Raw genomic sequence first — 230,686 nt, 5'->3', positions numbered from 1 at the left:
CCAGTACCGCAACTTCGGGATGGCTAACCCAGAAGGTTACCGCAAGGCATTACGCCTCATGAAACTGGCCGAGAAATTCAATAAACCAATTATTACCTTTATTGATACGCCGGGTGCTTTCCCAGGTCTGGAAGCCGAGGAGAGAGGACAAGGCGAAGCCATCGCGCGCAACCTTAAAGAGATGTTCATGCTGAAGGTGCCTGTGATCTGTATCATCATTGGCGAAGGAGCCTCTGGTGGTGCGTTGGGCATTGGCATTGGAGACCGCGTTTACATGTTGGAAAACACGTGGTATTCAGTTATCTCTCCGGAGTCCTGCTCTTCTATCTTATGGCGCAGCTGGAACTACAAAGAACAGGCCGCCGAAGCTCTCAAACTGACGGCCAAAGACATGCTGGGCAATAAACTGGTAGACGGCATCATCAAAGAGCCCCTGGGAGGCGCGCACGTGAACCCAGAGAAGATGATCAGAACCTTGAAGAAAAAAATCCTTTCCACTTTAGAGGAGTTGGAAGTTATTCCGGCCGAAGAACGTATCATGCAGCGCATTGATAAGTTCGGGCAAATGGGCGTGGTAACGGAGTAATTCCGTTTACCGGCTCTTTTTTCAGAATTCAGGCGTAAAACGTTCCCCCCATGTCGTTGAATCTATACCCCATTAATACCGGAAATTTCAAACTAGACGGCGGTGCCATGTTTGGCGTGGTACCCAAAACCATCTGGCAGCGCACCAACCCGGCAGACGAAAACAATCTCTGCACCTGGGCCATGCGCTGCCTGTTGGTGGAAACAGGTGACCGGCTTATCTTGATAGACAACGGAATAGGGGACAAGCAAGACGCCAAGTTCTTCAGCTACTACTACCTGCACGGCGATGACTCCCTGGAGAAATCCCTGAAGAAAGCGGGGTTCGGTTTTTCAGACATCACCGATGTTTTCCTGACGCACCTGCATTTTGACCATTGCGGCGGATCGGTGCGGTATGGCAAAGACGGTGGTTTGGAGACGGTCTTCTCCAATGCCCGGTACTGGAGCAACCAGGACCATTGGACCTGGGCCACAGAACCCAATCCGCGGGAAAAGGCCAGCTTTCTGAAGGAAAACATTCTGCCCATCCAGGAAAGCGGTCAGTTGGAGTTTTTGCAAGTAGGGCAGGAGCAGTTCTTGCCCGGGTTTGAGGTGACCTACGTAGACGGCCACACCGATAAGATGATGGTGCCCCGGCTGCAGTATAAAGAGAAAACGCTTTGCTTTATGGCAGATTTGTTGCCTTCGGTGGGGCATTTACCGCTGCCTTACGTGATGGGGTATGATACCCGGCCGCTTCTGACCTTGCAGGAGAAAGAGGCTTTCTTAAACCGAGCCGCCGACGAGCAATGGGTGCTGTTCTTTGAACATGATGCCCAGAACGAGTGCTGCACGGTTAAACACACCGAGAAAGGCGTGCGGGTTGACCAGATTTTTCCTTTCTCTGATTTGTAAGCATGGTGAAGCTGGGACTTTGCTTATCTGGGGGAGCAGCCCGCGGGGTAGCGCATCTTGGGGTGTTGCAAGCCCTGCAGGAACTTAGTGTGCCTATTCATGCCATATCAGGGGTTAGTTCGGGGGCAATTGCAGGGGCTTTTTATGCCGCGGGGTTTACTCCAGAAGAGATCCTGCGCTTGGTATGCGATCTACCGTTTCCCAAACTCCTGAAGCCCGCCCTTAACCGGGGAATATTACACACCCAGGCCCTGCACAAGGTATTTGATGAACACCTGAAGGGTGTCACCTTTGAACAGCTTCCCATCACTTTGATTGTTTCTGCCCTTGACCTGGTAGAGGGAAGTACCGTGTACTTCACCAAAGGCTCCGTGGCAGAGGCCTTGAAGGCTTCCTCGGCGGTACCGGTGTTGTACAAACCCGTGCAGCAGGACAAAAAAATGTTGGTAGACGGCGGAATTGTCAATAACCTGCCGGTAGAATGCCTTACCGGTGAGTGCGACAAGATAATTGGGGTGCACGCCAACCCTACTAATTTCAAGGCAGACATCTCCAGCATCAGGAGCGTAACCGAACGGATTTTCCATCTTGCCTTACATGCCAACGTTCTGCCCAGAACAGCCCTCTGCAATTTGTTCATTGAACCTCAGAAGCTCAGGGACTACCACATCTATGATTTAAAAAGAGCCAGGGAAATGTACACTATCGGGTACGAATACACGTTATCCCTAGCGGTTGAACTTCAGGCTCTTTTGGATTCAAATAAATAGTTTGTCTATATAGCGTAAATCCTATTAAGTTGTTTGAATAATTCTCTTACTTGACTTTGCGTCCTCGTAAAAGCCAAAGAAAGACCGGTTCACCCTTTACTTTGACTGTATGAGAAAATTATTCTACTTAGGCATTTTCCTTCTTGGTTTTTTCCAAGTGAAAGCCCAGGAAAACAGAGGCACTCTTATTCCAGCTAAAATTATTCAGCGGACCCTCATGGTAGGAGGAAGCGTGTCTGGTTCTTACCGCAAAATCAATATCACCAGTAATGGGGAACCTGTCTCCGGGCATCGGCAGCAATTTGACATGGATGCCAAAGTAGGGTACTTTTTCTTACATGATTTTGCGTTGGGGGTAAGGGCAAGTGTGTACCATTACAAAGAAAAGATGGACAACCAGATTCCTACCCAATCCACCAACCTCATGGCGGGGCCCTTTGCCCGCTATTTCTGGGACAACGGTATCTTTACGGAGGCCAGTGCTACCATTGGGATGAATACCAGACCCAATGTTCCCAAGACCGAAAGCGCTGAGTTTAGAGGAGGGGTGGGCTATGCCATCTTCATTAACCCTAAAATAGCAGTGGAGCCGGCCCTGCACTTCTCTTATTACCAGGAAAACCGGCCGGCCGAAGGAAATAGGAAGATCACAGAATTTGGTCCGTCCCTCAATGTGGGCCTGCAGGTGTACCTGTTCAGAGAGCGAAAATTCAAATTAGTACCTTGAAGCAAGCAAATAAAGGGAAACCAGCCGAGTGGCTGGTTTTTTTTGTAATATTGTTGTCTGAATCACATCAATATTATGTTTGGAAAGGCGTTAGCGAAAGTAATATTCAAGGTTTATGGGTGGAAGTTAAAAGGATCCATGCCTCCCGGCTTAAAACAGGCCATCATGGTGGCCGCCCCTCATACCAGTAATTGGGATTTTGTTTTTGCCCGGGCCGCCTTTTACCTGATGGACGTACCGGTTAAACTCACCATCAAAAAAGAAGCCTTCTTTTTCCCGATGGGAGCGTTGTTAAAGTCTATGGGGGCCGTTCCGGTTGACCGGAAAAAGAACAACAACCTGGTGGCTGCCATGATTGACATTTTCAAACAGCATGAGGAAATGGTGATGATGGTGACGCCCGAGGGTACCCGCAAGTACCAACCCCGCTGGAAGAAAGGATTCTACCATACCGCCGTGGGAGCCGGTGTCCCGATTGTGTTGGGGTACCTGGACTACGCCAAGAAAGAAGCCGGCATAGGACCCACTATTTACCCCACTGGTGATTTTGATGCCGATATGCAAAAGATTCTGGCATTCTACCGTACCGTAACCCCTAAGTTCCCGAGCCAGGGAGTGCGGTAAACGATTTCAAATTTCCCTAAAACACCTCGGCCGTTTTGGACCTGCTTTCCTAGAAACAAGTCCAAAACGGCCGAGATGTTTTTAAAGCTTTGGATTCTTTATGCCGACATCGCTGCTTCGGTCACCGGTTCAGGTGCCAGGTCACGAAGGTCAACCGGGATTACGCGCGATACACCGGCCTCCAGCATGGTGATGCCGTAGATCACGTCGGTAGAAACCATGGTGCGTTTGTTGTGCGTCACCACTATGAACTGCGACTCGCCAGAGAATTTCTTCACGATGTTGTTGAACTTGTCAATGTTGGCATCGTCCAGCGGGGCATCCACCTCGTCAAAGATACAGAACGGAGCCGGCTTGAGCAGGTAAATGGCGAACAGCAGAGAGATAGCCGTCAAGGTCTTCTCACCCCCGGACAGCTGGTTGATGGTCAACGGGCGCTTGCCTTTAGGGCGGGCCATGATCTCAATCTTAGACTCCAGCGGGTTGCTTGGGTCCGCGATGTACAAATCACAGGTGTCTTCCTCGGTGAAGAGCGAGCGGAACACGCGCATGAAGTTCTCCTTGATCTGCTCAAAGGCCGTGAGGTATTTCTCCTTGGCCACGGTGTCAATCTCAGCAATGGTGTCCAGCAATTGGTTCTTGGCGTCCAGTAAGTCGTTCTTCTGCGTCAGGATGAACTGGTTGCGGGTGTCAATCTCCTGGTAGGCCTCGGCGGCCATTGGGTTCACCGGCCCAATGTTGTCCAGCTTCTGTTTCACGGCCTGTACCTGCTGGCTTAGTTCCTCATTGCTGATGTCCAGTGACTCGGTAGGAGCCTCAGCCAGATCATCAGGGTTCATGTTGAACTCCGCTGACAGACGTTCTATTACCGACACTAACTTGATGCGGGTATCGGTGATGGCCTGGTTCATTGACTGGAACACCTCATCGGTGTTCTGCTTTTTGCGTTGCAGTTCTCTTATGCTTTTCTCTTTCTCGTCAATTTCGCCGCGCAGAGAGAAGTAGGCTTTCTCCATCTCGTCCAGCTCCCGGGCCAGTTCTTTGCGGGCTACCATGCCTTCTTCCACCAGTTGGCTTTGGTCTTCCACAAACTGGTCCAGGGCCACGGTCTCGTCTTCGGCGCGGCTCAGTTCATCCTGCAGCTGCACCAGACGCTCCTGGTGGTTGAGCACGGCTTTCTGTTTATAGGCCAGTTCCTGCTGAATGCTCTGTAAACGGTTCTTGAGCTGGTGGAACTTGATGTTCTCCTGGTTGAAGATGCCGCTGATCTCAGAGATGATTTCGTTCTGTTTTTCCAAAACCTGCGCCAAACTGTGCAGTTCCTGTTCATAGCTTTTCAAGGCCATGTTCTTGCTTTCGGCATCCGGCATCAGGTCGGCCAGTTTGTCGCCCAACTCCTGGATCTTCTCGAAAAGCTCGTCTTTCTTGCTGGCCTGGTTCTGCTGGTTCAACAGGAACTGCTCGTAGCGCACTTTGTGGCTCACCAGCTCCTGCTGCAGGTTGTTGATCTCGCGCTCCTGCAAACGGATCTGCTCCTGTTTGGTGGTTTCTTTCTGGTTCTGCAGCTTCTGTTGCTGCGTACTGATCTTGATCTTAAGGCGCTCCTGGTCTTCCTCAATGGTTTCCAGTTCTTCGGCCAGTTTCTCCAAATTCTGCTTGCGGCCCAACCGGTTGCCGTCAAACAAGCCCACCGATCCACCAGACAAGCTCAACGGCTTCTTGATCACCGAGCCATCCGTCTGGATGTAGGTACGGCCATCGCTCAGGAATAACTCGGTATCAGTGCTCCTGGTGAGGTAGACCTCGTTGAGCATGTAGCAGAGCAGCGGGTGGTATTTCTCCTCGGCCTGCACCACTTCCAGCGCCGCCTTGTATTTGGGCGTGCTCACGGTAGCCGGAATCTCCATGTCTTCCACCTCTGAGAGGATGATGAAGTTTGCCCGGCCTTTGTTCTGTTCTTTCAGGAGTTCAATGGCTTCCACGGCCTCGGTGGCCGAGTCTACCACGAAGAAGTTCATGTACGGCTCCAGATACGTCTCAATGAGGTTCTTGTACTCGGGGTCCGGTGAGATGATGTCTGACAGGAGGGGAGCGGGGCTTTGCCAGTTCTCAGAGGTATACAAAAACTTGATAGCCTCCGGGAAACCTTCCAGGTTGTCCACCAGCGATTTCATGAGGTGGTACTGGTTCTTTTTGGCGTCTGCTTCGCGGTTCAGGTCGATGAGCTGCTGGCGATAGTCCTGCAGGGTAGCCTCGGTTTGGGCGATTTCCTCCTGCAATTGCGCTTCGGCTTCCTGCAAATCGGCTAGTTTCTCCTGGGCTTCTTCCAGAAAGCTTTTGGTTTCGGCTAGTGTTTCCTCGTGCTGCTGTAGAATCTCGCTTTCGTGGCTTTCCATTTCCTGCAGGCGCTCCAGTTCCAGGCGGTGGGCCTGCATCTGCACCTGCGCGATCTCGATGCTCTTGTTCACCGTGAAGGCCTCGTTCTGGATCTGGCGCTGGGCTACGGTCTTCTCCTGAAGCTGTCTCTGCAGATCGGCTTTCTGCTGGTTCACGTGCTCCAGCTCCTTTTTGGTAAGGCCCAGTTGCTCCTCAGAAATCAGCAGATCTTCCTGAATCTGCTCCAGGTCATTTTGCAGTTGACCCAGGCTAGTTTCGGTTTGCGTGATGCTGGCGGTGTCCAGGTTGATCTGCATGTGCAGGGTCTTCACCCGATCCTGCAGGTACAGGTTGCGCTCGCTTTTCAGCTTAATATCGTTTTCCAGTTGGCGCAGTTGAGCGGTATGCTCGTGCACTTCTTTCTGCTTGTTCTGCAGCTCTAGTTGGGTGCGGTCCAGAAGGACTTTCTGCTCCTGCAAAGCTTCCTCCAGTTGGGTCAGTTCCTCTGAGTAGGAGCCTTTGCGCTCGGTTTCTTTCTGCAGTTCGTTCTCCAGCCTCTCCAACGCCTCCTGGTGCTGGCCAATGTTGCGGCGGGCGTATTCCAAGCTGAGCTTTTTGTATTCATTCTTCAGATTGATGTAGCGTTCGGCGGTTTTGGCCTGGCGCTCCAAACTCTTCAGGTTTTTCCCAATCTCGAACAACACATCCTCCACGCGCTCCAAATCCGCATCGGTTTCCTCCAGTTTTTTGAGGGTTTGCTTTTTGCGCACCTTGAACTTGGAGATACCGGCCGCTTCTTCAAACAGGTTCCGGCGCGAGTTGTCTTTGTCAGTGAGGATGTCGTCCACCATTTTCAACTCAATGATGGCGTATGAATCAGACCCGATTCCGGTGTCCAGGAACAGGTCATTGATGTCTTTAAGGCGGCAGGTGACATTGTTGAGCAGGTACTCACTTTCACCGGTTCTATAGTAGCGGCGGGTGATGGTCACCTGCGAGTACTCGGTGGGCAGGATTCCTTTGTTGTTGTTGAAGGTGAGCGACACCTCGGCCATCTGCTGCGGCTTCCGGTTCTTGGTACCGTTGAAAATCACGCTCTCCATCTTGTCAGAGCGCAGGTTTCGGGTTTTCTGCTCGCCCAGCACCCATCGGATGGCATCCACGATGTTGGACTTGCCGCAGCCATTCGGCCCCACGATTCCGGTAATCCCGCTGTCAAAGTTAATGGTGACTTTGTCCCCGAAACTCTTGAAGCCCTTGATCTCTAATCTTGCTAATTCCATACACTTCCGGCCAGTACTCCTGACCCCAAACCCAAAAATACTAAAAAGAGTTTGACTAGGGGAAAGAAAGAGGCAGTTGTTTTAACCGGGTTTGTAGTAGATTTTTGGATGAAGCAGAAAGCAGAGGATACCGTTCCTTGCTCTTAGAGGAGGCATCTTCCGCTGGCGCGAGCCTCCGGCTCGTGTACAAACTCTAGGCTAATAATAGCAAATCCTCATTTTCTTCCTGAAAGGACCTTATGAGCAAACTGTTATAGCGTTTCTCTAAAGGTATCTAGTTCGCTCACAAGGTCCTTTCAGGATAACAAGTAGGAGGAGAGTGCCTTTAAAATGGACCAAAGTACCTAGTTTCTGAAAACAAGAAACAAACTCATTTCTGATATGTGTGCGGACACGAGCCGGAGGCTCGCGCCAGCAATCCTTTTAAGAAATGGGGTTTGTTTAGGAATGGCTCTGTACCGGGATGGTACCAGATGGGTGGAGCAGAGATATAGTACTTTCTCTTTCTCTTTATGGCTCTCTACGGCCTATAGCTCTCTATGGCGCGGATTTACTTCCGTGCCTTTCACATTCTTAAGGCACGGAAGTAAATCCGCGCCATATAAATTGATCGTCGCTAAATGATAGAACTGAGAAAGTAAAAATCAAAAGTTCGTCAATGCATAGGCGATCAGGTTGGCGCCCATCCGCAGCGCGGCCTGGTGCTTTTCAATAGGGTCATTGTGTACTGATTGATCTTCCCAGCCGTTGCCTAAATCGCACTCATAGGAGTAGAAGCATACCAACCGGCCCTGGTAGATGATCCCGAACCCTTGGGGTGGTTTGTTGTCGTGCTCGTGGATTTTGGGTAAGCCGCGAGGAAAATCGAATTTCTGGTGGTACACGGGGTGGTTGAATGGCAGTTCTATAAAATCCAGCTCCGGGAAGACTTTCTTCATCTCGCGGCGGGCGAACTTGTCCAGGCCATAATTATCGTCTATGTGCAGGAAGCCGCCACCGGTTAGATATTTGCGCAGGTTCTGTACCTCGGCCTCGGTGAAGACCACGTTGCCGTGCCCCGTCATGTGCACGAAGGGGTAGTCAAAGATTTCGGGGCTGCCGGGCTCCACACTTTCTTCCTGCGGGGCGATGTTGGCTTTGAGCTCGCGGTTGCAGAATTCAATGAGATTAGGCAAGGAGGTTTTATTGGCGTACCAATCACCGCCGCCACCGTATTTCAGGCGGGCAATCCGGAAGCTGGGGCGCTGGGCGTATAAAGCGCTGGAGGCTAATAAGAAAAGAAGACTCCAGAGAAGAAACCGTTTTTGCATTGTTTTCGGGAAAAGAGGCTTAAAACCTTAAACGTCAAGTAGTACGTGAATGGTATGGCAGGCGGCTAAAGCAGCAGTCTCGGTCCTTAACCGTCTTTGGCCTAACGTAACAGGTTTGTAGCCTGCTTCCAGCGCCTGTTCCACTTCCTCAGGACTGAAATCGCCTTCCGGGCCAATCAATATGGTGTACGTGTCCTGGCCGGAAATGCTTTTTGCTAAGGAGTGGCGTTCCTGGCCTTCCACCAAATGCGCGATGAATTTTTGCCCATCTACGGCTTGCTTGAGAAAATCTGAGTAGCGGGTGAGTTGGTTCAAAGTAGGCATGTAGGCCTTCATAGACTGCTTCATGGCGCTGACGGCAATCTTTTCAATGCGGTCCAGATTCAGGGCTTTGCGTTCAGAGCGGGCGCATTGCAGGAACGTGATCTCGTCTATGCCCATCTCCACGGCCTTCTCCACGAACCACTCCATGCGGTCCATGTTTTTGGTGGGCGCCACCGCCACATGGATTCGGTAGTCGCGCTTTCCGTAGTCTGCCTGATGCTGTAAAATGCTCAGTTTCGTCTTCTTAGGGTTCGCCTCCGCAATCTCTGCTTGATACAAACCACCCCGGCCGTCTACCAGCGTGACCGCATCTCCCTGACCTAAGCGCAGCACCCGGGCGCAGTGCTTTGACTCTTCCTCAGAGAGGGTGTAGGTTTTATCAGTGGATTGCAAATCTGGCGTAAAGAAGAGGTGCATGGAAATCTGTTTTAAAGCTGTTTTTCCAAAATTACACCAAATTCCCGCAGGGGAGCAACCTTCATAAAAAAAGCCTTCCATACAATGAAAGGCTTTATTAGGATGAAGGAAATAATTGAGTGCTACGCTTCGACCGCTACTTCAGGAGCACCGGCCAGTATCTCTTCGTTCGCGTAAGACGCGTACTTTTCAAAATTCTTGATGAATGCCTTCGCCAGGTCATGGGCTTTATGGTCGTAAGCCTCTTTGTCGGACCAGGTGTTGCGCGGGTTCAGGACTTGGTCCGGCACATTTGGGCAATAAACCGGCATTTCTACCCCAAAAACAGGGTGTTTGCTGTAAGAGACATCCTGCAATTCACCGGTAAGCGCCGCAGTGATCATGGCCCGGGTGTACCCCAGTTTCATGCGGGAGCCTACACCGTACACTCCGCCGGTCCAGCCGGTGTTCACCAGCCACACGTTCACGTTGTGCTCGGTCATTTTCTTGCCCAGCATCTCGGCATACGTGGTGGGGTGTAAGGGCAGAAAGGCCGCTCCAAAACAGGCTGAGAACGTGGTCTGAGGCTCAGTAACGCCTACCTCGGTACCGGCCACCTTAGCGGTATAACCCGAGATGAAGTGGTACATGGCCTGGCACTTGTTCAGGCGCGAGATAGGAGGCAGTACCCCAAAGGCATCGGCGGTCAGGAAGAAGATGTTCTTGGGAATACCGGCTCTGGATGGTTCCACCGCATTGTCAATGTGGTTTATGGGATAGGCCGTACGGGTATTCTCCGTCACCGATTTATTGGTGTAATCTACTTCCCGGGTGCCCGGTTTAAAGCGTGTATTTTCAACAATGGCCCCAAACCGGATGGCATCCCAGATCTGCGGTTCTTTTTCGCGGGTGAGGTCAACTACCTTGGCATAGCAGCCGCCTTCAAAGTTGAAGACGCTGTCTTCGGTCCAGCCGTGCTCGTCGTCCCCAATCAGGCCGCGGTTCGGGTCGGCGGAAAGGGTGGTTTTGCCCGTGCCGGATAACCCGAAGAAGATAGCGGTGTCGCCGTCCTGGCCCACGTTGGCCGAGCAGTGCATGGAGAGGGTGTTGCGCTTGTGCGGCAAGAGGTAGTTTAATACTGAGAAAATGCCTTTCTTCATCTCTCCGGCATAACCCGTGCCGCCCAGCAGAATCATTTTGCGGGAGAAGTTGATGATGGCGAAGTTTGCCTGACGGGTACCATCCACCGCCGGATCAGCCATAAAATCTGGGGCATTGATGATGGTGAACTCTGGGGTATGTTGTTCAAGCTCCTCTTCAGAAAGGCGCAGGAACATGTTGTGGCAAAAGAGGTTATGCCAGGCCAGGGTGTTCACAACGCGAAGGTTTAACCGGTATTCTGGGTGGGCTCCGGCGTAGGCATCGCGTACGTAGAGCTTGCGACCTTTCAGGTGCGCCAGCATCTTCTGGTACAGGGCATCAAACTTGGCAGGATCAAAGGCAATATTGATATCGCCCCACCATACAGATTCAGCTGTCTCCGCATCGCGCACAATGTAGCGGTCTTTGGGCGAGCGGCCGGTAAAGGAACCGGTATCGCACATGAGGGCGCCGGTATCGGTCAGGTACCCTTCCCCGTTAGAGAGCGCTTCTTCCACTAGCTCTGCCGGAGAAAGATTCCAGAGAACCTCTTTCGCGTCTGCAATGCCTAACCCAGACAAATCCATGGTGAATGATCTTTTGCCAATTTCTTTCATAAAGGAAGTTTTAATTTTTAAAATTTCAAAACATATGTAGTGTAAAGAAATCCGATTCTCAAATTTATAAAAAAACTAACGTATGTTATCTTTTTAGGAAAGAAGTTTTTCTGGTGGGTGCTTGCCCGGCATCGTATTTGCCCTTCTAGTTCTATTATGGTATATTTACCAGTTGCGTAAAGACCAGACGCAATGCAAACAACACTTTAAACACTTTTCTATGTCTCAAAGAGTTCATCCGCTTAATGACCAAGTCAGTAAGCACAACATTCCATATGGAGACCAACCCACACATGTAGAAGGAGGCCACCCCCCGGGGTTATTTGTGCTCTTCTTCACAGAGATGTGGGAACGTTTTAGCTATTATGGGATGCGGGCGCTTTTTGTGCTCTTCTTAACTTCTACTATTGCCAACGGGGGCTGGGCCTGGGAACGGGAAGAAGCCCTTCAGTTGTATGGTATCTACACCGGCTTAGTTTACTTGACTCCCATTATTGGTGGGTACATTGCCGACCGGTTCCTTGGTTTCCGGAACGCCATTATCTTTGGGGCCTTGCTTATGACCTTGGGCCACGCCAGTATGGCCATGGAAACGGTGTTCTTCTTCTATGTTGGGCTGGGGCTTATCATACTGGGGAACGGCTTGTTTAAGCCCAATATCTCTTCTATGGTAGGTCAGTTGTACGCCAACAATCCCGCTAAAAAAGATGCCGCCTACACCATCTTCTATATGGGTATCAACTCTGGTGCTTTCTTAGGAATCCTGCTTTGTGGCTACATTGGCGAGAAAGTAGGCTGGAGCTGGGGCTTTGGTCTGGCAGGTATTTTCATGCTGTTTGGCATGTTGCAGTTTATGTTCTCCAAAAAACTGTTCGGGAACATTGGGTTAGCTACCAAGAATCAGATAGACACCGGTGCAGACACTGAAACCAAAGCTGTGGAAGATCCGGCCCACGTGGTTAGAGACAGAATCATTGTGATCTCCATTCTGGCTTTCTTTGTGATCTTCTTTTGGATGGCCTTTGAACAAGCGGGTGGTTCTATGACCATATTCGCGGCAGATTACACCAACCGGGTGCTGGAAGGCAGCAGCGGAACCCTCTTCAAGTGGGCTAATGCTATTCTGGTGGTGGTTCCCATGCTGATTTTAACGGCGGTACTGGGCAACCTCTTTAGACAAACCTACAAGAACATTCCTTTCTCCAACTTCTTCCTGGGTTTGAGTTTCGTGATCATCTGGGGTATCATTATCTGGATGCTTAGAAGAGAGTTCATCTCTGATGCCACCGAAGTGCCTGCTTCCTGGTTCCAGATTCTCAACTCCTTCTTTATCATTTCCTGCGCTCCGTTGTTCTCTAAAATCTGGGAAAGTAAGTACAATCCATCTGCACCCGTGAAGTTTGCGATTGGGTTATTCCTTTTAGGGCTTGGTTTTGGTATTCTGGCTTTCGGCGGGCTTTCCATTCCGCAAGGAGCGAAGACAGCTTCGGTAAGTATGGTTTGGCTGATTTTAGCTTATCTATTCCACACCTTAGGGGAGCTTTGCATTTCTCCGGTAGGGCTGTCTTATGTAAGTAAGTTATCTCCTCCTAGACTTGTGGGCCTGATGTTCGGGATCTGGTTTGTGGCCAACTTTATTGCCAACACCTTAGCAGGATGGACCGGTTCTTACATTGATAAGATCACCGAAACCTATTCTATCTCCACTTTCTTCCTGATTTTCACTATTCTGCCAGCTGTGGCGGGTGTTATCATGCTTGCCTTAAATGGCACGCTGAAGAAGAAGATGCACGGCATCACCTAAATCTATCTTACTCATTAGAAAAGCCTCTGCCGTTTTCCGGTAGGGGCTTTTTTGTTGTAGGGCCTCTTAGCTCCCAAATAATTGGTAAATTTGTAGAGTGATGAAGGTAGCCCACCAACCCCGGCTACTTCCGATGGGAAATGACAAACAAAGGATCTGGAGCCACCCGCACCCGCAAACGTCCCGCCAAAGCAGCGCCCCGCAAAAAGCAGGCGAACACCGGAACCTGGTGGAAGCCGCTGTCTTTGGGTGTGGCGGGATTCCTTGTGCTTTGTCTGGGGATTGAGTATTTCAAAGAGGGCGGAAGATTAGCGTTCCTGCGGCATTCAGTGGAAGAGGCTACCCAAACCAACACGCTCACTGCTTTTAAGCCGGAAGGGTACGAAGTAACTGGCCTTGATATTTCCCACCACCAGCGGAACGTGGACTGGGAAGCCGTTAAACAGCAGAAAATCAGATTCACCTTTATCAAAGCCACGGAAGGCATCACGCACCAGGACAGGTATTTTGCAAAGCACTGGCGGCAGGCCAAGAAGCATGAATTGTTACGTGGGGCTTATCACTTTTTCCTGCCTTCCCGGGACGCCGAGAAACAAGCCGAGAATTTCCTGAGCAAGGTGAAACTGGAAGCCGGAGATTTACCTCCCGTCATAGACGTAGAGGTCACCAACCATCAATCAGATGAAGAAATCCGGGCGGGAGTACAGTTGTGGCTGGACCGGGTAGAAGAGGAGTACGGTATCAAGCCCATCATCTACACCAACTATGCTTTCTATGAAAAACACCTGGCCGGTTATTTTGATGATTACCCGCTCTGGATTGCGCATTACAACCCTAAAAAGAGCCATCAGTTAGGTAATCATACCTGGGCATTCTGGCAGCATACCGAAAGTGGTAAATTGAAGGGAATCAAGGGAAATCTGGACCTGAATGTCTTCAACGGCACTATGGAAGATTTGTATAATATGTGCTACGAACCTAATTAATACTTTTTTCTTGAAGATGGGTTTAGATTTATAAGAAGAACCTTATTGTAAGATTTTAATAACCAAGGGGTAAGCTGATAATAAAATTATTTAGGCTACCTACCTTTGTCTTCTTACAATCTGAACCCATGAAACCCTTTGTTAAAAAGCTGCCTTTCCTGTTGGCTTTGCCTTATGTTTTCCTTTCCTGTGAGTCTATTGATGAAGTGATTAACTCCACAACTCCTAAAGTAACAGAGGAGAGCGTGAAGTATGTCATCAAGTCTGGTGATCATGAAACCACCAATCCGTTTCGGGCTTTAGCCACCAACAAGATCAAGTTCCAGGTACAGTTTGATTCTACGGCCATTTACAAGACCAAAGACCCAGGAAACCAGGCCGACATCAATAAATTGTACGGTATGTCTGATTGCGGGTCTTTCCACCACCAGAACAGTGCCCGTTTTGGCTGGCGTTGGTACAACAACCGGTTAGAGCTACATGCCTATTCTTACGTGAACAGCAAGAACACTTCTACCTTCATCACGGCCATTGACCTGAACAAGCCTTATATGTGCGAGCTAACCCTCACAGAAGACAAATACGTTTTTCAGGTGGGAAATAAAAAGGTAGAGCAGGATAGAGGCTGTGCCGGAGAAGGGAAAGGCTATCAATTGTACCCCTACTTTGGTGGCGATGAAACTGCGCCCCATGAAATAAACATCCAAATCAAAGAAATTAAGTAGTTGCCGTTCTAGTGCTGAAATCCTGAAAACAGGTCTTAAACGAAAAAGCTACCAAAAGAAAAAGCCCCGGTTGAAGAACCGGGGCTTTTTTATATCAGCGTGAGCTGAGGGCGAATTACATCATGCCACCCATGCCGCCCATACCGCCTGGCATTCCGCCACCAGCAGCAGCACCAGCTTCTTCTGGCTCATCGGCGATCACGCACTCAGTAGTCAGCAACAAGCTAGCTACGGAAGCAGCGTTCTCCAGAGCAAGACGGGTAACTTTAGTTGGGTCTATGATACCAGCCGCGAACATGTTCTCGAACTTGTCATCGCGGGCGTTGTAACCGAAGTCAGCTTTACCAGCACGCACTTGGTTCACGATCACTGATCCTTCGCCACCAGCGTTAGCCACGATAGTTCTCAATGGAGCTTCAAGGGCAGTGCGGATGATCTGAACACCAGTTTTCTCGTCTTCGTTGCGAGTGTCTACGTTGTCAAGGGCATCCAACGCACGGATCAGGGCAACGCCACCACCTGCTACGATACCTTCTTCCACGGCAGCTCTTGTAGCGTGCAAGGCATCATCTACGCGGTCTTTTTTCTCTTTCATCTCAACCTCAGTAGAAGCTCCGATGTAAAGGATAGCTACCCCACCAGACAGTTTAGCCAGACGCTCCTGCAGTTTCTCACGGTCATAGTCAGAAGTGGTTTTCTCAATCTGAGCTTTGATCTCGTTTACACGGGCAGTAATGGCATCTTTCGTGCCACGGCCGTTCACGATAGTAGTGTTGTCTTTGTCAATGATCACACGCTCAGCCTGGCCTAAATACTCCAGGGTAGCGTTGTCCAGTTTGTAACCACGCTCTTCAGAGATCACGGTACCACCAGTCAGGATAGCGATGTCTTCCAACATAGCTTTTCTGCGGTCACCGAAACCTGGGGCTTTCACAGCCGCGATTTTCAGGGAACCACGCAGTTTGTTTACAACCAGTGTAGCAAGAGCTTCGCCGTCTACATCTTCAGAGATGATCACCAGGGGCTTGCCAGTTTGTACCACCTGCTCCAGAACTGGAAGCAATTCTTTCATGGTAGAAACTTTCTTGTCGTAGATCAAGATGTAAGGGTTGTCAAACTCCGCTTCCATTTTCTCTGGGTTGGTCACGAAGTAAGGAGACAGGTAACCGCGGTCAAACTGCATACCTTCAACCGTTTTCACTTCGGTTTCAGTACCTTTTGCCTCTTCTACCGTGATCACACCGTCTTTGCCAACTTTGTCCATCGCATCGGCAATCATTTGTCCGATCTCAGTGTCGTTGTTGGCAGAGATAGTACCTACCTGGGCAATCTCAGATGAGTTCTCGATTTTCTTAGACTGAGCTTTCAGGTTCTCCACCACTTTAGCAACGGCTTTGTCAATACCGCGCTTCAGGTCCATTGGGTTGGCACCAGCAGCCACGTTTTTAGAACCCGCTACGTAAATAGCCTGCGCCAATACAGTAGCAGTAGTAGTACCGTCACCGGCAGAATCAGCGGTTTTAGAAGCAACTTCTTTCACCAGCTGAGCGCCCATGTTCTCCACGGCGTCTTTCAATTCAATTTCTTTGGCAACAGTAACACCGTCTTTGGTGATGCTTGGCGCACCAAATTTCTTGTCAATGATTACGTTGCGGCCTTTAGGGCCTAATGTTACTTTCACGGCATTCGCCAGAGTATCCACGCCTTTTTTAATCTTATTGCGCGCTTCTACGTCGAAAGAAATGTTTTTAGATGCCATAGTTTCTTAAAATAGATGTATGGTTGATGATAGGATTAATGATTAAAGTACGGCCAGGATGTCAGACTCCCGCATGATCAGGTAGTCAGCGCCATCCAGGGAGATCTCAGTACCGGCGTATTTGCCGTACAATACTTGGTCGCCAACTTTCAACTGTGACTTTACTAAAACACCTTGATCGGAGATTTTGCCTTCTCCTACGGCAACTACCTCGCCGCGTTGTGGTTTTTCTTTGGCAGTATCCGGGATGATGATACCAGACTTGGTTTTTTCTTCAGCCGCAGCAGGTAACACAATTACTCTGTCTGCCAATGGTTTTAGATCTAAGGCCATAGGGTTGTTATAAGATTAGATTAAGTTAACGATAAAACCCGGCAGCAAGCCTGCGCGGGACGGTAAGCCTATTAGCGATTCCTGTGCCAACTCCTTCTATCTGCCAAATTTGGCACATATTGTCAGTTATCTGGCTGTCAGGTTTTCTCCTGACCTGACAAGAGCCTGGGCCGTGACTTTAATTTTGTCAGTTTCAGCAGGAGAGCCCCTGGTCTTTTTGGGGTTGTTTTCCCGAAAAGGGGCTTAAAACATCAGCCTAAAAAAGAAGAGTCCGAACCGGTAAGGCTCGGACTCTGAATAAAGGGTATCTCAGTATCGGTTTTGATTATTACTGGGCTGAGTCGCCGGCAGGGGCAGTAGCCGGAGCCGGAGTAGCGGCACCCGGAGCAGCAGCACCTGGGGTAGCGTTTTGCTGAGGACCAGCCGGAGCGGCAGGAGCAGGGGCCGGAGCCGATTGGCCCGCGCGTTGCTCGTTGATGGTGCGGTTGTCTGCACCAGCGCCGTCAGATACAATAGTATGGGAAGCCAGGGTTAGTACAATGATCCCGATTGCGAAGCCCCAGGTCAGTTTTTCAAGGAGGTCACCGGTGCGTTTCACGCCCATTAACTGGCTGGTTCCGCCGCCACCAAATTGGCTGGACAATCCACCGCCTTTAGAGTTCTGGGATAATACCACCAAAACCAACAGCACGCAAAGGAAAATAATAACGCTGATCAGAGCAATGTACATAATTGGACTATTCGTTTCTTAATTTTTCAATTTGTTCAGCAAAGTAACTCTTTTTTTCGGGAAACTTCACTATAAGTTGTTCATAAATTTTGATGGCCTTTTTGCCTTTGCCCTGCTTGATGTAAATATGCGCAAGGTTCTCAGACACAAGGCTTTTCTTAATTTTAGAGCTTTTAGCCGATAAATCTTCCTGCGGTTCCTCGTTCAATTGGGCAATGGCAATTGACTTCCGTTTAGGCGTGGATTTCAAAAACTGGTTGATAATCTCCAGTTGTTTGTCCAGCTTGGCGGCCGGAGCTGGCTCCGGTGGAGGCGGCGGTGTATTCTTTTCCCGTACGTGTTCCAGAATCAATTCTGGCTGGAAATAGAATGGTGTGGCCGAGGTAAGGTCATCTTTCAGCTGGATGCTTTCACCCAGTCGGCTGGAGCCCATCCAGTACGCCAGGTTGTTCTGGTAGAAGATAGACAGGTACGGATCCTGGGTACTTTCTCCGGGAGATGCTTCGTTAGGGCCGAACTCCGGCAACTGCAGCATGGGGAACTCATACCCCGATGTGTCATACAGCGAGTCAAGCTCGGCAATCTTCAGATAGGCACTTACCTCCTTGTCCTGCTCTGCAACAACTGGGGCTGAAGTAGTAGCCTCAACGTCAATTCGCGCAATCTGCTCTGTTTCAGGGGTGTTTTCAGAAACAATCTCCTCATCTGGCAAGGTAACGCTCGGAACCGGGGCACTGAAGGAGGTCAGACTGCTGATCTGGATTAGTTCCAGCAGTTCATCCAGGTTGTCATCTTCTTCAGAAAGCTCCACATCATAGTTGATGCCGGCCTCAAACTCCTCTTCGGTGATTACCAGCGGTGCGGCTTCTTCTGCCTCTACTTGATTCTTTGAAGACTCGGTTTCTGCCGTAATTTCTTCAACCTGGTTTTCCTGGATGGTTTCTTCAATAGCAGATGTACCTTCCTGAATTACGTCATCAACCGTAATTTCCTCAATCTCGGGCTCTGAAGTTGATTCAACCGGAAGCGGTAACTCTTCCTCCTGGGCAACCAAGCTTTCTTCCTCTGTAATCTGAGGCTCAGTTTCTTCCTGTAAAGGCTCTTCTGATTCTAAAGCCGGGGTTTCTGCTACTGCCACGGGTACATCCTCTTGCAACTCGGCTTGGGTAGTTTCCTCCAGGGCTTCTACCAACCCGTTTTGGGGCTCATTTTTAGAAATCTCCTCTAAAACGGGAGCGTTGGTTGTGGTTTCTGGTTCTTCCTCTTCAACAGAGGTAGGTTCTTCCAGGTAAGGGGAGGAATAAACCAGTTGTTTCAGTAACTGACGGTTAGATACGTGAGCGGCAGCCCTTCTCAGCTTCTGGGTAGAGAGCATGCTTCCGCGGTCATGGGCGGCTTTGGCCAGCAGAACGTGAGCGGTCTGGCAGTACGGGAAAGACACCACCAATTTCTCCAGGTCGTCAACTTCCTGGTCCTGGATGGGAGCAACTTGCCGCACAATATTTAAAAACGCCGCTTTGTTCATGGAACTCAATCTTACTTTACCCGGGGGTAAGGCAAAGACAATTTACTTGTAAATAAGGATTTAGAAGATAAAGGCACTGAAAAGATGGTTTTCAGTGCCTGTTTGGTTTTGCAAAGATACTTACCAATTCGCTACCGTTTTGGTAAAAACGCTATAAATAATGCGTTCTGTGATTTGTCTGATCTGCGCCTGACTTATCTGGTTGATATCCAAGGTAGGAGGAAAGTCGGCGAAGCCAGAGAAACTTTGGTCAAAGTTGTTGGTAGGGTTCTTGGTGTCTGTATAGTTGATCTGGATGACAATGGTCAGGCGGTTGGCACCTGCCTGATCCAGCCCCACGTTGCTGCCGGTAGGTACATCGCTGCGCTGGATGGCCGCCGGACTAAAGGTATAGCTCATGATCTGACCTTCAATCTGCAGGTCACCTGCCTGGGGCAGAATCCGGAGGTTTGTGTTACGCTGAAAGTAATCCTTAAAGTCTTCGGTGATAAACTGCTGTAAATTAGAAGGCCCCTGACCAGAGGCATTGCTAAAGTTGGTGATGGAAATAGTTTTAATCTCTGGGGAAATGTTGGTTCCCGTAAAAGAGTAGCACCCGCCAAAAAGGAACGTGATGCTGAGCAGGAGCAGGTAAGTGAAAGGGTTACAGGTCTTCAAGGTCGTATTGTTTTAATTTGCGGTAAAGGGTGCGTTCTGAGATTCCGAGGTCTTTGGCGGCGTATTTCCGTTTATTCCCGTGCTTCTTTAACGCTTTCAGGATCATTTCCTTTTCTTTCTGCTCCAAAGAAAGGCTTTCTTCTTCGGTTTCATGGGAAATGTCCTCCACCTTATCTTCGTATTCCTCGTCTGGCTCGTCTACTGAGAGCACGTAGCCCTCGCGGCGTTCCGGTGCCCGGTACACTGGTGGTTGCTCGTACGGACGCATTTCCTCAAACAAATGCCGGTTGGCTTTAAGAAGTTCCGCGTCTTCCTGCTGGTGAGATAAAAGGTCAAAAACCACCTGCTTCAGGTCATTCATGTCTTTGCGCATGTCAAAAAGAACCTTGTACAGCAGATCGCGCTCAGATATGCCGTTGCCGTCTGCCGGGGCATTGGGGTGAAACAGGGCAGGTAATTGGTTTTGCTGCTCCTGGGGCAGGTACTTGCGCAACGTAATGGCATTGATTTCCCGGTCATATTCCAGCACCGAAATCTGCTCTACAATGTTTTTCAACTGCCGGATGTTACCCGGGAAGCGGTAGCGCAACAGTTCCTGCACGGCATCGGGCTGCAGGGTGATGGGCTTCACATGGTACCGTTCCGCAAAATCACTGGCGAATTTCCTGAAAAGCAGATGCACGTCCTCGCCGCGCTCTCTCAGGGGAGGCACTGTGATTGGTACCGTGTTCAGGCGGTAATATAAGTCTTCGCGGAACTGTCCGCGCTCCACCGCCTGGATTAGGTTCACGTTGGTAGCGGCTACTACGCGCACATCGGTTTTCTGAACCTTAGAGGAACCTACCTTGATGAACTCACCGTTCTCCAGCACCCGCAGCAAACGGGCCTGGGTACCCAAGGGCATTTCCCCAATCTCGTCCAGGAAGATGGTGCCCCCGTTGGTTACCTCAAAGTAGCCTTTGCGGGCCTCGGCCGCGCCAGTGAAGGCTCCTTTCTCGTGCCCGAAAAGCTCAGAGTCAATGGTACCTTCCGGAATGGCGCCGCAGTTGATGGCAATGAACTGGCCGTGTTTGCGCGGACTCAGGTGATGGATGATTTTAGAGAACGATTCCTTACCGCTTCCGCTTTCCCCGGTGATCAGCACGGTCATGTCTGTGGGGGCCACCTGCACCGCCACCTGGATGGCATAGTTCAGCAAAGGGGAGTTCCCAATGATGCTAAACCGCTGCTTCACCGATTGTATATCAATATCTCGCATTTGTTCGTCTTAGGATGAGGGATTAGAAGAAAGGCTAATGAAATAGAATAGCCAGGGAAATTGTGTTGTCAATCTCCCTGGCTCCTTGTCTTCTTTTATTATAAAACAGGTTCCCCAAACAAGGTACCTACAGAGCAGTCTGTCACCAGGACATCTACGTAGTCGCCTTTTTTGAAGTGCATTCTAGGAAAAATCACCACTTTGTTCTGGTCATTACGGCCGCTCAGCATCTCATCTGACCGTTTAGAGAAGCCTTCTACCAGCACGCGATGCACTTTGCCCACCGCCAGTTGGTTTCTCACAAGAGAATACTGGCGCTGTTTGTCAATGATTTCCTCCAGGCGGCGTTTTTTGGTTTCCAGAGGAATGTCGTCTTCCAGTTTACGGGCGGCCAACGTACCCGGGCGCTCAGAGTAGAAGAACATGTAGGCCAGGTCATACTGCACGTAATCCATGAGGGAAAGTGTGTCCTGATGCTCTTCCTCAGTCTCAGAACAGAAACCAGCGATCATATCAGTGGAGATGCCGCACTCTTCGCCTAAAATCCGGCGGATGGAATCCACGCGCTCCATGTACCACTCGCGGTCATAGGTGCGGTTCATCAGTTTCAGCACGCGGGAGTTTCCGCTCTGGGCCGGCAGGTGAATGTAGTTGCAGATGTTGTCATACTTTTTCATGGTGTACAACACTTCATCTGTGATGTCTTTAGGGTGGGAGGTGGAGAACCGTACCCGCAGGTCTGGGCTGATCAAAGCCACCATTTCCAGCAACTGGGCGAAGTTCACTTTCTCAGAGCCGTCCTCAGAAGCCCATTTGTAAGAATCCACGTTCTGGCCCAGCAGAGTAACTTCTTTATAACCTTGTTCTACCAATGCCTGGGCTTCGCGCGCAATGGAGTGGGCATCGCGGCTACGCTCCCGGCCGCGGGTGAACGGCACCACGCAGAAAGAGCACATGTTGTCACAGCCCCGCATGATGGAAACAAAGGCACTCACGCCATTGCTGTTCAGACGGATAGGATTGATATCGGCGTAGGTTTCTTCGCGGGAGAGCAGCACGTTTACGGCTTTCTGTCCTTCGTCTACCTCGTTGATCAGGGATGGCAGGTCACGGTAGGCATCTGGGCCCACCACCAGGTCCACCATTTTCTCTTCTTCCAGGAGGTTCTTTTTCAAACGCTCGGCCATGCAACCCAGCACGCCAATCACCAGGTTAGGTTTCTTTTTCTTGAGGTGGTTCAGTTGCACCAAACGGTTACGAACGGTTTGTTCTGCCTTTTCCCGGATAGAGCAGGTGTTCAGCAAAACCAGGTCGGCGCTGTTCACTTCAGAAGTGGTATCAAAGCCTGCCTCAAATAGAATGGAGGAAACGATCTCACTGTCAGAGAAATTCATCTGGCAGCCGTAGCTCTCAATATAGAGTTTGCGCTGCCGACCGGTATTGGAATCAGCGGTTACTTTGGTATCACACGAAGCTGCTTGCTCTGGTGTGCGGTTGTCTATGAAATCTAAGTCCAGAATGGGTGCGTGCATAGCTAGCAAATAAAAACACAAAGATAGGAAGTTTAGGCTTGTTGTGACAGAATGTCAGCTTATTTTTAATGAAAAAGCACCTGTTAAATGTAGAACAGGTGCTTTTCAGCAAAGATTGATAATAGCCTAGTTTAAGGGATTCAGTTCAAATCTGATTCTGGTGGTGATGGGTTGATTCAGGCATAAGGTACCGTAGGCTGTTTCGCCGGGCCCTACCGTTTTGTTTAAGATACTATTGCCTATAATTTCTTCTTTCATTCTCCTGTTAGCGCCAGAGGCCACCATCATATTGCCAATTGAAATAGGAACACCAATTGGAATTGTTATGGAAGATTTCTGAGGTGCATAGCCAGTAGTACTTTTCTCTTGTGTGAAGTTTAGAAACATGAGGGAGTAGAGCAGGTAAATGGGAACGCCTTGTCTTAGTTGGTGTGCGGCCACTGCCAGATCCATCGGAATGATTTCCTGTGATCCACTAAAAATACGGCAGTCACGTCTTAGGTCAATAGGCTGATTTGTGTTGTTCACTACCTTTACGGAGACAACTTTAAGGGCATTCTTAGCTTCTTTCTTTACATATTTCTTATTGCCGCGTTTGCGCAAATAGTCATACGCAAAGGAAGTAGAGATTCCGCCGTCCTGCGAAGTCTCACTATATTCATACTTGATAGTTTCAGGTCTTAATGGTTTGTAACTGGAAGCGCAACTAGAAGAAAATAGAATAGACAGATAAAGAAGCGGGGTAAAGATTTTTTTCATTCGTATTCAATAAAGGGTCAGGTAGGTTTTATGCCCCAAGATAATTGATTTATCCCTTTGAGAATATATGATTAATTCAATTCTGGAGAATCTTTAGGATAGCCGCCGCTTTTAATAGACATTCCTGGTATTCCTGCTCCGGATCTGAGTCATAGGTAATAGCGCTGCCTACTTCAAAGGAGAGGTAGCCTGTCTGGGCATTGTATTGAATGCTGCGGATGACCACGTTAAAGTCAAAGTCACCGTTGGGCAGGAAGTACCCAAAGGAGCCGGAGTACAGGCCTCGTTTGGTTTTCTCGTATTGCTCTATCAGTTCAAGGGCTCTCAGTTTGGGAGCACCGGTCATACTGCCCATAGGGAACGCAGCCTTGATCGCCTCCACTGAACTAACATTTGGCGGAAGTTGCCCCGTCACGGTGGAGATCATCTGCCAGACGTACTGAAAGCCATACAAGCCAAACAATTCTTCTACCCGAACGGTACCGGTGGCAGCCACTCGGTTCAGATCATTCCGGACCAAGTCCACAATCATCATATTTTCGGCCTGTTCTTTCTCGCTGGAGGCCAACGCATGGCGTTGTCGTTCGTCTTCCCCGGGGGTAGCGCCGCGCCGGATAGTCCCTTTAATTGGTTGCGTAATGAGTAGATTCTGTTCTTTCTTTAAGAACCTTTCTGGGCTGGCACACAGTAAGTAACGGTCGTTTACCTTAAGAAAGCCTGCAAAGGGAGTAGGGGAGGTTTGGATTAACTTCCAGTATAGGGAAATTGGTTCTATACCTGCCTTTTCTGCATAGAACTCCTGACAGTAGTTGACTTCGTACACATCGCCTTCCAGTATGTGTTGCCTCAGGTTCTCTACCGCCTGCAGGTACTCTTCCTTATGAACCCGAGCTTCTGTTTTAATGGTGTTTTGGGGAAATAAGGTAGAAAACACAATAGCCTCAATGGCCTCTGCTATGGAAGCTGGTTCTGCTTCCTGTGAGAAGATGGTAACGGAATCCTGCTCCCAGACAAACCAGATTTCCGGCTCAAAAAAGTATAACTCCGGAAAACCGATGAAATCTGGATGCGTGGTCTGTAATTTTTCCAAACTATTTTTCAGGTCGTAGGTGAAGTAGCCCAGCAGGGGAGTTTCTCTTTGCCGCTGCAACTGTTCCTCTAATTCCTGCCAGGTTGTGATGACTCCTCCGGTAGTACCTTGTACTCCTAATATGTTTTGGAAGGCGCCGTGGCGGTAAGTGATGTGGTTGGAGTCATAATACGCCACTACCTCGTACTGTTGGTGAGCCCAGGCCAAGGCTTGCTGTTTCCATTGATGGGCAGGAATTGGTAAGGAGGTAAAAGGCAGCGTGAGCTGATGCATATTCTGGTATAGAAAGACTTTGGTATTCTACTGAAAGGGTTTTAGGGATGATTGTTTTACGGCTATTTTTCTAAAATAAGCCTAAATCCGGAGGCTATGTGGAGGTATCTCCTGGAAACATATACCCTAAGGGGCATAAAAAAAGGATGGCAGTCACCATCCTTTTTTCTTTATTGTAAGTTCTTGGTTGCTTAGGCAACTGTCTTCTGCTCAACATCTGCCAGAATACGGCCACAGTGCTCGCACACGGTGATCTTTTTCTTTGCCGCAATGTCTGACTGGCGTTGCGGAGGAACGGTGTTGAAGCAACCGCCGCAGGCATCACGCTTCACGGTTACCACGGCCAGGCCGTTACGTACGTTTTTGCGGATCCGGTTGTAGGCGAAAAGAAGGCGCTCTTCAATGTGCTGCTGGGCTTCTTCTTTCTCCTCTCTCAGTTTGCGCTCATCTTCCTCGCTCTCGTTCACCATTACCTGCAGTTCTGCATTCTTGGTGTTCAGGTCTTTCTGGCGCTCTTCCAGGCGGTTTTTGGTTTCCTGGATTTCCTGATTCTTCTGCTCTATCTGGAAATTGGCTTCGCGGATTTTTTTCTCGTTGATCTGGATTTCCAGTTTCTGAAGCTCAATCTCTTTGGTGATGGCGTCAAACTCGCGGTTATTGCGGACGTTCTCCTGTTGCTCTTCGTATTTCTTGATCAGTTTCTCAGCATCTTTGATGCCTTGTTTGCGGTTAGCGATCTGCTGCTGCAACTCGGCAATTTCCTCATCAAATTTGCTTACGCGTACTTGGTAGCCGGCTATCTCATCTTCCAAGTCACGAACCTCTTCTGGAAGATCGCCTCTAATTTGTAGAATTTTGTCCAATTGAGAATCTAAGCTCTGAAGTCTTAGAAGTGCATCTAACTTACTTGCTACAGTACTTTCCATGTATATTTAACTGTGTCTAACGGGATTTGTATAGGTGGAGGACAAATCAACCGCAAAATTAGGAAAAGATTTTGTAAGTATATCATAAAAAAGCTCCTTCGTGTAAACTTCGCTTTCGTAGTGGCCCACGTCTACCAGGGCTATTTGCTCGGTGGCCTCAAAGAATTCATGGTATTTTAAGTCGGCTGTTAGGAACACATCGGCCCCGGCGGCCTTGGCTTGCCTGATCAGGAAACTGCCGGCACCGCCGCAGACAGCCACCCGTTTGATGGGCTTCTCTGGCCAGGCGGTATGCCGGAACGTGCTGATCTGCAGGCCCTCTTTCACGTGCTGTACAAAGGCCTCGGCTGAAAGTGGCTCGGCCAATTCGCCCACCATACCGGCGCCAACTTCCTGGTTTTCGTTCTGCAGACTCACCAGGTAATGTGCCACCTCTTCATACGGGTGCGCCTGTTGTAAGGCCCGCATGATCTGGTTTTGCTTGAAGGAAGGAAAAATGACCTCGATTTTGTTTTCGATGGTTTCTTCAGTCTGGCAAGGCTCTCCAATGTGCGGGTTGGCCTGCGCCGAAGGAGTGAACCGCCCGGTACCGGTTACCCTGAAACTGCAATCAGAATATTCCCCTATTTGCCCGGCACCGGCTTTGTGGAGGGCGGCCAATACTTTCTCGGTGTCTTTCAGGGGTACATAGGTTTCCAGTTTGGTCAGGATCTGGGTTTTGGGCGAAAGCACCCGCGTATTACTGATACTCAGTTTCTGGCAGAGTTTGGCATTGACGCCGTTATGCACGTGGTCCAGGTTGGTGTGGCAGGCGAAGATGGCAATCTGGTGTTGTAAAGCTTTGAGCAGAATGCGTTCTACCGGCGTTTTGCCCGTGAGGCTTTTCAGGGGCTTGAAGATCACGGGGTGGTGCGCCACTATGAGGTTGCAGCCTTTGTCAATCGCTTCCTGCACCACTTCCAGGGTGCAATCAAGCGTCACCAGTACTTTGGTAACTGTAGTGTTAGGGTCTCCCACCTGAAGCAAGGCATTATCATAGGATTCCTGATAGGCAGGTGGGGCGTATTGCTCCAGTACCTGTACCACTTCTTTTATCTTCGTCATTTTATAGGATTAAAGCCATGTTGGGCAAAGAAAGTTAAAATTCATGTACTTTTGCAGGCAATGCCCGCTATGCTGCACGTCCTTCGGTTTCTGTTGTTCCCGTTTGCGCTCCTGTACGGAGGCATTGTGCGGCTGCGCAACTTCTTATACGACCAGGAGATTTTCAGTGTCTATCGGGCACCCGTTCCGGTAATTTGCGTGGGGAACCTAAGCGTTGGCGGAACCGGCAAAACCCCGCAGGTGGAATACCTGGCAAGACTGCTGCAGCCCAGAAAAATTGCCATTTTGAGCCGAGGCTACAAAAGAGCCACTAAAGGTTTTATATTGGCTGATGCCCATGCCTCGGCAACCTCCCTTGGCGACGAGCCTTTTCAATACACCCAAAGCCTGCCGGGCGTCACTGTAGCCGTTTGCGAGAAGCGCGCTGAGGGTATTCAGCGGCTTCTTGCCCTTTATCCTGAACTGGAGGTTATTTTGCTGGACGATGCCTACCAACACCGGGCAGTGAAAGCCTCTTCCTATCTGTTGCTCACTGACTTCAACCGCCTTTTCACCAGGGATTACCTTTTGCCCATGGGCCGTTTGCGCGAGGCAAGGGCTGGTGCCCGCAGAGCTCAGGCCGTGGTGGTGACCAAGTGCCCTTCTGCCATATCTTTGGAAAAACAGGCAAGAATCAGAGCAGAAATCAAGCGGTATGCTTCCTCTGCTACCCCGGTTTTTTTCTCGCAAATTGTCTACGCACCGGCTGTACCTATTGGCGCTGCAAAAGCGTTAGGGAAAAGGCTGATTTTAGTGACCGGCATTGCCAATGCGCAACCACTGGTGCTGCATCTGCAACAAGAAGGCTATGAACTGGTGCGTCATTTTGAATGGCCCGATCACGCGGCCGTGACAGCAGAGAAAATAGAAGAGGTAATAGCCTATTATAAAACATTACAAGACTCTAACCTAATAAGCATTGTGATGACGCAGAAAGATGCTGTGAAATGGCAGGAGCCTTCTTTGGCGGGGCTTTGGAGTCATTTCCCAGTTTTTTACCTGCCCATTACCAATGCCTTTGCCCCGCAGGAACCTTCTTTTGATGAAACCATCAGGGGGTGGGTGCCTTCTTCGGGTTCCGTTATAAATGCTTAATTTTGATCGTGAATTATAAGAAACTACTGGTCGCGGCCTTGCTTGTATGGGTGGGTACCTTCTCCCAGGGGCACGCGCAAATCCTGAACGACTCTACCAAGGCCATTTACGGATCGGCCACCACCATGACCATCCGGGAGGCCGATATCTTCAGAGGCAATCTCACGCCTACGCGAATTGACACCTCGCTCACCAACCTGCCTTCGTACCGGTATTGGTACTATGATACCACTCTGCAGCAGAACTTGGGCAACGTAGGTACCGCCTCGCAGCCGCTTTTCTGGCGCATGCCCACTGTACTGGGAAATAGGTTAGGGCGGAATGCCTTTGACCCGTACGCCGTTAACCCGGCTACCATTGACTACTATGACACCAAATCACCGTTCACGTTCCTGAACTACGTGCAAGGTGCTTTGGGAGAGCAGATTTTCAGGGCCAAGCACACCCGGAATATTTCACCGAACTGGAACGTGGGAATTGGCTATGAACGGGTTGGGGCCGAGCGCCAATACGGTACTTTCAGCTCTGGCCGCGATGCTTTCATTAGCCACTATGGTTTGCAGGCCTTTACGCATTATTTCAGTAAAAATGACCGCTACCGCCTCATGGCCAATTTTAGTTCAACTAGTCATGAACAGATTGAGTTAGGCGGCATTCGGCCAGAAGCCGATGATACCTATGATAGCCTATTTGATTACAAAACTGAACCCGGTTGGTTAAACAAAGCAGCCTCTGAGGAAAAACGGAATGCTTTCCATGCCACCCAATGGTATAAATTATTAGGGCCCGGCTTGCAGCTGTATCACACTATTGATGTGAATTCCCAGAACAACTTCTTCTCAGACCAGGAGATTACCTATGGTACTGAAGGCACAGGAGCCACGGCAAAGAGAACACTCAAATATTACCCAGCCATTAGGCGTGACAGCGCCCGCACGTATGACGACTCCTATTTCAAGCAGATGGAGAACACCTTTGGGGTGATGGGCAGCACCAAATACTTCGTATATAGAGCCTATGCCAAACGGCGCGATGGTACTTATGAGGTAACGGCTGAAGGGGTAAATAGGGAGCGGCGGGCCGGCAGGCAAGACACCCTGATTTATTACGTTGATAGACAGAAAAGAACCATAGCCGATAATTTCATAGGCGGTCAGGCCCAGTTCCGGTTGAAGAATGACATTTATGTCACCACAGACGCCGAGTTCCAGATTGGCGGCGGTGATTACCGCATCAATGCCCAGGCCAGATTCAAGTATCTTACCTTGCGGCAAACCCGGGCATCTTACTCGCCAACCTTGCTACAGCGGGTATTCATCAGTAACCATTATGAATGGTCCAATGATTTTGACAACGTACAGGCAAACCAAACGGCAGCCTCGCTGGAAGCAGGGTATAAGAACCACTACCTGAACGGCCAGGTGCAGTTCACAAACCTGCGCAACTACGTGTACTACCAGGATTCAGTAGTAAACAACAGAACCGTTTGGGCTACGCCGGCGCAAGCCTCGGGTAACACCAACCTGGTACAGGCCAGCCTTCGGTACAGGTTCAGCATCAAGTCGTTTGTGCTGGATAATAATGTGTACTACAACAACATAGCCGGGGAAGAGGTGATCCGGATGCCCGAGTGGTACGTGAACTCCAAGGCGTATGTACAAGGGCCAATGTTTAAAAACGCCATTTATGTGCAAGCGGGGGTAGAAATGAACTGGCACTCCAGCTACTACGCCGATGGCTATATGCCCGTGACCCAGCAGTTCCACCTGCAGAACGAGTTTCTTGTGAAGCGGTACCCCACGCTGGACGTGTTCCTGAACACCGATATCAAAACCGTGAACCTGTTCCTGAAATTCAGCAACCTGAACACCGTGATCAGAAGCTGGGAGCAAGGGTATTTTACCACCCCATATTACGTAGCTAACCCATTCAGCTTTATCTTTGGGCTGCAATGGAATTTCTATGATTAAGCCTTCAGGCATTGATCAACAAACGAAAGGAAGTTGCTAGCCAGCTTCCTTTTTTTGTGTCGTTTTAGAGCTGTTTTGGGCAAAACAAGCCCTAAACAGCAGTAGGAGAACTAACTTTTATTTATAGCATCAACCGTGGCAAAGTCAATCCTTAAACTACAACTGCCTACCGATCCCCGTTGGGTAAACATTGCGGAGATGAACATCCGGGACATTCTGGTGGACCACGCCTTTTGTGAGCAGAAAGCCGCCACCTCGGGCATTTCCCTTATTGTGAAGTACCCAGATAAAACCAAACTGGTGGAAGAAATGACGGCCCTGGTGGCCGAGGAGTGGAGCCATTTTGAGCGGGTTTTGGATGAGTTGAAGAAACGCGGCTTTGAACTAGGCCGTAACCGCCCCGATGAATACGTGGTGCAACTGAGCAAGCACATCCGGAAAGGCGACAAGCGGGAGCGCCAGCTCATGGATCACCTGCTGGTGAATGCCCTGATAGAAGCGCGTAGCTGCGAACGGTTTAAACTGCTCTGGAAGAACCTGAAGGACGAAGACCTACAGAAGTTCTATTATGAACTGATGGTATCAGAGGCGGGGCACTACGTGAGCTTCGTGAAACTGGCCAAGGAGTACATGCCCAAAGAAGTGGTAGACGCCCGTTTACAGGAGCTTTTGGAAATAGAAGCCGAAATCATCGCGAACCTGGAACACCGGCCCGACCGGATCCATTAAGCAGGAGTGGCTTGGTATTTGTGTTAAGGGAAATGAAAGAGAAAAGTATCCTTTAAACATAAACCAATCTCCCGATCGAATGAAAAAAATCTTTACTTTTTGTTGTATTGCACTACTATCTGGCTGTGCTGCTTTAAACTATCAGGTAAGTCTTGGGTCAACCGAGGAGGATTTTAAGAGAGGCACCCTTAACGAAGCTTTATATGAGTTAACTCCTGAAAGGACTATCTATTCCGTAGACATAGGAAATGGAACCAAACGCCTGGTATATTTTGAAAAGGGGAAACTCACCCGAGTTGAAACCATTGAAAGGACCCCCGACCTATACATCAAGCATGAGAAAAGCCTAACGGGTGAAGCCTCCAAGGAACCTGAGAGCAAGCATTGATCTTTACCAAATAACTAAGAAGCCGTTTGTAACCTGTTTTTAGAAAAAAAGGTCACAAACGGCTTCTCTCTTTTATAAAAGTACCTATCAGGTCTTCTGTTTCTTCTTCTTGGCGGCCGGGAACAAGATGTTGTTCAAGATAAGACGGTAACCCGGAGAGTTGGGGTATAAGGCCAAATCTGTAGGTTCTTCTTCCACAAAGTGCTGGTAGTCCTCGGGGTCATGGCCGCCATAGAACGTCCAGGTGCCTTTCCCAAAGGTGCCGTGAATGTAGCGGGCCTCGTCAATGGATTTGGTTTCGCCCATCACCACCACTTCAGATTTAATCAGTCTCTTCTTGAAACCGGTGGTCAGGCCCATAAAGCCTTTAATGGTTTTCTCGTGGTTCTGGGTCAGCATGGTGGGGATGGGGTCCCACTTAGCCGAGTAGGTAAAGAGCTGAAAATAATCATTGTTCTCGCGCAGACCCCGCTCCAGTTGGGAGTTATCTATGTTGGAGAACTCCGGGTGGAAGGGATCTCTGATCAAGGTAAAATCTTTGAAAGCAAAGGTGTTAGAGAAGTTGAGCTTAGATTGCGCTTGAGGATCTGAAGGGTCGCCGTCAAACATGGTTTCGGTGATGTCCAGACCCACGGCCGCCAGCGCGATGTCATAGGTATCGGTGGCCGAGCACATGGCAAACATAAAGCCACCGCCCGCGCAGAAATCACGGATGCGCTGGGTTACGGCGCTTTTCAGCTGCGGCACTTTGCTGAACCCGAACCGTTTGGCAATGGCTTCTGACTCGCGTTTTTGATCCAGGTACCAGGGTGCGTTCCGGAAGGCGGCGTAGAATTTCCCGTACTGGCCGGTAAAATCCTCGTGGTGCAGGTGCAGCCAGTCGTACTTTGGCAGTTTGTCTTCCAGGATGTCGGGGTCGTAAACTACGTCGTAGGGAATCTCAGCATAGGTAAGCACCAGGGTCACGGCATCGTCCCAGGGTTGTTTGGACTTAGGCGAGTACACCGCAATCTTGGGAGCTTTCTCCAGTTTCATCACGTCCATGTTAGATTCCGGGGCGGCAATCTCGTTCAGGATCTGGCTGTACTGGGCATCCGAGATGGTCTGGTAGCTGATGCCCCGCACCACCAGTTCATTTTCCAGCTCGTTTGCCTGTTTAAAGGCAAAAGCACCTCCCTTGTAGTTCAGGAGCCAATCTACTTCCACTTGCCGCTGCAGCGCCCAATACGCCACGCCGTAGGCTTTCAGGTGGTTCTTCTGGTTCTGATCCATGGGCAGGAGCAGATAAGAAGCCCAGCTGGCGGGCGCCAGCAAAAGCAGGGCTGCCAGAAGTATGAAAATCCGGGGTAAAGTCTTCATCTGGAATCGTTTGAAACGAATTTAAGAAAAACGGGCAATAAACGGGAAAACCACTACTTTTATAACAGTAAGAAAACTACTTGTTGTACGACAGATAGACTGTTCCGGTACTGGTTCACGAGAAAACATGAATTTCATTGAAAATACAAGGGAGGGGTTCAGGTCCATCAAGGGCAACCTGCTCCGCACGGTGCTTACTGCCCTCATCATCTCCATCGGGATCATGTCTTTGGTTGGTATTCTAACGGCGATTGAGGGAATCAAGTATTCGGTTTCCAATACATTCTCTACGCTGGGGGCCAATTCCTTTGACATTGAGAAGAAATGGGACGGCGGCGGACAGCAGGGCGGGCGGCAGAACAAGGTGTATCCAGACATCACCGAGTTTCAGGCCAAGCAGTATAAAGAGCTCATGAAAGACAAAGCCCGGGTGAGCCTCTCTACCTGGGTGAATGGCAATGCCTCTGTGAAAGCCGGCAACATCAAGACCAACCCCAATATTGCCGTGATTGGCGGTGACGAGAACTACCTGGTCAATGAAAACTATGACATTGAAGTGGGGCGTCCGTTTTCTTCTCTGGAGTACGAAAGCGGGGCCCCGGTGGCCATTATTGGCGAGGAAGTAGCCAATAAACTCTTCCCCAAGCAAAGCCCCGAGGGGAAACACATCATCATGCTGGGCCGCCGGTTTAAGGTGGTGGGCAAGATCAAAAACGAAGGCGGCGGTTTGGGCGGCGGCGGAAGTAACCGCAGAATCATTATTCCCCTGGAGACCGCCACGCAGATTCCTACGCAAAGCCCTTTGACCTTTGATATTAAATCGGCTATCCTGACCGAAACCAGCCTGGCGTACGCCATGGAAGAGGCCACCGGCATTATGCGCAAAGTGCGGCAAGACCGCCTGGGGCAGGAAGACTCCTTTGAAATCTCCCGCAGCGATTCTGTGGAGCAAACGTTGAACAAAATCACGGGTTACCTGAAAAGCGGCGGCTTTTTGGTGGGTTTCATCACATTGCTGGGCGCTTCCATTGGGTTGATGAACATCATGATGGTGAGTGTAACGGAGCGTACCCGCGAGATCGGGATCCGGAAAGCCCTGGGGGCCACCATCAAGCAGATCCGGCAGCAGTTTTTGATTGAAGCCATCGTGATCTGCGTACTGGGCGGAATTGCCGGTATCATTCTGGGCGTTCTCATGGGCAACGGCATTGCCATTCTAATTGGACAAGGCGAGTTCTTTGTTCCTTGGCTCTGGATGCTGGTGGGCATGATCATCTGTATCACGGTGGGTTTGTTCTCTGGGTATTATCCGGCCTACAAAGCCTCCAAACTTGATCCTATTGAGTCATTGCGGTACGAGTAAGCTACCAATAGTATAACTCAAAAAGAGGCTGTTCTCCGGGGAGGGCAGCCTCTTTTGTTTTATCTGATCTATTAGGCGGGGTTTGAAGAAAATGAGGTACAGGGAATTTCAGCCGTACCGTTGCTTGCCGTCTTTGTGTTGTTTGGTGTGCGCCTTTCGGTTACTTTTGAATTGGGTGATGGGGTGCCACCTATGCCAGAACCGCCTATCCTAAGAGGCTGATGACTCCTACTTCGGTACAGAACCCTGGTTGCTGTGCTATGTGAACCTGTGTCAAAAGGAGTAGTATGAGTCCTCGTTTCCAGTCTGTTTTTCAGAAATTAGCTTCGTTTAAGGGGAATTTTCCTTTCGGTTTTTATCTCAGTTTCAGGTATCTGCTGTGGTGGGTTTTAATTGCCCTGCTGGTGGGTAGTATCACCGGTAGTGCTTCTGCTTTGTTCCTGGTGTTACTGGAGCATGCCACCGAATACCGGGAAACTCACCTTTGGATAATTGCCTTTCTACCAGTAGCGGGTTTCCTGATTGGCTGTGCCTATCACTTCTGGGGCAAAGAGGCGGAAGGAGGGAATAACCTTTTGCTGCTGGAAATCCAAAAACCGTCCGAAAACAGGTTACCGCTCATTATGGCTCCCTTGGTGATGCTGTCTACGGTGCTAACCCACCTGGTGGGAGGCTCGGCGGGAAGGGAAGGTACAGCCGTGCAAATGGCCGGCCCCTTGGCTGACAATTTAGCTTCCTGGTTGCGGGTAAAACCAAGAGACCGGAAGCTGATGCTGATCTGCAGTATCAGTGGTGGGTTTGCCTCCGTGTTTGGTACTCCTTTGGCAGGCGCTGTGTTTGGGTTGGAAGTTTTCCTGCTTGGCCAGATAAGGTATAATGCCATAGTACCCTGCATTTTAACAGCCGTCATTGCAGATGGGGTAACCTCTTCATGGGGAGTGACGCACACAGCTTACCCCACCGTTAGTTCTCCTGACCTTGATTACATCACCCTGGCGGCTTCGGTAGTGGCCGGTATCTGTTTTGGGATAACGGCCCGGTTGTTTTCCTGGGCATCGCATGCCTGTGGAGCCGCCTTCAAAAAGTTAATTTCCTTTCCGCCTTTCAGACCGGTACTGGGAGGTTTGGTGCTGGCTCTCCTGATTTGGGCTTTAGGCACCACCAAGTACATTGGTTTGGGTATTCCTACCATTGAGGCCGCTTTTCTGGAGATATTGCCCCGGTATGATTTTGCCCTCAAGATTGCCTTAACTGCTTTAACGCTGGGCAGTGGTTTTAAAGGAGGAGAGGTAACTCCTTTGTTCTTTGTGGGAGCTACCCTAGGCAATGCCCTATTCTCTTTTTTGCCTTTGCCCCTGGAGTTATTGGTGGCCATGGGGTTTGTGGCCGTTTTTGCCGGAGCCGCTAATACCCCGCTGGCCTGTACTTTAATGGCCATAGAGCTGTTTGGGGCCGGTTGTGGCGTTTACGCGGGTATTGCCTGTGTCATCGCTTATCTGTTTTCGGGGCATACCGGTATTTATGGTGCGCAGATGATTGAGACCAGCAAGCATCCGTTGTTAGCGCGTGAAACGGGGGCAAGGCTTTCAGATAGTCAGAAGCGCCATCCTTAGCTTGGCTTCAAGGGGCATAAAAAAGCCCGACGGGGTGGCGTCAGGCTTTTTTCATTTCTGGAAGTATGGATTATTTCTTGGTTTTGCTCGCTTTGTATTCTTCGTTGAGGCCTCTCACGGCTTCCTCGGTGATGTCTAAGGAGTTGTCTCCGTACAGGATGGCGCTGTTACCACGGGTGTAGGTCAACACCATTTTGTAGCCTTTCTCCTTGCTGATTTTCTTCAGATGCGCTTCTACTCGTTCGTAGATCTTTTTCATCTCATCGTTTTCATCCTTGGCCAGTTGGTTACCGGATGTCTGTTGCTGGGCGGCTAACTGCTGTTCTTTCTGGGCCAGGCGCTGCTCGGTGGTGGCACGCTGTTCCTGGGTCAAGCCGGCGGCGGCTTGTCTGTATTGTTCTACTTCTCTCTGGAAGCTGGTGGCTTTGGTGCGCAGATCAGTTTCCATTCTCTTGCCTTTGGCCTCCAGTCTGGCTTTCACGTCTTTGAAATACTGGTATCTGTTCAGCAGGGTATCTGAGTTCACGAAAACAATCTCGGGGGCACTGGCGGCGGCTGCAGGAGCGGCTTCGTCTTCGGTTTCGGTGCTGGTGGCAGCAGCAGGAGTGGTTTCGGTTTTAGCTGCCGTGTTTTGGGTAGAAGCCTGGTCGTTTTTACAGGCGGCAAAAGATGCTGACAGGACAGCCAATAAAAGAAGCTTTTTAGATACGCTCACAGTCAAAAGTTAATTGATTTAAAAGGTTGATGATCAGGAGCTACGAACCAAGATTCGCGCCCCTGATCATTTAGTAGCCCCTAATTTAAGAAAATAAATCGGAAGGCGGTGGTTTGCCCTGGGCGAAGATTAATTTCCGCCGGCCCGGTTCACTTCATCAAGGCTGGAGTTACGGCGCTTCATTTCAAACTTCTCGCCTTTGTTGAAGCGGTACCGCAGGTTTAGCCGTACGCTGCGCTGGTAGTGGTACATGTTAATGGCGTTGGTGTTGCCGTCTACGTTGGAGGTGCCGCGCATTTTGCGGGTACGGAGCAGGTCAGTACCGGTTAAAGTCACGTCCAGCTGGTCATTCAGGAAAGAGCGTTTGAAGCCCAGGTCCAGCCAGAAGCTTGGTTGGGTTTGGTACACGTTGAAGATTCCTTTGCCCTGGTACCCGGCGGTTACTTCCATTTTAAAGTTCTTAGGCAAAATCACGTTGTGGTTAGACTGAGCCATGAACATCACTTGATCGTTTTTGATGATTTTACCCAAAACCGGGGTATTGTAGTTCTGGTAGGCCACGGTTACGTTGTTGTTGAAGTTCCATTTAGAAGTCACGTTCACCGGCGCCACCAGGGTAGCGTTCATGCTCTCGTTTTCTACGTTCTGCTGTCTGAACACAATCTCGTTTGTCTCCGTGTTAGGGGTGGGCACTTCAGACATGGCGTCTTTGCTGTGCGAATACCCAATGATCAGGTTGTAGTTCTTTCTGAAGGTTTGGGTGAACTGGAACGAGTTGGTGTATTGCGGCCGCAGATTAGGGTTGCCCTGGGCGTAGGTGTTGGCATCGATCATGAACACAAAAGGATTCAGGTTCTCATATCTGGGGCGATTGATACGGCGGCTGTAGTTATAGCTCACAGAGTAGTTGTCCGATACCCGCTGTTGCAGGAAGATGCTGGGGAAGAAATCCAGGTAACTGCGGGGGTTGGTGGTGTTGGCGTACACTGACCGGCCTTCAGAATCGGTGTACTCGGCCCTCAGACCGGTTTGCAGGGTCCACTTGCTGCCCAGGGTAGTGCTGAAGTTCACGTACGCCGCGTAGATGTTCTCGTCAAAGATGAAGTGATCGGTACGCTGAGTATTAAGGGTTCTGGTGCTGCCTTCCACGTTGTAGAAATCTATCTTGTTGTCTGAGCGTACGTGGCTGGCCTTGGCTCCGGCTTCAAATTTTCCTTTGATGGAAGCTAAGGGGCGGCTGTAATCTACTTTGGCGGAATAGATCTGGTAATTGGTGGGGTTGTCGTTCTCCAGGAGGCTGTCATTGGTCAGAACTCCGGATTCGTACTCTATCGTGTTAAAGCTGCCCACTCCGTTGTCGGTGATTCTGGCTACATCCACATCGGCACTTAAAGTTGAACCAGTAGAATCTAACTTGCCTAAATAGTGCAGGTTAAGCGAAGCATTGGTGAATTTGCCGGTGTCATGGTTCGCGCTTTTGCTTAGCTGGTTGGGGAACTGGCTACCGGTGGTGCTGGTGAAAACCCCGGTTCTGGTGTTGGAATGCGAGAGGTTCAAAGTACCGCCCACACTGTGCTGGGAGGTAAGGTCGTAGTCGGTGCCCAGCCGCAGGGATGGCGAGAACTGTCTGCCGTCTTCCTCGCCGGCCAGGTGCATGGTGTTTACGGCGCCTTCGTGCTGAAACCGGCGATCCATGGTGAACTCGCGGCCTCTGGGGCGGCTGTTCACATCCACGTTGGCGAAAGAACTCCATTTGCCTTTTTTCAGGTTGAGGTTACCGCCGCCGTTCACGCCGTGCTCGCGGTTGTACTGGTAGCCGGCGTAGACACTTCCGTTCAAGCCAGACATGGTATTCTTTTTCAGGTTCAGGTTGATGATCCCCGAGGTGCCTTCGGCATCGAACTTAGCCGATGGATTGGCGATGATCTCCAGGTTTTTCAGGTTTTCAGCAGGCATGCCCTGCAGCATTGTTTGTAGTTGTTTTCCATTCAGGTAGGTTAATTTTCCATCAATCATCACTTTCACACCCTCTTTCCCATTCAACTGAATGTTGCCGTCCTGGTCTACCCACACGCCCGGAGATTTGGTGAGCACCTCGTAAGCGGTGGCCCCGGCGGCCATGGCGGTTCCTTCTACGCTCACCACCATTTTATCGGCCTGCATATCAACGGTAGGTCTCAGACCCTGCACGGTTACTTCTTTGAGCACCTTGGAATCCTGTTTCAGGGCTATTTTCCCGAAATCCTTGGAAAACCCGGCCGAAGTGACTTCAAAAACGGGCAGGTCCTGGTTGGCGAAGCCCATGGCGCTTACGCGCAGCAGGTACTTGCCGGGAGCCGGAGTTTTCATCTTGAATTTACCGTCCAGCTCAATGGCCGTTCCTGTGAGGAGGGAGGTGTCTGAGGCTTTGAGCAAGGCCACTGTTCCGTAAGGGAGGGGCTCGCCTTTATCGTCTACCACTAAACCGGTTAACGAAGAAGGGGTCTGTCCGAAGACCGCCTGGGTGAGGAAAGAAAAGGCGGCCATTAATAAGAGGATGTTATAGAGCTTTTTCATGACGAGTGAAGTTTTTTATAATGTTGGATTTCTTGATAGTACTATGTAATGCAAGGTACATTGGCAAAAAAAAAGCCTAAGGGCGTAGGGGAGCAATAGGAGGGATCGCGTTTTTCATCAAAGCGCTTTTGCTGCCAGAGGTAAGCACCACATAGGCAAACACTACTCCGGTAAAGGACCCCAGCAACAGGAACACTTGCAGGAGCATCTGGAAGAAGGTGGTTGTTTCCATAGGAGTAAACTTAGGTTTAATACTCTCTTTCAATGGACCAAAGATATGATAAGGTACTATGTAAAACAAGGTACTGTTGCAAATTATTTCAAATAAATTTCAAAACCAGCCTTTGTAGCTATTCTGAGAGGTTTCTGGAAATTGAAAGAGGAAGAATTTCCGCGGCTAAGATGAAGTAAGCATGAGGGTAAAACTCGGTGAGATGCTTTCAAACCTATAAGAAACAGTACATTCGTAGGGTAGGCCGATTAGGTACTTCAATCTTCGTTTCTATGAATCAGCTTGAAAAGGATACCTATATAGTAACAGGCAGAGGCCAGGTTCACCTCTTGCTATTTATTGCGTACAGGTGTTTTCAGGCTATTTAAGTAAAATTGCCCCATAAACGGCTTCCTTCTTGGGGGAGGCTTTTGAACCTGACCATTATTTACTTTGGAAATAAATAAAAAAGACGCCACTCTGATCCCTATGAAGGAAAGGGTCAGCTCGTTCCGGAAAAAGCTGGGCCTGGATAATTTTCTCTTGTTCCTGCTGGCTATGATTGTGCTGGCCTATCTTTGGCCCGAATTGGGGGAAGAAAACGGTCCTTTGCCCCTGGAGGAAATCACCACGTATGGCGTTTCTTTAATCTTCTTCTTTTATGGGCTCCGGTTGAGCCCAGCCAAGCTGAAAGCGGGCCTGAGCGATTGGCGGCTGCACCTGGTGGTACAACTCAGTACGTTTCTGCTTTTTCCGGCGCTGGTCTGGGGGGCGCATCTGCTTGCCGGCGAAGATGCCAACCAATTGCTTTGGCTAGGCGCTTTCTACGTGGCGGCCCTGCCTTCCACGGTTTCTTCCTCGGTGGTGATGGTGTCCATTGCGGGCGGCAATATTCCGGCGGCTATCTTCAACGCCAGCATCTCCAGCCTGATTGGCGTATTCATGACCCCCTTATGGATGGGATTGTTCACCAGCACCAGCTCCGCCGCCGAGATGGATCTGACCAGCGTCATCCTTAAACTGATGCTACAGGTGATGTTGCCCGTGGCGCTGGGCGTTCTGCTGAACAAAAGGTACGGGACCTTTGCCGAGGCACAGAAAAGCCGGCTGCGGGTGTTTGACCAGACCATCATCCTTTTAATTGTCTATTCTTCTTTCTGTGATTCCTTCGCCCGGAACATGTTCCAGGGCTTCAGTGCCACAGATTTGTTGCTGCTGGGAGCGGCCATGATAGGGCTGTTCTTATTAGTAACCATCCTGATCCATTTCCTGAGCAAACTGCTGGGCTTTGGAAGAGAAATCCGGATCACGGCTATTTTCTGCGGCTCCAAAAAATCATTGGTGCACGGTACGGTCATGTCAAAAGTGCTCTTCCCCGATGCCAACTCCGTAGGAATTGTGCTGCTGCCCCTCATGCTGTACCATGCTTTGCAGTTGATTGCCGCCAGCATAATTGCCCAAAGAATGGCACATACCACTCAGAAGCCGGAAAACCCAAAGGCTTAGGGTACTTGTTTTCGTTGTGTTTTCTAAAAAAGTAGCTGAGAAAGGGTATTCTCTGCCACAACCCAAGCACTAAAAGATTCTAGGTAGGTACAAACTGGAATAAGACCTATCTGGAAACAGAAAACCCGTTTGCCAGCTGCAACGGGTTTTCTGTTTCCAGGTAAATACCATACTTTAATCTTCCTCTTCCAGCATAAATAAATCTTCTACTTTCTTCTGCAATAGTTGGGCAACTTTTAAGGCTAATACAGTAGAGGGGATGTATTTATTGGTTTCCAGGGCATTGATGGTTTGTCTACTTACCCCAATTCTTTTGGCCAGCTCTTCCTGGGTGAGTTTTTGCGCAACGCGCTCGTTACGCACGTTATTCTTCATAGGCGGGCACTTTTGAGAAGCGGTACAGCACCAGGTGAAATTTGACTAGAAACAGTAACATCAAGGTAAAGAGGTGGTACACCATGAATTGGTAGAAACCAATGCCATATACGAATATGATGGCCAGCAAAAGAAGGCCGGTATTAACGTACAAGGCCCACAGCAGCGACTCCAATCTTAGTTTTGTTATGTACTCATCTTCCTCCTTCACTTCAGAACAGGCTACCAGAATAGTTCCTACTATCAGCAGGCAAGCCAGTATTTCATCTGCCACGTTGTTTTCTGTAAAGGCAAAGGACTGCTCTGGTTCGCCCAGCATGGGTGGATTATAAAGCGTAAACACCTTCAGGTCTAACCAGGGGAATGCCACTACTTCATTGAAAAGCAAAAAGGCGAGCAGCAGGGAGGGGATCAGAATGAACCAACCCAGTTTCTTAAACCGATTGGGAAATAGATAACGTGTTTTCATGCTGATGTAAAGTTTACTTGACAAATGTAAAGTATGTTTTACAAAATTCAAGTAAACTTTACATTTAATTTTGCCTTTTTCATAGCTAGTGGCGTAAAAAGCAGAAGCCTGAACAGGTCTTCTGTTCAGGCTTCTGCATAAGTATAAAGAGGAGTTCTAATGAGCAAGCATCTCGGCGTAGGTTTCCTCAGCTTCCATTAAACCGGCCGAGGTGATGTTGGTCAGGCGCACGTGTTTTTCCTCGTTCACCAATACCGGGTCGTATTTGGCCACTACGCGCACGTAGTTCTCTGTAAAGCCTTCCATCTGGTTATCGGTGATATCGGCTTCAAACAGGACTTTACCTTCGTAGCCAATCTGGCTTTCGTAGAAGGCGCGCTTCTTTTTCTCTGAGAGGATGCGCAGCATGTCGGCGCGGCGGTTGCGGTCCTTTTGCGGTACTACGCCCGGCAGATCAATAGCAAGGGTGTTGGCTCTTTCTGAGTAGGGGAACACGTGCAGGTAGCTGATGTCCAGGCCATTCAGGAAGTTGTAGGTCTCCAAGAAATCTTCTTCGGTCTCGCCGGGGAAGCCTACAATCACGTCCACGCCAATGCAGGCATGCGGCATGGCGGCTTTGATCCAGGCCACGCGCTGGGCGTACAGCTCGCGCAGGTACCGGCGGCGCATCAGCTTCAGGATCTTGTTGCAGCCCGACTGCAGCGGTACGTGGAAGTGCGGCATAAAGCGCTGAGAACCTGCTACAAAGTTGATGATCTCCTCACTTAAAAGATTAGGTTCAATAGACGAGATCCGGAAGCGGCTCACGTTCTCCACCTTGTCCAGTTCCTGGATGAGCTGGTAGAAGTTCTCTTTACGTATGCCTTCCTGCAACCCGAAATCGCCGGTGTTTACCCCGGTCAAGACAATCTCCTTCACGCCCGATTCCCCGATGCTGCGGGCCTCAGCGACTACTTTCTCAATGGTGTTGCTGCGGCTTTTGCCCCGGGCCTGCGGAATGGTGCAGAAGGTGCAGGAGTAATCGCAGCCGTCCTGTACTTTCAGGAAGGTGCGGGTACGGTCGCCAAAGGAGTACGCGTTCACGAAGGTATTAGCCTCAGAAACCGGACTGGCGTGCACCTGCGGCGCTTCTTTCTTCTCAAAGCCGTCAAGAATGTCTACCAGTTGGAATTTCTCGGCGGCACCCAGCACGGCATCCACGCCGGGTATTTCAGAGATTTCCTTCGGCTTCAACTGGGCGTAGCAGCCAACAATGGTAATGAACGCGTTAGGCGAGTGTTTCAGGGCTTCTTTCACCACTTTGCGGCATTTCTTGTCGGCATTGTCGGTGACGGAGCAGGTGTTGATGACAAATATATCGGGCGTGTCTGTGAACTCCACTTTCTGGTACCCGCGCTCCTGGAATATCCGGGAGAGGGTAGACGTCTCAGAGAAGTTGAGCTTACAGCCTAATGTATAAAATGCTACCTTTTTCATAATCAAGGTGCAAAGGTACGGAGAATCAGAGATAGTTGCTCGGAATTCAAATTTGTTGTACGCACAAAAGCCGATTTAAGGCTGTTTTCTGAGAAACAGGCTCAAATCGGCTTTGCGCAGAGAAGTATGTTTTTAACCTATTTCTTCAGGAAATCCCCGAAACTGGTTTGCATGTAGGCTTTCCCTTGTTCCACTTGTTTTTCGGGTACGCCCGGCTCCCGCAGAATGGGGCGTTTGGACACATTGTCAAAGGTGATGATGCCCTGCGGCGAAACCATCCCGAAGCCATCGTTGAAGACGTAGAAGGCAAACGGAGTAGCCTTGGGGTCCAGCAGGTTTTTGCTCCAGGCAAACTGATTCGTGGGCTGGCCCAGTTGCTGCAGGAGGGTTGGGGCAAGATCGGTTTGGGACCCGATGGAGGTAACTACGGTGTCTTTCACGGCCAAGGCGCCACCGGTGAACAACAACGGAATCCGGAATTTGGAAGGAGCATCGTTCTGGTCTCCGCCTGGGAAATGGTGCCCATGGTCGGCCACAATCACTACCAGGGTATTCTGCCACCACGGCATTTTCTTGGCCGCATTGATGAAGCGGCCCAAGGCCCAATCAGTGTAATGGAAGGAGTTCTTGAACCGGGTTTCCTCATCGGTGCCCGGGAATTTAGGCCGGGTAGGAATGTCATACGGCTCATGGCTGCTGAGCGTGTACACGGTAGTGAAGAACGGCTGCTTCGGATTCTGGTGCTCGGCCAGAACTCTATCAAACAAGATGTGGTCATGCACACCCCACTTGGAGTTGTAGTTCTCGCTCCCGAAATCAGATTTCTCCAGCAGCTTGTCGTATTGCCCATTCAGCAGGTAAGATTTGATGTTAGCGAAGGCCAGTTCGCCGCCGTAGTAGTAACTGGTGCGGTAGCCCATTCTTTTCAATTCAGAAGCTAACTGCGGCAGACGCTCGGTTTTCTTGGGCGTTTTGATGATGGAGGTGGTGGTTTGTACCGGGTAGCCGCTCAGCAAGGCCACCATGCCTTTTTCGCTTCGGTCCCCGGCGGCGTAGATGTTCTGGAACAGCACTCCTTCTTTGGCAAGGGCGTTCAGGTTAGGCGTAACCTCGGCCGGTCCGCCCAAAGCTCCCACAAACTTTGCGGTGTAGCTTTCCAAAATGATAAACAGAATGTTAGGCTTCTTCACCCGAAGCAACGATGGAATGGAATCGCTCTTGGGTTGGTACAACTCCTGCACCAAGGCCTGGGCCTTTTTCTCGTCTAAATACTGGTAAGGATTCTTGGTGTTGTGGTTCTTCTTGATGACAGAGTGCATCACGTTCCAGGGCACGTTCACACCGGCGTGGTTCGCGAAGATGTTCTGCGAGAAGTAGACGTCGCTTTGGTTCAGGGGAATCTGTTGCCAGCCGCCCCGGATGGGCAGCACCAGCAAGGCCACCATAAACAAACTGAGTAGCAGTTCGGCGGCCAGGTGTTTAGCGCCTCTTTTTGGGGAAACTTCCCATTTCCGGCTGATAAACCGGTACCCTATTATCCCGATCACTAGCAGCAAAAGGAAAATCAGAGCCAATAACCAGATGGGAGCAGAGGCGGTGGAGGCCAGCATCTCGGCGGGAGTGTTCAGATACTGCAAGGGCGTAGAATCTAACCGAAAACCCCAGGCGGTATACAGTTCCAGGTCAATGATCACCAGCAGCGTGACAATCACCAGCATGACGTAGGTAAATCCCGAGATGATTTTAAGGAAAATCTTTCTGGCAAAAGCCACCTCCAGAAGCAGCAGCAGAAAAGGAATGACGCTGAGGTAAGCGGCAAAGGAGAGATCCATGCGCAGGCCGTACCAAAACACCTTGCTTATTTCGGTCGCCGTAAGACTGGAAGCCTTGCTGTGCTGGTATAGAAGAAAAATTGCCCGGCAAATCTCAAAGAAGAGGGTCCAGAAAAGGAAGTAGCTGAGAGTTCTTGTTAAAATTCGTTTCACAAGCCAAATATACCGCTAAAGGAGTATTCCCTAAAAAACGATATTTTCTGAAAGTGCCTTCCAGAAAAAGGGGATGTTCTTTAGAAATAAATAGGGCTTCTATAAAAAGACCTGCTTTTTAGAAGGGTTCAACATGTATTTAGGGTGTTTTATCTAAAAAGTACCCTAAAAATTTAAGGGGTATGCTTGAAAGTAAGATTTCTTCTACTACTTTTGGGTCCAGATTAACAAACATTACAAAATTCATGGCCATTCTTCGATTTAAGGCGCTGGAGTTGGTAAACCAACGGTCGGCAGTAGAGGTGAAGCTACCTTCTGACAAAATCTCTGATTACTTTGGGTCAAACGTTTTCGGATTGGAGGCCATGCGCTCCACCTTATCCGGTGAATATTTCAAGCGTCTGCAGACGGCTATTAAAACCGGTAGCAAAGTAGACCGCAGCCTTGCCGAAGCAGTGGCTTCTGCTATGAAAACCTGGGCTTTGGGCCGTGGCGCTACCCACTACACCCACTGGTTTCAGCCATTAACCGGCGAAACAGCCGAGAAACATGACTCCTTCTTTGACCTGAGCTCAGACGGACGTGCCATAGAGGCCTTCAAAGGAAGCGCCCTGGTACAGCAAGAGCCAGATGCTTCTTCTTTCCCAAGCGGCGGTATCCGGAACACGTTTGAGGCCCGTGGTTATACTGCCTGGGATCCTACCTCACCGGCGTTCATCATTGAGAATGCAGGTACCAGAACGCTTTGTATCCCTACCATCTTCGTTTCTTATACCGGCGAGGCGCTTGACTACAAAGCTCCTTTGTTGAAGAGCCTGGACTTAGTGGAAAGAGCTGCCGTTGATGTTTGCCAATATTTTGACAAAGACGTAACCAAAGTTACCACTACTCTGGGGGTTGAGCAGGAGTACTTCCTGGTAGACCGCGCTTTATATGAAGCCCGTCCTGACCTGGTGATGGGAGGTAGAACCGTTTTCGGGCATGAGCCTGCCAAAGGCCAGCAGCTGGAAGACCATTACTTCGGATCTATTCCTTCCCGCGTACACGCCTTCATGGTAGAGTTTGAACTTGAATCCCACAAACTGGGTATTCCTCTGCGTACCCGTCACAACGAGGTGGCTCCAAACCAGTTTGAGTGTGCGCCAACCTTTGAAGACGCTAACCTGGCCGTTGACCATAACCAATTGTTAATGGATGTGTTAGACCGCGTGGCTGAGAAGCATCACTTTAAGGTGTTGTTGCACGAGAAACCGTTCAAAGGCGTAAACGGTAGCGGTAAGCATAACAACTGGGCACTGAGCACCAACACGGGCGTAAACCTGTTCGCTCCGGGCCGTCGTCCTAAAGAGAACCTGCAGTTCCTCACTTTCTTCATTACTACCATCAAAGCGGTTCACCGCTATGCAGATCTGCTGCGTGCCAGCATCGCCTCGGCCAGCAACGACCACCGCTTGGGTGCCAACGAAGCTCCTCCGGCTATCATGTCCGTGTTCATCGGGAAGAAACTGACCGAGGTACTGGATGAACTGGAGCGTACCGCTAAGTTGCCCCTGGACAAAGGCGATAACGTGTACCTGAAACTGGGCATCGATAAAATCCCTGAAATTCTGTTGGACAACACAGACCGTAACCGTACCTCGCCGTTTGCCTTCACCGGTAACAAGTTTGAGTTCCGTGCGGTAGGTTCTTCCGCCAACTGCTCTAACGCCATGATCACCCTGAACACCATTGTGGCGGCTCAGTTGAAAGAGTTCAAGAAGAGCGTGGACGAGCAAATGGAGCAAGGCAAGAAAAAAGAAGTGGCCATCATTGACGTACTGCGTGACTATGTGATCTCTTCCAAAGCCATCCGTTTTGAAGGAAACGGTTATTCTAAGGAGTGGGAAGAAGAAGCCGAGCGTCGTGGGTTGAGCAACATCCGTAAGACACCGCAAGCTCTGGACAAACTGGTAGACGAAACCGCAACTACTCTGTTTACTTCCAATAACATCTTCAGTGAGCGTGAGTTACATGCCCGCCACGAGATTCTGCTGGAAGACTACATCAAGCGGGTGCAGATTGAGGCCCGCGTAATGGGTGACCTGGCCATGAACCACATCATCCCAACCGCAGTGGCGTACCAAACCAGACTGGTGGAGAACATCAAAGGCATGCGCGAGATTGGTTTGCAGGATGATGAATACACGCAGACTACTGTGGAGACCATCAAAACCATCTCCCGTCACCTGACTACCATCAAGACCAACGTAGATGCCATGATTGAGCAGCGCAAGGTAGCCAACAAAATTGACGACACCCGCGAGCGCGCCATCATGTATACCGATGAAGTGTTGGCTTTCTTTGAGCCTATCCGCTACAGCGTAGACAAACTGGAGCTGATTGTAGACGATGAGCAATGGCCACTGGTTAAATACCGTGAAATGTTGTTCCGTCATTAATCTGCCAACTTATCTTTCACAAAAAAGCCTCTGCGAACTGCAGAGGCTTTTTTGTTTCTGGCTTATTTACAGGAAAACAGGCCAGAATCCTGTATCTATGGTTGCTCCCGAGACTACGCTCTGGGAGGAGTGGTTCTGTTAGGAGTGAAGTTTTGGCCTACGTCTTTCAGCTTTGTTTTCACCTTCTCCACGCAAGGTAGACGCTGACGCCATTCCTGTTCACGCCACCAGGCCTGCATTTTGGGGTTCTGACGGGCCAGATCATACACGCGTTTCAAGACAAAAGGCAAAATCAACGTGGCGATGTTGGTGGCCAAGGTACCTTTAATGCCCAGGCGCAGGATAAGTTTGAGCAGCAACATGTCTTTCAGTTTGTCAAACAGCAACTGCGGGGCTTTCTCCTGAATATGGCCTTTTAAGACCAGAACCGCTTGTTGGGCATTTCCGCTTTCCAATTCCTTGTTAAGCCAGTGCTCTACGGTTTCACGGGCAATCTGCACCGCTTCGGGAATCTGACTAACCGACAAACCTGCTTTATGGAGCAGTTGAGCAGCAAACGTATGGCTTCTCTGCAAAAAAGGAACTGGCATAGTGGTAAGGTTGAATGTTGCTGATGCTACGTAATTCTTCTAAAAAGGTTTGATCATTTTTGAGAACTCCTCTTTAGTCTTCCCGTACCGCAGTGGATAAACCCTTGATCTTAAACCACAAGCGTATGGACTTTGATATTCCTGAATTTAAGAAACGTTTAGATAACGAACGACTAAAAGGCGCAGAACCTGCCCAATACATTCAACAGGAGATAAGACAAGCCGAGGAGGTGAAGGAAGGAATTTCAGAAGAAAATAACCATGCCACTGATTTTGTGTCAGAGGCCATTAACCGCATTGACACCTATATCTTTCAATTGCATGAATTGGCGCGTCAGTTCAACCCCGCCGAGTTTGACATAGATCAACGCACTTACCTCAAAGACGAAGGCGTGCATCACCGCATTGCAGACCGCATCAACCGCCTGAAAGAACAAGGAGACGCGAACGCCTCCACAGAAGATCCATTGTTGAGGGGAGAAGCGGATGACAAGTAAACCACTTATCCGCCTCTCGACTTATTTCAGGCTCCTTTTCAGGAATCAAGCTTAAAACAACACTCAAGCAAAAGCGCCGTTTTCTGCCGCAGAATTACCGGTGAAGCTCTGGCCTACACTCCTGAATTTGGTTTTCAGTTCTTCTTTGGATGGGAAGTGCTTGCGCAGGTCCAGGTTTTCCCACCAGGTTTTGAACTGCGGATTCTGCTGAAGGTGGTCTACCAGCCGTTTCATCACGTATGGTAACACAATAGAGGCAGCTCCTCTGGCTAACTCAAAGTTGAAGCCCAGGCGCACGATAAACTTCGCAACCAGCAAATCCTTCAGCTCTTCAAATAACAACAAGGCGCTGCTCTCAGGGAATTTGTTTTTCACCATCTCAATCACCAAGGGCAGGTTTCCTTGCTCTATTTCCTGGTGCAACCAATTTTCGGTGGTTTGGCGGGCCAGTTGGATGGTTTGGGGAAGTTGAGCCGCGGGAACTCCCTCTTGCCGAAGTAAGCTGGCCGCTTGGCGTTGGCTTTGATATGTGAAGAGTAGTGGCATGGCTAAAACAATGTTGTTAACATAATTGCTCTACGCATTCAGATGCCGTGTGTTTCTCATTCTGCTTAAACTCCTATTTTGGTTTAAGTAACCTTCACTGTGCAAGCTTTAAGGGTAGCCTTGTTTAATGTTGTCTCTGTATAGTCTGCATGCCAGGGCAGGAAGTTAACTCCTTGTTCCACAATCCCTAGAGAGGTTTGAGGGTTTGCCAAGATTCAAGTAAAAGCAGCAGGGGTGTAGATGGCACAAAAAATGTAGTATTTTTACAAAACCTGAGCTGAACAATACGGTTTAGCCCTTGGTTAAAGAAGTATGGAGACCTCATTTCCCATGAATACAACCTCTGGTAAGCTGGAAGGCATTTACTGCCCCAGCTTGACAAACTATACCCGGCGCCAAACCCGCGAAGTACGCATTGGAGACATCGCCTTGGGAGGCAATAATCCCATCAGGGTGCAATCCATGACCACTGTAGACACCATGGATACCTTGGGTTCGGTGGAGCAGGTGATTAGAATGGTGGAGGCCGGTTGTGAGTACGTGCGCATTACGGCTCCCAGCGTAAAAGAGGCTGAAAACCTGGGCAACATCAAAAAGGAGCTTCGGGCTCGTGGCTACAACGTACCCCTGATCGCCGATATTCACTTCACGCCCAACGCCGCCGAACTGGCCGCCCGCCTGGTGGAGAAGGTACGAGTGAACCCTGGCAACTACGCCGATAAAAAGAAATTTCAAACAATAGAATACACAGACGCCACCTACCAGGCAGAACTGGACCGCATCCGCGAACGGTTTACACCTTTGGTGAACATCTGTAAAGAGTACGGCACGGCCATGCGCATTGGCACCAATCACGGGTCCTTGTCTGACCGCATCCTGAGCCGCTACGGCGATACCCCACTGGGCATGGTGGAAAGTGCGCTGGAGTTCCTGCGCATCTGCGAAGACCTGAACTACTATGACGTGGTGCTTTCTATGAAAGCCTCTAACACGCAGGTGATGGTGCAGGCCTACCGTTTGCTGGTGCAGAAGCTGGAGGAAGAAGGATTACAACCATATCCGTTGCACCTGGGTGTGACCGAAGCCGGCGAAGGCGAGGACGGGCGCGTGAAATCTGCCGTGGGTATTGGTACGTTGCTGGAAGACGGTTTAGGCGATACGGTACGGGTTTCGCTCACTGAGGCGCCTGAACTGGAAGCGCCCGTGGCCAAAATGCTGATTGACCGGTATGCCACCCGGGCCGGACATACGCCTATCAAGCCTATCTGCCACCTGCCGTATAACCCGTTCCAGTACCACCGCCGCGAAACCCGCGAGGTGCTGAACCTCGGCGGGCACAACGTACCCAGGGTAGTGGCCGATCTGAGCCGCCTGGAGCAGATCACGTATGAAGACCTTCGTCCGGTAGGGCACATTTATTCGCCTTCGCTGGATAAATTCCACATGACCGACCAGGGCGCGGACTACGTGTACACCGGCAGCACGCCCATCCCGTTCATGTTGCCCAACGGCCTGAAAGAAATTGTTGACTACACAGATTGGTTGGAAGCCGAAAAGCGGGAAGAGCGTTATCCTCTGTACACCGCCGTGCAGTTTGAAACCGCCGATACCTGGCACCCGCAGCTTAACTTTGTGCAGGTGTCATTGGGGCAGTTAACCAATGATTTCATAGAAACACTGCATAATCGGCCGGACGTGGTGCTTATCCTGGAGACGGAGAACGAGCACGCCATGCCTGAGCAACGCAAGGCCTTTATCCGGCTCATGAACCAGGAACAACCGGTGCCGGTTATCATCAAGCGTTCCTACGAGGACCTCACCGATGAGCAGGTGCAGCTCTATGCCGCCACCGACATGGGTGGACTGCTCATTGACGGATTTGGCGATGGCGTTTTGCTCAGCACCCAGGATCTGAGTTACCGCACCAAAGAGGAGTGGGGCTACAACCTGGAAGGGCTGAACAAACTGGCCTTTGGAATTTTGCAGGCCGCCCGCACGCGCATGAGCAAAACCGAGTACATCAGTTGCCCAAGTTGCGGACGCACATTATTTGACCTGCAGGAAACCACCGCCATGATACGCAAGCGCACCGACCATCTGAAAGGCGTGAAGATTGGCATCATGGGCTGCATCGTGAATGGACCCGGTGAAATGGCCGATGCCGATTACGGCTATGTAGGCGTAGGAAAGGGTAAAATCGCGCTATACCGCGGGCAACAAGTGATCAAGAAATCGGTGCCCGAAGAGCGCGCCGTAGATGAATTGATTGAGCTGATCAGGGAAGACGGAAACTGGATTGAGCCGGTAGGAGTAGGGGAATAAGACCAACTATTTTTGCTTTTCGTAAATCTTTCTCCCTCTAAATCTGTTACATAGATAAGCAGACGAAACTAACCGCTGATAAATCCAAACATGAAAGGTCTTTTTGATTTCTCCGAAGTGGCAACGTACTTCTTCCGTAAGAAGGACCCTAACCGCAAAACTAATTTCAACCTGCGCACCATGCACACCATCAACAAAATCTCTATGCTGATGTTCCTGTGCGGTCTGGTGTACCTGATCATTAAACTGATGCTTCGCTAAGAGGCACTGTCCATAGCTATACTTAAAGCCTGTCCGTTTGGGCAGGCTTTTCTTTTTCTATACCTTGGCAGCCATGAACATAGAAGAATTCAGAGACTATTGCCTATCTAAACCCCACGTGGAGGAAACCACGCCTTTTGGCGAAGATAATCTGGTCTACAAAGTGGCCGGAAAGATGTTCGCCATGTGCAGCTTAAACAACTACGCCGAGGGTGTGAACCTGAAATGTGACCCTGAACGGGCGGTAGAGCTTCGGGAGCAATACCCGGCCATCCAACCTGGCTATCACATGAACAAAAAGCACTGGAACACCATTTATCCGGAGGAATTCCTGCCCATGGGTTTGTTGCCTGAACTCATTGACCATTCCTATGACTTGGTGGTGGCGGGATTACCGAAGAAGCAAAGGGTAGAACTGGGTTTCAGTTGAAGAGTCATGCTTAGCTTACCCGGGATACTTTCTTCCGACTTTTACTTAGTACGCCTAGCAGCACCAGGCCAATTCCAAGGGTGGCAATACCAGCCGTAAGGCCTGCTTCATAGTTGAAATTCCATTCCACCCTCCATTTTTCTTTGGTTTCCAGGTTCTGGTATACTGCCGCGGAGATTTCTTCCCCGGTAGTGGTATGAAAATATCTGTTCTGGTTGAAGAAGTAGCCGGTGCCCACCGCTATCAGTAAAGCAAGGCCTAACAGGATATCATAGCGTTTGTTCATAGAGGGAATATACGAAAATTGGCTATAAATTGTGCAAATCCCTTAAAAGCAGCAGCCCGGCTCTAGAGGAACCGGGCTGTTGCTTTTAAGGGTTTTTAGGCTGTTTTCTGCAAAAAGGGCCTGAAACGCTATACTACTACATTCACAATCTTTCCTGGCACCACAATCACCTTTTTCACTGGTTTGCCTTCCAAAAGTTTCTGAACGGCTTCAGACGCCAGTACTTCTTTCTCCACGTCTTCTTTAGAAGCTTTCAGATCAAAGGTGAGTTTGGTCTTCACCTTACCGTTTACGGAGATAGGGTAATCAAACGTGCTCTCCGTGAGGAATTCTTCTTTCCACTCCGGGTAAGCGGCGTACGTGATGCTCTCACTGTGACCTAATCTGCTCCACAGTTCCTCGGATATGTGTGGTGCAAAAGAGGCAAGTACCACGGTCAAAGGCTCCAGGATAGCACGCTTCTTCGTTTTCAGGGCCGTGAGTTCATTCACGCAGATCATGAACTGGCTCACGCTGGTCCCGAAGGAGAAGCGCTCAATGTCTTCCTCCACTTTCTTGATGGTCTTGTGCAACGACTTCAGCTCGGCCGGGGTGGGTTGCTCGTCCGTCACCGCGTAGTTACCTTGCTCATCAAAGAATAGTTTCCAGAAACGGCGCAGGAACTTGTACACGCCGTCCATGCCGTTGGTGTTCCAAGGCTTGAACTGCTCCAAAGGTCCCAGGAACATTTCGTACATGCGCAGGGTATCAGCGCCGTATTCCTCAACCAGCACATCGGGGTTCACCACGTTGTGCTTGGACTTAGACATCTTCTCAATCTCCACGCCCACCACGTATTTGCCGTCTTCCAGAATGAACTCGGCATCCGCGAAGTCTGGTCTCCAGGCTTTGAATTTTTCCAGGTCCAGCACATCGTTCTCCACGATGTTCACGTCCACGTGCAGGGCAGTTGTTTCATACTGGTCCTTCAGCCCGAAAGAAACAAACGTGTTAGAATCTTTGATGCGGTATACGAAGTTAGAACGCCCCTGGATCATGCCCTGGTTGATCAGCTTCTTGAACGGCTCGTCCTGGTTTACCAAGCCGAGGTCAAACAGGAATTTGTTCCAGAAGCGGGAGTAGAGGAGGTGACCGGTGGCGTGCTCAGAACCACCAATGTACAGATCCACGTTCTGCCAGTAATCAATGGCTTCTTTGCTAGCGAATTCCTGGTCGTTCTGAGGGTCCATGTAGCGGTACCAATACCAGCTGGAGCCAGCCCAACCCGGCATGGTGCTCAGTTCGTACTCATACTCGCCGCGGTATTTCCAACCTTGGGCGCGGCCTAACGGAGGCTCACCAGTCTCGGTAGGCAGGTAGGCATCCACCTCGGGCAGTACCAAAGGCAGTTCGCTTTCTGCTAATAGGGCAGGGATTCCGTCTTTGTAATACACCGGCACCGGCTCGCCCCAGTACCGCTGCCGACCAAATACGGCATCACGCATGCGGTAGTTGATGCGTGCTTTCCCAACTCCTAGTTCCTCGGCCCGTTGGATACCGGCTTTGATAGCCTCTTTCACGTCCAAGCCGTTCAGGAAATCAGAGTTGATGATTTTCCCTTCTTTGGCGGCAAAGGCTTCCTTGCTCAGATCACCACCGGCTACCACTTCCGGTATAGGCAGGTTGAACTTCTTCGCGAAGGCGTAGTCACGGGTATCATGCCCCGGTACAGCCATCACCGCCCCTGTACCATAACCGGCCAGAACGTAGTCGGCAATCCAAACCGGTACTTTTTCGCCGGATATGGGGTTGATGGCATATGCTCCCGTAAACACCCCAGTAACGGTTTTCACGTCAGACATACGGTCGCGCTCTGAGCGGTTCTTGGCCCAGGACACGTATTCTTCCACCTCGGCGCGTTGCTCTGCAGAGGTGATTTCCTCCACGTACTCGTGCTCAGGTGCCAGTACCACAAAGCTTACCCCAAAGATGGTGTCAATGCGGGTGGTGAAAACGGTGATGTGCTTGTGCTCGTGGCCATCTACCGGGAAGTGCAGTTCAGCGCCCACCGATTTCCCGATCCAGTTGCGTTGCATTTCTTTCACCGGCTCAGGCCAGTCAATGGTATCCAGGCCCTGCAACAGACGCTCGGCATACGCGGTGATGCGCATCATCCATTGCTTCATGAGTTTGCGCTCCACCGGGTAACCGCCCCGCTCAGAAACGCCGCCAATTACCTCGTCATTCGCCAGAACGGTTCCTAATTGCGGGCACCAGTTCACCACAGCTTCAGATAAGAAGGTCAGGCGATATTTCAGCAACAAATCCTGCTGTTCTTTTTCAGAAAGTCTTGCCCAGGCATCGGCGGTAAAATGTGGGGTGTCCTCATCGCAGGCGGCGTTCACGTGCGTGTTGCCGCGCATTTTGAACTCGGCCACCAGCGTTTCAATAGGCTCGGCTTTGTCAGTTTCGTAGTTGTACCAGCTGTTGAACAACTGCATGAAAATCCACTGGGTCCACTTGTAGTAGCTGGGGTCTGAGGTGCGTACCTCGCGGTCCCAGTCAAAAGAGAAGCCCAGGTTATTCAGCTGCTCAATGTAGCGCTCAATGTTCTGCTTGGTGGTCACGGCCGGGTGCTGCCCCGTCTGAATGGCGTACTGCTCAGCGGGCAAGCCAAACGAGTCGAAGCCCATTGGGTGCAGCACGTTGAAGCCTTTGAGGCGCTTGTACCGGCTCACGATGTCAGAGGCGATGTACCCCAGCGGATGCCCAACGTGCAGACCGGCCCCGGATGGATACGGGAACATGTCCAGCGAGTAAAACTTGGGTTTGCTTAGGTTGATATCGGTCTTGAACGTCTTGTTCTCACTCCAGAAGCGCTGCCACTTCTGCTCAATGGATCGGTAATCGTACTCTGACATGGATATGACTTCAGTTGTATGGTTCAGATTCAAAAGGCCACGTTAGGCCAATAGCAAAAGTAAGGAATTTCTGCAAAAAGCTGCCTTTTGACGGACGCTGGTAGTAGTTTGTGTTTTCGTTTTTGCAGGGATTTTAGAAAAGTGAGGTAGAAACGGGAGCAGGATTTTCAGGATTGATGTAATTAACGGGGTATGTGGTGGCGCCGACAATAGGCACTGACACTCGTAGGAGCTGCGCACACTACGAGGTCTTTAGAGTAAGCGTCTGTTGCGTAATGGGCGGCTAAACCTGTGAGGTTTTCAAAACCTCACAGGTTTTTACGTTTGGTGTCTTTTTTCTCAAAAACAGGTTAATAAGGGAGGGTAAGGCATTGATGCTGATCTCATATGACCTCGTAGTGTGCGCAGCTCCTACGAGTGTCTTTTAAACCAAATCCTGTAAAGGGTCAACGCCATTCCAGGTGCCTGCACTTTGCAGAGGCGAAAACCGGGCAAACAGTTCCTCAGAATACCAGCCACGGGCGCGGGTGTTTTTGATTACCTCTCTGTGGGCAGCCATGCGGTAAGCATATTCTTTCATGCTGGCTTCGTCTTTCCAGAGGCTGAAAGTGGCTTGTCTGACAAAAGGAGCTTCACCTAACCCAATGGAGGCCAGCAATCCTTGGGCATGATCTAAACTGGCACTGGCCTGTGGCACGTGTCGCCAGAAATCAATGGCTTTGGTGAGCCGGATAGAGGCTCGGGTTAAGACAGCGATAGGAACATTGGCAGGTGCCGGTATGGTTTGGGTGGTAAACGGATTCTTGCCGCTCCAGAGACCGTGGGCCTGCAAAGGCCGCAAAGTCAGGGTGTACTGCTCAAAGGTGTGCTGGCGGTATTCTTCTAACAAGGGATGCGCTTGGAAAAAGTCTTCAGCGGCGGCGGGGGAGGACCAGGTGGCCATAAGCCCGTAGCGGTACCAGTTTGGTTTCAGGCTGAAGCCCCGGCCTTGTCCGCTTCCCAGCAGCTTGAAGAAGTTCAGCCCCTTTACTTTCTGCAATGGCCGTACCGAGGTGCCCATCTGAGCCAATCCCCAGCGCCAATGCCCAGGTTTAATGCCAAATAAGGTGAGCGTGGTATGCGCGTGAGCAGTAGAAGCGTTCAGTGCCAAGGTCTGGAAACGGTATAGAATTTTGAGCCTGTTTTCTTAAAAGTAGCCTAAAAGCAGGTCTTGTACAAGCCGCAAAAAGGCATGAAAAAAGGGAGCCGAAACTCCCTTTCTGAATAACTATAAATTGATCTTTTTGTTTTCGCCGGGTCTGGCGGGTTCGCCGGTAATGGCGGCTTTCACCATGCCGTATAAGTGAACCACGGCGCTGCTGGGTGAATCCCAGTACTCGGCCTGGTCAATGGTTACCTTCAGCAACCCGATGTTCGGATCATCCTTGCCCTCGGGGAACCAGGCTTTCATGGCGGGGTTCCAGAGTTCGTCTATTTTCTGTTGGTCACGCAGCACCTGCGCCCGGCCCGATACCGAAACGTACAGTTGGTCGCCCGGTTTAGAATAGCTCAGGTTCACGTGGCTATCGTTTCTGATCTCGTGCGTTTTAGCCGAGTGATGGCTGTTAAAGAACCAGATCACCCCGTTATCATCTACCTGCATGTGGCGCATGGGCCTTGAGCGGATGGTTCCGTCAGGCTCCACGGTGCTCAGCATGGCGGTATTTATGTCTTTGATCTTATCAATTAAGGCTTGCAGATCGCCTTGGTTTGAATTCTGCGTGTTTTCCATAGTGTATATAGGTCTTGTACTTATGTGAAGAATACGGACATCCGGGACAAGGGTTCCTTATCGGGTGATGTCCATTGGTAAGCCAGAATGCGTACCTTTGGTTTAAACAAATCGCCTTTGAATTACCTCGCCCACCTTTTTCTTTCCGGTACAGACGAAGACCTGCGCCTGGGAAACTTCATTGCCGACAGCGTGCGGGGTGCCCAGGTGTTGCTCTACCCAGAGCGGGTGCAACAAGGAATCAGGCTGCACCGCCTCATCGATTCCTACACCGATGGCCATCCCGTAGTGGCCGAAACCAAAGAGCGTTTACGCCCTAAATTCCGGAAATACGCCGGGGTGGTAGCTGATGTCTATTATGATCATTTCCTGGCGGCCAATTTCCAGACCTTCAGTGCTCAGCCCCTGGCGGAGTTTGCCAAGGAAGCTTACACCCAAGTCCAATCCCGGCCCGAATTGTTACCCGAGCGGGTGCAGCATTTCCTGCCGTACATGGTTCGGCACAACTGGCTGGTGTCTTACGCCAAAGTAGAAGGCATCACCCGAGCCCTCCATGGACTGAGTTCCCGCACCAAATTTGACTCCGGCATGGAAACGGCAGGAGAGGAGCTGGTCCAAAACTATGCCTTCTACCAAATGGAATTTGAGCGGTTCTTTCCGCAACTGCAAGCCTACGTCCACCAACTAATTCAATTAGGAATTAGGAATTAGGAATTAGGAATTAGGAATTAGGAATTAGGAATTAGGAATTAGGATCTTCCTGATCGTAATATGGCGCGAGTCTCTGACTCGTGACTAGGGATAAAGGGTAGTCTCTGACTACCATCGCTGTGCAGCAGCGAAATGACGCATTCCTGAACTGGCAGCATCATTTCAGAAAAGGCCGCATATCCAATTCATGGTTCCCGGCGAGTCTGGAGACTCGCATCATCCCCGGACACGAGACTTTAGTCTCGCGCCAGACAGATTTGTTTTAAGCTTGTTTTCTGGGAAATAGTCGCAAAACAAAGAAGGCCAATCCTCAGGAATGGCCTTCTGCTAGTTCACTTCTAAACTGAAATTTTAGGAATCAAAAAGAGAAACAGCTTTCACCTTTTCAATTCCTAATTGAAATTAATGGTGGTGTCCGCCGGCGCCGTGTACGTGACCGTGGGCGATTTCTTCTTTCGTGGCATCGCGCACGTCAATCACTTTGCCTTCAAAGTGCATGTCCATGCCGGCCAGCGGGTGATTGAAGTCCATGAGCACATGGTCGGGTTCCACGCTCACAATGCGGCCCTGCATGTGGTTGCCTTCGTTATCAGACATGGGAATGTAGTTGCCTACCTGCACCATTTCTTCGTCTATTTTACCGTCAATCTCAAACACGCTCTTAGGAACGGGCACAATGGCTGATTCGTCTAAATCGCCGTAGCCATCTTCAGAGGCAACGGTGAACTTGAACGTATCCCCAGCCGATTTTCCTTCCAGTTCCTGCTCAAATTTCTCTGGCAGGCCGCTCACACCATATAAAAAGACCATTGGGTTTTCCTCATCGGCGGTCTCAACCAGAGTGTCTTCGCCTTCTTCGTCTGTCACGCGCAGCTCGTAGGTGAGCGACACCACTTTGTTCTCTTCTATTTTCATCTGGTGTTAGGGTTTTTAGGTGTTGTATGCTGTAAAGGTAACTATTCAAGGGAAATAATATGCCTTCTCCTATATTTACCGTAGTAGTCCCAAAAAGATAGGGAGAAAATGCTTCAAAAGAAAAGAGGCACCAAAGACCTCTTCTCCAGAAGAAGTGTCTTTAATGCCTCTAACGCAGATTGATCTTTAAAAGATTTATTCTGTTTCTGCCGAGATCAGTTCCCAGGCGCTGCGGTAAGCGCCAATTGCCTCAGCGTAATTCATGAACTCCTGGTAGAAAGGATGTTGGCCCAACGTGGCGCTGTCACCCACAATCACCATTTTCTTTTTGGCCCGGGTCATGGCTACGTTCATGCGCCGGATATCAGCTAAGAAGCCAATTTCGCCCTCGGGGTTGCTGCGCACCATGCTGATGTACATGATGTCTCGTTCCTGCCCCTGGAAAGAGTCCACCGTACCCACCGTCAGTTGCTTGCGCCCCTGCAGAATAGAAAGTTTGGGATGATGCTCCACCTGGTCATTGAGGTAGTTGATCTGCGCCCGGTACGGGGCAATTACCCCGATTTTAAGTGGATGCTCCTGCTCCTCGGCTTGTTCGGCCGGTTCATAGGGCGTGAGCAGGTTCAATAGGTGCTTGATCAGGATATCGGCTTCCTCTGGGTTGGCCGTGCTGCTGCCTTCGCCCATGGTTTGGTCGTTGAAGCCGCACCCGGCGGTGTCAATGAACTCCACAATTAAGCCGGGCTGAAACACAGGATGCACATCGGGCAGGGTAGCCGTGCGTACGCTCTCGTGGGCCTGCAGCTCGCCGCGGTAGAACTGGCCGTTGGAGAAGCCCATAATGTGCTCGTGCATACGGTACTGGGTTGTGAGCATCACAGCCGTTTCGGGCTGGCGGTCAATGCACTTCTCAAACAGCGTTCTGGCCAGGCCGCCTTTTTCCGCCGCCATGGACTTCACCGTGGGTGGCAATTGGTGGTGGTCACCGGCCAGGACAACCCGGTTGGCGCGGGTAATGGGAATCCAGCAGGCGGGTTCCAGAGCCTGAGCGGCCTCGTCAATGAAGACGGTGTCATACTGCAGGTGCCGGATGGTGCGGTTCGCCGAGCCAACCAGCGTACAGGTGATCACCTGCACATGGTCCAGCAGATCCTCGGTGATATAGTCTTCAATGTCATCGGCCTGGTCCAGAATGCGCTTGCTTTCCTCTTTCATGAATTTGCGCTGCTGGCGTTCCTCGTGCCCGAAATTACGCTTGTACTGCCCCGCCAGAGATCTGAATTCCTCGGCCTGTTTCCGGAGCTTCTTCAATTGTTTGTAGTCGCGGTGGTGCATGATCTGGGCATCCAGGGTGTGCTCCAGCAATACTTCAGAAACCCGCGACGGATTCCCGATGCGGATCACGTTCACGCCTTGCTCAGCCAACTTCTCGGTAAGCAAATCCACGGCGGTGTTGCTGGGCGCGGTGACCAGCAATTTGCGTTCGCCGGCCTGCAGTGTCTGCAGAATGGCTTGCACCAAGGTAGTGGTTTTACCCGTGCCCGGCGGGCCGTGGATGATAGCCACATCTTTGGCTTGCATGATGTTGCGTACGGCCGCATTCTGCGAGTCATTGAGCGAGGCAATAGGGGTGAATTCCCTTTCGCGGCGGAAAATGGCAGGCTGAGCACCCAATAGGATGTCGCGGAGTTGAGCCAAGCGGCTTTTTTCGGCCTCCATCACCTTCATCAGGCCAATCTCCATTTCGCGGTAGCTCACCTCGTCAAAGGTCAGTTCCACACCCAGGCGGGCGCCACCGTCAATCCAGTCGGGGAGGTCTTCTTTGGAAGTGGCCAGGCGCAGTTTGTTGCGTTTCACTTCCAGCACCACGCCGTTGAGAGTTCCACCTTCGCCGTTGGTGAACAGCGCCGCCGAGGAGCCGGCCTGGAACATGTGCAGCTGGTCGCGGCCGGAGGTGCGCTCCAGTTCCACTACCATCTTGTTCCCGAAACCTACTTCCTGTTTGATGACGGTAACCGGATACCAGCAAATTCCCAGGCGCTTGCGCTCTGTGATGCTGGTTTGGGCATTCTTCAATTGGTATTGCTTGCGGTCTTCGTCCTGCTCCAACTTAAGCAGGGCCCGCACGTCTAATAGTTCGTTTAAAATCTTATCCATTCTAATTGGGTATCGCGTAGCGCGTATCAGGTATCACGGGTTTACGTGTAGCCGGTAACCTGGTCCTGGTACGTGCTACCTGATACGTGATACCTACGTTTTTACGCAAAAAATGAGTGGCCGCAGTCGTGGCATTTGAACACGGTGGTGCCAGCATAGATAACCTTTTTCCACCAGGATAAATTCCGTTCGGGCCAAACATAAGCAGAACCGCAGTTGGGGCAAAAATGCGGTTCTACGCTGATTTGGGCTTGTTTTTGGGAGAACTCGGCTAAAACGGGCTGGGCGGTTTCCAGGTCTTTTTCCTGCACCTGCAATTGGTAGTACAACCCATCCCCAAAAGGTAAGCTTGGCGGACCGCAGGACTTCACCAAAGCCACCACCCCCACATTGGCAAGGGCGTTGTACAACCCTATAGCCTCTGTGTAAGTGAGGTATTTGGCCGCGGGCACCAGGCGTTCACTCATGCTTTCACCTGGTTCTCGGCCTGGCTGGTCAGCTTGTTTCTGAGCCGTACAATGTAACCCGCCAGCAACACGCACAGCATGGCGAAGAAGGCCGCGATGGCATCGTGTTCAAACTTCTGGTCTTTGGAGTCCTGAAGCTTTTCTTCCAGGTCTTTTATTTGGCGGTCTTTGCGCTTCAGCAGGTTCTGGGCGTTGGTAACGGAGCTTTTCAGGTCATAGATGTTATCGGTGATCACGCGTTTATCGCCCTGCACCTGGTTGTTGAGTTTCTTGGCCTCGGCTTCCAGCTGAGCGGCCCGGCGCGCCACATTGCGGCGGGTTTCAAGGTTCTCCCGTTCAACGGCATGGATGATTTCCTCGTCTTTGCGCAGGATGTCCTTCAGGGCATCAATTACCGCAATCATGTCTTCTTTGGACGCTTTGCCCCAGAAGTTGTTTTCCTGGGCTTTCAGGTAATCGTACTTGAGTACCAACTGCTCCCGTTCAATGATTAACCTGTCTACCCTAGACAAAGGACGCGGAGGCGTTTTGGGTGCTGAGTCCTGGGCCGCGGCCTGGGTAGGAGCAGCGGTCTTTGGGGACGAAGGGGTGGCGGTAGAGCTTTGTTTAGCGGCCGTGGTGGCTGGCGTAGAGGAAGGCTGTTTCTTTATGAGCGCATTGATCTTGGCCCCCAGTTTGGCATCTTGCTGCTTCTTGGTTTCCTGCTGCTTTGAGGTAGCTGAGGAAGAAGCAGGCTTGACGGCGGCAGGCGGGGTAGCCAGGGTTTGGGCAAAAGCGACCTCCACCGGAACCATCATACCCAATGCGATTACTGCAGAATAAACAATCTTCATATACGGTTCGCTAAACGTTTTATTTGCAATACTGAAAAACCCATCCATCAACAAAGATACTGAGAGGAATTGCCAGATAAAAATACACTAAAAATAGGAGATGCGCTCTGCTGGTCTGGGTAGTTCTACTATAAAATATACGCGTTTCAGGCTTATTTTCCAGAGTTTCAGATGATTTTACTACGTGCTTCCACGTAGAAGGTCTAACCCATACGCCGCTTCCTGTCCGGTGCTTGCTTCTTTGCCTTTCTATATTCCTATTTCTTTCAAGAACTATCTATCAGATTCTTTTATCCAGAGAGGCTTAGATAGGTATTTCTGCCCTGTGCTTAGGCGTATTGCTTGCAGGTTACCCTGTTAGCTCCCGAGAAAGAGCGTACTGAACAGGATCCTGCCAATAGGAATCAAAACAGGAACTTTGGAATAAATGGCCCAGAAATCCAAAGAAAACAGAACCTACGCTTCAACTAATAACCCTTTTAAAAGCAAAAAGCCCGTTACAGCACTTGCTGCAACGGGCTTTCTCTTACGCTTCAATCTTTGCTCTTATTTCTTCTGCTGTTTCGCCCAGCCCTCCATTTTCTTTTCAACTATACTCAGCGGCATGGTGCCGTCTTTGAGGAACTCGTCATGGAAAGCGGCTAGTTTGAATTGGTCGCCCAGGTCTTTCTGGTATTTGTCGCGGAGTTCACGGATTTTCAGTTGGCCTATTTTGTAGGATAAAGCCTGGCCCGGAATGGCCATGTAGCGCTCAACCTCCGCAATGGCGCCTTCTTCAGAAATGGCCATGTTGGAAAGCATGTACTGGATGGCTTCCTCGCGGGTCATGCCTTTGGTGTGCATTCCTACGTCTACTACCAGCCGAACGGCCCGGTGCATCTCGTCGCCCAGGGCACCCATGTACTGGTAAGGATCTGTGTAAAGCCCCAGTTCTTTGCCCAACGACTCAGTGTACAGCGCCCAACCCTCACCGTAGGCTCCGTACCAACTGAAACGGCGGAATTTAGGCAGTTGCTCGTTTTCCTGTTGTAAAGAGATCTGGTAATGGTGACCGGGAATGGCCTCGTGCAGGAACAGCGATTCCATGCCCGAGGTGGTGGCAAACTTGGTTGCATCCAGAATAGGCACGTAGAAAATACCCGGTCTGCTGCCGTCCGGAGAACCTTGGTTATATTCTGCTGAGGCAGAGGCTGCCCGGAACGCCTCGGTTTGTCTTATCTCAAACGGAGTTTTAGGGGTGCGGCCAAACATTTTGGAAAGATTTGGCTCTATTCTGGCCTGAATGGCCCGAAAAGCATTTAGCACCTCCTCCGGCGTTTTGTAAGGGGTGAATTTAGAGTTGTTACGCAGATAAGTGAAGAATTGCTCCATGGTTCCTTTGAAGCCCACCTGGTCTTTCACTTTCACCATCTCGGCGTGGATGCGCTTTACCTCCTGCTGACCGGTTTTATATATGTCATTTGGCGACTTATCGGTGGTGGTCCAGTACTTCACGTAGTAGTTGTAGATGTCACTGCCGCCCGGAATTTCCTTGATACCGGTAGAGGTACGTGCCTTGGGCAGATACTCCTGTTGCAGAAAGGTAGCCAGTTTCTGGTAAGTAGGAACCAGTTCCGTAGAGATAGCCTGCCGGTAGGCTTCTGTCAGGCGCTGACGGTCTGCGGCGGGTACTTCATTGGGGAAATTCTGGATAGGGCCGTAGAACAGGCTCTTGGTAGGATCTGAGACCACCATGCTCTGCATCTGTGGAATTATTTTCACCACCAGAGATTTAGGCAGCACCACACCCGTATCCATTCCTTTCCGGAAGTTGGCAATGGCGCTATCAGCCCAAAGGGTGAAGCCTTTTACCCGGCCCAGCCAGTTCTCGTAATCTTTGGTGTTCTTGAACGGCTGGTTTCCGGTGCCAGAGCCCAGTTGCCCCATGGTGAGGGGAAGGCCCCAGAATTGCTGAAACGGAATCATCCAGGTGTTGAGTTTCAGTCCCTCTAAGCGGGTTTCCATCTCGTATTCAAAGATGTCATAGCTGATCTGGTCGTTGGCGTTCAGGTCTTGCCGCTCAAACTGGTGCAACTTGTCAAGGTGCTGCTGGTAATATTGTTGCAGGCTGTCGCGGAACGATTTGGTGTTATCGTTGAGCAGCAGGTGGTTGTACCGGTTATCGCCCTGGGCAGTGGCTTCCAGCGGAAAGAACCGGGCGTTCTGGTCCCAATACTGGTCAAACATGGTGGCAAGCTGTTGATTGTTGGGCACGTTGGCGGCCTGTTGGGTGTCTGATTCAGGCTTCTTTTTGCAGGAAAGCAGTGCCCCGGCGACCAGCGCCATCAGCAAGAATTTTTTCATAGATAAGAAATACAGTAAATAGCTGGTCCAATATATAACCAGAAAAGGAATCACTCACAGCCCTTTACCAACGTGGTTGAAAAAATTCTGTTGAAGAATAACTACTGAATTTGAACGCCGGGCATTGCCCACCTAACTGGCTAAGGGGTTGAACAGAAGAAACCTTGACTTACGTCACCCGCTTTCCTTCTTTTGTTTCGTAAGCCGATGGAAGCTACCACTAGCACCGGGTTCAGTTCCAACCAGGCAGATCACCTCTTTTTGTTTTAATCGGGTACAATTGTTTTATCACATTCAGAATTTCAAGGGAACATCAGGCATTTTAGCGCAAAAACTAATGAATACTAATGCCGTACATAGCAGCCTGTTTTTGCCTTGTTTTCAAGTAAATAGGTCAGAAATAAATAAAGTGGGGTAGGGATACGAGGTAAATACTTACTGTAATTATTATGAATAGGTATTTACCGATGATGTTACTTTGATTAAGAATAATCACATGCCGATGAACCATAAAATGAATCCTGATTTCAATACCATAGATTGGAAAAAGATAGACGATATCCTGGCCAAGGTGGGCTGGTCTGAGCGGAAACCGGAAGACATCAGGAGTTCCTTTGAGAAGAGTTCCTATTCTGTGTTTTTGTATGACGATGCTGGTGAGGTGATTGGTTTTGGCCGAACCGTGGATGACGGGAAGTACTATGCCATGTTAGCCGATATTGTAGTAGATCCAGATTACCAGGGAGAAGGGATGGGGAGTTTCATTGTAGACACGCTCAAGGATAAACTCACGAACTACCATTTCATTACCCTGACTGCCGCACCGGGCAAAGGAGACTTTTACAAAGCCATCGGGTGGCAACAGCAATCTACCGCTTACATCTGGCCCCTGAGCGAAAAACAAGTAAGGCAGCACGTGGTGAAAGAAGATAAAGCAGCGGAATAAAAAAATAATATGAGTTTTAAATTGAAAAAGCCTCTGATTTATTCAGAGGCTTTTTTATGTCAATTTGTTTCTTAAAACCGATTATAATTAGTTGTAAAGTTATTCTAAATGGATGTTGAATAATTAGTTTGTAGTTGCATTATTTGGCAGCGTATTCCTTTAAAAGAATATTGGTTTTAGTGCCGATTTAGAAAAATAAGCAAGAAATACATTTGAGAATTAAACTCTAAAACATATAAGGTGTGTCTTAAATGTAAAACAATATGTTAAACAGCGCAACTGCTTGAATCTTTTTGGGTAGGTGAGTAGATCTGTGATTTTTGAAAATAGGGTAGGTGGGCGGGAAGGAGCTTAGTGAACTTTCTTTGAGGCTCCGTCTTCGGCAGTGTGCTCTTTTTCCTATCTTCAGGCTTCTAAAGTTCATTGATCATTCTTACCTAGATTTTACCCATGCAGGCATACCTGGATTTAATGCGCCACATTCTGGACAACGGCGTGAAGAAAGAAGACCGTACTGGCACCGGTACCCTTAGTGTGTTTGGTTACCAGATGCGGTTCAACTTGCAGGAAGGATTTCCGCTGGTGACTACCAAAAAGGTACACCTGAAGTCAATTATCTACGAACTGCTGTGGTTTTTGCGCGGAGAGACCAACGTGCGCTGGCTGCAGGAGCGGGGGGTAAGCATCTGGGACGAGTGGGCCGATGAAAACGGTGACCTGGGTCCGGTGTACGGCTCGCAGTGGCGCTCCTGGCCCACGCCAGACGGCGGACACATTGACCAGATTGCCCAGGTAATCAATCAAATTAAAAAGAACCCAGACTCGCGCCGCCTCATTGTAAGCGCCTGGAACGTGGCCGAGGTGAACAACATGAAGTTGCCCCCATGCCATGCGTTCTTCCAGTTCTACGTAGCCGAAGGCAAACTAAGCTGCCAGCTCTACCAACGCTCTGCCGATGTGTTCCTGGGGGTGCCGTTCAACATTGCCTCATACGCGCTGCTCACCATAATGGTAGCCCAGGTGTGCGACCTGGAACCCGGCGAGTTCATCTGGACCGGTGGCGACACCCACCTGTACCTGAATCACCTGGAGCAAACCGAACTGCAGCTTTCCCGTGAGCCAAGACCGCTTCCTAAGATGAAGGTTAACCCAGACGTGAAAGATATCTTCGGGTTTGAATTTGAGGATTTCACGCTAGAGGAGTATGAGCCATGGCCGGGGATAAAGGCGCCGGTAGCGGTGTAATGCTTTAATACTTTCTTACTGCTTTACAATTTTTAATTACTCAAACAGACTTCCGGTTTTTCGGCTATCATTGGCGGGATAACCGGAAGTTTTATATTTAAGAAAAGGCTAATAACAGGGGCTGCTCCGCTTATACAGTAGTAGCCAGTAATTAAATTACTCATGAATTCCATCATTCGGTTTGTATTGTTAGCTTGTCTCCTTACAGGGTGTAGTGATGGAAGAGATTACCCAGAAGCTATTGATGTCACCAAACTGGGAGCTACTGACTTAGTCCCCACTTTGGAGCAAAGGATTGACAGGGGTAAAAACCAACTATATTGCTCTACTTTCCTTTATGCCTGGAATGAAATCAAGAAGAATTCAAAAAGCGTTGTAATAGAAAAAGAGCTCACCCAGTTACGGCTTTTAGACGGATCAACCTTGTTCAAGAACTCCATAGCCCCAGAGGACATAGGGAACCAGGTTAGCTTCCAGGGGAATTCCATTTTAGCAGAAGCCGCATTCGCCAAGTCACTCCCATTCGAGTTTGCTTTTGACAGGGGCAACAGTGAATTGGTATTTGGCTCCACCCCCGTTGAGTCTTTCGGTTTCAATGGTTTCAACCCCAAGGCTGCCTCTCAAGTTGAGCTCTTGTTATACCGCAACAGGGAGGAATTCGCCGTTAGGTTAAACCCTAAGGCGGAAGACCAGGAGATCCTGTTGTTCACCTCACCAAAATTAACTGGTAGTTCATTAGGGGAACTCCTCAGAATTCTAAACAAGGAAATAGGAAAGCATGGTAAATCCCAGAAACCGGAGAAGGAACACTGGAAGTACCATTTTGCAGAATTTGACACCTTAAGCATCCCGGAAATCACCTTCAACTTAGAAAAGAATTATCACTCAATGGTAGGGAACAAGGTAGCCATAGACGGGCAGGAATTTGATATTCTGAAAGCTTACCAACGAATTGCCCTTGTTCTTGACCATAAAGGAGCTAAGATAGAAAGCGAGGCGGAACTCGGACTGGTAACTGAAGTTGTGGAGGGCCTGCCTAAGCCCAAAAGGCTCGTTTTTGACAAACCTTTCCTTATTGTATTTAAGAGGAGATCATCTAAGAATCCTTACCTGGTTGCCTGGATACAAAACGCTGAACTGATGATAAATAAAACTTCTGGCAACCACATCTAAAAAACATTTTAACGCTTTTAGTCTAGACATTAACTCAAATCTAAATATAGAAAAGTGAAAAGAATCATCTCCATAATATTACTTTTATTTATAAGTATAGGCACATATGCTCAAGACAAAGTTTCAGAAGAACTTAAAGTTTTAATTGACAAGCAAGAGCATGATAAGATTATAACTCAATACGCAGCAAAATCGAAAGATTATTCAGCCTTAGCTCTGTATTATATTGGTCTTGCCTATTACATGAAAGAGGATGATAGCAACTGTGTTAAGTTTATGAGTCAATCTATCTCTAAAGATTCAAAAGATCCCAATCCTTATTATTTTTTGGCTTCTACACTCAACTATATGAAAAAGTATGACGAAGCTATAAAAGCTTTTCAATCTGCTATTGCTCTTAAGCCAGACGACGGAGAGTATTATAGTGGCCTTGGAGATTCGTTTTATAACCTTGGTAAATTGGATTTAGCACTAGAGAATTATATAAAATCTACTAAACAAAAAGATGCTCCTGAACGGTCTTTTACAATGATCGGTCAAGTTTATTCAGAACAAAAAAACAATGAAAAAGCATTGGAGGCATTTTATACTGCAAAGTCAAATCTTTCCAAAGATTCTGATTCCTACCTTAACGCTTTATTTAATATCGGCTTACTGGAGTCATTAAAAGGAAACTATGAGAAAGCGGAACCTGCCTTTATAGAACTTATAAAGTTAGATCCAAGTGACTTTCATGCTTATGCTAAATTAATTCAACTATACTATCATCAGAAAGAATTTGATAAGGCAAAGCCTTTGAAGAATAAACTATATGAAGCATCCAGAAAAGGTCTTTTAAAAGACAACTTAAAAGATATGTTTTGCTTTGACCAGTTCAAATGGAATGGTAAATTGATTCAGGCATTTGAAAGGTTTGAAGAAGGCTCAAAAGGAATATATAATAAGCATCTTTTTTATGTAGTAAATCAGGATGGAAAAATTGAATTCAGAGTTCAAACAGAATATTCTCCTTTTTCTGTAGAACAAGGGGGAGCCAAGTATTTACTCTGTATGAACAAAGGTAATGCCCATTATACCTTCAATATTGGCTTTAATGATGATTTTAAGTATGAGGAATTAAAGCAAAGCGTTATCAATGTTTTGGAAGGAAAAGTAAAGCCTGTTGCAAGTTCAAGACCTACAAAATGAAACATGTGCTAGCAATATTTATATAGCACAAGACCTTACTTTGCCCAATGTTTTAGACGGTATTTGAATATGGAAGCATCATTTCTGGTAGATATTAACAGCACTAACAAAGCAATTGAGAAATTATATATGGTGCTACTGGGTATATTTGTTTGTAGTTGTGTGTTTTTCTATTTAATGGAACCTCTACTACTACTTGCTATACCAAATAACTCCCCCTTCTTCAACAACTTATCTCTTGTAGTTTTTGCTTTTGGCGGCCTGGTATTAGGGTTAATGGCAATTAGTAGAAGAAATAGAAGTGCCACACTTACTATTTATGGAGATTCTTTGGAAATCGTTTCTGAATCTAAAAAGACCAGAATAGTTTTTAGTGATCTAAAGCGAATTTCGTTCATTGTTCGCACATTAACTCTAAAACCATACAGAATTGAGTTTATTTATCCAGACTTTCAACTCACCCGTGTAAGAATAAAAACACAGGAAGACTTTTATGAACTAATGGATAAAGTATATACTATAACTCCCGTGTCACTTGAAAAGTGTATAAGTCAAATTGAGTCTAATGATTGAATTAGGAACACCTTGCAATTGCCCAAGCCTTTAAGCGCCTCATTCATTAGTTTATGTGGTATTGAAAGATTCAATAATATAACTGAAGATGCAAAGAATTAAAGAACTCGCAAGTAGGTTGAATGAAGTCTTGTTAAACGGGCACTGGATAGCCAATACCAATTTTAAATCGCAAATAGAAAGTGTTACTTGGAAGCAAGCGACACAAAAAGTTGGAACACTAAATACAATTGCTTTACTGACATTTCACGTAAATTATTATTTAGCGGGTCTGATAAAAGTTTTTAAAGGAGGTGGACTTGAAATTAGAGATAAATATAGCTTTGAACTTCCACCTATTGAATCAGAAGCCGATTGGCAAAGACTGGTGAATGAGTTTATGGTTAATTCAGAAATGTTTGTAAAGGAAGTGGCGAACCTGTCAGATGATAAACTGGACGAGCCATTCGTTGATGTAAAGTATGGAACATACTTAAGAAATATTGAAGGAGTTATTGAGCATAGCTATTATCATCTGGGACAAATCTCTTTGATTAAAAAACTGGTAACTGAAAGTGAATAAGGAAATTCTGCCCCCAACAAGAAGTTTAGCAAGTTGGGGTGGGTGTTCAATCCAAATTTTAATGCTTTCAAGTAGTTTTGGTGCTGGTTGAAGGTTTTGTGCTATGTTGCCTTGCCTGCATAAAGGTAAGTGTTAACAGAAGTGCTTCATTTTAAATATAAACTTTTTCAGGTCAGATTTTTTTAGAAAAGCCTGCACCTTGCTTTACCAAAGTCAAACCATAGTATCTTATTGAAAACCCATTTCCAATCAACACCCAAACACATTCTCCCCACCATCGTTCTGGCTCAGTTTGCCTGTACCTCGCTGTGGTTTGCAGGCAATGCGGTGCTGCCTAATTTGATTCCGCAGTTTCAACTGGAGGCGAGTGCGTTGGGACATTTAACCTCGGCGGTGCAGTTGGGCTTTATTCTGGGCACGCTGGTTTTCGCCGTTTTTACCATTTCTGATCGGTTTTCGCCCTCCAGAGTTTTCCTGGTGTGTGCCTTGGCAGGGGCGGGTTGTAACCTCAGCCTGTTATTGGCCACTAACCTGTCTACGCTCTTGCTGGCCCGGTTTCTCACGGGATTTTGCCTGGCCGGTATTTACCCGGTGGGTATGAAGATCGCGGCTGATTACCACCAGAAAGGCCTTGGGAAAGCGCTAGGGTATCTGGTGGGGGCTCTGGTGTTGGGCACGGCGTTCCCGCATTTGCTAAAAGCAGTGACGCAGGATTTGCGGTGGGAGTACGTGATCTGGGCAACCTCGGGACTAGCAGTACTGGGTGGCGTAGCCTTGAAGGCCCTGGTACCTGATGGGCCTTTCAGAACCCAGGGCACCAAGCCAGATTTTACGGCTTTTTTGCAGATTTTCAGGCAAAAGGAGTTCAGGGCGGCGGCTTTTGGGTACTTCGGGCACATGTGGGAACTGTACACGTTCTGGGCCTTGGTGCCGGTGATCCTAGGCCTTTACCTGGAATTTCACTCAGGTACCTATTTTGATGTTCCCTTGCTTTCGTTTACGGTTATTGCGGCAGGTTCCTTGGCCTGTGTGGCGGGAGGCTATCTGGCTCAAAGGGCAGGTAGTGCCCGTATAGCGTTTGGGGCGCTGGCGGTTTCGTTTGTTTGTTGCCTGTTATCGCCTTGGCTGTTTTCGGTGCCTTTTTCCGTTTTTTTGGCATTTCTGCTGGTGTGGGGTCTGGCGGTGGTCATGGACTCGCCGCAGTTCTCTACCGTGGTGGCGCAGAATGCCCCGGGCCAGGTGAAAGGCACAGCACTTACCATCGTCAATTCCATTGGGTTTGCCATCACCATTGTAAGCATCCAGTTTTTGCAATTACTGCAGGAATGGGTTCCTGCCCAACAGCAATTTTTGTTTCTGGCCATCGGGCCGCTGCTGGGTCTTCTGGCCATGCGGAGGCTGATCACCCGCTAAATGGGCTTCTGAGTTTTAAGGTTTTGGAAAGAGTAAATTATTCTTTTTCGCTGCCCGTTTTTCTGGCGTTTTCAACAAAATAGCGCCTAAACAAATGGGTGAATTGTTACCAGAATATACCCAAATGGCTTGAAATTTTAGGCAATTCCTAGTCCGTGGAACGCTTCAATTAAGGACTATTACCGTTTGCAGCAAATTGATATTCAGGGAAAGAAAAAACTTTTTAAAACGAACAGGGTTAAATCCAAAGAGCTGTCCGGTGCAGTTTCTCTATGTTTTACCTAGTGTATTTAATATGTTACGTTTTGACAAGCTCCTGCAATTTGTTCCCCAGGAATTCACGGAGCCTTTGACCCGGAAAAGTTTTCTGCAGTTGACCGGTAAAGGATTGGCCGCCGGATTGGTGGGTGGTTTAGCCGCTTCCTGTAAATCTGCGCAGACTACCGCCGGCCAGGATAGCCCTGGCGCGCAGCCTACCATGACGGCTCCCAATGGGCAGACCGTGCCCAAGACTCCGCCCACCTCGCCGCCCGCACAGGTACCGGCAGGAGCAGAGGAGCCCATCAAACTGGAAGCCTGGAAATCAGACGCCGACCGGCAGAGTGGTCCCACGCCCACGCCGCTTCCGCCCGACCAACGGGTAGGGTATGCCTTGGTAGGGTTGGGCCATTTGACCTTAGAGGAACTGCTGCCCGCCTTCGGGCAATGTAAAAAGTCAAAGCCAGTAGCCCTGGTGAGCGGCAGCCCCGAGAAGATGCGCAAAGTAGCCCGGCAGTACGGCATCAAGCCCGAGAACTGCTACAGCTACCAGACCTATGATCAGCTCAAAGACAACCCCGAGGTGCAGGTCATCTACATTGTGCTGCCCAACTCCATGCACGCAGAATACACCATCAGGGGGGCGCAAGCCGGTAAACACATCCTCTGCGAAAAGCCTATGGCCAATACCTCGGCGGAGTGCCAGGCTATGATTGACGCCTGTAAAAAGGCCAACCGCAAACTCATGGTGGCCTACCGCATCCAGTATGAGCCCTATAACCGGCATGTGCGCCAACTGGTGCGCGAGAAGAAGTTTGGCAACGTGAAAATGATAGAGGCATTCAATTGCCAGAGTTCAGCCAACCCAGAGCATTGGAGGCACAAGAAAGCCCTGGCCGGAGGCGGTGCCCTGCCCGACATAGGCATTTACTGCCTCAACACGCTTCGGTTTGTGCTGGGCGAGGAACCCACCGAGGTCTTCGGCTACCAATACAGCACGCCGGGCAATCCCCTGTTCAAGGAAGTAGAGGAAGTGATGTCATGGCAGATGCGGTTCCCCAATGGCGTTATTGCCAACTGTGCCACTCACTACAACACCCACGAGAGCCGCCGTTACCGGGTGCTCTGCGAACGCGGCTGGATCAACATGGACCCGGCTTTCTCCTACACCGGTCAGCAGATGAAGACCTCCCGCGCTGACGGCAAACTGGGCCGCAAGGAAGACATTGAGATGGAACACAAAAACCAGTTCGCCACCGAGATGGACCATTTCTCTGAGTGCGTCCTTAAAGACCTCCCGCCTTACACCCCCGGCGAAGAGGGCCTGCAAGACCACCGCATCATGGAAGCCATCTACCAATCTGCCAAAGAAGGCCGCCCCGTAAAATTACCGGCAGTAGCTAAAAAAGACGCCTTCCGCGGGCCAGAGCCAAAGCTGGATTAAAGGTTAATAGGTATCAAATAAAAGACACTGTGCAAAACAAAGAAGCCGTTTGGAGGCAGTTTTATAGAAAACAGGCTCTAAACGGCTTCTTTGTTTTGCATGGCTTACCTCTTCAACTACGGTCTGCTGATAGAGGTTTTCATGGCCCTTTATGCTGTAATCAAGGAAGAAGTGTTACGCTTGTTTTCAGCCTCTTTCACCTAAAAAACAGGAAAAACGACGTGCCTTTGCCTTCTTCAGACTGCACCTGAATGGTGCCTTTGTGGAGCATAATGATCTGTTTGCACAAGCTCAAGCCAATGCCGCTGCCGTTTTTCTTGCTGCTGAAGAACGGGATAAAGATTTTTTCCTGCACTTCACGCGACATACCGGTGCCGTTGTCGGTGACCTTGATTACTACTTTCCCTTCTGATGACGAGTAAGCCGATAAGGTAATCTCTGGTTCCTCCTGTTCTTTCACGGCATCCATGGCGTTCACCAGCAGATTGATGAGCACCTGGTCCAGCAGGTTGGGATCGGCTTCCAGCGTGAGGTGGGGTTCGTTGAGGAGCAGCGTTAGCGTGATGTGTTTCTGGTCCAGGGAGGGCTGCATGAGGCGGCGCAGGTTCAGGAAGAGATTCTGCACGTGTACCTGCTCCAGGTTCAGTTTGGTGATCTTGCTCAGGTTGCGGTAGGTCTGCGCAAACTTCAACAAGCCCTGGCTGCGGTATTTAATGGTGCTGATGCCTTCCTCCATGTCTTCCAGGTCGTGCTCAGTCACGCCGCCTACCGTGGTTTCCTGCAGGCGGTTTTTGAGCGTATCCGCCAGGGAAGAAATGGGCGCGATGGAGTTCATGATCTCGTGCGTCATCACGTTCAGGAGCTTCTGCCAGGCCTGCGACTCGGTTTCGTCCAGGGCATCGTTCACGTTCTGGAAAGCCACCAGCTTGTATTTGTTTCCATCCAGCTGAAACACCGTGGATGACAAGATGAACTTGTAGACGCTGCGTTCCAGGCTGGGCGTCTGAATCTGGGCTATTTTCGTGATTCCAGGAGATAAACTGGTCACCTCGGTGTACAAAGAAGGGTCGCGTTTGGCCAGGGCATGGATGGTAGACAGAAACGGCACCTGTATCAGTTTCTTCAGAGATTCGTTCATCAGCACCACCTCGCCGCTGTCCAGGTCATAGGAGAGAATGCCGGTGTCTACCAGTTCCAGAATGCGTTGCAGGTGCTGGTGCTGCGTTTCTTTTTCTTTGTTGATGGTCTGGAAGGTGGAATTGATCTGGTTAAAGCCTTTCCTGAGCGACTGCAGCTGCGCCGACGCTGATTTTTCATTGAAATACCGGGAAAAATCGCGGTACTGGATAGCCTCAATGAAGAGGTTCAGTTCTTCCTGCGCCTGTTTCAGGAACTGAATCAATTCATACACCTGGTAGCCGATGAGGGGCAGCAGAAACACCAGCAGCTCAGACCAGCCTTTCAGAATGCACACCGATGGCGCGCTTAAAGTCAACAGCAGCAGTACCACCCGCAGGATCAGCTTTCCTTCAAAGTTCTTAAAGCTCATACTTGCCCAGTCTGCGGTACAACGCGGTGCGGGTAATGCCCAGTTCTTTGGCGGCTTTGGTCATGACGCCGTTGTGCTTCTCCAGCACCTTAATGATGGTGGCTTTCTCCAGTTCCTCCAGGTTGGTGGCAGTAGCCAGCGTTGCCTGCGCCGGAGCCGATTCAATGGGTGAGAACAGGATGTCCTTGGCGTCCAGGGTCTGGTCCTCGGCCATGATCACGGCCCGCTCAATGGCGTACTGCAGTTCGCGCACGTTTCCGGGAAAATGATAGCTTTTCAGCTTGTCTATGGCGGGTTTGGTCAGCTCCATGGAGGGTTTCAGGTACTTGTCTGCGTACAGCTGCATAAAGTGCCGGGCCAGCAGAACCACATCGTTGCCCCGTTGCCGAAGCGGCGGCACCACAATCTCCACGGTATTTATTCGGTAAATCAAGTCCTTCCTAAACCGCGCTTCGCTGGCCAGTTCGGCCAGAGACACGTTGGTGGCGCACAGCAGGCGAACGTCTACGTTGGTAGGTTCATTGGAGCCCAGGCGCATCACCTGCCGGTTCTGCAGCACGCTCAGGAGTTTGGCCTGTTGCTGCAGGGAAATGTTCCCGATCTCGTCCAGGAAAATAGTGCCTTTATGGGCCGCCTCAAACCTTCCGGCGCGGTCTTCGCGGGCATCAGTAAAGGCGCCTTTGCGGTGCCCGAACAACTCGCTTTCAAAAAGGGTATCAGTGAGGGCGCCCACGTCTACTTTCACAAAGGCCTGGTTGGCCCGGAGGGAGTGCTGATGGATGGCTTTCGCGATGAGTTCTTTCCCCGTGCCGTTTTCGCCCAGGATCAGGATGTTGGCATCGGTGGGGGCTACTTTCTTGATCTTGTAGAAAATGTCCTGCATGGCCTCTGACTCGCCCAGCAGCTCCGGCCCGAAACCTGAAGCTGGGACCTGTGCCGCCGAGGTGAGGCTGCCTTTCGCTTTGCCGGTGATGGCTTCCTGCAGCGTAGCTATCAGCTTCTCGTTCTGCCAGGGCTTCACCACAAAATCATAGGCGCCTTCTTTCAGGGAGCGGATGGCCAGGTCAATGTCGCCGTAGGCGGTGATCATGATCACGGCAGCTTCAGATTTCAGGCTCTTGATCTTTTTAAGCCAGTAAAGGCCTTCGTTGCCGGTGTTAATGGACGAGGTGAAATTCATGTCCAGCAGAATCACATCAAAGGCCTGCTGCCGAAGGAGCGTCGGAATGTTCTCCGGGTTTTTCTCCACCACTATGTCTTTCACCTGCGGACGCAGCAACAGCCGCACGGCCGTGAGCACATCGGGGTCATCGTCCACTACCAGAACGGAAGCCTTCTTCAGTAACATAGTAAATCTGTTTTATAGAGCTGAATGAGTTAAGTTCTTCAATGCTGCGGCGGTTCTTTCTTTGGGTCTGTTTCAGGTCTGTTTCAGGTCTGTTTTCAGGAAAATGGGCCTGAAACAGTCAATATTTGCCCAAGGCTCAAATCAAAAGTACAACCGCAGAAACAGCCGCCGGGCCAATAGGGTTTTACCCGAAAGAAACTATAATTATGCCATTCTTACAAATGCCTGATCTTGAAGGTATTTAGCATTTTTGAGGCAATGAGGTAGGAGCGAAATCGCACACTTTGGGAGCGAATTTGCACTCTGATTTCAGCCTGAAATTAGCTAAATAGCTGAAAAACAAAGAAAACCAGAATTGGCACAGGGTGTGCACGGCAGGTGTACAGGTTCAGTCCTCAGATTCCATAAACCCGTACGTTATGTTCCAGAACTACTTAAAAGTGGCCTACCGCAACCTGCTCCGGCACAAAGGCTTCAGCTTTATCAATATAGCTGGCCTGGCGCTGGGCCTTACCGCCTGTTTGCTCATTGGCTTGTTTGTCTATGATGAGCTGCAGTATGACAAATTCCTGCCAGAAGGAGACCGGGTGTACCGCGTTTATTCCAACACCACCACCGATGAAGCCACTGCCCAGATTGCGAGCGTTCCGCCCATGTTTGGCACCACCCTGCAGGAGAGCTTTCCGGAGGTAGAAACCACCGTACGCATTCTCATGCAGCAGTGGGATGGTCAAAGCCTGGTGGAAGCCGGCGACAAACGGATCTACGAAAAAGGCGGGCTAGGGGCGGACCCTACATTTTTTGAGGTATTTCCTTTAACGTTCCTCTACGGCTCCCCCGAGAAAGCTTTGGCAGATCCTACCTCGGTGGTCATTTCAGACAAGTTCGCGCAACGCGTCTTTGGCGACATTGATCCCGTGGGCAAGAAGTTAACTTTTGACAAATCACCTTTCATTGTGAAGGGGGTTTTTAAGAGCAACTCAAAATTCCATTTGCCGGTGAACTACGTCTTCTCGGTGAAGGCCTACAATTTCTCGGCAGAGCGCATGAGTAGCTGGGGCTGGCAACAGTTCTACACCTATGTGAAGCTGAAAGAAGGTACCGATCCAGATTTTGTGCTCTCTAAGTTCAGGGGCATCACCAAAAAACAGCTGGACCCCGAAACCAACAAGCCCTTTGAATACCTGCCTTTCTTTCAGCCCCTGCACCAGGTGCACCTGTACTCCGCCAGCTTCAAGTATGACCAGGCACTCAGGGGGAACATCACCTATGTAAAGGCCTTGAGCATCATTGCGGTGTTTATCTTGCTTATTGCCTGCTTTAACTTCGTGAACCTGGCTACCGCCAAGTCTTTGCAGCGGGCCAAAGAGGTGGGTGTGCGCAAAACCATTGGGGCCAGCCAGAGCCAATTGATGCTGCAGTTCCTGGGCGAGACCCTGCTGCTCACGTTCATTAGCGTGGTGTTTGCGGCGGCGCTTACGTCACTGGTGTTGCCTTCGCTCAACGCGTTCACCGAGAAAGAAATGACGTTCAATGTGTTCACCAGTCCGGGGTTGTTGCTGTTGCTGCTGGGTTTGGTATTGGTGGTGGGGTTGCTGGCAGGGCTGTATCCGGCCCTGGTGCTGGCTAACTTTCGGCCCGTAAGTGTGCTCAAAGGGGCGGTGGTGAACGGCGGAAGTCCGGGCAGAACTCCCTGGCTGCGACATGGCCTCATTGTGGTGCAGTTCGCCTTGTCTATTTTCCTGATTGTCTGCGCGCTGGTGGTGTACCGCCAGGTGAGTTACCTGCACAACAAAGACCTGGGGTTCAACCGCGACCAGATCATGTTCTTTCCGATGCGGGGCGATAACATGTACAAAAACTATGAGACCTTCAAAACCGAACTGGCCAAATCGCCCAGCATTGCCAGCGTTTCCATTGGCTACGGTTTCCCCGGTGATGCCACCGCCGGTGAGAGCATTGATGTTCTCAAAGACGGGCAGCGGGTGCACCATGGGGTTACCACGCTCATGGTAGACCATGATTACATTAAAACCCTAGGGCTGAAGATGGTAGCCGGCCGGGCTTTTTCCAAAGACATGCCCACCGACAGGGACGCGGCTTTTATGCTCAACGAGACCGCCGTGCGGGAACTGGGCTTCGGTACTCCCGAGAAAGCCTTGGGGCAGAAAATTGAATGGAAAGCCTGGACCGACGATGGCTCCGATTCCCTCAAAAAAGGGCAGGTGATTGGGGTGGTAAAAGACTTCCACTTCAAAAGCCTCTTTGACAAAGTAGAGCCCGCAGTGCTGCAGATCTTCCCCGGGGCCAACTGGAAAGTAGCCGTGAAGCTGAAAGGCGACAATCTGCCCGAGGCCCTGGCCCACGTTAAAACCGTCTGGAACACCTTCTCGCCGGAGTTCCCCATTGAATACAAGTTCATGGACGAGAACTTTGAAGCCATGTACAAAGCTGAAGACAAACTTAAATCTTTGCTCTGGATCTTCACCGCCATGGCCATTTTTGTGGGATGCCTGGGCCTGTACGGATTGGCCGCCTACGCGGCAGAGCGCCGGAAAAAGGAAATCGGAATCCGGAAGATCTTAGGCGCGGAGACCTCGTCCATCGTGGCCATGCTCTCCAAAGAATTCCTGAAACTGGTACTCATTGCGGCAGTCATTGCCCTTCCGCTGGCCTGGTACGCCATGCGGCAGTGGCTGGAAGACTTCGCGTACCGCATTGAGATACCATACTGGGCGTTTGGAGCCGCCATTCTGTTGGCCGGGTTAGTTGCTTTCCTCACCGTCAGCTTCCAAGCGTTTAAAGCGGCCACGCTCAACCCCGTAAAAAATCTCAGAATGGATTGACGCTGAATTTCAATCTCAATTGATGTCTTCCTGTCTGTTATCCTGGAAAGATCTTGTGCGCGTACCAGAAAAGCTTTGCAGTAAACGCTTATCCCATTCCCCCACAAGTTCCTTTCAGGATGACAAAGGAGGGATAGGCGCATGACAATGTTGTGTGTACCGCATGCAATGGGACGGGTGACCCATAAAAAGGAGCGTGTTACGCATGATCCATAATCCTACTGGTCCAGCTTCCGTACATGAAGGGAGATGGAGAGAGCTCTCCTTCAACATTCATTTGAACCACAAGTTTAAAAAGGAAGGATATGGCCAAAGAAAGCAGAATACTCAAGGCGATGTACGCCGTTGTAAAAGATAAAGAAACCAAAACCACCTGGCCCATTGATGCGGCGGCCATCTCGTCTCAAACCCCGGGCCTTTCCCTAGGCGAAATAGAGCAGGAAATACGCGACCTGCACTTCAAGAACCTGGTGGAACTAGAACATGCCCCAGACATGACCATTTTCTGCCGCTTCACCGAAGAAGGGCTGGTGGAGGCCGAGAAAGCTTTCAGAGACTAAGTTACGGCTGGTACAGCTGGTATTGTTCCTTTCTTTGTTTTAGGCCTGGTTTCCTGTAAACTGGCCTGAACCAAAGAAAGGATTTTTTTTTAGGAAGCAGATTTCAGGATGAGTTCCAGGGGAAGCGGCAATTCCTCACCGGTCATGATGAAGAAGAAATTCTGTAATTGGTGCACGTACTCCACCGGAGCGCTTGTAGCAATGTAGCCTCCGTTGAAAACAATCTCATTGTAATCTGGATCTAAGGCCCACTGGCTTAGTTGCGGAAAAGAGAACTCATGCTCCAGGGCGTTATAGGTAGCCCCAGCCAGCCATTCCTCGGTTAAGGGTATCGGTTCAAACGAAACTTCCTCGCCGCTGAGCATGGCAATCAGCCTGGGCGCGTCCAGTACCACTGGCTTCCCGGCTTCATACACTATATTTCCCAACCGAACTTCGTTTGCAAACATCCTGCAATATAAGCTTATCTCTGAACTCTAGGGAATGTTATACGATATAGGCCGATTTTGATTAAGGTTATTTCCTTTGAAAGCCTAAGAAACGGCACCACATTCTGGCAGAAATCTAGCTTACCCAAACAACAAACCCCGCCTGCTCAACCAGAGCAGGCGGGGTTTGCCCATTAGTAATCTTGGTAAATACCCTATGAGCGACTAGGTTCTATTTACCTCATCCAGGCTGTTGTTCCGGCGTTTAGGATCAAATTTATCGCCCCGGCTGAAGTTATAGCGTAGGTTTATGCCCACGCTCCGGGCCCTGAAATACTGGTCAAACTCGTGCACGTTGCGGCCCACGGTGGAGATCTTGATGCGCATGCCTTTGAAGATATCATTCGCGTTTAGGGTCACATCTAGTTTATCATTCAGGAAGCTTCTTTTCACGCCCAGGTTCACCCACCACTGGCTGTCTACTATGTAGATGCCGTACGCGCCAGGCCCTCGGTAGCCGGCATTTACTTCCAGTTTAAGGTTCCTGGGAAGCAGAATGTTGTGATTGCTTTGCGCCATGTAGTGCACCTGGTCATTGGTGGCCATTTCCTGGTTAATCATCACCTTGTATTTGTTGTAAGAAACCAGAAAGGTGTTCTGGGTATCCCAGTTTTTCATGATCCTGAAAGGGGCATTGGCGGAAAGGCTCAGGTTGTAGGCATCATCTACGTTGCCGATGGTGTACACCGTGGTCATGCGTGCCACATCCAGCAAGGCCAGTTCTGCCATGTTGTCTTTGATGATCTGGTAGGTGAACGCCAGGCTGTAGTCTTTCTTATAGGTCTGGGTGATGCTGATGGCGTGCGTGTACTGAGGCCGCAGGTAAGGGTTCCCCTGCCAGTAGGTATACGGGTCACGGTACGCCAGGAAGGGGTTCAGGTTGCCGTAGTTGGGCCGCTGCAAGCGCCTGCTGTAGCTGTAGTTCACCTGGTAGTTTTCGCTCAGTTTCTGCTGCACAAACACGCTGGGGAAAAGATTGAAATACTCCCGGTTGGTTTTCTGCCCCGTGGTCAACGACTCGCCGGTAGAGATAGTGTGCTCCCCACGCAACCCGGCCTGTACGCTGTACCGTTCGCTTAACTTTCCGCTCCAGTTGATATAGGCGGCATAGATGTTCTCGTCATACAGGAAGTGGTTGGTTCTTCTGGGGTCCAGGACCAGGGCCTCGGCGTTGTTGAAATAGAAGCGGGAGTCGCTGTCAGACTTCACCCGGCTTGCTTTCGCGCCCAGCTCAAATTTCTTGCCCTTGGCGTACGGACTGCTGTAGTCTACCTTGGCCGCGAAGATATCATAGTTCCCGGGTGTTTGGGTGTACAGGAAATCCAGGGAATCAGGCTTTGCGCCGGTGAGGTCTATAAAGTTGTTATAGGAGTTGGCGTACCCGCGGTTAGTTATCCGCACCAGGTCAATATCCGCGGAAAGGGTGGTGCCCGCAGTATCCAGTTTGCCCAGGTAATGGATGTTTCCGGTGTAATTGGTGAACCGGTTGGTGTTGTAGTTATTGGCGTCTATGTACCGGTTGGGGGTGGCAGGGGCATCACCGGTGTAGGTATCCGTGAGGAAATCTCCGTTCAGAGTATTGGTCACAAAGTACCCCATCACGCCAATGCTGTGCTTATCGGTGAGGTTGTAATCAGTACCGGCTCTAACGGTGGGCGGTCCCTGGACTATCGTGTTCCCAAAGGCTACCTGGTCAAAATACGTGGTACTCTGCTCTCCGTAAAACACCCGCGTGAACGTGGCTTGCCGGCCAAATGCCCGGCGGGCCAGGTCTGTGTTCACAAAGGAATTCCACTTGCCGGATTTATAGTTGAGCGCCACCCCAGAGGAGTAGGCATGCTGATACCCGTTGTAGGTGTACCCGGCGTACATGCTGCCATTCATGCCCCTGATGTCGTTTTTCTTCAGATTGATGTTGAGGATTCCCGAGGCACCTTCGGCATCAAACTTGGCCGAGGGGTTGGTGATGATCTCAATGTTCTTAAGGTTCTCGGCCGGCATTCCCTCTAATAAGGTGCGCAGATCGCGGGCCGAGAGGTACGTGAGTTTACCATCCAGCATGATGGTCACCCCGGAGCGGCCGTTCAATTGGATGTTTCCTTCCTGGTCAATGAATACCCCCGGCGAGCGGGCCAGCACGTCATATGCGGTTCTTCCGGCCGCCAAAGCCGTCCCTTCCACGCTCACCACCATTTTGTCGGCTTCCTGCGTGATGGTAGGCCGTAACGATTGTATCTTGACCTCTTTCAACTGAGTGGCCGTTATTGAAAGGGAAATGATGCCCACGTTGGCTTCTGAGTTCTGATCTGTAACAGATACCCTCGCCACCGTTTTGGGATTGTATCCAATAAAACTGAACGAAAGGCTGTACTCACCATTGTTCACCCCTTGAAAGGTGAAGCGGCCCTGGGCATCGGAGAGGGTGCCGTCTACTGATTTATTGGTGTTCCGGTCCAGTAAGGCCACCGTGGCGAATTCAATGGGCTTTGAGGTAAGGGAGTCAATCAGCTTTCCTGAGATTATACCATTCGCTTTGGGAGCGGTGGCCGCTGGAGCGGTAGACGTGCCCTGCGCCCAGGAAGCCTTCCAAACCAAAAGGCAAAGGCATAGCTGTCCCAGCAAAAAGAGGGTAGTTCTTTTTTTCATAGAAGGAGTATGATTTAAATTAGGTTATTGGGAGGCAGCTAGCGCAATGTAAAGACAAGCTGTTTTCTTAATGGTTGCACCAGTCTGGATTAAATTTTCTTTATGAAGTTGTTTTCTTGTCTGTTTTTGGATTTTGTGCAATAAATAGGGGTGAGGAAAATTCTGTTCTGATTAATTGGCTTAAGGAAGTTAGAATTTGTTGTCTGTTCTCGCTGGCGATGGGTACGCTGATCCAGTGGCTCATGAGCTTAGTAGTTTCATTGCTACCCTCCGTGCGCTCACGGCCGCGGGGCCCCGTCTTTCGCGCTCGCGCTGTACCAGCTTCCTTTGCTCCCTTTCGGTCGCAATGCCTGCGGCACCGGAACCTGCTAAGGCGCTCGCCCGAAAGACTGGAATAGGGAAAGAGGCAGTAGCACGCATTTCCCTCCATGGTTCAAGTCTGTGACTTGGACCTACCATGATGGCAGTTTGTAACTGCCGTGAGGTGTTTGACCTAAAAAGAACATTAGCTGATCGTATTCCAGAAAGGCATATCTCAATGTAATCAGTTAAGGCGCTGCTATTCAGAAATCACGTTTCGGGGCTGTTTACCGGTAAACAGCCCCGAAACGCAAGAAGCTAATCCTGCCTTTTTTGTCGGGCCATGCCCATGATCTTCACGTTGATGTATTCGTCCAGGGTTTTGAGATTATAGCCTTCTTTCCGGGCGTTGGCAATAAAATCGCCGGTTACTCCATGAATGCGGGCTTCAATGGCTTTGTCAACGTCCAGGTTTTTGAAGCCGACTTTGTTGAGACCCTCCAGAAAGGCTTCGTTCACGCCGTGGATTCTTAACTGGATCAGCTTGTCTAAGCTCAGGTCTTTGAACCCATACGCCTGGGCATCTTTGATGGTCTGGGCCCGAATTCCGAAGATTTTGGCTTCGGTGATTTTGTCCAGGGGCAGGTTGTCAAAGCCGGCGGATTTCAGCTCCTGGATGTAGGCGGTGGTGATGCCGTGGATCTTCAGTTCAATGATTTTGTTCAGGCTCAGGTCGCCAAAACCCAGGGCTTTTACTTCTTTCACGTAGGCAGGGGATATGCCATGGATTTTGGCTTCTATCAATTTGTCCATCGGCAGGTTTGGGAAACCGGCCTGGCGCAGTCCGTCTACGTAGCTGGCATTGACTCCGTGGATTTTAGCTTCCATCATTTTCTTTAAGGGCAGATCCTTGTAGCCCACTTCCTGCAGCTGTTGCACGTACTCCTGCGTAATGCCGTGGATTCTGGCCTCTACCACCTCAGAGATGGAAGGTTTGGTGTTGCTGTGTTTTTTGAACAGAGCCAAATACTCCTGGTAAGCGGGCTGTGTAACCCCATGAATGGCTAATTCCTGCAGGCGCTCGCCAGATACCGTGTCATAATTGTCTGTCAGGAAATCAACGTATTTCTTGTTTACATCGGCCAGAAACAGGTGGAACAGGAAATTGTCTTCTGGGTGGTCAATCTTCTTTTTAGACAGGAAATTACTGAAAGAAGCATCTTCCCGGAAAGTGTATTTCCCCTGGCTAACTTCCTGCGCTAGGTTTCCGGTCATCTCCAGTGTGCCGGCTTCGCGGGTGAGTTGGTACACGTCTTCGCCTTTTTTGGTGAACTGAGAAACCGGATAGCATCTGGAGATAGACCAAGTGGAGGTGTTTTGTTTGCCTCTTAGTTCAAGGCAGTAATCGTTGCCTTCTTTATGGCTGTACCAGTACCCCTCAGACATATCTGCCTTTCCGGTAATGTTCATGCTGTTGAGGGAAGGTCTCTGAGGAGTGGTTTGCCCGATAAGGTCAGGGGTTTGCGCATCTGGTTGGGCCCTGGTAGTAGGGGAGTCTTGTTCTGCCGGAATGGGATCAGTCAGCGAAGAAAAGAAACCTGCCAGCGCTGGTTTCTTGCCTTCTGAGGGCTGGGTTTCAGCAGATCCACCACCTGGAATATGAGCCAGGGCTTGCTGGCTGGAAGCTGGCTCATTCAGCAACAGCAGGGTTCCAAAGAAAACGGGGGCCAGGAACGTGTATTTCCAGAAAGCGTGTGGGGTTGATTTTTTGGCGTTCATCCTGAAGATCCTTTGTTTAAGAAGTGACTGGTTGTAATTGGTGGTAATGGAAAGCGGCTTGTTGGGACAGGCAATCTGCAGGAGGTTAAACTGGTACTGCTTTTTGCTTACCTGCTCTTTTTCCAGTAAATGGGCATCGGTTTGGTACTCCAGGTTTTTCTCTACCTCTTTCTTGAAAAGCCACATCAAAGGGTTGAACCAGAGTAGATTCACGGCCAGTTCGGCCAAAAGCAGATCATAGGTGTGTCCCTGTTTTACATGGATTTTCTCATGCGCAATAATCTGCTCATAGGTCTCGTAGTCGTACTCATCGGGGTGAATGAAGATGTACCTGAAAAAGGAGCAGGGGGCTTGCTTAGTGGTGGTATTGACAATAACACAGGTGCCATCGTCAATTTTATCTTCTGAGGTGAGGGCTTTGTAAAGCGTGCTGCCAATCTGGAAAAGGAAGTTGAGCGTGCAAACGCCCACCCCAAACAGGTAGAACATGCCTATCCAGTACAGCCAGGTGGTTTGCGGTTCTTCCTGTAAAGTGACAGAAGGCGGGGTAGAAGATAAGTCTGGTAGCTTAGGCTTGCTCTCGACCGGCTCTAAAGCAGGAAGCGGTGCGGGTGGGGTAGCGTTCTCCCAAGTCTGTGAATTGAACGGGAAGGAACCCTCTTGGGAAGTTGAACCAGATGCTTTGTCTTCATGCAAACTAGCCGCCTGCAGCGCAGTGGAAATGAAGCCCTGGTTGGAGACCAGCTTTGGCAGCGAGACAAACGGAAGGGCAAACGCCAGGACAATCCCGCACAGCAGGTAAAACCTGTTGGTGGCAAAGAAGCTTTCCTGTTGCAGCACAAACTTGTAGAACAGAAAAACCACGCCAACCACAAACGATACTTTTAGGAGATATTCCAGCATGGCGTACAGGATTAAGATGACTTTTTAGCGTTGATGATCCGGAGCAGCTCGTCTATCTCTTCATTAGAAAGATCTTCTTCCTTGGCAAAGTGGGTGATCATCTTAGAAAAGGAGTTTCCAAAGTATTTCTTCTTGATAGAGGCCACGTCTTGCTTGCGGTACTCGGCCAAGGGTATCAAAGGAGAGTACTGAAAAGTGTTGCCAATCTTCTCGGCCTGTAAGAAACCTTTCTCGGTCAAGATCTTCACCATGGTGGCAACGGTGTTGTAGTGCGGTTTTGGCTCAGGCAGTTCATCTATGATGTCTTTGATAAATGCCTTCTCTAACTGCCAGACAATCTGCATGATCTGCTCTTCTCTTTTCCCTAGTTTCTGCATAACGGTAATGTTTAAAACAATACTACTAATTAATTAGGAGTAATCCTAATATTTTAGGAGAAAAACTAATCGGTTAGTAAACAAGGCTAGTTTGGTTGATGGATGCTCATGTAAGTGGTTGTAAAATAGAATTTTGATAGGAGGTTCTGGTGCTCGGCTCCAGTGGGCTGTATGGTTTGTAGGTCAAAGCAGTTCAAGCGCAAATGCGGGGAAGTAACGCAAGGGAGTTGGCCTGGAAATTTTCCTGTCTTCAAGCAAACATATTTCTCTAAGTTTGCAGAAGGAGAGATGGCCTCAGGTGCTGCACGCACGTTGGAGGTAATCACATTCAAGGCAAACATGATTAGAAGCTTCTATATAAAAGGTGGCGAGGTGCATTGGGAGAAAAATCCGGAAAGCTTCCAGGCAACTGAGAAAGGACGGATTGTGTGGGTAGATCTGCAGGCGCCCTCAGACCACGAGCAGCGGATGGTAGAGGAGGAATTTGGGATTGAGTTCTTCACCCAGCAGGAGGCTGCCGAGATTGAAAGCAGTTCCCGCTATTTTGAAGACGACAACATCTTTGAAGCCAATACTTCCTTTGTGATGCATCAGGAGGGTTCCTACATTACCCGTCAGGTTTCCTTTATCCTGAAAAACGAGATTCTGTTTACCTTACGCCGTACCGAACTGAAGTCTTTTGGGGAGGTGGTGCGTAAAATGAAATCGTTCCGAAGCTCGGCTACCAAAGCCATGCAGATCTGGCTGCTCCTGCTGGAAACCCAGATCGATTACGATGCCGACTTTATAGAGCTCTTGTCCCGCACCACCAACGTAGTGAGTAAGCGCCTGGTAAAGGAGCAGTCCATTGAAGAAGAAGTCCTCCTCCGGATCACCGAACTCCAGGAAAACTCCATCCTGATCAGGGAGAGTATCGTAGATAAGCAACGCTTAGTCTCTTCCTTGCTGCGCAGCTTCGCGGTGGAAGAACCCGAGAAAGAGCGCCTCCGCATCATTATTAAAGACATCAACTCGCTGCTGCAACACACGCAATTCAGCTTTGAACGCCTGGAGTACCTCCAGAATACCTTTCTGGGTCTGGTGAACATAGAGCAAAACCAGGTCATCAAGATCTTCACGGTAGTAACCGTAGTGTTCATGCCGCCCACCCTCATTGCCAGTATCTACGGGATGAACTTCAAAGTTATGCCAGAACTGGAATGGATTGCCGGCTACCCTTTTGCCTTGGGCATGATGGTGCTGTCTTCTCTGGCGTTCTTGTGGTATTTTAAAAGAAAGAAATGGCTGTAGGTTAGGTTTGGCCAGATTCCCCCTTTGAAGGGGGCGAAGGGGGATGTTTATACCTGCTGAACCTTTATTTCTCCATAGTTCAAGTCTGTGACTTGGACTTACCATGATCTGAAGTTTGCAACTTCAGTGAGGCGCTAGCCTCAAAACCACTTTCCCAGCAGCCCCTTTCTACGACTTTCTCAAACAACCTTTGCTGACTTAAAAGGAACGTGGGCCTTTGCCCTTTGAGTAGTTATTGATTGTCCAAGCTTATTCCTCAGCCTCTCTTAGTCTTTGAAGTGGGCCGAGGCGTAAAACAGGAACTTCCTGTTTTGAGGCTGTTTTATTCAAAACAAACCATAAACAAGCTGGAATCCATGCATTTTCCTACCATTCTCCCGGGTAGAAACCCTCATCCTCTTCTTCATCCTCAGAAAAGTCTTCCTCGTCATCAGGAAAATAGTCCTCTATGTCATCCAAGGGGTGATGGACAGGCATCAATTTGTCTACTAGTTCCTGATGCATGGGGTCATAGATGAGTTCGCCGCGTTGGAGAAAACGGTCGGTGTCCATCATGACTTCGTAGATGGGGGTGTGCACATGGCGAGGGATCCTGAAAATGCGCTCGTCCCGTTTGTCAAAAGGAGTAGGTGTTTTAGAGTCAAACAAAAAGGGGAATAGGGTTTTAGAGCAGCTCAGAGCAATGCGGTGAATCTCATGCTCCCTGAAGTACTCCTGCAAGCGCCCGTTGATGTTCTCGAAGAACTCGGCGGTTTCGCCTAGCCGGACCCGTGAACCAGCGCGGGATTTGCCTTTGGTCTTCAGGTATTTGATCTGGCTTTTCCCTTGTTTTTTGCGCACCATATAAGAGCGGTACACCTTATGGTCCAAGTTTACCCCGTTCTCAAAATACCCCATAGCGCAGCTTCCCGCCTGAATAAGCAACATCACGTAGTTCACCTGCTGGGCTTTGAACTCATTGGTTTTCTGGAGCGGTGGCAAGGTAATGGGAAGCCTGAAATACAACTGATCGTTTCCCTGCTCATCCAGGAGAATGACGCGGTGCCTATCATACTCATACGTCATGGGCAAACCCATCTGCTGTATTTTCTGGAGCAACTGGAGGGAGGCATCTTGCGGGAGAAAGCGGTTCATCAGAATCAGGGTGAGAACATGTACAGATAGACTTCCAAAGGTACGGAAATCGACTCGTCATGATAAAGTCAGGAAGGCTCTCCTGGAAAGAAAGTAGTTGAGAAACGCTCTATTGGTAGGCTCAGGTGGATGGGGCTTTATACCTTTCCCTTGATTATCTAAGCGGTTTTAGGTGTCTTTTCTGCAAAACTGCCCCAAAACAGAGATGAACCAACCTGGGCGTCGTGGCAGCGTTTCGGCTACAACAAAATCTGCCTTGGTACGGTCACCCAACCTTTACCTGATCTCCCTCAAACGTGAGCGGGGCGGCTAACACGGCCCTGAATTCTTTGTAGCCTGCCTTGCCTGGGAAGTAGGCGTGTAAAATCATCAGGGGCTTTCCGTCCGGACCAGTAACCACCGAGGGGTGACCCGGTGCCCACCACTCCCGGGTAGATTGCAGGATTGGCGCCGAGACTTTTTGGTAAGGGCCAAGGAGTGCGTCTGCGTGGGCCACACCTATGCCATACTGGTCCGTAGAGAAGTCATTGCCGGCGTAGAACAGGTAAAAGCGATTGTTCTGTTTGGTCACCCACATGCCTTCTACCAGGTGCGCTTCCCAGGCCAGGTCATTCTCCAGCACTTTGGTGCGTTCGCCTAACAAGTCTGTTCCGTTTGGCGTCATCTGCTGGGCATACAGGGGCGTTTTCATGAACTGCTGTACCGTTCTTATGCTCTCCTGCAGGGCTGGTGGTTGTTCCCCCGCCAGGTCTTCTAATTGTTGGTAGAACTCCAGGTACCGGGAAATCACCGCCTCAATGAGAACCTGGGTCACCAGGAAGCGCTCCATCGGCTCCAGCTTTTTTGCCCAGGGCCAGATAGCCAAAATGAAAGAGGCCGTTCTTTGGTCCTCTTCTTCTTCAAATAGCTGCGGAATAAAGGTGGGGTTCTGGTAAAGTAAATCGATCAGGAGCCGGGGCCAGACTTCGTTGCTGTCTTCTTTCCAGAAAAGATACGTGGTTTCTGCATCCTGCACAAAGACGTGCGGATCAATGACATTCCCCTTCAGGATTGGGGCTTTTTCCGGCACAAAAGGCCCCTCCGGCGAAGAGGACCGGGCCAACCCAATGCATAGTTCATGGGTATTTTTGTCCCGGGCCACAAAGTAAACCCTGAACTCGTTGCCTACCTGGTGCATCTCGGGAGCCCAATAATCACTGACCAGCTCCCCCTCGGCGGCCCATTCCGGTTTGCGGCCCTTCGGGAAAACGAAGTCTACCAGTTGCCACTCTTTTAGGTTTTTAGACCGAAGAATAGGGAAGGAGTCTGGGGCATCATTGGTGGTAGCCACCAGGTAGTAGGTAGGGTCCTGGGCAGTTGTACTTGCCTCTACTCGCAGCACCGCCGGGTCGCCGTAGCCATAAAGAATCTGCGGCGTTAAGTTATAAATGAGCAACTCCTGGTAGGGGAAATTACCCGAAGGTTTTACCGCAGTCTGTCTCTTGTTCTGTGGGGTGCGCAGTCCAAAGTCGGTGGCCAGGGTGCCAAAAAGCGTCAGGTAGGCCGTGTGCGCCCTTTCTGCCAGTTCATACTTCCGGAACTTACCTTCCCCGCTCACAGGTGTCTGGCCGGTTACCTCAAAGATGAACGTGGTCTCGCCGTCCTCGTTCTCTTCCCTGAGTCTTACCTCAAACCGAAATGGTGCTCCCTGGGGAGTGATTAACTCGTTTTCCTGATGCATAAGTACTCCTTTCTCCTGTATCTGCCAGGCACTCCTTTGATTCTCTACTGGGTAGGCTTATTTCTTCTGCTTGCGCATCTTCTTTTCGGCCTTCATCCGCTGGCGCACTCCGTCATCCACGCCCCGGCCACTGGCCATGGGCTCAAAGGCCGAGCCTGAGGTAGGCGGAGCCGGAGGGGCGGTTTTGATCTGGTAACGGTGGGCAATGTTAGCCGAGATTCGCTCCGTGAAATGCGGGAAGATCTTATGGGAGAACTTGGCTCCTTTCGCTTTCCAACCCACCGCCAGTTCTTTTCTGGGCCTGATGGAAGCTCTGATGGTAGCGTTCACCACTTTGCTGGGCGGGTCCATGGCCGCCATGCGGGGAGTGCCGCCGCTGTAATTGGCCGCGTGGCGCCAGAAAGGAGTATCCACCGCCCAGGGCTCCACGGTCACTACTTTTATGTTTTTGTTTCCGTTGAGCCTCAGTTCCTGGTTGATGGCCTGGCTCAGGTGCCGCACGCCCGCTTTGGTGGAGGCGTAAGAGGCATGGTAGGCCAGCGGATTCTCGCTTTCAATAGAGCCCATGTTGATGAGCGTTCCGTAGCCCTGCAACTGGAACTGCCGGATGGCGGCATGGCTACCGTAAATGATTCCCTTCAGGTTGATGTCTACAATACGGGCCTGGTCTTCCAGGGGAATCTCCCAGAACCGCCCGATGGCGCCAACTCCCGCCATGTTGATCCAGACGTCAATCTTACCAAATTGCTGCACCGACAATTGCAACAAGCGCTGCACGTCCTCGGGCTTGCTGATATCCATGGGTACCACTAAAGCGGTACCACCAGCGGCGCGTACCTTGGTGGCTACTTCCTCCAGAGCATCGCCCCGGCGGGCAGCCAGCACTACATTGGCTTTATAGGCCCCCAGTTGTTCCGCCACCCCTCTACCAAACCCGCTGGAAGCTCCTACAATCACGAAAGTTTTTCCGGCTACTTTCCGCTGACCAGCCGACCCCAACTTAGAAGTAGAGCAACTTGCCAGGGAACAGATGATCAGGGCTGCCAAAAGAAATTGAATGGATTGGAACAGATAGTAAGATCGGTGCTTGAGTTGGCTAAGTTGAACTGTCCTGCCCTCTATACCTTCAAATATGCGGGTGATACTTCTTGCTCTCTCCTGTAATAATGTACTCATGAGTGTAAACGTTAAACAGTGAATACTTCAAGCCCCTCGACGCTACCTGCCTACTACAGCAGTACCGATGTTTTCTTAAATAGTTCTGAAAGCCAGAGGGAATTGCCCCATTCTCATTCTTGGCAGGACAGAACTGGTATTGACAGGCACCTCAATAATCAGCAGATTACAGTGTATCCCATCTGATTAGAATACAGGGAATGGGTGCATGGATCTTTGGTGTAAGATTGAAATCAGATTAGGAATTTTATACTTAATAGAAGTAAAATCAAGAAACAAGGTGTTTAGAATGACTTTCGTTTAATTACTAAATCAATACTGGACTGAATTGTAAAAATTCTACTTTGTTATTTTATGTGTGTTAGGATGGTGATTGAATTAAATATATAGAATTTATATGTAAGGAGATTGGTGAGAGGGGTTTAGGTTTTTGTGTAACTATTTATAAATCAGGGTTTGTATTCCTGTAACTTTCATTTTTTCTCTTTCAAGAACTTTAGGGGTTTACGGCTGATAATTGTAGAAAATCAATCCTGGTTGAATAACTTTAAAAGATAAGCTACATAACAATTCCTGCTAAACCCTTATTATAGTTCTTACAGATGAAGAGAAAGCCCCTAGCTCTAGGAAGGTTTGCCGCTGTGTCCCTGCTAGCATCCGTGACGTTTTTATCGTCCTGCAATACAGATCAGTTACTGGAAAACCAGGAACTTTCAGCAACCCGGCAAACCGAGGCCAAATCAGAGGAAGGCCAGAAGGTAATGCCCAATGAAGTGCTGGTGAAGTTCAAAGCCGGTACCGCCGATAATGCCAAAGCTGCCGTGCTATCCCGCATTGGCGGAAAAGTGAAGGAGAAGATCCTGACCAAAACCATGGAGCGCCTGGGCGACAAAGAAGGCCTTGTACTGGTGCACACGCCCCTGGCCGCCCTGGAGGCCCTGAGCAAAGTAAAAGGTGATTCATTGATTGAGTACATTGAGCCTAACTACGTGTACACCCACCAGGTCACTACTGCTGAGCCCTACTACACCAATGGGTATCTCTGGGGTTTGAACGGAGATCTTACCACCCCCAAGAACATCTACGGTAGTCAGGCCGCCGAAGCCTGGGTCGCTAATCATGTGGGATCAACCTCGGTGTACGTGGGCATCATTGACGAAGGCGTACAACACACCCACCCAGACCTACAGGGCCAGGTATGGACCAATCCTTATGACCCCGTAGACGGCCGGGACAACGACGGCAACGGCTACATTGACGACGTGAACGGCTGGGATTTCAGCGGGAACAACAATACCGTGTATGATGGCACCACCACCGGCAGCCAGGACAACCACGGCACCCACGTGGCCGGGACCATAGGCGCCAAAAACAACAAATCCGGCGTGGTAGGCGTGAACTGGAACGTGAAGATGATCGTCTGCAAGTTCATGAGCCCCACCGGAGGCAACACCGCCAGCGCCATCAAAGCCCTTGACTACCTCACCGATCTGAAAAACCGCCACGGCATCAACATTGTAGCCAGCAACAACTCCTGGGGTGGGGGCGGCTACTCCCAAGCCCTGTACGATGCCATCAACCGGGCCAATGCCAAGAACATCCTGTTTATAGCCGCCGCCGGCAACGGAGGTTCAGACGGCGTGGGCGACAACAACGATGTAGTGGCCAACTACCCCTCAAACTACACCAACAGCAACGTGATTGCGGTGGCGGCTATCACTTCCACCGGAGCCCGCTCTTCCTTTTCTAACTACGGCGCCAAAACCGTGGACATTGGAGCACCTGGCTCCAGCATCTGGTCTACCACGGCCTATAACACCTACTCGGCGTACAACGGTACCTCCATGGCCACCCCGCACGTCACCGGTGCGGCAGCTTTGTATGCGGCCTCGCACCCGGGTGCTACAGCCGCCGCCATCAAGAACGCCATCCTGAGCAGCGCTACCCCAACTTCTTCTTTAACCGGTAAGTGCGTGACCGGCGGACGCCTGAATATGAGTAAATTTTAGAAAATCAGCCCACAAATGGAAAGGCCGCTCTGAAGAAGTTCAGGACGGCCTTTTTTGTTTTACAAGGGTTCAAAAGGCTGGCAGTACATGCTTCTAACCATCCCTCGCTCGCCTCCGGCGAGTGTGCGTTATGGGGAGGCCTCTGGCCGAGTTGCATATCAGGAGGCTTTGAGTTTTGATTGGCTGCATTATTATTGTTGAGATGGCATTGATTGCTATGGCGCGGAAGTTACTTCCGTGACTCTCTAGGCTAGGCACGGAAGTAACTTCCGCGCCATAGGGGGATCGAAAAGCGGAAGAGCGCTTTCAAAAAGTTGGATTGATGATGTGGTGTTCTTTAAAGTAAGAATAACCTCATGGCGGCGGGACGCCCCCTAGTAACTCACACTCGCCAGAGGCGAGCGAGGGGAAAGAAAGTAAAAGGAAAGGTTCAAGTGTCCTTTGGAAAGGTGTAATCAGGTACCTCGCTTTGGCTTTTAAAACCGCATACCCTTTTTGATTGTTTTAGGAAAAGTAGAAGTAAAACAGCAAGGGTCTCCTGAACTAACTCAGGAGACCCTTGCTGTTTAGGTTTAACTGGAATTAGCTAGCGAAAAGACCATCAACGCCTCATGAACGTCTTTTTGTTTCTATGCTCAAATTGAAAAATGAACCTTAAATCATATAGTTTATTTCTTAAAGCCGTCACCGCTGGAGCATGATCTTGCGGGTGATGGATTGGCCGTTGGGCTGAATGACCTTGAGCATGTAGGCACCCGGTGAGAAAGAAGCCGTTGAAAGTTTCAGTTTCTGCGCGAAGGTGCCACGGTACACCACGGTGCCCAAGCTGTTGCTCAACTCCACCTTTAAGGTGCCGGGCAGGGTTGTTTCCAGGTAGAGGGAACCGGCGGCCGGGTTGGGGTAGACCTTTACCTCTGATTTGCCCAGCGAGGGTTTCACCCCAGTCACAGCGCTGGTAAAAACGGACGTGTCATAGATTTTAGCGGTGTCCTGGTTGGAGATCATGAGGTTATCGAACCATAGTTTGGTCTGGCCTAAGTTGCCGTACTCGGTGGTGATTTCCAGGCGGTCAATGCTGGTCCAGTCAAACTTGCCATCAGGGTTGAACCAACCGTTGTCCCAGGAGCCGCGTTCGGTGAAAGAACTCAGGGGCAGGCGTACGTGGTGCCAGCGGCCATCAAAAGGTACCAGCTCGGGCGTCACGGTCACGGCAGCGCGCCAGGGATGGTCGTTGGGATCAGCGGTTTTGGTGTCCAGGAAGCGGATGTCAAAGCTGATGGCGGGTGCGGTGCCCCGGAACAGGAAATCCACGGCGTAGTTTTCCTGCTTCAGTCTGGAAAGGTCCTTGTCGGGCTTGAAATCAAAGCCGATGCTGCCGTACTGCTCGGCACCGGTCCAGGCCAAACTGTAGCGGCCGTTGTTGGGTTTCTGATCGAAATAAAAATCCAGGGTACCGGTGCCGTAGCTGGCGTTTTGGATGTTCTTTCCAATATAATCGGTGTAAACAGCGAAACCAGTGTTATCGGGTTGCTTTACGTAAGGCGTTTGGGGAGGCACGGTGAAGCCCAGGGCCTCCAACAGCGGCACGTTCAGGTCGTGGTTAAACAGATCGGAACCACCGGACTTGAACAACCCGAAACCGTAATGGTAGTCCCAGCTGGTCCAGCCAATTTTCTTCTCTTCCAGGTAGCGGCGCACCTCGTTGTACCAGAACACACGGTCAGCGTTGCGGCTGTAATCCATGAGCACACCAAACTCGCCGCAGAACACGGGAACCTTACGGCTTTGCTGGAACTGGGCGGCAATGTCAATGAGCTGTTTCACCTTGGCCACGGTGCCTTCCTGCGCATAGTTGTTGTAAGCGTTTTCCATCCAGGTGCCGCGCAGACTGCTGGGTAGGCCAGGCATGTCCTGGGCGCGGTACGGGAACGGCATGTTGGCCAGCGGCAGCAGCGAGGGTTCTACCCAGGTAGCGCCCTGGTGGGTGAACAGGAACGGATCGTAGAAGTGGAAGGTGTAGATGAGCTTGTTGTCTGGGTACACCGGCATCTGCGCCAGGTTGTGGTAGCTGTTGAAGTTGGTGGCCCCCACAATGAGCGTGTGTTTGGTGTCGTGCCGACGGATGGCCTGGATAATGCGGCCCTGGATGGCGTTCCACTGGGCATCTGAGATGCCGTGCGGCTCGTTCAGGATCTCGTAATAAATGCGCTCCGAACGGTCTTTGTAATGCTGCGCCATCTGGGGCCAGACTTTCTCCAGGATGCCTTCTACACTGGGCTGGGTATTGGCGATCGGATCAAAGGAGTGGTTGTCCAGGATGAGGTGCAGGTTCAGGTCCTCGGCCCAGGTCACGGCCTCGTCCAGGAAAGTGAAAAAGAGCGGCTCAATGGTGTAGTCCGGCGCACCTTTGGTCATGGCGTGCAGATTAATGGGCAACCTGATCACATCCACGCCCAGGCTCTTGATCTGCTCAAAGTCCTGTTTGGTGTACCGGCTGAACTGGATTTCCTTGGCGCTGTTGGCCTGGAACCAGTTGGTCAGGTTGATGCCCTTCTTAAAAGGCGTTTCCTGGGCGTTTCCCCTAAAGGAGAGGAAAAACAGAAACAAAAGGTAAGCAAGCGGGAGCCACGGCGTGGCTTTTCTGGGTTTACCGGTTCTGGCAGTCATGTGGGTAGGAGTATAGGTTCAATTCATCTGGTTCTGAAAGGTACTGCGTCTAAGTTATCGAAATTTTATTTTATCTATATACGCTTGGATCAGGGGATAAGCGCCATATATAAATTCAGCAGAGCAACATCTCGTAGTTCATCAGAGCAACATCTTGGCTTTGGCCTCTACCCAGATCAGGTAGGTCCTTTCATGCTTCCTATTCTGTTTCTGTCCTGATTTCAGGAAAACAGACCCAAAACAAGCCTGAGAGAAGATGTGACTTTGAGATACTCGAATGGGAAAGTTGAGACAAACCTTTCCTAGGGCTTATTTCTGGCGTTTCTCATACAGCAGAAAGTGCTGAATGGGTAGAAAATTCTCCTGCCTGTACAGGGTGAACCCATTGGCAGCAAGTTCTTTGTTGGCCTGAGCCACGCTCATTTTGTGCAGTTCTTTGATGGGCACGGTGGTGTCCTCGGCGCGGTACTCCAGCAGCAGGAGCTTACCGGTGGGTTTCAGGGCCCGGTGCAGCGCCTGCAGCATCTCGCGCGGGTACGCCTGTTCATGGTACACATCCACCATGATAGCCAGGTCCAGGGAATTCTCCGGCAGGTTAGGCGATAGGGCGCTGCCTTTCACCACGGTCACATTGGCTAGGCCCAGTTCCTTTTTGCGGGCTTCCAGCGCTGAGACAAAGGCGTCCTGCACCTCTACGGCGTACACTTTCCCTTGCGGCACCAAAGGGGCAAGGCGGAAGGTGTAGTACCCGGTACCCGCGCCCACATCGGCGACTACGCTATTAGGCTGCAGGTTCAGTTTCTGGATGGCCAGGTTCACATTCTCTTCTTCCTGGCGGGTGTCTCGCTCCAGCCACCTGCCGCCCGCCGCCGACATCACATGCGCAATCTCCCGGCCCAGGTACACCTTACCGGTGCCATCGGGGTGCGGGGTTTTGGTGGCGTAAATGGATGTTGTCGCCTGCTGGCTTTTCACCGGCTGCGAATCACAAGCCCCGGCAAAAAGAAGCAACGTGCCCCAAAGCAGGGAGAGAACGAGGGAAGACGTAAGGAAGGCGTTTCTTTTCATGGGAGAGAAATCAGGTGCGTCTTATAAACCCAGCAAAGAGAGAATGGTTTGCCTGTAAGAGGAAGAAGGCCCTTCAACCTTCTAATGGTCCTGCATAGTCCTATTGCTACCTATCCACCTAATACCTTACAAACCATTCTTTGCCACGGTATTTGATGGTCCCCCTTTGAAGGGGGTAGGGGGATGATTACTCGTGCAGAAGTGGCCTTCATCCTACGCGAATTAGAAGTAAGTATCCATTATTAAATATTAAAACCGTCTGATGTTTGAAACTGCTTTTCATCCCCCTACCCCCTTCAAAGGGGGACCATCTACTTTCCCGTATTAAATGGTTTGAAAAAGCGTGCAAGGAGCATAGCTGTTCTTGTTCGTTTGGAGCCTATTTTTATAAAATGGCCGCAAAACACTTCAAGTCACACCTTAAAATCTCCCGATTAAGGTCCTAAGTAGTAGGGCTCTAGGCAAACTTGAGACATTCTGCATAACCCACGGTTTGTAGCAGGCAAAAGGGTGCAATCAAACGGCCTTTTCCTAGAAGCAGCACCACTTCTTAGTTGCTACTCTGAAATGACACCATGCACCTGAGCCGCCTTCAACGCAAGACTACTGCTTTGACAGCCGTTGCCAGATCTCGTTGATATTGTTGCCGGTGCTGCTGAGGCCGCTGTGGTGCCAGTTGCCGTCTTTCATGGCGAAGTTGAAGGACAAAGCCATCCCTACGCGGTTGTTGTCGCGGGAGAAGAACTCCAGGTGCTCGGTGTATTTGCCGTTCTGGGCGGTGTAGGTGCCGCCGCCAGTGCCAAAGAAGCCTCCGGTTGCAGAGTTGAAGGCAATCCACTGGAACCGATCCGAGGACAGGACTTTGATGGTTTTCCTGGGGCCCGGCACCATGGGGTTCATCTGGCCGTCCTGCCCTTCGCGGTGGCTGATGCGCCAGGCACCGTCCAGGGGAGAGTTGGTGTTTTGGGCGGGCATTTTCTCCCAGGCCAGCGGCGTGGCACCCGCTCCGTTTATTCCCTGAATTTGCCAGTTCCCGTTCTTTTGGGTGTAACTGCCCGTAATTGAGGAGCCTACTTTGGTGCTGTCAAAGGTGTTGAACTCATAGGTGGCCGTGAGTTTCCCGTTATTTAGCCGATAGGTGCCGCCATACGTGCCCATGAATTTCTTCCCGGCCTTGTCAAACTGCGCCACGGTGAAAAAGCCATCGGCGAGGAGCATGACCTGCGTTGCCTGCTGCCCGGTGCGGGAACTAGGCATTAGTTGCCAGGCTCCCTCCAGCTCCGTGGCCTTCGGGGTGGTCAGTCCAGGTGCCGCTGCCTGGGCCTGTGAAGCAGTGCGTTCCTTCAGGGAGGTTTCCAGCGGGCCGGTTGCCAATAGTACCAGGCTCACCAGTACCTGCGAGATGAAAACAGAGAGTGCTGCCATACGTGGAAGATCAGCTAGGTGGAAGATTTGGGTTTCAGGTACCTTTAATACGAAATCTGCGAGGCTTCCGCCGTTTTTGGCCTGTTTTCAGGATATTTGCGGCATGAAAGCAATTACGTCATCGTTGCGGCATTTTGTGGTGCAGAAAGCCCGGATGTCTAACCAGGAAGCGGTGCAGGCCATTGCGGCGGGACGGGTGCTGGTGAACGGACAGAAAGGCCAGCTGAACCAGGCGCTTCGGCCCGAGGACGAGGTGCAACTGGACGGGCAGGTGCTCAAAGAACCTCAAACCTTTACGTACCTGGCCTACTACAAACCCCGCGGTGTGGAATCTACGCTCAACCCCACTATTGAGCACAACTTGGCCCAGGCCCTGAACCTGAATGTGCGGGTGTTCCCGGTAGGGCGGCTGGACAAGGAATCTGAAGGGCTCATGCTGCTCACCGATGACGGGGCACTCTACAACCGCATCAGCCACGCCGAAAGCCACCAGGAAAAGGAATACGTGGTGACGGTAGACAAACCCTTAACCCCCGATGCGCTAGAGCAACTGGCCTCCGGGGTGGTGATCATGGGCCAGAAGACGCGGCCTGCCCAGGTACAGCCGCTAGGAGAAAAGACGTTTTCCATTGTGCTCACGCAGGGCCTCAACCGGCAGATCCGGCGCATGTGCTATAAGCTAGGGTATGCCGTGGAGCGGTTGGTGCGGGTGCGGATGGTGAATATTGAGTTAGGAGAGTTGCTGCCGGGGGAGTGGCTTACTTTAACAGATGAGCAAATACATGAACTACAACAAGGTCTTCCTCATCAATACATACCAAATCTTCCAAAATAAAGTACGGATAGGTCGTCACCTGTCCTTTTATGCATTCCTATTTTATTACTTGTATGCAGGAGTGTTTTTAGCTTGCTTTCCAGCAAAAAAACTAAAAGGAAATCGATTCAATATTCTATCTCTTTATAATTCAATATTCTATCTCTCTATACCCGCCTTTGAATACCTCTTTCACATGCCAGATGGTAAATTCAGGATCTGGGTAGAAGACCTTCTTTTGAGGAGGCTTTATAGATTTGCCATGATGCTGTACAAGCCATTCAGAAGCACCCATGCCGTTTACTTCGTCTGACACCAGCATTCTCAACTTTGCATCAACAGTAAAGGCTCCTAAATCAAACAGCTTGTGATGGGTTGCGCAAAGAGCCAAGCCGTTCACTTCCACATCTGGACCACCAGCTTGGTGCCACATGATGTGGGCCGCTTCTAAAGCCAAAATGTTATTTCTTAGCCTAACACTGAAGCCGCAAACTGCGCATTGGTATTCATACGCTTTTAGAATTCTGTTCCTGAACTGCGGGTCTCTCTGCTTTGGCTTTTTCAGAAGAATGCCTGAGGAAGTAGAATCTAAATGCAGCCTAACCGCATCTAATATGTCTTGATGTAACGTTTCGGGGAAGTTTTGATCTAGAATGTTATGTGCTACTGTTTGAAGCAGCTCAGGGTAGTCTTTGAGTTGCTGCATTACTTGAGCAGGAAATTTACCTTGTATGTTTAGCGACAAAAGTTCTCTAGAGGAGTAATCCTTTTTAGAATCAATTAATGTAGGTTTATCAAATTCCCAAAGATGATCATTTGCCAGTTTGGTAAAAGGAAAGTTTGGATATATTGTCTTGCGTTGTGGTCCGAAGTCAAGTAATAGTTCTTTTAGTTTTGGTTCAATAGTGGAGTAGGGAATAAAACCCGTATTCCCATTCTGAATTTCAGCTAGGGCAATTAATATTAGCAAAGGCTTATGGGGTGCCCTTATCCCTTTGCTTTTCCAAGTGTTGATGTTTGAAAATTTTGTTAAAAGATTTTCAGGTGCCGTTATGATATTTTTACTCACTTATAAATGTAAGTTAATTTAATCCTGTTAGTAAAAATGAGATGAAGAGACTACCGGATTAATGTATCCGAATAATACTTCAAAGTTAAATCAAATTTGAGGTGATTAAAATTGGTGAAAATGAATGATAACATTAATTAATTAAATATAGCAATTATCAGCCCACACACTAAACCAATGTCATTTTCCTGTCTTGCTCCAGTTTCTAACTTGCCTCGTATAGAGAACAAAACGCTACAGGCCCATGAACATCACTTTCTTCAACTCCAAAGTCTACGACAAGCAGTTCTTCACCGAGGCCAATCAGGCACACGGGCATCGGTTGGAGTTCCTGGAGGTATCGCTCAATGAAAACACCTGCGTACTGGCCAGGGGAGCTACGGCGGTGTGCGCGTTTGTGAATGACACCTTGAATGCGCCCGTGCTGCGGGGCTTAGCCGAGGCCGGGGTGCAGCTTGTGGCCTTGCGGTGCGCGGGCTACAACAACGTGGATCTGGCGGTGGCGGCCCAGCAGGAACTGCGGGTTGTGCGGGTGCCGGCGTACTCGCCTTACGCGGTGGCCGAGCATACCCTGGCCCTGATCTTAGCTTTGAACCGCAAAACACACCGGGCCTACAACCGGGTTCGGGAAGGGAATTTCGCTCTTACTGGCTTAATGGGCTTTGACCTGAACGGCAAAACGGTGGGATTGATTGGGTTGGGCCACATCGGGCTGATCACCGCCCGTATACTTAAAGGGTTCGGGTGCAGGGTCTTGGGATTTGATGTGCAGGCCAACCCGGAGGCCGAGGCTTTGGGCGTGGAGTTCACCTCCCTGGAGAACCTGTACAGCGGGTCAGACATCATCTCGCTGCACTGTCCGCTCACGCCGCAGACGCACCACCTCATCAATGACGCTTCCATCGCCCAGATGAAAGACGGCGTGATGCTCATCAACACCAGCCGCGGCGGCCTGATTGATACTCAAGCCGTGATCACCGGTCTCAAAACCGAGAAGATCAAGTACCTGGGCATTGACGTGTACGAAGAGGAGGGAAACCTATTCTTTGAAGACCTTTCGGGCAAAGTCATCCAGGACGATGTGTTCATGCGACTGCTGTCGTTCAACAACGTCCTGATCACCGGACACCAGGCCTTCTTCACCGCCGAGGCCTTGCACAGCATCGCCCAGGTCACCCTCCAGAACATCACCGACTTTGAGCAGGGACAACCGTTGATCAACGAAGTAAAAAGCTAGTCCTGAGTCTTGAGTTCTGAGTCCTGAGTCCTGAGTATGGTTGAGGAACAGGGGCATTAAGTGAGAATTAAAGGAAGATGGCTAAGTACCTGAATGGCAAGTGTCAGGTTGAACCCCTTAAAATGAAGTAAACGGGAGCATCTGTTCTGTCCCTTAGAATTCATTGTAAAGAGTTCTGCACGCATTCCGTCCCCCTTTGAAGTGGGAAGGGGGATGACTACATCTGTAGAAAGGCAGAATACCTCTTCAATCCCAGTTACACCTATGTTTGCATTTGCAGGAACAATAAATGCTACGCAAGTAATCGTTTGAAAGTCGAAATGCGTGGGAATGGCGACTGTAAGTTCAGTAGGATACGCTGCTTTCCATCATGTAAAAAGTTGGTAATGAAAGGTGCCAGCGCAGGAGGTAGGCTTATTCATGGGCACACAAGATCCTTTCAGGATGACAAAAAGCAGTGATAAGTAAATAGTAAGAATCAGTACTTCGCCAGGCAAAAGAACTGTCTGCATGCGCTCTTGCCAAATGGGTTGCTGATGGCAGTACCTTAGCTCAAAGTGGGCATAAAAAAAGCCTCTCCGGGTGGGAGAGGCTTTGATAGCAATGTCTTTATAGCGAAAGACTAAGCCAGTTTTACGTTGGTGGCGTTTAGTCCTTTTCTTCCTTCTTGAAGCTCATAGACTACCTCGTCGTTTTCTCTGATTTCATCTACTAAACCAGACACGTGCACGAAGTACTCCTGATTTGAATTGCTGTCTTTAATGAAGCCGAAGCCTTTTTCATCATTAAAGAACTTTACTGTTCCTTGATTCATATGGTTGTTATTATGCATTGATGACACTCGTTTACGGAGAATCGTTCAGCGGGTCTGGAAGATAAACCAGATACTTTTCCAAAACCCGCTTTAAACCGAATCAAGGCCTATAAAAGGAAAAACTATTTTTCAACAGAGCCTACGCTTTCTGCTAATTAGTAAAATGTATGCTCCGGGTGAACGCTCCGTTACTTCCTTGCCAGGGGCATTGGTTTAGGTGTGGTGCTGGGTCCGTCTACCACCAATCGGCCATCTTTCTCAATGCGCATGGGATCAATGAAGACTACCCGTTCCTCTCCTGTGGCGGTGGTACGGCCGTGGTACACGCAGAATAGCTGCTTGCCGTCTGGCGAGTACGCGATGCTGTTATGGCCCGTACCGGTGACCTCGCCGCCCTGCTCGGTGTTCTTCTGCAGCACAGGGTTGTTGTTGGCTTTGGTGTATGGGCCCAGCGGATGCTTGGCGGTGGCGTAGCCCACGGCGTAGTTCTTGCCCCCGAAGTAGTTGGCCGAGTACATCATGTAATAGGTATCGCCGTGCTTGAAGGTGTAGGAACCCTCGGTCCAGCGGCGGTTCACTTCCTTGGAGGTCACCGAGCGACTTTCCCATTCGGCCTGAGCATCGTTCATCTTGAGGGGCGGTCTGAGCAGCAGCACCGGCTCGCCAATCACGCCGCTGAAATCGGGTTTCAGCTCCACGCCGTACACCCAGCTTTCCTCGATCTCCTTGAACAAGCCCTGCTGCTTGGCCCAGTCGGCCACCTCGCTTTGTACCGGGTGCTCATAGGCGCAGCGCGAGTAGTAGAGGTACATTTTGCCGTTGGGTTCAAAGTACATGTTGGCGTCAATGATAGGGTAGCCCGGGTCAAAGATGGGCTTGTCTGAGATGTTCTTGAACGGACCCGTAGGCTTATCGGCCACGGCTACCCCGATGCGGAAGTTCTCTTCCTCGTTGCCGGGGTTGTGGCGCCAGTCGGCAGAGTAGAACATGTAGTACTTGCCGTTACGGTGGTACACCTCTGGGGCCCAGAAGTTCTTCACGTCCCAGGAGCCAGCCGTGTTCCCAAAGAACACCTGCCCCTCGTTTTTCCAGTTCACCAGGTCCTTAGACGAGTACGTGCTGAAGCCCTCTTTGGCCCCACCGCCCGTGCCATACATGTAGTACATCTGGCTGGGCGCATCATACAGCACATACGGATCACCGAACTGCACATCCAGCGGGTTTTTATAGGTAGCCGCGGTTGACGAGGTAGTCGCCGCCGTTTCCCGGACCGGCGCCTGCGTCTGCACCGATGGGTTACAACCCGCCAGCAACAACCCGAAGGATAAAACCAATACGCTTCTTTTCTTCAACATATAGGGGATAGTAGTAGATATAAGTGAAAGAGCTTGTAGTTAATTGAAAGCAAAGTAAGCAAAAGATTACTCCTGCAAAAGCCTGACAGATGGAGTCTCTAATTCCTGCTTCAGAATTGACGTAAGTTCAGTAAAAGAGCCTATAAATACACCATTAGGGCTTACAACTTGCTCTTTCTGTTTTTCGCCTCTTTTGCAATAAACGGCTCAAAACCGCCATTTAGCTCCTGGTTAAGCAAGAAATGACTTCTCCTTCGCACTCAACTAATGTCACCTGCTTCATCCTAATGCTTTTACCCGAGCAGGCCAAGTCAAAGGAGGGAGCAGGCAGTATTGTATTGAATGGCACTGGCTCACGCTCCCTATGAAATAGAGAACGGTAAAAATTGGTACCAATCTGAAGCCTCGCTGTTTGAGCGTCAGCGAGTTTGAGGCTTATTGATTCTGTTGGTTAGGCTGAACATCTAGGAGAAAAGTGACAAACGCCCGCAGAGAGAGTCCTGAGTCCAGAACTCTGAATCAGGAAGTAGGAAGTAGTGGCTTGAGGAGCAGATTGAGTTGTAGGTGAGAACACCAACTACGGCGAACAGCGAATGGCTGGCAAAGCAATAAAAAAGAAAGGCACGGAAGTAACTTCCGCGCCATAGAAGGAAGAATGAATTTGAGGCTGGTGCCTCACTGATTTGCAAAATTCAGCTCATGATAGGTCCAAGTCACAGACTTGAACCATAAGGGAAAGAAGGTTTAGTAGGTGTAAACATCCCCAATCGAACCTATCAAAGGAGAGTCTCATCAAGTTTCTCTTTCCCTCGCTCGCCTCTGGCGAGTGTGAATAACAAGGCAGCCTCTGGCTGCTATGCGGGGTTAAAGGCAAAGAAACATTCAGGATTTGAGCATAGTGGCCAGAGGCCACCCGATAACTCACACTCGCCAGAGGCGAGCGAGGGAGAGTAGAGGGTTCATAGGCTCTTTTTCAGGGACAGACTTTCAAAAATAAGACATGTCTTATCTAATCAGAGCCGGATAGAAGGTGACCAAGTCTGGGTTGATGCAATGCAACACCATAGCTAGATAAAAAACAGCTTCATCATTAGGAGTACCTTCTAATCCATAAAAAAAGACTCTCTGTTTAACCCCCGTTTTGCCGAAAACAAGGGTAAAACAGAGAAGCCTTCAAGAAACATCAAAGTGGTTCAACACATATAAGCTTAAACTCTCAAGACAAGTAAATCTTAAGCCAGCTACTAGCAATCACGCAAGCAATTCAAAACTGAAACCCTAACCGTACCGAGACTCTTTTAAAGGAAACCTCATCTGTGATGGTGGTGCCGGACCAGGGGGAGTTGGTGGTCTGGGCGCGCTGTACTTTGTAGCCCAGGCTAAAGGCCAGCGCGGTGTTGTTGCCCGACTGCACCCGCAGGCCAAGCGCGGGGTTGAGCATCCAGCCGCCTTCGTTTTCAAGCTGGTCAGATTCATTGCTGAGGAAAGTGGAGCCGTAGCCTGCGTCAAGGCTGTAGTAGGGGCTTACGCGGGTGTTGAGCAGGGTGCCTCGTAAACCCAGAGCCACCGGGGTCACCAGCAGGTTGTTATAAAAATCGGAACCGATGGTGAGGCCCACCGCTACCAGCCGGTGAAACTGGTAGCCGTTGAATACCACCAAGGTGGGAGAGGAGTCTGCTGTGTTGGGAATGTTGTTTTTGTTGTCCTGGTACAGGTAACCCAGCTCCACCATGCCCAGGTATCTTTTAGGGGAGGCCTGTGAGGAAGACGTTATCACCAGGGTGGTTTCCTGCGCCTGGGTACACAGGAACGTTAGGAGCAGGAACGGGAGGAGGAATAGTGCTTTTTTCATTTAACCGGCTGCTGGGGTCACGGGTATCTTACTGAGGAGCTTCATCTGGGCGGGGTTGCGGTAGTCATACTGGTAGAGGCCGTCTTTGCCAACCATCACCAGGGTGTAGCCCAACGGAATCACATCATAGGCATCCAGGTTTTTGAAATGGCTCAGTTGATGGTCAGATACTTTGAGCGGATCTTTGATGTCAAAGACTTTCAGTCCGAATGCGCCTTCGCAGAGGAAGAGCGTGTTGGTGTCAATGCCTAACCCGTGCGGGTGTTGCATGGGATAGGTTTTCACCAGCTGCGGACTGCGGGGGTTGCTGATGTTGATCACCTCCAGTTGGTTCGTGAAGCCGTCGCAGGTGTTGCCGGAGCGTAGCGTTACCCAGGCCAGATCGCCCTCCACCACCACCGGATCACAGGAGCGCACGTGGGCGTAGGTAGACAGGTGTACCGGACTGGCCGGATTGCTGTTGTCATAGATGTGCATGCCGCTGGTAGATCCTATGAACAGCTTATCCTGGTACGGGAAAATGGTTTCTATGCCCCAGCCCAGCGGAATAGACGCTCCTTTTTGGGGTTGGGTAAGGGTGCTGATGTCAAAGAGCTGCAGGGAAGATAGGTTGACCGTGTACAGGTGGTCTCCCGTGATGGTGAACCTTGCCATGGAGCCGCCTTTGCCCATGGGGTTGCCGTTCCTGACGCCGGCTGGTGCTTTGGTGGTATAGCTATTGGAGGCCTGGTCATAGTACACAACGCCTCCGTCTTGAAAGCGACCGTTGCAGTCTGCGTAAGTTTCGGTGACTTGCCGGGAAGTGTACGTGGCCAGAAAAGAGGTAGACGCGGGACTTATCGTTAAACCGTGCACCGGGAAAATGTTCTCCACGCGGTTCACCAGTTTCACCTGTTGCGGTTGGGTGATGTCCAGCACCACCAGGTCAATGTAGTTATCGGCGTAGAGGATGTTGCCCTTCACGGCCATGTCTACGTTGCCCGGAATAGAGATGAAGCTCAGGTTCTGGGGCGAGGCCGGGTTGGAGTTGTCTATCACGTGGATGCCTTTGTCTACCTCGTTCACCAGCAGGAAATCGCCGTAGGCGTAGATTTTGCCGGGGTTCTGCAAGGCACGGGCTGGTTCCACTTTCACCGAGGCCCGCAGCTCGTCTTTCATCATGTACACGGGCTCATACACGGTGTAAGTTACGGTAGACTCGCATTCATCTGTGCAGGCACTCAGGAACGGGGCTCCCAGAAAGAGCAGCCACAAAAAAGCCCGCTGGAAAAGGAGTAAAGGTTTTTTCTGCATAGAAATCTGGTTAAGGATGAAGGGAAGGTGACCAAAACAGCCAGCCTTTTTTAATGAAGAGTCTTCTCACCTTGAAATGGTTGCACGCGTACTCCTGGTTGCTGAATAAAAAGGGAAGGAGTGCTTGCGGAGTGATATTTCTGAATTCCAATAGTTTAAAGGCTTATAACGGTACTTTGTTTTTGTGGCGATTTTCCAAAATCAGACCTAAAACAGAAACCTCTTCCGAGTAAAGAGCTCAATGGATTCAACCAGAAACAGGAGAAGAAGTGGTATTTTAACCTGTGCTTTTGTTTTAGGCCTTGCTTTAGGAAAACAAGGCCATTTCAGAACAAAGGGTTTTTCCGTTGCGTCAGTAGTAAGGCGTAAAGCGTTTCTGCCCCGACATTTTCTTGTAGAATATTGTGCTAAATTTCTGATATTGAATTGATATACCTGTGCAGGTGGAAGGCTGTCATAACATTTGGGTTGTGAATTAGGTACATATACTATCATTTACCTTTCGGTCATAACTTAACCCTTTGATCAGGCATACATGGATCCTTCTTCAGAGTTATTCCAGGCTTTGGTAGAGCGTACGCAGCAGGCCTATTTTGCTTACCTGATTGAGCCTGGCGTGTTCACCTACCTGAGCCCTAGATTTAAGTCATGTTTTGAATTGCCCTCCCTGGAGATTGAGCCGGCCACGTTGCTCTCCTATGTGCACCAGGACGACCAGGCCTATCTGCATGAGTGCCTGCAGGAGTTAATAGAGCGGGGAGCCAGCAACCAGGTAGAATGCAGGTTTCAGTTCCCGGGGCAGGAGGAGCAATGGGTGTGCCTGAACCTGGCGCTGGTGGAAGAGAACTCTGAGCCGCGCACCATTCTGGGGCATGTAGAGGATATTACTACCCAGCGGCAATACAATGACCATCTAAAAAAATTCTCGAACAAAAAGAACTCGGTGCTCAATATCATCGCCCATGATCTGGCCGCTCCGTTAGGGATGATCAGCAACCTGGCAGGCGTTCTGGAAGAGGAACTGAAAGAGCATACCAATGCCGAAGTACACCATCTAATCAACCTCATTGAACAAAGCAGTAAACGGGGATCCCATATCATCCAGGAGTTTATGAACCAGGAGTTCATGGAATCTACCCAATCACAGGTGGTCACCCGGCGCGTTAACCTGGTGGAGAAAATGGGCGAGATGGTTTCTGAGTACCTCAATTACCGGGGGGGAGCACTGCTGCCTACCAAAGTGAATTTTGTGTGCAGCAGCAAGGAAATCTACGCCGAGGTAGATGACTTAAAGTTTCTGCAGGCTATCACCAACCTTATTTCCAATGCCCTTAAGTTTACCCCGGAAGATGGCCAGGTGACCGTGAGCATTGAGGATAAGGATTTTTCTATTTTAGTGAAAGTAGCCGATACCGGGGTAGGTATTCCTGAAAAGTACCACGCCACGTTGTTTGAGAAGTTTACTCCGGCCCGTAGACCGGGTTTGAGGGGCGAGAAATCCATCGGGCTGGGTATGTCTATTGTGAAAACCATTGTGGAGTGGCACAAAGGCGAAATATGGTTTGAAAGCAAAGAAAACCAGGGCACTACCTTCTTTATCAGAATACCCAAAAGTGTTGGATAAGCGATGGTCAGGCGGCCAGCCGCTTGCACCTGATGACGCCCAGGACAGTGAGATACAGGAGCGGCGGATCACTCAGCACACTAATGGTAACAAACCCTTCCTGGGCTAATTCCTGCGCGAGGGCTAAAACTCTATCCAGGGGAAGGCTTAATTCCCGGGCAATGTCAAATGAGAGAGTAGGATGGTCCTCCGGCTCTGGAAACTGGTTTACTCTGGCATACAACGCGAATAATATCTGGTCTTTCTGCTCCATTCTGGTTAAGATACCTTCCTTCTACGAAGTAGAACTATTTCTTTAAGTAGCCGAGGCTAAAAATACGTATTTATGCTTTAATTAAGCGTTAGCTTCTAGTATTTACCCTGATATTTCTGTGAATAGACCTATTCCAGGTAAAAGAGATTGGCTTGCCTAAGCACCCTAAGCATTTGGGGGAAGGTAAATGGAAGGTTCTGTATTTAAGCCGTTTTGCCAATATCAGCATTAAAACGCAGTTTTCAGAATTGCCTTGTGTTGGCGTTGAACTTCTTTTTGGGTTCAAAGGCCTATCCAATTGTAAATAGCTTTTGTCAAAGTTAATTGATTAAGCAATCTTTTAGAATAATTTAAAGGCAGACATAAAGGAAAGAAAGCCAGAAGCCTTCCTGCCCTGCCTGCTGTTAAAGCAGACACTTCAGGGCCGAAAGGCTTCTGATAAGTTCTTGGTGCGGTGTTCCAGGTTAGAAGAAGCTTTTGAGTTTGGAGAGTTTCAGCAGTTGGTCTTTTACCTGAAAGTTTGCTCTGCTGAGTTGCCGCCCGGATTCATCGTAAATCTCCACCCGGTGGTCGCCGCCTACAAAGGTGCTTTCACGGTCGCTGCCCCAACCAGACAGGTAAATGTATTCTTCCTTGGGGTTGTAGTTGATGGTAGCGGCAAAGGAATACCCGGTAGGAGAGGACTGCGGGTTGAAGTACAACTGCCCGTTGGGTTTCAAGTATTTCACCAGCACGTTGAGCTTGCCGGGTTTGTCTGTAAGCATGGCAATCTTCATGCGGCTGAAAATGTATTTAATATCCTGCTTCTCAAAGGAAGTCCCGAACTCTTCGGGTTTATCAGAGTTGAAGAAGTCCATGTGCTCCACCAGAAAAGGCTGTATATGCCCCAGGTGAGCGTATCTGGCTTTCACCGTAATGGTTTCTTTTTTCAGCTCGCTTACCTCCAACTGCCGCGTAGCAATTTCCTTTTCCAGGTCCTGTACTTTGGTTTGCAGCGCCTTTTTCTGCGATTGCTCTTTGTCCGCTTCCTGGATTTTAGCCTGTAACGCTACCTGCTGCGCTTCCTGCTTTTGTCTGGTTTCTTTCAATTGAACTTGCAGTTCCTGCTTCTGCTTAGTGGTGGCCCTGAGTTCCTGCTCTTTTGCCTGGAGCGCCTGAGACTGGTTCTGTATTTCTTTCTTGTCTTTAGCGGTTTGCTGTTCCAGGTTCTTGACGGTCTTGTGCAGCTTTTCCGTTTCCTGTTTAGAAACCTGGTTTTGCTTCTGAAGCTCAGTTAGCTGCGAGGAAATCTTGCTTAGTTCTTCGGCTTTTACCTGCAGGGCTTTTTGAAGGCTCTGGATTTCTTTCACTCCTTGCTGAACGCGTTCCTGCAAAGTCTTTTTCTCAACAACAGCCTGCTCTAATTCTTGGGTTTTGGTTTGAAGGGATGCCTGCTGTAGGCTGAGCTGCTTTTCTTGTTGCTCCAGTTTGCCTTGCAGGGTTGCTTTTTGAGCAGTTTCCAGTTTCAGTTGCTGGTCTGTCTCCTGCAGGCTCTGCTTCAGTTGAGCAGCTTCTATTTCCAGTTCATGTACCTGGTTTTGCAATGCCTGTTTTTGGCTTGCTAGTTCCTGCAACTGTGCCTGGTATTGGTCTGCTTTCCCGGCGGTAGGAGCTGTCTTTCCCTGGCTTTGCTGACGCCTGGCTTCTGCCTCCTGCAGGTTTTGCTGTAAAGTGGCTTTTTGCTGCAGAGCCAATTCCAGCTCTTTGGTTCTCCGGTTCAATTCATTGGTGAGCTGAGCCGTTTGCGCCTCTACCTGCTGCAGTTTAGCTTTCTGGCTTTCCAGGTCTTTGATTAAGGTTTGGATCTGTTGATCTTTGCCTTGCTTTTGGCTGACCTCCCGGGTTAATTCCTGCACCCGTTTCTCCAGAAATTGTGTGCGTTGCACCTCCGAGGCCAGCTCCCGAGTTTTACCTGTAATACTTTCCCGGTATTGTTGCAGCTCCAGCTCCAGGGTTTTTACTTTCTTCTGCAACTCCGGTGAGGGAGCTGGGGTGGGTTTAGTAGTTGTCTCTACCTCCCGTAGTGCCTTTTTCAATACAGTCACTTCCATTTCCTGCTCCTGCACTTTCCGCTGCAGGGTGCTCCGCTCATTTTTCACTTCAAACAGCGCCTTCACAAAGTGGTCCAACTCCTGAGAAAGGGATTTCTTTTCTTCCTGAAGGGAGGTAACCAGTTCATTCTGGTCACGCAAACGCATCTGCAGGCGCGTGATCTCAAACTCTATGTTGCGGGTAGGGCTTTGCGACACCACATTGCGTGGGGTAAACCGGCCAGAGTCATAGGTCCGTTTTTTATCCTGGTTTGACAAAATCCCATACGCTTCCTGCACTTCCTTGAAATATTCCTCGAAAAACGGCTCTCCCTGGTTCATATCCGGATGGATGCGCTTAGAAAGCTTTCGGTAAGCATCCTTAATCTCTACCTGTGTCGCGTTTTCCTTGATTCCCAGAAGTTGGTAGTAGTTCTTGTGCATAGCTTGTTGTCAGATGTTTTTCGCTTAATACCTGTATGCAGCACAAAGGCTGCAAAGGCTTTATTTCTGTTTTGTGGTACTTGGTTCTTTTATTAACTCTTGAATTCAATTGACCAACTAATATACTATTTTTAGAATAAATTATTAAATTCTAATAACAAATTGTGGTTTTTGAATTTGAAAAGCTCTTTTCAGAGGTGTTTAAGTAATCAATACTGGATTAAAAGACCTTCCCCTGAAAACCTACCTAGTAAGGTACAACTTGGTAATGCCTGAACCTCAGCAAGTAGGTTTAAAAGAATCATTCCAGGGATATTATCTATGAAGAATAAATCCAGCCCGAAGAACCTGGTAAAGCGATTCTCTTAACTATGTAGCAGAGGGCAACCTAAATTGCCTAGAGAGGGTATGAGGGCAGATTGTATTTGAGATCAGTGTAAAAACTCTATATTTGATACATTGAGCTAATACCGTTTCATTCAAGAACTGATTTCTAAACCTCATCTATGAAAGTAAGAAAAGCTATCATCACGGCTGCAGCCCGCGGTGAAAGACTATATCCTGTAGCTGACACCGTACAAAAGGCCATGCTTCCGGTGGTAGACATTGACGGATTGACAAAGCCTACCATCCAGATTATAGCCGAGGAAGCGTTTGCCAGTGGTATTGAGGAAATATGCGTAATCTGTGCGCCAGGCGATGGTCCCAGGTACCATGAGGCTTTCGCATCGCTTCGGAATAACCTGTTAGAATCCTTCAAAAACACTGATTGGGCCAAAGAAGAAGCCGAGAAAGTAGACAACCTGCGTACCAGAATTCAGTTCATTGAGCAAAAGGAGCCGCTTGGGTTTGGACACGCCGTGTTTTGCGCCCGTGAATTTGTGAAAGAGGAACCTTTCTTATTGCTTTTGGGAGACCACCTATATGTTTCTTCTCTTCCTAACCAACGGTGCACTACCCAACTCATTAACCTCGCCGTGCAGGAGGGATGTGCCGTTTCTGCGGTAAATCCAACGGTGGAGCACCAAATCCATCGGTATGGTACCGTAACGGGTAAGCATCTGCCAAACCAGAAAGGAATGTACCAGATCGAAAAGATTATTGAGAAGCCCTCCCTCAGCACCGCCGAACTGGAACTGCAAACGCCAGGGTTACGGGCCGGTTACTACCTCTGCTTCTTCGGGATGCACGTGCTTACGCCTTCTGTCTTCAGCATTTTACAGGCGCAGGTAGAAAGCGGCAACTCAAATGTGCAGTTAACACCTGCCTTGCAGGAACTGGCCAATACAGAGAAGTATCTGGCACTGGAGGTAAAAGGCAATCGCTATGACCTAAGTAAAAAGCAGGGCCTGTTGCAGGCGCAGATTGCCTTAGGTTTGGCGGGCCAGGCCCATGACGAAACGCTAACCTCCATGGTTGAGTTGTTAGCCGAGGCAAACCAACGCAAAGCCACCCAACCAACTCCCAGTTTTGTATAGGACCTTCCAGATTGCATAAAGAGGCAGATGAACATATTTATACAGACGATTACATCTACTAACCCCGAGGAACGCAACCGCTCGTTTTTTCAGATGAGCCGGAACATGTCTTCCAAAGAGTTGTATAAAGCGCTTCGGGAGCTGGATGAATTCCGGAAAACCACCCCCAGTCTTTACGACAAAGTACGCGCTATCCTTTTCCTATTTGCGGGGTACCGGTTCTTCCTGATGGAAGCAGCCGACACACCCTCCACCGGAAAAATACCATATGCTGGGTTTGAAGACCTGCTTTCCCGTAGGTTTGAGCATGCTATTGCTACTTTCCTGAAGGAAATTGATACCCATGGACCTAATGCGGCCTTGTTCAGCGGACTAGCCGAGAGTTACCACCATTTGTCTTTCCAGATCCTGGCCGACCAGGTGCGGAAGAGCGTGCGCTCCAGTAAAGGAAATCAGTGGATGTTCAGGGTAGGGCACCAGGAAGAGCATCCTATCAAAATCCATCCGCAGTTACTGCAGCGGCAGGAGAACTCCCTATTCTACCCGGTGCTGGAAGAGCAGACTTCCGTGCGCATGGACTTAACCCACAGCGGCTGGTCAGATATTTTCTTCCTGGGCATGGACTACCCAGAAGGCGCGCGGGTACTCAATATCTCCATTGACTTAGGCGTATTTGGCCGTGACAAAGACATTCGGCCGCCTTTGCAATCCTATGTAAGGGTAATTCCAGAGCCGGTATTAAGGGTAACCAGTATTGACCTGAACACCTCTAAGGACATCCATGACCTGGATGACCTCTTCAATTTCGGGAATGATTACCTGAGTCTGGTGAAAGCTGGCGTGATTGCTTCTGGCCTGATACCGCCATCTTTTGAGGGGACCAACCAGTCTTTGCCCGCTATTCTGGCGCGTATTGTAGCTCCGGGAATGGGAATTGAGCTGGTAACCAAGGTGAATGATATTCCTAAGGGGTCCAGATTTGCCGTTTCAACTAATTTGCTGGGTTCCATCATCAGCTTATTGATGCGGGCCACCGGGCAAACCAGGAACCTGGTTGGTGGACTGGAGGAAAGCGAACGCCGGTTGGTGGCCTCAAGAGCCATCCTAGGCGAGTGGATTGGTGGTTCCGGCGGCGGCTGGCAAGATTCAGGTGGCGTTTGGCCAGGCATTAAAGCTATTCAGGGAACGTTCTCGCAGGACGGTGATCCGGAGTTTGGCATTAGCCGTGGCACCTTGTTACCCCGTCACCGGGTGCTGCAGGGCGAAGAAATTCACCCCGAGATGGCCCATAAACTCATGAACTCGCTGGTACTCATGCACGGCGGAATGGCCTCCAATGTTGGTCCTATTCTGGAGATGGTGACAGAGAAGTACCTGTTACGTGGTGAGAACGAGTGGGGAGCGCGCCAAAAAACAAATCAGGTTTTTGACAACATTTTGGCCGCGTTAAAGGAGGGCGATATTCGCAAATTGGCTTCAAATACAGCGTTCAACTTTGAGTCGCCCATTAAGACTATCATTCCGTGGGCTTCCACGCACTTCACGGAAGAAATCATCCGCAGAGCTAAAAAGGAGTTCGGGGAAAATTATCTGGGCTTCCTGATGCTGGGAGGTATGTCTGGCGGCGGTATGGGTATGTTTGTGAACCCAGAGCAGTATGAAGAATACAAAGCCAGAGTATTAGACATACTACGGGCCACCAAGGCAGACTTGTCTGACTCCTTGCCGTTTGCCATGGAACCGGTGGTGTACAACTGGAGCATCAACAACAAGGGTTCCTGGTCCTATCTGCACGAAGGGAACGCGGCCCTAATGCCGGAGCAATATTATGCCATTCACGTTTCTGACCTGGTAAAGAAAGATCCGCAAACCATCTCGTATGTGCGCAGGGCGGAGATTGACTTCTTCACCACGCACTGCGACCAGAACAACCTGGCGTATCCGTTGCTTCGCACCATTGTGAGTAACCTGTTCAAGGTGTCTGATCCTTCTTCTCAGGGCAGCCGAAGCAATGAGAACGAGAAAGCCGACCGCATCAAGAAAGAGAACGGTTTTGATTTCATTCAGCACGAAGAAATAAGGGAGCAGTTGCAGAAAGGCTACATTGGTCTTTCAAGGAACCGCTTGCCCAACGAGACCTCCATTGAAGACGTGCAGCTTACTGACATTGCTCAACTGGAAAGCCTTACTCAAGCAGTACATAAGGGCGAAGAGGCCATCAAAGGCGGTAGAGTAGCAGTTCTGAGCCTGGCCGCCGGGGTGGGTAGCCGCTGGACCAAGGGCGCAGGGGTGATCAAGGCCCTGAACCCATTTGTAGAAATTGACGGGGTTCACCGCAGCTTCCTGGAGATCCACCTGGCCAAAACCAAAGCCGTTTCTGAGAAATACGGGGCCTTGTTGCCGCACATAGTGGCCACGAGTTACCTGACGCATGAACCCATCCGCAAGAAACTGGAACTCACCCAGAAGTTTGGCTATGCCGGACCGGTATACTTGTCTACGGGGCGTTCCATAGGGCAACGCTACGTACCCATGGAGCGCGACCTTCGGTTCCTGTGGGAGGAAATGCCCCAGGAAACCCTGGACGAGAACAAACAGAAAGTACGTGAGGCGGGCAGACGTGCCATGATCAACTGGGCCAAGTCTAAAGGTGAAGGCTCAGACTACGTAGACAACATCGCCTCGCAGCGCTTTTCGCCGCTGGGCCACTGGTACGAGGTCTCCAATATGCTGCGCAACGGCGTTTTGGCCCAGATCCTGGAAGAGAACCCACAACTGGAAACCATCATGCTCCACAACATTGATACCTTAGGGGCCGACCTCAACCCGGCTGCCCTGGGCTATCACCTGGAGTCTGGCAATGTGCTCACCTTTGAGGTGGTGCCCCGCCGTATTGAGGATCGGGGAGGAGGATTGGCGCGGGTGAATGGCAAAGTAAGGTTGCTGGAAGGGTTGGCCCAGCCGAGAGAGGAAGATGAGCTGAACCTGAGCTACTATAATACCATGACCACCTGGATCCAGATTGATCCCTTGTTGGCGCTGTTTGGTCTTACCCGGGCAGATTTGCGGGGCGATGATGCATTGTTAGCCAAAGCAGTCAGGAGCGTAGCTCACCGCATGCCTACCTACGTGACCATCAAAGACGTGAAATACCGTTGGGGACACGGGCAGGAAGATATTTACCCGGTAGCGCAGATTGAGAAACTCTGGAGCGATATGTCGGCTTTACCGGATGTCAAATGCGGCTACATTGCCGTGCCTCGTCACCGCGGCCAGCAAATGAAGGAACCCGCTAAGTTAGATTCCTGGGTGACCGATGGCAGCAAAGACCATATTATTTCTCTGGTTCGTTTTTAAAGTATTTTACCTAAAACAGCCTATAAACAAAAGAAGGAGCCTCATGGCTCCTTCTTTTGTTTTAAACCTTCTATACACCTGATATTTTATTCAAATTCCACGCCATTTAAGGCTCTAATTTCCTTGAATAGAACAAAACAAAAGTTCCTGAAAAGGTTAAGTTTTTGCCCGGCTACCCTTTGGGAGCGGCTATGTAATAGTTGTGGCAGGAATCGCAGTGAATTGAGAATGCCACCACGTTCAATTCATTCCATTCTGGCTCCACAGATGGATAAAAACAAATGAAAGTGGTGTCAAAGAGATTACCTATTTCCTTCTTCAAAGGCAAAGGGTAATTTCTTATGATAATATCCAACACTTCCTTCGAAACCTCTTCAAGAGCATGTTTATCCATGCGGAAATATACTTAAGTTGCTAGTAGTAAGGTTCTACTTTTTCAAAATTTTATGGTAAGATCTGGAACTATTGCATAATTCAAATGCCTACTCTCCTTAGTTCTGAAAGTTTTACCTTGGTAAATCCCTCAAGCAAAAGCAGTGCTAGTTTTTCTTTTTAGCTATTTAATGGTGAAATAAGACTGTAAATGAATTCAAAAGCTTCCAAATCTTGGTGGTCTTTCTATTGGTTAAGATTGGAAAGAAGTAGGAAGTCATCCGCTAAAGGTTTACACCTGTTAGCTCAGGAAAACCAGAATTTGCTTGAACAAAGGTCAACGATTAGGCATGAACAAAGCACGGCCACTTACTAATTTTAAAGTGTAAATTTCTTTGATTGCCTTGCAGGTTAGAACTCAGGTACTATCTGCGCGTACAAAAGCCCAAACAGAAATAAGTGAAGGAGGAAAGTGCAGCGGCCGGTAAACTAATTCTCTCATTTCTAAGACAATGGGCAAAAAGAAGAAAAAAAAGAACAAGCATAATTCCTTTTACAGAGCGGTTAAACCTTTTATAAAAGATAACCGCATCCTCTATGGGATGTTGGGAGCCGTGGGAGCGGGAGTGGCCCTGGCTTCGGCCATAGGACCAGAAAAAGCCGGTAGCCTGATTGAAAGGGTAACAAAAGCCATCAAGGATATTGGAACCCCCAAAGCCAAAGCAGGTAAAAAGGACAAACCACCCAAACAGGTCAAGCCCGCCAAACAAGACAAATCACCCAAGCCCTTTGCCATAGAAAACGTTTAGAAACAAAATCTTAACGAACCAAAAGAAAGAGTTGGCGTAGTCTATACAGATAACGGGAACTACGTATCAGATTCAGTATATTTCCTATCGTTAATTTACAGTAAAACTCAAGATAAAACTATGTCAAAGGATAAAAAGAATAAGAAAGTCAAAGGCTCAAAAAATAAGTCTTTATTCAAAAATGTAAAGTCAGTTGTGAGCAAAAAACCTGTTTTACTTTCCCTCTTGGGCGCCGGTGTAGGTCTGGTGGTTGGGGCTTCTCTTGGTAAAGAAAGAAGAAGAGCCCTTGCAGATAGTGTCACCAACGCTTTCAGCGGATTAACCAACACGTCTGGGAATACAGGAGATGGTTCAACTGCTAGCCAGGAGAATGCCGGTTAAGTTGAAATACCAAGCCATTACTCGTTGGTAATTCAGTTCACCTGCCAACCCCATCATTGAAAAATTATTCCTGATTCTCTTCAGGAAAATAGGAAAACAATAGTTGGAGTTTTATTCCTCCTTTTCCTTCTTATTTTCTGAAAAAGAGCCTTAAAACCCCTTTTGCCTAAAGCAGAAGGGGTTATTTATTACTTGTTCAACCGTGCTCCTCCAAGCGCCTTTTCATAATACGTAAGCAGTATGCTCCAACGCCAAGTATACCGGATGCCCAAGGCTGGTTCCATCAAGAACCTGGCCCTGCAGTCTGAAACCCTACCTCCACCGGGTCCCGAAGAGGTATGTGTACAGGTGAGGGCGGTGGGGCTGAACTTCGCCGATATTTTTGCCATGCAGGGGCTGTACAGTGCTACGCCCAAAGGCTCCTTCATTCCCGGTCTGGAATTCTCCGGCGAGGTCATTGCCGTAGGAGATCAGGTGCAGGAATGGAAGGTGGGTGACAAGGTCATGGGGGCTACTAAGTTCGGCGGGTACGTGTCGCACATCAACATCCACCGGCGCTATGTCATTGGTCTGCCCAATAGTTGGAGTTTTGAGGAAGGAGCGGGGTTCCTGGTGCAGGGGCTCACCGCCTACTACGCCCTCACGCAACTGTGCAACCTGCAGCAGGGAATGACCGTCCTCATCCATAGTGCGGCGGGCGGGGTTGGTATACTGGCCAACAGGATTTGCAAGAAATTGGGGGCGTATACCATCGGGACAGTGGGCCAAGCCGATAAAGTTGACTTTCTGCGAAAAGAAGAAGCCTATGATGCCGTGATCCTGCGCGGTCCTGATTTTGCCCTGAAACTGGCAAAAGAGCTCCAAAACAAACCGCTCCACCTGATCATGGAATGCATTGGCGGCAAAGTGCTGCAGATCGGGTGGAATGCCTTAGCGCCTATGGGCCGCATGGTGGTATACGGAAACGCCAGTTTCTCCAGCCACGGTTCTAAACCCAACTACCCCAAACTCATCTGGAAATTCCTGCATCGGCCCAAAATCGATCCCCTGCGGCTGCCCACCGAAAACAAATCCCTGATGGGTTTTAACCTCATCTACCTCTATGAGCAAACCGAACTGATGCACCAATTGCTGGGTGGTCTGCAGGAACTGCAACTTCAGCCCCAGCACATTGGCCACGTCTTCGGTTTTAACCAGATGCATGAGGCCATTTACCTCTTCCAGATCGGTAAAACAGTAGGGAAAGTGGTGGTAAGAGTTCCGGAGTAACCTGCATTTGCGTTTGGGTTAGCCCGGCTCCTGCCAGTTTTCAGGGGACGGTGTGCTTTTCTAGTACATGCATACTTTTGGGGGAAATCAAGGAAAAGAGGCGTAAAACAGAATAGTTTGAGGTTGAATGGGTGCACTGAGGAGTTGGTTTTACCGCGAGGCCATAAACGTGACCAGCAATCCTCTGATCAACTGCACCAGCGTGGTAGGGTAAACCCCAATCCAGAGAAGCAAGAGGGCAAGGGCCGCCATGGTGGCGCCGCTGGCGAAGGAAATGGCCGGGTGCAGCACCTTGCGGGCTTCGGGGGCTTGTTCGGGTTGGGCAAACATTACGGCAATCACCCTGATGTAATAGTACAGCCCCACCACACTGTTCAGCACCAGCATGATCACCAAAACCCACTGTTGCGTGTTTACCCCCGACGCCAGCAGGTAAAACTTGCCCAAAAACCCTGCCGTGAGCGGGATGCCCGCCAACGAAAGCAGCATGGCCGTGAAGACGGCTGCCGTACCCGGTCGGAGCCAGAACAATCCGCGGTAATCTTCCAGTTGGTCGGCATCCCGTTCGTTGTCTGAGAGGAGAGCCACCACGCCAAAGGTGCCCAAGGTGGTAATGAAATACGCCACCAAATAGAAGCTCACGGCCTCCACGCCCAACTGGTTCCCGGCCAGAAACGCCACCAGCAGGTACCCCAAATGCGCTATGGAAGAATAGGCGAGCAAGCGTTTGATGTTCTTCTGCCGAAGGGCCAGGAGGTTTCCTGCCAGCATGGAGGCGGCCGCGATTATGGTGAAGATCAACAGCATGCTGGTGTTGCGGTAGCCGCCTGTTTCGGTGACAAACCGGACCATCAGACCCACCATTCCGCCTTTAGACACCGTGGCAATGAACGCCGACACCGGGGCCGGAGCGCCTTCGTACACATCCGGGGCCCACATATGAAAAGGGGCCACCCCCAGTTTAAACCCAATGCCCACCACCGTCAGCCCGAAACCGGTTAAAAACAACAGCGGAATCTCCTGGGTGGAGCGCAGGTAAGCGCCAATTTCAGGAAAGGACATGGTGCCCGTAACCGCATACATCAGGGCCATCCCAAACAAAAGAAAAGCCGAGGACATAGCCGCAAGAATAAGGTACTTAATGCCCGCTTCATCGGATTTCTCGCGGGTACGCAGGTAGGAGATGAGCGCGTACAACGATACGCTCAGTACTTCCAGTCCCAGAAACAGGGCCATGAAATGCTGGCTGATGACCAGCACACAAGCGCCCAGCGTAGCCAGCAGTAGCAGTATATAGTATTCTTCTTTGCGTTCTTCCCGTTGCTCAAAATAGGCATACGACATCATGGTCACGCCCAGGGAAGTCCAGAGAATGAGCCCCATGTTGAACACGCCCCATCCGTCTACCATCAGTAGCGGCGGGAGGGAAGCCTGGATGCCCCGCAGGTCCAGCAGCACCGCCAACGCCACCAAATGCGCCAGAATGGTAATGCCAAATATGACCCGGTGGTTGCGTTTCACCGCCACGGCCAGCATGGTGAGAATGGCGGCCGCTACCAGCACCAGCAGCGGAAGAAGATACAGCAAATCATTTAAGCGCATGGCTGGCTCCTTTCGGTTTAGGGATTAGGACTGAATCTGGCGGAAGAACCTTCAGGCTAACCTGGCCCGATGATGAAGATTTCTGGAGGGGGGAAGTATAGGCCTGTAACTGTTCTTCCAGAGAAGCCTGCGCCCGGTTCAGGACAGGTTGCGGATACAACCCCAGCCACAGAATGGCTGCTACCAGGGGCAAAGCAATCAGGTACTCTCTTAAAGAAAGATCAGGCAGGGAGTGGGTGTTCTCCCTCTTCCCGTAGAACACTTTCTGCATGATGCGCAGTGAGTAAACCGTGGCAGCCACCAACCCCACCGTAGCGAAAATGGTAAGCAAGGGATTGGCCACCCAGGAACCCAGCAGTGTGAGGAACTCGGCGATGAAATTTCCTAAACCGGGAAGCCCCAGAGATGCCATCACAAACACCAAAGCCATGACGCCCATTTTCGGGATTTCGGCCCAAAAACCACCCATTCGCCTGATGTCGCGGGTGTGCAGTCGGTCATACAGGAAACCCGCCAGAATGAACAAGGCTCCCGTGCTGATGCCGTGGGTAATCATCTGCATCACCACGCCCTGGTACGCCAACTGGTTAAAGGCGAAAACTCCCAGCACCACAAAGCCCATATGGCTGACGCTGGTGTAGGCGATGAGGCGTTTCAGATCGGTCTGCGCGAAGGCCAGGATGGCGCCGTACAGGATGCCCAGCACGCCCAGGAACATCGCCCAAGGGGCGAAAATTTCCGCGTTCTCGGGAAAAAGCGGTATCACAAAACGCAGCAGCCCGTAAGCCCCCGTTTTCAGCAGAAGTCCCGCCAAAATCACGCTGCCAGCGGTAGGCGCTTGTGAGTGGGCATCCGGGAGCCAGGAATGGAACGGCACCACGGGCAGTTTCACCAGGAACGCCGCCAGAAATCCCGCCATGAGCCATTTACCCGTTTTCGGCGTGAAATCGGTGCCCAAGAGGTCAAAGTAGTTGAAGGAGTAGCTGCCCGTGGCCGCGCCGTGCACAAAGTACAAGCCCAGGATGGACAAGAGCATGAGCAGCCCGCTGGCCTGGGTGAAGATGAAGAACTTGTAGGCGGCGTACGTCCGGTTCTCGTGCCCCCAAATCCCGATGAGGAAGTACATGGGAATGAGCATCACCTCCCAGAAAAAGTAAAACAGGAAAAGGTCCATGGTCAGGAACACGCCCGTAATCCCCGCCAACACCCAGAGGATGTTAAAGTGGAAGAAGCCTACCCTGTTTTTGATCTCTTTCCAGGAAATCAGCACGGAAACGAGCCCGATGAAGAACGTTAAAGCCAACATGAGCAGACTCAGCCCGTCCAGTGCCAGGGAAAAGGAAACGCCCCACTGCGGAATCCAAGGCACTTCGTACCGCAAAAGCCAGGTATCGGTGGAGTTGACCGGGGCCGGGGTTTCGAGCCAGAGGAACAGCGTGATGAGCAGGCAGGCCATCGTCACGGACAAAGCCACCCAGCGGGGCAGCTGAGCATGGACGCGGTCACTGACCCAGGCCAGCACGCCCCCCACGAGTAAAAGAACAAGAAGCCAGGCCAGTATCATGGGAGTAGACTTATGGTGATGATCACAAGGGCACCCACTACCACGCCCATCATGTACCAGCGCAGGATGCCGCTCTGCGTGTGGGCCAACCCCCGGTTCAAAATCCGGGCGATGTGGACCAGGAGATTATAGAAAGATTCAATGAAATCGTTCTTGTTGAGGGTAGCCATGTAGACGAAAGGCTGCACGAAGAGCTTATCATAGAGCCGGTCAAAACCCCAACCCGCGTACCAGAACCGGTGCAGCGCCATGGCCAGGGCCGAGTTCCGGATGGCCTCATGCAGGGCGGGTCTCCGGAGGTACACCAGATAAGCGATGAAAACCCCGGCCAAGGAGAACGCCGCCGCAATGGCCTGGAACATCCACTCGGTGGGCGCCATGCTCTCGTTTACGACCAGATTTGGCAAAACCGGGCTCAAAAAGGAAGAGAACAGCACCACGTGCCCGAAGTTATGCGGCAGCTCAATAAAGCCCGCCACGGTGGATAGGACCGCCAGCACCACCAGCGGCAGAATAATCAGCTTACCCGGCGGATGCTCCAGGTGCGTTTTGGCTTCGCCGAAGAAAGTGATGAACACCATGCGGAAGGTGTAAATGGCCGTGATGAACGCGCCCGTAAGCCCGGCTACATACAGCCAGATATTGCCTCTTTCACCGGCCAGCGCCAGCCACAGAATCTGGTCTTTGCTGTAGAAACCCGCCGTTACCAAAGGCAGGGCCGCCAGGGAAGCCGCCCCAATCAGGAAGGTCCAGAACACGGCCGGCATTTTCTCTTTCAGCCCGCCCATCTTGAACATGTTCTGCTCATGGTGCAGGGAGATGATGATAGCCCCGGCCGCCAGGAAGAGGAGCGCTTTGAAGAAGGCATGGATCATGAAATGGAAAATTCCCGCGCTCCAGGCGCCCACGCCCAAGGCCAGAAACATGTAGCCAATCTGGCTGATGGTGGAGTACGCCAGCACCCGCTTCAGGTCCGATTGGGTGAGTGCGGAGAATCCTGCTAAAAGTAACGTCAATGCCCCAATCACCGCCACCGTAAACTGGGCCACCGGTGCCAGTTCAAACAGCACGTGCATCCGGGCAATGAGGTACACGCCGGCCGTCACCATGGTCGCCGCATGGATCAAGGCACTCACCGGCGTGGGACCGGCCATGGCATCGGGGAGCCAGGTCTGCAGCGGTAATTGACCCGATTTCCCTACGGCTCCGCCCAGCAGCAGGAAGGCAATAATCACGGCCGGCTGCGCGCCCACGGACCAGGCTTGCGCCGCCTCCGTGGAGATGGTCTGGATGTGCAGCGTCCCGAAATACCGGAAGAGCATGAACAGCCCGATGGCCATGGCCGTGTCGCCCACGCGGGTGATGATGAACGCCTTGCGGGCGGCATAGCCATTTTGGGGCTCTTTATACCAAAACCCGATCAAAAGGTAACTGCACAAACCCACGCCTTCCCAGCCCAGGTACAGGAGCAGCAGGTTATCGGCGAGCACCAGCACCAGCATGGAGCCCACAAATAGGTTCATGTAGGCAAAGAAGCGGGTGAAACCCTCGTCCCCGGCCATGTAGGCAGTGGAGTACAGGTGAATGAGGAACCCCACGAACGTGATCACGAAGATGAACACCAAAGACAGAGCATCGAGGTGAAACGCAATGGACGGATTGAAGCCCGCTACGTTAAACCATTGCCAGACTTCCTGCCGGTACACGCCTCCGGCCGGAGCATCGGATAAAAACTGGAAACCCAGGAGCAACGTGAGCACGGCAGATAAACCCACGCTGCCTACGCCTATGGCAGACACCAGCGGGCGGGATAACCTGCCGCCCAGCAGAATCAGCAGAAGGGCACCTAAGAAAGGCAAAGTGGGGATGACCCAGAGTAGATTTTCCATAGCTATCCGTGCATTAGGTTGGCTGCGTCGCTGTCAAGGGTTTTCAGGTTATGGTACAACTGAAGGATCAGGGCCAGACCTACGGAGACCTCGGCGGCCGCCATGGTGATGATGAAAATGAACATGACCTGCCCATCGGCCTGGGCCCAGCGGGCCCCGGCCACTATGAAAGCCAGTCCGGCGGCATTGAGCATGATCTCCACCGAGATGAGCATGAAGATGATGTTGCGCCGGATGAGCAGACTCACCAGCCCGATGACGAAGAGGATGCCCGCCAGCAGCAGGCCATATTCCATGGGGAGCGTATTCATGCGTCGGTCCTTTCCAAAAAGCGGTGGATTACTTTCTTTTTCTGCCGGCCCAAATGATAGGCGCCCACAATGCCCGCCATCAGCAGCATGCCGCTCAACTGCACACCTAGCACGTACGGCCCAAACAAAGACATGCCTACGGCCTGCGCCTCCACGGGCGTGCTGCGGTAGGTGTCCGGGGTATCAGCGGTGACAATGTAGACCAGCTCCACCAGGAGAATCATAGACAACACCGCCGGGCCGATCCAGATGCGGGGCTTGAGCCATTCCTTTTCGTGCTGGATGTCTTCTTGGGTGAGGTTCAGCATCATGATCACGAAGATGATGAGCACCACAATGGCCCCGGCGTAGATGATGATCTCCAGGGCCGCCATGAAAGGAGCCCCCAACGTGAAAAACACCACCGAAATAGCCAGAAAAGACACCACCAGGTACAGCAGCGCATGGATGAGGTTGTACTGGGTCACCACCATGATGGTGGCCAAAACAGCGACGGCAGCGGCGATGAAAAAGGTCAGTTCCATGGCAGTTCTGGTTAGGGCAGGAGGCTCTTGACGTTCACCGGCGGATTCTCATTGATGCCTTCGCCTTTGTCCTTGCCCCCGATGGCCATGCCCGCCACTTTGTAGTAGTTGTAGCCCGGGTATTTGCCCTGCCCGTCAATGAGCAGGTCTTCCTTCTCGTAGACGAGGTTCTGGCGGTTGTACTCGGCCATCTCAAAGTCGGGGATGAGCTGGATGGCGTAGGTGGGGCAGGCCTCTTCGCAGAACCCGCAGAAAATGCAGCGCGAGAAGTTGATCCGGAAAAAATCCGGGTAGCGGCGGCCGTTCTCGTCCTCCGTGGATTGCAGCGAGATACAGTCTACCGGGCAGGCCGCGGCGCACAGGTAGCAACCCACGCAGCGCTCGCCCATGTCGGGGTCGCGGGTGAGCACAATCCGGCCCCGCCAGCGGGTGGAGAGTTTGGCTTTTTCCTCGGGGTACTGGATGGTGTCGCGCTTGTGGAACGCGTGCAGGAAGGTTAACCCCATGCTTCTAAGAATACTAAACATATCAGCTCCTTTCTTTATGCCAGGGCCCAGCCAGAGCGATGACGGATTTATGCGTTAAGACTCGTTTTGCATCAGGACAATGGCCGCCGTTACCAGTAGGTTCACCAGGGAAAGGGGGAGCAGGATCTTCCAGCCGTATTCCATGAGTTGGTCGTAGCGGGGGCGTGGGAGCGAGGCGCGCAGCAGGATGAACAGACTGATGAAGGCGAACACCTTGATGGCGAACCAGAACAGCGGCGGCAGGAAACCCGGCCCCAGCCATCCCCCGAAGTACAGCGTCACCACCATGCACGAGATGAGCGTTATGCCCAGGTACTCGCCAATAAAGAACATCCCGAATTTCATGCCCGAGTACTCGGAGTGGAACCCCGCCACCAGCTCGCTCTCCGACTCCGGGATGTCAAAGGGCAGGCGGTGCGTCTCGGCCACGCCGGCGATGAAGAAGATGACGAACCCCAGGATCTGCGGAATGAAAAACCAGAGATCACGTTGGGCTTCCACAATGGTGCTCAGGTTGAAGGTGCCGGTCAAAAGCACCACGCCCATCATAGCCAGTCCCATGAACACCTCGTAGGAAATCATCTGGGCCGCGCCGCGCATGGCACCCAATAGCGAGTACTTGTTGTTGGAGGCCCAGCCGCCCAGGATGATGCTGTAAGCACCCATGGAAGACATGGCCAGGAAAAACAGAATCCCGATGTTGAGGTCGGCCACCACGATGCCAGGCGCAAACGGCACCACCACAAAACCCAGCAGCACCGTCACCAGCACAATGGCCGGAGCAATCACAAACACCACTTTGTCGGCCAGGGGCGGAATCCAGTCTTCCTTGAAGAACAGCTTCAGGGTATCGGCGAGTACGATGAACAACCCGAAGGGACCGGCGCGGTTGGGGCCGTAGCGGTCCTGCCAGAGGGCCAGCATCCGGCGTTCCACCCAGATGAGCCCCGCCGCCACGTTCAGCAGCGCGAACAGCACGCCCCCTATGATCAGGAGATAGTGTGAGGTTGATTCTTCCATGCCGGTTCTTGTTTAAGGATGATGGCCCAGGCGGGTACTTCAGCAAAAGGAACATCGGGCAGGCCTTTGGGTAACCCCGCGGTGCCAAGTGGTAGCTCAGGATACAGTTTCACCGGCAACCGGAAGGTCTGGTGGTTCAAGGAAAAGCTGAGGATCTCCCCGGCTTCCAGTCCATACTTCTGCGCGTCCAGTGGGTTCAGGGCCACGAAGGGTTTTGGGGCTCTTTCTGCGATTCCGGGCGAAAAACTGCTCAGCTCTTCAGACCCGAAAATGTGGGGCAGCGGCAGCAAGAACAGGTGGTCTTTCAGCGGCTGGAAGTCCTCGGGCACATCATGGTAAAAGCGGTGGGTACCGTTCTGCCCGGGCTCTATGAGCCGGACGCCTGGATCACCGTACCGCAGGTGGCCGCCCACTTCGTCCTGGTACTTGTTCACCGATTGCATGGAGTTCCAGCCCGGCGCCCAGAAGAAAGGCGTGATGGGCGAAGGCGGTTGCCCGCGGTAACCCTCCATGGTGAAGGTAAGCGGGGCATCGGGGTCTTCGGGTGGTTTGGGCTCGCTTACGCTGTGATGGGCAAACATGGCAGTGCGGCCGCTGAACCGATGGGTCTCGCGCGGTACTTTCTGGCCCGCAATCCGGAAACCGGCGGGTGGCGCAATGGCTTCCAGTCCCTTGAACCTGGGTTCGTTTTCCATGAGCGCCCGCGTAACATCGTCCAGGTTTTCCCATTGGCTCATCAGGGGCACGTGCAGGGCCTGGCCTATTTGCGCGAGCCAGCGCCAGCTTTCCTGAATATCCTCTGCGGTAGGATAGACCTGGTAAAAGCGCTGGGCCCGACCCTCGTTGTTCACCAGGGTGCCGTCTGCCTCAGAGAAGGCGCCGGCGGGCAGCACTACATGGGCCTTCTCGGAGGTGGCGTGGTGCAGGTGGTCCAGCACGATGACCTGTTTGGCTTTGCCCAGGAACCGGTCTACTTCTGCTTTGTCCGCGCTGCGGTGCAGGTTGTTTTCCAGGATGATGACCGCATCGGCGTAGTTGTTGTGGATGGCCGCAAACGCGGAATCCAACCGGTGGCCGCCCAGCATCGCTAGGCCCATGCTGTTGCACTCAGGTACGGTGAGCACGATGCCGGTTTCAGGGTTCTGGGCATGTAAGGCCGCGGTGAGGTTGGCCGCCGCCTCCAATACCGCTTCGCTGCCGCTGGAGCAACCCGAAATGATCAAAGGCCTTTTGGCCTTCACCAAAGCCTGGGCAATCTGCTCCGCTAAGGCCTGTTCTTCCTCAGATAAATGCGTCACCTCCGGCGACTCGGCGCTGATCAGGTTGGCCACGGCGAAACCCAGCCGGGCGATGGTATCTGGGCTGGCGTGAACCGTGGCCGTGGTGATCTCATCCAGTTTGGTGGCGGTGAGCGTGGCCATGAAAAGCGGGCCGTGCTGGTCCTGCACCAGTTCGCGGGCGGCGGCATCCTGCCAGTAGGGGATACTGGCCTGCATAACCGTTTCCATAGGCTGTTGCCGCACCGATTGCCGAACGGCCAAGCCCAGCAGGGGAGCGGTATTGATCAGGTCCTCGCCCAGGATGAACACGGCATCGGCTTTCTCCACTTCCCGCAGACTGAAGGTGCGCGCCGGCGTGGACTGCAGAATCTTCAGGCTCATGTTCACCAGGTCATAGTCGGTGTCTGAGACTCCGCTGTGGAAATTGTCCTCGCCCACCAGCGCTTTCAACGCGAAGTTGGATTCCAGCGAAGCCCGCGGTGACCCGATCCCGATCAGGCGGGCACCTTTGAGTTTTGCGCCTACTTCCTGCAAAGCCTCCTCGCGGGAAACCGCTTCGGGAAGTTTACTCCGCACCAGGGCTTTTTTCACCCGCGCCGGACTGTTCACAAATTCATAGCCAAAACGGCCCCGGTCACAGAGGAAGTAACCGTTCACCTCGCCGTTGTAGCGGTTCACGATCTGCCGCAAAGAACCGTAGCGTTCACCCGCGGTGATGTTGCAGCCCAGGCTGCAGTGGTGGCACACCGAGGGTGCCATGGTCAGGTCCCACTTGCGGGTATAGTGCTGTTTCAGGGTTTTGTCGGTGAAGACGCCGGTGGGGCAGACCTCGACCAGGTTGCCGCTGAACTCACTCTCCAGCACACCATCTTCGGCCCGTCCGAAATACACGTGGTTGTGCGCCCCGAACACGTCCAGGTCCTTGCCGCCGGCATAGTCTTTATAGTAGCGCACGCAGCGGTAGCACTGGATGCAGCGGTTCATCTCGTGGTTGAGGAACGGGCCCAGGTATTGGTTCTGGTAGGTGCGTTTCTTGAACTGGAAGCGGCGGTAGGCGTGACCCGTCATCACGGTCATGTCCTGCAGGTGGCAGGAGCCGCCTTCGTCACAGACGGCGCAGTCGTGGGGGTGATTGGTCATGAGCCACTCAATCACGTGCTCGCGGAACTCCCTGGCCTCGGGCTCCTCAATGGACAGGCGCATCTGGTCGCGAACCGGCTCCATGCAGGACATGATGAGGCGGCCTTTGGTATCTGCTTCGTCTTTGAAGACCTTCACGGCGCACTGGCGGCAGGCTCCCACCGATCCCATGGCCGGGTGCCAGCAGAAATAGGGCAGGTCTTTGCCTAAGGTCAGGCAGGCCTCCAGCAGGTTTTTGCCGGGCTTCACCTCGTAGGGCACGTTGTCTATGTAGATGGTAGGCATGCTACTTCCAGGGACATTGGTGATCGTGGATGTGGCGTTCAAAATCCTCCCTGAAGTATTTCAGGGCGCTTTGCAGGGGTTCCATGGCACCGGGGGCAAGGGCGCAGAAGGTGTTGCCCGGACCAAGGTATTTGGTATGGAAATCCAATATGTTCATGTCCTCGGGCCGACCTTCGCCGCGGTCAATGGAGAGCAGTACTTTCTCTACCCAGGGCAGGCCCTCACGGCAAGGCGTACAGAAACCACAGGACTCCTGCGCGAAGAAATGCTGGAGGTTGTGCACGAAGCCCACGGGACAGGTCTGGTCGTCCAGGATGATCATGGTACCGGTGCCCATGCGGCTGCCCGCCGCCGCGATGGAGGTGTAATCCATGGGCGTGTCCAGGTGCTGCTCCACCAGGAAATCGGTGGAGGCGCCGCCGGGCAATGCCCCCTTGAACTTGTAGCCATCCAGCATGCCGCCAGCGTACTCTTCCACCAGTTCCCGGATGGTGACGCCCATGGGCAGTTCCCAGGCGCCGGGGCGTTTCACCTTGCCGCTCACGCCGTAGATCTTTGTGCCCGCATCCTGGGTGCGGCTCAAACCCTTGAACCATTCGGCGCCGTGATTCACGATGTGCGGCAGGCAGCAGAGCGTCTCCACGTTGTTCACGATGGTGGGTTTGCCGTAAAGTCCGCTCACCTGCGGAAACGGTGGTTTGGCCCGCGGCATGGCCCGTTTGCCCTCCAGCGCGTTGAGCAAGGCGGTTTCCTCGCCGCACATGTAGCGGCCCACCCCGGTGTGCAGGTGCATCTCCAGGCTGAACTCAGTTCCTAAAATGTTCTGCCCCAGGTAACCAGCCGCGTACGCTTCCTGAATGGCTTTGATGATGCCGTGGGCGGCTTTCTTGTAAGCCCAGCGCAGGAACACGTAGGAAATATCCGCCCCGATGGCATAGGACGCGAGGATCATGCCCTCAATCAATTGGTGCGGATTGCCTTCCAGCAGCATGCGGTCTTTGAAGGTGCCGGGCTCCATTTCATCGGCGTTCGCCACCAGGTATTTGGGCCGGGGCACGTCCGGACCCATGGGCACGAAACTCCACTTGAGCCCGGTGTTGAACCCGGCCCCGCCGCGGCCCCGCAGGTTGGAGTCTTTTACCAGCGTCACCACTGCCTCGGGCGTGAGCTCCAGCAGGGCTTTCCGCACCGCCTGGTAGCCGCCCACCCGCTCGTACTCCTGCAGGCTGAGGGGTTCTCTATCCGGGTGGATGTGTTTGGTCAAGGGTCTTTCCATGGGCTTTGCCGGGGCGGTTTATCTGTGGTGGTGCAGGATTCCGTCTAACTCCTCAATGGTCACGTTCTCGTACAGATGGTCATCAATCATGAGGGCGGGGGCGCGGTCGCAGGTGCCCAGGCAGACGTTGGGCAGGAGCGTGAAGCGGCCATCGGGGGTAGTCTCGCCGTACTTGATCTGCAGTTTCTGCATCAGGTGGTCCCGGATCTGCTCGTAGCCCATGACCCAGCAACTGATGCTGTCGCAGAGCAGGATCACGTGGCGGCCCACCGGTTGCCGGAAGATGAGGTTGTAGAACGTAGCCACGCTGTCCAGTTCCTCCGGAGACATGCCCAGCATAGAAGCAGTGTCTTTGAGGTCTTCATCTGAGACCCAGCCGCGGTGCTGCTGCACCACCTTCAAGGCCTCAATGCAGGCCGCCTTCTTCTGCGGCACCAGGCTAATCTCATGTTCAATCTGCGCGATTTCCTCCGTGGTCAGCATCTGTTCTTGGGTTAGGTTTGGTTGTTTTCCTCAGCAAAGGCAGCAGCCCTGCTGTATATAATTGAATCTGTGTCGATGTTTTCGTCCTAGATGAGCTCACCTGATGTTCTCTGTCTCAGGCCTGTTTTCCAGAAACCAGCCTAAAAACAGAGAACTCAGGTGGACATTCACTGTATCTTAGAAACCCTTCGGATTGCTTTCGCCAGCCTCAACTTTCTTGATTTTATCTTCAGCCGTTTAAGCCCTGTTTTCTTAGAATCAGCCAGAAATTCAAAGGCAGTCCTTAGCGTTTATCCTGAAGGCTTCCTCCTCATTCACTCAAACACTCATTCTCTCAATCACTCAATCTCTCAATCACTCAATCTCTCAATCACTCAATCTCTCAATCTCTCAATCACGCTACCGGTCGATATCCGCCAGCACGTAGTCCATGGCGCCCAGGATGGAGAGCAGATCGGCCACGGTATAGCCGCGGGTGATGTAGGGCAGCATCTGCATGTGGGGGAAAGAGGGAGTGCGGATGCGGACGCGGTACGCCGAGGTGTTGCCATCTGAGGTGAGGTAATAGCTGTTGGCGCCTTTGGTGGCCTCAATGCAGCTCATGGCCTCGCCCGTCGGGATCACCGGTCCCCAACTCACGTTCAAAAAGTGCGTGATGAGCGTCTCGATGTCCTGCATGGTGTGCTTCTTGATGGGCGGCGTGGTGAGCGGGTGATCGGCTTTGAACGGACCGGCGGGCATGTTTTTGAGGCACTGCTCAATAATGCGGAGGCTCTGCCGCATCTCGGCCACGCGCACCAGCGCCCGGTCATAGCAGTCGCCGTTCTGGCCGGTGGGTACCTCAAAATCAAATAGCTCATAACCTGAGTACGGCCGCGTTTTCCGGAAATCCCAGTCCATGCCGCAGGCCCGCAGGTTGGCCCCGGTCACGCCCCACTCAATGGCTTCCTCGGCGGTGAAGATCCCGATGCCCACCGTACGCGCTTTGAACAGGCTGTTCTTGAGCACCATGCTGTCGTATTCTTTGAGCCTTTTGGGGAAATAGTCCAGAAAACCCTGCACCAGCGTTTCCCAACCTTTGGGCAAATCCTGCGACACGCCCCCGATGCGGAACCAGTTGGGGTGCATGCGCCCCCCACAGATGGCCTCCACCACCTCAAAGACTTTCTCCCGGTCACTGAACATGTAGAACACCGGCGAGAGCTGCCCCAAATCCTGCGCAAAGGTGCCGTACCACACCAGGTGACTCGCAATCCGGAAGAACTCGCACATCATCACCCTGATCACCTTCACCCGCTCCGGCACCTCAATGCCCGCCAATTTCTCCACCGCCAGCAGATAGGCTAGGTTGTTCATCACGCCACCCAGGTAATCCACGCGGTCAGTGTAAGGAATATAAGTGTGCCATGATTGGCGCTCGCCCATCTTCTCGGCCCCACGGTGGTGGAAACCTATCTCGGGCACGGCATCCACAATGTCTTCACCGTCCAGTTGCAGAATGATGCGCAAAACGCCGTGGGTGCCCGGGTGCTGCGGCCCGATGTTGAGGAACATGAAATCACTGTCTTCGCTCTGGCGCGCCATGCCCCATTCCTCGGGCTTGAACTTCAAGGCCTCCTGCTCCCGGTCCTGTTTTTCGTCCCACAACCTAAAAGGTCCCATCTCCGTGGCCCGGGCCGGGTGCTCTTTGCGCAGTGGGTGGCCTTCCCAGGTGCGCGGCATGAGAATGCGGGACAGGTGCGGGTGGCCCTCGAACTTAATCCCGAAGAGGTCATAGATCTCCCGCTCGTACCAGTTGGCGTTGGCCCACAGCCCGGTGATACTGGGCAGGGAAGGATACTCTCCAAACAGACCTACTTTCAGTCGGATGAATTGGTTCCGGGCATAGGAGAATAGGTGGTAAACAATGGTAAAATCGGCGTGGGGGACGTGGTTTGTGGCCCGGTTGCGGGTGCGCTCGTCTAGGGCGCAGAGGTCGTAAAGGAAAGGAAAGGGCTGCGGGATTTCTTTCTTGAGGTACCGCAGGACCTCTTTGGCTTGGGCTACAGGCATCCAGAGGGTGAGGATCTCATCCTTGGTGGCCTGTACGGTAAAGGTGCCCTCACCGAAACGGGATTGCAGTTGCGCCAGAAGGTTGCCGTTGCTATCCATTGTACAGGAGTTTTGTACCCCGTTCAGGGGCAGATCCCTTTCCTTGTGTGCCTATTTCATTCCTCTACACTGACGGGGTTCCACTTACTATTAAGTTTATCCTGATGTATTGAATTCTGCTGGATTGTATCCTGATTTATATCTCATCCGGCGACCGGAAATCGGTCATCTGCCGGCGGTGCTCTACTTTGCGGGCTTTTACCTCCGTTTTATCCGGACGGATGATGCCTTGCTCGCCCACGCTCCAGCTCAGCGGCCGCTTCTCTTTCCCCACTGATTCTGACAGCAGCACCAGCCCTTCCATGAACGCATCGGGGCGAGGTGGGCAGCCGGGCACGTACAGATCTACGGGCAGGAATTTGTCTACCCCTTGCACCACGCTGTAGATGTCATACATGCCTCCCGAGTTGGCGCAGGAGCCCATGGAGATGACCCAGCGGGGCTCCATCATCTGCTCGTACAGGCGCTGGATAATGGGAGCCATTTTGATGAAGACCGTGCCGGCAATGATCATGACATCGGCTTCGCGGGGCGTGCCCCGGATCACCTCGGCCCCGAAGCGGGCCAGGTCATACTTGGGCGTCATGCTGGTGGCCATCTCCACAAAACAGCAGGACAGCCCGAAGTGAAAGGGCCACATGGAGTTCTTCCGTCCCCAGGCCAGCAGACTTTGCATGGAGCTGAGCATGATGCTCTGCTGCATGGTTTCCTCGTAGGAGCCTGTGCCCTTCACGGCGCCCGTGGGTTGTTCTGGTCTACTCAGCCACCACTTCATGCCGGGTCTCTTCTTTTAGGGTGATTTTCTTATAAGCCTGCAGAATCTTCCTACCATCCGGACCAAAGTCCAGCGCCCCGTTGCGCCACTCATAGATCAGCACCACCACCAGCAGCACTATAAATGCCAGCACCCCGAAATACCCGTACCAACCCAGTTCCTGAAACGCGATGGCCCAGGACACAATGAAAATGGTCTCCACATCGAAAATGACGAAGAGCATGGCAATGAGGTAGAACTGGGAAGAGAAGCGCAGGCGGGCCGTTCCCGTGCTCACAATGCCTCCCTCATAAGGCTCAGCGGTGGCGCGTTCCTGGTGCCGGGCACCCAGAAAGTGGGAGATGAGCAGAATGACTCCGGCTAAGCTGAGAACAATGGCAGCATAGACCAATAGAGGCCAGAGCAGGGTTGTTTGGGTAGAATTGGTCAAAGCGCATTCCCCTCCAGGGAATCGTTTGGATTCTGGTTACAGCATAGTGCAAGAGAAGGGATTGAACACACTACGGGTTAGTACCCCTTAGTGACCGGTAATGTAGTGCTCCAGGTTCTCAATGATGTATTTCTGTTCCTCAATGATGTACTTCACAACGTCTCCAATGGAAACCAGCCCCACCAGTTCGCCGTTTTCCAGCACGGGCAGGTGCCGGATGTAGCTTTGGGTCATCAGTTTCATGCAGTCTTCAATGGAGGTGTCTGGAGTAACGGTGATGGGGCGTTCGCTCATGATTTCCCTGACCAGCGTTTCTTTAGAGGCCTTGCCTTTCAAGATTACTTTGCGGGCGTAATCACGCTCGGTGAAGATTCCGGTAAATTTTCCACGTTCCACAATCAGGAGGGCCCCCAGGTTTTTCTCGCACATAAGTTCAAGTGCCTGGTACACGGTTTCATCGGGCTCAATAGAGAAAATAGTGTGCCCTTTGCTGGCTAAGATGTTTCTTACCTTTCCCATTTTTCCTCTTCCTCCGTTTTGATAGTTTTCCAAAAGAGGGGAACCTCTTCAATTTTGGGATTTATCTTTTCAGATAAGGAAATATAATACTATGTTTTAATATTTCAATAATTAATTTCAATTTATTAACCAAAATAAAAAAATGTACCTAAACTAACGGGTGTGAAATAGGAAAGCCTTAATAAGTTGAAGTTGGAGTAGGAAAGGAGGTTTTCTGTTTTAGGCTCATTTATCCTAAAGCTAGCCAAAACCACCAGGCAATATACAGGGCAAACCTTTACAGCAGGAGAGGTGCACTAAGGACTAAGTCTTTAAAGCAGAAGGCTGACTCAGATCATCAGGAATGAATCTAAGTCAGCCCGCTCTTTCCAATTCAGTTAATCTGCTATATCCTCTTTGTTTTTGCTTTACTCCTGCGGCAGGTGAATGAGGAAACTTGTTCCTATGCCCACCTTACTGGATACCTCTATTCTGCCTCCCATGGCCTCTATGTGGTTTTTAACCAGGTATAGCCCCATGCCTCGACCTTCCTGTTTAGGATGGAACCGTTTGTAAAGCTTGAACAGGTTTTTCTTTTCTTTCTGGGCATCAAAACCGGAGCCATTGTCTGAGAAGGAGATGATGATGCCTTTCTGCTCATCCCCGAAGCAATTCAGATCTACCTGAAGCGGACGTTCCTGCGACCTGTATTTTATGGCGTTGGAAATAAGGTTATAGAAAACGCTGTATACGTAGGCTTTGTTGGCTTTAAGGGTAAGCCCATCTGGGATGCTGATGTTTACTTTGGCTCCTTCTTTCTGAAGCGTGACAAAGAAAGAAGACATGGCCTGGGAAACTACATCGTTGAGGTTGACAAGTTCCCGCTCCAGGTTGCCTTTTTTGTCTCTGATGCTCAGAATGGTATTTACGTCTTTAAGTACGGTATCTAGTTTGTAGATACTTTGCCTTAGAAAATCCAGTGTTTTCTCAAATTTGGTTTTATCGGCGGCGGTGTTCAGCAGCAGGTCTGCCAGCCCCATGGCATTGGCTACCGGAGACCTTAAGTTATGCGAGATAATGTACGTGAACTGCTGAAGGTCGCTGTTCTGGCGGTAGAGGTCTTTGGCCAGCTTGGCTAACTCCCGCTCAGAAGTTTTAAGAGGGGTTATATCGGTCTGGACTTCCACAAAACGGATGATGTTGCCATGCTCATCCAGTACCGGGGAAACTTCCACCGAGAGCCAGACTTCTTCCCCGGATTTCTTCAGGTTCAGAACCTCAAAGGATATCGCTTCTCCACGAAGCAGATTCTGCTCCAGGGCGGCAAAGGCCGTCTTGTCGGTTCTGGTGCTGTGCAGCAAGTCAGAAGGTTTTTTGCCAATGGCTTCCTCCGGGCTGTAGCCAAACAATCGCGTAAAGCCGTTGTTTATCCATTCTATGTGCCAGTTTTTATCGGCGATGAGCACACTGTTGTTGGTTCTGCTGGCTACCAGTGAGAGCTTCTCTAATTCTTTCTGGGTAGCTTTCCTGTCGGTGATATCTGAGAGTATTCTGATGCGTTTTGTGAGTTCCTGTTTTTCGTTCAGCACCGGGGTAAGCTCTACATCCAGCCACCTTTTCTGGCCTGTTTTTCCATAAACAAGGATTTCCTCTCTGAACGCTTCCGGTTTTTCAATCCCATCATAAATCCGCTGGATGGTAGAAGCATTGGTTTCTTCTCCTTTCAGTAACTCTACCGGTGTTCTGTTCACGGCCTCCTCCAGGGTGTAACCCGTTAGTTTGGTGAAGCCTTCGTTGACCCATTCTATGGTATTGGAATTGCCTGTGATTACTACCCCGTTGGTGGTATGACGGGCAACCAACGAGAGCCGTTCCAACTCTTGCTGCGCTTTCACCTGCTGGGTTACATCGTCAATGTAGATAGATAGTCCTTCCTCAGAGGGGTAGGCCTTTACCCGGAGCCATTTACTATGGGTTTTAAGAAAGGAAGTGAAATCTACGGTTGAGTCTGTTTCCAAGGCTTGCAGAAGTTGTAGGTAGATCTCGCTTCCCATTTCCTCTGGTAAGAGGTTCCAGAAGCTCAGGCCTATGTGCTGCCTTCTATCCAAAGCCAGCAGGTTTTCTGCTTCGCTGTTGATATAGGTGATCTGCCAGTCTTTGCTTAAGGTGAGAAACGCATCGGTGATGCTTTCCAGAATGGTGTTCAGTTTATGGGCCTGGTGCTGGATGGTCTCATAGGACAGAACCATAGGCGTGATGTCTTTGGCTACGGTTTGGACACCCACAATCTGCCCATTCACCCAGATAGGGTACTTGGTGGTGTCAAAAACCCGTCTTTGGCCCGATTCACATTCAAACTCCAGATCACACCGCAGCATGCTTCCTAAAAGCGCCTCCTTGAACGATTGCTCTGCCACGGAAATCAGGTGAGGAGGAAGAAAAGCGGAGGCCGGCCGGTTTATAGCCTTATCCCTGGAGATCCTCCAGGCATCGCAGAAACTCTGGTTTACCTCTGTCACCAATCCTTCGGTATTTTCCAGAAAGATGACATCGGGGTTGTGCTCAAACAACGCTTTGTACCTCTGTTCACTTTCTTCCAGGTTCTTCCTGCTGATCCTCAGTTCCGTTACATCCCTACCGATGGCGTAAATGACCTGATCTTCGGCAGACCAGGCCCCACTCCAAAGAAAATACAAGGTCTGGCCGGTTCTGTGGATTAGCCTAATCTCTAGATTGGTTCTGTTATGTCCCGCAAATACGTCATTGATGGCCTCTTGGGTAATTGGAAGATCTTCCTCTAATACAAAACCAGAAAAATGCTGACCGCACATCTCCGTGCTTTGGTAACCAAGCAAGGTGCTGCTGGCTTCGCTTACCTGAAGGAAGTTCCCTTGGTGGTCAATGGTGCAAAGCAAGTCCTGCGAGTAATGGGCCATTTTTCCCCATACATCCTCCTTGAGACTTAGTCCTGAAGTGTTCTGAATCACGATCTGTTGAATAGAATATGGCCGGCAAAATTACAAAAAGGTAAAATTGCTCACTAGTGCGTTTTAGGCCTATTTAGATCAGAATTAAAGGAAAGTATAGGATTGAAGATTTGTTTCAGGAGAAGCTGTGTTGGTATGTTTATATTTTGTAAAAACTAAAGAATTACGGGTTAGCTAACTGTCTGCTCTGATTGGCTGGTTAGTGGAAGGAGAAGAGAGTTCATGAATTACAAGATAACAATCGGGTTGGCTTACATTTACTCCCATTGCATATTATCAAGCTAATTGTTTTGAAGGTGATATCTAGAAAAGAGCATAAAAACGAAAGACACTTTAAGGTGAGAAAGATTGGTGATTGCTTTTGATACCTTAAGAGACCTTACTATTTGCTACTGATTTAGCTAAAAGAATTGTTTTATGCTCCCTTCAGAAAAGTAGTTGCGAAAAGACTTAAACTGCCTTCTTGGTTAGGTATGATGATTTCCATCAATCCTCTTGAATAGCAAAGAAGTGGGTATTGATAAGAAAATAAAAAGGTGAACCGGTCAATAGCCCTTTCTAATGCTAGTTGAGGCCAATGACCAGTTCACCTTACCTAATGTCCTTTCTTAATAGGACTTATATTTATATTGAATCAGGAAAGGATTTAAAACTGATGTGGTGATTCTACCTTATACAAGTCCCTTCTCAATCTCGGCCACTACAATTGAAGCTAGGTTTTTGAGGATTTTCTGGTCTGATTCAGAGAAGTTTTTTGGTTCCTTGTCTACAATGCAGAGGGCGCCAATATTGTACCCGTCTGAGGTAGTTAGAGGGGCGGCGGCGTAAAACTTTAACCCGAATTCTCCAACTACCATGGGGTTAGCCAAAAGGCATGGTTCCTCCCTGGCATTTTCAAAGACAGTGGTTTCGTCCCGAAGGATGGCAAGGGAGCATAGGCTGGTTCCTCTGGGCACCGGTGAAGTAACCTCCATGCCGGCACTGCCTTTGGTCCAGACATAGTCCCGGTCCACCAGGTTTACCAGCGCAATGGGAACATCAAACATGCGGGTAGCCATAGCCGCGATGTGCTTGAAAGGGCCCTCTTCTTTATGGGTATCCAAGGCATGTAGACTGCGCAGCTTTGCCAATCTCTCTTCTTCATTATCGGGGATGATGGGTATCCCAAAAGAATTTTCCATTTGTACTTCTAAATCTAAACTACAGCCCTACCTAAGTGCCATACGTATTCTGGATTCAAAAGTAGGGTATATTTTTGGATTTATGTAAAGTAGAAAAAATGGAGATAATTATATATTTCCAAGAAGATGAAGTCAGGAGGAGTCGGTCTTAACAAGACAGGCTGAAAGTATACCGAATTATATTGTTAAAGCCCCAAGGAAAGGAAGAGGGTTAAAGAGGAAGGGGAGAAACAGTTGGGGTTTGCTGCACTTTGTAGATTTTTAAACCGGTTTTGATATAGAATTTTATCACTTGCCCAATAATGTAAGGGCTTTTGCTGAAGAGCAAGGCTTGCCTGATTAGGTTTTGGGCGCATTTCCAATTGGGAGATTCCTTCCAGATATTAAAAGCCATCCCAATCAGAAAGTTGGCGCAATGCTCCTTGGCTTTATACATTACTTCTTTCCGGTGGTTTTCGGGTATATGTTTTTGAATAACATTTATGGTATGGAGAAGATCAGTGAACGTTTTGCCGCTTACCGCTTTTTCCCAAGTTAAAGATCCCAGGTGACCCCGGTATTCTGCAAGCACTTCTGGGGTGTAGGCAACCGGGTAACTTTTCGCTATCCTCACCCACATTTCCCAATCCTCGCCATAGTTAATTCCATAAAACCCGCCCAGTTTCTCGTACACTTCCCGCCGTACAACCATGGCAGCATACTGAATGCGCTGCCGCTCTGCTATCCTGATAAGCCAGTTCTCTAAAATCCCATCCTGTTCGGCTTCGGGATCATATATCTTGGTTGTAGCGCCTTGTTCATCAATGAAACTGTAACTGCTAAAGGCGGCGCCCGCCTGCGGGTAATTTTGAAAAAGAGAGGCTATTTTCTTGTAGAATCCGGGTTTCACGCGATCATCGCCATGGAGTAGGTGTACCAAGCGCCCGGTTGATCTTTTCAGGCAAGTTTCAAAGTTTCTAAGGCTGCCTACATTAACGGGTTGCCTGTAGTAACCTATTCTACCCTTGCCTAATTCCTGAACCAGCAATTCTACATCAGTGTCGGTGCTGTGGTCGTCTACAACCTCAATCTGCATCTGGTCCTCACCCGGATCCTGCGCTAGCACGCTGTTCAGGACATCTGGTATGTATTCAGCACAGTTGTAAACCGGAATCATCACTGACCACAAGGGCCTACTCTCATTGTTACTTAATTCCGGTATATATGGTGCTGAAGTTGGGATACGCTCCATAAAAGCTAATTAAGGACTTTGTGATAGATCAGGGGGTGATACTTGTTTGTATTTATAGGTTTATTACCAACTTCTCTGCTGTATCTAATGGTAGATCCTGGTTCCTACGTTATGGTATTCAGAACATTTACGTATAAAGAGTATAATTTTTATAATATAGCCTTGTAATAAAATACAATTCACCCGATTGGTTTTTATCCTTTTCAAGGAACCTACATAAGTAAGTGGTTCTTAATTATCTAAGTTACAAAAATGCCTTAATAAGTTCTTATATTTTCTTTAAAAATTTGTATTCATAATGGTGTTATATAATCAAACAAACCTTAGTCATGTTGGAGCACTAATGTAGATTAGCGTTTAACTCCTTCGCTTGTTGAGGGGTATATATGAAAGGCAGGATCATTTTGGTGCCTTTTGCTAAAAGGCACCAAAAAGGAGGTTAAAACAAAGCATAACCAAATTCCTCGATCTTTTTAAGCTAGATGATACTTTGAAAATCCGTTAAAATCAAAAAATGGGCTAAAAACCCTTTTATAGCCAATATTACTTGCCGATGCAGAATGTAATATTTATTTATAGGAGTCTGTATTGCAGGGAGTTACAAAGAGTTTTCTGTTTTTGAGGTACAAATAAGGAGCAAATAGTAGATTTCTGCCGTGTAGACTTGTAATAATATAGTCTTATTTATTGACTATAATTTCACCATCACTGTCACTTAGCGGAGCTATTATTGTGCCATGTGGTGTAGCGTAATAACCATCCCTTTCTATGGCAGCAGCAATCTCAGGGGTAACTATAGAATCTGGAGTTTCTTCTATTGTTTCTTCCGAGCCTAACATTGGAAACATTTCTAGTTGTTTCCCAATTTCTGAGGGCTCTGGTATAAAAGGGGGTTCCGATACGTGTATACGACCATTAGCATAACGTTTAAGGTCTGGGTCGGTGGAATAAATTACCTCAACTCTATTTGTTATTGCTACTGCTACTAGCATGCAGTCATATTTAATGGAGCCTTTTGTAACCTTGTGCTCCTTACGGTAGGCTATTAGGTCTTTATCATTATAAGAGTCATAGAGGAGTTCTGCACAGACCTCAGCAGCCATAGAGTCAAACGGTACTATACGAAACCTTCTATCAAATAAATCCTTTATAGCTTGCTGTTCACTAGGATTTGCACAGGATAAAAGCTCTACCATTTGTGGTACAGGTAGTAAAATCTTGTATTTGCGCTCTTGTAGCCAATCTAATAAGCGTTTGCTTTCGGCAATTTTATGAAATTGCTCTGGTCTAGCCTCTCCTTTTATACCCCAGATGAAAAGTTGACTATCAATTAAAACAAGCCTGCTCATACCTCTTAGCTTTGTGGTCTGTCTACGTTGTCAAACTTATTGAACGCTTTGCTATAGAGTTGCCCCAGCTCCTTGAAGGTCTCCTGAATAGTAGCTTGCTCTAAAAAGATAATGCTTTCTGCTCTAAAGTCTACTACCTTATAAGTTCTCTTATCCCATTTAGCGTTGCCTATTAAGCCTACTTCTTTATATAGGTTTTCTGCAAGCTTAATCACTATCGCCTTAGAGACTTCAAAACTTACAGTATAGTCATCATCAATTTTTAGGGTAACTCTAGGTGTGTCACCTCCAGCTTTTAATACTGTCCCATATATAGTAGTATCTCCACGGGAAGTACCAGCGTCCTTATAGACAATCTCAGTGTCCTTATTGAATTGAGCTAACCTTTTGCCGTCCTGAATTAAGACACCCTCGCACTCATACTTTTTTGAAAACCTAGTTATTTTTCTTAGGTTCTCAACTGAGGTGCTAGGTAAAGTGCTGTATTGCTCAGAATTAAAAGAGGAGGCTATGAGGGCATAGGCTGGTAAAACATATTTGGCAATGTTAGCTAGGCATTTTATACTAAGACTCTGGTCTTGCACTTGGTTAAAGCTTATTAAGACTTGGGAGTCATCAATAGAAGGGTGCTGAGCCTTTATGATAGCATAAATAGCTGCCTCAAAGCTTGTAACTAGCTCAGCCACCTCACTAGCCTTAACCTTTGAGGGCTTAATGCCATTCCCCTCAAATTTCAATTCCACTATATGTTGACCAGTTTCCATTGTGCGCAAGTAAACAAATAATGTTAAGAATACATAGAATACCAGCCGGGCTTTAGAAATACGGCTGCTTTGGGTTATTGAGCTTAGAAGCTTAATAAATCACTAATGGGAAAGGGTATAGGCACTAATTGGAGCCCACCGCTTAATTAATTGTCATGTTTTAAAGACTAATACTAATTGAGCATTAAATCCCACTCCAGCACCCAGAAAACCCAGTAAAAACAGCCCATTTTATTAGGGTTTCATTAGAAACACCCTATACAAAGAGGGAGAATACCAAAAAGCCTTAAGGAATAAAGTATATATGCTGCCCCTCTCAAAGTTCTGAAATTTACTAGGCGCAAAATTGCGCTCAGTTAGCCATCTGAGCTCTCAATGAGTTTGCATATCTAACGGGCGAAAGATTTCGCTGGTTAGTAGTCTAGCTTGCCAGCTGTGCTCTTAGGTCTACATTTTTAACGGGCACAGGTTTGAGCTGGTTAAAATTCTAGCCGCCCAGCTGTGCTCTTAAGCTCTCCAGCTCCTTACCCAGCGCTATTACTTGCCTTTGCTCCTCAAAGGTGGCATTAAGTCCGTACTTCTGTGTGAGCTCTACTAGTTGAATCTCCAGCTGTAAAATTTGCTCTCTCATAGTGTTGGTATTGACCATGGCCTTTTTTCCTGCCAATATAGCAAGTGCCACCCAGCATTTGAAATAATACCTTTCCCACTGAGCTCAAAATTGAGCTTAGCTACCCTTACCTACTCCGACAGTCTAAAACAGAGGTTCAAGGGAGGTTTATGGCTGGGTGGTCATTATTTTAAACGGTGGTTTATAGTGGTGAGCACAGCCAACCACCTCAGTCTTACTTTCTCAAATCGCATTAAAACTTATGTATTCCACTTTAAAGTAAGCAGGGGGAATCAGGCTTAGAGTTAGACGTACAGAGTGCGGCTCTGCTTGCCTTTTCTATTGAGCGCAATTTTGCGCTTAGCTATCCCTAGTTACTCCCACAGCTCTAAACAGAGTAAATGGCTCTAAGGGTGTGATGCCCCTAGGTATTTTGTGTTCAAAAAAAGGTCTTTGAAAAAATGTGGCTTTGCAGGCAGGAAACGAGGTAAGAATCTCTAAATTTTTGTGTTCAAAAAACGTAAACCTTTTTTGGTTACTAAAAATACTCTCCTTACCTTTGGCATATCAGAAACGGAGCTAGAGCCATGAACAAAGTAGCCTTATTAGTCAGAGTCTCCAGTGCAGACCAAAAGCAGGAAAGACAGATAACAGAGCTTACCACCTATGCAGAGGCAAAGGGGTATAAAATAGTGGAGACTATCTGTGAGACCATTAGTGGCTCTAAAACCAATACTGAGAGAAAGGCCATACAAACGCTATTGGAGCTGGCCAGAACTGGCAAAGTGAATAAGGTGCTGGTGCATGAGGTAAGCCGCCTAGGCAGAGCCACCCCAGAGGTGCTGGCCACCTTAGAAGAACTGCACTCCTATAAGGTCTCTATTGTGGTAATGAATTACAATCTGGAGACCCTTAACCCTAATGGAAGTCTAAACTCTATGGCTCAGTTCCTTGTGACCATTCTGGCAGATATAGGGAGAATGGAGCGTCTTACCCTTATTGAGCGTGTTAAGTCAGGAATGGCAGAGGCAAAGAGGCAGGGTAAGCACATAGGCAGGAAAAAGGGTAGCGTAAAGGCTACAGACAAGATGCTACTGGAATACAAAAAGGTGGTTAAGTGCCTTAATGAGGGACATACAGTAAGAGACACTGCCAAAATTTGTGAGATAGGCATATCTACAGTGCAGAGGGTTAAGAATAAAATGAAAGAGCTAGAGCAGGAGGCTAAGGGGTAGGCCCCAGTCCTCCAAAAAAAGAGGGGGGCATGGGTCTGTGGCCTTAAAGGCACAAATATTATCGGGCTAATTTTCAAGGTTTTAACCCTCTGGTATTACTAGGGTGTCCACCCCCTCCATTTCTCAAAGCAAATTCTCAGGAATTGAAATAGTGCATTTTCTGCCCCCGCCCCGAGCCCGTTTTTAGACTTTTTAACTATACCAGTATCAAACTAATTAACTAAATCACAACCCACCTTACACCATGGACAATATTACTACGCCCTTTACCAGTAACGACTACAGCACCCAGCAGCTACTAGAGCTGGACAGCAAACTAAAGACAGAGTTAGACTTAGATATACCAGACTTAATGGAGCTGGAGGAGGAAATGCTAGGTATGTTTTCCCTATTCTCTGAGCTCTCAGAGGGAAAAGAGGTGCTAGTAGAGAGAGATTTGGGCTTTAGTGGCTTGGACTTGGGTGGCAGCCTGCCCACTGACTCAAATTGGTAAAAAGAGTGGGAGAGGGGCTGCTAAAGTGGTAGGAAAACAGTACCCCTCTCTCTCTTTTATTGGTGAATTTAGCTACCGTGGCTCACCTCCACGTCTTTCACAATGGCCAGTAGCTCCTTAGTGAGCACGTCCCTTATGGCCAGCCCATCCTTACCCATTGACTCTAGTAGGCGCTGGGTGTTGATGTTAAACAGGTTTTCTATGTTCATCTGGAGGCCACCTTTTGTAGCACCCTCTCCAGCAAATGACTTTACCTTAGCTGTGTCCTCTGCCGCCCTATTGGCCGCTGCCACTGCCTTAGCGTTCCCTCCACCTGCCCTAGCTGGAGCCGCTGGAGTGGCTGCCACAGCCTGAGCCTTACTGAAAAAGTCTGGCATACTCAGTATACCTCCACCATTTTTGGCTTTGTCCCTGCCCCGTTTAAAGGCTTCTGAGCTGGTTACTGCATTGGTCACAGACTTAGTGGCCTGCGCCATGAAACCAGCTGGGGTAAAGTTTAGAAGCAGCTGGCCACCTGCCTTAGCCGCTTTCATCCACTCCCCGCTCTTAATGGCCTCAATCATGGTAAACACTGGGGTAATGAGCTTTCCAAAGAAATTGGCTATACCCCTGCCCATGCTCATAATGGAGCCTCCAAAGTCAGTGGTGAGGGCAGAGCCAAAGCCCTTTAGCACCTCCCAGATACCCATAATAGTACCCCTAAAGCCCTCAAACTTATTCCATGCCACCAGCACCGCACCAGTAAGAGCGCCTATAATGGTGACCACCCTAGCTATAGGGTTCATATTCATCACAAAATTCCATGCCGCCTGAGCCTTTGTGACTAGGGCAGTGGCAGTGGTGGCAGCCCTCACAACACCGATAAAGGAGCCTATGAGCCCCACAATTTTATAGGCCGCAAACCCTGCCAGCAGCGTAGCTGTGAGGAACTGGAACTGTGTTTTATAGGTGGCTACAAAGTTGGCAGCGCTGGCCACTATGCCGCTCAGAAAGCTAACCACTGGGGTAACGGCACCAACCGCCCCAGCCACTAAATTTATGGTTTTCTCTGCCATGGTGCCCTCTCCGTTAAAGAGGTTAATGGAGCTCATGGCACCCCAGATAGCCTGCCCCATGGGAGCCACCGCGTTATAGAGCCCAGTGAAAGCCTGCCTTACTGGATTCCCCTTTGAAATAAGCTCTTTAAAGAAGCCTATGAGCCTATTGGCTCCAGAGATAGCATAGGAAAAGATACCCCCAGAGCTGCCCCCTATGATTCTCTGGAGGCTCATAAAGTTGTCTCCTAGGTTGGAGAGCTGGCCACCCAGCGTCTTACTAATGGCCTCCATGGAGCCACCCACTCCTTTAAGGTCTCCTAGGCTTAGCATATACTCCCTAATGCTGGCAGCGTCTTTCTTTATGGTCTTGCTCTGGCCTTTAAAAGTGTAGGTCATAGTACCATCCCTATTGTCCTTTCCTTTAATGCCAAATTCCTTAATTCGCTCATTCTTACCCATTTCTGCGTCCAAAATTGCCTCTACCAGCTGGTCAAAGTCTTTCCCTACTGAGCTGGCTAGGTCTCCCATTTTGGTCATTTGCTGCATGGTAGGGGTAAAGCCCCTGTTAGCCAGTTTCACATAGGAGTCTGTCAGCTGGTCTACTGAGAAAGGGGTGTTAGCTGCAAAGTCCGTAAGCATCTGCATGGAGCTTTTAGCCCTCTCTGCACTGCCAAAGGTATTGGTAAGCACTGCCTCATATTTCTCAAATTTGGCAGTAACGTCTATAACGCCCTTTCCAAACTCAAAGACCTTATCAACGGCAAAGAGGCCAGCAGCCGCCTTAAGGGCACCTCCTACCATGCTGCCACCTCCAGAGCCTCCCTTAGCCCCAGCAGTGGGAGCCGTAGGCAGGGTAGGTGCCTTTGGGGCAATATTGGCCAGCTTATTCATTTTGCTAATGGCTCTGTCTAATTGGCCATTAGTGGTCTGGAGACCTTTGTTAAGGTTTGTGAGTGGCTTTTTGGAGCTCATCTTAGCCATGCTGGAGGCTAAGCCGCTTATCTTTTTCTGGGTGCCTGCAAAGCTCCTCTCCAGTGAGCCTGTTAGCTTGGTAATGCTCTTTACCTGCCTCTCCATGTTCTGGACAAACTTGGCCATGGGAGAGCTCCCCAAATCCTTTAAAACGATGTCAAATCGTACCTGTTCTGCTGTCATTTCCTACCTACTGTTTAGGATAGTATAGGAAAAGAGGCAGGCCAGAATTAGTGATTAAAACCACATTGATAGTAATTGCTATTAAGACCAATTCTAGCTATTAAGCCACATTTTTGCTTCACCATAATCCTTGTGTTTTAAAAGAATAGCCTTGTACTATGTCAGGAATTTACAGCACATATATGGAGGAGGAGCGCCTGCGACTCCTTTCCCAGTAGAAACACAGTATAAAGCAGTAGAGGTTTAATAGATTAACAGCATATTTAATACTTTGCTTAAATCATAAAGCATTACATTGCTACTTATATTTAAATAAGACTAACATGACAGAGAACTCAGGCTTTCAAAAAGAGATTGAGAGGCTAGAGGCCACCACTGGTGAGGCTGTACTAAATGGATTGCCCTCTGGGTTCCCAGAATTAGATGTGATAACTAATGGTTTTCAAAAGGGAAACTTATATGTCTTAGCTGGCCAGCCCTCCATGGGAAATACAGCCTTAACCATGTCTATAGCCCGTGCCTTAGCAGTGGAGTATGGTAAGCCTTTGGCCTATCTCAGTGCAGAGCTGTCAGAAAGCGAAATTATTAAGAGGCTTATATCTGGAGAGTGCAGCATAGACCTAGATAAGATAATTAAGAATAACCTTATGCCTTATGAGGTGGCACAGGTTAGGCATTCAACCAGAAAAATTCAGGAGAGTCCCTTGCTTATTAATGACTACTCAAAACTTTGGCTTAATGTCCTCCTCAAAGATTGCCGTGCACTGGTAGAAAGCAGAAGGGCTGAGCTGGTAATTATAGATGACATTCAGAGAGTGTCCTTAAATGAGGAGCAAAGGAGGTTTGTGGGCAATAGGGAGCAAGAGGTGTCCTATATCGTTAGAGAGCTAAAGGCGCTGGCTAAAGAGCTTGAAATACCCATTATTGCTAATTCCCAAATTAACAGGGCAGTGGAAAATAGGTATTACGATAAGAGGCCTAAACTTAATGACCTCCGTGACTCTGGGTCAATAGAAAATGAGGCTGACATTGTGGCCTTTCTATATAGGCCTGAATACTATGGCGGTACAGAATATGAGAATAATTACCCAAAGCCATATAATGCGGAGCTGATTGTGGCAAAGCACCGCAATGGTAGGCTAGGCACAGTACCTCTCCAGTTTATAGCTAAGTTTACAAAGTTCACTGCCGCAAATAATGAGCCTGAGGTAGCCTTTGATTCTATTCCAGATATAGATGAGCTTACTGGTTTTCCTGTTACAATAAGGCTAGGAAATAAAATGAATAGTGATTTTAAGGACGGTTTACCACACTCCAGCTGGGATGACGCACCTCCGTTTTAACAATAAACTAATCTAAAAAGGTAACTAAAACTTCACTGCATAGGAGGTCAGGGCAATAAATAAGCAAGCTCCATTAAGAGCTTGCTTATGTTCACAACTACTTATTATAAGTTTTCCAATTAGCAATAATCCAGTCTAATAAGTCCTTGCGCATAGTCATTTGACTTGGGGCATCTCTAAGCATTTTCTCCAACTTCCAGCCAGCTGCTTTATCTGCTGATGTCCATTTGCTGTCGCTGGCAACCTGATTAATAAAATGTAGAACCTCATAGCCTTCATGTCTGTCAACCTTGATTCTGTCAAGCGTTCCTATATAATTTGGATTATCGCCCTCCTGCCTAGCGTTCCAAGAGTATTTTAGTTTTAAATCTGAAGTGGTAAAAAATGCCATAAGTTTTATATTATTAGTTTGCGCATACTAACGTAATGCCCCCTCCTGTACCTACATTTAGGCCGTATGCGATATATCTTATTAAATACCTTATCTAATAAAATCTTTATAGCTTTGCGCCAAGTACAGCTAAGGAGAATCCCCATTCATTTAGCTATAGGCACTTTGTAAGTCTAATTAGGTAACTAGCCTTTAGGTAGGGTAAAGAATCGCATAAGAGGAAACCCCAATACTTACAAAATTTTAAGTCAGTTTAGCAGGTTGGTTTCATTTGGCTATGCCATTATAATACCAACCTGTTTTTTTGTATTGAAATTGGCCAATCTTGACATTATGTCGGTTTCGTCATGCAACTGCACTACCTTTGCTTGTAATATGTAAACCTAAAGAGGCAATTTGTCATAATTTGAACTTCTTATGCTGTCTTATGCACTTTGTTAATAAAGTAGGGCACATATATGGAGGAGGAAGCGCAGCGTACTCCTCTTCTCTAAACACAGTAGGAATACAGTACAAACACAGTTCAAAGGCCGTAAGGCCACAGTAGAAATCTATACAGCCTCACTGCCCTAGATTGGCTTTTATTGCAATAGGGAAGCAATTAAGAGCAGTTCCTGCCTAAGACGCTGCCACTATAAGGAGGGCAGCACTAAAAGCAGGCTAAGCACTCTCTACCTGCCAGCATCAAAGCTGAAGCCCACCACAAATAATGAGGGCCCCATACCCAGAGCTTTAAGGACAAAGGCCAGAGCTGGCCAGACGTACCCCACCCAGAGCCTCTACACTCCTTTTAGACATATTGCACTTAACCCTGAATAGTAGCACTATCTAAAGAACTTTGCTATTTATTGACGTTTTTTTTAGGGATTTCTTCACGCTGGCCACCTCTTTTCCCTATATGTATGTGAGACTTTTTAGTGCTCAGAGCAGAGCAAAAAGAGCCTTATTCTGTGGAGGTATCGGGGTCACTTACGTTTGGCCACAGTCTTAGTCCTAGAAGATTTCTCACATGGACAGTGCGGCAAAGCTAGAGCATGAGATGGAGGGGCAAAAGCCATAGCCCGAAAATACTAGCGAACTCCCAGAGCTTGGCTTTTTGTCTAGGGAGCCCCGATACACTCAGAAGCGGTGTTTTGGTGGGTCATCTCCGGCATAAGCACTGCTTTTAAGCTCTGCTTTTGCCTAAGGAGATGGCCTGCCCCTTAAGCCTAGAAGCACCCTATTTAACACAGTAGGGACACAGTGGAGGAGCACAGTAGAAACATATTTTAAACAGTTAAAAGGAGGAGGGATTATGAGCAGAGAGACAGCTACAGTGGAGAAAGAGGAGGAGTACATACCATTGTTGAAATTCGTGAAAATCCTCTCAGAGAGAGGGGTGAACATTACCATAGACTCAGTGGGCAGAGGTATGGCAATATGCTCCTTTAAGTGCAAAATGGATGACCAAGGCAACTGGCATATTGCAAAAGAGGAGCTACTGAGACGCATTAAAGCCAGTGGCAAAAAGTGGCCACCAATAGAAAAAGGGTATTATTCTATCTACGGGTTTATCTGGGAGCTTAGCCTGCATGGCATTGACTTCTCAGAAGACCAGCTACACAATCAAATGTATTACGGCAAAATAGACCTTTCAAAAGATGACTATGGCCGCTGGGTTATCCCACAGCATGAGCTAGATAAGCGTTTAGAGCAATTTGGAGGCAAGAAATAAAGAGCAGGAGACACTATGAGCAATACCACTACAGCACAACCAGAGCAGGCATTTTACACCCTAAAGGCTTTCCAGAAAGCCCTAAAACAGAGAGGGCTGCCTATTAGCGACTCAAGCGTAAGGCGCTTAATCAGTACAGGCAAGGTTAAGGCCACCAGATGCCTAATGCGTCCTAAATTCTGGCTGGTTCCCCATTCTGAGCTAATGAGGCTTGTAAACCAAGTAAGCCAGCTCAACTAAAGGCAATCAACTTTCATTCATACGGTTACCCAAAGAGCCCACTATTTTAGTGGGTTTTTTCTTTTAACTGCCTGCCTATGTTTTATCACTACTGAAAAACATTGATTGTCAGAGTCTTATTAGAGTTATGAGGTTAATGCCTCTTATGTGGGTCTCTGGCCAGCCCAGCTCTCACCAGTATCGCTACTCTAGGAGTAAGTATGGCATTACGTATAAACTAGGTTTTATTCTGTTTTTATACGTGTTTTAATACCATTTCTGTCTTAAATAGCTGAATGGCAGTAAACTTGTAATACAAAGCGAGTTTATGGTTCTTATGGAGACTAAAAGGCAGGGACATAGAGGGGAAGAAGAGTGCTTAAATGCGTATAGCCAGCCTACTACGCCTAATTTTTTTGTTATAAGACATGGCATTACTCTGCCAGAGCGGTTTGAGTCCTTTTCAGAAGCTTATCGCTATGCACTAAACAGATTTTGCTCAGAGGATTTTACTGTATGGAATGAATCTTGGGAAGATTTATAGTACTAGCCATACATAGCCTGAGAGAAATAAGGCGAAATAAGCCCTTTATAGCCTCTCTACTGGAAAGTAAGGTAAAGGCACAGCCCTAGGGCAGATGTGGCAGCCATAAGCCCAGAAACTAGGTAATCAGCTATTTTTATATGGATTATGACCCTACTGCTTCAAAAATGGTGGTTGTGCATAAAAAAACAGACCTTTTAAGGGGTCTGTCTTAATTCTACTGCAAACTTTACTTAAGCTGTGGCTAATTGTCTTTTTCTTTTAGCTCCTACGTAAACCGCTGCCTCTGCCTGTATCTCAGAACGGGTCTTTTTACGTCCTGCTCTAATCCATTCTGTAAGCTCATCCTTTGGGAAGTAGAGGCGCTTGCCCTGTTTACAAACTGGTATGGCTCTGCGCTGCACTAAACCATAGAGGGTCTGTTTGGCAAGGCTTAAAAATTTGGCTGCCTCAGTAATTGTAAGTAATTGGTTGTTGAAATCTGAGATTTCTTGCTCAGGAGTTAAGTTTCCTAGCTTTTCAAATAAAAGGTCTATCTGAGCCTCTAGCTTGTTAAATCGGGCTTCAAAATAAGCGGAATTGGTTTCTGTCATAGCTCTCATCACTTGGTATGATGCAAAGTTGTGACAATACCTTGGGGTATCTTTAGCAGCTAAAAAGCTGCTAAGAATTTGCTTTTAGCAGCCAATACCTAAAGGTGGCCAAATGCTTCTTTAATACGCTGTATATGACGATTTAACTCCGCTTTTCTTGTGGAGTCTATGTATATGCCGTAATCATTCAAAGCCTTGTTAAAACTAGCTCTACTGCCCACCCTTTCTCCAAAAGTTTCTCTGAGAGCTTCTACTATCTTACCATCACTAAGGCCGTTTACCTCTTCTGTTAAGTACCCCAAAGCTTTTAAAGACAAAAACATCAAAGAGTATTCTTTGATTTTAGAGCCCCTATAGGCGTCTAATAAAAACGGTAGGATTTTCTTTCCCTCCTCTGTTAAGAGCTGTATAAATTTAATAGAAATGCCTGTGGGGGTATGTTTAGGTTTTAAAGGTTTATGAAGCTGCGGAGCCAATTTCGCACTTATCAGGTTTTGTAGCTCATAAACTAGGTACAGTTGAAAGTGTATAGCATTTCCAAATAATTTTTCTTTGTCAAGTATGAGTATTGTCCCAGCAAAACGCTTCTCATTTTTTATAAAAGTATCTGGGTCTGGAATCTCCTTGAATGGTAACCCTTTCCCCTCATCATAGTACTTTTTTAGTATCTTAATAAGTTTAGCCTTGTCCTTACCAAAAAAAGTTTCTGGGTCTGGAATCTCCTTAAAGGGAAATTCTTTGTCCTCATCAGGAAATAAATTTAGAAGGTCTATAAGGTTAGTCTCCTGCTCAGTAAAGTATTCCTCTTTACGGTCTATTATATATTGTTTTACAGTCTTTTGCATTAAGCCTAGCTTGTGCTGGTCAAAGCCTCCGGTCAAAGCTTCAACATAATTATATATTTCCAGCTCAGAGAAACGTCCTACCTCTACTAATGCTAAAAACTTATTTAAGTCTATCTTCTTTTCCATTAAAGCTTTTAAATATCTAATTTTATTATGTTAGCTGCCTCTCTCTTGGTCTTATCAATAACCTTAGCATAGGCCATAGTTGTTTTAAGCTCCCTATGTCCTAAGAGCTTAGATACAGTATAAATATCTGTGCCTAAGGATAAGTGCAGAGTAGCATAGGTATGCCTAAAGCAGTGGAAAGTAATAGCCTTAGTTATACCGGCTGCCTTAATCCAGTCTTTAAGTATGTCATTATTGTAAGCAGAATATGTAAGCTCTTTAAATACGAGCTCATTATTAGCACCTCTGTCTCCCAAGAGCCCTACAGCTTGTTCTGAAACGTGAAGTAATTCTACACCATTAGTCTTTTTCTGCCTGAATTGGAGGTAATGCCCCTCAATTAGGCTGTGCTGCACTTCAGACCAGTTGAGCTTCTGAATGTCTGAAAATCGCAAGCCAGTTAAAGCTGAAAATATAGCCGCTCTCTTTAGGATAGGTAACTTGCAATCTGTATTGTATAAAGCCTCTAGCTCCTCTTGGGTTAGGAATTGCCTTTGCGTCTCTCCAGCTGAAATAGAGGGCACTTTGGCATTAATGTCAATATGTAGAATACCCTCTTTGAAAGCCTGCTTAAGGGTGGCTTTAAACTTATTGAAATAAGAAACAGCTGAATTGCGAGAAAGCTTTGCATCTGGGCTGCGCTGGCTGTGTGCAGTCAATAAGTAGTCCCTATAGCCTAGGCAATCCGTTAAAGTAAGCTCTGAGAGCTTAGTGCCCTCATTAAAAAATCGTTTTAGGTAGTAAAGGGAGCTTTGCCAGTTACCGACATTAGAGCCAGAGCGTTTATTTACTTGGTCAAGGTAGTAGGAGTGGAGTGTGATACTTAAATTACCTTTAGCCAAAAAGCCAAAGCGCTGGTTATTTACCTCTACCTGCCTCTTTGCCTTTATACTCTCAGCTAAATCATAGGTATCTTTATTATACTCTTTCTCAGTTACCGACTTAGGTTTATCAAAAACATAAAGGCCAAGAAACTCCCTGCGTGTGAGGTTACCATTCTCTGGGTTAGAAATAGGGGGGTAGTAATCAAGGTATAATGTTTGGCGGCCTCCAGAGATAGCCTTACTTCTTAGCTTAACTTTAGTCATTACAGTGCCTTCTGGCTAATCATAGAGCCTAGTATGTTGTCTATTTGCTTTTTAGGGACGTAGGTGTAAATACCCTCTTTTACTTTGGGAATGCTATTACGCTTTATAATCTCATATAAAGCCTTTTCAGATATGTTATAGTTCCGCTGTATCTCAGATATGGTATAACACTCTCCTAGGTTTAAAGCGTCCTGTGGAGCCTCTTTAGTAGGTTGAGTAGGCTTGCTTTGCTCTAGCATCTGGTCAAGGTGAGACCTCTTAATAATACAGCGCCTACCAATTTTTACAGATGGTAACTCCTGTGCCTTTATCGCTCTCCATACAGTCCAGCGGCTAAGTCCTAAAAGCTGGCAGGTGTCAGCTATACTTAAAAACTCTTTGGCGTTTAGCTCCTCAATTGGCTTTAGGATAGTCTCTTTAGTTTCCTTATTGCTTGCCTCAACCTTTGACGTTCTGAGCCTAACCTTATAAGCCCTTTTAGCACAGGTGTCTCCACAGTATTGAGTAACTGTGGTCTTTGCTACAAACTCATTACCACAGTGCTGGCAGATACGCTTTAACCTAATATTTGAGCTCATGTTGCTAAATGGTGTTAGTTGTAGCCAAAGGTAGCTATATGGTGCAATATGTTGCAAGAACTCTCCTTAAAAGTGTTTACAGGTGCAAATGCCTTGGGTATGGTACAAGTGAGGTACAAAAAATGTGATAAGTATATGTTTAACATCAGTAAACAACCACTAATATTGACATAAAAAAAGCCCTTATAAATAGTATTAAGGGCTTTTTGCTAAGTAATGTTATGTAGTTATTTATTAAGGTTACTTTCCGATGCAAAATTTAGTAAAGATGTTATCGAGCAAATCATCCGTTGTGATCTCACCGGTAATCTCTCCTAAATAGAACAGACAGCGGCGGATATCAGCGGCAAGCCAGTCTCCGGTGAGGCCACCATCCAATCCTCTTAAAACCTCCTGCAAGGCATCAGATGTTTTCTGGAGGCTTTGGAAATGGCGCAGATTAGTGACAATGGTGCGGTCGCCCGTCATGGCTTCATTGGCGTGAACCTGTTCTAGTAGCACTTGTTTCAATTCTTCCAAGCCGTCTTTTGTCCCCGCAGAGATGAACACACTGTTTTCCAGATTTTCAAAAGCCGTGAGTTGCTCTGCAGTAGCCAGGTCTCTTTTGTTCCCGATAAATAGGGAGGGAACCTCGGGCAGATTCAAGACCGAAATCTCTTCCTGAAGCTCTTCCGGGGAAGTAGAGGAAAGATCAAAAAGGTACAACACCAGGGCGGCTTTTTGCAGCTGCTCTTTGGTACGGGCCACGCCAATGGCTTCTACGGTGTCTTGGGTTTCCCGCAAGCCAGCGGTATCTATAAACCGGAAACGAATGCCGTTTATGATAGCTTCGTCTTCAATCACATCGCGGGTGGTGCCTGGGATGTCAGAAACAATGGCTTTCTCCTCGTTCAAAAGGGCGTTGAGCAGGGTTGATTTTCCGGCGTTGGGTTTTCCGGCGATCACGGTGGGAACTCCGTTTTTCAGCACGTTGCCCATCTCAAACGACTGCAGCAGATCGGTGATGAGGCGCTGAAGGGAGGAGATAAGCCGGCGAAGGGCATCGCGATCAGCGAACTCTACGTCCTCCTCGCTGAAGTCCAGCTCCAGTTCAATCATGGAGGCGAAATGGATCAGCTGCGCTCTAAGGGCTTTTATTTCCTGTGAGAACCCGCCGCGCATCTGTTTCATGGCTACCTGGTGGGTGAGGGCAGAATCAGAGGCAATAAGGTCGGCAACGGCCTCGGCCTGGGCCAGGTCAAACTGACCGTTCAGGAAAGCGCGCTTGGTGAACTCGCCCGGCTCGGCCAGGCGGGCACCTTTGCGGAGGAACAACTTAATAATCTGCTCGGTGATGTAAGGCGATCCGTGGCAGGAAACCTCTATGACATCTTCCTTGGTATAGGAATTAGGGCCTTTGAAAAGCGACACCACCACCTCGTCCAGAATTTTATCCTCGTCCCGGATGGTCCCGAAATGCAGCGTGTGCGAGGGCTGGTTCTGCAGATTCTTGCCTTTGAAAACGCTCTGCACAATGGGAATGGCTTCTGGCCCGGAGAGCCTGATGACAGCAATGGCTCCGTGCCCGACGGCGGTGGACAGGGCCACAATGGTATCTTTGGAAAGAACGGAAGGTATCAATGTATTTACTCCTAAGTAATCAGCCGTTTACAGGCTATTTTTCCGAAAGGTACGACAAAGCACGCAGAAAATCTTTGGGTGGTATATAACCGGGAACCCGCTCCATCACTTGCTGCTTCTCGTTGAGAAACACCGTGGAAGGGTAACTCATCTCGCCTTTCAGGAGGGCCAGGGCAAGTTCATGGCTTCGGTACTTTTCTGCGTATCGGTACGTACGTCCCTGAATTGTGATAGGCTGGCGCTGTTCAGCGTTCAGTTTGACTACGTAAAAGTCGCTGTTCAGCTTTTTGATAACCTCGGGGTTCTGGTACACTTGTTTGTCCATCTTTTTGCACCAGCCGCACCAATCGGTATACACGTCAATTAGAATTTTGCGGGGTTGTTTTTTGCTTTTTTCGATGGCCTGGTCTAAGGTAAGCCAGGTAAGTTTCTCGGCAGGAGCCACATAGCTGGAAGGAGCAGAAGCTGCCGGGGCTGAAGGAAGCCATATCCAGGTGAAGAGTACCTGCAGAATAAGAAGTAAGTGGAACATCTAAAGTTAAGAAATAGCTTTATCTACTTGAATGAGCACCTAAGTGGGTTTAATCCAACTATAGGTTTCTTTTCTGATTACGTGCAGGCTGCCAAACTATTGTATGTACCAGATCAAATTCCTGGTTTTACCTTCTGGATAAGAATTCCTGAACAGTGTTTTAGCTGTACTTTCCCAAAATCAGGCCGAAATCAGCCTCACTATCTTACCCGAAGATTCTGGCAGCAGGAAGCACTAGCTCCAAATTGTTACGCCCTGGCTACTGCGGTTCTGATGCGCCTGCGGGAGATAAGCCCGTGGGTAGGGGAGAAGACAAAGGCCAGCAGAAACTGCAACCCAATCACGGCGGAGATTGCCCCGGCCACGGAGCCGTTCAGCCATAAAGCCAGGTAAAAACCAGCCGCCGAGGCAATCACTCCCAGAAGGGAAGAAATGACGAGTATCTTCTTCAGATTATCTGTGAGGAGGTAGGCGGTGGCGGGCGGACCCACCATCAAAGCTACCACCAGAATAGCTCCCACAGATTCAAAGGCGGCTACGGTGGTAAGGGAAACGGCACCCATCAAGAGGTAATACCAAAGGGTGGTGGAGATTCCGATAGCCGCGGCAAAGGCCGGGTCAAAGGATGTGAGGTATAATTGTTTGTAGAACAAGCTGATGAACAGTAGCAGAATCAAGAGAACTCCCCCAATGATCCAGACAGTGCGGGGCCCCAGGTTCATACCCGTTTCGGTGAGCCAGAGGTCTAGGGGTACGTAGGCAATCTCACCATATAGCACGCAATCCTGGTCAAGGTCAACCTTGCCGGCGTAAACCGAAATCAGGATGATACCCAAAGCAAATAGCCAGGTGAACGTAACGCCAATGGAGGCATCGGCCTGCACTAGGGCCTTTTTGTGGAAGAACTCTATCAGGAACGTACAGGCCACGCCCAATGCGGCGGCCCCGAGGAGCATGGTCCAGACTTCGCGGGAACCGCTGAAAAGAAAGGCCAGCACAATTCCCGGCAGCACCGCGTGGGAGATGGCGTCGCCTACCATGGCCATGCGGCGCAGAATCAGGAAGCAGCCTAGTAAACTGCAGCAGATGGCCACCAGCGAGCCCGTGAAGATTATCCAGAATGCATCTATGTTCATGGCTGTTGCGGAATGGATGATTGGTGCGGATCAGCGGTGGGGTGGTTCAAAAGCTCCTCCAGCCGTTGTTCCAGTTCTGGGGTGAGAACGTGTTCAATGGTTTCGGCATCTTCGTGCACGTGGTCAGAGGCTACCTGCAGGTACTCCGTCAGGTACAGTTCCCAGAGGCGGTGCAGGCGGACCACCCGTTGGGCTTCTTTTTTTCCGGCCTCAGTGAGCGACCAACCTTCTGGGCCTTTCCTGATCAGGTTTTTTCTACGCAGCTCCTGCATGCTGCTTTTCATTTGGAACAAGGGCTGTCTGCGCCGCTGCTTAATTTGTTTTTTGGAATAGCTGTGGCTGTATTCCCCGGTGTCCTCCCCCAGATGGAAGAGGGTTTTCAGGATGTTCTCGCGGGCCATTTGCTTTCTTATGCGGCGCTGCAACAGGTACCGGGCCAGGATTCCTTTTTTAGGCGCAAACATAAACGAGAGCAGGGCAAGCATGGAAAGCAGCATCACAATCCAGGGGCCGGTGGGCATAGCAGGGGCAGTAAACGAAACAAAGGCTCCTGTTGCACCACAAAAGGCACTCATGGACGCGGCTATAATGACCATGGCGCCTAACCGATCGGTCCAGAAGCGGGCAGCGGCGGCCGGAGTAATAAGCATGGCCGACATAAGCACCACGCCCACCGATTGGATGCCTACTACCACCGCCAAAACCGTTAAGGTGGTAAGCAGCAGTTCCAACCCCCGCACCGGCAAACCAATGGTGCGGGCATAGGCCGGATCAAAACTGAGCAACTTGAACTCTTTGTAGAGCAGGGTCACGCAGATGAGCAACAGCAGAGCCACGGCTCCAAACGTAATCAGGTCCTGGCCCACCAAAGCCGCCGCGCTCCCGAAGAGGAATTTGTCCAGCCCGCTTTGGTTTTCGTTGCCAGAATGCTGAATAGAGGTCAAAAACAGAATGCCTATCCCGAAGAACACCGAAAGCACCAAGCCTATGGCGGTGTCTTCCTTGATGCGGCTGTTGGCAGAGATAAAATCAATGATGATCAAAGACAGCCAACCCGTCAAAAAAGAACCCAGGAGCAAAATCAATGGGTTCTTCTCACCGGTTAAGATAAAGGCCAGGCACACGCCCGGCAGCACCGCATGCGCCACGGCATCGCCTACCAAGGCCCTTTTCCGGAGCACGGTAAAGCAACCCACCACCGCGGAACTGGCCGCCAGCAAAACCGAGCCAATGGTCACAAACCTAACGTTGGCATCGGACATGCTCAGGAATTCCCATAGCGTGTTCATTTGCGGGTCGGTTTGGTTTCTCTGATAGGAAAGTTCTGTTTGTGCAGCAGGTCGCTCACCCGGCTAAGTTCAGTGAGGCGGCCGCCGTACGTTTTCTCCAGCAAAGCAGGGGTGAGGGTTTCCTCTGTGGGGCCAGAAGCTACCAGGCGCATGTTCAGCAGAATGATCCAGTCAAAATAATCTTGGGCCGATTGCAGGTCATGATGCACCACCACAACGGTTTTCCCGGCATCGCGCATCTGGCGCAAAAGGCCAATAATGGCGGTTTCGGTAGCGATGTCTACTCCGGCAAATGGTTCGTCCATGAGGTACAGATCAGCGTCCTGGGCCAGGGCACGGGACAGGAAAACGCGCTGCTGCTGCCCGCCGGATAACTGGGAGATTTGCCGGTTGGCAAAATCCTGCATGCCCACTTTTTCCAAGGCTTCCATGGCTAGTTGCCGTTGTTTGGCGCCCGGTCTTTTGAAAAGCCCCAGTTGCCCGTAGGTACCCATCATGGCTACGTCTAGGGCCGAAGCCGGGAAATCCCAGTCCACCGATTCGCGTTGGGGAACGTAGCTAACCCTTTTCCGAATTTCGTCTAACGGTTTGCCAAACAGCTCTACATACCCGCTGTTAAGCGGGAGCAGCCCCATAATTGCCTTGATCAACGTAGATTTACCCGCCCCGTTAGGACCAATGATGCCCACCAACGACTGCTTGGGTAAAGTCAAATCCACATCCCACAATACCGGTTTGCGCTGATAGCTCACTGTTAAGTCATGCACCTCTAAAACCGGATCTTCCACGTGTTGTATCATGCGCCTAGTTGCTTAGTAAAGTACTCTCAAATTATGATTCGCGTTTTAAGCTTAGTTTTAGGAAAAGGATCATAAAACACCTGTCCCGTACTACTTTATGTTCTTCTACCGTAGGGCAGAGACAATCTTGGTCACATTCGCCCGCACCATTCCCATGTACGTACCGGCTGGTCCGCCTGCCTCGCCCAAGGCATCAGAGTAAAGGGTGCCGCCCAGTTTTACCTCATGACCTTTCTGCCGACAACCCTCCAGCACCGCCTCAATGGCTTTCTGTGAGACAGAACTCTCCACGAAAACGGCTTTCACCTTGCGCGAGACAATGAAATTCACCAGCGAAGACACATCCTGCAGTCCAAACTCAGACACGGTGGAAATGCCCTGTAGCCCTTGCACCTGAATCTGGTAGGCCCGCCCAAAATACCCGAAGGCATCGTGCGCCGTAATCAGGATCCGTTGTTGAGCAGGAATAGAAGCAATTTCCTTGGTGGTCCATTGGTGCAGACTGTCTAGCTGGCTTTTGTACCGTTGGGTGTTAGCCTGGTACTGAGTTGCGTGGGCCTGGTCCTGTTCCTGCAATTTGCGGGAGAGGTGTTCCACGGCCTGGCTCCAAAGCTGTACGTCAAACCAGATGTGCGGATCATAGCTGTCCTGAAACTCTGGAGTTTTACGCAGTTGGGCTTCTGGTACTCCTTCGGCGGCGGCCCACACCTTTTTCTGGCGTGATACCTTCTCCAACACTTCGCCCATTTTGCCTTCCAGGTGCAGCCCGTTGTAGATAATGATATCGGCCTCCCGCAGGGTCTGCAAGTCGCCTAAGGCGGCTTTGTATAGGTGAGGATCCACTCCCGGGCCCATCAGCGCTTGTACCACCGCCTGGTCACCTACCACGTTGGCCACGGCATCCCGCAAAATTCCGGTAGTGGTCACTATATACAGCTTGCCTTGCTGGTGGGCTCTGGCACCGGGAGTATTCTCTGGTTCGCAGGCCGTCAGCAGCAGGAGCAGGGTGATAAACGGGAAAGGTAAAAAGCGTTTCAGGGCTAGTTTCATAAAAGCAGCGCGAAAACGCACCTATGGATTGATGACAAAAATCTTTTCCAGTACGTCTGAAGACAAGATCACGGATCTGTTTTTATCTATGCTTATCTCCAGGGAGTTATCATAAGGAATTTTATCTACTACTTGCAATTGGGAGCCTATCTGGATGCCCACTTTGTTGAGGTACTGCAGAAAGGCGGGCTGAGAGTCTTTTACCCGGCAAACCACCCCTTTCTGCTCCACCGCTAACGAAGACAGCACCCGCTGTTCTTCCTGGCGCAACTCACCGGCCTCGCTGGGAATTGGGTCACCGTGCGGATCAACGCGCGGGTGGCCCAGGAACTCGTCCAGCCGCTGGATGAGCAATTCAGACTTCACGTGCTCCATCTGCTCAGCCACTTCATGCACTTCGTCCCAGGTGAAATGAAGTTTCTGCACCAAAAACACTTCCCAGAGGCGGTGTTTCCGGATGATCTTCAGGGCCACCCGTTTCCCTTCCTCGGTGAGTTGCACGCCGTAATACTTCACGTAATGCACCAGGTCTTTGGCGCTGAGCTTACGCAGCATGTCGCTCACCGAGGCCGGTTTGGTTTCAAGGGTTTCAGACAGTGCCGTGGTGCTTACTGCGTTGGCTCCGCCACCCGATAACTTGTAGATGGCCTTGATGTAGTTTTCTTCCGCGGTACTGTGCATGTTGTCTTACCAGCGTATTAAGGCCGAAGCCCAGGTGAAGCCACTTCCAAAAGCCGCCAGACACACTAAATCACCTTCTTTGATTCGGCCTTCTTCATAGGCCTCAGACAAAGCAATAGGCACTGAAGCAGCGGTGGTATTTCCGTATTTCTGTATGTTGCTGAATATCTTGTTGTCTGGCAATTTCATCTTCTGCTGGATGAACTGCGTGATGCGCAAATTTGCCTGATGCGGAACCACTAAGCTTAGATCCTCGGCCGTTACTCCGTTCTGGGTAAGTGCTTCGTTAATGACCTCAGGGAACCGGGTAACTGCGTGCTTGAATACCGTGCTGCCGTTCATCACCGGGAAAATGGTGCCGTTGTCAATCATCTCGTGCGTAATGCGCTCAGGTTCGTTGCTGGACGGGCCAACGGCCATCAATTCCTCGGCAAACTCGCCTTGGGCGTGCAGATGCGTGGAGAGAATACCGCGGTCTGTGCTTTCGGAAGGTACCAATACCGCTGCCCCGGCGCCATCGCCAAATATCACGGATACCGCCCGACCCCGATCAGAGAAGTCCAGTCCCGAAGAATGAATCTCAGAACCTACTACTAGCACGTTGTTGTACATGCCGGTTTTAATGAACTGATCGGCTAAGGAAAGAGAGTAGATAAAGCCCGAACATTGGTTACGTACGTCAAACGCCGGAATCTCAGAGATGCCCAGTTCCCGCTGCAACAACACACCCGAACCCGGGAAGAAATAGTCGGGGCTCAACGTGGCGAAAACGATCATGTCCAGATCTTTTGGCTCCAGGCCAGCTTGCTCCAGGGCTTTGCGCGCGGCACGGGCCGCCATATTGGTAGTGGTGTCCTTGCCGGGTTCAAAGTAATGGCGTTCATGGATACCGGTCCGCTCCACAATCCAGGCATCTGAAGTATCCATGAGTTTCTCCAGATCAGCGTTTTTCACTACTTTCTCGGGCACAAAGTGGCCTAAGCCAGCAATGCGCGAATTTCTTAGTTCTTTCGTCATAGTTGCGTAAATATACGTGTATTGAAATAAAAGTTTAGGTTTGCCTAAATTTATTTTCTGATGGGCTAAACCTTCAAAAGTGAGGCAACAACTGCCTGCACGTTAGTCTCTTCTGCTGCCCAGAAAACCTGTTCAGGAATTCCCTTGCTGTAGTACGGTTTTTTCAGGAGTGCCTCTATCTTTTTGGGAGTAATTGGCCGGGCGAAGGGCAACACCACCCCGGCTTCGTGGTCCTGTAGGATTTTCTGCCAAAGCGGATTAGACTCCATGACCACTACCAAGCCATTTCCTATGTACTCAAACAGCTTGGTTGGTACGCAGGTAAACGTGCTGGGGTGTGGCCGGTAAGGCAACAAGCCAATATGGTGTAGTTTTTCCTGGGCAAGAATTTCCGTGTGTGGCACCAAGGTGTCACCTCCCAATAAAGTAACAAAGGGAAGAGGTGCCAACCGGGCTCGTACTTCCTCCAGGAAAGTCGCGTCCGCGCAGTAGCCTATGATGGTAAGCTCCGCAGAAGGTACCCATTGCCGTAGGCTTTGGGTGAAAGTGATGGCTTCCATAACTCCGTATAGCTGGGAGATGGTGCCGGAGTACAATAGTCGTAACGGTTTCTTATCTTCCAGAATCACTGGCAATAAACTTTGTAATGAAGTATCCTGAGTAGGAGGGGGCAGGTACTTATTTTGCAGAACGGTGTAGAGTTGTCCTATAAACGTCAATTCCCGGCTATAGGCTTCCTCGGCTAGAAAGAAGTGATCAATGGAAGGTGCTATGGCGTGTTCCAGACCTTTAACAGTGTAGCCCATGATTTTACCTAAAAGGCCAGGGTACACCTGCTGGGTGATAAGATTAAGAAAATAGTTCTCCTGCACGTCATACACCAGTTTGCAGGAATGCAGGCGGCAGTACAACCACGCCAAAGGCAGTAATTCATGGGTACCCACCACCAAAAGCGCCGGCTTTACTTTTTTCAGAAGCCTCCAGTACTTCAACTGGGCCCATAGGCGGCCTAATGATATCCGTTTGAAATAAAAAACAGGATGGAAAGTGATTTTATTATCCTGGGGGTGAGTAGGTAAAGGAGCTTTGTAGCCCGCCACATGCACTTCCACCTGCGGGAGTTTCGCCAGGCTCAACCCGATTTTCTCATACATGCGGGTATCAGAAACCGGCTTCAACAGGGAAGCCAGCAGAATTCGTTTTCGAATCATCGCCACAATTTAATAATTTTGGCATCTTATTCTTTCACAAAGACAACATGAACGATTTACGAGCAACCATAGAGAGCGCCTGGGAAGACCGGACGTTGCTTAACCAAAAGCCCACCCAGGAAGCTATCCGTTGGGTAATTCAACTACTAGACCGCGGTGAACTTCGCGTGGCGGAGCCTACCAATACCGAGAAATGGCAGGTAAATGAGTGGGTGAAGAAAGCCGTGCTGATGTATTTCCCTATCCAGCAGATGGAAACCATTGAAGCCGGTCCTTTTGAATTCCACGATAAAATTCCGTTGAAGAGCGGCTTCGCTCAACTGGGAATCAGGGTGGTACCTCACGCTTTGGCCCGTTATGGTGCTTATATTTCCAAAGGCGTTATCCTGATGCCTTCTTATACCAACATTGGCGCCTACGTAGACGAGGGAACCATGGTAGACACATGGGCCACGGTTGGTTCTTGCGCACAGGTGGGCAAGAACGTGCACCTGAGCGGTGGCGTGGGCCTTGGCGGGGTGTTAGAGCCTGTTCAGGCTGCTCCGGTGATCGTGGAAGATGGAGCCTTCATCGGTTCGCGCAGTATCCTGGTGGAGGGTTGCCACATTGGCAAAGAGGCCGTGATTGGCGCGAACGTGTGCATTACCGGTTCTTCTAAAATCATTGACGTGACGGGTTCTGAGCCAGTGGAGTACAAAGGCTATGTGCCGCCGCGTTCCGTGGTTATTCCTGGTTCCTACACCAAAGAATTCCCGGCCGGCCAATTCCAGGTTCCTTGTGCCCTGATCATCGGTAAACGCAAGGAAAGCACTGACCTGAAAACCTCTCTGAACGATGCCCTGCGCGAAAATGCGGTTGCCGTTTAAGTGCAGTTTTCTTTAAAACACTCCAAAAACAGAAAGGGCCGGCAATTTGCCGGCCCTTTCTGTTTTTGTTTTAAGGTTTTCTGTGCTTAGGGAGCAAGTAGTATTTGAAGTAGGCCGCTTTGACACAGTACTAAAAGAATGCAGCGTTTTAATGTTGTTATCCTGAAATCAGCCTCAAAACGCTTTCTTTATGGAAAGACACTTTGCTTACCGCTTTTTGAAAGTATCGGCTACAACTAACTCTTTGGTGCCGTGGCTGTAGCTGTAAAAACCTTGACCGCTTTTCACGCCCTTGTGCCCGGCCTGTACCATGTTCACCAACAGAGGGCAAGGAGCATACTTGGGGTTCCCGAAACCATCATGCAGCACGCGCAGAATAGACAAGCAAACGTCTAGGCCAATGAAATCGGCGAGCTGCAGTGGTCCCATGGGGTGAGCCATCCCCAGTTTCATGATGGTGTCAATCTCCTCCACGCGGGCCACTCCTTCAAACAAGGTGTAAATAGCCTCGTTGATCATGGGCATGAGAATACGGTTGGCCACGAAACCCGGATAATCGTTTGCTTCGGCGGGTATTTTGCCTAGTTCTTTGGAAAGGTCAAGAATTTGAGTGGTTACTTCGTCAGAGGTAGAATAGCCTCTGATCACTTCCACCAGTTTCATCACCGGAACCGGGTTCATGAAGTGCATTCCAATCACCTTGTCGGGCCGCTGCGTCACAGAAGCAATCTTGGTGATGGAAATAGAGGAGGTGTTGCTGGCCAGGATGCAGGAAGGCTTGGTAAATGCATCCAGTTGCCGGAAAAGGTCTAGCTTGATGTCAACGTTTTCGGTGGCCGCCTCTACCACCAGATCTGCCTCGCGTACCCCTGCCTGAAGTTCGGTGTGGGTGGAGATTCTGCCTAAGGTTTCCTGCTTCTGTTCCTCAGTGGTGGTGCCTTTGGCTACCATTCTGTCCAGGTTCTTGGAGATGGTGCCCAGGGCTTTAGTAAGCGACTCCTGAGATATATCTATCAATGCAACGGGGAAACCGTTCTGCGCGAAAACGTGGGCGATTCCGTTGCCCATGGTGCCAGATCCAATTACGGCTATGTTCATAGAATAAGCGTTAGTTAGTGAGATCAGCCGCAAAGCTATGATAATTCTGCAGGTGAGCAAGTAGGGAAAATGGGCTTATAAAAACTAAAAAGCACATAACGAACTACTTACTATATTTTGTATGTCTATATAAATCTTTTAAAATATTCTTGCGTACAAGCAGAAAAATCACTATAAGGGTCATCTGGAATGATGGCCAGACAAACAATCAACTAACCAAACACAACTAAAACTATGGGAAATCTATTGTATATCATCGCAGTAGTGCTGGTAATTATCTGGCTGATCGGGTTCTTAGGATTCGGTGATCAAGTAGGGGGCATCATTCACGTACTATTGGTAATTGCGATTATTGCCGTATTGCTGCGTGTGATACGCCGAGCCTGATCTACCGCTGACTAATATAGATACCTTCTGTACAAACAGGATTGAAATAAAATTATGGGAAACTTACTGTACATCATTGCGGTAGTGCTTGTGATTTTATGGCTCATCGGGTTCTTAGGATTCGGCGATACTGTGGGTGGCGTTATTCACGTGTTACTGGTAATCGCCATCATTGCCGTTTTGCTAAGATTGATACGCGGGTAAAGCCAGATGGCTTTACCGATAAAACAAGAAGGGCGCCCTGTAAGGCGCCCTTCTTGTTTTATGCATGTTTTCTGAAATTTAAGGTTAAAACGTCGTTCTTATACTAGAGAACTCACGCCGTACATCTGAGCTCTCAGGGCTTTGATGTCTTCATTGGTGAGGTACTCATCGTAAGACATGCGTTTGTCTATGATTCCTTTAGGAGTCAGTTCAATGATGCGGGTAGCAATAGTGTCTACAAACTGCAAGTCATGGGAGCTGAACAGGAGTGAACCCTGGTATTCTTTCAAGCCGTTGTTCAGGGCCGTGATAGACTCCAGGTCCAGGTGGTTGGTAGGCTCGTCCAGTACCAGCATGTTACCGCTTTGCAACATCATACGAGACAACATACAACGCACTTTTTCACCTCCAGACAACACGCTGGCTTTCTTCAGAGATTCCTCGCCGGAGAACAACATACGGCCCAGGAAGCCACGGATGAAGCTCTCGTCTTTCTCCACGGAGAACTGACGCAGCCAGTCTACCAGGTTCAGGTCGGTCTGGAAGAACTCGTTGTTGTCTTTCGGGAAGTAAGCGGTGCTGATGGTGGTTCCCCACTTGAACTCGCCTTGCTCCGGGGCTTGCTCGCCCATGATGATTTTAAAGAAAGTAGTAGCCGCCAGGTCATTTCTGCTGATAACGGCAATCTTGTCTTTCTTGTCAACCGTGAACGTTACATCTTTGAAGATGACACCTTCTTCGGTGCTGGCGGTCAGGTCCTCGACCAATAATAACTGGTTACCGGCCTCGCGCTCCTGTTTGAACTGGATGTACGGGTAGCGGCGGCTGGATGGCTGAATGTCCTCCAGGGTAAGTTTCTCCAGCAATTTGGCCCGGGAAGTAGCCTGCTTTGATTTAGACGCGTTTGCGCTAAAACGGGCAATAAACGCCTGCAATTCTTTCCGCTTGTCCTCGGTTTTCTTGTTGGCTTCAGTGCGCTGCTTTAAGGCTAATTGGCTTGATTCATACCAGAACGAGTAGTTACCGGCATAAAGCTTGATTTTACCGAAGTCAATATCAGCAATGTGCGTACACACCGCATCCAGGAAGTGACGGTCGTGTGATACCACAATCACCGTGTTCTGGAAGTTGCCCAGGAAGTTCTCCAGCCACATGATAGATTCCGCATCCAGGTGGTTGGTAGGCTCATCCAGCAGCAGAATGTCTGGGTTACCAAACAAGGCTTGCGCCAGTAAGACCCTGATTTTCTCGTTACCACCCAAATCTTTCATGAGGGTGTAGTGCAGGTCTGGGGAGATACCCAAGCCGCTCAGCAATTCACCGGCTTCGTATTCGGCGTTCCAGCCTTCCATGTCAGCAAATTCGGCCTCCAGTTCAGAGGCGCGCATGCCGTCTTCCTCGGTGAAGTCTTCTTTGGCGTAAATGGCGTCTTTCTCGTTCATGATGTCCCACAAACGCTTGTGGCCCATGATCACGGTCTGGAGCACCGGGAATTCATCGTACTCATAGTGGTTCTGTTTCAGAACCGCCATGCGCATTTTAGCCGGGATGTCCACCGTACCAGTATTGGGGTCAATCTCGCCGGACAATATCTTCAGGAAAGTTGACTTACCGGCTCCGTTTGCGCCAATAAGGCCGTAGCAGTTGCCGGGAGAAAACTTGATGGTTACATCTTCAAAAAGGGTACGCTTGCCGTATCTAAGGCTAACGTTGCTGGTGCTGATCATGCTCTTATATATATAGTATAGAGTTTCTAAGGGCGAAGTTACCAAAAGAACTGAAAAGCCCCTTATTCCGGGCGCTTTTCAACTTTCATGGTTTTCTGGCTTTCTATACAGACAATCAATCAATTAAACTAGTTCAGCAAATTTTCCTTCCTTATAGCAGAGGTAACAGCTCTTGACCAAGTAAAAAAAATGGGATTATCACAACACCGCCCGCCTTTATCTAGTATACAAGAATCAATATTTACAGTGTGAGAATTGAGGTTACAGACCCAATCTCTGGGAAAAGAAACTAAAACGAAATAAAACTTAACATGGAACAACGTAGCATATCGGTACAAAGAACAGGTACCTACATTGGACTGATGACAGGTATAGCAGCTATTGCATATCATCTTCTTCTCATATTAACGGGATTGTCAGATGTAACGTCCCTCCATTTCCTGACGGGGGTGATTTTAGTAGTAGGGGTTTGCCTTGGCATTAAACGGCACAAAGCACTTAAGAATGGCTTCCTTAATTACCTGGAGGGAATTGGGGTAGGGTTTATGGTAGGGTTTGTATCCTCGGTGGTGTATACCATTGCCCAGGTTTTAGGAGACTACCTGTTTAATATGGCGTATTCTTACCCTTACTCAGTAGATGACGCAGCCGGAGATGAACCAGCTATCTGGCTTCTGGCCACTACCTGGATACTGATGGGGGTTGTATTGGGCCCTTTCATTGCGTACCTGGCCATGCAATACTTCAAACGTCCAGATCACAAAATGACAACTGATTGATTTGCCTGAAAGCTTTATAAAAGTCTAAAAACCCGGCTAGTGATAGTCGGGTTTTTTATTGACCTGGATTAGCTAGTTATGATTGCTCTGTAAATGGGATTCTGCAGGATTTGTTAAGAAGGATTGCATTGGTCTTTGTCATAGGGGAGTGCTGTTGAATTTGGATTGGTGGTTATGGTTCAAGCCCCTATAAAGTAGGTAAATACAGTTAAACGGCTTATAAACTGGTTTATATGACATTTATACTATATTTAAATTTTTTTAAAGTTTGTAACTAATATATTTTTGTACAAGTAATTTTATGAGTTAAGTACAATTACAAAATATTAAATTTCCTATAACTTGGATTTTGCCGCTTGCGTTAAAGGACATATAAAACAAATCGCAATTTGAATATAACTCTACCTAAAGCGTCAAAAAACATCATGAAAAAGTTTATCGTCTCTGCCTTATTTCTTGGAGCCGTTTTCACTGCTCAAGCTCAAACTAACTTAGCTGGTACTGCTGCTACAACTCGTGCCGTTCTTTCTATGAGCGCTCTTGATATGAGCCGTCAAATGTACAATGAGCTGGAATTAAACGAAGGCCAATACATTAAGATCAAAGCGTTGAACCAGGCCAGATTTGACAAGTTCAGCGAGATTGAGAAAATGTACGCCAATGATCCCCAGATGCGGGATTCAAAAATCAAAGAAGTAAATGCTCAGCTAGACCAGGAATTCGCTCAGATCTTAACGCCTAAACAATTCACTTCTTACCTGGAAATGGACGGCAGACCAATGGAAGCTACCGGTGACGGGTCTGGTGCTTCAATGGGTACTAACTCCTCTATGGGAGCTGCTTCAACCTCTACAACAGAAGCTACCAGCACAAACCAGGCCGCTGGTACTGCTGCCGGCACTACTGGTTCATCTACAGTGACTACCGGAACCGCGGGTGCAGCCACTGGCGCCACTCAAGCCGAGGTGAAAGTGAAAGATGACAAAGTGAAAGTGGAAGCCGGTTCAAACAAAGTGAAACTTGAAGACAACAAGTTCAAAGCCGAGTCTGCCAACGGTGAAATGAAAATCAAGAAGGATTCTGAGAAACTGAAAACAGAATCTGTAAAGTATAAGTCTACTCCGTCTGAAACCAAAATCATCACACCAGAAGGTAAATCCAAAGTGGAGAGTGATAAGGTGAAAATCAAAACGGAAACTACCAAAAAGAAAGTTAAAAACTAAGGTTTGACGCTTGCCTAGAAAGCCGTTCTTCTTTTGGGAGAATGGCTTTCTTTTTTTAGGCAGTTTTTCAAATTACTCGGCAAAAATGTTGGCTTCCCGTACTTTCCCCAAAGCATCAATTCTGATGGCCAGGGCATTTTTGACGGCGTTGCCCGCCTGCCCAGCCGTAGTGCATTTAGGTCCGGGAGTGATGTAATAGATATATATTTTATTGCTGCGCTGCAGCAGTTCCTCAGAATCTGGCTTGCCAAACAAACCTCTTATGGTGGGCTCCCGCAGACCAATCAGTTTCAACCTGATCTCTTCCAGTTGCGGTTTTAGCTTAACGCGTTCTCCTTTGCAGCCATCCTGATCTGCCTTCCAGGAATCTGAGTTGAAGTTGAACTTCTGATCAGAAGAGCAGGAGGTACCAGCAATAGCTATAAGCAAAGTTGCCAAAGAAACCCGAAGGTTCTTTTTAAATTTGCTAAGATTTACAAACATGTGTAGGTACATTAATAAATTTTGCAGTTGTTAACTGCTTGTTTTTTAAATTTGTAGCGATATATTAAGGGTATATTCAGGTACCCGGGAACAAAAGTAGAAAGGATTAGGGTTTCTATAGTGGCACTTGTAAAGAAATAAGAAATGAAAAGAAAGTTTTTTGCCTTTTCCTTCATCGCATTATTGTCTTTCGAAATACCTGCACATAGCATCTCATTAAACGGAAAAATAGAGCCTGATACTGCTTCAGTAGCTACAACTACCCCGGTTGCTGAAGTGACTTCTGCCAGAGATTCTTTTGAGGACTATCTGGACAATCTCTATGATGAGGCAGATTTGAAGAAAGCAGGTTTAAGCTTTGATGTATTTAGAAGAGCAGCAACAGGTTATTTCAACCTTAAACAGAAGAATAAATTAAATCGCAATAAAAGCCTTCTGACGGTGATTGACTTCAATAAGTCTAGCCGCGAGAGACGCTTTTGGGTGATTGACATGGATAAAAAGAAAGTTCTGTACCGCAGCCTGGTAGCCCATGGTGAAGGGTCTGGGGCAGACAGAGCGGTTAAATTCTCTAACCTGGTAAACTCACACATGAGTAGCCTGGGATTTTATGTAACCGAAAACACCTATACCGGCAAGCACGGGTTGTCTTTGAAGTTGAGCGGGTTGGATAAGGGTTTTAACACCAATGCCAAATCCAGAGCGGTTGTTGTACACGGTGCAAATTACGTAAGCGACTCCTTCATTAAGCAACACGGGCGGTTGGGCCGTAGCCACGGATGCCCTGCCTTGCCAACCGAAATCTCCTCAAAAGTGATTCAGTTGATCAAAGGTGGTACTTGCCTGTACATTGATGCGCAGTCTCAGAACTACACCTCCGCTTACCTGGATGCTGACAACGCCATCAAAAACTTTGAACAGGAAATTCTTGCCAAGCAGGCTAAACTTTTAAGCAAGTAATAATTTCAAATTCTTCCTAAACAGCAGAAGCCGATCTTTAAAGGATCGGCTTCTGCTGTTTTAAGGGTGGTGGTTATTTCAGGCAGTGTCTTTGGTAGCTTTCACCAGGCTTATTCCGGTGAACAAAAAGATGAGACCTACCACAAACGGAACCGCTGCAGAAAACTGGCTCACTGATACGTCACCCACCGATCCGCCACCGGACAGGAAGGCATATGCTCCCCAAATGACGCCCACAATCCCTAGGGTTGTCAGAATGGCGCCGAAAGTTCTTTTCAGGTTCATTTTGCTTGTCTTATAGTATTGGTATTGGCCTTATGGCTTCATAGGGCTTCTTACGTATGTACAATCAAAAATGATATAGAAAACGGTATATAGAAAGACTTAATCTTTTAGGACCTGTCCGTAAATCACGCAACCATGTCTCGTTTAAGCCGTTCTTTTAAGCAAATTCCTGCTTCTGAGCAAACAATGCTTTGTAGGTAGAACTTTGGAAAGGCTTGAAAAATTGCAAATATGAGAGGAGCGATACATTATGCGGAAGGGTTGCTGTTTGCAGCTTTTTCCTTGATCACCTATTGGTGTAGCAGTGAATATTATCCCGTGGCCAGGGAGACTTAGCAATTTATATAAGCACCGGGCAGGAGATTGCCCTAGGCTTGCAAACAGCTCCGCAATTGGCACAACAATATGGTATTTAATAGCAGCAGGTAAAATAAAGGAGATTGTTCAGAGGTAGGCATAACATACGGCTGAGAAATCGAGCTGGAGTATGATCGGTTGCCTGTTAAGTTTATTTCCCGAGCAGGATATGATCCAAGAGCTATCCTGGGCGTGATGCAGATTTGGCTGAAAGCGGAGGAGGAAGTGGGTCGGAGTTTTTCTAGACGACTCCCAACCCCGCAAACCGTATATCTGAACTTGAACAAGCAATTGCGGCTACCTTGCCCAGCGGAGTTCCTGAAAGGCTAATATTTAACTTCCACCTGTTTTTAAGCCGATTCTGGGAAATCAAGCTTAAAACGTATATTGATAAGGTTTCTAAATCAAGTAGTAGATCATGGCTAAGATACTTTTCGTTATAAACCCCATCTCTGGTGACATTGATAAGGAAGAACTGGTAGAAGACATCAAATCCTTCTGCCGTGAGCAAAAGCTTCCAAACGAAATATTCACTACCACCGGGGAGAAAGACGAAGAGAAACTGAAAAAGCATATTGCTGCCTACCAACCCGAGATTGTCTGTGCTGTAGGGGGCGACGGAACCGTAAGTCTTGTGGCTAAATCCATCATCAGGACAGACGCGGCTTTGGCTATCATACCCCAGGGCTCCGGCAACGGATTATCAAAAGACATCGGGGTTCCGCAGGACTACAATGAAGCCCTCCATCTGTTGGCCGATCATACCATCATGCCCATTGATACCCTTGATGTGAATGGCCTGCTTTCCATCCATATCTGCGACATGGGCTTTAATGCCCTGGTGGTAAAACGCTTCTGCAGCGGAGAGACCCGGGGGCCGGGAGCATACGCCTGGATTGCCATGCAGGAGTTCATGGGGTACGTACCCAAGAAATACACCATCATCACCGATGACAAAACCGTTTTTGAGGGCGAAGCTTTTATGATCTCCGTTACCAATGCCAAAGCGTTCGGGAGCAACGCCACCATTAACCCTACCGGCGTCATCAATGATGGTCATTTTGAGATTTGTATCCTGGAGCCATTTCCCAAAGCTTCCAGCCTGGGCATTCTGTACCGCTTGTATACCGATACCATTGACGGGTCTGTGTACACCCACAGGTTCAGTTGCCGGACTGCCACCATCCTGAACCACGCCAAGGAAGTAACCCAGATAGATGGCGAGCCAGAGGAACTTGGGGAAGAAATCAAATTCACCGTGCAGCCTAGGAGCCTGCGGGTGGTACTGCCGAAGGTGACGGTGGAGTAAGGGGAGTGCCCTTGTAAATACATTTCTGAAAAGCCAGCAAAGGGACTTCGCCTATGGTAGCAGAAGGCTCCAGCACCCTCAGCCAAATACTGCCATCGGCGTACTGGTCCAGCACCATAAAGCCTTTGCTCTCGTGCGCGAAAGAAGCTTTTCCGCCCTTGGCCACAAAATTGGTTTTACTTGCAGACCCGCTCACCGCGTAATGGTTTCCTTTTACCTGGAAGTACTGCAGGTTGTGGTCATGGCCCGCCACATAAAAGATGTCTTTGTATTGGTGAAGGACCCTAAGCATTCTTCGCCTGAATTTCCTAAAAGGCGGGTAAGACATGTCTTCATGCGCTCCAATGTATTTGCGGTAGATTCTGTAGATAGTGCCAGCCAAGGGCAAAGGAATCAGCGCCCGCTTATTGATAAATGTCAACGGGAACAGATGCTGCTTCACCGTAAAATTTCCGCCGTGCAAGGCGTTGCTGTAAAGCGGGTGGTGGCCCGCAATGACAATAAACCTATGCCGGTTTTCTTTGATAAGTTTATCAAGCGCAGGGAAGAAGTCCTTAGGTATGCGATAGGGGTCACCCGGCGAACGTTCCAGAGGTCTATAGCCTAATTGCACCCACCACTGTGAGTTGATCACGATCAGCAGCAATTGCTCATTGATTTCCCAGGAAACGGGACCCAGGCAGCCTCCGCGGGGCAGATAGGCCTGTTCATCCTGCAAGGTATCAATGACAAACTTCTCTTGCCGGAGTACATATTCATACCCGTCCCGGCGACCTTTGTTCCAGTCATGGTTTCCGCTCAGGTAGACTACTTTGCCCTTGTAATCCTTGAAGACGTCTAACTGGTTCTGGAGTTTATTGACCGCGGCCGTATGCTTATAGCTGTTTACCGGAGGCAGCCCGGTAGGGTAGATGTTATCGCCCAGGAAGATAATAGAACTGTTTGCCCCGGCTTCCTTTTTCCAGTGCAGGATAGATTGCAATACCGGGTCATCTGCCGGGGAACTGTTGTTCCCCAAGTCACCCACCAAAGCCATGGAATGAATTCTTTGCGAGATGTCAGGCGCCTGAATGGTGCGCCAGCCAATTTCTGCCAGGTTGTAGAATGGTTTTTTCCGGTATTTGCGTTCGCGCAAATAGGCCCAGAGTATCCAGGTACAGAAACAGACAAACAGAAATAAGGCAATTTCTAAGAGCATTTCGTTACATGCGGTTTTCCGCAATCATTCATACTCTAAAGGCTGCTCAAAAGTTTGGGGGGACCAGGTTCTTGAAATGCCCGTTCAGTTTCACGCGTTCTTTCAAGCGCTCTGTCTCCAGAACCACCGGCACAATACGGGTAAGGTGCTCCAGGATGATCTCCAAACGGTCGCTTTCTTTCACGCACTGCAGTAGCGCATACTCCTGCTGGGTGGTAAAACCCAGGTGATGGGCTACTTCATACGACTGAAAGTTGTCTTTCAGTTTGATCATTAGCGACTGAATACCCAGGGCCGTATACAACTGGCGCAGCAATTCTATGATCTGAATCCGCTGGAGTGGTTCATCGTCATGTACCAGCTTCACGTCTTCAATCTCACCGCCCGAGTACAATCTGCCCGGTACCTGTTTCTGGAACTCCTTGATTTTGAAAATACCCAAGCCTTTGGTTTTGATGTCCATTTCGCCCCCCAGGTATTTCTTTTCCAGGCTTAGGATCTTGATCTCGGTGCCGTATTCCCCAATTCCGTTTTCCAGGTACACGGGAATCCCGAAGGTGGTATCATAGGTAAGGCATTCCATGATGAGTTGCCGGTACCTGGGTTCAAAGATGTGCAGATTGAGTTTTTCCCCCGGAAATACTACAATATTCAATGGAAATAGGGGTAAAAATCTGCTCATGGTAATTATTCAATAGACGGATAGTTTCTACTAATTTAAGAAGCCTTTCTACATACTGCCACTATTTCTATATTTTTGTCATAGCACCTTCATCTTTTTACTGGCCGCTTGCGTTTAGTTATGGCAAATAAGCAGATCCAAGTTCCTTTTACCTGGGCCGAGGCCCGCTGGCTTTTCCTGAAGCTTTGCCTTGTGCTTTTTCTGGTAACGGTCTTGTGGGTGCTCACCTATAGATGGATAGATCCGCCGGTGACGTTGCACATGATGCTGAAACGGTCTGAACCATCACCTAAAACCGAGAAGGTAGACGTTATCCAGCACCAGTTTGTGGAACTGGAAGACATGTCATTGCACTTGCCCCTGGCCGTGATTGCCGCCGAGGACCAGCTATTTTTAACGCATAACGGCTTTGATTTCAAAGCCATCAAGCAAGCTTTCCAGCGGAACCTCTCCAGCAAGAAGACCATTGGAGGGAGTACCATCAGCCAGCAGGTAGCTAAAAACGTATTTCTCTGGCACGGGCGCAGTTATCTCAGAAAAGGGGTGGAGATGTACTTTACTTTCATGATCGAGCTCCTGTGGGGCAAAGAACGCATAATGGAGGTATACCTGAACATAGCTGAAATGGGAGACCATGTATTTGGCGTGCATGCCGCCAGTAAGGTTTACTTCAAATGTTCCCCAAAGGAAGTGGGCAGGCAGCAGGCTGCTTTGTTGGCGGCAGTTCTTCCTAACCCAATCCGGTACTCGGCTGCCAAACCCTCGGGCTATACCCTGAGGCGGCGTAGGAACATTGCCCGTGCCATGAGCAGGTTAGGCGGAAGTACGTATATCAAAACCTGGCTGGCGCAGTAAAAGAGCAGTAAATCTGAGGCCGGACTTTACATTTTTGATTCAGGCCTTGAATCAGGAAAAGAGGGCAAAAACAAGATTGAGTCGCGGAAAGGACAGGTATTTAGAAATGATTTTGTTCCTTTGCCGGACAGATAGGAGTGAAGAATACCTCACCCATTCACTGGAAGAATAGCAGAAAATTGAAAAGTTTTCTTTTATTTAAGTTTCAGTGAAGTAGAATAACACCTAAGAGTACCATTCGTGACGCATAAAGACCTTGTAGAAATAGCTTATAAGTGGGTTCTGAAAGAAGCTGGTTGCTCCATCGCCTTTAGAGATTTTGTGGATGTACACCAGTCAGAACAATTTCCGGATGTAGTTGGGGTGGGTTCCTTCGGGAAAAGTGTTGCAGTCAAAGTAGATGTTTCGCGGCATTATTACCTGCAAACCATCAGCAAGGAAGTTTGGCAGAATCCGGAAAAAAGCATGGGCAGGTTCAGGTTTCTTTGCGTTCCCACCGATTTGATCAAACCAGAAGAGCTTCCCGCCAACTGGGGCCTGATCTACGTGAGCAAAGACGGAAGAGCCAACTGCGTCCATAACCCTTACGGCTCCGGCACCCAGGATTACTGGAAGAACGGCTTTGAAGACTACAACCTTTATACCTTATTAGACCAACACGAGCGCCTGAACAATGCCTGCCGGCGGTTCATGTACAAGGCGATCATCTTTGATAAATAAGTTTGCCAGAATAGTTAAAGCACCTTTCTTAAGAGGGCTCAGCTCTCCTGGCTCAAGCTGTTTTTAGGCTCGTTTTTTTATAACAGCCCCAAAACGGTATCTCAGCTCTTACTAAACTTTCAGGTCTATAAGCCTATCTTCCTGGTGTCTTTGCTGATGGGGGCAGGTGCCTGGTGAGAGACGGTGCCAGGATCATCGCTTTTATCAATTTCTTTTTGCTCTTCCACTTTGGCAATTTCTTCGTGGTAGATGAGGCCGGTGTCAGCAGCGTGCTTGGCGGCGGCAGCAGTATCTTTCACCAGCAGCATTTCCACTGTTCCTTTCAATTCTTCTGAGATGGCGGTGACCATTTTTGCCCGCTCGGGCAGTTCAACGTCCCTGATATACACGCACAAAATACGGCCCGGAAACTGCTTGATTACTTCCTGGTAAATAGGGGCGTCTTGCTGGCCGCTGTCCCCGATGAGTACAAAGTTCAGGTGCGGATAGGTAAGCAGTATGTTCTGGATCTCCTTGAACTTGTGGCTCATATGATCAGACCCGAAGAACTTGTTCTGCTTCAACCCAAAATCCCTGAGCAGGAGCGGACCGGCCGGTATGTCGTTGATGTCCAGAAAGTCATGCAGCAGGTCATACATGTTCCAGGGGCTGCTGCTCACGTAAAAGAACGGGTTGTTGCGCTTTCCGTTCCGGCCCAGTTGCAGAGAGCGGTAAAACGCGGAAACTCCAGCAAAAGGCAGGCGCGTACGGGCATTGTTCATGAAGGTGTGCTGCGACATTTTGATGACATCCGTGGCCGAGGAAAGCACAATAGTATCGTCAATGTCTGAGATAATGCCGTATTCTGCATCTGGCGGAGGCACCAGCACGTGCGTTTCGGTTTTGATGCCCGGCTCAAAGGAAGCTATGTCGGCGTGCAGCAGTTCCACCTCTACCTCGTGCCAGATGTTGTCCAGCACCAAGGGAGTTTTAGGCTCCAGGTTGATCACAAAATATCCTTCCTTATCAGTATAAACTTTGTATTCCTGCCCCAGGTGCATGATTTTAACCTGAGCATCACGCACCTCATCACTCTCAAACCGACGGTACATGTTCGCCAGGTTTTTAAGCAGGGTGTCATTGTCTGCCGCTGAGGTAATACCTTTGTTAGCCAGTACCCTGCCTTTTACATACAGGCGGTTGACGGTGCCGTAGCTGCGGTAAGGAACAATCTGCAAGGGTTTGTACAGGCCAAACCGGTTCCGGAGCCGCTGCATGAATAAGTCAAAAGAATCATCTGCTTTCTCAAGGAAGGAGCCCAGGTCTTTTTTCCAGTTGGTGGTCATGCGTAAGTGGGTTTTGAAGGATATTTTTCCCGTATACGCAAGCAAACTCCGCTAGGTATAAATACGGCCTACAAACCCAGGTTGCGCTTGAACTCCTGGTAGCCGGTGTTGGAGGCAGTAGCGGTTTTACAGCCTCGTTGCCGGGCCTGGTTCTGTATTTCCTGAATGCGGTTGGCCGGGGCAGGGTGGGTGCTGAAAAACTCTGGTATTTGCCCGTTATTCTGCAGCGTCTGCATCTTCTGAAAGAAACCGGCGGCACCGTCGCAGGCGTAATATTCTGTGGCACCCAGGTAAAGCACTGAGTAGTCATCGGCTTCACGCTCGTAGTCGCGGCTGAATTTCAGGCCCAGGTATTGACCCGCGGCCCCGCCGATTATTCTTTCCAGTTGGCCCGCGTTTTCGCCTAACACCAGCCGGGAGATAAAGGAGATGCCGTACTGCTTCTGTAGCTGTTTGATGGAATGGCGTTGGTCTGCGTGTGCTATTTCATGGCCCAGAACCCCGGCTAACTGGTCTTCAGAATCCAGGAACTTAATAAGGCCGGTAAACACATAAATATGACCACCCGGAGTGGCAAAAGCGTTCTGGACCTCTCTGTCATTGATGATTTTGACATCCCAGGGGAATTCATCGCGGTAGCTCACCTGGCCGCTTTCCAGCAAACGGGCTACTATTTTATCAAGGTGGGCGTAAGCCGCCCTGATTTTAGGATCTCTTGAATTTCGGTCCAGCAATTGGCCTTTGGCCCGGTAAGCAGAATCTACTTGCTGAGACACCTGGTTACCCAACTCCAGATCATTTTCAATGGGGAACAGCACCCTGTCTCCGTTCTTGTCGCTGGTGCATCCTGAATAAAGCAAAGTGCCCATCATGAAAAGGGGAAGGCAAGCCCGCTGGCAGCTGGTTTTAAGAGCTGGCAAAAGTTTGTGGAACATACAATTTATCTTAAGTTATGCCTTGTACGTGAACTCAGGTAAAATAACAACAGAAGGAGAAATCTTCCTGCCTAAGTAAAGTTGCCGCATTTTTGATTTGGCCTACTTTCTGAAAAATCACCCCAAAAACGGCTGCACAACCTTTCTGCGCGGGTGAGGGTAAAGGAGTAAAAAATCCTTTACTCCACAGGCATGGCAGAACAATTATCACCTCATGCATTATACGCAGATGTTGCCGCTTCCGCTCAACAGGCAGGTCTTCGCTACTTCCCAGATACCAAGCCGGGCATTACAAGGCGGCAGAAAGAGAAAGAGTTAGAGTATTTCACGGCTAAAGGTGAACCCCTAACCGATGAGAAAACGCTGGAGCGCATCAAAAAGCTGGTGATTCCGCCGGCCTGGACTGATGTCTGGATTTCGCCATCGGCTAACGGGCACATTCAGGCCACCGGGCGAGATGAAAAAGGCCGCAAGCAGTACGTGTACCATCCGCTCTGGAAGGAAGCGCGCAGTCTGAATAAATTCGGCCGGATGCTGGCCTTTGGGAAGGCTTTGCCCGGCATCAGAAAACAGGTGGAGAAGGATCTGAAGTTACGCAAACTGGAGAAACGGAAGATTCTGGCCGTTGTGGTGGAGTTGCTGGACAACTCCTTCATCCGGATCGGGAACAAGGCCTACGCCAAGGAAAACAAATCCTATGGGCTCACCACTTTGCGTGACCGCCACGTGAAAGTGGAAGGCGACCATCTGCGGTTGGAGTTTGTGGGCAAAAAAGGAGTGAAGCACGAGATAAGTATCAGAGACCGTAGACTGGCCCGGCTGGTGAAGCAGTGCCAGGACATTCCGGGATACGACCTTTTCCAGTACTATGATGAAGACGGTAACCGCCAGCCCATTGAATCTGGTGACGTGAATGAATACCTGCGTAGCCTCAGCCCGGAGGAGTTTACCGCCAAAGATTTCAGGACCTGGGGAGGCACGGTTCTAATGGTGCAGTGCCTGGAACAACTGCTGGACGAAAACCCCGACATTGAGAAAGAAAAGTCAGTGAAGGAGGCGGCTAAAATGGTGGCGAAGGAGCTGGGAAACACTCCCACCGTGTGCAGCAAATACTACATCCACCCGGAAATAGTGAACCTGTTCAAGCAGGACAAGCTCATTGACTATCTTCGGAAACACAACGCCAAGTCCCGCAAGGAGAACCCGCACCTTTCCAGAACCGAGGAATTCGTAATAAGAATGTTAAAAGACCTGAAGTAAGGTTCTATAAACCAATTATTTGAATATATTTCGGTTTCAAAAGCATTGGAGCTTATGTTCATTGAAACCAAAAGACTTTTGATTAAACCGCTTTCTGAGGAGCAGTTAAGGCTGTACGTAGCCAATGACGGATCCCTGGAAAGAGAGCTGGGGTTGAAGCATACCCCCAAAGACATTGGGCCTGACCTGGCCGATGCCCTGGAGAACTACTTCCTGAAACTGGTGCCCCTCCATAAAGAGCAGTATTATTTCTATACCCTTTGGGCTATAGTCTTGAAAGAAAAGCAAACCCTGGCCGGGGACATTTGCTTCAAAGGGGAACCCGACGAAGGGGAAGTGGAAATTGGGTACGGCACGTATTCTGAATACCAGCAGATGGGCATCATGTCTGAAGCGGTGGCCGGTTTGGTAAACTGGAGCCGCAAAAGAGACGACATCACCACTTTACTAGCCGAGACTGAGAAAGGAAACCAAGCCTCTGAAAAAGTACTGGAACGTAACCTCTTCACCCGCGACTGCCAGGGAAGAGACAATATCTGGTGGAAGCTTGAGGTTTAATATTGAACGAAGGAGTGATTGAAAGATTGAAGGAATGGCTTTTTTGCTGAGCCTAATAATAAAGGTTTTAGCCATGTTTTCGGGAATAGAAGCAAAAACATGTTGCTAAGAAGAAGCCAAGCCTTATGTCTACCACATCACCTTCATCACTTTTCATTCACCCATTCTCTCAATCACTCAATCTCTCATTAAATCAAAGCCCTTCCCGGTCAAAGGCGTGCACTTCTACGCTGCGGCTTTTCTTTAAGCGGGTTTCTTTCCCTTTCTCTACTTCAATGCCTTGTTTGGTGTCATAGACGCGGGTTTTACGGCCCCAACCGCGTACAAAGGAGTTGTCTTTCACTTCATCCTCTCCTTCGCCACCGTACACGTTTACCTTGATTCCTCTTTTACCATTACCCACCAGAATGAAGTTGTCTTCATCGGCTAGGCCATACAGGGAGATGGCTTTTGTGTCCTTTTTCTTGAAGATGCGGTCATACACCAGGGTAGGTGCCTCTTTGTCTTTGCTGGCCATCTGAGACACTAAAACGCGGGTATCGCCATTGTCCAGGCGCTCTACAATGAACTTCTCCTTTTCATCTGTGCCGGCCACCAACACCTGTTTTGAGAGTAGTTTATACATTTTATCTGCAAACTGAGGCAGCTGGGCGCGTCTTGATTTTAGCTTTTGCAGGATGGTTTCTCCGGTTAGGGCGTAGGCTTCCTTGGGTAAGGCAGACACCGAGGCAGCCAACACACTATCGGTGAGCTGGGTTTGAAGCTGATAGGCCAGTTGCTGCCATTGTTCCCGGGTTACTTCATTAAGGCAGCGCTCGTCAATAAACTTTGCATTGTGTAAATAGCCCTTGGGAGAAGCAACCTGCGAGTGGAAAGTTTTCATTTTCTTAAGTGGAGCCCAGCTTCGGCTGAAAAGCCAAGGCACCAGCCCATCGTCAAACTTGAAGAATGCCTGGTCGCGGTCTTTGGGTACGGGGGTGTAGGTGGTTACGTGGCTGGTGTCATACACGGCCCATTGCCACTGGCCTTCGTGGCGGTCCCAATCGCCAATGAGAACATCAAACAACCTTGCCTTCGCGAAGGTTAACTGGTCTGGCAAGTGGGAGTGTTCTTTGAACCTTTTTTCCAAAAACTCCTTGGAATCAACCAGGTCTTTGGCTTCGCCCAGGTAACTGGTAATGGCTTCTTTGCCTTCGTATTTCTCTTCCAGCAGAAACACTTTGTCCTGGAACTCAGAAGAGTTTTTGCCCAGGCCTTCCTCGTCTTTGGGCACGTACACATACCGCGGATGGCTGTGGGGGATGCGGGCTCCGCCTGCCAAATGGGAAACCACGGCCGCCCCGTAAGGATGGGCGGCGGAAGTCTGGTCCCTGAGCAGATTCACTAGGAACGTTTTTCGCAGGCCTTTCGGCAGAATGTCCTTCGGGTCTTTGTCAACGGACCGGAGGGCGTATTGCTTTCCGGCTTCGTTTTGCAGGGTAAGGCTGGTGGTCTGAAAGCCTCCTCCCAACTTCTCGGGCGACAAGCCCCCGTGCATTTTCCGGATATCCAGCACCGGCAACGTTACCTGCTGCGCCCACACTTTACGGTAATGGGTTCCCCAAACCAACCTATGCAGAAAGCCTCTTTCGTAATGCTTGCCCGCCACCACGGTGGCCGAGTCCCATTTAGCGTTGCGGTCCTGGGAAATGGGCCCCACTAGGGCCGAAGATTGGAAATAATCTTTACGGGCACAGCCGTAGCTTACAAGGAGAGAGGCTAGAGTATAGGTCAGTAATTTCCGCATGTTTAAATATTAATATTTTGCCATACAGAAAGAGAGCTACAAAGGTTATGCCTAAGTTTTCAAGGGGCTTCTTACCAACAAAATACAGTTAGAGAATTCGCCTGAACCGAACATAGCAGAGGCATTATAGGTATAAACACGCACCTATGATTCCCTTGTCTTCCCTTTTCAGAACCAGCCGATGTGGTACCGGCGGCTTGCTGCTCCTCCTATTGGTTTTCCTCTTTCTGCCCTCTGGTGTGTTCGCCCAGCATAAGGATTCCACCATCATGCTTGCGGCCGGTAAACATTACCTCCGGAGCGGCTTTCATAGGTTCTGGTGGGGCAAACATTACCGAAACGTATGGGCAGAGCCGGTAGAAGTGCCTCTCCTTTGGATAAGCCAATTCAAAGGAGGAGTAACCCCGGTAAAACAGGGCGGTAGTTTCCAGACCAGGAACCTACGGTTGGTAGACAAGGCCGGGAGGGAGTACGTGCTGCGGTCCATCGATAAGGATCCATCCGGTGCACTGCCTAAGAGCCTCCGGAAAACGTTTGTGGCCAAGCTCATGCGCGACCAAACCAGCGTCATTCATCCCTACGGGGCTTTTATAGTTTCCACGTTGGCCAGTGCGGCAGGCGTTTACCACACCAATCCTACCCTAGTATACATTGCCGATGACCCAGCCTTAGGTGAATTCCGGCAAGAGTTTGCCCATATGCTGGCTTTACTGGAAGAAAGGCCGGAGGGCTCTGAATGGAAACACCTTGCCAGCTTTGGGAAGCCCCAGCAGATTGTCAGTTCAAAGAAAGCCTTTGAAGAGTTGCTGACTAGTCCCTTGCACCAGGTAGATGCCAGAAGGTATCTCCGGTCAAGGTTATTTGATATGTGGCTCAGCGATTGGAGCAGGAGAGAAGACCAATGGCGCTGGGGAGAGAAGCAGGAAGGGGAAGCTATCACCTATGAACCCATTCCACGTGACCGCGACCATGCCTTTTTTAAGTTCAACGATGGGGTATTGACCAAGCTGGTCAGCGTTTTTAAGCCAAATTACCAAAGTTTTGATAAAACCATAGTAGGCAAAAACGTGAAAGGCCTGATCAAGAGCTCTTACCAGATGGATGCTTACCTGCTTGCCTATCTGCCTAAAGAAGAATTCATAACCGCCGCCCAGGAACTGCAGCAACAGCTAACCGATGAAGTCATTGAAAAAGCTTTGCAGCGTTGGCCTAGCCAGATCAGGGATTTGAGTGCCCACGAGTTCGCGACCAAGCTGAAGAGCCGCCGTACTGATTTACCTTCTGCAGCCCAGGCCTTTTACCGGCACATCAACCGGGAGGTACTCTTGCCCGGCACCAATGCAGAAGACTCCTTTGTGCTGCAGTTTCAGGAGGACGGAAGCCTTACGGTGCAGCACTGGTCTTCCATCCATCAGGAGAAGAAATTAGTGCGGCAGAAGGTTTTTAATCCGGCAGAAACCAGGAGCATAGCATTTTATGGCCTGGGGGCGGATGATACTTTTCGGCTGCAGGGAAAAGGCAGAAACAGAATAAAGCTTAGTTACTACGGAGGGCAGGGCACCGATCAACTAGAAACGGATCCTGCTGCCCAACTAACTGGCAAAAAGTTACTGGTACTGGATGAAGAAGACGGGAACTCTTACCCTAAGCACAAGCAAATAAAGGTCAAGAAGCACAAACCCGCTGCCCAGGAGTTTGACGGGGCAGGTTGGTTATTGAGGCACCGGTTAGAGTAAAAGATTCATTTTAAGCCTTATTTCTTAGAAACAGGCTTAAAATGAAGTCACAGACTGGTCTGTGTCAAAGACTAAGACTTTGTCCTGGTGTTTGGTGCGCAGGTACCCTCTTATGATCTGCTGGGTGTCTTTGTTGTCATTGTAGTACTTGATGACACTCTTAAAGTCTTCTAAGGAAGAGGCACTGAAAGACTCGTCAAAATACCCGAAGCCCAGGTACCTTCCGTTGTCTACCACCACCACCGATTTTTCCTCGGCATGGCGTCCTTTGCCCACCACCACAAAGCTGTCATGGTCATATCTGAACGCATCTAGGGCTTCTACCACACGTTGGTTGTACTCCTCGGGAGACTCTTTGCCCACGCAGGCACCTTTGCACTGGTGCACCTGGTAATCGAAACATGGTCCGTTGGTTTTGTAGAGATCGCACAGTTTCTGGCACAGGTTGTACTTGGCCACGCGGCTATACAGGAAGTTCTTGGCCTGAAATTGGTTGGACATGGTGAGGAGTGGCGGCACCTCCGTCTTGGATTTCTGGAACGTCAGTCGCAGGTAACCGTCCTGGTCATAGTAAGAATAGATGCCGGAATGGTAGACACTGCGGCGCTGCGCCCGGTTGTAGAAGGGTTTGCGCTTTTTGATCTCATCTGACTCAAACAGCAAAGCCACCAGTTCGCTCCCGGTGCGTTCATAGGTGATGCTGGCAATCCGGTTCTTGAACTCAATAGACTTCTTGCTCTTGAAATCAATATTGAAGTGTTGGATGATCCGCTTGCGGATGCTCTTGCTTTTACCCACGTAAATGATCTCGCCGTGCTCATCATGGAAATAGTACACCCCGGCCTCCAAGGGCAAGGCGTCTACCATTTCTCGGGAAATGGCGGGCGGCAGCAAAGAGGTTTTGATCTCCTTGGAAATAGAAGAAGCCGGCTCCAGGAGTTTATCGTCCTGGTCATCGTTCACTTTCTTGGCATCCAGCTTAAGCAAACGGTCAAACAGAATGGTAGTAGCCTCTGCATCGCCAATGGCGCGGTGGCGCATCTGCAGGGGAATGTCTATGCTTTTGCAGAGTTTGCCCAAGCTGTAGGAGGGAAGCCCCGGAATGAGTTTCCGGCTGAGGCGCACGGTACACAGGGTTTTCCGCTGGAAGGTGAAGCCCAGATCGGCGAATTCTTTCTTGAGGAAGGAATAGTCAAAGCGCACGTTGTGAGCCACAAACACGTTCCCCTCGGTGATCTGTACAATCTGCTTGGCTACCTCGTGGAATTTAGGGGCGTCCTTCACCATGTCATCGGTGATACCGGTGAGTTGCGAGATGAAAAAGGGAATAGGTCGGCCCGGGTTGATGAGGCTATGAAACTGGTCTACCACCTGGTTTCCGTCATGGATGAAAATCGCTATCTCCGTGATCCGATCTTCGGCGGGTTGTCCTCCGGTGGTTTCAATATCTACAATTGCGTACACGCGCTCAGGTTAAAGTGGAAGATGTACTTTCTATGCTAAGAACCAAGTTTAGGGCAAGAACGTTTCATTGGGCTTCCTTCTATATAGTTTTGCTGTAATATGAAAAAAGCAGCCGGGAAAGGCTGCTTTTAAAAGGAGTTGGGAAGAACTATAAGGTTTCCTTCAGGGAAGTAACGGTTTGTTTGGCGGCCTGTATATCCTGCCGCTGTCTCTGAATGACGGTGAGCAACTCTACCGGCAATCCATCGGTTTGCAGGGCGTTGTCATAGGCTTTGATGGCTGCCTCGTCACCGGTCTCGCATTCGCCCAGAATGGCTTTGCTGTCATTGGCACCAACGGCAGATTTCAGGTTGATCCATCCGCGGTGAACGGCTCCGGCTGCTTGCAGGGCGGCGCCTTCCACGGTGGTCTTGTTCTCGGTGCTGCCGCCGTATTGGTGAGCGGTGCTTTCCAGTTCACTCACGAAACCCGCCCTTTGTTGGGCAAACCGCTGCAACTCTGCTTTCACGGCTGGGTTTTCTACGGCTCCCGCGGCCGTTTCAAAGCCTTTCTGTCCGTCTTTGGCAGTTTCTACCAGGTCATTTAAAACCGCAATTACTTTTTCATTCTTGTTTTCCATAGTTTGGCTATCTAAACAGGTGAAACAAAAGAGTTCATACAGGTAACCTGCTTGCTAAGCAAATTGTTTACCTAGCCTGCTATACTGCTAAGAAACTAAGTAGGTTAGCGTTTTGGGACAGTTTCACTGAAAACAGCTTCAAAACAGATTAGCCATCTTTGTTTTTCCGGTTCTTGAGCTTTTTCAGCAACTTGTTTTCCTGTGGTCCCTGGTTGATGTCGTTCAACAGGAAGCCGAAGGGCTGCAGCGGTTCATAGGCATCAAAGATGACTTTGAGAATGGCGATGATGGGGATGGAAAGGATCATGCCCGGCGCACCCCAAATCTCGCCGCCCAAAATCAAGGCCAGAATGGCCGCGAAGGGGTTAATGCTTACCTTAGAGCCCACCACGTACGGCGTAATGAAGTTCCCTTCCAGAAACTGCACAAAGGCAAAAATGCCCACTACTATGAGCATCTGGGCCGGCGATCCGGTATTCACAAACACAAACAAGGCAGGCAACAAAGCTCCTATCAGAATCCCTATGTAAGGAATCACCGTGAGGATGGAAGCCAGCACCCCAAAGAAAATAGCATACTCCACGCCCATGATCAAAAGCCCGATGGAGTTCAGCGTGGCCACTACCAAGATCACAATCAGCAAGCCGGAGAGGTATCCCTGCACCACGCGCTGAATGTTGTCTACCGTTTCCATCAAAGGTTCTCTCCGGTCTCTGGTAATGAACTGGAACATGAACTGCCGCAGGTGGTCGCGGTAGTACAGCATACAGAAGACGTAGATGGGAATTAGAGAGATCACGGTCAAGGCACCCGTGGTAAGGGAAATGGTGCTGCCTAAAAAGGCGGTTCCCGTCTGGGTAACGTTGCCCAGGGCACGTTGCAGGAATTCGCTTTTGTTGGTGGGCCTGATGCCAAACCGTTCATACAAGAAGGCCTGAAACTTAGCGATGAGGGCAGAAAGCTTGGTGTTGATTTCAGAGAGCTCAGAGGAAAAGCCTCCTATCTGGGAAGACAGAAACCAGATCAGCAGCCCTAACACAATGATCACAATGATGAGGGAAATGACAATGGAAACCGCTCTAGGCAGGCGTTTTTCCATGGAACGGGTCATGGGAAGGAGCAGCAGGGCAAAAAGCGCCGCAAAGCTGATGGGGATCAGAACCGGGCTGAACGTCTGCAGAAAATGGAGCAACAGAAAGAGCCCCAGCAGAATCACCGTGTATTTAAAATAGGATGGTAGTTTTAACTCCATTTTTCAGAATCTAAGTGAAAAGCGAAAAAGATAGGCAGAAATATTGATTTGCTAAAAACATTAGTTTTTAAATGATTGAGAACAAAGATGTTAATCTATTTAGCTAAAAATATAAGCAAAAGAGGCTCTACTGAATGAACTGCAAAGCCCTATATTTGGTTACATAGAAAGGAAAAACCAACAGGTGGTTGGTCTCTCCTTAATAAGGATGAAGCCAAGGATTTCCGCATTAAAAATCGTTCTTTCGCGGTTCTGATGGCAAAGTACACGCAAATTTTCTTTTATTTTACCTAATTCTACTAAACCCTAAAGTTCCCTATGGCAGAACTGACTAATGTTTCCTACAACGAGGATAGTATACGTTCGCTTGACTGGCGTGAACACATCCGGCTGCGCCCGGGTATGTACATTGGTAAGCTGGGCGACGGTTCCTCTCCCGATGATGGGATTTACATTCTTGTGAAAGAGGTGATTGACAACTCCATTGATGAGCACATGATGGGGTTTGGCCGCACCATTGAAGTAAAGATTTCTGACCACAAAGTGGTGGTACGTGACTACGGCCGCGGTATTCCGCTGGGCAAGGTGATTGACTGCGTGAGCAAGATCAACACCGGTGGTAAGTATGACAGCCGCGCGTTCCAGAAATCGGTGGGGTTGAACGGGGTAGGTACCAAGGCGGTAAACGCTTTGTCTACGCATTTCAGAATCCAGTCTGTGCGCGACGGGCAAACCAAAGTTGCCGAGTTTGAGCGCGGCGAGCTGGTGAAAGACGAGCCGCTGCAGGAAACGAATCAGCGCAACGGTACCACTACCACCTTCGTGCCCGATGATTCCATCTTCCGCAACTACCATTTCATACCGGAGTTCCTGGAAAACCAGATCTGGAACTACGTATACCTCAACGCCGGACTTACCATCCATTTCAATGGGCAGAAATACTACTCAGAGAATGGATTGAAAGACCTGTTGAGCCGCAAGATAGACGAGGAGTCTATGCGCTACCCCATCATCCACCTGAAAGGAGAGGATATTGAGTTCGCCTTGACCCACGGCAATGATTACGGTGAGGAGTACTACTCTTTCGTAAATGGTCAATACACTACCCAGGGCGGTACGCACCTGGCAGCCTTTAGAGAGGCGGTGGTAAGAACCGTGCGCGAGTTCTACAAGAAAGACTACGATGCCACGGATATCCGCGGCTCAATAGTTGGCGCCATTGCCATTCGCGTTCAGGAGCCGGTTTTCGAAAGTCAGACCAAAACCAAGCTGGGTTCCATTAACGTGGCCCATGACGGCCCAACGGTGCGGAACTTTGTGAACGATTTTGTGAAGGAGCACCTGGACAACTACCTGCACAAGAACCCTGCGGTAGCCGATGCTCTGAAGAAACGCATTGAGCAGAGTGAGCGTGAGCGCAAGGACATGGCCGGCATCAAGAAACTGGCGAACCAGCGCGCGAAGAAAGCGAACCTGCACAACAAGAAACTACGCGACTGCCGCTTCCACTTCGGGGAAAGCAAAGACCTGGAGAAAGAAGCCTTGACCACCTTGTTCATCACCGAGGGGGACTCCGCCTCGGGTTCTATCACCAAGTCTAGGAACGTGGAGTTGGAGGCAGTGTTCAGCTTGCGCGGGAAACCATTGAACTGTTTCGGACTGAAGAAGAAAATCGTATACGAGAACGAGGAGTTCAACCTGCTGCAACACGCTCTCAACATTGAGGAAGGACTGGAAGGCTTGCGCTATAACCGCGTGGTCATCGCCACTGATGCCGACGTGGACGGCATGCACATCCGCCTGCTGCTCATGACCTTTTTCCTGCAGTTTTTCCCGGATCTGGTTAAAAACGGTCACCTGTACATTCTGGAGACGCCTTTGTTCCGGGTGCGGAATAAAAAGGAAACCATTTACTGCTACGATGAGCAGGAAAAACAGAATGCTATGCGCAAACTGGGCAAGAACCCCGAGATCACCCGCTTCAAAGGTTTGGGCGAGATCTCGCCGGAAGAGTTCGGGAAGTTCATTGGGGAGAACATTCGTCTGGAGCCGGTAATCATGGGTAAGACCGAACAGAACATCCAGAAGATCCTGTCTTACTACATGGGCAAGAACACGCCGGAACGCCAGCAGTTTATCATTGAGAATTTGAAGATTGAAAAAGATATAGTAGAGGAGGTTTATGCTTAACGAAGAATTGGAAAACGAGAACAACCTGGAACTGGATGCGCAGCTGGAAGGCGAGGAGGCCATCCATGACATCACGTCGGTTTCTGGTTTGTACGAGAACTGGTTTTTGGACTATGCCTCCTACGTAATTCTGGAGCGGGCCGTGCCTGCCCTGGAAGACGGTTTCAAGCCGGTGCAGCGCCGCATCATGCACGCCATGAAAGAAATGGACGATGGCCGTTTTAACAAAGTGGCGAACGTGATCGGGCAGACCATGCAGTACCACCCGCACGGCGATGCTTCCATTGGCGATGCCATTGTGAACCTGGGCCAGAAAGACCTGCTCATTGAGACGCAGGGAAACTGGGGCGACGTACGTACCGGCGACAGCGCCGCGGCGCCTCGTTACATTGAGGCCCGCCTCACCAAGTTCGCGCTGGATGTGGTCTTCAACCCGCAGACCACCGAGTGGCAGCTGAGCTACGATGGCCGTAAAAACGAGCCGGTGACCTTGCCGGTGAAATTCCCGCTGTTGCTTGCGCAAGGCGTGGAAGGAATTGCCGTTGGCTTGTCTACCAAGATTATGCCCCACAACTTCAGGGAGCTGATCAAGGGTTCTATTGATGTGCTCAAAGGCCGTAAAACGCAGCTGTTGCCCGATTTCCCCACCGGTGGTTTGGCAGATTTCACCAACTACAACGGCGGTTCCAAAGGCAGCAAGATCCGTTTACGGGCTACTATTGAGAAAGTAGACAAATCGCTCCTGATCATCCGTGACGTGCCGTATGGTACCACCACCACGGCGCTGATGGAGTCTATTGTAAAGGCCAGCGAGAACAACAAGATCAAGATCAAGAAGGTGGTAGACAATACCGCCAAAGACGTGGAGATCCAGGTGCACATTCCTCCGGGAATCTCGCCTGACTTGACCATAGACGCGCTCTACGCCTTCACCGACTGCGAAATCTCTATTTCGCCGAACACCTGCGTGATCATTGACGAGAAACCTCGATTCATGACCGTAGATGACCTGCTGCAGATGTCTACTGTGAAAACGGTACGGTTGCTGGAGCGGGAGCTGGAGATCAAGCAGGCTGAACTGGAAGACAAGTGGCACCAATCCTCCTTGGAGAAGATCTTCATTGAGAACCGTATCTACCGCGACATTGAGGAGTGCGAGACCTGGGAAGCCGTTCTGGAAGCCATTGACAGAGGTCTGGACCCGTTCAAGCCTACCTTGCGCCGTGAGGTAACGCAGGACGATATCGTGCGCCTGACCGAGATCAAGATCAAGCGTATCTCTAAATTTGACGCCTTCAAGGCCGACGAGTACATCAAAAAGCTGGAAGCCGAAATGGCAGAGGTTGCCGATCACCTGGCCAATCTGACCCGTTACGCCATCAGCTATTTTGAGGGTCTTTTGGCTAAATACGGCAAAGGCAAAGAGCGTAAAACCCAGATCAGAACCTTTGATGTGGTATCGGCGCAGAAAGTGGCCGTGGCTAACCAGAAGCTGTATGTGAACCGCAAAGATGGTTTCGTGGGCTATGGCTTGAAGAAAGACGAGTTCGTGTGTGACTGCTCTGACATGGATGATATCATTGCCATCCGCAAGGACGGTAAGTTCATGGTGTCCCGTATCTCAGACAAGATCTTCATGGGTAAAGACATCATTCACGTGGGCGTGTACAACAAGAATGATGAACACATGGTCTACAACATGATCTACACCGATGGAAAGACAGGCATCTCCTTCGCCAAGCGTTTTGCCGTGACCTCCATCACCCGTGACAAAGAGTATGACCTCACCAAAGGGGAGAAGAACTCCAAGGTGGTGTACCTGACGGCGAACCCGAACTCTGAATCTGAGTTGGTGAGCATTCAGTTGCAACCGGCCAGCGCCGCCCGCGTGAAGAATTTTGACTTTGATTTTGCTGAACTGCTGATCAAAGGCAAAGGCTCACAAGGCAACATCGTGACCAAGCACCCTATCAAGAAGGTGACGCAGAAAGCCTTGGGTGAGTCTACCCGCGGCGGACGCGAGATCTACTATGATGAAGTGATTGGCCGCTTGAACACTGAAAACCGTGGTCGCTACCTAGGGTCCTTCAATACTGATGACACTATACTGGTGATCTACAAAGACGGGTCGTATGAGCTGACTTCGTTTGAGTTGTCTAACCACTATGATGTGCCTAACATTGAAGTGATCCATAAGTTCTCGCCGGAGTTGGTGGTGTCTGCCATCTACACTGAGGGTGAGACCAAGGTGAGCTTTGTGAAGCGTTTCCAGGTGGAGACCAGCACCGTGGGCAAACGTTTTACCTTCATCTCAGAAACCAAAGGATCTAAGCTGTTGGCAGCTACGGTGCATCCAGAACCTAAAGCAGAGATCAAACTGCAGCGCGATAAGAAATCTGAGAAAGAGACAGATATATTGCTGCTAAGCGAGTTCATTGATGTGAAAGGCTGGCGGGCCATGGGCAATAAACTTAACTACTTCAAAATCTTTGGAGTCACTATCCAAAAAGAGGAAGAAGTAGAACCAACCAAGGCCAAGAATAGCATTAAAGGGGTAAAGTCGGTAAAGGTAGAACCTGTTAAAGTACAAGATAATACCCCCGCCTTTTCCTCTGGAGACGAAGTTGTTCTTGATTTAAAAACATTGGAACCTATTATTGAATTGGCCGTAGATTCTGAACATAACGGGGATCTACAGAAGCCGACCAAAAGCCCTAAAAAACAATTAAACCTGTTTTAGGATTTTCTAAAAAAGTTTTCGTAGATTACCCTTACGTTGGAATGTTAAGATTTAACTGGGGAGTATGCGGAAAACATTTTTACTCGTGATTCTATTGACCACTCTAATAAGCTTCCCGAACCTGGCTGCCGTCTCAGGTGGCTTAGGTTCGGAGAAGCTCCTGTGGGAGGCAAACCAATTGTTCCGTGAATACAAAGACGCGGAGGCATTGGAGAAATATGAACTGTTGCTCTCTGCCAATCCAGAACAACTGGAGGCGTTGATCAAAGCCAGTATTGTCTGCGGCCGCATTGGCAGCCGGTTCACCGATGATACCCACAAAGGTCTCTATTACCAGAAAGCCTATACCTTCGCGCATAAAGCCAGATCTATTGACAGCTTATCTGCGGAGCCAAATTATGTAATGGCGCTTTCTCTGAGCAACATGTGCCAGATTGTTTCCCTGAAGGATCGGATGGTGCAGTTGAACCAGATCAAGATGTACTTAGATGATGCGCTGGCGCAGGATCCAAGACATGCTGGTGCCTGGCACCTGATGGGGAGATGGGCCTATAAAGTTGCCAACCTTTCTTTCGCTGAGAAATCTGCGAACCGGTTGCTGACGCAACTGCCGCTACCTACGTCTACCAATCAGCAAGCCATCAATGCCATTTCTAAAGCAATAGAGTTAGATCCTTCTAACCTGCTATACTACTATGATCTGGCACGGGTGCAGCGTGAATCTGACCTGAAGAGTGAATGCGTGGAAACCCTCCAGCGGGCCTTGGACCAAAAACTGGTAACCACCGAAGACCTGGAACTGAGCAGAAGATGCAAAGTGCTGCTACAGGAAGTACTAAAAGTAAGAGCTTAGACCCTGTATTTAACTGATTGGTTCTAAACGCAGAAGGCACCCAAACTTTGGGTGCCTTCTGCGTTTAGGGCTTTGCCGTTTTCAGGCTATTTCTGCTGAAACAGTAAAAAAATACAACTGGAATAGGGGTTTTTGCTTCTGGGTTGTCTTTTTGGAGTAAGTATTACCAGATGAGCGGTCCTGCTTTGAAAGTCTTTCTTTTCTAAGTACTACAGCAGGTGAGGAGAAAAATAGGATAGGGAGTATATAATACTTAACATATTTTTTATATTAGTGAAACAAAGACCAGCAGGTGAGAAAATTACTAATCCATATTCTCCTATTCATGAGTGTGGTGGCAGCGCATGCCCAAACAGCGCCTATATCCGGTAAGATAGTTGATGCCGATAGCCAAAAACCGTTGGACTACGTTACCGTTCACCTGCAATCTGCCAAGGTACCCGTCTTTACCGATGAAGCCGGCCAATACATCATCAGGAAGTACACCTTATCAGACACGGTCACTTTTACGCTGTTGGGGTACACACCCGTTATTAAGCCCGTCAAGGAGCTTCTCAAGAATGGCACCATCTCCCTGGACCGGCAGAGTTACGCGATTCAGGAGATTGTGGTGAGGCCTAAAGAGAACCCTGCGTACCGGATCGTAAGAGCAGCTGCCAAAAACAAAGACAAATACCTGCCCGAGAACCAATCGGCCATTCAGTTTGGCACTTACACCTTGATGAAGGGCAGTATTCTGGAGCGCGAGGCCACTGATAAGAAGAAGGGGTTCTCCAAACGATACGCTCCTTACCTTGACAGCCTTACCTTAGGTGATCAGCCGTCAAGAACTGCTTCATTGCCTATTTTCCAGGCAGAAACGGTAAAAGAGACCTATTTCACCCGAGATCCCCGCAAATCAAAGGAAATTTTGAAGGCCAGCAAAGTGGTAGGGGTGGGCATTGAGCGGGAAAGCCAGATTGCCCAACTCCTTAACGCGCAGGCAGAGCATTTCTCCTTAAACCAGAACTGGATGCGCATGTTTGACAAGGATTTCGTGAGTCCTATCGCCAACCAGTGGGCCAGTTATTATGACTATGACCTGGAAGACAGCGTAGAGACGCCTACGGGCAAGGTATACCGCCTCAAAATCCTTCCTAAGCGCTCACAGGACCTTACCTTTGAAGGCACCATGTGGATTGCCGATGGTTCCTTTGCCCTGCGCAGAATTGAACTGAAGATAAACAAAGATGTAGCCCTCAACTTCGTGCAGGGGTTGCAGATAGTGCAGGCCTGGGATGAAACCAACCCTTCGCTCTTGCCCATCTCCAGCAAACGCAAGTTCCAGATCACCGGCTTGCCCGGCACCGATGTGCGTTTGTTTGTGGAGTCAGTGACAACGTATACCAACCTTGTAATGGGGCAACCCAAGCCCGAGGAGTTCTTTGATATAACGCACCAGATCAGTGATTCAGCCTTGAAGTACAAGGAGAACTACTGGCAAAGCGTGCGGCCGCAGGCATTCTCTCCGGAGGAACAGAAGCGGGTGGAATCCATTGCTCAAATCAATAAACTGCCCGAGATCCAGAGTGCCGTGAAGCTTATTAGGGTGGTGGTGGAAGGACACATGCCGCTCAACGATAAATTTGAGTGGGGACCGGTATTTGGAACCTATGTGTTCAACAAAGTGGAAGGGCACCGCTTTCAGTTCGGCGGCCGAACCACCCAGGAGTTCCATCCTAACTGGATCCTGAACGGGTATCTGGCGTACGGCACCAAAGACAAGTCCTTCAAAAGCCTGTTCAACATCCGGTACGTGGCCAATAGAGCGCAATGGACCGAGTGGGGGGTAAGCTACCTGAACGATGTGGGGCCAGCAGGCATGGATCTGAACAATGCGCGCATGAACAGCCTGTTTTTCTCGGCCTTCCGCTGGGGGAAAATGAACTTCCCGTATCAGCAGGAACGGGTTCAGATGTGGGCCGAACGGGAGTGGTTCCCGGGCTTCCGGCAACGTGTCACCTTCCGCCGCACCAACTTCAAGCCTGTCTTTGACACCAGGCCAATGGGCGGCGAAAAAGACGGGTCTAAGTTCGTGGGGTTCACCACCACAGATGTCAGCCTGAATCTACAGTTCTCCCCGGATCGGAAAATGCTCATCAGGCACTATGAAAAAATTCCGATTTCCAACTCCAACGCGCCATTGATAGGCCTTGAACTTTCGGCGGGTCTGAACGGGGTCATGAATTCTGATCTGGCTTACCAGGAGGTTTCCATGTATGTGGAGCAGAGGGTGCGGGCCGGTATCTTTGGCTACGGGAGGTATTATCTAAGGGGTGGCAAAACCTTTACCAGAGTGCCCTTGCCGTTGCTGCAGGTACCAGTGGGCAATGAAACACCCTTCTTCATCCTGCATGGCTACAATCTGATGCCCTTCTTCTCCTTTGCTACAGATGAATACGTTTCATTGCGGTACGATCATCATTTTGAGGGGGCTTTTTCTATCACCAACCGCCTGCCTTTGCTAAAGAAAACCAAAATGATTCTGGTGGCTGGCGGAGCGGCTCTGTACGGTAGGTTATCAGATAAAAACAAACCATCAGAGGCCTTGGATTCGCCCATACATGAGAATTTCAGAAGCCTGGGCAAAGACCCCTACGCCGAGGTGAACGTAGGTTTCAAGAACATCTTTCAGGTGTTTCGGGTTGATTTGGTGCACCGCCTAACCTACAGAGAACTGGATGCGCCTTTGTGGGGCGTCCGGATGTCTGTATCGGTGAACCCTTAGGAGTTTTGGGGTTGTTTTCAGAAAAACGGCTTCAAAACAAAGAGAACTTATCTGGAAATGGTACCTTCGCTTTCTCATTGTATTATGTACCTGTTTTCTGGCATGCGTTTCTCTTTATTGCTTCTTGGGGTAGGACTTGGGCTTTTCTCGGCTTGTTCTCAGAAAACTTCAGAAGAGAGAATGTTCAACCTGGCCCGGGTAGACAGCAGCATTCCCACTCAGATAAATGAAATTACCAAGGCTCTGGACCAGGGCAATGCCCAGCCAGAGTGGTATGTGAAAAGGGCCAAACTGTTTCTGCAGCAAAATAAAACCCAACCCGCTTTTCAGGATCTGACTACCGCCATCGCCCTGGAGCCTGCCTTGGGAGAAGCGTATTTCTGGAAAGCCAGGATTCTGGTGGGCAATCAACAGTACCAGGAGGCCATGAAGATGATGATGCAGGCCAATGCCTTCAATTTCTACACGCCGGAATCGGAAGCTATTCTGGCTGAGACTTACGTTGGGCTGAAGCAGTATGACCGGGCCCTGAGCCACAGCAGTAAAGCCGTTAGGTTAAGTCCGGGAGAAGCCAAGTATTACGTGTTACTGGCCAAGGCGCAATCGGGTACCGGTGATACAGCCCGGGCCCTGTTCAACCTGAACCGGGCGCTGGTACGTGATTCCATGTCTTTGCCGGCCTTCCGCGAACTGAGTTCCATTTTCACGGCGCGTAAGATGTTCAACGAGGCTTATCCTTTCGTGCACAAAGGCGTTACCAGGCAACCCAAGGATGGTTTCTGGTGGCAGCAACTGGGCCGCAACTTCCTGAGCCGAAACCTGACCGATACCGCTTTGGCTTGTTTCTCCAGAGCCATTAACCTGGAGCCTAACCAACCGGAGGGCTACGCCGGGCTGGGTGAGGCCTGGTATAAGAAACGCCAGTACAGCACCGCCCTGCCCAACCTGCTGAAGGCCCATGAGCTGGGTTTGCGCCTGACAGAACATAACCGCTGGATTCTGGCCTCTTGCCTGGAGTGGACCGGGAACCGCGAATCGGCGAGGCCGCACTACGTTTTTTTGACCAGAAGATACCCGCAGAACCGACGCTATAGTGTAGCTTTGCAGCGAATCAGTAGGCCAATTCCAAGGCCAAAAATAGATACTTTGAGTTCGGTAACTGTTTTTTAGCTATTTTGCCGAAAACAAGCCCAAAACGACGAAGTTTAGAACTTGCTATATGATCAACATTACCTTACCGGACGGTTCGGTCCGTGAGTACCAGAATGGAGTAACCGGCATTGAGATTGCCGCCTCAATCAGTGAAGGGTTAGCCCGCAACGTATTGGCCGTGAAAGTGAACGGCCAGGTGTGGGATCTGACTCGCCCTATCACCGAGGATGCCTCTATTCAACTTTTAACCTGGAACGATGACGAAGGCAAAGCCACTTACTGGCATTCTTCGGCCCACTTAATGGCCGAGGCGCTGGAAGCTTTGTACCCAGGAGTGAAGCTTGGGATTGGTCCGGCTATTGAGAACGGCTTCTACTATGACATTGATCTGGGCGAAGACCGTACCTTGTCACAGGAAGATTTCCCGGCTATTGAGCAGAAAATGCTTGAACTGGCGCGGCAGAAAAGTGAGTACATCCGTCAGCCCATCAGCAAGGCAGATGCCATCGCGTACTTTACTGAGAAGAATGACCCGTACAAACTAGACCTGTTAGAAGGCCTGGAAGACGGTTCCATTACGTTCTACACCCAAGGCAACTTCACTGATCTTTGCCGTGGTCCTCATATCCCTAACACCGGTTTTATCAAAGCTGCCAAGCTGATGAACGTGGCAGGGGCGTACTGGAGAGGTGATGAGAAAAGCAAGCAGTTGACCCGCGTGTACGCCATCACGTTCCCTAAGCAGAAGGAGCTGACTGAGTACCTGGAGCGCCTGGAAGAAGCCAAACGCCGCGACCACCGCAAGCTGGGGAAAGAGATGGAACTGTTTGCCTTCTCTGAGAAAGTGGGCATGGGCTTGCCATTGTGGTTGCCCAAAGGCACCCTGCTGCGCGAGCGTTTGGAGCAGTTCATGCGCAGGGCCCAGCAGAGAGCAGGCTACCAACCGGTGGTGACTCCTCATATCGGTTCAAAAGAATTGTACGTGACTTCTGGTCACTATGAGAAATACGGAGCAGATTCGTTCCAGCCTATCAGGACTCCTAATGAAAACGAGGAGTTCTTCCTGAAGCCCATGAACTGCCCGCACCACTGCGAGATTTATAAGACGCGTCCGCGTTCTTACAAGGAGCTTCCGGTGCGTTTGGCAGAGTTCGGGACCGTATACCGCTATGAGCAAAGCGGGGAGTTGCACGGCTTAACCCGCGTACGTGGCTTTACTCAGGACGATGCTCACATCTTCTGCCGCCCAGACCAGGTGAAAGATGAGTTCATGAAGGTGATTGACCTGGTGCTTTATGTGTTCAAGGCCCTTGGTTTTGAAAGCTACACTGCCCAGATCTCTTTGCGTGACCCTGAGAACAGAGCCAAGTACATTGGTTCTGATGACCTTTGGGAGAAAGCGGAGCGTGCCATTATTGAAGCCGCCACAGAGAAAGGTTTGCCAACTGTAACCGAGTTGGGCGAGGCTGCGTTTTACGGACCTAAGCTGGATTTCATGGTGAAAGACGCATTAGGACGTAAGTGGCAGTTAGGAACCATTCAGGTAGACTATAACCTGCCGGAGCGCTTTGACCTGGAATACATTGGGTCAGACAACGAGCGTCACCGTCCGGTTATGATCCACCGGGCACCTTTTGGCTCTCTGGAGCGTTTCGTGGCAGTACTCATTGAGCACTGCGGCGGTAACTTCCCGTTGTGGCTGAGCCCAGACCAGGTGGCTATCCTGCCTATCTCTGAGAAATACCATGAATACGCGCACCGCGTAAACGAAATGCTGGCCGATCAAGACATCAGAGGGTACATTGATACCCGCGATGAAAAAATTGGCCGCAAGATCCGCGACGCGGAGGTTAGCAAGGTGCCTTACATGGTGATTGTAGGGGACAAGGAGCAGGAAAACGAGATCATCTCGGTACGTAAGCACGGGTTAGGCGATATGGGCACCATGCCGGTAGATGCCTTCGTGAACAACTTCAAAGAGGTGCTTTCTGAGCTGCTTGGATAAAAAACAGAGAAAATTATTTTTATTATAAAAGGGAAAACGCGATATTCGCACCCTGAATGTGAAACCTTAATTAAGGAGGTACAACTATTTCAACGAACAATAAACGCTACGTGCCTCGCGGCAAAGTTGAAGAGGCTCATAGAATCAATCAGCGCATCACCGGTTTACGGGAAGTACGCGTGGTTGGTGAAAACGTAGAACCTGGCGTCTATAGCATAGAGCAGGCTCGCCGGATGGCGCAGGAGCAGAATCTTGACCTGGTGGAGATTTCTCCAAAGGCAGATCCGCCGGTATGTCGCATCATTGACTACTCTAAGTTCAAGTACGAACAGAAGAAGAAGCAACGCGAGATGAAGGCCAAAACCACTAAGGTGGTGATGAAGGAGATTCGCTTTGGGCCTAACACCGATGACCATGACTTTGAGTTTAAGCTGAAACATGCCCGCCAGTTTTTGGCAGAAGGCGCAAAAGTGAAAGCATATGTGCACTTTGTGGGCCGTACCATTGTTTTCAAAGAACGCGGCGAGGTATTGCTTCTGAAGTTTGCCCAGGCGCTGGAAGACGTGGCCAAGGTAGAACAGCTGCCTAAACTGGAAGGAAAACGGATGTTCTTGTTTTTGGCACCTAAACCAAAGAAATAAAAGTTCACCATTTATATAAACCCAATGCCTAAAGTTAAAAGCAAATCAGGGGCTAAGAAGAGATTCACCCTGACAGGTACTGGCAAAATTAAGCGTAAGCACGCTTTCAAAAGCCACATCCTGACTAAGAAGACCACCAAGCAGAAGAGAAATCTGACTCACACAGGTTTAGTTAGCGCCGCTGACCACGCCAACGTGATGAACATGCTTGCGTCTTAACCCAATCAATTTTACTAATTGTTTCATCGGGAACTGGTAACTAAGAATTAAACCGAGATCACCAGCCCCAAAAATTCACAGAAATGCCTAGATCGGTAAACACCGTGGCCGCGCGCCACAAAAGAAAAAGAATAATGAAGTTGGCCAAAGGTTACTTTGGTCGTAGAAAAAACGTTTGGACAGTAGCCAAAAACGCGGTTGAGAAAGGTTTAGTTTACGCCTACCGCGATAGAAAAGCGAAGAAAAGAGACTTCCGTGCTCTTTGGATTCAGCGTATCAACGCTGCTGCCCGTCTTAACGGTCTTTCTTATTCTCAGTTAATGGGCGGTTTGAAAAAAGCCAACATCAACCTTAACCGCAAAGTTTTGGCTGATTTAGCTCTGAACCATCCAGAAGCCTTCACCGGAATTGTTGAGAAAGTGAGATAAGCTTTCCTGCTCATACCTCTTAAAAGCCCAGCCTATGCTGGGCTTTTTTTATGCCCTTTCTAGAGCTACAGCCTCAAACCATATGTGGAGCTAACGCGCTAAGGTGTTGTCTGAGACAAGCGGGAATCTGGCTATTGACATCCCTGCTGGAATTAGCTCTAATCTATGATGTAGTGGTGATAGGCAAGCAGCAAAGTATAAGAACCATCTTCAAACACCGGTTGGGTTTGCCAATGACCTTGGAAGGCTCGTTAATAGTTACTTCTATCCTGTGATTTTGCGACTGATGATGCTGGTTCTTATTCATGATAGGTGAGTTTAGGTTACTTTCTCATAATATCCTCTCTTTTTCTGGTCATTTCTTCTCTAAGCACTCATCGCTTTTACAGGCTCATGATATTTATACTATTGGTTTAAGCGGCTTCTACTGTCTCCTTCTGGTGTAAAACAGACTATTTAAACATAACCGCCTGAGAACCAATAATCTGTATTATGTAATCTTTTTAACCATCCTCAATGAACCAATATGTATGGGTAGAAGAAAAGTTATAATTCATGTTAAAGTTTAATAGAATATTCAATTCCTGTTTATAGTTGAACAAACTGGATTTTTTCAAATGCAATAAGAAAGTTTAAAATGTACTAAACCTTTTCTATTGTTCAGAATGGGTCTATTTTCTAGTATAAAGTAGTCTTTAAATATAATTATTCAAAACAAAAAACATTATATATTGAAAAATATATGTAATTATTGCTGTAGGTGGTGTTTTTTTATTTTGAACATTAACAGTAGCTTTGGTTAAGACTAGTCCCTGAATCTTTCCTGAACCTCCTGTTTCTCCGCTTGATCTGCTTTAAAAAATGAAATTAGACCTCTACCGATCGTTTACAGCCCTTAGTTTACTTTTTAGTACATTTCAAGTATTCGGCCAACAAACTACCGCCAATGAAAATGTGAATCCCTATACCGCCAATTTTGGCTACGGTAGCAACATGGGAGGATACGGCAACGGTTGGACCGATAAAAACCTGGCAATCATCGTTAATAAAGCCGGTGGCAACTCGCTCAGACCAACCCTGCCAGACCACTTCGTGGAGAGATGGGGCTACAACATCCGCTTAAGTGAGTTCCAATACTATACTAATACATTAGGCATGAAGGAGGTTACCTGCTTCATTGAAGGTCCTTCCGAAGCCCACCGCGACCAAACCACCTATCCGGGTTGCTCCACGCCCTCCAAAGTATTCGCCAACCTGTATGAGCCCATCTGGAAATCTGACGGCACGGTGAATCCCAATAACTACTACGCCAATTACGTCTACAAACTGGTGCAGACCTATGGTCCTTACATCAAGAACTGGGAAGTAGTAAACGAACCAGACCTAGGTGCCAATAACCCTTCTGAGTGGCTGACCCGGGCACCGCTTCCTTCTGAGTTGTACAACCTGAAAGCCCCTTTCTTTAACTACGTTAGAATGCTGCGTATCACGTGGGAAGTGATCAAGAAATACAACCCCGATGATCATGTAACCCCGGGAGGGATTGGCCACACCAATTTCCTGGATGCCTTGCTCCGCTACACAGATAACCCTAATGGCGGGGCAGTGACAAGCCAATATCCTAATAAAGGAGGCGCTTACTTTGATATGGTAAGCTACCATGTGTATCCAACTTTCTTCCTGCGTAAATGGGATAACTCCATCGGTGGCTTTAGATATTTGCGTAACTCAGACTATGCCGCCGCACAGGTGATTGGCCACAAGAACGGTTTAGAAGCCGTTTTGCTGAAACACGGCTATAACGGGGTAACTTATCCTAAGAAGCACTTCATTGTGACGGAAACTAACGTGAGTCGCCGTACCGTTGACTGGCGCCATAGCTCAGATGACATGCAGCGGAACTTCGGGATTAAGACTTTGGTGTTGGCGCAGAAGAACGACATCAAACAGGTACACTTCTTCAGCGTAGGACAAGCCGCCGATGCCCCTTCCTCAGAGACCATCGCCAGTTCAGTGGAGTACTCTTTGATGGGGATCCATGAGAACCTTAAAACCAACGCTTTTGGCGCCGAGAAGCTTTCTCCGCTGGGGAAAGGTTTTAAAACTACCAGCATGCTCCTGCAAGGGTATTCCTATGATGCCAACCGTACCGCTGCACTGAACCTTCCGGCTAGCGTTGAAGGGGGTGCCTTCAGAAAAGACGGAGAATATGTGTATGTACTTTGGGCCAAAAACCCGAATGATAAGTCAGAAACGTACACGCAGCCTTACTCTTTCCCGGCGGGCCTGAATCTATCATCCGTAACCCGTTATGAATGGGATTACTCCATCACCGGTAAGTCAACGCAGCAAGCATCCACGGGTCTTACCTTGAACACCGCTCCATCCTTCTTTAAAGGTGTTTCTTCTACTTCTACGGTAAAACAGAACCAGACCATCTCCTTTACCGCCATAGGAGCGAAGGTGTACGGAACGGCGCCATTCACCTTGCAAGCCACGGCTACCTCGGGCTTAGGTGTTAGCTACCGGGTAGTTTCCGGACCCGCCACTGTAAGCGGAAGCACCTTGACAATAACTGGAGTAGGAACTGTGACGGTAGAGGCTACCCAGGCCGGAAGCACTACTTACAATGCAGCCCCTGCGGTAAGCCAGAGCTTTGCCGTTTCACAGGGTACTCCGGTCATCACTTTCAATGCTTTGTCTTCTAAAACCATAGCAAGCCCCGCTTTTGAACTGGTAGCCATCAGTACCAATACCGCTACCCCCATTACCTTCACCTCTTCAAACCCCGGAGTTGTGTCGGTGTCCAATGCAACAGGTAAGTGGATGGCGACCATAGTAGCAACTGGCTCCGCCAACATCACTGCCTCGCAGGTGGCCAGCACAAATTACCTGGCCGCGGCAAACGTGGTACGCACCCAGTCTGTCACCACATCCTCAACTTCTACAACTACCCCAATCACTGCTTCCACTAAAATTGAAGCCGAAAAGTACACCAGCATGTACGGCGTGTACATAGAAGCATGTAAAGACGCAGGATACGGGTACGATGTAGGGCGCATTGATGCCAACGACTGGATGAAGTACACCGTGAACGTGAGCGCCACGGGCACCTACAACATGAATTTCAGGGTGGCGGGTACCGGAACTGGTCAGCTGGAAGTCAGAAACAGCGCTGGAGCGGTTCTTAAGACGGTAGACATCCCAAGCACGGGTGGGTGGCAAACCTGGAAGACGGTAAGTGCTTTGGTGCCATTGGCTGCCGGTAGCCAAACCCTGCAGATCTACGTGAAGAAATCAGGCTGGAACTTCAACTGGTTTGAGATAACTTCAGCTTCTGCTTTGTCCTCAACCGCGGCTTCTGTTGTAGAGGAACTAGGATCAGATGCATTCGCCACTTCCCTGACCGTTTATCCAAACCCGACGACTGATAAAGTTCAGGTGAGGATAGGCCAGCAGATTACCGGCGAGGTAAACCTGGTTCTGCTGGATGCAGCCGGAAGAACATTGGATAGCATTACCCTTACAAAAGGAACCGAGGAAGTTACCCAAACCATTTCCTTAGAAAAGGTAACCAGCGGTTTATACTTCATCCAACTGAGAGCAAACGGAGTAAGGGAAGTCAGAAAAGTTCTGAAGCAATAAGCGAAAGACAATACCTTACATCAACGATATCAGAGAAGGCCGGAGCTACTGTTCCGGCCTTCTCTTTTTTGATGGTGCTCCTAATAGGAGAAATACTAAACCTGTTTTTAGGCTATTTTCATGAAAAGGCCCTTAAACCTCATCTTTTACAAATTTGGTTACCTCTTAACAAATCGGAGTTTGGTAACGGATTCCCGGCTGAACGTGAATCCGGTAACAGCTCCGCTGGAATTTTTTTGAAACTCCAGGCAGTTGTTCCCCTGGAAGTCTGCCAGAAACTTATTTCCGCTTACCGGAAGAAATGGCACATGTATTATCCTGAACAAGCTCAAACCGAGTTTCCCTTTCTTCACGGTTATGCGGTAGGTTTTACCAAGCTCTGGACTGTAGAAGGTGCCTTCAAACGTTTTCAGATCATCTGGCGCGTAGACGGCAGAATCCACCTTTTTCATCGTAGCTCCTGAGGTCCAGGCCTGGTATTCCAGTTTCATGCTGTTTGGGGAAGAGTTCGCCTGAAAAGAGTAGGCCTGGCTTTGCAAACCTTCGTTCACAAACCTGTTGGGTTGAACCTGCTTCAGCGGAACCCGATACCCATTGATAGAACTGGCCGCAAAAAGTTTGTTCTCTTGTAGGGTTACAAAGCGGGCCTCCGCCAGGTTTTCCTTATTCAGGTAAATGCCGGTTAGTTGCTTCAATGAGATTTGTTCACCTGGGTGATTGGCTATTTCAGGAGTTTGTTCCTGCTCTTGCAGAGGCAACAGCCAGCTTCCCATCCGGACCAGCTGTGGGGTGAGTTGATACAGATTGGTAGTGTTGGCCAAACAGATGAGGGTGAGCTGATACTCGGGGAACCGGACCATTTCGGCTATAAAACCCGGGTCACTTCCTGAATGGGTGATTACTTTGGTGCCTCTATAGTTTTCAATCTCAAGCCCAAAGCCGTAAGGAATCCTGGTGCCATTAGTGAGAGTGCCTCTTGCAGTGATCTGTTCAATGAGCGCCTGGTTCTTCTTGCCTAGCTGGTTATTATAGAAATTCTGATCCCACTTGGCTAAGTCTTCCAAAGTGCTCACCAGCCCCGAGGAACCCACGGTATTGGCTTTAAAGTGAGTTGGTTTGTAAATGGTTTTACCTTTCTTATAGGTTACCGCATAGCCCTGGGCCAGCCTGGGAATGTCAGCAGAAATGGTTCCATAGAAATGGGTGTTGGACATACCCAAGGGATCAAAGATGTTTTCCCGGGCAAATTCTGCCAGCGACTTGCCTGATACCCCTTTCACGAGTTCAGCCAACACTACGTAGCCACCATTGTTGTATTCGTGCCGGGTGCCGGGAGTGAAGTTCAGATCCGTTTGCTTCATAAGCTTCGCCATTACCTCAGCGTTGGTGTAGTGCTTTTCGCCTTTGAACGATAAGCCTATCAGCGTGAAACCGTCGCGCAATCCGCTGGTGTGGTATATCAAGTGTTTGATCCGAATGGTGTCTTTAAACACTGGCAGTTCAGGCATGTATTTCCTTATATCATCCTCTAATCGCAGCTTACCTTGCTCCTCCAGCAGGGCCACGCTGGCAGCCGTAAACTGTTTTGCCATGGAAGCGATCCAGAACTGATGCGAGCCGTTTAAGGGCTCCTTTTTCTGAATATTGGCCATTCCGTAAGTTTTCTGGTAAACCAGTTGTCCTTTATGTATAATGCCCAAGACCGCTCCGGGTGTATTGGGATGGTTCCAGTTTCTGAACACTGAATCGATCTTGGTTTGCAGGTCCGGTGAAAGGGATTGGGCCGAGGCGAGGGTGGTAAGGCTAAACAGCAGGACGGTTAAAAAGGTGGCGATACGCATAGTGGTAAGTCATTGATTTTCGGCTCAAATCAAGCAAACCAAAGTTTCAGAAGGGATTTTTGGGCGTGGTATGTTACTGAACCGTCCTTATTTCAGGGATGAATGGTTCTCTTTCAGCCATTGCCGGAACGCTGGAGCCCGGTCTTTGCTGACCATGATTTGATCCGGGAGCTTTGGCGAAGGCTTCAGAGAGGCTAAGACTTTCCCGTTTGTCTCTGCCTGGAACATGGCCACCGCTTGCCTTGACAAAATAAATTTCCGGTTAGCCCTAAAAAAATAAGGGTGGGGTAACTGCTGCATCACCTTGTCCAGTGAACTCTCCAGAACGAACAACTTGCCCTCAGAGGAGACCAGGTAGGTTTCTTTTTCCTCAGAATAGATTCCCAGGATTTCTTCGAACGGAATCAGGAATTCTTTCTTGCCAGACTTAACCAGATAGCTTTCTGCTTGAGGCCGAACCTCTGATGCTTCTAAGGGCGAAGCGCTTATCGGGTTTTCCTGCTCCTTTTCTCTTTTTGACTGGAAAGCGCCATAAAAGTACAGGCCTACATAAACGGCGTTGATGAAGAGAATGAAAATATTGGCGATGACCAGGTCAAATTGGAAGAAGTTCTCATTAGGATAGGGCCTAAACAACGCATACTCCAGCCAAACCAAAAAAGTCAGAGCCAGACTGCAGACAAAGCAGGAAAGCCCCACCTGGATAACCAATCTAAGCACGAAATGCTCCTGCCAGCTTAGTCTCTTATCCAGGTACCGGAGAAGGAAAAGAAACACCTGCCAGATCAGAAAGATCTTGAAAGCGTCACTGCAAAGCTCATACGCTAACATCCAGTTCAATTGAATGTTATTGTAAGTAAGGTATTGGGCAAAAAGCGTGATGACCGGGATGCCGATGACCTGAACCCACTTGTCCTGGTAAACGGGTAATGCACTTGAAGGAGCCAACTTCTTTTCAAGGGTATTCATACCGGCAAACTAGTCTTTTGGCAATCAGGAAACACAGGCTTAAAAGTAGGTTACCTCAATTTACAAAAATTCCAGAACCCTTAAGTGAGTGTTGATGAACTTGCCATTCTTTACCTAAGCCAAATACTAGCAGTAAGTCTTCCGGACGACGGATTCGTTATGAGCCTCCTTTGTGGAAATTAGGTTAAATTCCGTTCCGGCTGTGGTTGATGTGCCTCAAGAGGTAAGCTGCTGAGGGCAGGAAAGGGGGTAAAATAAAAAAAGCTCCACCAGGAGTGGAGCTTTGTAGCGGGGAGCAGAATCGAACTGCCGACCTTAGGGTTATGAATCCTACGCTCTAACCATCTGAGCTACCCCGCCGAATTGTGGTGCAAATGTAGGGGAAAGATTTAACATCACACAAGTTTTTTTGTATAAAATATTTTCATTTACTTGAGAAGCATATAGCACCCCCGACCTAAATCACTAACGCCCTTTACCTTTACGCTTTGTTGTCTATGAGTAAAATAAAGTTCATTAGAGAGTATCCTCTCAATGCTTCGGCCAAAATGCTGTACCCCTACCTGAGCACCGCTTCTGGCTTACAACAGTGGTTATGTGATGCGGCCCTGCAAGTGGGGGAGCGCCGGTATAATCTCATTTGGGATAACCAGGAACACATTGCTGAGATGACCAGCCACCGCATGAACAAATCGGTTCGGTTCACTTTTCCAGGTACAAACAAGGGCACTCCGCATGATTACAGCTACATTGACTTCTCTATTGAGACAAGTGAGCTCACGCAGGAACAATTTTTGCGCGTTGTAGATTATACAGACGTAGGAGACGTTGAACAACTAACGGAGCTTTGGGACAATCAGGTTCTAACCTTGCGGGAGTTGTTAGGAGGATAGGTTTCCTTTTCGCCTCTTTTCGTAAATTGGGCCACTTTTCCTGAAGATGCTCCGGTTCTTACCAATGTCCGGCCCTGCAGGAGCGGCTTCTGTGCATGAAAAAATTAGATAAACTTATTCTTAAGTCCTTCATAGGACCGTTTGTTTTAACCTTTGCCGTAGTAGAGTTCATTCTGCTGCTCCAGGTCATCTTGAAGTATCTGGATGACTTAGTAGGCAAAGACCTGGGAGCCGGGATTATTGCTGAATTGCTTTTCTACTTCAGTCTGAACCTGGCTCCAATGGCCTTTCCGTTGGCTATTCTGCTTTCTTCGCTCATGACCTTCGGGAACCTGGGGGAACACCATGAGCTGACGGCCATCAAGACCTCAGGCATTTCGCTGGTGCGTACCCTGCGCCCGGTGTTCATCTTTTCGGTTATCCTAACCATCGCCGCGTTCTTCTTTCACAATACCATCGTTCCGAAGGCGAACCTGAAAGCGTACAGCCTCATGTGGGACATCCGGCAGAAGAAACCTGCTCTTGACTTGCGCGAGGGATCTTTCTACAACGGTCTGCCAAACCGAAGCATCAGGGTAGGGAAGAAGTTTGAGGATGGCCAGACCCTGAAGGACATCATGATCTATGACCACTCCAACGGGCAAGGCAATGCCACGGTGATGCTGGCCGACTCCGGGAAAATGTACACCCAGTTCAACGACCAGTACCTGGTTCTGGAGATGTTCAACGGGAAAACCTTTGCGGAAGAGCGTCCTAGCAGCGCTAACAGCTACGGGCAAAACTCAGGTTACCTGCGGCAGGCGTTCTCCAAAAACAAAATTGTGGTGAACCTTTCCTCCTTTCAGATGACGCGCTCCAACGCCCAGTGGTTTGCTGACAACAAGATGATGAAGAACATCAACCAGCTGACTCAGGTAACCGACTCGTTGCAGAAGCAGATTGGAAAGGAAACCAGCTTGCTGGAACCCAATGTGCGGCCGTTCTACTCGCATTTCTCTTCTCTGAAAGCCAGTGACACGCTCAAAATCAAGGTAGACAAGAGCATGTTGCAGCCAGAAATCACGTTGCAGGACGTACAGACGGCGGCCAACGCTGCCCGCAACGTAAAAAGCTTCACCAGTTCTTACGCCTCCAGGCTAACTACCATCCAGCGGGAGCGCAACAACTATGAGATTGAGATCTACCGCAAGTTCACGGCGGCTACGGCCTGTTTTATCATGTTCCTGATTGGAGCTCCGTTGGGGGCTATCATCCGGAAGGGCGGGTTAGGGATGCCGGTGATCATTTCCATCGCCTTCTTCATTGTCTACTACGTGCTCAGCATTTTGGGCGAGAAATGGGGCAGGGAAGGAGTGGCTCCGGTGCCAATTGGCATGTGGGCCGCCAACATGATTCTGCTGCCGGTGGGCTTGTTCTTCCTGGTGCAGGCCCGCAATGACTCAAGCCTGCTGGAGTTTGACTTCTGGCGGAAATTTACCGCCCGTTTACGCCGGAACAAAGCAGTATAGTAAAGAAATTGTTGCTGAATATTCAAATAAAAGTTTGAATACTCGCCTTAGTTTTCTAACTTTGCGCCTTGTATTCAGAACTGCGATAAAAAAGACAAGTACAGTTACACGCAATGAAATTAACTACCGAAGCGAAAAAAGAAATCTTCCAAACTAGCGGTTTTTCTAAATCAGCCACCGATACCGGATCAGCTGAATCACAAATCGCCTTGTTTACTGCCCGGATCAACCACCTGACAGACCACTTGAAAACTCACAAAAAAGACTTTTCTACTCGTTTAGGTCTTTTGAAACTGGTAGGTAAGAGAAGAAGATTGCTGAATTACCTTACTAAAACCGACATTGAGCGCTACCGTGCTATTATCGCTGAGTTAGGCATTCGTAAATAATCATCATAAAAAGATTAGGGAATTCATAAACGGGATTCCCTATCTTTTTTATTGCCGCTGCTTTCCCGTCTTTCTCTTAGCGCCCTTGGGTTATTCCTTTGGGTGCATTTTACTTTGATTGCATCTTATATCAAGAACGATGTCATACAACGCTATAAATAAAACTATCCGCATGGCCAATGGCCGTGATATTACTATTGAAACCGGCAAGCTGGCCAAACAGGCCGACGGTTCAGTAGTGGTGAAGTGCGGAAACGCGATGCTGCTAGCTACGGTGGTGTCTAACAAAGAGGCCCGCGAAGGAGTAGATTTCCTTCCCCTTTCCGTAGACTACCAGGAAAAGTTCGCTTCTTCCGGTAAAATCCCCGGCGGTTTCCTGAAAAGAGAAGCCCGCCTTTCAGATTATGAGATCCTGATCAGCCGTCTGGTTGACCGCGTACTGCGCCCAATGTTCCCAGACGATTACCACGCAGAGACCCAAGTGATCATCAACCTGATCTCTGCCGACTCTGAGATTCTTCCTGATGCCCTGGCAGCTTTGGCTGCCTCTGCCGCTATCTCTGTTTCCGATATTCCGTTCAACGGCCCGATCTCTGAAGTGCGGGTAGCTCGTATTGACGGCCAGTTCCAGATCAACCCATTGCTGTCTGACCTGAGCCGCGCTGACATTGACCTGATTGTAGGTGGTTCTGCCGATAGCGTAGCCATGGTGGAAGGCGAGATGAGCGAAGTGTCTGAAGAAGACATGTTAGAGGCCATCCGTTTGGCGCACGTAGCGATCAAAGACCAGGTGCAAGCCCAGATTGAGTTAGCCCAGGAAGTAGGAGCTACAGAAAAACGCACCTACAGCCACGAGACCAATGATCCTGAACTGAAGGAAATGATCTTCAAAGCTGTGTATGACAAGGCCTATCAGGTTGCTGCCGCCGGTAACAACGTGAAAGCGCAGCGCAAAGAAGCCTTTAAAGCCATCAAAGAGGAGTTTGTGGCTTCATTGCCAGAAGATCATACCTATGACGCTACCCTGATTGGAAAATACTTCCATGATGCCGAGAAAGAAGCCGTACGTGATGCGGTTCTGAAAGAGCGTCGTCGTCTGGACGGTCGTGCGCTGGATGAAATCCGCCCTATCTGGTCAGAAGTGAACTATCTGCCTTCTGCCCACGGTTCGGCTATCTTCACCCGTGGTGAGACCCAGTCTTTGACCACTGTAACCTTAGGTACAAAATTAGATGAGCAGATGATTGACGGAGCCATGTTCTCTGGCTTCAATAAGTTTATGCTGCACTATAACTTCCCTCCATTCTCAACCGGTGAGGCCAAGCCAATGCGCGGTACTGGTCGTAGAGAAGTAGGACACGGAAACCTTGCCATGCGTTCTCTGAAGAAAGTATTGCCCCCGGAAGACGAGAATCCATACACCATCCGTGTCGTTTCTGACATTCTGGAGTCAAACGGTTCTTCCTCTATGGCTACCGTTTGTGCCGGTACATTGGCGCTGATGGATGCTGGTATCCAGATCAAAGCCCCGGTATCTGGTATTGCCATGGGTCTGATCATGGATGAGGAGTCTGGCAACTTTGCCGTTCTTTCTGATATCCTGGGTGACGAAGATCACCTAGGTGATATGGACTTCAAAGTAACCGGTACGGCCAAAGGAATCACGGCTTGCCAGATGGACATCAAAGTGAAAGGTCTTTCCTTTGAGATCCTGGGTCAGGCTTTGGCTCAGGCTAGAAACGGTCGTCTGCACATTCTGGGCGAGATGAACAAAACCATCGCGCAGCCTAACCCAGACTTCAAACCGCATACCCCACGTTCTCAGAACATCATCATTGACAAAGAATTCATTGGTGCTATCATTGGACCAGGCGGTAAGGTGATCCAGCAGATCCAGCGCGATTCTGGTGCGGTTATCCAAATTGAAGAGAAAAACGACAAAGGATACGTGAACGTGTTCGCCACGAACCAGGAAGCCATGCAACTGGCCGTATCTAAAATCAAAGCCATTGTGGCCGTACCAGAAGTGGGCGAGACCTACGTTGGTAAAGTGAAATCTATCCAGCCATACGGCGCGTTTGTGGAATTCATGCCCGGCAAAGACGGTCTGCTGCACATCTCTGAAGTGAAGTGGGAGCGTCTGGAGAGCATGGAAGGCGTATTGGAGCTAGGCGAGGAAATCAAAGTGAAGCTGGTGGACATTGATCCTAAAACCGGCAAATTCAAGCTTTCCCGCAAGGCTCTGTTGCCAAAACCAGAACGTTCAGAATCTGCTCCTAAAAAAGCCTAATCAGATTACCTTCCTGAACCCGGTCTAACCCCTGCCATACAGGTGTGTTTGGCCGGGTTTTGGGGCTGATTTCCTAAAACCAGCCTCAAAACAAAGGAGTTAGCAGGTGTTTTCGCGTTAAGAGAACTTTTGGAGCCAGCGAGGGGTTATCCCTACAGCCAACCAATACAGAGATTTACACAGATAGAAATACACTCCAATGAGACAGCTGAAAATAAGCAAGCAGATTACCAACCGTGAGAGCCAATCCCTTGACAAGTATTTGCAGGAGATTGGGAAGGTGGACTTGCTCACCCCAGACGAGGAGGTAACGCTTGCCCAGCGCATCAGAGAAGGCGACCAGTTCGCCCTCGAGAAATTAACCAAAGCCAACCTGCGCTTCGTGGTGTCGGTTGCAAAGCAATACCAGAACCAAGGTCTTTCCTTGGGAGACTTGATTAATGAAGGAAACCTGGGCTTGATCAAAGCCGCCAAGCGTTTTGATGAGACTCGTGGTTTCAAATTTATCTCTTACGCCGTATGGTGGATCCGTCAGTCTATTCTGCAGGCTTTGGCCGAGCAGTCCAGGATTGTGCGTCTTCCGTTGAACCGCGTAGGTTCTTTGAACAAAATCTCCAAATCTTTCTCTGAACTGGAGCAGAAGTTTGAGCGGGAGCCTTCTCCAGAAGAAATCGCGGAAGTACTTGAACTGACTACTGCCGAGGTGGTAGACACCCTGAAGATCTCTGGTCGTCACGTGTCTGTGGATGCTCCGTTCGTGCAAGGCGAGGAAAACCGTTTATTGGACGTTCTGGAAAACGAAGACGAAGAGTCTCCGGATACGGGCCTGATGAACGACTCTCTGCGTAAAGAAGTACAGCGTGCCCTTTCTACCCTGACCAAGCGTGAGGCCGATGTGATCACCCTTTACTTCGGTTTGAACGGTGAGCACTCGTTGACCTTGGAAGAGATCGGTGAGAAATTCAACCTGACTCGCGAGCGTGTACGCCAGATCAAAGAAAAAGCGATTCGTCGTTTACGTCATACATCCCGCAGCAAGGCCCTGAAGCCGTACTTAGGATAAAGATAAAATAGTATTTCAGAAGCCTTGGTTTCTTACGGAGCCAAGGCTTTTTGCTGTTTAATAGGTTCTCTGCTAAGAGCTTAGATGGTGTTTTAAAGCAGAAAATTAGAAAATACGGCAAAAACGTGCTCCTTGAATTAAACCAAAGGAACTCCCGCTGGTCTAAAGATAGTTATACTTAGAAGGCCTACCGCAGGCCATCAAAGAAAGAGGCTTCCTGTGCTAAAGTTCTTTGTACCACCAGGTTCATACTAAGTAGTTTCCCTGAGGGAACGGGTATGTAACTGCAGGGGCAAGGCTAAACTGGTAGCGTCTTTAAATTTATTCGTAATATTGCACTCCCAAATTATACCATATATGGAGAATCAAAAGGAGCGCGTAAAGTGTTTGATCATCGGTTCCGGTCCTGCCGGGTATACCGCCGCTATCTACGCCTCACGTGCCGGTCTTAAACCGGTGATGTACCAGGGCTTACAGCCAGGTGGTCAGTTGACCATTACCAATGACGTTGAAAATTACCCAGGATATCCTCAAGGCATCAATGGCCCGCAAATGATGGAAGATTTCCGTCAGCAGGCCGAGCGTTTTGGGGCAGACATTCGGTACGGAATTGCAACTTCCGTTGATTTCTCGGGCAAGCCGCACCGCGTGACAATTGATGAGCAGAAAGAGATTGAGGCAGACACCGTGATTATTGCCACCGGGGCTTCGGCTAAGTGGTTAGGTCTGGAGTCTGAGGCCCGTTTGAACGGAAGCGGGGTTTCTGCCTGCGCCGTGTGTGACGGTTTCTTTTACCGGGGGCAGGAGGTAGCCATTGTAGGAGCGGGTGATACTGCCTGTGAAGAGGCGCATTACCTTTCCCATCTTTGCTCCAAGGTGTATATGATTGTGCGCCGTGATGAGATGCGGGCTTCCACTATCATGCAGAACCGTGTGAAGCACACGCCAAACATTGAGATTCTTTGGAACAGCGTAACCGAGGAAATCTTGGGAGACCACGCGGTACAAGGCGTGCGCATCAAAGACACTAAGACAGGTGAGGTGAAAGACATACCGGTAAATGGTTTCTTTGTGGCCATTGGGCACGAACCGAACTCTAAAATTTTCCAGCCTTACCTGGAGCACGATGAGAGCGGGTACCTGAAGACCATTCCGGGCACTACCAAAACCAATGTTGACGGCGTGTTTGCCTGTGGCGACGTGCAGGACAACGTGTACCGCCAGGCGGTGACAGCAGCGGGAACCGGGTGTATGGCAGCTTTGGACGCTGAACGATACCTGGCCTCGCTAGAGGACTATCAATAAAGGAAGAACAAGCCACTATCCACTTGCTGAAGCAATAAAATAGGGGCTTGTTCAGTTTTAAAGCCGTACCCAAGCTATTTTGGCTCCGGTGATTAATTGGATTAAATGTTTTTGAGAAAACTGCTTTTCTTTCTTTTGCTCGCCAGTTTCTCCCTAACAGGGCACCTGGCCGAAGCACAGAAAAGAAGAACCAACAGAGACTTGTTCAAGCGGAGGGCTCCAAAGATAAAACATGTGAAGCCTGATACATCTGTTGTAGTAAAACAGGTGACCTCCCAAGACAGCGACAAGCCCAGCCGCGCTGAGTTTAGCCCGGTCAAGAAGCTTTCCATTGTTAGCGAAGATACCAGCTCCCTGGATTTGGGCGAACAGAGCATTGTAGAGATGTCTGAGCAGATTCAGATGGATGATAGTGTGTGGGTGAAAATCGCCGCCTATTATGCCATCTGGGATACCCGCAACATCAATCCATACCGCAAAGACGGTCGGCAGATCCAGGATACCATTGCCCTGAGGCTATATGACGACAAGCATGCGTATAAAATGCCTCTGGTGAAAACTCCGGTTACCTCTGATTTCGGGTTCAGAGGTTATCGGTGGCATTATGGTACCGATCTTGACCTGGATACTGGTGATTCAGTGAAAACCGCCTTTGACGGAGTGGTGCGTATTTCCAAGTGGGACGGTGGCGGTTACGGCAATTACCTGGTTGTTCGGCACGTAAACGGCCTGGAAACGCTATATGGTCACTTGAGCAAACCCATTGCCAAAGTAGGACAATTTGTGAAAGCCGGAGAGTTGATTGGATGGGGCGGCAGCACCGGCCGCAGCTCAGGACCACACCTGCATTACGAGGTACGGTATGAGGGAAATCCCATTGACCCGGAGGAGCTTTATGACTTTCCGGAGTATCTGCTGAAGGGAGAAAACTTCAAAATCACCTCGGCGCTCTTCAACTACTATAACCGAGCGAAAAGGAAAAGTTCTAGTGGAGCTTCCGCAGCCAGAAGGGTTGTGTACCACAAAGTTAGAAGCGGAGAGGTGTTGGGTTCCATTGCCAGAAAGTATGGGGTTCCAGTATCTCAGATCACCCGCTTGAACCGGATCACCCCTAGAACTACGCTGAGGGTGGGCAGAAGCCTCCGTATAAAATAAGACATTTCAATGAAGTTAGATATATTGGCCTTCGCCTCTCATCCAGATGATGCTGAGTTAGGCTGCGTAGGCACGCTCATGGCGCACAAAGCCCTGGGCAAAAAGATTGGCGTGGTAGACCTTACCCGAGGCGAACTAGGCACCAGAGGAACAATAGAAACCCGCGCTCAGGAAGCAGCAGATTCTGCCAAAATACTAGGGCTGGACGCCCGCGAAAATCTGGGTTTAGCCGATGGTTTCTTCAAAAACGACGAGGAACACCAGCGCATCGTGATCCAGGCTATCCGGAAGTACCAACCGGAAATTGTCCTGATGAACGCCATCCATGATCGTCACCCAGACCATGGCAGGGGAAGCGCCCTGGTGTCAGAGTCCTGCTTTTATTCAGGCCTGCGGCGAATTAATACCTATACTTCAGAAGGAGAGGAGCAGGAAGCCTGGAGACCGAAAGCCGTGTACCACTACATCCAGGACCGCATGATCACGCCAGACCTGGTGGTAGATATCACTCCTTACTGGGAGAAAAAGGTAGAAGCAATCAGCGCCTTCAAAACCCAGTTCTTTACCCCGGCAAGTGCCGATAGTACTGAGCCGTCTACTTATATCTCTTCGCCTGAGTTCATGCGCTTCATTGAAGCCCGGGCTTTGGAATTAGGCCACGCCATAGGCGTTACCTACGGAGAGGGATTTACCAGAGAGCGGTTCCTAGGCGTGAAAAATCTTTTTGATTTGATCTAGAGTAGAGAGATCTACATAAAAGAGCTGTTCCCCGTTTTAGGCCTACTTTCATCAAAAGAATCATAAAACGGGGGACAGCTTTTTTTGGCAATGAATTCTTCCTGACGTAAAAAGCAGGGCTATTTCATCAGAGGGACCCCGCTTTTATTTTTACGTTTATAGCCTGTTTGCAAGATTTCAGGGGCAAACTGTTCCTGCTATTTCAGTCTGTTTTTACGCCAGTCAGACATTCCTGAGGTGGAAGTGTTGGTGCCTGCTGATGTGGGAGCAATGGCTTTCTTAGTCTGGCCAGCGAAGATGGCGGCTAACACCGCGGCAATTTCTTCTTCGTCCTGGGTTGGAGTTGGCTGCAGAACCGATGGATCCTGGAAGTAGCGTTCAATGAACTTGGTGTCAAAATTACCTGAACGGAACGCTTCGTGTTCCATCACAAACTTGCCGAAGGGCAGGGTGGTTTCAATACCGGTAATCTGGTACTCTTCAATCGCCCTGATCATCTTCTCAATGGCTTCCTGCCGGTCTTTCCCAAACGTTACCAGCTTGGCGATCATGGGGTCATAGTAGATAGGAATCTCCATGCCTTCTTCAAAGCCATCATCTACCCGCACCCCCAAACCTTGCGGACGCTTGTAGGTGGTCAAAGTTCCAATATCCGGGAGGAAGTTGTTAGCCGGGTCTTCTGCGTACACGCGTAGCTCTAAGGCATGTCCTGAAATGGTGAGGTCTTCCTGCGAGAAGGAGAGAGGCGCTCCCTGGGCAATCTTGATTTGCTCTTTCACCAAGTCCAATCCGGTGATCTGCTCCGTAACGGGATGCTCCACCTGCAGACGGGTGTTCATTTCCAGGAAGTAGAAGTTAAGGTTCTCGTCCAGCAGGAATTCTACCGTTCCGGCGCATACGTAGTTGCAGGCCCGGGCCACATCTACCGCGCAGCGCCCCATGGCCTCGCGTAATTCCGGCGTAAGCACAGAGGACGGTGCTTCTTCTATCACCTTCTGGTGTCGGCGCTGAATAGAGCATTCGCGCTCAAACAAGTGCACGATATTGCCGTGGGTATCGCCCAAAACCTGTATCTCAATGTGACGGGGCGAGCCGATGTACTTCTCTATAAAAACAGACCCGTTCCCGAAGGCTGAGGTTGCTTCGCTCACGGCCAGCTGCATCTGTTCCTCAAACTCAGAAACGTGCTGCACCACCCGCATTCCTTTTCCGCCCCCGCCGGCACTGGCTTTGATAAGGATGGGGAAACCTACGGTAGAGGCTATCTCTTTGGCGGCTTCTACATCGGTGATGGCGTACTCGGTGCCGGGAACCATCGGGATGTTATATTGGGCTACAGCAGCCTTGGCGGCCAGCTTGCTACCCATCAGTTCAATGGCTTCTGGGGAGGGGCCAATAAAGGTGATACCGGCTTCTTTTACTTTTTGGGCAAATTCGGCGTTTTCAGACAAGAAACCGTAGCCCGGGTGAATAGCGTCTACGCCCAGGCGCTGGCAAACCTCCAAAATGACATCGGCGCGTAAATAAGAGGCACTGGAAGCCGGAGGGCCAACACAAACGGCCTCATCTGCGTAACGCACGTGCAAGGCCTGTCTGTCGGCCTCAGAGTAAATGGCTACGGTTTTTATGCCCATCTCCCGGGCAGAGCGCATGACACGTAAGGCAATTTCTCCGCGGTTGGCAACCAGTAGCTTGGCAATCTTCTTCATAGAAGTGAATACGGTTCGGTTCGTTTTTCAAAGAACGTGCATTCCGGCCAAACATAAAAGGTCATTTTTTTGATCTAACTGGCACTACCTTTGTATTTGAAGACAATCAATGTAAATTTGCCAACCTTTTAGGTCTTATTTATTGATTCAAGTTGGAGGTGTAAACATCCATCGATTCATTAACCGCCTTAACCAAATATAAAGTGGATTTATTTGAAAAGTTATTAGCCAACCGCGGACCGCTTGGCAGCCATTCCCACTACGCACACGGGTATTTTACTTTCCCTAAATTAGAAGGAGAAATTGCTCCCCGCATGACTTTCAGGGGTAAGCAGGTGCTTACCTGGAGCCTTAACAACTACTTAGGCTTAGCCAATCACCCTGAAGTGCGCAAAGTAGACGCGGAAGCAGCCGCAGAATACGGGATGGCTTTACCAATGGGTGCGCGTATCATGTCTGGTAACTCTAATAACCACGAGCGCCTGGAAGCAGAGTTAGCCGAGTTTGTGCAGAAAGAAGATGCTTTCCTGCTGAACTTCGGGTACCAGGGCGTAGTGTCTATCATTGATGCATTGGTAGACCGCCACGACGTGATTGTGTACGATGCCGAGTCGCACGCCTGTATCATTGACGGGGTTCGTCTGCATCAGGGCAAGCGTTTTGTGTACCAGCACAACGACATGGAGAGCCTAGAGAAACAACTGCAGCGCGCTACCCGCCTGACCAACGAAACCGGTGGTGCCATTCTGGTGATCACGGAGGGTGTATTTGGGATGAGCGGTAACCTGGGCAAGCTGAAAGAAGTGGTGGCCCTGAAAGAGAAATACAACTTCCGGTTGTTTATTGACGATGCCCACGGCTTTGGGACTATGGGAGCAACGGGTGCCGGTACCGGTGAGCACCTGGGCGTGCAGGATGGTATTGACATTTACTTCTCTACGTTTGCCAAGTCTATGGCCAGCATTGGCGCGTTTGTGGCCAGCAACGAGCAAGTAATTGAATACCTGCGTTACAACATGCGTTCCCAGACGTATGCCAAATCTCTGCCAATGCCGTTGGTGGTAGGTGCCCTGAAACGCCTTGAATTGCTGCGCACCAAGCCAGAACTGAAGGATAACCTCTGGAAAGTGGTGAACGCGCTGCAGTCTGGTCTGCGCGAGAAAGGCTTCAACATTGGTACTACCCAGTCGCCGGTAACGCCTGTGTTGCTGAACGGTCAAATCCCTGATGCTACGGCACTTACCCTGGATTTACGCGAGAATTACAGCATCTTCTGCTCTATTGTGGTGTACCCGGTAGTACCTAAAGATGTGATTATGCTGCGCCTGATTCCAACGGCCGTTCACACCATGGAAGACGTTGCCGAAACCATCGCTGCTTTTGAGGCTATCTCCTCTAAGTTAGATAAAGGACTTTATACTAAATCATCGGTTGCGGTCTAAAAAAAGGCATCCTTAATAAAATAATACAAACGCTAATTTTTTTGCACCTTATTTTATAATTCCTATATTAGAGCCATTAAACGAAATGTTAAACCATTAAAACAAGCTCTAATGAACAATTTTTCCAAACTTAAGGATCTGGTTCTTTCTCTGGAGAGTGACTTCGAGAAATTCTACGAGAAGAAGAATTCAGCTGCCGGTACTCGTGTAAGAAAAGGCATGCAGGATCTGAAGAACATGGCCCAGGATATCCGTAAGGAAGTTCAGGACATGAAAAACAGCGAGAGCGCTGCTAAATAAAATAAGTTGCTGTGAAATAAGATATTATAGAAAAAGGTGGGGCCAAAACCCCACCTTTTTTTACGTCTTTATACAAAGAAAAAACCCTCTGTTTCAAGCTTGATTTTCTAAAATCAGGCTTGAAACAGAGGGTTTATAATTTTAGGACTTAGGAAGGGCAGGAGTTACACCGCTTTCACCAGGTAGTAGTTTTTCTTTCCTTTTTGCACCACCAGGTATTTGCCCTGCAGAAGGTCTTGGGTGAGCGCTTCGTCGGGGCGGCCAATCTTCTGACGGTTGATGCTCACGCCACCGTTCTGAATCATTTTTTTTGCTTCTCCTTTAGAATCAAAGATCTGATTTTGGGTAAGCTCAGAAAGGAAATCCACGGCTTGGGTTCCGTCTGCCAACTGGTCTCTAGAAACGTCAATCTGCGGCACGCCTTCAAACACCGCCAGCAAGGTTTGCTCTGGTAGGTTGCGGAGCGTTTCCAGATCGCCTTTCCCGAAGAGGATCTGCGAAGCCTCCACGGCGCTTTCGTATTCTTCCTTGGAATGTACGGTGGTGGTTACCTCTCTAGCCAGGGCTTTCTGCAACACGCGCAGGTGAGGAGCTTGCTGGTGCTCTGCTACCAGAGCGGCAATCTCTTCCTGAGACAGCAGCGTAAAGCGTTTCACCAGGTTTTCGGCTTCTTCATCGGCAACGTTGAGCCAGAACTGGTAGAATTTGTACGGACTGGTCATGTTAGGGTCCAGCCACACGTTCCCGCTCTCTGATTTACCGAACTTGCTGCCATCGGCTTTGGTCACCAGCGGAGTGGTAAGGGCGTAGGCTTTGCCGCCTTCTATCCGGCGGATCAGCTCGGTTCCGGAGGTGATGTTGCCCCACTGGTCAGAACCGCCCATCTGCAGCCGTACGTTCTTGTGCTTGTATAAGTGATAGTAATCGTAGCCTTGCAGGAGTTGGTAAGAGAACTCAGTGAAAGAAAGACCTTCGGCACCGTTCTCGCCTTCCTGGGCGGTAATGCGCTTCTGCACCGATTCTTTCTTCATCATGTAATTCACCGTAAGGTGCTTCCCCACGTTGCGCAGGAAATCCAGGAAAGAGAACTCCTTGAACCAATCATAGTTGTTCACGATCTCGGCGGCATTTTCTACGCCGTCAAACTGCAGGAACTTCTCCAGTTGTTTCCGGATGCCTTCCTGGTTGGCGCGCAGCACCTCTTCAGACAAAAGGTTACGCTCCGCTGATTTCCCTGAGGGGTCCCCGATCATACCAGTGGCACCGCCTACCAGAGCAATGGGTTTGTGGCCGGCCCGCTGTAACTGCACCAACAGCATAATGGTGGCCAGGTTGCCTATATGAAGGGAAGAGGCGGTAGGGTCAAACCCAATATAGGCGGTGGTCATGCCTGCGTTCAGTAGTTCTTCGGTTCCGGGCATGGTGTCTTGCAACATGCCGCGCCAACGCAGTTCTTCAATTAAATTCATGTGGCTTCAAGTTTACGTGTGCCAAAGATACACCACTTTTTAAAATGATGGCAGGGGTGTCTTCACTGAGATGATAGCAGAAAAGAGGATTAAGCAACTTTAATCAACCAATCTGCTGAATCTGTTTTCACCCTGTTTATGTCAAAACTGCCCTAAAACAGAAAGGTCAGATTTTGTGGAAGGGAATGGTGCATTCCTTTCCCGTGTGTGGTAACTTTGGGAAACAATAGAAGTAACCTCCCATCCCAGATCTTCCCATGGCGCTTACCGCAGAAGACATCCTGAAGCAACTCAAGAACCGTGAATTCGCCCCGGTGTATTTCCTGCAGGGCGATGAACCGTACTACATAGATCTCATCTCAGATTACATTGAAGCGCACGCCCTCAATGACATGGAGAAAGGCTTCAACCAGGTAGTGATGTACGGCAAAGACACCGATGTGCCTACCGTGCTGCTGCAGGCCAAGCGGTTCCCCATGATGTCTGACAAACAGGTGGTGATTGTGAAGGAAGCGCAGAACCTCCCCAACCTGGAAGCCGATCCGGAGAAAGACCCCGCCGCCAAGCAGTTGGAAGCGTACCTGACTAACCCGCTGCCTTCTACCATTCTGGTGTTCTGCCACAAGCATAAAACCGTAGATGGCCGTAAGCGCCTTGGGAAACTGTTGAGCAAGCAGGCGGTATTCCTGACTACCAAGAAGCTCTATGACAACCAGGTGCCCGCCTGGATCACCCAATTTATTAAGAGCAAGAACCTGCTGGCCACTCCACAGGCCGTCATGATGCTGGCGGAGTTCATCGGGTCAGATCTGTCCCGGTTGGCCAATGAGATTGAGAAGCTGTCCATCAACCTGAAGCCGGGCCAGACCATAGATGAAGGACTGGTGCAGGAGAACATCGGCATCAGCAAAGAATATAACATTTTTGAACTGCAGAACGCCCTAGTGCGGCAAGATGTGCTGAAGGCCAACCGCATCCTGAATTACTTTGAGTCCAACCCCAAAGACAATCCGCTCATCCCTAACCTGGTGTTGCTGTTCTCTTTTTTCTCTAAGCTGATGACCTTACACCTGCTGCCCCAGATTACCGAGCAGACAGTGGCAAAGGAGCTAGGCAACCGCGGATTTCTGGCTAAAGAGTACATGCAGGCCCTGCGGGTGTATCCGTACCGGCGGGTGCTGCAGATCATCACCTTCCTTCACAAAGCCGATTTACAAAGCAAAGGTATTGAAGGCGGGGCCCTGAGCGATTCGGCCATTCTGAAGGAATTGGTGTTTAAGATCTTGCATCCAATTCCGGTGCTCAACTAATAGTTGTTTTGGGGCTGCTTTACTGAAACCAGCCGCAAAACAGGAATTTTTGTAGCAGCCTTAAATGCTAAAATCACTATATATTCGTTGGGTTCTAGGAGGTCCCGCTTAAAAAATTAAGCTCTGCCAACCCGCAAATTTTTCTAATTTTGAAGGACGGGCCAGTCTATCAGGAGCAGACTTTGCTTTCCGGAGAATGATTGCCTTAAGCCTAAATTGCCTATGAAACTACCTCACAAGTTAGCCTTGGCTACCGCCTTAATGGGAGGGGCTCAGGTTGCGCACGCGCAGCAGCCGCTTAACTTCCGTTCAGAGGAGCGCTTCTTTCATGAAGGATTAGAATTGTATGACCGCGAAAAGTACGGTGCCGCCCAACAGGCGTTTGCTGAGTACATCCGGCTCATCAATGATCCGCAGAAAACCGCCGATGCCCAGTACTACTACGCCATCAGCGGGCTGAACCTGTTCCATCCAGATGCAGAGCAGTTGGTTCTTCAGTTCGCATCCCGGTTCCCCACGCACCCCAAGGCAGCCACCGCTTTCTTTGAATTAGGTACCACTTTCTTTGACAGCCGCAACTATGACAAGGCCATTGAGTACCTGGAGAAAGCTCCCGCTGACCGGCTGGATGAAAACCAACTCAAAGAGGCTGATTTCAAATTAGGCTATTCTTATTTCTCCAAGAAGAACTACGCCAAAGCCAAAGAACTGTTTGACCGGAACAAACGCGGCAACCACCAGTATGCACACGCCTCCAGTTACTACGCCGGTTACCTGGCGTACCGCGAGGGTGATTACATTGGTGCCAAGCTGGACCTGAAAGTGGCCGAGCAAAGTGAGACGTACCGTGCTGCGGTACCGTACATGCTCACCGAGGTTCTGTACAAAGAGAAAAACTTTGCCGAGGTAATCAGCTACGGGGAAAAATCCCTGGGCTTAACTCCGCCCGTGCAGAACCCCGAGGAGATTGAGCTGCTGGTGGGCGATGCCTATTTTCAGCGTAATGATTTCAAAACGGCTTCAAAGTATTTCAAGGGATACGCCAAAGGCAAGAAATCACTGGACAAGACCGTGCAATACAAAATGGGTATTGCCGACTACAAGAACAATGATTTCAAGAGTGCCATCCAGAATCTGAAAGCCGTTGCGTTCAACTCAGACTCACTGGGGCAGAATGCTTCCTACCATCTGGGGTTGAGTTACCTCAAAGAGAACAACAAGCAGTTTGCCCTGGGCGCTTTTGACCAGGCCCGTAAGCTGAACATAGACAAGAGCGTTAAGGAAGGTGCCACAGTTAAGTATGCGCAGGTTAATTATGAACTGGGCAACTTCTCTGAAGTGATTAACTCCCTGGCTTCGTTCAACAAAGACTTTCCTGATTCAAGGTTTAGTGACGAGGCCGATGACATCCTGAGCGAGGCTTACCTCAATTCCAGCAACTACCTGGAGGCCATCCAGCACATTGAGAAACTGCCTAAACGCAGCCACCGCATCAACGAGACCTACCAACGGGTAACTTACTACCAGGGGGTTAAACTTTACAATGACCAATTGTTCCAGCAGGCCGTGGCCATGCTGGATAAATCATTGGGCTTCCCGTATGATAAAGAGATTGAGGCCGGCAGTCACTTCCTGAAAGGCGAGGCCTATTCTATTGGGCAGCGCTGGTCGCAGGCCATTAACAGCTACGCGGCCGTTTTCCAGACACCTAATTCCGGACGCACCGAGTTCTACGTGAAATCACGGTACGGCATTGGGTACGGGTACTATAACGAGAAGCAATACGAGAAGGCGTTGGTTCACTTCAAAGCGTACCTGAGCGATAATACCATCAAGGCGGGCAATCCGAACTATACCGATGCCATGATCCGCCTGGCTGATTGCTACTACGTGTCTAAGGATTATACCCAAGCCCTGAGTTACTATGACCAGGCATTGGCCGCCCGCACCCCGGATGCCGATTACGTGCATTTCCAGAAAGGAGCGGTCTATAACCTCACCAATCGCCGCGACCAGGCTATACAAAGCTTGCAGACACTCTTGAAATCTTATCCTAAGTCACGCTACGCCGATGACGCGGTATACCAGAAAGGGATCATTGATTTCGAAAACTCCAACTATGCTCCGGCCATCGCTTCGTTCAGTGATCTGATAGATAACTATTCAACCAGCACTCTGGTGCCGAATGCCCTGCAAAAGCGTGGGGTGGCGTACATGAACCTTCGCCGGCAGAACGAGGCCATTGCCGACTTCAAGCGGGTGATTGATCAGTACCCTACCAACCCAATCTCCAACAATGCCCTGTACAGCTTGCAGGAGGCGTTGGGAGCATCTAATCAGACCGAGCAGTTGGATACCTATCTGGAGAAATACAAAGCGGCCAACCCCGAAAGCAATGCTACAGAAAGCGTTGAATTTGAAGCCGCCAAATCTTTATATTTCAACGAGAAATACAAGCAGGCTATCCCTAAGTTTGAAGGTTTCCTGAAGAACTATCCGGCTAGTGCTTCCGTGCCAAATGCCCGTTATTTCCTGGGTGATTCTTACTTCCGCAGCAATGACAAGGACAATGCCTTGCGCAGCCTGAAAGAGGTAGCCATTGAAGGAAAATCTGAGTACCTGAGCAAGGCCGTTCAGCGGGTCGCCGACATGGAGTTTGAAAACGGCAACTATACTGAGGCCGCCAACTTCTACTCCCGCCTGCGTGACCTTGCCGTGAACAAGAAGGAACAGGCCAATGCCTTGATGGGCCTGATGAAGAGCTTCTACTTCACCAATGACTTCAACAACACCATCCTGATTGCCGATGAGTTGATTGCCCGGGGTAACGCAACGTTGAACGCCTACAATTCAGCCTTGCTGTTCAGAGGCAAGGCCAGCTACGCACTGGGTAGGTTAGACCAGGCGGCCAAGGAATTCCAGACGGCGGCTACTTCTGCCACAGACATTAACGGAGCCGAGGCCCATTACCTGCTTTCTGAGATTTACTTCAAACAGAAGAAGTACAAAGAGGCCCTGGATCATGCCTTTGAATTCAGCAATACCTTCGGGGATTATGAACTTTGGTTGGGTAAAACCTTCCTGCTGATAGCCGATGTCTACGTTGCACAGAACGAGGCATTCCAGGCAAAAGCAACGTTGAACTCTATCATTGAAAACTCTCCGCTGGAAGAAATCAAAACAGAAGCCCGAGCCAAGTTGGCGGAACTGGAAAATAGTGTGGCTCCGTCTAACACCCCTAACAACAACTAAGAAATGAGAAACACAACAAAATGGGCAGGCATATCTGCTCTCTTTTTGCTGGGCTTACTTCCGGCCGCTCATGCTCAAACGGGTTGGGGCGAAGGCACAAAATTAGAAAGCACCGAGATTGTAGTGGAGAAGAACCGGGTGCTGGAGCTCCCGGAAGCACACCGGAACTTTGAAAAGTTCTTGATCCAGCCCCCCAAATTGGGAGACCGCAAGGTGACCTACCGGTTTAATGAATACCGTTTACCGGAGCACTACATCAATCTGCCCATGAAGGTGTTAACCGTTGAACAGGAAGCGCTGCCTAAACAGCAGGGCAACTACGTGAAAGGTGGCATTGGCAATTACGGCACCTTCTACGGCAAAGGCTACTTCCACAACACGCGCAGTGATAAGTATTCCTTTGGGGCACAGGTAGGCCACCTTTCCTCCGCCCACGGCCCAGTAGAGCATTCTGGTTCTTCCAGCAGTTACGTGCAGGCGAACGGCGAGATGTATTCCGGTCACGTGACCGTAGGCGGAAGGTTGAAGTACGAGCGTGACCAGAACAATTTCTACGGAACCAAAAACGTAGCCGAGCTGGACGAAAACGCTATTAAACAGGTATATAACCGCTTCGTGGTAGAGGGTACCTTGAACAACCTCTCCGATGTCAAGAATCCCTTTAATTACGAAGGGAGAGTGGGCCTGAACTACACCGGCGATGACTTCAACGCCCGGGAAACCCACGTGTTCGGGAACATGAAAACGGCCTACGACCTGAGCGAAACCTCCCAGGTGCTGGTTGACCTGGACCTGGCGTATACCAGCCTTAAAGGGAATGATACTTACAGCAGAGGCTTCTTCAAGGTACGCCCGGCATATGCCCTCAAAACCGAGAACCTTGGAGTAATCTTAGGAGCTACCATTGCCTACACCGGAGACACCATCAATGATGCCCGTAAGTTCAACCTGTACCCAGCCATAGAAGCCAATTACCAGATCATCAAAGACAAACTGAGCATTTTTGGGGGAGCCACCGGAGACTTGCAAAGGACTACTCTGTACTCCCTAAGCAAGGAAAACCCATGGCTGAACCAGAATGTGCGGATTGCCGATGTAAACAAAGGCCTGGAGGTGTACGGCGGTGTAACTGGTAGCATCAGCAAGTACCTGCAGTTTACCGGGCGGGTAGCGGTGCAGAATTACCGTAACCTGTACTTCTACAACAATGCCGTGGCAGACTCCTCTAAGTTTGACGTACTGTATGATGATGGGGTGACCAAGGTGTTCCAGTTCTTCGGGCAGCTGACCTATAACCAGTCTGAAAACCTGCGGCTGGGCCTCAAAGTGGAGAACAATAAATACACAACTGCCTCATTGCGTGAGCCGTTTCACCGGCCAGACATGGTGGTGACCGCCTTCGGGACATTTAATCTTTCAGACAAGATTCTCTTGAACAGTGAACTTTACTATATTAGCAGTTCGTTCGGGGAGATAACCCGCGCGGATGGTACAAAGGTGTTGCAGGAGACCGATAGTATTGTGGACCTGAATCTGAAAGGCGATTACCGCTTTACCCCACGTTTCTCGGCGTTCCTGATGGGGAACAATCTCCTGGGCAGCAAGTACCAGCGTTTTGTGAATTATCCTAGCCAGGGAATTTCCTTCATTGGCGGGCTAACGTATTCATTCTAAAAACAACATGGTTCAAAGCCACATTAAATCTCTGCTATACGCGTATGACTGCGTGATCATCCCAGACTTTGGGGGGTTGATCACGCATTATGCGCCTGCAAAAATCCATCCGGTGAAACATACGTTTACGCCGCCTTCCAAAAGGGTTGCTTTCAATGAGCAGCTCAAAGTGAATGATGGGTTGCTGATCTCCACGTTGGCCCAGAAGCAGAAGTGGCCTATGCAGCAGGCGCAGGTTGCCGTAGCAGATTTTGTGCAGGAACTGAAACACCAGTTATTAACCCAGCACCGTTTTGAGCTGCAAGACGTGGGCGTTTTCCGCTACAACGCTGAGCGCAAGGTGGTGTTTGAGAACCTGGAAAGCGACAACTTCCTGGAGAATTCCTTTGGCTTGCCCGAGTTGGTGGCCAAGCCCATTGCCGGGAAAGAAACCCTGGTGTTGCGGGGCAACTACCAGGACCAGCCAACGCAACCGCAAGAAAAGAAAACCGGCCGCTTCCGCAAACTATACCGCGTAGGCGCCAGCCTGGTGCTTGGCGGACTTTCCATTGCCGGCATTTACCTGCTTTCCCTGAAGAGCGATGTGGCCCTTAGTTCCCTGAACCCGGTAACGCTGCTTTCTACCTCAGAAAACGCTTCTACGATTGCTGAGAACAAGCCACAAACCGCTGAAGTAGACCCATTTGAGCAGGCTCAGTTAGCGGAACAATATAAGTCAACCTTGCCGGCTGAACCTTCCATTGAAGAAGAACTGGCCACCGAGGATTCGCTTTTGGCTGCTTTCCCGAAAAGTACCCCGGAAACAGCTACAACTCCTCAGCCCACAGTAGCTGAAACACCGGCTAAAGTAAAGGTTGAAGAATCCCATGTAAGTGCAACACCTGCTGCTGAGAAAGAAGCATCGGCCCCAGCGTTTGAAGCTAAATCTGAAAAAGTAGCCGAAAAAGAGCTTGCCACAAAACCTGCTACAAAGGCCTCCAGCAAAACAATTAATTACAAGACAGGGCGTTTTTACGTCATCATGGGTGTGTTTGATGTCACTAACGGCTATGCCAGCATCAACCAGAAGCAGCTACTTAAGAAGGGATTCAAAGCGAAGATCATCAATTCTAAATATGATAAGAAACGGCAGCGTGTTTCTGTAGCGGATTTTGCTACCGAGGCCGAAGCCTTTGCAGCTCTACCGGCGTTGCGCTCTAAAATCAGCAATGAACTTTGGGTATATAACTATTAACATGAACGCTTTTCTTCTTCAGATTACCACTACCACAGATACCGCACTTAATGCAGCAGCAACTGCTACCGCTGCAACAGAAGCAGCTCCTGAAATTTCATTGTTAGATATGGTCTGGCGAGGGGGTTGGGTAATGGTCCCCATCTTCATTCTTGCCTTTGCCGCCGTTTACATCATGATTGAACGGTACCTTGCTATCAAGCGTGCCAGCAGAGAGCCAAGCAACTTCATGGATACTGTGAAAACGATGGTACTGAGAGGAGATTTGCAGGGAGCCAAAATGCTTTGTATCCAGACCGGCACTCCTTTGAGCCGCATGATTGAAAAAGGGATCAGAAGAATTGGTTCTCCTCTGAAAGATATTGAGACCTCCATTGAAGCGGTAGGCCGTTTAGAGATTTCCAGACTGGAGAAGAACATCAGTGTTCTGGGGATTATTGCCGGTATTGCCCCAATGCTCGGCTTCGTGGGAACAATCTCCGGGGTAATTAAAATCTTTTACCAGATCTCCGTTTCCAATGACTTCGGGATTAACCAGATCTCCGGTGGTCTTTACGAGAAACTGGTGACCTCTGCGGCGGGTCTTATCGTGGGTATCATCGCCCACGTTGGATATCATTACCTGAGCCTTATGGTGGAGCGCGTGGTTTACAAGATTGAAAACAACGCCTTAGAGTTCACAGACTTATTACAGGAGAACTAAGCTTATGCAACTACGCAGAAGAAGAGGGTCTACCTCACACGTAGAAACAGGAGCTATGAATGATATCATGTTCTTCCTGTTACTATTCTTTTTGATTGCTTCTACCATGGCTAACCCAAATGCCATCAAGCTTTTGTTGCCAAGTGCCAAGTCATCCAAAGAAGTAGCCCAGGAGCCAATCAATGTTTCGGTGACCGCCAATGGAGAGTACTTCATCAACAAGCGCCTGGTAGCTCCTGAGAACCTGGAGACGGAACTTGCCAAAGAGTTGGCCGGTTCTAACATTGAGAAGGCTACGGTGGTACTCAGGGTTGACTCTTCTCTTAATGTTCAGAAACTAGTAGATGTTTTGGAGGTTGGGTCAAGGCTTAAGGTGAAAATGATCATGGCAACCCAAAGTCCAAGTGGCGCTTCATAATACGCTTATGCAGACAACCATAGAATCTAAAGACCGCATAAAAGCATTAGTAGGAGCTACGCTCTTCTACATCGTGCTTTTTGCGGTTTTTTACTTTATCGTGTTCAAAACACCAAATCCTCCCTTAGGCGGGGGTGAAGGTATTGTCCTGAATTATGGTTTGGATGCCGAAGGTTTTGGCGATATCCAGACTTTGGCAAGTGCCAATGCCTCTACCAATACCGAGGACAGCAAACCTGCCCGCCAGATAGAGGAGCAGGTACAAACCCCACAACCCCAGCCCCAGCAGCAGCCAACAGCTGAAGCGCAGGAAGAGAAAGTAATTACCACCGATGATGAAGGTCCGGTGGCCATTCCTCCTAAAGAAGTAGCCAAGCCCGTTACTACGCCAAGGGAAGTAGCCAAACCAGAACCGGCCAAACCCGCGCCCGTAGTAGAGAAACCCAGAGCATTGTACCCGGGTAAAAGTACCACCAATGGGGCAAACGGCAGAAACGGCACCAGCAACAATCCTACTGGTAACAATAACGGTGACCGTCCCGGTAAGGTGGGTGACCAAGGCGATCCGAATGGGTCCATTGACTCCAAAGCCCTGTACGGCACTCCTGGCAAGGGAACCGGGGGCGGAGGCGGAGGTTCTGGGTTGAACCTTCCGGGATGGCGGTATGATGTTGCTCCTAAGCCAGATCCCTTTGACAATGAAACCGGGATAGTCAAATTCGAAATCAAGATTGACGGGAACGGTGACCTGGTGAGTGTGCGGGTGCTGGAAAGTAACGTGAGCCCCAAAGTAGTGAACTGGTACAAAGAACAAGTACAAAAAACATCTTTCAGTAGAACCAGTAATGGATCTGGAGGGGCAGGTGCTACCGGAACCATCACCTTTATTCTCAGAGCAAACTAAAGACAACCTTCGTGACGTACGAACAAGCCTTAGATTACCTATACCAGCAGTTGCCGATGTTTCACCGCATCGGCAACGCTGCTTTTAAGAAGAGCCTTGACAATATTCTGGCCTTAACCGCTGCCTTAGATAACCCTCAGCACAAGTTCAAGTCGATACATGTGGCGGGTACCAATGGCAAGGGAAGTTCCTCTTCCATGTTGGCGGCCATATTACAAGCCGCCGGTTATAAAACCGGACTGTACACCTCTCCGCACCTGAAAGAGTTCACCGAGCGCATCAGGGTAAACGGGGAGATGATTAGCCGGGAGAAGGTGGCCCAGTTCACGCAGCAGCACCAGGAGTTGTTTGAACAGGTGAAACCATCGTTTTTTGAGATGACGGTGGCCCTGGCCT

Annotated in this window: 189 protein-coding genes, 1 tRNA gene and 1 riboswitch (2 of these 191 cut by a window edge); of the genes, 85 read left to right on the top strand and 105 right to left on the bottom strand. The window is 49.6% G+C overall.

Annotated elements, in window-relative coordinates:
* The 5 genes from JT719_RS02660 to JT719_RS02640 form a co-directional block, all read left to right on the top strand.
* On the top strand, positions 1 to 586 hold the 3' portion of the coding sequence (locus JT719_RS02660) for an acetyl-CoA carboxylase carboxyltransferase subunit alpha (protein WP_207430829.1). Its footprint begins 362 nt before the window's first position; the window shows 586 of its 948 coding nt (coding positions 363–948); its start codon lies beyond the left edge, outside the window; the stop codon is at positions 584 to 586.
* Between the two features lie 56 nt (positions 587 to 642).
* On the top strand, positions 643 to 1,482 hold the full coding sequence (locus JT719_RS02655) for an MBL fold metallo-hydrolase (RefSeq protein ID WP_207433224.1): 840 nt from the start codon (positions 643 to 645) through the stop codon (positions 1,480 to 1,482).
* 2 nt (positions 1,483 to 1,484) lie between these two features.
* On the top strand, positions 1,485 to 2,252 hold the full coding sequence (locus JT719_RS02650; protein ID WP_207430828.1) for a patatin-like phospholipase family protein: 768 nt from the start codon (positions 1,485 to 1,487) through the stop codon (positions 2,250 to 2,252).
* 109 nt (positions 2,253 to 2,361) lie between these two features.
* On the top strand, positions 2,362 to 2,979 hold the full coding sequence (locus tag JT719_RS02645; protein WP_207430827.1) for a hypothetical protein: 618 nt from the start codon (positions 2,362 to 2,364) through the stop codon (positions 2,977 to 2,979).
* 138 nt (positions 2,980 to 3,117) lie between these two features.
* Entirely contained in the window at positions 3,118 to 3,603 is a 486-nt protein-coding gene (locus JT719_RS02640) for a 1-acyl-sn-glycerol-3-phosphate acyltransferase (RefSeq protein ID WP_341350735.1), read from the top strand.
* 98 nt (positions 3,604 to 3,701) lie between these two features.
* Here JT719_RS02640 and smc read toward each other — a convergent pair whose 3' ends face one another.
* The 4 genes from smc to pckA form a co-directional block, all read right to left on the bottom strand.
* Entirely contained in the window at positions 3,702 to 7,262 is a 3,561-nt protein-coding gene (smc, locus tag JT719_RS02635) for a chromosome segregation protein SMC (RefSeq protein ID WP_207430821.1), read from the bottom strand.
* 644 nt (positions 7,263 to 7,906) lie between these two features.
* The gene (locus tag JT719_RS02630) at positions 7,907 to 8,572 is read right to left on the bottom strand and encodes a DUF4159 domain-containing protein (protein ID WP_205500927.1); all 666 of its coding nucleotides are present in this window, start codon (positions 8,570 to 8,572) and stop codon (positions 7,907 to 7,909) included.
* A gap of 27 nt (positions 8,573 to 8,599) precedes the next feature.
* Entirely contained in the window at positions 8,600 to 9,313 is a 714-nt protein-coding gene (locus JT719_RS02625) for a 16S rRNA (uracil(1498)-N(3))-methyltransferase (protein WP_207430817.1), read from the bottom strand.
* 122 nt (positions 9,314 to 9,435) lie between these two features.
* Positions 9,436 to 11,049, bottom strand: coding sequence for a phosphoenolpyruvate carboxykinase (ATP) (gene pckA / locus JT719_RS02620; protein WP_207430815.1), 1,614 nt, complete (start codon positions 11,047 to 11,049; stop codon positions 9,436 to 9,438).
* Positions 11,050 to 11,269: 220 nt separating this feature from the next.
* On the opposite strand from pckA, the gene JT719_RS02615 reads away from it, so the two are divergent.
* From JT719_RS02615 to JT719_RS02605, 3 genes are all read left to right on the top strand, one after another.
* Positions 11,270 to 12,853 (top strand): peptide MFS transporter, encoded by a 1,584-nt coding sequence (locus JT719_RS02615; RefSeq protein WP_207430813.1) that lies wholly within the window; start codon positions 11,270 to 11,272, stop codon positions 12,851 to 12,853.
* A gap of 140 nt (positions 12,854 to 12,993) precedes the next feature.
* Positions 12,994 to 13,839, top strand: coding sequence for a glycoside hydrolase family 25 protein (locus JT719_RS02610; protein WP_207430811.1), 846 nt, complete (start codon positions 12,994 to 12,996; stop codon positions 13,837 to 13,839).
* Between the two features lie 128 nt (positions 13,840 to 13,967).
* Positions 13,968 to 14,564 (top strand): hypothetical protein, encoded by a 597-nt coding sequence (locus JT719_RS02605; RefSeq protein ID WP_207430809.1) that lies wholly within the window; start codon positions 13,968 to 13,970, stop codon positions 14,562 to 14,564.
* Between the two features lie 115 nt (positions 14,565 to 14,679).
* Here JT719_RS02605 and groL read toward each other — a convergent pair whose 3' ends face one another.
* From groL to JT719_RS02550, 11 genes are all read right to left on the bottom strand, one after another.
* Positions 14,680 to 16,323, bottom strand: a complete 1,644-nt coding sequence (gene groL / locus JT719_RS02600; RefSeq protein ID WP_207430806.1) for a chaperonin GroEL — start codon at positions 16,321 to 16,323, stop codon at positions 14,680 to 14,682.
* Positions 16,324 to 16,365: 42 nt separating this feature from the next.
* The gene (gene groES, locus JT719_RS02595; RefSeq protein WP_062546033.1) at positions 16,366 to 16,656 is read right to left on the bottom strand and encodes a co-chaperone GroES; all 291 of its coding nucleotides are present in this window, start codon (positions 16,654 to 16,656) and stop codon (positions 16,366 to 16,368) included.
* A gap of 328 nt (positions 16,657 to 16,984) precedes the next feature.
* Positions 16,985 to 17,386, bottom strand: coding sequence for a preprotein translocase subunit SecG (gene secG, locus JT719_RS02590; RefSeq protein ID WP_207430805.1), 402 nt, complete (start codon positions 17,384 to 17,386; stop codon positions 16,985 to 16,987).
* Between the two features lie 7 nt (positions 17,387 to 17,393).
* On the bottom strand, positions 17,394 to 18,911 hold the full coding sequence (locus JT719_RS02585) for a hypothetical protein (RefSeq protein WP_207430804.1): 1,518 nt from the start codon (positions 18,909 to 18,911) through the stop codon (positions 17,394 to 17,396).
* A gap of 120 nt (positions 18,912 to 19,031) precedes the next feature.
* Complete coding sequence (locus JT719_RS02580; protein WP_207430803.1) at positions 19,032 to 19,568, bottom strand: LptE family protein; 537 nt, start codon at positions 19,566 to 19,568, stop codon at positions 19,032 to 19,034.
* The gene (locus JT719_RS02575; RefSeq protein WP_207430802.1) at positions 19,555 to 20,826 is read right to left on the bottom strand and encodes a sigma-54 interaction domain-containing protein; all 1,272 of its coding nucleotides are present in this window, start codon (positions 20,824 to 20,826) and stop codon (positions 19,555 to 19,557) included. The genes JT719_RS02580 and JT719_RS02575 overlap by 14 nt, the downstream gene beginning before the upstream one ends.
* A gap of 98 nt (positions 20,827 to 20,924) precedes the next feature.
* The gene (gene miaB / locus JT719_RS02570; RefSeq protein ID WP_207430801.1) at positions 20,925 to 22,358 is read right to left on the bottom strand and encodes a tRNA (N6-isopentenyl adenosine(37)-C2)-methylthiotransferase MiaB; all 1,434 of its coding nucleotides are present in this window, start codon (positions 22,356 to 22,358) and stop codon (positions 20,925 to 20,927) included.
* Positions 22,359 to 22,484: 126 nt separating this feature from the next.
* Positions 22,485 to 23,117: a hypothetical protein gene (locus JT719_RS02565; protein ID WP_207430800.1), complete on the bottom strand. Its 633-nt coding sequence runs from the start codon at positions 23,115 to 23,117 to the stop codon at positions 22,485 to 22,487.
* 76 nt (positions 23,118 to 23,193) lie between these two features.
* Complete coding sequence (gene pabB, locus JT719_RS02560) at positions 23,194 to 24,480, bottom strand: aminodeoxychorismate synthase component I (protein WP_207430798.1); 1,287 nt, start codon at positions 24,478 to 24,480, stop codon at positions 23,194 to 23,196.
* A 191-nt stretch (positions 24,481 to 24,671) separates the two neighbouring features.
* On the bottom strand, positions 24,672 to 25,406 hold the full coding sequence (locus tag JT719_RS02555; protein ID WP_207430797.1) for a zinc ribbon domain-containing protein: 735 nt from the start codon (positions 25,404 to 25,406) through the stop codon (positions 24,672 to 24,674).
* A gap of 6 nt (positions 25,407 to 25,412) precedes the next feature.
* Positions 25,413 to 26,510: a Nif3-like dinuclear metal center hexameric protein gene (locus tag JT719_RS02550; RefSeq protein WP_207430796.1), complete on the bottom strand. Its 1,098-nt coding sequence runs from the start codon at positions 26,508 to 26,510 to the stop codon at positions 25,413 to 25,415.
* Positions 26,511 to 26,579: 69 nt separating this feature from the next.
* On the opposite strand from JT719_RS02550, the gene lpxK reads away from it, so the two are divergent.
* The 4 genes from lpxK (at position 26,580) to JT719_RS02530 (ending at position 30,731) form a co-directional block, all read left to right on the top strand.
* Positions 26,580 to 27,644 (top strand): tetraacyldisaccharide 4'-kinase, encoded by a 1,065-nt coding sequence (gene lpxK / locus JT719_RS02545; RefSeq protein ID WP_242693051.1) that lies wholly within the window; start codon positions 26,580 to 26,582, stop codon positions 27,642 to 27,644.
* A gap of 8 nt (positions 27,645 to 27,652) precedes the next feature.
* Positions 27,653 to 29,614: a putative porin gene (locus JT719_RS02540; RefSeq protein WP_341350755.1), complete on the top strand. Its 1,962-nt coding sequence runs from the start codon at positions 27,653 to 27,655 to the stop codon at positions 29,612 to 29,614.
* A gap of 135 nt (positions 29,615 to 29,749) precedes the next feature.
* Entirely contained in the window at positions 29,750 to 30,343 is a 594-nt protein-coding gene (locus JT719_RS02535) for a MiaE family protein (protein WP_341350734.1), read from the top strand.
* A 79-nt stretch (positions 30,344 to 30,422) separates the two neighbouring features.
* The gene (locus tag JT719_RS02530) at positions 30,423 to 30,731 is read left to right on the top strand and encodes a hypothetical protein (RefSeq protein ID WP_207430790.1); all 309 of its coding nucleotides are present in this window, start codon (positions 30,423 to 30,425) and stop codon (positions 30,729 to 30,731) included.
* Between the two features lie 87 nt (positions 30,732 to 30,818).
* On the opposite strand, the gene JT719_RS02525 is transcribed toward JT719_RS02530, so the two are convergent.
* Positions 30,819 to 32,090, bottom strand: a complete 1,272-nt coding sequence (locus JT719_RS02525; protein ID WP_207430788.1) for an asparagine synthetase B — start codon at positions 32,088 to 32,090, stop codon at positions 30,819 to 30,821.
* A gap of 127 nt (positions 32,091 to 32,217) precedes the next feature.
* Here JT719_RS02525 and JT719_RS02520 point away from each other — a divergent pair, with 127 nt between their 5' ends.
* Positions 32,218 to 33,453 (top strand): ABC transporter permease, encoded by a 1,236-nt coding sequence (locus JT719_RS02520; protein WP_207430786.1) that lies wholly within the window; start codon positions 32,218 to 32,220, stop codon positions 33,451 to 33,453.
* A 165-nt stretch (positions 33,454 to 33,618) separates the two neighbouring features.
* Positions 33,619 to 33,691, top strand: a riboswitch (Fluoride riboswitch).
* Between the two features lie 49 nt (positions 33,692 to 33,740).
* The gene (locus JT719_RS02515) at positions 33,741 to 35,066 is read left to right on the top strand and encodes a voltage-gated chloride channel family protein (RefSeq protein ID WP_207430776.1); all 1,326 of its coding nucleotides are present in this window, start codon (positions 33,741 to 33,743) and stop codon (positions 35,064 to 35,066) included.
* A 70-nt stretch (positions 35,067 to 35,136) separates the two neighbouring features.
* Here JT719_RS02515 and JT719_RS02510 read toward each other — a convergent pair whose 3' ends face one another.
* The 3 genes from JT719_RS02510 to JT719_RS02500 all read right to left on the bottom strand — a co-directional run bounded on the left by JT719_RS02510 (position 35,137) and on the right by JT719_RS02500 (position 38,569).
* Positions 35,137 to 35,781 (bottom strand): OmpH family outer membrane protein, encoded by a 645-nt coding sequence (locus tag JT719_RS02510; protein WP_207430775.1) that lies wholly within the window; start codon positions 35,779 to 35,781, stop codon positions 35,137 to 35,139.
* Between the two features lie 129 nt (positions 35,782 to 35,910).
* A complete protein-coding gene (locus JT719_RS02505) occupies positions 35,911 to 38,337 on the bottom strand; it encodes an outer membrane beta-barrel family protein (protein WP_207430774.1) in 2,427 nt (808 codons plus the stop codon).
* Positions 38,338 to 38,413: 76 nt separating this feature from the next.
* Positions 38,414 to 38,569 carry a hypothetical protein gene (locus JT719_RS02500; RefSeq protein WP_207430773.1) on the bottom strand — a complete coding sequence of 52 codons (156 nt, stop codon included), beginning with the start codon at positions 38,567 to 38,569 and terminating at the stop codon, positions 38,414 to 38,416.
* Between the two features lie 468 nt (positions 38,570 to 39,037).
* Here JT719_RS02500 and JT719_RS02495 point away from each other — a divergent pair, with 468 nt between their 5' ends.
* A complete protein-coding gene (locus JT719_RS02495; protein ID WP_207433219.1) occupies positions 39,038 to 40,054 on the top strand; it encodes a bile acid:sodium symporter family protein in 1,017 nt (338 codons plus the stop codon).
* Between the two features lie 174 nt (positions 40,055 to 40,228).
* Here JT719_RS02495 and JT719_RS02490 read toward each other — a convergent pair whose 3' ends face one another.
* The 4 genes from JT719_RS02490 to JT719_RS25500 all read right to left on the bottom strand — a co-directional run bounded on the left by JT719_RS02490 (position 40,229) and on the right by JT719_RS25500 (position 44,359).
* Positions 40,229 to 40,429: a helix-turn-helix transcriptional regulator gene (locus JT719_RS02490; protein WP_207430772.1), complete on the bottom strand. Its 201-nt coding sequence runs from the start codon at positions 40,427 to 40,429 to the stop codon at positions 40,229 to 40,231.
* A complete protein-coding gene (locus tag JT719_RS02485; RefSeq protein ID WP_207430771.1) occupies positions 40,419 to 40,898 on the bottom strand; it encodes a hypothetical protein in 480 nt (159 codons plus the stop codon). The genes JT719_RS02490 and JT719_RS02485 overlap by 11 nt, the downstream gene beginning before the upstream one ends.
* Positions 40,899 to 41,054: 156 nt before the next feature.
* Positions 41,055 to 42,374: a tRNA (N(6)-L-threonylcarbamoyladenosine(37)-C(2))-methylthiotransferase MtaB gene (gene mtaB, locus JT719_RS02480; RefSeq protein WP_207430770.1), complete on the bottom strand. Its 1,320-nt coding sequence runs from the start codon at positions 42,372 to 42,374 to the stop codon at positions 41,055 to 41,057.
* A 137-nt stretch (positions 42,375 to 42,511) separates the two neighbouring features.
* Positions 42,512 to 44,359, bottom strand: coding sequence for a sulfatase-like hydrolase/transferase (locus JT719_RS25500; protein ID WP_207430768.1), 1,848 nt, complete (start codon positions 44,357 to 44,359; stop codon positions 42,512 to 42,514).
* Positions 44,360 to 44,604: 245 nt separating this feature from the next.
* Here JT719_RS25500 and JT719_RS02470 point away from each other — a divergent pair, with 245 nt between their 5' ends.
* Positions 44,605 to 46,797: a glutamine synthetase III family protein gene (locus JT719_RS02470; protein ID WP_207430764.1), complete on the top strand. Its 2,193-nt coding sequence runs from the start codon at positions 44,605 to 44,607 to the stop codon at positions 46,795 to 46,797.
* A 113-nt stretch (positions 46,798 to 46,910) separates the two neighbouring features.
* On the opposite strand, the gene JT719_RS02465 is transcribed toward JT719_RS02470, so the two are convergent.
* Positions 46,911 to 47,387, bottom strand: a complete 477-nt coding sequence (locus JT719_RS02465) for a hypothetical protein (RefSeq protein WP_207430757.1) — start codon at positions 47,385 to 47,387, stop codon at positions 46,911 to 46,913.
* Positions 47,388 to 47,512: 125 nt separating this feature from the next.
* On the opposite strand from JT719_RS02465, the gene JT719_RS02460 reads away from it, so the two are divergent.
* Complete coding sequence (locus tag JT719_RS02460) at positions 47,513 to 47,884, top strand: hypothetical protein (protein WP_207430756.1); 372 nt, start codon at positions 47,513 to 47,515, stop codon at positions 47,882 to 47,884.
* Positions 47,885 to 47,947: 63 nt separating this feature from the next.
* Here the strand turns inward: JT719_RS02460 and JT719_RS02455 are convergent, their stop codons facing one another.
* Positions 47,948 to 48,430 (bottom strand): hypothetical protein, encoded by a 483-nt coding sequence (locus JT719_RS02455; RefSeq protein ID WP_207430755.1) that lies wholly within the window; start codon positions 48,428 to 48,430, stop codon positions 47,948 to 47,950.
* Positions 48,431 to 48,760: 330 nt separating this feature from the next.
* On the opposite strand from JT719_RS02455, the gene ispG reads away from it, so the two are divergent.
* From ispG to JT719_RS02440, 3 genes are all read left to right on the top strand, one after another.
* Positions 48,761 to 50,752 (top strand): (E)-4-hydroxy-3-methylbut-2-enyl-diphosphate synthase, encoded by a 1,992-nt coding sequence (ispG, locus tag JT719_RS02450; protein ID WP_207430754.1) that lies wholly within the window; start codon positions 48,761 to 48,763, stop codon positions 50,750 to 50,752.
* A 90-nt stretch (positions 50,753 to 50,842) separates the two neighbouring features.
* Complete coding sequence (locus JT719_RS02445; protein ID WP_205500895.1) at positions 50,843 to 51,013, top strand: DUF6728 family protein; 171 nt, start codon at positions 50,843 to 50,845, stop codon at positions 51,011 to 51,013.
* A gap of 73 nt (positions 51,014 to 51,086) precedes the next feature.
* Complete coding sequence (locus JT719_RS02440) at positions 51,087 to 51,443, top strand: MmcQ/YjbR family DNA-binding protein (RefSeq protein WP_207430747.1); 357 nt, start codon at positions 51,087 to 51,089, stop codon at positions 51,441 to 51,443.
* A 10-nt stretch (positions 51,444 to 51,453) separates the two neighbouring features.
* On the opposite strand, the gene JT719_RS02435 is transcribed toward JT719_RS02440, so the two are convergent.
* The 4 genes from JT719_RS02435 to JT719_RS02420 all read right to left on the bottom strand — a co-directional run bounded on the left by JT719_RS02435 (position 51,454) and on the right by JT719_RS02420 (position 56,400).
* On the bottom strand, positions 51,454 to 51,729 hold the full coding sequence (locus tag JT719_RS02435; RefSeq protein WP_207430745.1) for a hypothetical protein: 276 nt from the start codon (positions 51,727 to 51,729) through the stop codon (positions 51,454 to 51,456).
* A 128-nt stretch (positions 51,730 to 51,857) separates the two neighbouring features.
* Positions 51,858 to 54,629, bottom strand: coding sequence for a leucine--tRNA ligase (gene leuS / locus JT719_RS02430; protein WP_207430743.1), 2,772 nt, complete (start codon positions 54,627 to 54,629; stop codon positions 51,858 to 51,860).
* Between the two features lie 424 nt (positions 54,630 to 55,053).
* Positions 55,054 to 55,779 (bottom strand): spheroidene monooxygenase, encoded by a 726-nt coding sequence (locus JT719_RS02425; RefSeq protein ID WP_207430741.1) that lies wholly within the window; start codon positions 55,777 to 55,779, stop codon positions 55,054 to 55,056.
* A gap of 117 nt (positions 55,780 to 55,896) precedes the next feature.
* Positions 55,897 to 56,400 (bottom strand): pyridoxamine 5'-phosphate oxidase family protein, encoded by a 504-nt coding sequence (locus tag JT719_RS02420; protein WP_207430740.1) that lies wholly within the window; start codon positions 56,398 to 56,400, stop codon positions 55,897 to 55,899.
* A gap of 117 nt (positions 56,401 to 56,517) precedes the next feature.
* On the opposite strand from JT719_RS02420, the gene JT719_RS02415 reads away from it, so the two are divergent.
* Positions 56,518 to 57,111: an acyl carrier protein phosphodiesterase gene (locus tag JT719_RS02415; RefSeq protein WP_207430739.1), complete on the top strand. Its 594-nt coding sequence runs from the start codon at positions 56,518 to 56,520 to the stop codon at positions 57,109 to 57,111.
* A 402-nt stretch (positions 57,112 to 57,513) separates the two neighbouring features.
* On the opposite strand, the gene JT719_RS02410 is transcribed toward JT719_RS02415, so the two are convergent.
* The 5 genes from JT719_RS02410 to JT719_RS02390 all read right to left on the bottom strand — a co-directional run bounded on the left by JT719_RS02410 (position 57,514) and on the right by JT719_RS02390 (position 63,826).
* Positions 57,514 to 58,026, bottom strand: coding sequence for an FKBP-type peptidyl-prolyl cis-trans isomerase (locus JT719_RS02410; RefSeq protein ID WP_207430738.1), 513 nt, complete (start codon positions 58,024 to 58,026; stop codon positions 57,514 to 57,516).
* A 195-nt stretch (positions 58,027 to 58,221) separates the two neighbouring features.
* Positions 58,222 to 60,183, bottom strand: a complete 1,962-nt coding sequence (locus JT719_RS02405) for an AAA domain-containing protein (RefSeq protein WP_207430736.1) — start codon at positions 60,181 to 60,183, stop codon at positions 58,222 to 58,224.
* A 101-nt stretch (positions 60,184 to 60,284) separates the two neighbouring features.
* The gene (locus tag JT719_RS02400; RefSeq protein ID WP_207430731.1) at positions 60,285 to 60,650 is read right to left on the bottom strand and encodes a hypothetical protein; all 366 of its coding nucleotides are present in this window, start codon (positions 60,648 to 60,650) and stop codon (positions 60,285 to 60,287) included.
* Positions 60,647 to 61,483 (bottom strand): hypothetical protein, encoded by an 837-nt coding sequence (locus tag JT719_RS02395; protein WP_207430730.1) that lies wholly within the window; start codon positions 61,481 to 61,483, stop codon positions 60,647 to 60,649. The genes JT719_RS02400 and JT719_RS02395 overlap by 4 nt, the downstream gene beginning before the upstream one ends.
* A gap of 546 nt (positions 61,484 to 62,029) precedes the next feature.
* Entirely contained in the window at positions 62,030 to 63,826 is a 1,797-nt protein-coding gene (locus tag JT719_RS02390; protein WP_207430729.1) for a DUF885 domain-containing protein, read from the bottom strand.
* 502 nt (positions 63,827 to 64,328) lie between these two features.
* Here JT719_RS02390 and JT719_RS02385 point away from each other — a divergent pair.
* From JT719_RS02385 to JT719_RS02350, 8 genes are all read left to right on the top strand, one after another.
* Complete coding sequence (locus JT719_RS02385) at positions 64,329 to 64,772, top strand: GNAT family N-acetyltransferase (RefSeq protein ID WP_207430726.1); 444 nt, start codon at positions 64,329 to 64,331, stop codon at positions 64,770 to 64,772.
* Between the two features lie 450 nt (positions 64,773 to 65,222).
* On the top strand, positions 65,223 to 66,017 hold the full coding sequence (locus JT719_RS02380) for a thymidylate synthase (protein WP_207430718.1): 795 nt from the start codon (positions 65,223 to 65,225) through the stop codon (positions 66,015 to 66,017).
* 162 nt (positions 66,018 to 66,179) lie between these two features.
* The gene (locus tag JT719_RS02375) at positions 66,180 to 67,190 is read left to right on the top strand and encodes a hypothetical protein (protein WP_207430716.1); all 1,011 of its coding nucleotides are present in this window, start codon (positions 66,180 to 66,182) and stop codon (positions 67,188 to 67,190) included.
* Between the two features lie 54 nt (positions 67,191 to 67,244).
* Positions 67,245 to 68,378: a tetratricopeptide repeat protein gene (locus tag JT719_RS02370; protein ID WP_207430714.1), complete on the top strand. Its 1,134-nt coding sequence runs from the start codon at positions 67,245 to 67,247 to the stop codon at positions 68,376 to 68,378.
* Between the two features lie 69 nt (positions 68,379 to 68,447).
* Complete coding sequence (locus tag JT719_RS02365) at positions 68,448 to 68,951, top strand: hypothetical protein (protein ID WP_207430712.1); 504 nt, start codon at positions 68,448 to 68,450, stop codon at positions 68,949 to 68,951.
* Between the two features lie 88 nt (positions 68,952 to 69,039).
* Complete coding sequence (locus JT719_RS02360; RefSeq protein WP_207430710.1) at positions 69,040 to 69,513, top strand: DinB family protein; 474 nt, start codon at positions 69,040 to 69,042, stop codon at positions 69,511 to 69,513.
* A gap of 231 nt (positions 69,514 to 69,744) precedes the next feature.
* Positions 69,745 to 70,926 carry an MFS transporter gene (locus JT719_RS02355; RefSeq protein WP_207430708.1) on the top strand — a complete coding sequence of 394 codons (1,182 nt, stop codon included), beginning with the start codon at positions 69,745 to 69,747 and terminating at the stop codon, positions 70,924 to 70,926.
* 295 nt (positions 70,927 to 71,221) lie between these two features.
* Complete coding sequence (locus JT719_RS02350) at positions 71,222 to 72,628, top strand: Gfo/Idh/MocA family protein (RefSeq protein WP_207430706.1); 1,407 nt, start codon at positions 71,222 to 71,224, stop codon at positions 72,626 to 72,628.
* A 196-nt stretch (positions 72,629 to 72,824) separates the two neighbouring features.
* On the opposite strand, the gene JT719_RS02345 is transcribed toward JT719_RS02350, so the two are convergent.
* Positions 72,825 to 74,177, bottom strand: coding sequence for a sensor histidine kinase (locus tag JT719_RS02345; RefSeq protein ID WP_207430704.1), 1,353 nt, complete (start codon positions 74,175 to 74,177; stop codon positions 72,825 to 72,827).
* Positions 74,167 to 75,525 (bottom strand): sigma-54-dependent transcriptional regulator, encoded by a 1,359-nt coding sequence (locus JT719_RS02340; protein WP_207430702.1) that lies wholly within the window; start codon positions 75,523 to 75,525, stop codon positions 74,167 to 74,169. Before JT719_RS02340 ends, JT719_RS02345 begins: the two co-directional genes overlap by 11 nt.
* A 419-nt stretch (positions 75,526 to 75,944) precedes the next feature.
* Here JT719_RS02340 and JT719_RS02335 point away from each other — a divergent pair, with 419 nt between their 5' ends.
* Together JT719_RS02335 and JT719_RS02330 are read left to right on the top strand one after the other, a co-directional pair.
* Complete coding sequence (locus JT719_RS02335; RefSeq protein ID WP_207430700.1) at positions 75,945 to 78,371, top strand: ABC transporter permease; 2,427 nt, start codon at positions 75,945 to 75,947, stop codon at positions 78,369 to 78,371.
* A 305-nt stretch (positions 78,372 to 78,676) separates the two neighbouring features.
* On the top strand, positions 78,677 to 78,931 hold the full coding sequence (locus JT719_RS02330; RefSeq protein ID WP_207430686.1) for a hypothetical protein: 255 nt from the start codon (positions 78,677 to 78,679) through the stop codon (positions 78,929 to 78,931).
* An 89-nt stretch (positions 78,932 to 79,020) separates the two neighbouring features.
* On the opposite strand, the gene JT719_RS02325 is transcribed toward JT719_RS02330, so the two are convergent.
* The 4 genes from JT719_RS02325 to JT719_RS02310 form a co-directional block, all read right to left on the bottom strand.
* Positions 79,021 to 79,380, bottom strand: a complete 360-nt coding sequence (locus tag JT719_RS02325) for a hypothetical protein (protein ID WP_207430684.1) — start codon at positions 79,378 to 79,380, stop codon at positions 79,021 to 79,023.
* Between the two features lie 204 nt (positions 79,381 to 79,584).
* The gene (locus JT719_RS02320; RefSeq protein WP_207430682.1) at positions 79,585 to 82,065 is read right to left on the bottom strand and encodes an outer membrane beta-barrel family protein; all 2,481 of its coding nucleotides are present in this window, start codon (positions 82,063 to 82,065) and stop codon (positions 79,585 to 79,587) included.
* 618 nt (positions 82,066 to 82,683) lie between these two features.
* A complete protein-coding gene (locus JT719_RS02315; protein WP_207430680.1) occupies positions 82,684 to 85,047 on the bottom strand; it encodes a M56 family metallopeptidase in 2,364 nt (787 codons plus the stop codon).
* An 11-nt stretch (positions 85,048 to 85,058) separates the two neighbouring features.
* Positions 85,059 to 85,424, bottom strand: a complete 366-nt coding sequence (locus tag JT719_RS02310; RefSeq protein ID WP_207430678.1) for a BlaI/MecI/CopY family transcriptional regulator — start codon at positions 85,422 to 85,424, stop codon at positions 85,059 to 85,061.
* A 339-nt stretch (positions 85,425 to 85,763) separates the two neighbouring features.
* On the opposite strand from JT719_RS02310, the gene corA reads away from it, so the two are divergent.
* A complete protein-coding gene (gene corA, locus JT719_RS02305) occupies positions 85,764 to 86,714 on the top strand; it encodes a magnesium/cobalt transporter CorA (protein WP_207430676.1) in 951 nt (316 codons plus the stop codon).
* Positions 86,715 to 87,080: 366 nt separating this feature from the next.
* Here the strand turns inward: corA and JT719_RS02300 are convergent, their stop codons facing one another.
* The 3 genes from JT719_RS02300 to JT719_RS02290 form a co-directional block, all read right to left on the bottom strand.
* Positions 87,081 to 87,848: a hypothetical protein gene (locus tag JT719_RS02300; RefSeq protein ID WP_207430667.1), complete on the bottom strand. Its 768-nt coding sequence runs from the start codon at positions 87,846 to 87,848 to the stop codon at positions 87,081 to 87,083.
* 265 nt (positions 87,849 to 88,113) lie between these two features.
* Positions 88,114 to 89,568 (bottom strand): glycoside hydrolase family 43 protein, encoded by a 1,455-nt coding sequence (locus tag JT719_RS02295; protein WP_207430665.1) that lies wholly within the window; start codon positions 89,566 to 89,568, stop codon positions 88,114 to 88,116.
* Between the two features lie 57 nt (positions 89,569 to 89,625).
* Positions 89,626 to 90,744 carry an SDR family NAD(P)-dependent oxidoreductase gene (locus JT719_RS02290; protein WP_207430657.1) on the bottom strand — a complete coding sequence of 373 codons (1,119 nt, stop codon included), beginning with the start codon at positions 90,742 to 90,744 and terminating at the stop codon, positions 89,626 to 89,628.
* Between the two features lie 641 nt (positions 90,745 to 91,385).
* Here JT719_RS02290 and JT719_RS02285 point away from each other — a divergent pair.
* A complete protein-coding gene (locus JT719_RS02285) occupies positions 91,386 to 92,753 on the top strand; it encodes a S8 family peptidase (RefSeq protein WP_341350733.1) in 1,368 nt (455 codons plus the stop codon).
* A 684-nt stretch (positions 92,754 to 93,437) separates the two neighbouring features.
* Here the strand turns inward: JT719_RS02285 and JT719_RS02280 are convergent.
* The 3 genes from JT719_RS02280 to JT719_RS02270 all read right to left on the bottom strand — a co-directional run bounded on the left by JT719_RS02280 (position 93,438) and on the right by JT719_RS02270 (position 97,913).
* A complete protein-coding gene (locus JT719_RS02280; protein ID WP_207430653.1) occupies positions 93,438 to 95,420 on the bottom strand; it encodes a cellulase family glycosylhydrolase in 1,983 nt (660 codons plus the stop codon).
* 309 nt (positions 95,421 to 95,729) lie between these two features.
* Entirely contained in the window at positions 95,730 to 96,488 is a 759-nt protein-coding gene (locus JT719_RS02275) for a class I SAM-dependent methyltransferase (RefSeq protein ID WP_207430651.1), read from the bottom strand.
* Positions 96,489 to 97,091: 603 nt separating this feature from the next.
* Positions 97,092 to 97,913, bottom strand: coding sequence for a membrane or secreted protein (locus tag JT719_RS02270; RefSeq protein WP_207430649.1), 822 nt, complete (start codon positions 97,911 to 97,913; stop codon positions 97,092 to 97,094).
* 103 nt (positions 97,914 to 98,016) lie between these two features.
* On the opposite strand from JT719_RS02270, the gene JT719_RS02265 reads away from it, so the two are divergent.
* Positions 98,017 to 98,748 carry a pseudouridine synthase gene (locus JT719_RS02265; RefSeq protein ID WP_207430647.1) on the top strand — a complete coding sequence of 244 codons (732 nt, stop codon included), beginning with the start codon at positions 98,017 to 98,019 and terminating at the stop codon, positions 98,746 to 98,748.
* Between the two features lie 130 nt (positions 98,749 to 98,878).
* Here the strand turns inward: JT719_RS02265 and JT719_RS25495 are convergent, their stop codons facing one another.
* Positions 98,879 to 99,781 (bottom strand): phosphorothioated DNA-binding restriction endonuclease, encoded by a 903-nt coding sequence (locus JT719_RS25495; protein WP_341350754.1) that lies wholly within the window; start codon positions 99,779 to 99,781, stop codon positions 98,879 to 98,881.
* A gap of 259 nt (positions 99,782 to 100,040) precedes the next feature.
* Here JT719_RS25495 and JT719_RS02255 point away from each other — a divergent pair, with 259 nt between their 5' ends.
* Positions 100,041 to 101,033 (top strand): 2-hydroxyacid dehydrogenase, encoded by a 993-nt coding sequence (locus JT719_RS02255; protein WP_207430643.1) that lies wholly within the window; start codon positions 100,041 to 100,043, stop codon positions 101,031 to 101,033.
* A 622-nt stretch (positions 101,034 to 101,655) separates the two neighbouring features.
* On the opposite strand, the gene JT719_RS02250 is transcribed toward JT719_RS02255, so the two are convergent.
* The 4 genes from JT719_RS02250 to JT719_RS02235 all read right to left on the bottom strand — a co-directional run bounded on the left by JT719_RS02250 (position 101,656) and on the right by JT719_RS02235 (position 106,347).
* Positions 101,656 to 101,847, bottom strand: a complete 192-nt coding sequence (locus tag JT719_RS02250) for a cold-shock protein (RefSeq protein WP_207430641.1) — start codon at positions 101,845 to 101,847, stop codon at positions 101,656 to 101,658.
* A gap of 188 nt (positions 101,848 to 102,035) precedes the next feature.
* On the bottom strand, positions 102,036 to 103,202 hold the full coding sequence (locus JT719_RS02245; RefSeq protein WP_207430639.1) for a glycoside hydrolase family 43 protein: 1,167 nt from the start codon (positions 103,200 to 103,202) through the stop codon (positions 102,036 to 102,038).
* A gap of 1,264 nt (positions 103,203 to 104,466) precedes the next feature.
* Complete coding sequence (locus JT719_RS02240) at positions 104,467 to 105,054, bottom strand: outer membrane beta-barrel protein (RefSeq protein ID WP_207430637.1); 588 nt, start codon at positions 105,052 to 105,054, stop codon at positions 104,467 to 104,469.
* On the bottom strand, positions 105,055 to 106,347 hold the full coding sequence (locus JT719_RS02235) for an LVIVD repeat-containing protein (RefSeq protein WP_242693050.1): 1,293 nt from the start codon (positions 106,345 to 106,347) through the stop codon (positions 105,055 to 105,057).
* A 535-nt stretch (positions 106,348 to 106,882) separates the two neighbouring features.
* On the opposite strand from JT719_RS02235, the gene JT719_RS02230 reads away from it, so the two are divergent.
* Positions 106,883 to 107,971, top strand: a complete 1,089-nt coding sequence (locus JT719_RS02230; RefSeq protein ID WP_207430635.1) for a PAS domain-containing sensor histidine kinase — start codon at positions 106,883 to 106,885, stop codon at positions 107,969 to 107,971.
* Positions 107,972 to 107,978: 7 nt separating this feature from the next.
* Here the strand turns inward: JT719_RS02230 and JT719_RS02225 are convergent, their stop codons facing one another.
* Positions 107,979 to 108,224, bottom strand: a complete 246-nt coding sequence (locus tag JT719_RS02225; protein ID WP_207430633.1) for a hypothetical protein — start codon at positions 108,222 to 108,224, stop codon at positions 107,979 to 107,981.
* A 464-nt stretch (positions 108,225 to 108,688) separates the two neighbouring features.
* Positions 108,689 to 110,737 (bottom strand): DnaJ domain-containing protein, encoded by a 2,049-nt coding sequence (locus JT719_RS02220; protein WP_207430631.1) that lies wholly within the window; start codon positions 110,735 to 110,737, stop codon positions 108,689 to 108,691.
* 506 nt (positions 110,738 to 111,243) lie between these two features.
* Here JT719_RS02220 and JT719_RS02215 point away from each other — a divergent pair.
* From JT719_RS02215 to JT719_RS02195, 5 genes are all read left to right on the top strand, one after another.
* Positions 111,244 to 112,215, top strand: a complete 972-nt coding sequence (locus JT719_RS02215) for a UTP--glucose-1-phosphate uridylyltransferase (RefSeq protein WP_207430629.1) — start codon at positions 111,244 to 111,246, stop codon at positions 112,213 to 112,215.
* 27 nt (positions 112,216 to 112,242) lie between these two features.
* On the top strand, positions 112,243 to 115,572 hold the full coding sequence (locus JT719_RS02210) for a UTP--glucose-1-phosphate uridylyltransferase (protein ID WP_207430627.1): 3,330 nt from the start codon (positions 112,243 to 112,245) through the stop codon (positions 115,570 to 115,572).
* Between the two features lie 974 nt (positions 115,573 to 116,546).
* Positions 116,547 to 116,753 carry a hypothetical protein gene (locus tag JT719_RS02205; RefSeq protein ID WP_207430626.1) on the top strand — a complete coding sequence of 69 codons (207 nt, stop codon included), beginning with the start codon at positions 116,547 to 116,549 and terminating at the stop codon, positions 116,751 to 116,753.
* A gap of 120 nt (positions 116,754 to 116,873) precedes the next feature.
* Complete coding sequence (locus JT719_RS02200; RefSeq protein WP_207430624.1) at positions 116,874 to 117,134, top strand: hypothetical protein; 261 nt, start codon at positions 116,874 to 116,876, stop codon at positions 117,132 to 117,134.
* 240 nt (positions 117,135 to 117,374) lie between these two features.
* On the top strand, positions 117,375 to 118,403 hold the full coding sequence (locus tag JT719_RS02195; protein WP_207430621.1) for an alcohol dehydrogenase catalytic domain-containing protein: 1,029 nt from the start codon (positions 117,375 to 117,377) through the stop codon (positions 118,401 to 118,403).
* Positions 118,404 to 118,553: 150 nt separating this feature from the next.
* Here the strand turns inward: JT719_RS02195 and JT719_RS02190 are convergent, their stop codons facing one another.
* The 20 genes from JT719_RS02190 to JT719_RS02095 all read right to left on the bottom strand — a co-directional run bounded on the left by JT719_RS02190 (position 118,554) and on the right by JT719_RS02095 (position 142,301).
* Positions 118,554 to 120,005, bottom strand: coding sequence for an NADH-quinone oxidoreductase subunit N (locus tag JT719_RS02190; protein ID WP_207430619.1), 1,452 nt, complete (start codon positions 120,003 to 120,005; stop codon positions 118,554 to 118,556).
* The gene (nuoM, locus tag JT719_RS02185) at positions 119,992 to 121,569 is read right to left on the bottom strand and encodes an NADH-quinone oxidoreductase subunit M (RefSeq protein ID WP_207430617.1); all 1,578 of its coding nucleotides are present in this window, start codon (positions 121,567 to 121,569) and stop codon (positions 119,992 to 119,994) included. The genes JT719_RS02190 and nuoM overlap by 14 nt, the downstream gene beginning before the upstream one ends.
* Positions 121,566 to 123,458 carry an NADH-quinone oxidoreductase subunit L gene (nuoL, locus tag JT719_RS02180; RefSeq protein WP_207430615.1) on the bottom strand — a complete coding sequence of 631 codons (1,893 nt, stop codon included), beginning with the start codon at positions 123,456 to 123,458 and terminating at the stop codon, positions 121,566 to 121,568. The genes nuoM and nuoL overlap by 4 nt, the downstream gene beginning before the upstream one ends.
* A 2-nt stretch (positions 123,459 to 123,460) precedes the next feature.
* Positions 123,461 to 123,769 (bottom strand): NADH-quinone oxidoreductase subunit NuoK, encoded by a 309-nt coding sequence (gene nuoK, locus JT719_RS02175; protein ID WP_207430613.1) that lies wholly within the window; start codon positions 123,767 to 123,769, stop codon positions 123,461 to 123,463.
* Positions 123,766 to 124,293: an NADH-quinone oxidoreductase subunit J gene (gene nuoJ / locus JT719_RS02170; protein ID WP_207430611.1), complete on the bottom strand. Its 528-nt coding sequence runs from the start codon at positions 124,291 to 124,293 to the stop codon at positions 123,766 to 123,768. Before nuoJ ends, nuoK begins: the two co-directional genes overlap by 4 nt.
* Before the next feature lie 11 nt (positions 124,294 to 124,304).
* Complete coding sequence (gene nuoI, locus JT719_RS02165) at positions 124,305 to 124,820, bottom strand: NADH-quinone oxidoreductase subunit NuoI (RefSeq protein WP_149092325.1); 516 nt, start codon at positions 124,818 to 124,820, stop codon at positions 124,305 to 124,307.
* Positions 124,821 to 124,874: 54 nt separating this feature from the next.
* Positions 124,875 to 125,840, bottom strand: a complete 966-nt coding sequence (gene nuoH / locus JT719_RS02160) for an NADH-quinone oxidoreductase subunit NuoH (RefSeq protein ID WP_207430609.1) — start codon at positions 125,838 to 125,840, stop codon at positions 124,875 to 124,877.
* Positions 125,810 to 128,545: an NADH-quinone oxidoreductase subunit NuoG gene (gene nuoG, locus JT719_RS02155; protein WP_207430607.1), complete on the bottom strand. Its 2,736-nt coding sequence runs from the start codon at positions 128,543 to 128,545 to the stop codon at positions 125,810 to 125,812. The genes nuoH and nuoG overlap by 31 nt, the downstream gene beginning before the upstream one ends.
* Position 128,546: 1 nt before the next feature.
* A complete protein-coding gene (gene nuoF, locus JT719_RS02150; protein WP_207430605.1) occupies positions 128,547 to 129,821 on the bottom strand; it encodes an NADH-quinone oxidoreductase subunit NuoF in 1,275 nt (424 codons plus the stop codon).
* An 18-nt stretch (positions 129,822 to 129,839) separates the two neighbouring features.
* Complete coding sequence (gene nuoE, locus JT719_RS02145; RefSeq protein ID WP_207430603.1) at positions 129,840 to 130,304, bottom strand: NADH-quinone oxidoreductase subunit NuoE; 465 nt, start codon at positions 130,302 to 130,304, stop codon at positions 129,840 to 129,842.
* Between the two features lie 399 nt (positions 130,305 to 130,703).
* On the bottom strand, positions 130,704 to 132,455 hold the full coding sequence (nuoC, locus tag JT719_RS02140) for an NADH-quinone oxidoreductase subunit C/D (RefSeq protein ID WP_207430601.1): 1,752 nt from the start codon (positions 132,453 to 132,455) through the stop codon (positions 130,704 to 130,706).
* Positions 132,456 to 132,591: 136 nt separating this feature from the next.
* On the bottom strand, positions 132,592 to 133,230 hold the full coding sequence (locus JT719_RS02135; protein ID WP_207430599.1) for an NADH-quinone oxidoreductase subunit B: 639 nt from the start codon (positions 133,228 to 133,230) through the stop codon (positions 132,592 to 132,594).
* Positions 133,211 to 133,660, bottom strand: a complete 450-nt coding sequence (locus tag JT719_RS02130; RefSeq protein WP_207430598.1) for an NADH-quinone oxidoreductase subunit A — start codon at positions 133,658 to 133,660, stop codon at positions 133,211 to 133,213. Before JT719_RS02130 ends, JT719_RS02135 begins: the two co-directional genes overlap by 20 nt.
* Before the next feature lie 87 nt (positions 133,661 to 133,747).
* Positions 133,748 to 134,179: a CBS domain-containing protein gene (locus tag JT719_RS02125; RefSeq protein ID WP_207430596.1), complete on the bottom strand. Its 432-nt coding sequence runs from the start codon at positions 134,177 to 134,179 to the stop codon at positions 133,748 to 133,750.
* 407 nt (positions 134,180 to 134,586) lie between these two features.
* On the bottom strand, positions 134,587 to 137,145 hold the full coding sequence (locus JT719_RS02120) for a PAS domain S-box protein (RefSeq protein ID WP_207430594.1): 2,559 nt from the start codon (positions 137,143 to 137,145) through the stop codon (positions 134,587 to 134,589).
* 671 nt (positions 137,146 to 137,816) lie between these two features.
* Positions 137,817 to 138,326, bottom strand: a complete 510-nt coding sequence (locus tag JT719_RS02115; RefSeq protein WP_207430593.1) for a GAF domain-containing protein — start codon at positions 138,324 to 138,326, stop codon at positions 137,817 to 137,819.
* 211 nt (positions 138,327 to 138,537) lie between these two features.
* A complete protein-coding gene (locus tag JT719_RS02110; protein ID WP_242693049.1) occupies positions 138,538 to 139,482 on the bottom strand; it encodes a glycosyltransferase family 2 protein in 945 nt (314 codons plus the stop codon).
* A gap of 755 nt (positions 139,483 to 140,237) precedes the next feature.
* Entirely contained in the window at positions 140,238 to 140,906 is a 669-nt protein-coding gene (locus tag JT719_RS02105) for a PIN domain-containing protein (RefSeq protein WP_207430589.1), read from the bottom strand.
* A 5-nt stretch (positions 140,907 to 140,911) separates the two neighbouring features.
* Positions 140,912 to 141,670: a hypothetical protein gene (locus JT719_RS02100; protein WP_207430587.1), complete on the bottom strand. Its 759-nt coding sequence runs from the start codon at positions 141,668 to 141,670 to the stop codon at positions 140,912 to 140,914.
* Positions 141,671 to 142,157: 487 nt separating this feature from the next.
* The gene (locus JT719_RS02095; RefSeq protein ID WP_207430584.1) at positions 142,158 to 142,301 is read right to left on the bottom strand and encodes a hypothetical protein; all 144 of its coding nucleotides are present in this window, start codon (positions 142,299 to 142,301) and stop codon (positions 142,158 to 142,160) included.
* Between the two features lie 566 nt (positions 142,302 to 142,867).
* Here JT719_RS02095 and JT719_RS02090 point away from each other — a divergent pair.
* Positions 142,868 to 143,515 carry a recombinase family protein gene (locus JT719_RS02090; protein ID WP_207430582.1) on the top strand — a complete coding sequence of 216 codons (648 nt, stop codon included), beginning with the start codon at positions 142,868 to 142,870 and terminating at the stop codon, positions 143,513 to 143,515.
* Positions 143,516 to 143,759: 244 nt separating this feature from the next.
* Positions 143,760 to 144,008, top strand: a complete 249-nt coding sequence (locus JT719_RS02085; RefSeq protein WP_207430580.1) for a hypothetical protein — start codon at positions 143,760 to 143,762, stop codon at positions 144,006 to 144,008.
* A 68-nt stretch (positions 144,009 to 144,076) separates the two neighbouring features.
* Here the strand turns inward: JT719_RS02085 and JT719_RS02080 are convergent, their stop codons facing one another.
* Entirely contained in the window at positions 144,077 to 146,200 is a 2,124-nt protein-coding gene (locus JT719_RS02080) for a hypothetical protein (RefSeq protein WP_207430578.1), read from the bottom strand.
* Between the two features lie 323 nt (positions 146,201 to 146,523).
* Here JT719_RS02080 and JT719_RS02075 point away from each other — a divergent pair, with 323 nt between their 5' ends.
* Entirely contained in the window at positions 146,524 to 147,543 is a 1,020-nt protein-coding gene (locus tag JT719_RS02075; RefSeq protein WP_207430576.1) for a DnaB-like helicase C-terminal domain-containing protein, read from the top strand.
* Between the two features lie 97 nt (positions 147,544 to 147,640).
* Here JT719_RS02075 and JT719_RS02070 read toward each other — a convergent pair whose 3' ends face one another.
* Positions 147,641 to 147,934, bottom strand: coding sequence for a hypothetical protein (locus JT719_RS02070; protein WP_207430574.1), 294 nt, complete (start codon positions 147,932 to 147,934; stop codon positions 147,641 to 147,643).
* 1,294 nt (positions 147,935 to 149,228) lie between these two features.
* On the opposite strand from JT719_RS02070, the gene JT719_RS02065 reads away from it, so the two are divergent.
* Entirely contained in the window at positions 149,229 to 149,648 is a 420-nt protein-coding gene (locus JT719_RS02065; protein ID WP_207430572.1) for a hypothetical protein, read from the top strand.
* 996 nt (positions 149,649 to 150,644) lie between these two features.
* On the opposite strand, the gene JT719_RS02060 is transcribed toward JT719_RS02065, so the two are convergent.
* From JT719_RS02060 to JT719_RS02000, 13 genes are all read right to left on the bottom strand, one after another.
* On the bottom strand, positions 150,645 to 151,004 hold the full coding sequence (locus JT719_RS02060) for a helix-turn-helix domain-containing protein (protein ID WP_207430570.1): 360 nt from the start codon (positions 151,002 to 151,004) through the stop codon (positions 150,645 to 150,647).
* A 98-nt stretch (positions 151,005 to 151,102) separates the two neighbouring features.
* On the bottom strand, positions 151,103 to 151,975 hold the full coding sequence (locus JT719_RS02055) for a hypothetical protein (RefSeq protein WP_207430569.1): 873 nt from the start codon (positions 151,973 to 151,975) through the stop codon (positions 151,103 to 151,105).
* 8 nt (positions 151,976 to 151,983) lie between these two features.
* The gene (locus JT719_RS02050) at positions 151,984 to 153,102 is read right to left on the bottom strand and encodes a tyrosine-type recombinase/integrase (RefSeq protein ID WP_207430567.1); all 1,119 of its coding nucleotides are present in this window, start codon (positions 153,100 to 153,102) and stop codon (positions 151,984 to 151,986) included.
* Positions 153,102 to 153,680 carry a helix-turn-helix domain-containing protein gene (locus JT719_RS02045; RefSeq protein ID WP_207430565.1) on the bottom strand — a complete coding sequence of 193 codons (579 nt, stop codon included), beginning with the start codon at positions 153,678 to 153,680 and terminating at the stop codon, positions 153,102 to 153,104. The genes JT719_RS02050 and JT719_RS02045 overlap by 1 nt, the downstream gene beginning before the upstream one ends.
* 240 nt (positions 153,681 to 153,920) lie before the next feature.
* Positions 153,921 to 155,300 (bottom strand): tRNA uridine-5-carboxymethylaminomethyl(34) synthesis GTPase MnmE, encoded by a 1,380-nt coding sequence (gene mnmE / locus JT719_RS02040; RefSeq protein ID WP_207430563.1) that lies wholly within the window; start codon positions 155,298 to 155,300, stop codon positions 153,921 to 153,923.
* Between the two features lie 34 nt (positions 155,301 to 155,334).
* On the bottom strand, positions 155,335 to 155,832 hold the full coding sequence (locus JT719_RS02035) for a thioredoxin family protein (protein WP_207430561.1): 498 nt from the start codon (positions 155,830 to 155,832) through the stop codon (positions 155,335 to 155,337).
* Positions 155,833 to 156,080: 248 nt separating this feature from the next.
* A complete protein-coding gene (locus tag JT719_RS02030; protein WP_423227974.1) occupies positions 156,081 to 156,962 on the bottom strand; it encodes a metal ABC transporter permease in 882 nt (293 codons plus the stop codon).
* 2 nt (positions 156,963 to 156,964) lie between these two features.
* On the bottom strand, positions 156,965 to 158,257 hold the full coding sequence (locus JT719_RS02025) for a metal ABC transporter permease (RefSeq protein WP_207430557.1): 1,293 nt from the start codon (positions 158,255 to 158,257) through the stop codon (positions 156,965 to 156,967).
* Positions 158,254 to 159,057, bottom strand: coding sequence for a metal ABC transporter ATP-binding protein (locus tag JT719_RS02020; RefSeq protein ID WP_207430555.1), 804 nt, complete (start codon positions 159,055 to 159,057; stop codon positions 158,254 to 158,256). Before JT719_RS02020 ends, JT719_RS02025 begins: the two co-directional genes overlap by 4 nt.
* Before the next feature lie 105 nt (positions 159,058 to 159,162).
* A complete protein-coding gene (locus JT719_RS02015) occupies positions 159,163 to 160,107 on the bottom strand; it encodes a metal ABC transporter solute-binding protein, Zn/Mn family (RefSeq protein WP_207430553.1) in 945 nt (314 codons plus the stop codon).
* Positions 160,108 to 160,128: 21 nt separating this feature from the next.
* Complete coding sequence (locus tag JT719_RS02010; RefSeq protein WP_207430551.1) at positions 160,129 to 160,788, bottom strand: metal-dependent transcriptional regulator; 660 nt, start codon at positions 160,786 to 160,788, stop codon at positions 160,129 to 160,131.
* A 6-nt stretch (positions 160,789 to 160,794) separates the two neighbouring features.
* Positions 160,795 to 161,805, bottom strand: coding sequence for a 3-oxoacyl-ACP synthase III family protein (locus JT719_RS02005; protein ID WP_207430549.1), 1,011 nt, complete (start codon positions 161,803 to 161,805; stop codon positions 160,795 to 160,797).
* 65 nt (positions 161,806 to 161,870) lie between these two features.
* Complete coding sequence (locus tag JT719_RS02000; protein WP_207430547.1) at positions 161,871 to 163,016, bottom strand: glycosyltransferase family protein; 1,146 nt, start codon at positions 163,014 to 163,016, stop codon at positions 161,871 to 161,873.
* Between the two features lie 47 nt (positions 163,017 to 163,063).
* Here JT719_RS02000 and JT719_RS01995 point away from each other — a divergent pair, with 47 nt between their 5' ends.
* The gene (locus tag JT719_RS01995; RefSeq protein ID WP_207430545.1) at positions 163,064 to 163,882 is read left to right on the top strand and encodes a 2,3,4,5-tetrahydropyridine-2,6-dicarboxylate N-succinyltransferase; all 819 of its coding nucleotides are present in this window, start codon (positions 163,064 to 163,066) and stop codon (positions 163,880 to 163,882) included.
* 207 nt (positions 163,883 to 164,089) lie between these two features.
* Here the strand turns inward: JT719_RS01995 and JT719_RS01990 are convergent, their stop codons facing one another.
* Entirely contained in the window at positions 164,090 to 164,980 is an 891-nt protein-coding gene (locus tag JT719_RS01990) for a 3-hydroxyacyl-CoA dehydrogenase family protein (protein WP_207430543.1), read from the bottom strand.
* Between the two features lie 234 nt (positions 164,981 to 165,214).
* Between JT719_RS01990 and JT719_RS01985 the strand changes: the two genes are divergently transcribed.
* On the top strand, positions 165,215 to 165,367 hold the full coding sequence (locus tag JT719_RS01985; RefSeq protein ID WP_123134062.1) for a lmo0937 family membrane protein: 153 nt from the start codon (positions 165,215 to 165,217) through the stop codon (positions 165,365 to 165,367).
* A gap of 54 nt (positions 165,368 to 165,421) precedes the next feature.
* On the top strand, positions 165,422 to 165,571 hold the full coding sequence (locus JT719_RS01980; protein WP_205504539.1) for a lmo0937 family membrane protein: 150 nt from the start codon (positions 165,422 to 165,424) through the stop codon (positions 165,569 to 165,571).
* A 98-nt stretch (positions 165,572 to 165,669) separates the two neighbouring features.
* On the opposite strand, the gene JT719_RS01975 is transcribed toward JT719_RS01980, so the two are convergent.
* Positions 165,670 to 167,298 carry an ABC-F family ATP-binding cassette domain-containing protein gene (locus JT719_RS01975; protein ID WP_207430541.1) on the bottom strand — a complete coding sequence of 543 codons (1,629 nt, stop codon included), beginning with the start codon at positions 167,296 to 167,298 and terminating at the stop codon, positions 165,670 to 165,672.
* 311 nt (positions 167,299 to 167,609) lie between these two features.
* On the opposite strand from JT719_RS01975, the gene JT719_RS01970 reads away from it, so the two are divergent.
* Both JT719_RS01970 and JT719_RS01965 read left to right on the top strand, forming a co-directional pair.
* Positions 167,610 to 168,077 carry a DUF4199 family protein gene (locus JT719_RS01970; RefSeq protein ID WP_207430539.1) on the top strand — a complete coding sequence of 156 codons (468 nt, stop codon included), beginning with the start codon at positions 167,610 to 167,612 and terminating at the stop codon, positions 168,075 to 168,077.
* Between the two features lie 545 nt (positions 168,078 to 168,622).
* A complete protein-coding gene (locus tag JT719_RS01965) occupies positions 168,623 to 169,300 on the top strand; it encodes a hypothetical protein (RefSeq protein ID WP_207430537.1) in 678 nt (225 codons plus the stop codon).
* Positions 169,301 to 169,372: 72 nt separating this feature from the next.
* Here JT719_RS01965 and JT719_RS01960 read toward each other — a convergent pair whose 3' ends face one another.
* On the bottom strand, positions 169,373 to 169,738 hold the full coding sequence (locus JT719_RS01960) for a hypothetical protein (protein WP_207430535.1): 366 nt from the start codon (positions 169,736 to 169,738) through the stop codon (positions 169,373 to 169,375).
* A 189-nt stretch (positions 169,739 to 169,927) separates the two neighbouring features.
* On the opposite strand from JT719_RS01960, the gene JT719_RS01955 reads away from it, so the two are divergent.
* Entirely contained in the window at positions 169,928 to 170,743 is an 816-nt protein-coding gene (locus JT719_RS01955; RefSeq protein ID WP_207430533.1) for a murein L,D-transpeptidase catalytic domain family protein, read from the top strand.
* 78 nt (positions 170,744 to 170,821) lie between these two features.
* Here JT719_RS01955 and JT719_RS01950 read toward each other — a convergent pair whose 3' ends face one another.
* The gene (locus JT719_RS01950) at positions 170,822 to 171,028 is read right to left on the bottom strand and encodes a hypothetical protein (RefSeq protein ID WP_207430531.1); all 207 of its coding nucleotides are present in this window, start codon (positions 171,026 to 171,028) and stop codon (positions 170,822 to 170,824) included.
* A 775-nt stretch (positions 171,029 to 171,803) separates the two neighbouring features.
* On the opposite strand from JT719_RS01950, the gene JT719_RS01945 reads away from it, so the two are divergent.
* A complete protein-coding gene (locus JT719_RS01945) occupies positions 171,804 to 172,694 on the top strand; it encodes a diacylglycerol/lipid kinase family protein (RefSeq protein WP_207430528.1) in 891 nt (296 codons plus the stop codon).
* Here the strand turns inward: JT719_RS01945 and JT719_RS01940 are convergent.
* Positions 172,651 to 173,892, bottom strand: a complete 1,242-nt coding sequence (locus tag JT719_RS01940; protein ID WP_207430526.1) for a metallophosphoesterase — start codon at positions 173,890 to 173,892, stop codon at positions 172,651 to 172,653. The genes JT719_RS01945 and JT719_RS01940 overlap by 44 nt on opposite strands.
* A gap of 46 nt (positions 173,893 to 173,938) precedes the next feature.
* Positions 173,939 to 174,574 carry an LON peptidase substrate-binding domain-containing protein gene (locus JT719_RS01935; RefSeq protein ID WP_207430524.1) on the bottom strand — a complete coding sequence of 212 codons (636 nt, stop codon included), beginning with the start codon at positions 174,572 to 174,574 and terminating at the stop codon, positions 173,939 to 173,941.
* Positions 174,575 to 174,694: 120 nt separating this feature from the next.
* Here JT719_RS01935 and mtgA point away from each other — a divergent pair, with 120 nt between their 5' ends.
* A complete protein-coding gene (gene mtgA, locus JT719_RS01930) occupies positions 174,695 to 175,429 on the top strand; it encodes a monofunctional biosynthetic peptidoglycan transglycosylase (protein ID WP_207430522.1) in 735 nt (244 codons plus the stop codon).
* A 240-nt stretch (positions 175,430 to 175,669) separates the two neighbouring features.
* On the top strand, positions 175,670 to 176,149 hold the full coding sequence (locus JT719_RS01925) for a hypothetical protein (protein WP_207430519.1): 480 nt from the start codon (positions 175,670 to 175,672) through the stop codon (positions 176,147 to 176,149).
* 125 nt (positions 176,150 to 176,274) lie between these two features.
* Here JT719_RS01925 and JT719_RS01920 read toward each other — a convergent pair whose 3' ends face one another.
* On the bottom strand, positions 176,275 to 177,474 hold the full coding sequence (locus JT719_RS01920; protein WP_207430517.1) for an App1 family protein: 1,200 nt from the start codon (positions 177,472 to 177,474) through the stop codon (positions 176,275 to 176,277).
* Between the two features lie 68 nt (positions 177,475 to 177,542).
* Entirely contained in the window at positions 177,543 to 178,409 is an 867-nt protein-coding gene (locus JT719_RS01915; protein ID WP_242693046.1) for a M48 family metallopeptidase, read from the bottom strand.
* Positions 178,410 to 178,601: 192 nt separating this feature from the next.
* Between JT719_RS01915 and JT719_RS01910 the strand changes: the two genes are divergently transcribed.
* Positions 178,602 to 179,669: a DNA topoisomerase IB gene (locus JT719_RS01910; RefSeq protein ID WP_207430515.1), complete on the top strand. Its 1,068-nt coding sequence runs from the start codon at positions 178,602 to 178,604 to the stop codon at positions 179,667 to 179,669.
* Between the two features lie 54 nt (positions 179,670 to 179,723).
* The gene (locus tag JT719_RS01905; RefSeq protein WP_207430513.1) at positions 179,724 to 180,227 is read left to right on the top strand and encodes a GNAT family N-acetyltransferase; all 504 of its coding nucleotides are present in this window, start codon (positions 179,724 to 179,726) and stop codon (positions 180,225 to 180,227) included.
* Between the two features lie 193 nt (positions 180,228 to 180,420).
* Here JT719_RS01905 and JT719_RS01900 read toward each other — a convergent pair whose 3' ends face one another.
* A complete protein-coding gene (locus tag JT719_RS01900) occupies positions 180,421 to 182,013 on the bottom strand; it encodes a hypothetical protein (RefSeq protein ID WP_207430510.1) in 1,593 nt (530 codons plus the stop codon).
* Positions 182,014 to 182,159: 146 nt separating this feature from the next.
* On the opposite strand from JT719_RS01900, the gene JT719_RS01895 reads away from it, so the two are divergent.
* Positions 182,160 to 183,749 (top strand): hypothetical protein, encoded by a 1,590-nt coding sequence (locus JT719_RS01895; RefSeq protein ID WP_207430508.1) that lies wholly within the window; start codon positions 182,160 to 182,162, stop codon positions 183,747 to 183,749.
* A gap of 36 nt (positions 183,750 to 183,785) precedes the next feature.
* On the opposite strand, the gene JT719_RS25490 is transcribed toward JT719_RS01895, so the two are convergent.
* The 3 genes from JT719_RS25490 to JT719_RS01880 form a co-directional block, all read right to left on the bottom strand.
* The gene (locus tag JT719_RS25490; RefSeq protein WP_207430507.1) at positions 183,786 to 185,213 is read right to left on the bottom strand and encodes an exonuclease domain-containing protein; all 1,428 of its coding nucleotides are present in this window, start codon (positions 185,211 to 185,213) and stop codon (positions 183,786 to 183,788) included.
* A gap of 148 nt (positions 185,214 to 185,361) precedes the next feature.
* Positions 185,362 to 185,832: a ferritin-like domain-containing protein gene (locus JT719_RS01885; protein ID WP_207430505.1), complete on the bottom strand. Its 471-nt coding sequence runs from the start codon at positions 185,830 to 185,832 to the stop codon at positions 185,362 to 185,364.
* A gap of 148 nt (positions 185,833 to 185,980) precedes the next feature.
* Positions 185,981 to 187,084 carry an AI-2E family transporter gene (locus JT719_RS01880; protein WP_207430502.1) on the bottom strand — a complete coding sequence of 368 codons (1,104 nt, stop codon included), beginning with the start codon at positions 187,082 to 187,084 and terminating at the stop codon, positions 185,981 to 185,983.
* 318 nt (positions 187,085 to 187,402) lie between these two features.
* On the opposite strand from JT719_RS01880, the gene JT719_RS01875 reads away from it, so the two are divergent.
* The 10 genes from JT719_RS01875 (at position 187,403) to JT719_RS25485 (ending at position 203,724) form a co-directional block, all read left to right on the top strand.
* Positions 187,403 to 189,274 carry a DNA topoisomerase IV subunit B gene (locus JT719_RS01875; protein WP_207430500.1) on the top strand — a complete coding sequence of 624 codons (1,872 nt, stop codon included), beginning with the start codon at positions 187,403 to 187,405 and terminating at the stop codon, positions 189,272 to 189,274.
* The gene (locus JT719_RS01870) at positions 189,267 to 192,014 is read left to right on the top strand and encodes a DNA gyrase/topoisomerase IV subunit A (RefSeq protein ID WP_207430499.1); all 2,748 of its coding nucleotides are present in this window, start codon (positions 189,267 to 189,269) and stop codon (positions 192,012 to 192,014) included. The genes JT719_RS01875 and JT719_RS01870 overlap by 8 nt, the downstream gene beginning before the upstream one ends.
* Before the next feature lie 64 nt (positions 192,015 to 192,078).
* Positions 192,079 to 192,867, top strand: a complete 789-nt coding sequence (locus tag JT719_RS01865) for a tetratricopeptide repeat protein (RefSeq protein ID WP_207430497.1) — start codon at positions 192,079 to 192,081, stop codon at positions 192,865 to 192,867.
* Between the two features lie 292 nt (positions 192,868 to 193,159).
* The gene (locus JT719_RS01860; protein ID WP_207430495.1) at positions 193,160 to 195,634 is read left to right on the top strand and encodes a DUF5686 family protein; all 2,475 of its coding nucleotides are present in this window, start codon (positions 193,160 to 193,162) and stop codon (positions 195,632 to 195,634) included.
* Positions 195,635 to 195,736: 102 nt separating this feature from the next.
* Positions 195,737 to 196,804, top strand: a complete 1,068-nt coding sequence (locus JT719_RS01855; protein ID WP_207430493.1) for a tetratricopeptide repeat protein — start codon at positions 195,737 to 195,739, stop codon at positions 196,802 to 196,804.
* 49 nt (positions 196,805 to 196,853) lie between these two features.
* Positions 196,854 to 198,791, top strand: a complete 1,938-nt coding sequence (thrS, locus tag JT719_RS01850) for a threonine--tRNA ligase (protein WP_207430491.1) — start codon at positions 196,854 to 196,856, stop codon at positions 198,789 to 198,791.
* A gap of 110 nt (positions 198,792 to 198,901) precedes the next feature.
* A complete protein-coding gene (gene infC, locus JT719_RS01845) occupies positions 198,902 to 199,432 on the top strand; it encodes a translation initiation factor IF-3 (RefSeq protein ID WP_341350732.1) in 531 nt (176 codons plus the stop codon).
* A gap of 24 nt (positions 199,433 to 199,456) precedes the next feature.
* A complete protein-coding gene (rpmI, locus tag JT719_RS01840) occupies positions 199,457 to 199,651 on the top strand; it encodes a 50S ribosomal protein L35 (protein ID WP_205504567.1) in 195 nt (64 codons plus the stop codon).
* Between the two features lie 83 nt (positions 199,652 to 199,734).
* On the top strand, positions 199,735 to 200,079 hold the full coding sequence (gene rplT / locus JT719_RS01835; RefSeq protein WP_207430489.1) for a 50S ribosomal protein L20: 345 nt from the start codon (positions 199,735 to 199,737) through the stop codon (positions 200,077 to 200,079).
* A gap of 954 nt (positions 200,080 to 201,033) precedes the next feature.
* The gene (locus JT719_RS25485; RefSeq protein WP_207430487.1) at positions 201,034 to 203,724 is read left to right on the top strand and encodes a carbohydrate-binding protein; all 2,691 of its coding nucleotides are present in this window, start codon (positions 201,034 to 201,036) and stop codon (positions 203,722 to 203,724) included.
* A gap of 158 nt (positions 203,725 to 203,882) precedes the next feature.
* On the opposite strand, the gene JT719_RS01825 is transcribed toward JT719_RS25485, so the two are convergent.
* From JT719_RS01825 to JT719_RS01815, 3 genes are all read right to left on the bottom strand, one after another.
* On the bottom strand, positions 203,883 to 205,565 hold the full coding sequence (locus JT719_RS01825) for a serine hydrolase domain-containing protein (RefSeq protein WP_207430485.1): 1,683 nt from the start codon (positions 205,563 to 205,565) through the stop codon (positions 203,883 to 203,885).
* Positions 205,566 to 205,652: 87 nt separating this feature from the next.
* The gene (locus tag JT719_RS01820) at positions 205,653 to 206,534 is read right to left on the bottom strand and encodes a LytR/AlgR family response regulator transcription factor (protein ID WP_207430483.1); all 882 of its coding nucleotides are present in this window, start codon (positions 206,532 to 206,534) and stop codon (positions 205,653 to 205,655) included.
* A 286-nt stretch (positions 206,535 to 206,820) separates the two neighbouring features.
* Positions 206,821 to 206,894 (bottom strand) — tRNA-Met (locus tag JT719_RS01815).
* A 137-nt stretch (positions 206,895 to 207,031) separates the two neighbouring features.
* Here JT719_RS01815 and JT719_RS01810 point away from each other — a divergent pair.
* From JT719_RS01810 to bshB1, 8 genes are all read left to right on the top strand, one after another.
* Positions 207,032 to 207,427 (top strand): START-like domain-containing protein, encoded by a 396-nt coding sequence (locus JT719_RS01810; protein ID WP_242693045.1) that lies wholly within the window; start codon positions 207,032 to 207,034, stop codon positions 207,425 to 207,427.
* Positions 207,428 to 207,522: 95 nt separating this feature from the next.
* On the top strand, positions 207,523 to 208,935 hold the full coding sequence (locus JT719_RS01805) for an LptF/LptG family permease (protein ID WP_207430481.1): 1,413 nt from the start codon (positions 207,523 to 207,525) through the stop codon (positions 208,933 to 208,935).
* A gap of 113 nt (positions 208,936 to 209,048) precedes the next feature.
* Positions 209,049 to 209,324: a 30S ribosomal protein S15 gene (rpsO, locus tag JT719_RS01800; RefSeq protein WP_207430480.1), complete on the top strand. Its 276-nt coding sequence runs from the start codon at positions 209,049 to 209,051 to the stop codon at positions 209,322 to 209,324.
* A 139-nt stretch (positions 209,325 to 209,463) separates the two neighbouring features.
* Complete coding sequence (gene pnp / locus JT719_RS01795) at positions 209,464 to 211,614, top strand: polyribonucleotide nucleotidyltransferase (protein ID WP_207430479.1); 2,151 nt, start codon at positions 209,464 to 209,466, stop codon at positions 211,612 to 211,614.
* Positions 211,615 to 211,813: 199 nt separating this feature from the next.
* Positions 211,814 to 212,677 (top strand): sigma-70 family RNA polymerase sigma factor, encoded by an 864-nt coding sequence (locus JT719_RS01790; RefSeq protein WP_048920485.1) that lies wholly within the window; start codon positions 211,814 to 211,816, stop codon positions 212,675 to 212,677.
* A gap of 357 nt (positions 212,678 to 213,034) precedes the next feature.
* The gene (trxB, locus tag JT719_RS01785) at positions 213,035 to 213,982 is read left to right on the top strand and encodes a thioredoxin-disulfide reductase (RefSeq protein ID WP_207430478.1); all 948 of its coding nucleotides are present in this window, start codon (positions 213,035 to 213,037) and stop codon (positions 213,980 to 213,982) included.
* A 234-nt stretch (positions 213,983 to 214,216) separates the two neighbouring features.
* Positions 214,217 to 215,137, top strand: a complete 921-nt coding sequence (locus tag JT719_RS01780) for a peptidoglycan DD-metalloendopeptidase family protein (RefSeq protein ID WP_341350731.1) — start codon at positions 214,217 to 214,219, stop codon at positions 215,135 to 215,137.
* Between the two features lie 9 nt (positions 215,138 to 215,146).
* A complete protein-coding gene (bshB1, locus tag JT719_RS01775) occupies positions 215,147 to 215,875 on the top strand; it encodes a bacillithiol biosynthesis deacetylase BshB1 (RefSeq protein WP_207430476.1) in 729 nt (242 codons plus the stop codon).
* A gap of 197 nt (positions 215,876 to 216,072) precedes the next feature.
* Here bshB1 and accC read toward each other — a convergent pair whose 3' ends face one another.
* Positions 216,073 to 217,584: an acetyl-CoA carboxylase biotin carboxylase subunit gene (gene accC / locus JT719_RS01770; protein ID WP_207430475.1), complete on the bottom strand. Its 1,512-nt coding sequence runs from the start codon at positions 217,582 to 217,584 to the stop codon at positions 216,073 to 216,075.
* A gap of 203 nt (positions 217,585 to 217,787) precedes the next feature.
* Here accC and JT719_RS01765 point away from each other — a divergent pair, with 203 nt between their 5' ends.
* The gene (locus JT719_RS01765; protein WP_207430474.1) at positions 217,788 to 219,026 is read left to right on the top strand and encodes an aminotransferase class I/II-fold pyridoxal phosphate-dependent enzyme; all 1,239 of its coding nucleotides are present in this window, start codon (positions 217,788 to 217,790) and stop codon (positions 219,024 to 219,026) included.
* Between the two features lie 111 nt (positions 219,027 to 219,137).
* On the top strand, positions 219,138 to 219,326 hold the full coding sequence (locus JT719_RS01760; RefSeq protein ID WP_205500684.1) for a histone H1: 189 nt from the start codon (positions 219,138 to 219,140) through the stop codon (positions 219,324 to 219,326).
* A gap of 164 nt (positions 219,327 to 219,490) precedes the next feature.
* Here JT719_RS01760 and tyrS read toward each other — a convergent pair whose 3' ends face one another.
* Positions 219,491 to 220,795, bottom strand: coding sequence for a tyrosine--tRNA ligase (gene tyrS, locus JT719_RS01755; RefSeq protein WP_207430472.1), 1,305 nt, complete (start codon positions 220,793 to 220,795; stop codon positions 219,491 to 219,493).
* Positions 220,796 to 221,052: 257 nt separating this feature from the next.
* On the opposite strand from tyrS, the gene holA reads away from it, so the two are divergent.
* From holA to JT719_RS01715, 8 genes are all read left to right on the top strand, one after another.
* Positions 221,053 to 222,105: a DNA polymerase III subunit delta gene (gene holA / locus JT719_RS01750; RefSeq protein WP_207430470.1), complete on the top strand. Its 1,053-nt coding sequence runs from the start codon at positions 221,053 to 221,055 to the stop codon at positions 222,103 to 222,105.
* Between the two features lie 222 nt (positions 222,106 to 222,327).
* Positions 222,328 to 225,357 carry a tetratricopeptide repeat protein gene (locus tag JT719_RS01745; protein WP_207430468.1) on the top strand — a complete coding sequence of 1,010 codons (3,030 nt, stop codon included), beginning with the start codon at positions 222,328 to 222,330 and terminating at the stop codon, positions 225,355 to 225,357.
* A gap of 3 nt (positions 225,358 to 225,360) precedes the next feature.
* A complete protein-coding gene (locus JT719_RS01740; RefSeq protein ID WP_207430466.1) occupies positions 225,361 to 227,031 on the top strand; it encodes a hypothetical protein in 1,671 nt (556 codons plus the stop codon).
* A 7-nt stretch (positions 227,032 to 227,038) separates the two neighbouring features.
* Positions 227,039 to 228,265: an HU domain-containing protein gene (locus JT719_RS01735; RefSeq protein WP_207430464.1), complete on the top strand. Its 1,227-nt coding sequence runs from the start codon at positions 227,039 to 227,041 to the stop codon at positions 228,263 to 228,265.
* A gap of 1 nt (position 228,266) precedes the next feature.
* Entirely contained in the window at positions 228,267 to 228,968 is a 702-nt protein-coding gene (locus JT719_RS01730; RefSeq protein ID WP_207430462.1) for a MotA/TolQ/ExbB proton channel family protein, read from the top strand.
* 4 nt (positions 228,969 to 228,972) lie between these two features.
* Positions 228,973 to 229,386, top strand: coding sequence for an ExbD/TolR family protein (locus JT719_RS01725; RefSeq protein ID WP_207430460.1), 414 nt, complete (start codon positions 228,973 to 228,975; stop codon positions 229,384 to 229,386).
* 7 nt (positions 229,387 to 229,393) lie between these two features.
* The gene (locus JT719_RS01720) at positions 229,394 to 230,290 is read left to right on the top strand and encodes a hypothetical protein (RefSeq protein WP_207430458.1); all 897 of its coding nucleotides are present in this window, start codon (positions 229,394 to 229,396) and stop codon (positions 230,288 to 230,290) included.
* 11 nt (positions 230,291 to 230,301) lie between these two features.
* Positions 230,302 to 230,686: the start of a bifunctional folylpolyglutamate synthase/dihydrofolate synthase gene (locus JT719_RS01715; protein WP_341350730.1), read on the top strand. Its footprint extends 908 nt past the window's final position; only the first 385 of its 1,293 coding nucleotides appear in the window; its start codon is at positions 230,302 to 230,304; its stop codon lies beyond the right edge, outside the window.

It is taken from the genome of Sabulibacter ruber, from assembly GCF_017355955.1.
In the GTDB taxonomy this organism is placed as follows: Bacteria; Bacteroidota; Bacteroidia; order Cytophagales; family Hymenobacteraceae; genus Nibribacter; species Nibribacter ruber_A.
The sequence above is the reverse complement of the archived record's forward strand: the minus strand, read 5'-3'. Positions and strand labels throughout refer to the sequence as shown.

What these genes read in the sequence shown, in the direction of transcription:
- JT719_RS01895 (WP_207430508.1), top strand. Translation starts at nt 182,160, where the DNA reads ATGATTCCCTTGTCTTCCCTTTTCAGAACCAGCCGATGTGGTACCGGC.
- JT719_RS02015 (WP_207430553.1), bottom strand. Translation starts at nt 160,107, where the DNA reads ATGAAACTAGCCCTGAAACGCTTTTTACCTTTCCCGTTTATCACCCTG.
- nuoG (WP_207430607.1), bottom strand. Translation starts at nt 128,545, where the DNA reads ATGCCTACCATCTACATAGACAACGTGCCCTACGAGGTGAAGCCCGGC.
- JT719_RS02360 (WP_207430710.1), top strand. Translation starts at nt 69,040, where the DNA reads ATGCAAAGAATTAAAGAACTCGCAAGTAGGTTGAATGAAGTCTTGTTA.
- JT719_RS02350 (WP_207430706.1), top strand. Translation starts at nt 71,222, where the DNA reads ATGTTACGTTTTGACAAGCTCCTGCAATTTGTTCCCCAGGAATTCACG.
- JT719_RS02610 (WP_207430811.1), top strand. Translation starts at nt 12,994, where the DNA reads ATGACAAACAAAGGATCTGGAGCCACCCGCACCCGCAAACGTCCCGCC.
- JT719_RS02235 (WP_242693050.1), bottom strand. Translation starts at nt 106,347, where the DNA reads ATGCAGAAAAAACCTTTACTCCTTTTCCAGCGGGCTTTTTTGTGGCTG.
- JT719_RS02230 (WP_207430635.1), top strand. Translation starts at nt 106,883, where the DNA reads ATGGATCCTTCTTCAGAGTTATTCCAGGCTTTGGTAGAGCGTACGCAG.
- nuoF (WP_207430605.1), bottom strand. Translation starts at nt 129,821, where the DNA reads ATGGAAAGACCCTTGACCAAACACATCCACCCGGATAGAGAACCCCTC.
- mtgA (WP_207430522.1), top strand. Translation starts at nt 174,695, where the DNA reads ATGGCAAATAAGCAGATCCAAGTTCCTTTTACCTGGGCCGAGGCCCGC.
- groL (WP_207430806.1), bottom strand. Translation starts at nt 16,323, where the DNA reads ATGGCATCTAAAAACATTTCTTTCGACGTAGAAGCGCGCAATAAGATT.
- JT719_RS01905 (WP_207430513.1), top strand. Translation starts at nt 179,724, where the DNA reads ATGTTCATTGAAACCAAAAGACTTTTGATTAAACCGCTTTCTGAGGAG.
- JT719_RS02290 (WP_207430657.1), bottom strand. Translation starts at nt 90,744, where the DNA reads ATGAGTACATTATTACAGGAGAGAGCAAGAAGTATCACCCGCATATTT.
- JT719_RS02050 (WP_207430567.1), bottom strand. Translation starts at nt 153,102, where the DNA reads ATGACTAAAGTTAAGCTAAGAAGTAAGGCTATCTCTGGAGGCCGCCAA.
- JT719_RS02625 (WP_207430817.1), bottom strand. Translation starts at nt 9,313, where the DNA reads ATGCACCTCTTCTTTACGCCAGATTTGCAATCCACTGATAAAACCTAC.
- JT719_RS02505 (WP_207430774.1), bottom strand. Translation starts at nt 38,337, where the DNA reads ATGAAAAAGCTCTATAACATCCTCTTATTAATGGCCGCCTTTTCTTTC.
- JT719_RS02300 (WP_207430667.1), bottom strand. Translation starts at nt 87,848, where the DNA reads ATGAACCGCTTTCTCCCGCAAGATGCCTCCCTCCAGTTGCTCCAGAAA.
- JT719_RS02310 (WP_207430678.1), bottom strand. Translation starts at nt 85,424, where the DNA reads ATGCAGAAACTAGGGAAAAGAGAAGAGCAGATCATGCAGATTGTCTGG.
- JT719_RS01950 (WP_207430531.1), bottom strand. Translation starts at nt 171,028, where the DNA reads ATGAACCTGAAAAGAACTTTCGGCGCCATTCTGACAACCCTAGGGATT.
- JT719_RS02055 (WP_207430569.1), bottom strand. Translation starts at nt 151,975, where the DNA reads ATGGAAAAGAAGATAGACTTAAATAAGTTTTTAGCATTAGTAGAGGTA.
- corA (WP_207430676.1), top strand. Translation starts at nt 85,764, where the DNA reads ATGATTAGAAGCTTCTATATAAAAGGTGGCGAGGTGCATTGGGAGAAA.
- JT719_RS02215 (WP_207430629.1), top strand. Translation starts at nt 111,244, where the DNA reads ATGAAAGTAAGAAAAGCTATCATCACGGCTGCAGCCCGCGGTGAAAGA.
- JT719_RS02020 (WP_207430555.1), bottom strand. Translation starts at nt 159,057, where the DNA reads ATGATACAACACGTGGAAGATCCGGTTTTAGAGGTGCATGACTTAACA.
- JT719_RS02085 (WP_207430580.1), top strand. Translation starts at nt 143,760, where the DNA reads ATGGACAATATTACTACGCCCTTTACCAGTAACGACTACAGCACCCAG.
- JT719_RS02605 (WP_207430809.1), top strand. Translation starts at nt 13,968, where the DNA reads ATGAAACCCTTTGTTAAAAAGCTGCCTTTCCTGTTGGCTTTGCCTTAT.
- JT719_RS02550 (WP_207430796.1), bottom strand. Translation starts at nt 26,510, where the DNA reads ATGACGAAGATAAAAGAAGTGGTACAGGTACTGGAGCAATACGCCCCA.
- JT719_RS02640 (WP_341350735.1), top strand. Translation starts at nt 3,118, where the DNA reads ATGCCTCCCGGCTTAAAACAGGCCATCATGGTGGCCGCCCCTCATACC.
- JT719_RS02005 (WP_207430549.1), bottom strand. Translation starts at nt 161,805, where the DNA reads ATGACGAAAGAACTAAGAAATTCGCGCATTGCTGGCTTAGGCCACTTT.
- JT719_RS02390 (WP_207430729.1), bottom strand. Translation starts at nt 63,826, where the DNA reads ATGAAAAAATTCTTGCTGATGGCGCTGGTCGCCGGGGCACTGCTTTCC.
- JT719_RS02435 (WP_207430745.1), bottom strand. Translation starts at nt 51,729, where the DNA reads ATGAACAAACGCTATGATATCCTGTTAGGCCTTGCTTTACTGATAGCG.
- JT719_RS02110 (WP_242693049.1), bottom strand. Translation starts at nt 139,482, where the DNA reads ATGATTCCGGTTTACAACTGTGCTGAATACATACCAGATGTCCTGAAC.
- JT719_RS02345 (WP_207430704.1), bottom strand. Translation starts at nt 74,177, where the DNA reads ATGAGCTTTAAGAACTTTGAAGGAAAGCTGATCCTGCGGGTGGTACTG.
- JT719_RS02495 (WP_207433219.1), top strand. Translation starts at nt 39,038, where the DNA reads ATGAAGGAAAGGGTCAGCTCGTTCCGGAAAAAGCTGGGCCTGGATAAT.
- JT719_RS01725 (WP_207430460.1), top strand. Translation starts at nt 228,973, where the DNA reads ATGCAACTACGCAGAAGAAGAGGGTCTACCTCACACGTAGAAACAGGA.
- JT719_RS02075 (WP_207430576.1), top strand. Translation starts at nt 146,524, where the DNA reads ATGACAGAGAACTCAGGCTTTCAAAAAGAGATTGAGAGGCTAGAGGCC.
- nuoC (WP_207430601.1), bottom strand. Translation starts at nt 132,455, where the DNA reads ATGGATAGCAACGGCAACCTTCTGGCGCAACTGCAATCCCGTTTCGGT.
- JT719_RS01760 (WP_205500684.1), top strand. Translation starts at nt 219,138, where the DNA reads ATGAACAATTTTTCCAAACTTAAGGATCTGGTTCTTTCTCTGGAGAGT.
- JT719_RS02485 (WP_207430771.1), bottom strand. Translation starts at nt 40,898, where the DNA reads ATGAAAACACGTTATCTATTTCCCAATCGGTTTAAGAAACTGGGTTGG.
- JT719_RS02225 (WP_207430633.1), bottom strand. Translation starts at nt 108,224, where the DNA reads ATGGAGCAGAAAGACCAGATATTATTCGCGTTGTATGCCAGAGTAAAC.
- JT719_RS01985 (WP_123134062.1), top strand. Translation starts at nt 165,215, where the DNA reads ATGGGAAATCTATTGTATATCATCGCAGTAGTGCTGGTAATTATCTGG.
- tyrS (WP_207430472.1), bottom strand. Translation starts at nt 220,795, where the DNA reads ATGAATTTAATTGAAGAACTGCGTTGGCGCGGCATGTTGCAAGACACC.
- leuS (WP_207430743.1), bottom strand. Translation starts at nt 54,629, where the DNA reads ATGTCAGAGTACGATTACCGATCCATTGAGCAGAAGTGGCAGCGCTTC.
- pabB (WP_207430798.1), bottom strand. Translation starts at nt 24,480, where the DNA reads ATGCATCAGCTCACGCTGCCTTTTACCTCCTTACCAATTCCTGCCCAT.
- JT719_RS01955 (WP_207430533.1), top strand. Translation starts at nt 169,928, where the DNA reads ATGAAAAGAAAGTTTTTTGCCTTTTCCTTCATCGCATTATTGTCTTTC.
- JT719_RS02320 (WP_207430682.1), bottom strand. Translation starts at nt 82,065, where the DNA reads ATGAAAAAAAGAACTACCCTCTTTTTGCTGGGACAGCTATGCCTTTGC.
- nuoM (WP_207430617.1), bottom strand. Translation starts at nt 121,569, where the DNA reads ATGATACTGGCCTGGCTTCTTGTTCTTTTACTCGTGGGGGGCGTGCTG.
- JT719_RS02575 (WP_207430802.1), bottom strand. Translation starts at nt 20,826, where the DNA reads ATGCGAGATATTGATATACAATCGGTGAAGCAGCGGTTTAGCATCATT.
- JT719_RS02395 (WP_207430730.1), bottom strand. Translation starts at nt 61,483, where the DNA reads ATGAAGATTGTTTATTCTGCAGTAATCGCATTGGGTATGATGGTTCCG.
- JT719_RS02200 (WP_207430624.1), top strand. Translation starts at nt 116,874, where the DNA reads ATGTCAAAGGATAAAAAGAATAAGAAAGTCAAAGGCTCAAAAAATAAG.
- JT719_RS02205 (WP_207430626.1), top strand. Translation starts at nt 116,547, where the DNA reads ATGTTGGGAGCCGTGGGAGCGGGAGTGGCCCTGGCTTCGGCCATAGGA.
- JT719_RS02650 (WP_207430828.1), top strand. Translation starts at nt 1,485, where the DNA reads ATGGTGAAGCTGGGACTTTGCTTATCTGGGGGAGCAGCCCGCGGGGTA.
- JT719_RS02440 (WP_207430747.1), top strand. Translation starts at nt 51,087, where the DNA reads ATGAACATAGAAGAATTCAGAGACTATTGCCTATCTAAACCCCACGTG.
- JT719_RS02325 (WP_207430684.1), bottom strand. Translation starts at nt 79,380, where the DNA reads ATGTTTGCAAACGAAGTTCGGTTGGGAAATATAGTGTATGAAGCCGGG.
- JT719_RS01945 (WP_207430528.1), top strand. Translation starts at nt 171,804, where the DNA reads ATGGCTAAGATACTTTTCGTTATAAACCCCATCTCTGGTGACATTGAT.
- JT719_RS02515 (WP_207430776.1), top strand. Translation starts at nt 33,741, where the DNA reads ATGAGTCCTCGTTTCCAGTCTGTTTTTCAGAAATTAGCTTCGTTTAAG.
- JT719_RS01980 (WP_205504539.1), top strand. Translation starts at nt 165,422, where the DNA reads ATGGGAAACTTACTGTACATCATTGCGGTAGTGCTTGTGATTTTATGG.
- JT719_RS02340 (WP_207430702.1), bottom strand. Translation starts at nt 75,525, where the DNA reads ATGTTACTGAAGAAGGCTTCCGTTCTGGTAGTGGACGATGACCCCGAT.
- JT719_RS01970 (WP_207430539.1), top strand. Translation starts at nt 167,610, where the DNA reads ATGGAACAACGTAGCATATCGGTACAAAGAACAGGTACCTACATTGGA.
- JT719_RS02275 (WP_207430651.1), bottom strand. Translation starts at nt 96,488, where the DNA reads ATGAAAAGAAACGCCTTCCTTACGTCTTCCCTCGTTCTCTCCCTGCTT.
- JT719_RS02125 (WP_207430596.1), bottom strand. Translation starts at nt 134,179, where the DNA reads ATGGGAAAGGTAAGAAACATCTTAGCCAGCAAAGGGCACACTATTTTC.
- JT719_RS02250 (WP_207430641.1), bottom strand. Translation starts at nt 101,847, where the DNA reads ATGAATCAAGGAACAGTAAAGTTCTTTAATGATGAAAAAGGCTTCGGC.
- JT719_RS01975 (WP_207430541.1), bottom strand. Translation starts at nt 167,298, where the DNA reads ATGATCAGCACCAGCAACGTTAGCCTTAGATACGGCAAGCGTACCCTT.
- JT719_RS01940 (WP_207430526.1), bottom strand. Translation starts at nt 173,892, where the DNA reads ATGCTCTTAGAAATTGCCTTATTTCTGTTTGTCTGTTTCTGTACCTGG.
- secG (WP_207430805.1), bottom strand. Translation starts at nt 17,386, where the DNA reads ATGTACATTGCTCTGATCAGCGTTATTATTTTCCTTTGCGTGCTGTTG.
- JT719_RS02065 (WP_207430572.1), top strand. Translation starts at nt 149,229, where the DNA reads ATGAGCAGAGAGACAGCTACAGTGGAGAAAGAGGAGGAGTACATACCA.
- JT719_RS01790 (WP_048920485.1), top strand. Translation starts at nt 211,814, where the DNA reads ATGAGACAGCTGAAAATAAGCAAGCAGATTACCAACCGTGAGAGCCAA.
- JT719_RS02380 (WP_207430718.1), top strand. Translation starts at nt 65,223, where the DNA reads ATGCAGGCATACCTGGATTTAATGCGCCACATTCTGGACAACGGCGTG.
- JT719_RS02375 (WP_207430716.1), top strand. Translation starts at nt 66,180, where the DNA reads ATGAATTCCATCATTCGGTTTGTATTGTTAGCTTGTCTCCTTACAGGG.
- nuoI (WP_149092325.1), bottom strand. Translation starts at nt 124,820, where the DNA reads ATGTTTAGTATTCTTAGAAGCATGGGGTTAACCTTCCTGCACGCGTTC.
- JT719_RS02070 (WP_207430574.1), bottom strand. Translation starts at nt 147,934, where the DNA reads ATGGCATTTTTTACCACTTCAGATTTAAAACTAAAATACTCTTGGAAC.
- JT719_RS01810 (WP_242693045.1), top strand. Translation starts at nt 207,032, where the DNA reads ATGAGTAAAATAAAGTTCATTAGAGAGTATCCTCTCAATGCTTCGGCC.
- rplT (WP_207430489.1), top strand. Translation starts at nt 199,735, where the DNA reads ATGCCTAGATCGGTAAACACCGTGGCCGCGCGCCACAAAAGAAAAAGA.
- nuoK (WP_207430613.1), bottom strand. Translation starts at nt 123,769, where the DNA reads ATGAATACGCTCCCCATGGAATATGGCCTGCTGCTGGCGGGCATCCTC.
- JT719_RS01720 (WP_207430458.1), top strand. Translation starts at nt 229,394, where the DNA reads ATGCAGACAACCATAGAATCTAAAGACCGCATAAAAGCATTAGTAGGA.
- JT719_RS01900 (WP_207430510.1), bottom strand. Translation starts at nt 182,013, where the DNA reads ATGCGGAAATTACTGACCTATACTCTAGCCTCTCTCCTTGTAAGCTAC.
- JT719_RS02490 (WP_207430772.1), bottom strand. Translation starts at nt 40,429, where the DNA reads ATGAAGAATAACGTGCGTAACGAGCGCGTTGCGCAAAAACTCACCCAG.
- accC (WP_207430475.1), bottom strand. Translation starts at nt 217,584, where the DNA reads ATGAAGAAGATTGCCAAGCTACTGGTTGCCAACCGCGGAGAAATTGCC.
- JT719_RS01865 (WP_207430497.1), top strand. Translation starts at nt 192,079, where the DNA reads ATGCGGAAAACATTTTTACTCGTGATTCTATTGACCACTCTAATAAGC.
- mtaB (WP_207430770.1), bottom strand. Translation starts at nt 42,374, where the DNA reads ATGAAAAAGGTAGCATTTTATACATTAGGCTGTAAGCTCAACTTCTCT.
- JT719_RS02530 (WP_207430790.1), top strand. Translation starts at nt 30,423, where the DNA reads ATGAAAAAAATCTTTACTTTTTGTTGTATTGCACTACTATCTGGCTGT.
- JT719_RS01855 (WP_207430493.1), top strand. Translation starts at nt 195,737, where the DNA reads ATGCGTTTCTCTTTATTGCTTCTTGGGGTAGGACTTGGGCTTTTCTCG.
- JT719_RS02565 (WP_207430800.1), bottom strand. Translation starts at nt 23,117, where the DNA reads ATGAAAAAAATCTTTACCCCGCTTCTTTATCTGTCTATTCTATTTTCT.
- JT719_RS02190 (WP_207430619.1), bottom strand. Translation starts at nt 120,005, where the DNA reads ATGCGCTTAAATGATTTGCTGTATCTTCTTCCGCTGCTGGTGCTGGTA.
- holA (WP_207430470.1), top strand. Translation starts at nt 221,053, where the DNA reads ATGGCGCTTACCGCAGAAGACATCCTGAAGCAACTCAAGAACCGTGAA.
- nuoJ (WP_207430611.1), bottom strand. Translation starts at nt 124,293, where the DNA reads ATGGAACTGACCTTTTTCATCGCCGCTGCCGTCGCTGTTTTGGCCACC.
- JT719_RS02115 (WP_207430593.1), bottom strand. Translation starts at nt 138,326, where the DNA reads ATGGAAAATTCTTTTGGGATACCCATCATCCCCGATAATGAAGAAGAG.
- JT719_RS02330 (WP_207430686.1), top strand. Translation starts at nt 78,677, where the DNA reads ATGGCCAAAGAAAGCAGAATACTCAAGGCGATGTACGCCGTTGTAAAA.
- thrS (WP_207430491.1), top strand. Translation starts at nt 196,854, where the DNA reads ATGATCAACATTACCTTACCGGACGGTTCGGTCCGTGAGTACCAGAAT.
- JT719_RS01745 (WP_207430468.1), top strand. Translation starts at nt 222,328, where the DNA reads ATGAAACTACCTCACAAGTTAGCCTTGGCTACCGCCTTAATGGGAGGG.
- JT719_RS02315 (WP_207430680.1), bottom strand. Translation starts at nt 85,047, where the DNA reads ATGCTGGAATATCTCCTAAAAGTATCGTTTGTGGTTGGCGTGGTTTTT.
- JT719_RS02280 (WP_207430653.1), bottom strand. Translation starts at nt 95,420, where the DNA reads ATGACTGCCAGAACCGGTAAACCCAGAAAAGCCACGCCGTGGCTCCCG.
- JT719_RS01995 (WP_207430545.1), top strand. Translation starts at nt 163,064, where the DNA reads ATGAACGATTTACGAGCAACCATAGAGAGCGCCTGGGAAGACCGGACG.
- JT719_RS02410 (WP_207430738.1), bottom strand. Translation starts at nt 58,026, where the DNA reads ATGAAAATAGAAGAGAACAAAGTGGTGTCGCTCACCTACGAGCTGCGC.
- rpsO (WP_207430480.1), top strand. Translation starts at nt 209,049, where the DNA reads ATGAAATTAACTACCGAAGCGAAAAAAGAAATCTTCCAAACTAGCGGT.
- bshB1 (WP_207430476.1), top strand. Translation starts at nt 215,147, where the DNA reads ATGAAGTTAGATATATTGGCCTTCGCCTCTCATCCAGATGATGCTGAG.
- JT719_RS01820 (WP_207430483.1), bottom strand. Translation starts at nt 206,534, where the DNA reads ATGAATACCCTTGAAAAGAAGTTGGCTCCTTCAAGTGCATTACCCGTT.
- JT719_RS02420 (WP_207430740.1), bottom strand. Translation starts at nt 56,400, where the DNA reads ATGGAAAACACGCAGAATTCAAACCAAGGCGATCTGCAAGCCTTAATT.
- JT719_RS02385 (WP_207430726.1), top strand. Translation starts at nt 64,329, where the DNA reads ATGAACCATAAAATGAATCCTGATTTCAATACCATAGATTGGAAAAAG.
- JT719_RS02210 (WP_207430627.1), top strand. Translation starts at nt 112,243, where the DNA reads ATGAACATATTTATACAGACGATTACATCTACTAACCCCGAGGAACGC.
- JT719_RS02255 (WP_207430643.1), top strand. Translation starts at nt 100,041, where the DNA reads ATGAACATCACTTTCTTCAACTCCAAAGTCTACGACAAGCAGTTCTTC.
- JT719_RS01965 (WP_207430537.1), top strand. Translation starts at nt 168,623, where the DNA reads ATGAGCCGTCAAATGTACAATGAGCTGGAATTAAACGAAGGCCAATAC.
- JT719_RS02080 (WP_207430578.1), bottom strand. Translation starts at nt 146,200, where the DNA reads ATGACAGCAGAACAGGTACGATTTGACATCGTTTTAAAGGATTTGGGG.
- JT719_RS01875 (WP_207430500.1), top strand. Translation starts at nt 187,403, where the DNA reads ATGGCAGAACTGACTAATGTTTCCTACAACGAGGATAGTATACGTTCG.
- JT719_RS01910 (WP_207430515.1), top strand. Translation starts at nt 178,602, where the DNA reads ATGGCAGAACAATTATCACCTCATGCATTATACGCAGATGTTGCCGCT.
- JT719_RS02095 (WP_207430584.1), bottom strand. Translation starts at nt 142,301, where the DNA reads ATGAGAGAGCAAATTTTACAGCTGGAGATTCAACTAGTAGAGCTCACA.
- nuoE (WP_207430603.1), bottom strand. Translation starts at nt 130,304, where the DNA reads ATGCTGACCACGGAGGAAATCGCGCAGATTGAACATGAGATTAGCCTG.
- JT719_RS01880 (WP_207430502.1), bottom strand. Translation starts at nt 187,084, where the DNA reads ATGGAGTTAAAACTACCATCCTATTTTAAATACACGGTGATTCTGCTG.
- JT719_RS01735 (WP_207430464.1), top strand. Translation starts at nt 227,039, where the DNA reads ATGGTTCAAAGCCACATTAAATCTCTGCTATACGCGTATGACTGCGTG.
- JT719_RS01990 (WP_207430543.1), bottom strand. Translation starts at nt 164,980, where the DNA reads ATGAACATAGCCGTAATTGGATCTGGCACCATGGGCAACGGAATCGCC.
- JT719_RS01730 (WP_207430462.1), top strand. Translation starts at nt 228,267, where the DNA reads ATGAACGCTTTTCTTCTTCAGATTACCACTACCACAGATACCGCACTT.
- JT719_RS02400 (WP_207430731.1), bottom strand. Translation starts at nt 60,650, where the DNA reads ATGAGTGAACGCCTGGTGCCCGCGGCCAAATACCTCACTTACACAGAG.
- groES (WP_062546033.1), bottom strand. Translation starts at nt 16,656, where the DNA reads ATGGCCTTAGATCTAAAACCATTGGCAGACAGAGTAATTGTGTTACCT.
- JT719_RS02615 (WP_207430813.1), top strand. Translation starts at nt 11,270, where the DNA reads ATGTCTCAAAGAGTTCATCCGCTTAATGACCAAGTCAGTAAGCACAAC.
- JT719_RS02295 (WP_207430665.1), bottom strand. Translation starts at nt 89,568, where the DNA reads ATGCATCAGGAAAACGAGTTAATCACTCCCCAGGGAGCACCATTTCGG.
- JT719_RS01915 (WP_242693046.1), bottom strand. Translation starts at nt 178,409, where the DNA reads ATGTTCCACAAACTTTTGCCAGCTCTTAAAACCAGCTGCCAGCGGGCT.
- JT719_RS02645 (WP_207430827.1), top strand. Translation starts at nt 2,362, where the DNA reads ATGAGAAAATTATTCTACTTAGGCATTTTCCTTCTTGGTTTTTTCCAA.
- JT719_RS02365 (WP_207430712.1), top strand. Translation starts at nt 68,448, where the DNA reads ATGGAAGCATCATTTCTGGTAGATATTAACAGCACTAACAAAGCAATT.
- trxB (WP_207430478.1), top strand. Translation starts at nt 213,035, where the DNA reads ATGGAGAATCAAAAGGAGCGCGTAAAGTGTTTGATCATCGGTTCCGGT.
- smc (WP_207430821.1), bottom strand. Translation starts at nt 7,262, where the DNA reads ATGGAATTAGCAAGATTAGAGATCAAGGGCTTCAAGAGTTTCGGGGAC.
- JT719_RS02100 (WP_207430587.1), bottom strand. Translation starts at nt 141,670, where the DNA reads ATGGAAACTGGTCAACATATAGTGGAATTGAAATTTGAGGGGAATGGC.
- JT719_RS02455 (WP_207430755.1), bottom strand. Translation starts at nt 48,430, where the DNA reads ATGCCACTACTCTTCACATATCAAAGCCAACGCCAAGCGGCCAGCTTA.
- nuoH (WP_207430609.1), bottom strand. Translation starts at nt 125,840, where the DNA reads ATGGAAGAATCAACCTCACACTATCTCCTGATCATAGGGGGCGTGCTG.
- JT719_RS01885 (WP_207430505.1), bottom strand. Translation starts at nt 185,832, where the DNA reads ATGGAAAACAAGAATGAAAAAGTAATTGCGGTTTTAAATGACCTGGTA.
- JT719_RS02465 (WP_207430757.1), bottom strand. Translation starts at nt 47,387, where the DNA reads ATGCCAGTTCCTTTTTTGCAGAGAAGCCATACGTTTGCTGCTCAACTG.
- rpmI (WP_205504567.1), top strand. Translation starts at nt 199,457, where the DNA reads ATGCCTAAAGTTAAAAGCAAATCAGGGGCTAAGAAGAGATTCACCCTG.
- JT719_RS02060 (WP_207430570.1), bottom strand. Translation starts at nt 151,004, where the DNA reads ATGACAGAAACCAATTCCGCTTATTTTGAAGCCCGATTTAACAAGCTA.
- nuoL (WP_207430615.1), bottom strand. Translation starts at nt 123,458, where the DNA reads ATGGAAAATCTACTCTGGGTCATCCCCACTTTGCCTTTCTTAGGTGCC.
- JT719_RS02010 (WP_207430551.1), bottom strand. Translation starts at nt 160,788, where the DNA reads ATGCACAGTACCGCGGAAGAAAACTACATCAAGGCCATCTACAAGTTA.
- JT719_RS01805 (WP_207430481.1), top strand. Translation starts at nt 207,523, where the DNA reads ATGAAAAAATTAGATAAACTTATTCTTAAGTCCTTCATAGGACCGTTT.
- JT719_RS02000 (WP_207430547.1), bottom strand. Translation starts at nt 163,016, where the DNA reads ATGATTCGAAAACGAATTCTGCTGGCTTCCCTGTTGAAGCCGGTTTCT.
- JT719_RS02220 (WP_207430631.1), bottom strand. Translation starts at nt 110,737, where the DNA reads ATGCACAAGAACTACTACCAACTTCTGGGAATCAAGGAAAACGCGACA.
- pckA (WP_207430815.1), bottom strand. Translation starts at nt 11,049, where the DNA reads ATGAAAGAAATTGGCAAAAGATCATTCACCATGGATTTGTCTGGGTTA.
- ispG (WP_207430754.1), top strand. Translation starts at nt 48,761, where the DNA reads ATGAATACAACCTCTGGTAAGCTGGAAGGCATTTACTGCCCCAGCTTG.
- JT719_RS02520 (WP_207430786.1), top strand. Translation starts at nt 32,218, where the DNA reads ATGAATTTCATTGAAAATACAAGGGAGGGGTTCAGGTCCATCAAGGGC.
- JT719_RS02405 (WP_207430736.1), bottom strand. Translation starts at nt 60,183, where the DNA reads ATGGATAAGATTTTAAACGAACTATTAGACGTGCGGGCCCTGCTTAAG.
- lpxK (WP_242693051.1), top strand. Translation starts at nt 26,580, where the DNA reads ATGCTGCACGTCCTTCGGTTTCTGTTGTTCCCGTTTGCGCTCCTGTAC.
- JT719_RS01825 (WP_207430485.1), bottom strand. Translation starts at nt 205,565, where the DNA reads ATGCGTATCGCCACCTTTTTAACCGTCCTGCTGTTTAGCCTTACCACC.
- pnp (WP_207430479.1), top strand. Translation starts at nt 209,464, where the DNA reads ATGTCATACAACGCTATAAATAAAACTATCCGCATGGCCAATGGCCGT.
- JT719_RS02045 (WP_207430565.1), bottom strand. Translation starts at nt 153,680, where the DNA reads ATGAGCTCAAATATTAGGTTAAAGCGTATCTGCCAGCACTGTGGTAAT.
- JT719_RS02245 (WP_207430639.1), bottom strand. Translation starts at nt 103,202, where the DNA reads ATGTTGAAGAAAAGAAGCGTATTGGTTTTATCCTTCGGGTTGTTGCTG.
- JT719_RS02445 (WP_205500895.1), top strand. Translation starts at nt 50,843, where the DNA reads ATGAAAGGTCTTTTTGATTTCTCCGAAGTGGCAACGTACTTCTTCCGT.
- JT719_RS02525 (WP_207430788.1), bottom strand. Translation starts at nt 32,090, where the DNA reads ATGAAGACTTTACCCCGGATTTTCATACTTCTGGCAGCCCTGCTTTTG.
- JT719_RS02195 (WP_207430621.1), top strand. Translation starts at nt 117,375, where the DNA reads ATGCTCCAACGCCAAGTATACCGGATGCCCAAGGCTGGTTCCATCAAG.
- JT719_RS01920 (WP_207430517.1), bottom strand. Translation starts at nt 177,474, where the DNA reads ATGACCACCAACTGGAAAAAAGACCTGGGCTCCTTCCTTGAGAAAGCA.
- JT719_RS02335 (WP_207430700.1), top strand. Translation starts at nt 75,945, where the DNA reads ATGTTCCAGAACTACTTAAAAGTGGCCTACCGCAACCTGCTCCGGCAC.
- JT719_RS02265 (WP_207430647.1), top strand. Translation starts at nt 98,017, where the DNA reads ATGAAAGCAATTACGTCATCGTTGCGGCATTTTGTGGTGCAGAAAGCC.
- JT719_RS02135 (WP_207430599.1), bottom strand. Translation starts at nt 133,230, where the DNA reads ATGAAGTGGTGGCTGAGTAGACCAGAACAACCCACGGGCGCCGTGAAG.
- JT719_RS01935 (WP_207430524.1), bottom strand. Translation starts at nt 174,574, where the DNA reads ATGAGCAGATTTTTACCCCTATTTCCATTGAATATTGTAGTATTTCCG.
- JT719_RS02240 (WP_207430637.1), bottom strand. Translation starts at nt 105,054, where the DNA reads ATGAAAAAAGCACTATTCCTCCTCCCGTTCCTGCTCCTAACGTTCCTG.
- JT719_RS02470 (WP_207430764.1), top strand. Translation starts at nt 44,605, where the DNA reads ATGGCCATTCTTCGATTTAAGGCGCTGGAGTTGGTAAACCAACGGTCG.
- JT719_RS02555 (WP_207430797.1), bottom strand. Translation starts at nt 25,406, where the DNA reads ATGGAAAGTACTGTAGCAAGTAAGTTAGATGCACTTCTAAGACTTCAG.
- JT719_RS02270 (WP_207430649.1), bottom strand. Translation starts at nt 97,913, where the DNA reads ATGGCAGCACTCTCTGTTTTCATCTCGCAGGTACTGGTGAGCCTGGTA.
- JT719_RS02585 (WP_207430804.1), bottom strand. Translation starts at nt 18,911, where the DNA reads ATGAACAAAGCGGCGTTTTTAAATATTGTGCGGCAAGTTGCTCCCATC.
- miaB (WP_207430801.1), bottom strand. Translation starts at nt 22,358, where the DNA reads ATGCACGCACCCATTCTGGACTTAGATTTCATAGACAACCGCACACCA.
- JT719_RS02630 (WP_205500927.1), bottom strand. Translation starts at nt 8,572, where the DNA reads ATGCAAAAACGGTTTCTTCTCTGGAGTCTTCTTTTCTTATTAGCCTCC.
- JT719_RS01870 (WP_207430499.1), top strand. Translation starts at nt 189,267, where the DNA reads ATGCTTAACGAAGAATTGGAAAACGAGAACAACCTGGAACTGGATGCG.
- JT719_RS01740 (WP_207430466.1), top strand. Translation starts at nt 225,361, where the DNA reads ATGAGAAACACAACAAAATGGGCAGGCATATCTGCTCTCTTTTTGCTG.
- JT719_RS02025 (WP_207430557.1), bottom strand. Translation starts at nt 158,257, where the DNA reads ATGAACACGCTATGGGAATTCCTGAGCATGTCCGATGCCAACGTTAGG.
- JT719_RS02035 (WP_207430561.1), bottom strand. Translation starts at nt 155,832, where the DNA reads ATGTTCCACTTACTTCTTATTCTGCAGGTACTCTTCACCTGGATATGG.
- JT719_RS02460 (WP_207430756.1), top strand. Translation starts at nt 47,513, where the DNA reads ATGGACTTTGATATTCCTGAATTTAAGAAACGTTTAGATAACGAACGA.
- JT719_RS02105 (WP_207430589.1), bottom strand. Translation starts at nt 140,906, where the DNA reads ATGAGCAGGCTTGTTTTAATTGATAGTCAACTTTTCATCTGGGGTATA.
- JT719_RS02500 (WP_207430773.1), bottom strand. Translation starts at nt 38,569, where the DNA reads ATGGAAACAACCACCTTCTTCCAGATGCTCCTGCAAGTGTTCCTGTTG.
- JT719_RS02090 (WP_207430582.1), top strand. Translation starts at nt 142,868, where the DNA reads ATGAACAAAGTAGCCTTATTAGTCAGAGTCTCCAGTGCAGACCAAAAG.